The organism is Aliarcobacter vitoriensis (assembly GCF_003316695.1).
GTDB lineage: Bacteria > Campylobacterota > Campylobacteria > Campylobacterales > Arcobacteraceae > Aliarcobacter > Aliarcobacter vitoriensis.
This window is the reverse complement of record NZ_PDKB01000003.1, coordinates 1-176,679: the sequence shown is the minus strand read 5'-3', so window position 1 is coordinate 176,679 and position 176,679 is coordinate 1. Positions and strand designations below refer to the sequence as shown.

The 176,679-nt window shown below is 27.0% G+C and carries 173 protein-coding genes and 13 tRNA genes; 49 read left to right on the top strand and 137 right to left on the bottom strand.

Features of this window, described 5'->3' with window-relative positions; translation table 11 throughout:
- Positions 1-149: 149 nt before the first annotated feature.
- From CRU91_RS02810 to CRU91_RS02760, 11 genes are all read right to left on the bottom strand, one after another.
- A tRNA-Asn gene (locus CRU91_RS02810) sits at positions 150-224 on the bottom strand.
- 81 nt (positions 225-305) lie between these two features.
- A complete protein-coding gene (locus tag CRU91_RS02805) occupies positions 306-1,223 on the bottom strand; it encodes a radical SAM protein (RefSeq protein WP_113893172.1) in 918 nt (305 codons plus the stop codon).
- 5 nt (positions 1,224-1,228) lie between these two features.
- Positions 1,229-2,266 (bottom strand): uroporphyrinogen decarboxylase, encoded by a 1,038-nt coding sequence (gene hemE, locus CRU91_RS02800; protein ID WP_113893170.1) that lies wholly within the window; start codon positions 2,264-2,266, stop codon positions 1,229-1,231.
- A gap of 10 nt (positions 2,267-2,276) precedes the next feature.
- Entirely contained in the window at positions 2,277-2,789 is a 513-nt protein-coding gene (locus tag CRU91_RS02795; RefSeq protein ID WP_222718375.1) for a YqhA family protein, read from the bottom strand.
- A complete protein-coding gene (locus tag CRU91_RS02790) occupies positions 2,790-3,827 on the bottom strand; it encodes an aspartate-semialdehyde dehydrogenase (RefSeq protein WP_113893168.1) in 1,038 nt (345 codons plus the stop codon).
- 3 nt (positions 3,828-3,830) lie between these two features.
- A complete protein-coding gene (gyrA, locus tag CRU91_RS02785; protein ID WP_113893167.1) occupies positions 3,831-6,398 on the bottom strand; it encodes a DNA gyrase subunit A in 2,568 nt (855 codons plus the stop codon).
- A 136-nt stretch (positions 6,399-6,534) separates the two neighbouring features.
- Complete coding sequence (locus CRU91_RS02780) at positions 6,535-6,750, bottom strand: YdcH family protein (protein ID WP_113893165.1); 216 nt, start codon at positions 6,748-6,750, stop codon at positions 6,535-6,537.
- Positions 6,751-6,804: 54 nt separating this feature from the next.
- Positions 6,805-7,995, bottom strand: coding sequence for a bifunctional glutamate N-acetyltransferase/amino-acid acetyltransferase ArgJ (gene argJ / locus CRU91_RS02775; protein WP_113893163.1), 1,191 nt, complete (start codon positions 7,993-7,995; stop codon positions 6,805-6,807).
- The gene (locus tag CRU91_RS02770; protein WP_113893161.1) at positions 7,996-9,120 is read right to left on the bottom strand and encodes a potassium channel family protein; all 1,125 of its coding nucleotides are present in this window, start codon (positions 9,118-9,120) and stop codon (positions 7,996-7,998) included.
- Between the two features lie 21 nt (positions 9,121-9,141).
- A complete protein-coding gene (gene rpmB, locus CRU91_RS02765; RefSeq protein WP_026803831.1) occupies positions 9,142-9,330 on the bottom strand; it encodes a 50S ribosomal protein L28 in 189 nt (62 codons plus the stop codon).
- Positions 9,331-9,396: 66 nt separating this feature from the next.
- The gene (locus CRU91_RS02760; protein ID WP_113893159.1) at positions 9,397-10,266 is read right to left on the bottom strand and encodes a glycosyltransferase; all 870 of its coding nucleotides are present in this window, start codon (positions 10,264-10,266) and stop codon (positions 9,397-9,399) included.
- A gap of 98 nt (positions 10,267-10,364) precedes the next feature.
- Here CRU91_RS02760 and gmhB point away from each other — a divergent pair, with 98 nt between their 5' ends.
- Genes gmhB through gmhA form a run of 4 tightly spaced genes read left to right on the top strand, consistent with a single transcriptional unit; the run spans position 10,365 to position 13,877 of the window.
- The gene (gene gmhB, locus CRU91_RS02755) at positions 10,365-10,883 is read left to right on the top strand and encodes a D-glycero-beta-D-manno-heptose 1,7-bisphosphate 7-phosphatase (protein WP_113893157.1); all 519 of its coding nucleotides are present in this window, start codon (positions 10,365-10,367) and stop codon (positions 10,881-10,883) included.
- Positions 10,884-10,889: 6 nt separating this feature from the next.
- Positions 10,890-11,897, top strand: coding sequence for an ADP-glyceromanno-heptose 6-epimerase (rfaD, locus tag CRU91_RS02750; RefSeq protein WP_113893155.1), 1,008 nt, complete (start codon positions 10,890-10,892; stop codon positions 11,895-11,897).
- On the top strand, positions 11,894-13,330 hold the full coding sequence (gene rfaE1, locus CRU91_RS02745) for a D-glycero-beta-D-manno-heptose-7-phosphate kinase (protein WP_113893153.1): 1,437 nt from the start codon (positions 11,894-11,896) through the stop codon (positions 13,328-13,330). The genes rfaD and rfaE1 overlap by 4 nt, the downstream gene beginning before the upstream one ends.
- Positions 13,311-13,877: a D-sedoheptulose 7-phosphate isomerase gene (gene gmhA, locus CRU91_RS02740; protein WP_113893152.1), complete on the top strand. Its 567-nt coding sequence runs from the start codon at positions 13,311-13,313 to the stop codon at positions 13,875-13,877. Before rfaE1 ends, gmhA begins: the two co-directional genes overlap by 20 nt.
- Positions 13,878-13,973: 96 nt before the next feature.
- Here gmhA and waaF read toward each other — a convergent pair whose 3' ends face one another.
- From waaF to CRU91_RS02620, 24 genes are all read right to left on the bottom strand, one after another.
- Positions 13,974-14,909 carry a lipopolysaccharide heptosyltransferase II gene (gene waaF / locus CRU91_RS02735; RefSeq protein WP_113893150.1) on the bottom strand — a complete coding sequence of 312 codons (936 nt, stop codon included), beginning with the start codon at positions 14,907-14,909 and terminating at the stop codon, positions 13,974-13,976.
- Positions 14,909-15,982: a hypothetical protein gene (locus CRU91_RS02730; RefSeq protein ID WP_235826929.1), complete on the bottom strand. Its 1,074-nt coding sequence runs from the start codon at positions 15,980-15,982 to the stop codon at positions 14,909-14,911. Before CRU91_RS02730 ends, waaF begins: the two co-directional genes overlap by 1 nt.
- Positions 15,972-16,568: a YrbL family protein gene (locus CRU91_RS02725; RefSeq protein ID WP_222718374.1), complete on the bottom strand. Its 597-nt coding sequence runs from the start codon at positions 16,566-16,568 to the stop codon at positions 15,972-15,974. The genes CRU91_RS02730 and CRU91_RS02725 overlap by 11 nt, the downstream gene beginning before the upstream one ends.
- A 4-nt stretch (positions 16,569-16,572) precedes the next feature.
- Entirely contained in the window at positions 16,573-17,178 is a 606-nt protein-coding gene (locus CRU91_RS02720; protein ID WP_113893145.1) for a YrbL family protein, read from the bottom strand.
- On the bottom strand, positions 17,171-18,094 hold the full coding sequence (locus tag CRU91_RS02715; protein WP_113893143.1) for a glycosyltransferase family 9 protein: 924 nt from the start codon (positions 18,092-18,094) through the stop codon (positions 17,171-17,173). Before CRU91_RS02715 ends, CRU91_RS02720 begins: the two co-directional genes overlap by 8 nt.
- Positions 18,091-18,840, bottom strand: a complete 750-nt coding sequence (locus CRU91_RS02710; RefSeq protein WP_113893141.1) for a glycosyltransferase family 2 protein — start codon at positions 18,838-18,840, stop codon at positions 18,091-18,093. The genes CRU91_RS02715 and CRU91_RS02710 overlap by 4 nt, the downstream gene beginning before the upstream one ends.
- Positions 18,837-19,562, bottom strand: coding sequence for a polysaccharide deacetylase family protein (locus tag CRU91_RS02705; protein ID WP_235826928.1), 726 nt, complete (start codon positions 19,560-19,562; stop codon positions 18,837-18,839). The genes CRU91_RS02710 and CRU91_RS02705 overlap by 4 nt, the downstream gene beginning before the upstream one ends.
- Positions 19,552-20,307, bottom strand: a complete 756-nt coding sequence (locus CRU91_RS02700) for a hypothetical protein (protein ID WP_235826927.1) — start codon at positions 20,305-20,307, stop codon at positions 19,552-19,554. The genes CRU91_RS02705 and CRU91_RS02700 overlap by 11 nt, the downstream gene beginning before the upstream one ends.
- Before the next feature lie 47 nt (positions 20,308-20,354).
- Positions 20,355-21,596: an O-antigen ligase family protein gene (locus CRU91_RS02695; RefSeq protein WP_113893139.1), complete on the bottom strand. Its 1,242-nt coding sequence runs from the start codon at positions 21,594-21,596 to the stop codon at positions 20,355-20,357.
- Entirely contained in the window at positions 21,593-22,654 is a 1,062-nt protein-coding gene (locus CRU91_RS02690; protein WP_235826926.1) for a glycosyltransferase, read from the bottom strand. Before CRU91_RS02690 ends, CRU91_RS02695 begins: the two co-directional genes overlap by 4 nt.
- Positions 22,651-23,973: a PIG-L family deacetylase gene (locus tag CRU91_RS02685; RefSeq protein WP_113893137.1), complete on the bottom strand. Its 1,323-nt coding sequence runs from the start codon at positions 23,971-23,973 to the stop codon at positions 22,651-22,653. The genes CRU91_RS02690 and CRU91_RS02685 overlap by 4 nt, the downstream gene beginning before the upstream one ends.
- An 11-nt stretch (positions 23,974-23,984) precedes the next feature.
- On the bottom strand, positions 23,985-24,956 hold the full coding sequence (locus tag CRU91_RS02680; protein ID WP_113893135.1) for a hypothetical protein: 972 nt from the start codon (positions 24,954-24,956) through the stop codon (positions 23,985-23,987).
- 33 nt (positions 24,957-24,989) lie between these two features.
- On the bottom strand, positions 24,990-25,760 hold the full coding sequence (locus CRU91_RS02675) for a glycosyltransferase family 32 protein (protein ID WP_113893133.1): 771 nt from the start codon (positions 25,758-25,760) through the stop codon (positions 24,990-24,992).
- Positions 25,761-25,827: 67 nt separating this feature from the next.
- Positions 25,828-26,604, bottom strand: a complete 777-nt coding sequence (locus CRU91_RS02670; protein ID WP_222718372.1) for a BUD32 family EKC/KEOPS complex subunit — start codon at positions 26,602-26,604, stop codon at positions 25,828-25,830.
- Positions 26,601-27,515: an LpxL/LpxP family acyltransferase gene (locus CRU91_RS02665; RefSeq protein ID WP_113893131.1), complete on the bottom strand. Its 915-nt coding sequence runs from the start codon at positions 27,513-27,515 to the stop codon at positions 26,601-26,603. Before CRU91_RS02665 ends, CRU91_RS02670 begins: the two co-directional genes overlap by 4 nt.
- Positions 27,508-28,512, bottom strand: coding sequence for a lipopolysaccharide heptosyltransferase I (gene waaC / locus CRU91_RS02660; RefSeq protein WP_113893129.1), 1,005 nt, complete (start codon positions 28,510-28,512; stop codon positions 27,508-27,510). The genes CRU91_RS02665 and waaC overlap by 8 nt, the downstream gene beginning before the upstream one ends.
- Positions 28,509-29,978 (bottom strand): Ppx/GppA phosphatase family protein, encoded by a 1,470-nt coding sequence (locus tag CRU91_RS02655; protein ID WP_113893127.1) that lies wholly within the window; start codon positions 29,976-29,978, stop codon positions 28,509-28,511. Before CRU91_RS02655 ends, waaC begins: the two co-directional genes overlap by 4 nt.
- Positions 29,978-30,232, bottom strand: a complete 255-nt coding sequence (locus tag CRU91_RS02650) for a YfhL family 4Fe-4S dicluster ferredoxin (protein ID WP_026803857.1) — start codon at positions 30,230-30,232, stop codon at positions 29,978-29,980. Before CRU91_RS02650 ends, CRU91_RS02655 begins: the two co-directional genes overlap by 1 nt.
- Before the next feature lie 39 nt (positions 30,233-30,271).
- On the bottom strand, positions 30,272-31,006 hold the full coding sequence (locus CRU91_RS02645; RefSeq protein WP_113893125.1) for an inositol monophosphatase family protein: 735 nt from the start codon (positions 31,004-31,006) through the stop codon (positions 30,272-30,274).
- Entirely contained in the window at positions 30,999-31,787 is a 789-nt protein-coding gene (locus CRU91_RS02640) for an EI24 domain-containing protein (RefSeq protein WP_113893123.1), read from the bottom strand. Before CRU91_RS02640 ends, CRU91_RS02645 begins: the two co-directional genes overlap by 8 nt.
- Entirely contained in the window at positions 31,787-32,701 is a 915-nt protein-coding gene (locus tag CRU91_RS02635) for a radical SAM/SPASM domain-containing protein (RefSeq protein ID WP_235826925.1), read from the bottom strand. Before CRU91_RS02635 ends, CRU91_RS02640 begins: the two co-directional genes overlap by 1 nt.
- Positions 32,702-32,707: 6 nt before the next feature.
- Positions 32,708-34,171 (bottom strand): type II secretion system protein GspD, encoded by a 1,464-nt coding sequence (locus tag CRU91_RS02630; protein ID WP_113893121.1) that lies wholly within the window; start codon positions 34,169-34,171, stop codon positions 32,708-32,710.
- A 25-nt stretch (positions 34,172-34,196) separates the two neighbouring features.
- Positions 34,197-34,769, bottom strand: a complete 573-nt coding sequence (locus CRU91_RS02625; RefSeq protein WP_113893119.1) for a YigZ family protein — start codon at positions 34,767-34,769, stop codon at positions 34,197-34,199.
- Positions 34,770-34,998: 229 nt separating this feature from the next.
- Entirely contained in the window at positions 34,999-35,856 is an 858-nt protein-coding gene (locus tag CRU91_RS02620; protein ID WP_113893117.1) for a hypothetical protein, read from the bottom strand.
- Between the two features lie 115 nt (positions 35,857-35,971).
- On the opposite strand from CRU91_RS02620, the gene CRU91_RS02615 reads away from it, so the two are divergent.
- The 9 genes from CRU91_RS02615 to CRU91_RS02575 all read left to right on the top strand — a co-directional run bounded on the left by CRU91_RS02615 (position 35,972) and on the right by CRU91_RS02575 (position 43,820).
- Positions 35,972-37,330 carry a DUF4885 family protein gene (locus CRU91_RS02615; RefSeq protein WP_113893115.1) on the top strand — a complete coding sequence of 453 codons (1,359 nt, stop codon included), beginning with the start codon at positions 35,972-35,974 and terminating at the stop codon, positions 37,328-37,330.
- Between the two features lie 78 nt (positions 37,331-37,408).
- Positions 37,409-37,864: a hypothetical protein gene (locus CRU91_RS02610; protein ID WP_113893113.1), complete on the top strand. Its 456-nt coding sequence runs from the start codon at positions 37,409-37,411 to the stop codon at positions 37,862-37,864.
- A complete protein-coding gene (gene tlyA / locus CRU91_RS02605) occupies positions 37,861-38,568 on the top strand; it encodes a 23S rRNA (cytidine-2'-O)-methyltransferase TlyA (protein ID WP_113893111.1) in 708 nt (235 codons plus the stop codon). The genes CRU91_RS02610 and tlyA overlap by 4 nt, the downstream gene beginning before the upstream one ends.
- Positions 38,537-39,376 (top strand): bifunctional riboflavin kinase/FAD synthetase, encoded by an 840-nt coding sequence (locus CRU91_RS02600; protein ID WP_113893109.1) that lies wholly within the window; start codon positions 38,537-38,539, stop codon positions 39,374-39,376. Before tlyA ends, CRU91_RS02600 begins: the two co-directional genes overlap by 32 nt.
- A 20-nt stretch (positions 39,377-39,396) precedes the next feature.
- On the top strand, positions 39,397-40,104 hold the full coding sequence (gene cmoA / locus CRU91_RS02595) for a carboxy-S-adenosyl-L-methionine synthase CmoA (protein ID WP_113893107.1): 708 nt from the start codon (positions 39,397-39,399) through the stop codon (positions 40,102-40,104).
- A 10-nt stretch (positions 40,105-40,114) separates the two neighbouring features.
- The gene (gene bcp, locus CRU91_RS02590) at positions 40,115-40,624 is read left to right on the top strand and encodes a thioredoxin-dependent thiol peroxidase (RefSeq protein WP_113893105.1); all 510 of its coding nucleotides are present in this window, start codon (positions 40,115-40,117) and stop codon (positions 40,622-40,624) included.
- 12 nt (positions 40,625-40,636) lie between these two features.
- Complete coding sequence (locus tag CRU91_RS02585) at positions 40,637-41,650, top strand: plasminogen-binding N-terminal domain-containing protein (protein WP_113893103.1); 1,014 nt, start codon at positions 40,637-40,639, stop codon at positions 41,648-41,650.
- Positions 41,650-43,038 (top strand): FAD-binding oxidoreductase, encoded by a 1,389-nt coding sequence (locus CRU91_RS02580; RefSeq protein ID WP_113893101.1) that lies wholly within the window; start codon positions 41,650-41,652, stop codon positions 43,036-43,038. The genes CRU91_RS02585 and CRU91_RS02580 overlap by 1 nt, the downstream gene beginning before the upstream one ends.
- A gap of 2 nt (positions 43,039-43,040) precedes the next feature.
- A complete protein-coding gene (locus CRU91_RS02575; RefSeq protein ID WP_235826924.1) occupies positions 43,041-43,820 on the top strand; it encodes a YihY/virulence factor BrkB family protein in 780 nt (259 codons plus the stop codon).
- On the opposite strand, the gene CRU91_RS02570 is transcribed toward CRU91_RS02575, so the two are convergent.
- The gene (locus tag CRU91_RS02570; protein WP_113893098.1) at positions 43,803-44,360 is read right to left on the bottom strand and encodes an HNH endonuclease signature motif containing protein; all 558 of its coding nucleotides are present in this window, start codon (positions 44,358-44,360) and stop codon (positions 43,803-43,805) included. The two genes, CRU91_RS02575 and CRU91_RS02570, sit on opposite strands and share 18 nt — an antisense overlap.
- Positions 44,360-45,628: a UDP-N-acetylglucosamine 1-carboxyvinyltransferase gene (gene murA / locus CRU91_RS02565; RefSeq protein ID WP_113893096.1), complete on the bottom strand. Its 1,269-nt coding sequence runs from the start codon at positions 45,626-45,628 to the stop codon at positions 44,360-44,362. The genes CRU91_RS02570 and murA overlap by 1 nt, the downstream gene beginning before the upstream one ends.
- Before the next feature lie 98 nt (positions 45,629-45,726).
- Here murA and CRU91_RS02560 point away from each other — a divergent pair, with 98 nt between their 5' ends.
- The 3 genes from CRU91_RS02560 to CRU91_RS02550 are packed head-to-tail and all read left to right on the top strand — an operon-like array spanning position 45,727 to position 49,090.
- Entirely contained in the window at positions 45,727-46,611 is an 885-nt protein-coding gene (locus CRU91_RS02560; RefSeq protein ID WP_371317906.1) for a DMT family transporter, read from the top strand.
- A 14-nt stretch (positions 46,612-46,625) separates the two neighbouring features.
- On the top strand, positions 46,626-47,423 hold the full coding sequence (gene kdsA, locus CRU91_RS02555; protein ID WP_113893092.1) for a 3-deoxy-8-phosphooctulonate synthase: 798 nt from the start codon (positions 46,626-46,628) through the stop codon (positions 47,421-47,423).
- Positions 47,424-47,437: 14 nt separating this feature from the next.
- Positions 47,438-49,090: a GGDEF domain-containing protein gene (locus CRU91_RS02550; RefSeq protein ID WP_113893090.1), complete on the top strand. Its 1,653-nt coding sequence runs from the start codon at positions 47,438-47,440 to the stop codon at positions 49,088-49,090.
- Positions 49,091-49,180: 90 nt separating this feature from the next.
- Here CRU91_RS02550 and CRU91_RS02545 read toward each other — a convergent pair whose 3' ends face one another.
- Both CRU91_RS02545 and CRU91_RS02540 read right to left on the bottom strand, forming a co-directional pair.
- Positions 49,181-51,187, bottom strand: coding sequence for a TonB-dependent siderophore receptor (locus tag CRU91_RS02545; protein WP_113893088.1), 2,007 nt, complete (start codon positions 51,185-51,187; stop codon positions 49,181-49,183).
- Between the two features lie 184 nt (positions 51,188-51,371).
- Entirely contained in the window at positions 51,372-51,578 is a 207-nt protein-coding gene (locus tag CRU91_RS02540) for a hypothetical protein (RefSeq protein ID WP_113893087.1), read from the bottom strand.
- A gap of 285 nt (positions 51,579-51,863) precedes the next feature.
- Here CRU91_RS02540 and ribH point away from each other — a divergent pair, with 285 nt between their 5' ends.
- From ribH to CRU91_RS02475, 13 genes are all read left to right on the top strand, one after another.
- Positions 51,864-52,334, top strand: a complete 471-nt coding sequence (ribH, locus tag CRU91_RS02535; RefSeq protein ID WP_113893085.1) for a 6,7-dimethyl-8-ribityllumazine synthase — start codon at positions 51,864-51,866, stop codon at positions 52,332-52,334.
- Between the two features lies 1 nt (position 52,335).
- Positions 52,336-52,731, top strand: a complete 396-nt coding sequence (nusB, locus tag CRU91_RS02530; RefSeq protein ID WP_113893083.1) for a transcription antitermination factor NusB — start codon at positions 52,336-52,338, stop codon at positions 52,729-52,731.
- Position 52,732: 1 nt separating this feature from the next.
- Positions 52,733-53,431 (top strand): orotidine-5'-phosphate decarboxylase, encoded by a 699-nt coding sequence (gene pyrF, locus CRU91_RS02525; RefSeq protein ID WP_113893081.1) that lies wholly within the window; start codon positions 52,733-52,735, stop codon positions 53,429-53,431.
- A gap of 79 nt (positions 53,432-53,510) precedes the next feature.
- Positions 53,511-53,601, top strand: a tRNA-Ser gene (locus CRU91_RS02520).
- A gap of 2 nt (positions 53,602-53,603) precedes the next feature.
- Positions 53,604-53,680 (top strand) — tRNA-Ile (locus CRU91_RS02515).
- 69 nt (positions 53,681-53,749) lie between these two features.
- Positions 53,750-53,826: transfer RNA gene (locus tag CRU91_RS02510), tRNA-Gly, on the top strand.
- A 30-nt stretch (positions 53,827-53,856) separates the two neighbouring features.
- Positions 53,857-53,933, top strand: a tRNA-Met gene (locus CRU91_RS02505).
- A 14-nt stretch (positions 53,934-53,947) separates the two neighbouring features.
- A tRNA-Met gene (locus CRU91_RS02500) sits at positions 53,948-54,024 on the top strand.
- A 17-nt stretch (positions 54,025-54,041) separates the two neighbouring features.
- A tRNA-Thr gene (locus CRU91_RS02495) sits at positions 54,042-54,118 on the top strand.
- A 20-nt stretch (positions 54,119-54,138) separates the two neighbouring features.
- Positions 54,139-54,213, top strand: a tRNA-Gln gene (locus CRU91_RS02490).
- A 469-nt stretch (positions 54,214-54,682) separates the two neighbouring features.
- A complete protein-coding gene (locus CRU91_RS12185; protein ID WP_222718371.1) occupies positions 54,683-54,874 on the top strand; it encodes a hypothetical protein in 192 nt (63 codons plus the stop codon).
- 395 nt (positions 54,875-55,269) lie between these two features.
- Positions 55,270-55,950 (top strand): response regulator transcription factor, encoded by a 681-nt coding sequence (locus tag CRU91_RS02480; protein WP_113893077.1) that lies wholly within the window; start codon positions 55,270-55,272, stop codon positions 55,948-55,950.
- A gap of 56 nt (positions 55,951-56,006) precedes the next feature.
- Entirely contained in the window at positions 56,007-57,812 is a 1,806-nt protein-coding gene (locus CRU91_RS02475; protein WP_222718370.1) for a sensor histidine kinase, read from the top strand.
- 208 nt (positions 57,813-58,020) lie between these two features.
- Here CRU91_RS02475 and CRU91_RS02470 read toward each other — a convergent pair whose 3' ends face one another.
- The 6 genes from CRU91_RS02470 to CRU91_RS02450 all read right to left on the bottom strand — a co-directional run bounded on the left by CRU91_RS02470 (position 58,021) and on the right by CRU91_RS02450 (position 66,443).
- A complete protein-coding gene (locus CRU91_RS02470; RefSeq protein WP_113893073.1) occupies positions 58,021-58,698 on the bottom strand; it encodes a DarT1-associated NADAR antitoxin family protein in 678 nt (225 codons plus the stop codon).
- Positions 58,699-58,704: 6 nt separating this feature from the next.
- Positions 58,705-59,475: a DarT ssDNA thymidine ADP-ribosyltransferase family protein gene (locus CRU91_RS02465; RefSeq protein WP_113893043.1), complete on the bottom strand. Its 771-nt coding sequence runs from the start codon at positions 59,473-59,475 to the stop codon at positions 58,705-58,707.
- Positions 59,476-59,494: 19 nt separating this feature from the next.
- Complete coding sequence (locus CRU91_RS12455) at positions 59,495-59,620, bottom strand: hypothetical protein (RefSeq protein ID WP_257118674.1); 126 nt, start codon at positions 59,618-59,620, stop codon at positions 59,495-59,497.
- A 104-nt stretch (positions 59,621-59,724) separates the two neighbouring features.
- Complete coding sequence (locus tag CRU91_RS02460; protein ID WP_113893041.1) at positions 59,725-61,182, bottom strand: hypothetical protein; 1,458 nt, start codon at positions 61,180-61,182, stop codon at positions 59,725-59,727.
- 42 nt (positions 61,183-61,224) lie between these two features.
- Entirely contained in the window at positions 61,225-64,410 is a 3,186-nt protein-coding gene (locus CRU91_RS02455) for a DEAD/DEAH box helicase (protein WP_113893038.1), read from the bottom strand.
- Positions 64,411-64,538: 128 nt separating this feature from the next.
- Positions 64,539-66,443 carry a hypothetical protein gene (locus tag CRU91_RS02450; RefSeq protein ID WP_113893036.1) on the bottom strand — a complete coding sequence of 635 codons (1,905 nt, stop codon included), beginning with the start codon at positions 66,441-66,443 and terminating at the stop codon, positions 64,539-64,541.
- 260 nt (positions 66,444-66,703) lie between these two features.
- Here CRU91_RS02450 and CRU91_RS02445 point away from each other — a divergent pair, with 260 nt between their 5' ends.
- From CRU91_RS02445 to CRU91_RS02435, 3 genes are all read left to right on the top strand, one after another.
- The gene (locus CRU91_RS02445; RefSeq protein ID WP_113893034.1) at positions 66,704-67,021 is read left to right on the top strand and encodes a hypothetical protein; all 318 of its coding nucleotides are present in this window, start codon (positions 66,704-66,706) and stop codon (positions 67,019-67,021) included.
- A gap of 121 nt (positions 67,022-67,142) precedes the next feature.
- Positions 67,143-67,376 carry a type II toxin-antitoxin system RelB/DinJ family antitoxin gene (locus CRU91_RS02440; RefSeq protein ID WP_105912557.1) on the top strand — a complete coding sequence of 78 codons (234 nt, stop codon included), beginning with the start codon at positions 67,143-67,145 and terminating at the stop codon, positions 67,374-67,376.
- Positions 67,377-67,379: 3 nt separating this feature from the next.
- Positions 67,380-67,652, top strand: a complete 273-nt coding sequence (locus CRU91_RS02435) for a type II toxin-antitoxin system YafQ family toxin (protein ID WP_113893032.1) — start codon at positions 67,380-67,382, stop codon at positions 67,650-67,652.
- A gap of 35 nt (positions 67,653-67,687) precedes the next feature.
- Here the strand turns inward: CRU91_RS02435 and CRU91_RS02430 are convergent, their stop codons facing one another.
- The 9 genes from CRU91_RS02430 to CRU91_RS02390 form a co-directional block, all read right to left on the bottom strand.
- Positions 67,688-67,909 carry a hypothetical protein gene (locus CRU91_RS02430; RefSeq protein WP_113893030.1) on the bottom strand — a complete coding sequence of 74 codons (222 nt, stop codon included), beginning with the start codon at positions 67,907-67,909 and terminating at the stop codon, positions 67,688-67,690.
- A gap of 88 nt (positions 67,910-67,997) precedes the next feature.
- On the bottom strand, positions 67,998-68,261 hold the full coding sequence (locus CRU91_RS02425; protein WP_113893028.1) for a hypothetical protein: 264 nt from the start codon (positions 68,259-68,261) through the stop codon (positions 67,998-68,000).
- Position 68,262: 1 nt separating this feature from the next.
- On the bottom strand, positions 68,263-68,790 hold the full coding sequence (locus tag CRU91_RS02420; RefSeq protein ID WP_113893026.1) for a hypothetical protein: 528 nt from the start codon (positions 68,788-68,790) through the stop codon (positions 68,263-68,265).
- A 58-nt stretch (positions 68,791-68,848) separates the two neighbouring features.
- Positions 68,849-71,302 (bottom strand): glycine zipper family protein, encoded by a 2,454-nt coding sequence (locus tag CRU91_RS02415; RefSeq protein WP_113893024.1) that lies wholly within the window; start codon positions 71,300-71,302, stop codon positions 68,849-68,851.
- Entirely contained in the window at positions 71,299-71,925 is a 627-nt protein-coding gene (locus tag CRU91_RS02410) for a hypothetical protein (protein ID WP_113893022.1), read from the bottom strand. The genes CRU91_RS02415 and CRU91_RS02410 overlap by 4 nt, the downstream gene beginning before the upstream one ends.
- On the bottom strand, positions 71,922-72,608 hold the full coding sequence (locus tag CRU91_RS02405) for a hypothetical protein (protein ID WP_113893020.1): 687 nt from the start codon (positions 72,606-72,608) through the stop codon (positions 71,922-71,924). The genes CRU91_RS02410 and CRU91_RS02405 overlap by 4 nt, the downstream gene beginning before the upstream one ends.
- 8 nt (positions 72,609-72,616) lie before the next feature.
- On the bottom strand, positions 72,617-73,426 hold the full coding sequence (locus tag CRU91_RS02400) for a P-loop NTPase family protein (RefSeq protein WP_113893018.1): 810 nt from the start codon (positions 73,424-73,426) through the stop codon (positions 72,617-72,619).
- 142 nt (positions 73,427-73,568) lie between these two features.
- Positions 73,569-74,138 (bottom strand): phage replisome organizer N-terminal domain-containing protein, encoded by a 570-nt coding sequence (locus tag CRU91_RS02395; protein WP_113893016.1) that lies wholly within the window; start codon positions 74,136-74,138, stop codon positions 73,569-73,571.
- Positions 74,139-74,293: 155 nt separating this feature from the next.
- Positions 74,294-74,482 (bottom strand): helix-turn-helix transcriptional regulator, encoded by a 189-nt coding sequence (locus CRU91_RS02390; RefSeq protein ID WP_113893014.1) that lies wholly within the window; start codon positions 74,480-74,482, stop codon positions 74,294-74,296.
- Positions 74,483-74,651: 169 nt separating this feature from the next.
- Between CRU91_RS02390 and CRU91_RS02385 the strand changes: the two genes are divergently transcribed.
- The 4 genes from CRU91_RS02385 (at position 74,652) to CRU91_RS02370 (ending at position 77,877) form a co-directional block, all read left to right on the top strand.
- Complete coding sequence (locus CRU91_RS02385; protein ID WP_113893012.1) at positions 74,652-75,410, top strand: hypothetical protein; 759 nt, start codon at positions 74,652-74,654, stop codon at positions 75,408-75,410.
- A gap of 170 nt (positions 75,411-75,580) precedes the next feature.
- Entirely contained in the window at positions 75,581-75,775 is a 195-nt protein-coding gene (locus tag CRU91_RS02380) for a hypothetical protein (RefSeq protein WP_113893010.1), read from the top strand.
- A 474-nt stretch (positions 75,776-76,249) separates the two neighbouring features.
- On the top strand, positions 76,250-77,152 hold the full coding sequence (locus CRU91_RS02375; protein ID WP_113893008.1) for an RNA-dependent RNA polymerase family protein: 903 nt from the start codon (positions 76,250-76,252) through the stop codon (positions 77,150-77,152).
- Between the two features lie 20 nt (positions 77,153-77,172).
- Positions 77,173-77,877 (top strand): hypothetical protein, encoded by a 705-nt coding sequence (locus CRU91_RS02370; protein WP_113893006.1) that lies wholly within the window; start codon positions 77,173-77,175, stop codon positions 77,875-77,877.
- Between the two features lie 123 nt (positions 77,878-78,000).
- On the opposite strand, the gene CRU91_RS02365 is transcribed toward CRU91_RS02370, so the two are convergent.
- The 22 genes from CRU91_RS02365 to mraY all read right to left on the bottom strand — a co-directional run bounded on the left by CRU91_RS02365 (position 78,001) and on the right by mraY (position 97,260).
- Positions 78,001-78,363 (bottom strand): helix-turn-helix domain-containing protein, encoded by a 363-nt coding sequence (locus CRU91_RS02365; RefSeq protein WP_113893004.1) that lies wholly within the window; start codon positions 78,361-78,363, stop codon positions 78,001-78,003.
- A gap of 1 nt (position 78,364) precedes the next feature.
- Positions 78,365-78,658 (bottom strand): type II toxin-antitoxin system HigB family toxin, encoded by a 294-nt coding sequence (locus tag CRU91_RS02360; RefSeq protein WP_113893002.1) that lies wholly within the window; start codon positions 78,656-78,658, stop codon positions 78,365-78,367.
- Between the two features lie 45 nt (positions 78,659-78,703).
- Positions 78,704-79,990: a tyrosine-type recombinase/integrase gene (locus tag CRU91_RS02355; RefSeq protein WP_113893000.1), complete on the bottom strand. Its 1,287-nt coding sequence runs from the start codon at positions 79,988-79,990 to the stop codon at positions 78,704-78,706.
- A gap of 153 nt (positions 79,991-80,143) precedes the next feature.
- Positions 80,144-80,431, bottom strand: a complete 288-nt coding sequence (locus CRU91_RS02350) for a YciI family protein (protein ID WP_113892998.1) — start codon at positions 80,429-80,431, stop codon at positions 80,144-80,146.
- 44 nt (positions 80,432-80,475) lie between these two features.
- Positions 80,476-80,859, bottom strand: coding sequence for a hypothetical protein (locus tag CRU91_RS02345; protein WP_113892997.1), 384 nt, complete (start codon positions 80,857-80,859; stop codon positions 80,476-80,478).
- A 34-nt stretch (positions 80,860-80,893) separates the two neighbouring features.
- Positions 80,894-85,417, bottom strand: a complete 4,524-nt coding sequence (rpoC, locus tag CRU91_RS02340; protein ID WP_113892995.1) for a DNA-directed RNA polymerase subunit beta' — start codon at positions 85,415-85,417, stop codon at positions 80,894-80,896.
- Entirely contained in the window at positions 85,407-89,555 is a 4,149-nt protein-coding gene (gene rpoB / locus CRU91_RS02335; RefSeq protein ID WP_113892993.1) for a DNA-directed RNA polymerase subunit beta, read from the bottom strand. Before rpoB ends, rpoC begins: the two co-directional genes overlap by 11 nt.
- Positions 89,556-89,718: 163 nt before the next feature.
- Positions 89,719-90,090, bottom strand: coding sequence for a 50S ribosomal protein L7/L12 (gene rplL, locus CRU91_RS02330; RefSeq protein WP_113892991.1), 372 nt, complete (start codon positions 90,088-90,090; stop codon positions 89,719-89,721).
- Positions 90,091-90,133: 43 nt separating this feature from the next.
- Positions 90,134-90,622: a 50S ribosomal protein L10 gene (gene rplJ, locus CRU91_RS02325; protein WP_113892989.1), complete on the bottom strand. Its 489-nt coding sequence runs from the start codon at positions 90,620-90,622 to the stop codon at positions 90,134-90,136.
- Positions 90,623-90,786: 164 nt separating this feature from the next.
- Entirely contained in the window at positions 90,787-91,485 is a 699-nt protein-coding gene (gene rplA, locus CRU91_RS02320; protein WP_113892987.1) for a 50S ribosomal protein L1, read from the bottom strand.
- Between the two features lie 77 nt (positions 91,486-91,562).
- Complete coding sequence (rplK, locus tag CRU91_RS02315) at positions 91,563-91,988, bottom strand: 50S ribosomal protein L11 (protein WP_113892985.1); 426 nt, start codon at positions 91,986-91,988, stop codon at positions 91,563-91,565.
- Positions 91,989-92,083: 95 nt separating this feature from the next.
- Positions 92,084-92,611, bottom strand: coding sequence for a transcription termination/antitermination protein NusG (gene nusG / locus CRU91_RS02310; protein WP_113892983.1), 528 nt, complete (start codon positions 92,609-92,611; stop codon positions 92,084-92,086).
- Between the two features lie 10 nt (positions 92,612-92,621).
- A complete protein-coding gene (secE, locus tag CRU91_RS02305) occupies positions 92,622-92,804 on the bottom strand; it encodes a preprotein translocase subunit SecE (RefSeq protein ID WP_026803893.1) in 183 nt (60 codons plus the stop codon).
- 76 nt (positions 92,805-92,880) lie between these two features.
- Positions 92,881-92,956 (bottom strand) — tRNA-Trp (locus CRU91_RS02300).
- A gap of 38 nt (positions 92,957-92,994) precedes the next feature.
- A complete protein-coding gene (gene rpmG, locus CRU91_RS02295; RefSeq protein ID WP_024775591.1) occupies positions 92,995-93,165 on the bottom strand; it encodes a 50S ribosomal protein L33 in 171 nt (56 codons plus the stop codon).
- 9 nt (positions 93,166-93,174) lie between these two features.
- On the bottom strand, positions 93,175-94,383 hold the full coding sequence (gene tuf / locus CRU91_RS02290; protein ID WP_113892981.1) for an elongation factor Tu: 1,209 nt from the start codon (positions 94,381-94,383) through the stop codon (positions 93,175-93,177).
- Between the two features lie 210 nt (positions 94,384-94,593).
- Positions 94,594-94,670: transfer RNA gene (locus tag CRU91_RS02285), tRNA-Gly, on the bottom strand.
- Between the two features lie 9 nt (positions 94,671-94,679).
- Positions 94,680-94,764, bottom strand: a tRNA-Tyr gene (locus tag CRU91_RS02280).
- A 56-nt stretch (positions 94,765-94,820) separates the two neighbouring features.
- Positions 94,821-94,897, bottom strand: a tRNA-Thr gene (locus tag CRU91_RS02275).
- Between the two features lie 10 nt (positions 94,898-94,907).
- Positions 94,908-94,983: transfer RNA gene (locus CRU91_RS02270), tRNA-Phe, on the bottom strand.
- Between the two features lie 42 nt (positions 94,984-95,025).
- Complete coding sequence (gene murD, locus CRU91_RS02265) at positions 95,026-96,186, bottom strand: UDP-N-acetylmuramoyl-L-alanine--D-glutamate ligase (RefSeq protein WP_113892979.1); 1,161 nt, start codon at positions 96,184-96,186, stop codon at positions 95,026-95,028.
- Between the two features lie 12 nt (positions 96,187-96,198).
- The gene (gene mraY, locus CRU91_RS02260) at positions 96,199-97,260 is read right to left on the bottom strand and encodes a phospho-N-acetylmuramoyl-pentapeptide-transferase (RefSeq protein WP_113892977.1); all 1,062 of its coding nucleotides are present in this window, start codon (positions 97,258-97,260) and stop codon (positions 96,199-96,201) included.
- Positions 97,261-97,330: 70 nt separating this feature from the next.
- Here mraY and gpmI point away from each other — a divergent pair, with 70 nt between their 5' ends.
- Genes gpmI through CRU91_RS02245 form a run of 3 tightly spaced genes read left to right on the top strand, consistent with a single transcriptional unit; the run spans position 97,331 to position 101,486 of the window.
- On the top strand, positions 97,331-98,803 hold the full coding sequence (gene gpmI, locus CRU91_RS02255; RefSeq protein ID WP_113892975.1) for a 2,3-bisphosphoglycerate-independent phosphoglycerate mutase: 1,473 nt from the start codon (positions 97,331-97,333) through the stop codon (positions 98,801-98,803).
- Positions 98,803-99,492: an ATP-binding cassette domain-containing protein gene (locus CRU91_RS02250; RefSeq protein ID WP_113892973.1), complete on the top strand. Its 690-nt coding sequence runs from the start codon at positions 98,803-98,805 to the stop codon at positions 99,490-99,492. Before gpmI ends, CRU91_RS02250 begins: the two co-directional genes overlap by 1 nt.
- A 2-nt stretch (positions 99,493-99,494) precedes the next feature.
- Positions 99,495-101,486: a penicillin-binding protein 1A gene (locus tag CRU91_RS02245; protein WP_113892971.1), complete on the top strand. Its 1,992-nt coding sequence runs from the start codon at positions 99,495-99,497 to the stop codon at positions 101,484-101,486.
- 153 nt (positions 101,487-101,639) lie between these two features.
- Here CRU91_RS02245 and CRU91_RS02240 read toward each other — a convergent pair whose 3' ends face one another.
- Complete coding sequence (locus tag CRU91_RS02240) at positions 101,640-103,583, bottom strand: TonB-dependent receptor domain-containing protein (RefSeq protein WP_257118688.1); 1,944 nt, start codon at positions 103,581-103,583, stop codon at positions 101,640-101,642.
- A gap of 439 nt (positions 103,584-104,022) precedes the next feature.
- On the opposite strand from CRU91_RS02240, the gene CRU91_RS02235 reads away from it, so the two are divergent.
- A complete protein-coding gene (locus CRU91_RS02235; protein WP_113892968.1) occupies positions 104,023-105,348 on the top strand; it encodes a sulfite oxidase in 1,326 nt (441 codons plus the stop codon).
- An 11-nt stretch (positions 105,349-105,359) separates the two neighbouring features.
- Positions 105,360-105,704: a hypothetical protein gene (locus CRU91_RS02230; protein WP_113892966.1), complete on the top strand. Its 345-nt coding sequence runs from the start codon at positions 105,360-105,362 to the stop codon at positions 105,702-105,704.
- 13 nt (positions 105,705-105,717) lie between these two features.
- Here the strand turns inward: CRU91_RS02230 and CRU91_RS02225 are convergent, their stop codons facing one another.
- From CRU91_RS02225 to CRU91_RS02070, 32 genes are all read right to left on the bottom strand, one after another.
- Positions 105,718-106,281: a flavin reductase family protein gene (locus tag CRU91_RS02225; RefSeq protein WP_113892964.1), complete on the bottom strand. Its 564-nt coding sequence runs from the start codon at positions 106,279-106,281 to the stop codon at positions 105,718-105,720.
- 12 nt (positions 106,282-106,293) lie between these two features.
- On the bottom strand, positions 106,294-107,478 hold the full coding sequence (locus CRU91_RS02220; protein WP_113892962.1) for an MFS transporter: 1,185 nt from the start codon (positions 107,476-107,478) through the stop codon (positions 106,294-106,296).
- Positions 107,479-107,515: 37 nt separating this feature from the next.
- Positions 107,516-109,627: a flagellar biosynthesis protein FlhA gene (gene flhA, locus CRU91_RS02215; RefSeq protein ID WP_113892960.1), complete on the bottom strand. Its 2,112-nt coding sequence runs from the start codon at positions 109,625-109,627 to the stop codon at positions 107,516-107,518.
- A 21-nt stretch (positions 109,628-109,648) separates the two neighbouring features.
- Entirely contained in the window at positions 109,649-110,800 is a 1,152-nt protein-coding gene (locus tag CRU91_RS02210) for a flagellar hook-associated protein 3 (RefSeq protein WP_113892958.1), read from the bottom strand.
- Positions 110,797-112,101: a flagellar protein export ATPase FliI gene (gene fliI / locus CRU91_RS02205; protein ID WP_113892956.1), complete on the bottom strand. Its 1,305-nt coding sequence runs from the start codon at positions 112,099-112,101 to the stop codon at positions 110,797-110,799. Before fliI ends, CRU91_RS02210 begins: the two co-directional genes overlap by 4 nt.
- Entirely contained in the window at positions 112,098-114,098 is a 2,001-nt protein-coding gene (locus tag CRU91_RS02200) for a tetratricopeptide repeat protein (protein WP_113892954.1), read from the bottom strand. Before CRU91_RS02200 ends, fliI begins: the two co-directional genes overlap by 4 nt.
- Positions 114,099-114,101: 3 nt before the next feature.
- Positions 114,102-115,151: a flagellar biosynthesis protein FlhB gene (gene flhB / locus CRU91_RS02195; RefSeq protein ID WP_113892953.1), complete on the bottom strand. Its 1,050-nt coding sequence runs from the start codon at positions 115,149-115,151 to the stop codon at positions 114,102-114,104.
- A gap of 9 nt (positions 115,152-115,160) precedes the next feature.
- Entirely contained in the window at positions 115,161-115,910 is a 750-nt protein-coding gene (locus tag CRU91_RS02190) for a flagellar biosynthetic protein FliR (protein ID WP_113892951.1), read from the bottom strand.
- Entirely contained in the window at positions 115,910-117,853 is a 1,944-nt protein-coding gene (gene fliK / locus CRU91_RS02185; protein WP_113892949.1) for a flagellar hook-length control protein FliK, read from the bottom strand. Before fliK ends, CRU91_RS02190 begins: the two co-directional genes overlap by 1 nt.
- 7 nt (positions 117,854-117,860) lie before the next feature.
- A complete protein-coding gene (gene flgC / locus CRU91_RS02180; protein ID WP_113892947.1) occupies positions 117,861-118,328 on the bottom strand; it encodes a flagellar basal body rod protein FlgC in 468 nt (155 codons plus the stop codon).
- A gap of 15 nt (positions 118,329-118,343) precedes the next feature.
- Positions 118,344-118,667 (bottom strand): flagellar hook-basal body complex protein FliE, encoded by a 324-nt coding sequence (fliE, locus tag CRU91_RS02175; protein ID WP_113892945.1) that lies wholly within the window; start codon positions 118,665-118,667, stop codon positions 118,344-118,346.
- Positions 118,668-118,680: 13 nt separating this feature from the next.
- The gene (locus CRU91_RS02170) at positions 118,681-119,052 is read right to left on the bottom strand and encodes a hypothetical protein (protein ID WP_113892943.1); all 372 of its coding nucleotides are present in this window, start codon (positions 119,050-119,052) and stop codon (positions 118,681-118,683) included.
- Positions 119,053-119,070: 18 nt separating this feature from the next.
- Positions 119,071-119,889, bottom strand: a complete 819-nt coding sequence (locus tag CRU91_RS02165) for an AAA family ATPase (RefSeq protein WP_113892941.1) — start codon at positions 119,887-119,889, stop codon at positions 119,071-119,073.
- A complete protein-coding gene (gene flhF, locus CRU91_RS02160; protein ID WP_113892939.1) occupies positions 119,889-121,043 on the bottom strand; it encodes a flagellar biosynthesis protein FlhF in 1,155 nt (384 codons plus the stop codon). The genes CRU91_RS02165 and flhF overlap by 1 nt, the downstream gene beginning before the upstream one ends.
- Entirely contained in the window at positions 121,040-121,435 is a 396-nt protein-coding gene (locus CRU91_RS02155) for a hypothetical protein (protein ID WP_113892937.1), read from the bottom strand. Before CRU91_RS02155 ends, flhF begins: the two co-directional genes overlap by 4 nt.
- Entirely contained in the window at positions 121,419-121,796 is a 378-nt protein-coding gene (locus tag CRU91_RS02150) for a hypothetical protein (protein WP_113892935.1), read from the bottom strand. Before CRU91_RS02150 ends, CRU91_RS02155 begins: the two co-directional genes overlap by 17 nt.
- Before the next feature lie 11 nt (positions 121,797-121,807).
- A complete protein-coding gene (locus CRU91_RS02145) occupies positions 121,808-122,116 on the bottom strand; it encodes a rod-binding protein (RefSeq protein WP_113892933.1) in 309 nt (102 codons plus the stop codon).
- 2 nt (positions 122,117-122,118) lie between these two features.
- On the bottom strand, positions 122,119-122,991 hold the full coding sequence (locus CRU91_RS02140; protein WP_113892931.1) for a FliM/FliN family flagellar motor switch protein: 873 nt from the start codon (positions 122,989-122,991) through the stop codon (positions 122,119-122,121).
- 15 nt (positions 122,992-123,006) lie between these two features.
- Complete coding sequence (locus CRU91_RS02135) at positions 123,007-123,321, bottom strand: flagellin (RefSeq protein ID WP_113892929.1); 315 nt, start codon at positions 123,319-123,321, stop codon at positions 123,007-123,009.
- A gap of 54 nt (positions 123,322-123,375) precedes the next feature.
- Complete coding sequence (locus tag CRU91_RS02130) at positions 123,376-125,406, bottom strand: tetratricopeptide repeat protein (RefSeq protein WP_235826923.1); 2,031 nt, start codon at positions 125,404-125,406, stop codon at positions 123,376-123,378.
- 7 nt (positions 125,407-125,413) lie between these two features.
- On the bottom strand, positions 125,414-125,740 hold the full coding sequence (locus tag CRU91_RS02125; protein ID WP_113892925.1) for a hypothetical protein: 327 nt from the start codon (positions 125,738-125,740) through the stop codon (positions 125,414-125,416).
- A 53-nt stretch (positions 125,741-125,793) separates the two neighbouring features.
- Positions 125,794-128,001 (bottom strand): flagellar hook-basal body complex protein, encoded by a 2,208-nt coding sequence (locus tag CRU91_RS02120; protein ID WP_113892923.1) that lies wholly within the window; start codon positions 127,999-128,001, stop codon positions 125,794-125,796.
- A gap of 87 nt (positions 128,002-128,088) precedes the next feature.
- A complete protein-coding gene (locus tag CRU91_RS02115; protein WP_113892921.1) occupies positions 128,089-129,771 on the bottom strand; it encodes a flagellar hook-basal body complex protein in 1,683 nt (560 codons plus the stop codon).
- A 12-nt stretch (positions 129,772-129,783) separates the two neighbouring features.
- On the bottom strand, positions 129,784-130,470 hold the full coding sequence (locus CRU91_RS02110; protein ID WP_113892919.1) for a flagellar hook assembly protein FlgD: 687 nt from the start codon (positions 130,468-130,470) through the stop codon (positions 129,784-129,786).
- A 10-nt stretch (positions 130,471-130,480) separates the two neighbouring features.
- A complete protein-coding gene (locus CRU91_RS02105; RefSeq protein WP_113892917.1) occupies positions 130,481-130,768 on the bottom strand; it encodes a FliM/FliN family flagellar motor switch protein in 288 nt (95 codons plus the stop codon).
- Positions 130,769-130,817: 49 nt separating this feature from the next.
- On the bottom strand, positions 130,818-131,564 hold the full coding sequence (locus CRU91_RS02100) for a FliH/SctL family protein (protein ID WP_113892916.1): 747 nt from the start codon (positions 131,562-131,564) through the stop codon (positions 130,818-130,820).
- On the bottom strand, positions 131,564-132,574 hold the full coding sequence (fliG, locus tag CRU91_RS02095) for a flagellar motor switch protein FliG (RefSeq protein ID WP_113892914.1): 1,011 nt from the start codon (positions 132,572-132,574) through the stop codon (positions 131,564-131,566). Before fliG ends, CRU91_RS02100 begins: the two co-directional genes overlap by 1 nt.
- 9 nt (positions 132,575-132,583) lie before the next feature.
- Complete coding sequence (gene fliF, locus CRU91_RS02090; protein WP_113892912.1) at positions 132,584-134,299, bottom strand: flagellar basal-body MS-ring/collar protein FliF; 1,716 nt, start codon at positions 134,297-134,299, stop codon at positions 132,584-132,586.
- 12 nt (positions 134,300-134,311) lie between these two features.
- A complete protein-coding gene (flgB, locus tag CRU91_RS02085) occupies positions 134,312-134,707 on the bottom strand; it encodes a flagellar basal body rod protein FlgB (RefSeq protein WP_113892910.1) in 396 nt (131 codons plus the stop codon).
- The gene (locus tag CRU91_RS02080) at positions 134,707-135,426 is read right to left on the bottom strand and encodes a flagellar hook-basal body protein (RefSeq protein ID WP_113892908.1); all 720 of its coding nucleotides are present in this window, start codon (positions 135,424-135,426) and stop codon (positions 134,707-134,709) included. The genes flgB and CRU91_RS02080 overlap by 1 nt, the downstream gene beginning before the upstream one ends.
- A gap of 11 nt (positions 135,427-135,437) precedes the next feature.
- A complete protein-coding gene (locus tag CRU91_RS02075) occupies positions 135,438-136,310 on the bottom strand; it encodes a hypothetical protein (RefSeq protein ID WP_113892906.1) in 873 nt (290 codons plus the stop codon).
- A gap of 14 nt (positions 136,311-136,324) precedes the next feature.
- The gene (locus CRU91_RS02070) at positions 136,325-136,696 is read right to left on the bottom strand and encodes a response regulator (RefSeq protein WP_026803956.1); all 372 of its coding nucleotides are present in this window, start codon (positions 136,694-136,696) and stop codon (positions 136,325-136,327) included.
- A gap of 162 nt (positions 136,697-136,858) precedes the next feature.
- Here CRU91_RS02070 and flgG point away from each other — a divergent pair, with 162 nt between their 5' ends.
- The 3 genes from flgG to CRU91_RS02055 are packed head-to-tail and all read left to right on the top strand — an operon-like array spanning position 136,859 to position 138,881.
- Positions 136,859-137,647 (top strand): flagellar basal-body rod protein FlgG, encoded by a 789-nt coding sequence (gene flgG / locus CRU91_RS02065; protein WP_113892903.1) that lies wholly within the window; start codon positions 136,859-136,861, stop codon positions 137,645-137,647.
- A 12-nt stretch (positions 137,648-137,659) separates the two neighbouring features.
- The gene (locus tag CRU91_RS02060) at positions 137,660-138,046 is read left to right on the top strand and encodes a hypothetical protein (protein WP_113892901.1); all 387 of its coding nucleotides are present in this window, start codon (positions 137,660-137,662) and stop codon (positions 138,044-138,046) included.
- On the top strand, positions 138,033-138,881 hold the full coding sequence (locus tag CRU91_RS02055; RefSeq protein ID WP_113892899.1) for a hypothetical protein: 849 nt from the start codon (positions 138,033-138,035) through the stop codon (positions 138,879-138,881). The genes CRU91_RS02060 and CRU91_RS02055 overlap by 14 nt, the downstream gene beginning before the upstream one ends.
- A 3-nt stretch (positions 138,882-138,884) precedes the next feature.
- Here the strand turns inward: CRU91_RS02055 and rimM are convergent, their stop codons facing one another.
- From rimM to rpsL, 19 genes are all read right to left on the bottom strand, one after another.
- Positions 138,885-139,415, bottom strand: coding sequence for a ribosome maturation factor RimM (rimM, locus tag CRU91_RS02050; protein WP_113892897.1), 531 nt, complete (start codon positions 139,413-139,415; stop codon positions 138,885-138,887).
- Positions 139,416-139,418: 3 nt separating this feature from the next.
- On the bottom strand, positions 139,419-139,658 hold the full coding sequence (locus CRU91_RS02045; RefSeq protein WP_113892895.1) for a KH domain-containing protein: 240 nt from the start codon (positions 139,656-139,658) through the stop codon (positions 139,419-139,421).
- A 15-nt stretch (positions 139,659-139,673) separates the two neighbouring features.
- Entirely contained in the window at positions 139,674-139,901 is a 228-nt protein-coding gene (rpsP, locus tag CRU91_RS02040) for a 30S ribosomal protein S16 (protein WP_004511333.1), read from the bottom strand.
- A gap of 77 nt (positions 139,902-139,978) precedes the next feature.
- Positions 139,979-141,331 (bottom strand): signal recognition particle protein, encoded by a 1,353-nt coding sequence (gene ffh / locus CRU91_RS02035; protein WP_113892893.1) that lies wholly within the window; start codon positions 141,329-141,331, stop codon positions 139,979-139,981.
- A 150-nt stretch (positions 141,332-141,481) separates the two neighbouring features.
- Positions 141,482-142,234 carry a pseudouridine synthase family protein gene (locus tag CRU91_RS02030; RefSeq protein ID WP_113892891.1) on the bottom strand — a complete coding sequence of 251 codons (753 nt, stop codon included), beginning with the start codon at positions 142,232-142,234 and terminating at the stop codon, positions 141,482-141,484.
- Complete coding sequence (gene waaA / locus CRU91_RS02025; RefSeq protein ID WP_113892889.1) at positions 142,225-143,373, bottom strand: lipid IV(A) 3-deoxy-D-manno-octulosonic acid transferase; 1,149 nt, start codon at positions 143,371-143,373, stop codon at positions 142,225-142,227. Before waaA ends, CRU91_RS02030 begins: the two co-directional genes overlap by 10 nt.
- A 1-nt stretch (position 143,374) precedes the next feature.
- Positions 143,375-144,103, bottom strand: coding sequence for a zinc ribbon domain-containing protein (locus CRU91_RS02020; RefSeq protein ID WP_113892887.1), 729 nt, complete (start codon positions 144,101-144,103; stop codon positions 143,375-143,377).
- Positions 144,096-144,851 carry a Nif3-like dinuclear metal center hexameric protein gene (locus CRU91_RS02015; RefSeq protein WP_113892885.1) on the bottom strand — a complete coding sequence of 252 codons (756 nt, stop codon included), beginning with the start codon at positions 144,849-144,851 and terminating at the stop codon, positions 144,096-144,098. The genes CRU91_RS02020 and CRU91_RS02015 overlap by 8 nt, the downstream gene beginning before the upstream one ends.
- Complete coding sequence (gene glyQ / locus CRU91_RS02010) at positions 144,851-145,732, bottom strand: glycine--tRNA ligase subunit alpha (protein WP_113892883.1); 882 nt, start codon at positions 145,730-145,732, stop codon at positions 144,851-144,853. Before glyQ ends, CRU91_RS02015 begins: the two co-directional genes overlap by 1 nt.
- Positions 145,733-145,963: a glutaredoxin domain-containing protein gene (locus CRU91_RS02005; protein ID WP_113892881.1), complete on the bottom strand. Its 231-nt coding sequence runs from the start codon at positions 145,961-145,963 to the stop codon at positions 145,733-145,735.
- A complete protein-coding gene (gene purE, locus CRU91_RS02000; RefSeq protein ID WP_113892879.1) occupies positions 145,963-146,457 on the bottom strand; it encodes a 5-(carboxyamino)imidazole ribonucleotide mutase in 495 nt (164 codons plus the stop codon). The genes CRU91_RS02005 and purE overlap by 1 nt, the downstream gene beginning before the upstream one ends.
- Before the next feature lie 38 nt (positions 146,458-146,495).
- The gene (locus CRU91_RS01995) at positions 146,496-147,752 is read right to left on the bottom strand and encodes a hypothetical protein (RefSeq protein ID WP_113892877.1); all 1,257 of its coding nucleotides are present in this window, start codon (positions 147,750-147,752) and stop codon (positions 146,496-146,498) included.
- A gap of 12 nt (positions 147,753-147,764) precedes the next feature.
- A complete protein-coding gene (locus CRU91_RS01990; protein WP_113892875.1) occupies positions 147,765-149,054 on the bottom strand; it encodes a peptidase U32 family protein in 1,290 nt (429 codons plus the stop codon).
- Between the two features lie 108 nt (positions 149,055-149,162).
- Entirely contained in the window at positions 149,163-152,030 is a 2,868-nt protein-coding gene (locus tag CRU91_RS01985; RefSeq protein ID WP_113892873.1) for a cache domain-containing protein, read from the bottom strand.
- Positions 152,031-152,095: 65 nt separating this feature from the next.
- Complete coding sequence (locus CRU91_RS01980) at positions 152,096-153,625, bottom strand: AAA family ATPase (RefSeq protein ID WP_113892871.1); 1,530 nt, start codon at positions 153,623-153,625, stop codon at positions 152,096-152,098.
- Positions 153,622-154,494: an NAD(+)/NADH kinase gene (locus CRU91_RS01975; RefSeq protein ID WP_113892869.1), complete on the bottom strand. Its 873-nt coding sequence runs from the start codon at positions 154,492-154,494 to the stop codon at positions 153,622-153,624. The genes CRU91_RS01980 and CRU91_RS01975 overlap by 4 nt, the downstream gene beginning before the upstream one ends.
- A 122-nt stretch (positions 154,495-154,616) precedes the next feature.
- A complete protein-coding gene (fusA, locus tag CRU91_RS01970; protein WP_113892867.1) occupies positions 154,617-156,725 on the bottom strand; it encodes an elongation factor G in 2,109 nt (702 codons plus the stop codon).
- Between the two features lie 9 nt (positions 156,726-156,734).
- Positions 156,735-157,202 (bottom strand): 30S ribosomal protein S7, encoded by a 468-nt coding sequence (rpsG, locus tag CRU91_RS01965; RefSeq protein WP_113892865.1) that lies wholly within the window; start codon positions 157,200-157,202, stop codon positions 156,735-156,737.
- 15 nt (positions 157,203-157,217) lie between these two features.
- On the bottom strand, positions 157,218-157,598 hold the full coding sequence (rpsL, locus tag CRU91_RS01960; RefSeq protein ID WP_113892863.1) for a 30S ribosomal protein S12: 381 nt from the start codon (positions 157,596-157,598) through the stop codon (positions 157,218-157,220).
- 198 nt (positions 157,599-157,796) lie between these two features.
- Here rpsL and CRU91_RS01955 point away from each other — a divergent pair, with 198 nt between their 5' ends.
- Both CRU91_RS01955 and CRU91_RS01950 read left to right on the top strand, forming a co-directional pair.
- Positions 157,797-158,555 carry an alpha/beta fold hydrolase gene (locus CRU91_RS01955; protein ID WP_113892861.1) on the top strand — a complete coding sequence of 253 codons (759 nt, stop codon included), beginning with the start codon at positions 157,797-157,799 and terminating at the stop codon, positions 158,553-158,555.
- A gap of 47 nt (positions 158,556-158,602) precedes the next feature.
- Positions 158,603-159,757, top strand: coding sequence for an MFS transporter (locus tag CRU91_RS01950; RefSeq protein WP_113892859.1), 1,155 nt, complete (start codon positions 158,603-158,605; stop codon positions 159,755-159,757).
- Between the two features lie 13 nt (positions 159,758-159,770).
- Here CRU91_RS01950 and CRU91_RS01945 read toward each other — a convergent pair whose 3' ends face one another.
- The 6 genes from CRU91_RS01945 to CRU91_RS01920 all read right to left on the bottom strand — a co-directional run bounded on the left by CRU91_RS01945 (position 159,771) and on the right by CRU91_RS01920 (position 167,410).
- Positions 159,771-161,840 (bottom strand): TonB-dependent receptor plug domain-containing protein, encoded by a 2,070-nt coding sequence (locus tag CRU91_RS01945; protein ID WP_113892857.1) that lies wholly within the window; start codon positions 161,838-161,840, stop codon positions 159,771-159,773.
- An 87-nt stretch (positions 161,841-161,927) separates the two neighbouring features.
- The gene (locus CRU91_RS01940; protein WP_113892855.1) at positions 161,928-162,899 is read right to left on the bottom strand and encodes an ABC transporter substrate-binding protein; all 972 of its coding nucleotides are present in this window, start codon (positions 162,897-162,899) and stop codon (positions 161,928-161,930) included.
- A gap of 21 nt (positions 162,900-162,920) precedes the next feature.
- Positions 162,921-164,126 (bottom strand): NnrS family protein, encoded by a 1,206-nt coding sequence (locus CRU91_RS01935; RefSeq protein ID WP_113892853.1) that lies wholly within the window; start codon positions 164,124-164,126, stop codon positions 162,921-162,923.
- Positions 164,123-164,863, bottom strand: a complete 741-nt coding sequence (locus CRU91_RS01930; protein WP_113892851.1) for an ABC transporter ATP-binding protein — start codon at positions 164,861-164,863, stop codon at positions 164,123-164,125. Before CRU91_RS01930 ends, CRU91_RS01935 begins: the two co-directional genes overlap by 4 nt.
- The gene (locus CRU91_RS01925; RefSeq protein WP_113892849.1) at positions 164,851-165,633 is read right to left on the bottom strand and encodes an ABC transporter permease; all 783 of its coding nucleotides are present in this window, start codon (positions 165,631-165,633) and stop codon (positions 164,851-164,853) included. The genes CRU91_RS01930 and CRU91_RS01925 overlap by 13 nt, the downstream gene beginning before the upstream one ends.
- Positions 165,634-165,703: 70 nt before the next feature.
- Positions 165,704-167,410 carry a sensor histidine kinase gene (locus CRU91_RS01920; protein ID WP_113893174.1) on the bottom strand — a complete coding sequence of 569 codons (1,707 nt, stop codon included), beginning with the start codon at positions 167,408-167,410 and terminating at the stop codon, positions 165,704-165,706.
- A 64-nt stretch (positions 167,411-167,474) separates the two neighbouring features.
- On the opposite strand from CRU91_RS01920, the gene CRU91_RS01915 reads away from it, so the two are divergent.
- Positions 167,475-168,158, top strand: coding sequence for a response regulator transcription factor (locus CRU91_RS01915; protein WP_113892847.1), 684 nt, complete (start codon positions 167,475-167,477; stop codon positions 168,156-168,158).
- Here the strand turns inward: CRU91_RS01915 and CRU91_RS01910 are convergent.
- Genes CRU91_RS01910 through CRU91_RS01900 form a run of 3 tightly spaced genes read right to left on the bottom strand, consistent with a single transcriptional unit; the run spans position 168,155 to position 173,094 of the window.
- Positions 168,155-169,312 carry a TolC family protein gene (locus tag CRU91_RS01910; RefSeq protein ID WP_113892845.1) on the bottom strand — a complete coding sequence of 386 codons (1,158 nt, stop codon included), beginning with the start codon at positions 169,310-169,312 and terminating at the stop codon, positions 168,155-168,157. The genes CRU91_RS01915 and CRU91_RS01910 overlap by 4 nt on opposite strands.
- Positions 169,312-170,010, bottom strand: a complete 699-nt coding sequence (locus CRU91_RS01905) for an efflux RND transporter periplasmic adaptor subunit (protein WP_113892843.1) — start codon at positions 170,008-170,010, stop codon at positions 169,312-169,314. Before CRU91_RS01905 ends, CRU91_RS01910 begins: the two co-directional genes overlap by 1 nt.
- A gap of 3 nt (positions 170,011-170,013) precedes the next feature.
- A complete protein-coding gene (locus CRU91_RS01900) occupies positions 170,014-173,094 on the bottom strand; it encodes an efflux RND transporter permease subunit (RefSeq protein WP_113892841.1) in 3,081 nt (1,026 codons plus the stop codon).
- A gap of 193 nt (positions 173,095-173,287) precedes the next feature.
- Between CRU91_RS01900 and CRU91_RS01895 the strand changes: the two genes are divergently transcribed.
- Both CRU91_RS01895 and CRU91_RS01890 read left to right on the top strand, forming a co-directional pair.
- Positions 173,288-175,393 (top strand): TonB-dependent siderophore receptor, encoded by a 2,106-nt coding sequence (locus CRU91_RS01895; protein ID WP_113892839.1) that lies wholly within the window; start codon positions 173,288-173,290, stop codon positions 175,391-175,393.
- Between the two features lie 63 nt (positions 175,394-175,456).
- On the top strand, positions 175,457-176,679 hold a 1,223-nt coding region (locus CRU91_RS01890; RefSeq protein WP_113892837.1), incomplete at its 3' end, for a PepSY-associated TM helix domain-containing protein.

The following is a 176,679-nucleotide window of genomic DNA, read 5'->3' as shown; positions in this document are numbered from 1 at the left end:
GTATTTTAAATAATATCTATCCCCATCTCTAGGTTAAATATTACTACTTGTACAAATTTTTTCTTTTAACATATATATTCGGTTTACAAAGATTACCCTCTCTAAACCTATCAAACTTTAAAGATCTTAGATTTTACTAAATCTTAAAATGGCTCCGGCACCTGGGATCGAACCAGGGACCAAATGATTAACAGTCATCTACTCTACCGCTGAGCTATGCCGGATTATTTTAACCATCTCTGGTCAAATTGGACGGGAATTATAATCGCTTTTTCTGTCTTTGTCAAGGGGTTTTTAGATAAATTTCAAAATTTCTTATAGAATTGAACTCCACTACTACCTACAATACTTATAATATCATCATTTACTAAAGTTTTTAAAATATTTTTTGATTCTTCATCAAACATATTTTCTATATCTTCAAATGTTAAAGGTCGTCTTTTTAATGTAGAAACAATATCTTCTTTTGAATATCTTTCTATTTGTTTTGGTCTATTTTTATAAACTATATTAACATTTATATCACAAAATCTATTTGCAACTTTTTGTAAGAATTCAAAATCAACTGGTATAACCTTATATGCTGGTGGGCGATCAATGGTTCCAATATCTACTCTATTTGGATTTATATTTTTAATAGCCTTATATAAAAGTTCAATTTCTTCATCTTTATCATTCAAATCTTTTACAAATAAAATCTCAATTACAAAATTATTCTTTGTTCTTTTAGAAAATTCTATCATAGATGGAACAATTTTATCTATTTCAACACTATTATCTTGTCTATCAAGTTTTTTAAAACATTTATTGCTTATACAATCTAAAGATAATTTAACAGTATCAATCTTTAATAAAGCTTCAAAAATATCTTTTTTATAAATTGTACTTCCATTTGAAAGTATTAAAGTTTTAATTGAACCCTTTATTTTATTTAATTCATCAATTAATTCATTTAATTTTGGATATAAAGTTGGTTCACCATTACAAGTAATTGTAATAACGTCAATTTTTGGATGTTTTATCAAACTATTTTTAACTTCAGAAACAATATCTTCAACTCTTGGATAAATATCCATTTTATTGATAGTTTTTGCTGGTTCAAGTTCACAATATAAACAATCAAAATTACACTGTTTTTTAGAAGGAGATAGGTCAATTCCCAAAGAGATTCCAAATCTTCTTGAAGGAATTGGTCCAAAAATAATAGAGTTTGAGTAAGACATTTATACTATTTTTTACTAACTCTTTTGCATTCTTTTACAAAGTGAATAGCATTTTCTACTGGTACATCAGGCAAAATACCATGTCCTAAATTGAAAATATGTCCTTCCCCTTGCATAATACTTTGTATTGCTTCAACACATTTTGTAGTCTCAGATTGCGAGTACAATCTACAAGGTTCCATATTTCCTTGAAGTACATATTTACTACCTAATTTTTCTTTCGCAAGAGCCATTGGAGTCCCCCAATCTACACCAAATACATCAAATTTTCCGTAAACTAATCCTCTTTCAATAAAAGAAGGTACTCCCTTTGGGAACATAATAACTGGTATATGCGGATATTTTTCTTTTATATACTCAGCTATTTCAACCATATATTTCCATGAAAATTCGTCATAACGACCAGGTTCTATTGCAGCTGCCCATGAATCGAAAATTTGAACAACATCAGCACCTGCAAGAATTTGTTTTTCTAAATATAATTTAATTACATCTGTTAATTTTCTTAATATTTTATGTAATAATTTAGGATTTGAATACATAATTTTTTTACATAAATTATAAGTTTTAGTTCCTTGTCCTTCTATCATATAAGTAGCCAATGTCCAAGGAGCTCCTGTAAATCCAATCAGTGCTTTATCTTCTGGTAATTGTTGTTTTAAAAGTTTTATAGTCTCATACACATAAGTTAATTTTAAAGCTGCTTCTTCACCTTCAATTAATTTATCTAAATCAGCTTCATTTTTAATAGGATCTTTAAATATTGGTCCTTCACCTTTTATAAAATCTAAGTGCATTCCCATTTCATTTGGAATTACTAAAATATCACTAAATAAAATAGCCGCATCAACCCCTACAATATCAAGTGGCTGAATTGTAACTTCAGCAGCTAATTGTGGATTATGGCAAAGATTTAAAAAATTACCAGCTTTTGCTCTAACTTCCATATACTCTTTTAAATATCTTCCTGCTTGTCTCATCATCCAAACTGGTGTATATGGCGTTGCTTTTCTAAAACAGGCATCAACAAAAATTTTAGACATATTCTTCCCTTTATTTTTTTCCAACTTTACCTGTAAAGTAAAGCCCAATTGATAATGCTACAATTGCTAATGCAAAATATAGTAGCTCTAACGGTGTTTTATAATCTGTATGTAAAACTCTTTCAAAATAGTTTACAACTAAGACCATAATTATAACTTTTGCAATTTTATCTTTTAATTGATCCAGTGAACTTATATTTAAAACTGAACTACAATCATCTTGAGTACAAGCAGCTTCTATTTTAGATATAAATAGTTCATAAATTCCAAACGAAAATATCAAAAGAACAACAGCAATTAAATATAAATCAATAGCTGCAATTACTCCTGCAACTATATCTTCATGAAAATGTTCAGGGTGTTCCCCTGTTAAAAGAGTACTAAGAACAAATTTTGCTACACTAAAAACATCAAAACTTGCAACGAAAAAGAGAATTACTGAACCCATAAAACTAAATATAACAGCTAAGATTACAATAAATCTACTCTTCCATAAACCATTTTCGACAATTTTTTTCAGCATTTACATATCGCTTTCTAATTCTATCCATTTTAAACCAATTCTTACTGCATTTGTTGCAGCTCCTACTCTTACTTGATCTGCAACATTGAAATAATGAACAATATTTGATGAGTAAACATCTTTTCTAATTCTTCCAACATAAGTAAAATCTGTATCTGTTGAAATTATTGGCATTGGATACTTTTTATTTGCTAAATCATCTATTACCTTAACATTTTCAAAATTTTCTAAAGCATTTCGAACTTCACTAATATCAACATCAACTCCATCGTTAAATGTAACAGTTAAAGATTCACTATGAGATCTTAAAACTGGAACTCTTACACAAGTTGCAGCAACTTGAAAGTTTTTATGCATAATTTTTTGAGTCTCATTTACCATTTTCATCTCTTCTTTTGTAAAACCATTATCCATTGCAACATCAATTTGTGGAATTACGTTTAGAGCAATCTGGTGAGCAAATGCTTTAATTTCTGTTTCATCTAATCTGAATGCAAAAAAATCTTGCATTTGTTTAACTAGTTCTTCCATACCGGATTTTCCAGCACCAGAAACAGCTTGATAAGTTGATACATCAACTCTTTTGATACCATATAAATCATCAAGTGGCTTTAAACTTTGAACCATTTGAATTGTAGAACAATTTGGATTTGCAATAATTCCACTTTCTCTCCATAATCTAATATCTTCTGGGTTAACTTCTGGAACAACTAAAGGAACTCTTGGATCCATTCTAAAGTGGCTTGTATTATCAATTACAACCGCACCAGCCTCAACTGCAAATTTTGCAAATTTTTCTGAAACTGAACCACCAGCACTAAAAAATGCAATTTCAATTTCTTGTTCTTCAAAAACACTTTCCGTTAATTCTAAAACTGTGATTTCTTTGTTTTTAAATTCAACTTTACTTCCAGCACTTCTAGAACTTGCTAATGGTACTAATTTATTTATAGGAAAATTCAACTCCTCTAAAACTCTAAATAATTCTTCACCAACTGCTCCAGTTGCTCCAACTACTGCAACATTAAATTTTCTCATTTTCTATTCATCCTCATTTTTATCATTATTTACATCTAATAAACTTGTTATATCATCACTACTATCTGATTCTATAATCTCACCATCCTCGTTATATCTAATAACATTACCATTCTCATCCAGTTCTATCTCTTCATCTTCTTTTGGACATTTTGCAATAGATACAACTTTATCATCTTTATCAACGTTTACAATTATAACTCCACTTGTATTTCTACCAGCTTTTCGAATTGTATTCATATCAACTCTAATCATCTTACCAATTGAAGTTAAAAGCATCAAATCTTGAGTATCATCAACTAAAACTTCTCCAACAACATTTCCAGTTTTTGTAGATAATTTCATAGATATAACACCTGAACCTGCTCTATTTGTTAGTCTATATTCTTCAACTGTTGTTCTCTTTCCAATACCTTTTTCTGAAACTGTTAAAATCTCTTGTTCTTCATTGTCTATAACATCAGCATCAACAACAAAATCTGTATCAATTTTAAACTTAATACCTCTTACTCCTCTTGTACTTCTTCCTTGATCTCTTGTTTTTTCAAGTTCAAATCTTATACATTGTCCAAGACTAGTAAATATCATAATATATTGAGTTTGAGTGTCTGCAATTTTTGCTGTTACTATTTCATCTGCATCATCTAAAACAATAGCTCTTACACCATTACTTCTTATATTACTAAATTCATTTAATGATGTTCTTTTTATAACTCCATTTCTTGTAAAGAATACTAAAGATTTACTTTCATCAAAATCTGGAGTTGGTATTATTTCCATAATTTTTTCATCAGGTCTTAAATTGATTAAGTTTACAACTGCTTTACCTTTTGCTGTTCTACTTCCTTCTGGAATTCTATAAACTTTTAACCAATATAGTTGTCCCATATTTGTAACAAACATCAATGTATCATGAGTATTACTTACGAAAAATCTTTCAATAAAATCATCATCGTGAGTTGTAACTGCAACTTTTCCTTTTCCACCTCTTTTTTGTTTCTCATAAGATTTTATAGGTACTCTTTTCACATAACCATTGTGCGTAATTGTTACAACCATTGGTTCATTTGGAATTAAATCTTCAATATCTATTTCATCATAAGAGTCTTCTATTTCTGTTCTTCTTGGTGTTGAGAATTTTTCTTTAATTTCAGTTAATTCTTCTCTTATAATTTCGTTTAATTTATCTTCACTTCTTAAAATTGATTCTAATTCAGCTATTAAGATCATTAGTTCTTGATATTCAGCTTCTAATTTATCTCTTTGAAGTCCTGTTAATCTTCCTAATCTCATATCTAAAATAGCTTGAGATTGAATATGGCTTAAATCAAATCTTATTTCAAGTTTCTCTTTTGCATCTGCATCATTTGAACTTGATCTTATTATTTTTACAACTTCGTCAATATTATCAACTGCAATTTTTAGACCTTCTAAAATATGAGCTCTTGCTTTTGCTTTTTCTAAGTCAAATATTGTTCTTCTAATAATAACAGTTTTTCTGTGAGACAAGAAGATATTTAAAATCTCTGGAAGAGTAAATACTTTTGGTTCTTTATTATAAACAGCAAGTAAAATAATCCCAAAAGTTGTCTCCATTGGAGTTGATTTGTAAAGATTATTCAATACTATCTCAGCCATTGCATCTTTTTTAAGTTCAATTACAACTCTTATACCTTCTCTATCAGATTCATCTCTAACTTCAGAGATTCCATCTATTTGCTTATCTTTTGCTAAATTTGCAATAAGTTCAATAAGCCTTGCTTTATTTACTTGATATGGAAGTTCATCAATAACTATTATCTCTTTTTTTGCTCTAGTTTCAATATGGTGTTTTGCTCTAATTCTTACACGTCCTCGACCAGTATTGTAAGCATCTATTATTCCTCGTCTTCCAAAAATTGTTCCACCTGTTGGAAAATCTGGACCTTGAATAAACTCCATTAAATCATTTGCTTCTGAACTTGGATTATCAATCAAGTGTAAAATCGCATCAAGTAACTCACCCAAATTATGTGGTGGGATCTTTGTAGCCATACCAACAGCAATTCCTTCACTACCATTTAAAAGTAAAGTTGGAACTCTTGTAGGTAATACTGATGGTTCTTTCATAGTATCATCATAATTTGGTACAAAATTAACTGTGTCTTTATCCAAATCCCTTAATACTTCTTCAGCTATTCTTGTCATTCTAGCTTCTGTATATCTCATAGCAGCAGCATTGTCTCCATCAACAGAACCAAAGTTCCCTTGACCATCAACTAATGGTGCTCTCATAGAAAAACTTTGAGCCATTCTAACAAGTGCATCATAAACAGATGTATCTCCATGTGGATGATACTTTCCAATTACATCTCCTACAATTCTTGCTGATTTTTTATATGCAGCTTTGCTTGTAACATTTAAATCATGCATTGCATAAAGAATTCTTCTATGAACTGGCTTTAATCCATCTTTTGCATCAGGTAACGCTCGTCCTATGATAACACTCATAGAATAGTCTAGATATGAAGCTTTTACAGAATCTTCGATATTCACATTTATAATATCTTGATTTTCAAAAAGGTTTTCCATTTTTAAAGGCCTTTATAATAAAAATTACATCGATTTTATCCAAAATATACTTAAGTATGAGTTTAATAGTATTAAATATAAAAAAAGGGTTAGAAGCAATGCTTCTAACCCTTTTTATAAACAAGAAAAATAAAAATTATTTCTCTGCTTTATATTTAACTATCATAGAATAAATTTCATCTTTTAGTTTTAATTTTTCTTTCTTTTTAGTCTCAATTGTAAATTGATCTGCATGAGAATTCTCTAAATTAGTGATTTCGTGATCTAAATCGTTATGTTTATCAAAAACTCTAACAAAATGTGCATCTTTTTGTCTTAATTCAGCTATTGCATCTCTGTGTTCGTGAAGCATTATCTATCCTTGTTAAATTTGATTTTTTGGATTATAATAAAATTGTTCTTAAAATTAACTTCTATAATCTGCATTTATCTCTACATATTTGTAACCTAAATCACAACCATAAGCTGTAAATTTACCATTGCCCAAGCCAATATCACAAATAATTTTATATCTATCTTTTTTCAATACTGCAAAAGCTTTAGCTTCAGTTTCTTCATCAAAACAAATTTCACCTTTATTGAATACTACTACATCATTGTATGAAATCACAAGTTTTTCATCATCACAATCAATTTGTGAAGCTCCAATAGTTGAAGCAATTCTTCCAAAATTTGGGTCTTCACCAAAAAGTGCAGTTTTCACCAATAAAGAGTTTGATAAAGCTTTTGCTGCCGTTTGGGCTTGTTCATCATTTTTTGCATTTATTACTTCAAAAGCAGCAACTTTTTTAGCACCTTCACCATCAGCTACCATTAACATTGCCATATCATGCATAACAAGTCTTAAAACTTCTTTGAAAGCCTCTTTATCATAAGCATTTGATTTTCCATTTGCTAAAACCATTACAGTATCATTTGTAGAAGTATCACCATCTACTGAAATAGCATTGAAAGTTGTATGAGCATTTGTATGTAAAGCTTCTTTTATATCATTAAATGGAGCATTTGCATCTGTACAAATAAAACAAAGCATTGTTGCTAAATTTGGATTTATCATACCAGCACCTTTTGCAACTGCTCCAATTTTAAAGGATTTACCATTTTCAAGCTTTACTTCATACATACAAGTTTTAGGATATGCATCTGTTGTCATAATGGCTTTACTTAAATTCTCTGCATTTTTAGAATTTAAATCAAACTTTTTAGCTCCAGAAACTAATTTCTCAATAGGTAATCTATTTCCTATAACTCCTGTACTACTCATAACTGGATTTACCAACTTAAAAGAAGAAAAGTCTAATTGAGAAAAGAGGTTATTTATATCTTCTATACCTTTTCTTCCAGTTAATGCATTTGCATTTTTTGAGTTTATTAAAACAAAATTTGTTTTAAAATCTTCTCCATATTGTAAAAAGTGTTTTAATGGTGCAGCTTGAAATTTATTCTCAGTAAAAATCGCTGCAACAGTACAAGGTTCATCTGTATATATAAATCCTAAATCATTATTTCCATTTGGTTTTAATCCAGCATGAATTCCATCACAATAAAATCCATCAATTTGATCAAAAAATCCTTTAATCGGTAAAATTGTAAACATTTAAAATTCCTTTGGTTCATTTATTAAATTTAAAACTCTTCTAGCTCTTAAAATACCCTTTTGAGAGCCGACAATTAACAAATTTGAGCTTTTTTCTATTATTTTGTCACCTTTTGGTAATTGTATAAAAACTCCATTTTGAGTTATTCCTATAACTGAAATTTTTAAATTATCTCTTAAATTTAATTCTTTTAATTCTTTTCCAACTATCCAAGCATTATCATTTATAATAACATCTTCCATAGTTACAGGACTATCTTTTTTATATAAAAATTCATCCAAAATATTTTCCATATCAGGACTTATTGCCATAGCACTAACTCTTTTTGCCATAAGAGATGGAGTTGCCACTACTTTATCAGCTCCTAATTTTTTTAATCTTAATTTCTCATTTTGTGTTTCAGCATTTGAAATTATCAAAAATGGACTTCGTCCTAACTCTTTTTCATAAAGTCTAGCTGAAGCTATAAGAGTAATGTTATCAGAAATATTTTTTGACAAAGATATAACACCTTTTGCTGAACTTAAATGTGATTTCAAAAAAGCATCTTCTTTATACGGTTCTTCTTTTATAAAATATGGATAGTTATTTTCTCTTGCTATTTCTTCTATATTATCACTATTATCAACAACTACAAAAGGGATATGATTTTCTCTAAACTGTTTTGCAACTTGAGCTGTATACTCATTATGATAACATAAAACAAAGTGTTTTCTTAATCTTGCTATTTTAAAAAGCATTCTTCTCTCCCTTAATAATTCTCTTAAATTACCATTCATAAAAACATCTATAACAATACCAACGGCGAACATAGTAGTCGCAAATCCTGCATACATTAAAAATGTAGTAAATAAAATAGTCTCTTCTTGAAATTCAGACTCTTTTAGAGCACCAAATCCTGTATTTGTAAGTGTATATGCAGACTGAAAAATGCCATGCATTATAGTATAATTTTCAAAATACACATACCATAAAGTACCAATCATCATAAGTAATTGAATAAAAATTAATGGTAATCTTAAAGGTTTTAGTTTTGAATAGATTAGCGGGTCTAAATCATATTGAGGTTTAGAACTTTTGAGTTCCCAACCCAAAGATTTTCTTATAGCATTAGAAATGCTCACGAAAGCACTCTTGGTGCTTTATTATGAGTGTTTTTTAAGAGTTCTTAACTCTTTTGCAGAGATTTTTAATTTAGTTGTAGTTCCATCTTCTAATGTAACTCTAACTGTTCTGATATTTGGTAAAAATCTTCTTTTTGTTCTATTTTTTGCGTGACTAACGTTGTTCCCAACCATTGGTCCTTTTCCTGAAATTGCACATCTTCTTGACATTTTGTTTTCCTTCTTTTTTTAGTGAAAAATATTGTCGCATTGTACCTAAATTTTCTTGAGTTAATCTTAAATCTGTGATAAAATTTGATTAAACTTATTTAAATTATTTTCCAGAATACACTCCATTGCTTTTTCTTTATTTTCTATTTTTATTTTGTTCAACTCTCTATCATCATACAAAACTGCATCTATCTTAAAAGCTGTACTAGGGTCATTTACTCTTTCCATTGAAGCATAAACATCTATTATCTCTTTTGCATCATTGTTTATGGGTAAAAAAACAACACATTCACAAAACATAGCTTTTAAAATATTTGTAGCAAATGTTTTATTTTGAGTAGGTAATATAAATATATCAGATATCAAAAAAAGTTCATCAATATTTTTATAATCTTCAAGCAAAATTAGTTTATCTTTAAGTTTTGAATATTTTGTAAGTGAAAAATTCAAGTTTGCAATTTGTTGTTTACTTCCAGCAATAATCACTCTAAAATCTGGGTATGTAATACTTGAACAAATTTCTAAAAACTCTTTAATTCCACTTGTTTTAAAATTTTTTGCTGTAAAAAATATCAATTTTGTAGTTGGAAAAAAATCGAATTTTTCAATATATTTTTCTTTTAATTCATCTATGTTTTTATAGTCAATATTTATTGATGGGTATATTACTTCTATTTTTTCTGAAGATAATTTACTTTTTTGAATAATTAAATTTTTAACACTAAAAGAGTTAGAAATAGTAATTTTAGAATTTTTTATATATTTCATAGCTTTTTCATCTAAAATTCCACTATGAAAATATATATCAGGGAAAGTCTGTTTTTTAAATAATTTTATTAAAGAATTTGGTTCTTTTAAAATTTCAATATTATTTTGTTTTTTTATCTCTTCAATTAATAAATTTGTTGATTTAAAATATACTGTTTTTTTACTCATTTAAAACTTTCATCATATAAAATTTAGACAATAATTATAGTTAAAAGTGCTTTATGTTATTATTTAATAATTTCAAAATAAGGATTTTTATAAATTCAATGCAAAAAAAAATAGTTTATCTTGATAGAGATGGAGTTATAAACAAAGATTTTGGATATGTTTATGAAATAGAAAAATTTGAGTTTATAGATGGCGTTTTTGAAGCTTGTAAACATTTTATAAATTTAGGTTATGAAATAATAATTGTTACAAATCAATCTGGAATTGGACGTGATTATTATTCAAAAGAGGATTTTATAAAACTTACGCAATATATGGAAAATGAGTTTAGAAAGAACCATATTGATATTTTAAAAGTATATTTTTGTCCTCACTCTCCAGAACAAAATTGTGAGTGTAGAAAACCAAATATTGGTATGATTTTACAATCTTTAAACGATTTCGATATAGACTTAAATAATTCTTGGCTTGTTGGAGATAAAATAAGCGATATAGAATGTGGAAAAAATGCTAAAATAAAAAATAGAATTTTAATAAGTTCAAAAGAAGACAAAAATAGTGAAGATTTTTTAGTAGCAAAATCATTATTTGAAACAATAAATTTAATACAAAAGTGAGAGAAAATGAAGTATAACAATATAAACTTTAATAAAAAAACGATTTTAATCACTGGTGGAGCTGGATTTATAGGCTCTAATTTAGCTTTTTATTTTCAAAAAAATTATCCTGATGCAAAAGTTGTAGTTTTAGATTGTTTTAGAAGTGGAGAAACTTTTTCAAATGGAAATTTAAAAAGTTTTGGTCATTTTAAAAATCTCTTAGGTTTTCATGGAATAGTAATAAGTGGAGATATAAATGATAAAAATCTTTTAAAAATTTTAGAAAAAGATTATAAATTTGACTATATTTTCCATCAAGCTGCTATTTCTGATACAACTGCACTAGAACAAGATATTATGATAAAAACAAATGTAAATGCCTATGAAGATTTACTACAAATTGCTATAAAACACAAAGCAAATATGATTTATGCTTCGAGTGCTGCAACTTATGGAGATAGTGATAGATTTGAGGTTGGATTTGAAAAACCAAATAATGTTTATGGATTTTCAAAAGTTATGATGGATAATATCACTTATGAATATTTAAAAAAAGATTTGCCAATAAGTATTGTAGGTTTAAAATATTTTAATGTTTATGGTCCAAAAGAGTTTTTTAAAAATAAAACAGCATCTATGGTAGTTCAATTTGGACATCAAATACTAAAAGGTCTTACACCAAAATTATTTGAAGGAAGTGATAAGATATTGAGAGATTTTGTATATATTGAAGATATTATTCAAGCAAATATAAAAGCTTGTAAACCTAAAAAATCTGGAGTTTATAATGTAGGAACTGGAAATGCTAGAAGTTTTGAAGATATTGTAAATATTTTACAAGAGAATTTAGAAATAGACAATGGAAAAGAGTATATTCCAAATCCATTTATAGGTTCATATCAATTTTTTACAGAAGCAAATATTGAAACTACAAAAAAATTTTTAGATTATAAACCACAATATTCAATGGAAGATGGAATAAAAGCCTATATACCTGAAATTCAAAGATTATTTAAAGAAGAAATAAAATGAATAAATTGGATAAAAAACCAAATATTTTAGTAATTGGTGATTTGATGATAGATCATTATCTGTGGGGTTCTTGCGATAGAATTTCACCTGAAGCACCAGTTCAAGTTGTAAATGTCAAAAAAGAGAGTTCAGTTTTAGGGGGTGCTGGAAATGTAATAAATAACCTTGTAACCTTAGGATCAAATGTTGATGTTATAAGTGTTATTGGTGATGATGTTGTTGCAGATGAACTAAAAAATTTACTTAAAATTATAGAAGTTGAAACTTCAAATTTGATAGTTGAAAAAGATAGAAAGACATCTAAAAAAAGCCGACTAATAGCTTCTCAACAACAAGTTTTAAGATATGATATGGAAAGTATTGATGATATAAATGAAAATAGTCATAAAACAATCATCTCAAATCTTGAAAAAAATATAAAAAAATATAGTTCAATCATACTTTCTGATTATGGAAAAGGTGTTTTAACTACCGATTTAACTCAAAGCATCATAAAAATTGCCAATGAAAATAGTGTAAAAGTTTTGGTTGATCCAAAAGGAAAAGATTATAGTAAATATAAAGGTGCATATACACTTACTCCAAATAAAAAAGAAGCACAAGAAGCCACAAATATAGAAATAAAAGATGAAGAATCATTGATTGAAGCTTCTAAAATATTAAAAGAAAAATGCAATTTAAAAGTTTCACTTATAACTTTGAGTGAGCAAGGAATTGCTATTTTTGATGAACAACTTACCATAAAACCAACAGTTGCAAGAGAAGTTTATGATGTAACTGGTGCAGGTGATACTGTAATCGCTTCTATTGCTTTTGCTTTGGGGAATGGTTTAAATATAAAAGAATCTGTAAGTTTTGCAAACCTAGCAGCAGGAGTTGTTGTAGGAAAAATTGGAAGTGCAACTGCAACACTTGATGAAATTTATGAATATGAATATAGTTTACATAAATCAAACTCAAATTCACATATCAAAACATTTGACGAAATAAGAACTCTAGCTTCAAAACTTCACAATCAAGGTAAAAAAATAGTATTTACAAATGGTTGTTTTGATATTCTTCATGTTGGACATGTAAAATATTTAGAAGAAGCAAAAAGCTATGGAGATGTTTTAATATTGGGATTAAATGCTGATAGTAGTGTACGAAAATTAAAAGGTGAAACAAGACCAATAAACACTCAAGATGATAGAGCATATATTTTAGCTTCCCTTGAAAGTGTAGATTATGTGGTTATTTTTGAAGAAGAAACACCTTATGAACTTATAAAATTAATCAAACCTCATACTTTAGTAAAAGGTGGAGATTATGAAGGGAAAGAGGTAGTTGGTCAAGATATAGCAAATGAATTAAAATTAGTAAAGTTTGTGGATGGGAAAAGTACAACAAATACAATAAAAAGGATAGAGAAAAATGCAAAATGCAATAATTAAAGAATTTTTATCACACCAAGAGACAATAGCAAAAGTTGTAGGAAGTATGGAAGAACCACTTTTAGAAGCTTCAAAAATTGCAGTTGAGACTTTAAAAGCTGGAAATAAAATATTAATTTGTGGAAATGGTGGAAGTGCAGCAGATGCTCAACACTTTGCAGCTGAATTAACTGGACGATATAAAACAGAGCGGCGTGGACTTCCAGGGATTGCTCTTACAACTGATACAAGTGCATTAACTGCTATTGGAAATGACTACGGATATGATAGAGTCTTTGATAGACAAGTTGAAGCACTAGCGAATAAAGGTGATTTACTAATAGGAATATCAACTTCTGGAAACTCTACAAATGTTATAAATGCTTTAAAAGTAGCACGAGAGTTAGGTTGTAAAACTATTGGATTAACAGGTAGAGATGGTGGGAAGATGAATGAACTTTGTGATATAAATCTTGTTGTTCCATCAAATGACACTCCAAGAATTCAAGAGATGCATCTACTTTTTGAACATACAATTTGTCAAATCATAGATAATGAATTGAGTTGAGTATGATATTGTAATTAAATTGTAATCAAGATAGATTAATATTCTTAATCCTATTCTTATGAGAGGCTAAATGAGTAATATTATTTAGCTTTTTTTTTATTCAAAATTACTCAAACTTTTTAAAACATCATTTGCTTTTATTTCTTTCATACAATTATGATGCTTTAATGGACATACTCTTTTCATACAAGGTGCACAATCCAAATTTTTTGTAACAATTATTCCTTTTGGATTATTCCATTGATTTGTTTCAGTGAATTTTGTAGGTCCAAAAATAGCAACAGTTTTTACTTTATAAGCCGCTGCAACGTGCATAGGTCCACTATCATTTGTGATAAATAGGCTTAATCCTGCAATTTTCTCAATAAGTTCAGAAATTGTAGTTTTTCCTGCTAAATTTTGATAATTTGAAATACCTTGTTTTATAAGTTCATTTTCTATATCTTTTGCAATATCAGTTTCAGTTGGTCCTCCAAAAATCACAATATCATATTTGAAAGCAAGATTTATAGCAACTTTTGCAAACTCTTCTGGATACCATCTTTTTGCACTCCCATAAGTAGCACCAGGATTTATTCCTAAAGTTGGCTTATTGTATTTAAAAGCTTCAAAATATAGTTTTAAATCCCCTACTTTATTTTGTAAATCTAAAACTTTATTTACAAAATCATTGTATCTTATACATAAATGTATCTCTTTTTTTGTAAGTCGTTTATAATTGAATTTTTTCTTAGATTTTATAAAAAACATCATGAATTTAGAAGAAAAACTTCTTCTAAAAGATATTGCTAAATCAACTTTCCCTATACTTTTTGCTAAGGAAATGAGAGCTTTATATCTATTTTTTTCTTTTTTTGTATCATCAACTATTACTTTTTCAATATTTGGATATCCAACAAAAGCTTGAGTTGATACAAATGAGCCTAAAATTGTAATTTTAGCTTGTGGATAGGTTTTAATAATATTTTGTATGGCCGGAGTTGCCATAATAGCATCTCCCAACCAAGATGGAATTTCTATAAATATTTTCATTATTTCTCTTTCAATAACTCTTTAAAAGCATAAAATTGTGGATATTTTACTATTTTTCCATCTCTATTATCAACTAAACCATATCCAGGAGCAATTAATTGATGCCAGTAAACTCGTTTTATTTTTTTACTTTTTTTTGCTATTTCAAAATACTCTAGCATATATTTTGTGTACTCTTCATTTGAAACACACTCTTTTTCGCTTGTTGGAGCATATGGAGCTGTATTTTTTATAGGATAATTTGTTTCTGTTATATATATCTCATTACTAACAGTTTTTGGGCTTAGTTTTACAAGTGAAAAAAGTAAATCAATCTTATTTTTTAAATCAAAAATACCATATTGAGTGTTTTTAGGACTTCCTCGTCTATCAACATATAGTAAAGCCGAAGTTATATCATATTGTATTTTTTTTAGATTAAACATCGCTCTTATATTGTAGTAGTATTCAAAATCTATAACTGATGGTCCAAGTAATTTTATATTTGGGAATTTTTGCTCTTTTAAATCTTGTGCAACTTTATAAAAATCCATATACTCTTTTACACTAAAAAAGCCCCATTTTAGCCTATTTATCGTAGTTCCTATTTGAAATTCATCTGAAATATCAGTAAATTTTGTAAAAATAAGCTCTAAATTCTGTTTTAAAAGTTCACCATTTTCTATATTATTTCTATCTTGCATAATATTTAATAAAATATTTTTTTTACTATTTTTATTGAAACTTTTAGCAAAACTTACATAAGAATCAATATTTTGTATATCCCAAAGTGGAAGTCGAATGATAAGATTTTCAACTCCCAGTTCTTCAACTAAATCTTGCTGAATGTTTCGTCCATCATTTTTATCTAAATTAACTCCAAGACCTATAAAATATTTATTTGAAGTTTCAACTCTTCCTTTAAAAAATTTCATAAATAATATAGATATTGGTAAAATAAATAAAGATGTAAAAATCATTTTAAAAAAATCATTTTTATATTTTTTTCTAATAAATGTTTTATATAGCTTGTCTTTTATAATATGTGGCTGATCTGAGAAATTATCCCAAATTAAAATATACTTATCTTTCAATTTTAACTCGTTCAATAAGTCTTAATAATTTTTTCCATTGTGTGATAATTTTATATTTTGTATAAATCTTTGAATTTAAATATAACCAAAGTTTAAAGCCATTTCTTTTAGAACCAAGTCCATCAATTATAATTAGTTTATAGTTATCTTTTTCATATTGACAACATAGAATATTATCTAATCCATAATCAATAAATAATATATTATTCTCAAAAATATACTCTTTTAATTCTAATATCATGTTATTTTCTTTTTTTTTAGTTAGTTTTTTCTGCATAAGAATATCTAAGAATGAAGTAGAAGTCTGCCCATTATAATCATATACTTTATCAAAAACTAAACCTTTTCCTACATTTGTTTCAACAAAACCATAACATTTTGTAATATGTGAAAAAGGAGTATTTGACTTTTCTAGAAATTTAAAATACTTATACTCTATATCATTTCTAGCTCCATTATAAGCCATAATGCCATTTGTTTCATACATAATTTTTATAACTTTTGTAGAGTCTAAAGGGTGTATATAGCAATCTCTTTCTCCACCTCTAGCAATAATATCATGTTTTGTTAATTCTATCTTCTCCAAAAATCTATACCTTTTTATTATATTGTTTTCTTTTTCTATATATTTCCGCTAAAAATCTTTTCCAACTTTTTTTTATTTTATATTTTGTGAATGATGTTGAATTTAAGTATAACCAAAATTTAACTCCAGTTCTTCTTCCTCCTAAACCATCAATTATTACTAATTTATATTTACATTTTTCATACTCACAACATAGAATATTATATAAACCTATATCTATAAATAAAACATTATTTTCAAAAAGATAATTTCTCAAATCCTCTACTAATAAATCTTCTTGTTCTTTAGTAAATTTGTCTTTAATAATAGTATCTAAAAATGTCATAGAAATTTTTCCATTATAATCACACACTTTATCAAAAACTAAACCTTTTCCTAAATTTGTATCTACATATCCATAAGTCTTTGAAATATGTGAAAAAGGAACTTTCAGTTTTTCTAAAAACTTAAAATATCTATAATCTAAATCATTTTGGTTCCTGTTGTTTTCATTATTATATGTATGTAAAACTTTTATAACCTTTGTAAAATCTAAAGGATTACTATAACAATCCCTTTCTCCTCCTTTTGCTATAAAATAATCTTTAGTTAAAATAAGTTTTTTATTCATAAATCAATATCTCTTTCAATTTAGTCTCAATTTCCAAATAATCATCTTTTGTATAATCTTTATTTATCATAAAATTATTTTGATTTTTTTCTTCACTTACAGTTGCCCATCTTTTACTACTCGCAAATAAACTATTTCCAAAGAAAGATAGTGTTTTTGAATTTGTTGCACCTGCTAGATGCATAGGTCCTGTTGAAGTGCTAACAAATAAATAACTTGTTGCAATATATCTTGCAAAATCAAACAATGTTACTTTTGATTCATAAATCAAAGCTTTAAAATCAACATTTGTTTCAATATATTCTTTAATCTTTTCATCATCAGGTCCAAAACTAAAAACTATTTCAAAACCGCTATCCTTGATACTTCTAGCTAAATTTATATAATCATCAATTTTTAAATTTCCATCAGTACTTCCACCTGAACCTGCATGAAAAATAACTCTTTTTTCTTTTTTTTCTTTGATATTTAAAAGTGGCTGAGTAAAATCTAATTTTATATCAGGAAATAGCTTTTTTGCTAAATCAAGATTATATTGCCACTCTGTTTTTTTAGCTTTACTTCTTCTTTGAATTACTTTTTTATTAAAAAAAAATTGGGCTAATTTTGTTGCTGGAGAAACTCTCTTTTTTATTCCACTTTTATATAGAATTTTCCCTAATTTTGTATCAATATATGCACTAATACTCGCATCAAAATTTTTACCTTTTATATCTTCTAAAGTTTTATCTAAATCATTTGTATTGTACAAAATAACATCATCTATAAAATAAATATCTTTTGCAAATTTATAATTTACTTTTGATACAAGTGCTGTTATTTTAACATCAGGGTATTGTTCTTTTATAGCCTTAAAAAGTGGCAAAGTTACCACAAAATCACCTATTTTATCATGTCTTGTTATAAGTAAATTCATCTTTTATTCTCTTTGTTTAATTCATAAAGTTTTATATATTTATAAAAATTTGTAACCATATGTGAATATGAGATGATAAGTCCAACATAACCATCTCTAAAGCCTTGTTTAAAAATATATGTTCTTATAAATGAATACATCCCATTAAAAAAAGCTTTTGTAGGGCTTGAAGATTTTTTACCCATATTATTTTGAGCAAAAAGTGTTGAATATCTATCAGCTTTTATTATAAATTCGCTAATTGTGTGATAACTATAATGCTCTACATTTCCTTTTAATTCTTCTATTTTTAATCCATCAATTATAATATCTTCGTGAACATCATTTGAGTTATACGAAGTTATTGTTTTATTGTACAATCGTTTTATTTTTTGGTTATTCCATCCACAATATTTAACTTGGATATCTTTATAAAAAGCTTTGAAATTTAATTTATATACAATTTTCTCATCTAAAACTTTATTTTTTAATTCACCTAAAAGTTCACTATCAACAACTTCATCACTATCAATAACTAAAATCCAATCATTTTTAGCAAAACTTGAAGCTTGGTTTTTTGTCCAACCAAAGCCTTTAAACTCACCTTGAACTAAATTTACATTTGAAAAACTCTTTGCTATTTGCATAGTTTTATCAGTTGAGCCATTGTCATAAACTACAACATCATCAAATCCCACTAAACTTTTTAAAGTTTTATCTATTGTTTTTTCATTGTTTTTAGCTAGTACCACAACACTAATATTCATTTTTTACCCAACTTTTTAACTAAACCTTTAAATCTATATTTTGTGATTTTACCAAATTTAAATATTTCATTAGGACTTTTTAAACCATCTCCATCAACTCTATAAATAGCTCCATTTATACCGCTAAAATCTTTGTGAATAGCATTTCCTATTCTAAAATTATATTTATAGTATTTTTGAGCTTCTTTTAAAATATCTTGATTATATTTCCCAAAAGGAAAGACAAAACTATCTATTTTTGTACCCAATTTCTCTTCTAAAATCTCTTTAGAAAATCTTAATTCCAAATCAATATCAACATCTTTTTCTAATAAATTTATATGAGAATGTGAATGTGAGCCAAAAATCACTAAACCACTATCTCTCATCTCTTTAAGCTCTTTATATGTACAAAATGTAGCTTTTTGGTAGTTAAGAAACAAATCATTATGCTCAAAATTCATTCTAGCTTCAGCTTTTTCATCTGTATCATCTAAAATATATCTTGAAGGAATTGCCAAAAGTGCTTTTAAGTTATACTTTTTTAATAATGGAAAAATCAAAAAATAAAAATCAGCATAAGCATCATCAAAAGTTAAACATATAGAGTTTTTTCCTACTTTTTCATTTGGGAAAATAGTAGTAAAATGCTTTTTTATGTATTTTAGATGCTCTTCAAAAATAGTTAAATCGTTTGAACATCTATCACTATTTACATGATGGTACATAACACTAATCAACAACTTTTTGCCCTCTTAATCTTTTTTTTAAATTTATTTTTGCTTTATGTTTATGTGAAAGATTTAAAGCTTTTTCAATCAACTCTTTTTCATTTTGACTTGAAATCTTTGCATACTCTTTTATGATAATTTCCAAATCTTCATCTTTTGCCCAAAGTTTTGCAAAGTTTTTCATTCTTAAATCTATATCTAAATCTAAAAATTTCATACGATTTATATCTACAATTTTAAATATAAAATTACCATCAACCTTTTTAATCAAAATATTCCCTGGACTAAAATCAAGATGAAAAATTTGAGCTTCGTGTAAAGAGTAAGTAAATTTTGCAAATGCTTTTATAATATCATCTTTTTGAAAAAAATCTTTGTCTAAAAGTGGTTCACGAATAGTGAAATCATAATCAAATTTTTCACTCACAAAATAGCTGTCTTTTAATAGAAAATTTTTATAGAACTCTATAAAACCTACTGGTTTTGGTGTAAATTCTGATATTTTTAAAGCATACTCATAAGATTTCTTTGCTTTTGAACTTTTAAAAAATGTATATATAAATCTATTTATAAAATTTGGAATTTTAAAAGATTTTACAACTAAATCACTATTTTTATAATTTATGACTTTTATTTCATTTCGTGCTTTGTGAATGCTATTTTGACTATTTGAAAAAAAACTTTTAATATTTTCTAAAAAACTTTTAACAATCATAAACTCTTCATTTATCTCTAATTTATATTTTGACAAAAACACTTTCCTTTAAAAAATAGTACCAATTTTATCTAAAAAACAATTTAATACTAATTTAATTTAACATCACCTTTCTTATTTTTCATAATTGCTATGGAAAGTAATATAAACACTAGCGCATAGGTTGTATTAAATGGTTTTCCAGTTAAATTTTCATTTCCCATACTATTAATAAATACTATTGAAAAGAATATAAGTGCTATTGGAAAAATTTCTTTATCATTTAAATATAGCTCTCTTAATAAAATAACGATTCCAGATAGGAAAAGTATATATCCAAAAATTCCAAATTTTGTTAAGTAATCTAAATGTTGATTGTGATAGCCTATCATAGGATGTTTTAGCTGATTTGGATTTTCTTTTACATAATTTCTTATATCTTGATAATAATCACCAACACCTGCTCCAAATATCAAATTTTTTGGAATATTTTCAGCTGCAACATACCACATAAACAATCTAGGTCCCCAACTTCCTATAAATTCTTTATTTTCATATGAATATACTAATTCATTAAATCCTTTTATATATCTATCTAGTTTATTAGTATTATACAGAAAAGATATACCTAAAAAAATTACTAAACTTAAAGATATAAATAACTTTTTATATTGGTATAAATATTGTCTATAATAAATTATTAATATAAATATTGTACAAATAAAACTAACTTGTCCAACTCTTCCATTATTTACTATCAATGCAAAAAATGAGATAATAGAGACAAAGAGAAGAAGATATTTTATATTTTTATTATCTTCTTTTAAATAGAAATAAAAACCTAATATAGTACTTAATGCAAAGTAAGCTGTAACTACTGAATAAGCTATATGTCCTTTAGGATTTAAGTGATCAGAATCTCTTATTTGAAATAATCCTAAAAAAATACAAAGAGAATAAACTGCATATATACCAAAACTAAATATAAGTGCATAAAATGAACATTTAATATCTTTTTTATCTAAGACAGTAAGCAATACTGGAATCATAATCCAATAATATTTATAATGTTTCAACTCTCTTAATCCACGACTCCAATCATCAGACCAAAGTAAAGATAAATAAGCATAAAAAATAAATAATATAAATAATACCAATGGTATATTTGAGAAAAGATCTTTTAATTTTATAAAATATTTTTCTTGTTTTCCTATAATTAACCACCAAATAAAAAGAACTATGCTTAAAACACTCATCATCCAATTAGTTAAATCTAATGGAAAAACCAATATATATATAAATATATATAATTTAATTGGTTCAATTTTTGTATCTTTAAAGAATACAATCATTTTAAAATCTCCAAATATTTTTTTATTTCGCTATCTTGTGAAAATATAGTTTCTATAATCTCTTTATTCTTTTTCAAATCAAAAAAAACCTCATTTTTGGCAACTTTTAGAAGTTCTTCTTTTAATTTATCAACACTCTTATTTCCTACAACTACAAAATCCAAACCTAAATTTCTCAATTCTGGGAAAATTGTATTCTTATATGAAATACATTTAAGCTCAGCATTTAAAGCCTCTAAAAATGAATTTCCAAATCCTTCTCCATAACTAGGAAATAAAAATATATCTGCTTTTTTTAAATACATATCAACTTCATCTGTAAATCCAATCAGCTTAACTTTTTCTTTATATTCTATAGTATTATAAAAATTTGTAAACTCTTCTTCATACCCCTCTTCATATCCACCAACTAAAATAAGTTCAAAATCTATATTATTCTGTGTTAAAACTTCGCAAGCTTTTATAGCATCTATTTGTCCTTTACCTTTTGCTATTCTACCTGTATGTAAAAGAGTTAGTTTCATGCTATTTTGTCGTTCAATATTCATAGGTTCTATAGATGGATATATTAAAAAAGACATTGTATGTTTTCCAAAAGGAAAAATTTGTTTTATATTGTCTAATAAGTGATTAGAGATAGAAATATGGTAATCAACTCTAGAATAAACCAATTTATTAAAAAATCCTTTTTTCCTTCTTGTTCTAGTTGTTCCATGTCTGCATATCAAATTTATATTTGTTCCTAAAATAGAAAAGTATACAACTCTTAATTTACTTGTACCAAAATATAATATATTTTGTATATTATATTTTTTAAGTATTATTTTTGTTCCCAGTATGGTATTAATTATTGAAAAACTTTTAAAAGCTAAACTTTCAAGTTTAACATCATTGTTTTTTAAAAAGTATTTATCAAAATTTTGTTCAAGAAATCCACCTTTTTTGGTAACCAAAACTATATTACAATATGGACTTAATTTTTTAGCTAATTTTATACTATCAATTTCCATCCCACCAAAATTACCACTAGGACAAAATATAGCTACATTTTTTTTCATTTTATATCCTTATAAGCTTTTTTTAACTCTTTATAATCTGTTACATAAAAAATCTCATTTGTCCTAACACTTCTTCTATAATAACTTTTTTCCTTGCCATTTATAAATCTTCTTAAAGATTTGAGTGCTGCTCTAAAAACTCTTATAAATCCTATATGAATCAAAGGTTCTCTTAAGTCATGCATACTTTCCAAAGCATAAAATTTATATATTTGTTTCTTTTTTGATAATTGATGAGAATATATATCTTTAAAAATAAAAGTGGTATCAAATCTTGGAACTAAAGCTTGTGTTGAGAAAATATCACCATAAGGATAAATCTCATTTTGAGTTAAATGATTTGTAGAGGTTAATAATTTTATATCCTTACAAGCTAACTCTTCCATAGCTTCAAGTAAAGCTAAAGTTATATATTGATGATCTGTATTTGAATCTATTTGTGGATGTAAAGTTACAATAAAATCTATTTTTGTAGAGTTTATAATATGGACAAAATCACTCACTAAAGAGTCCCATTTTGAACTAGCTAGAGGATTTGTTTGAATTTTAGAATGATTCACCATTCTAAAATAATTTATATCAGATATTTCAGATGTTTTTGAAGATATTATATTATCCTGATTTTTATACATATTTTTTATTGTTTCATTAAAGTATCCTAAAGCTATACTATTTTCATAAGAAACATTACCAAGCATTCCAATAGTTAAGGCATCATGAACTCTTAGTTTTCCTTTAAGTCTTGATTTGTCTCTATTATTGTCAGCTAATACATAATCATTTGAAACTGTTTCTCCAGCAGTTACAGTCACAATTAAACTCTCTTTTGCATCACTATAAAGACCAAAAGATGCTATTTCAGCATCATCTGCATGTGGTGATATTATTAAGACTTTTTTATTTTTTATATCCAAATTTTCAAAATCAAAAATCTCAACTTTATTTGAAACAATCTTACAATTTTTAGAAGAGAGTATAATTTTATATCCCCCCACGAAAGAGCTAATATCTATATATCTAACTCCTTTTGCACTATGTTCAAAAAATGTTTTTTCAGTTTTTTCTTGAGAATAAATGTTTACATAAGGAGCAAATAGCTTTGAAAAGAATGTTGATTTAATCTCTAATTTTAATATAAGTGTTTGATTATTAGTATATTCTTTTAAATCTATTGGACTTGATAAATCAAAATATTTTGGGTTTTTAAAATCATAGCAATAATCTTTTTTTTGATTATATCCATATATTTTATCTCTAGTTTTAATTAACATAAAAGCTATCAAAAACATTATAATTAATAAAATATACAAAATTAACATATTCTCCTCTTTTACTTAAATTCTAAAATATTATCTTTTTCAAAGTAAGTATATATAATTTCAAAATTATTTATATCTGACTTATTATAAGGATTTTTAATTTTAACATATTCAACCAAACACTCAGGAAATAGTATTTTTGTTGTAGTTAGTGCTGTAGACAAATAAGAGATAACATGTTTAGGATATATTCCATTATCTAAAAAATATTTTTCTATTGGCTTATTTAGATCTAGAATCTCAATATTTTTATCAATATTTTTTATACTATGTTTATATTTTTCTTCTCTATGTGGAATATATAATATTTTTTTGTCTTTATATTTTTGTATAATTTTTTTGATAATTAAATTTATTTCGATGCTATCAGCAAATATAAATTCTGGTTGCCCTAAAAAAAATACTATTTCACTATAATCGTTATGATTTCTTTTAAAGTCTTTTCTAATATATTTCATTTTATTTCTAATGACTTCTCCACCAAACAAAGGTTCAAAATCATAATATGTAAAAAAGTTAATATCATCATTAAGTTTTAATCTCAAACCAGATAATAGATATCTAAATTCTTTAATCTTATATCTATTTAATTTATTAGTTTTTATTTTTTTTTCATATTCTTCAATTGTAGAGGTTCCTTCATCTAATAAAAATAATTTTTCTTTCACCAAATTAGCAATAATAATTCTAAAGTTTGAATCATTAAGGTCTCCTGTGAAAACTTTTTCATAGCTATACTTTTTTAATTGCTTTATTAATTTTATATATTCAAAAAAGCTACTTCTTCTAGATGGATAAAATTGAATTATTTCACCATAATTTACATCTTTTAGTTGTTCATTAAGTTGAGTTATATTATTTGTACTTCTATTATATATTACAAGAAAAATAATATTTTTAAGATTAAATAAATATATAGCTTCACGTGCATTTATAAATTCTAAAGGCGAATTTATAATAAATAAATTTTTTTTATTATCCAATTTATATTCCCTTATAATTTAATCCAATGAAGATTAAATGATTTTCTTTAATAAATCTTCTTTTTTTACATGAGTCCATTTACCTCGTGGTTTATCCATATATTGAAAATATTCATTTGTAAAGCTTCCTTGAATACAAACATATTTATATAATTTATAATTAATATTTTCATCACCAATAGCATTATTTAAAGCCATAGGACCAGTTAAACTATAAACTCCATCATCAATTCTTTTATTTTCAATATTATCAACAATCAAATCAAGCGTTTTAGAAAAATGTTTATTATTTGGTGCCGTTGCTAAAAAATAGTTGTTATATCTAAGTTTTGATTTTATAAAAAGTTCTTTATCATCAGGTTTTATCAAAGTCGATAGAGGTAAAACAACATGTGCATCAATATCCATATATACCCCTCCTAAATTATTTAAAACAAATAATCTCCAAAAATCAGCTTGTGCAGCACCATCTGTTAATTGTTCAAAAGCTTCTATATAATTATTAGGAGCATTGCTTCTTAAATATTCCAATCTATCTTCTGTACTTACATATCTATATTCCCAATCTAAAGACATTAATCTATTAAACAAATAATTTATGTAAACAGGTAGAGTAACAACATTTGAATAGTTTGTTTGCCATATTATTTTAGGTATTAAAGATTTGTTTTTTGATAATTTTTTAGCTTTACTTATTTTTGGAATTGTAAATCTAAGTTTTGGAAAAATAAAATATATAATATAAGATAAACCCTTTATCATTGCTCCAAAAATTTTACATAAACGATTTATTACTATTGCCATAAACTATATACCTTGTGTTAAATTTAGAATTTTAATTATATCGAACTTATAATTATTTTTCAGATATTTATGATAAATTCAAATTCTTAAAAAGCTTAAAGAATTGTAATACATCACTACCTAAAAGCCTTTTTATAAATTTTAATTCACTAAGCTTTATAAAAAATGATAATCTTTTACTAAATCTTTTTAGTTTAAATTCAAAATTCTTATTATTTGACAACTCTTTATATTTTGTTACAATTTTGACATAATCTATCTGGAAATTTAATTTTTTAAATTTAGTAAAAGATAGTAAGAATAGTAAGAAGTCCCTATATTGTAAAGTTTTTATATCTGTATCTTTACTAAAACTCTCTTCAAAATCTAAAACAAAAACCTTTTTATCTTTAGTTGTAAAATTTCGCATTTGGCTTCCACCGTGAAAAAAACCAAGATTATGAATTTTTGCTAATTCAACAATCATCAAATCGACAAAATAGTAAAATTGTTCCTCTTTCATATCTTTTTCAATAGTTTTGAAATATGAATAAACACTCTCTCCAGTATCTTCAAGTACGAAAAAATCTTCATATTTATAAACAACATTCGGGACATTTATACCCATACTTTTAAATTTTTCAAGCTTTGAACTCTCAAATTCCAAAGCTTCTTTAGAAGTTTTATAAAGTGAAGGAATCAACAACTCAAATTTAAAGAATATAGAAAAGAACTTCTGAATTTTATTTGGTTTTGTGGCTCTTGCTTTTTTCAACCAATACTGTTTTTCTTCAAAAATAAAAGGAAAAATCTCTTTACTTGAGTTTTTAAACTCTTTTTTTGCTATCTCTTCAAAATTACTCAATCTTGCTTCTTTTTATAAATATCATTGTGAAAAGCTTTAAATCTTTTATGCTGCCAAAGCCAAAAATCTGGTTTTTCAAAAATTTGTTTTGATACAACATCATTTTGAATTTGTGTGAGTTCTTTTATCTTATCATCTGTTTTAAATTCTAAAGTTTTAACATCTATTGGCTCTTTGATTTCTATTGTCCAATCTCTAAAGCCATTGTTTACTGTAAATATAGGGATAATTATTGCATCAAATTTCAAAGCCATTCTTGAAGTAGAATCAGTAGCTATTGTTTTTTGTCCTAAAAACTCAACTTCTACTCCAGCTCCTATATGTTGGTCAATTACAACGGCTATACTTTTATTATCTTTAAAAGCTTGTAACATTCCTTTTGCAGCACTTTGTTTTTCAAGCATTGTTATTTTATTTTTACTTCTAGCCTTTGCATATTTTTCTTGAATGTGTGGATTATCCATCTTTCTATTTACAACAGCAATTTCTCCAAACATCAAAGCAATATATGGTAAAGTTATCTCCCAACCACCATAGTGAGCAGTTATATATATAATTTTTCGATTTTCTTTAAAAGCCTTTTCAATAATATTTTTATTTAAAATATTTGCTTTTTTAAACATATTCTCTTTTGTAATATTTTGATTTTCAATAAACTCATACATATTAAAAACTAAAGATTTATATGAATTATATATTATTTGTTGTTTTCTATCTTCTGTAATACTATTTCCATAAACAAAATCTAAATTTGCAAGAGCTATATTTTTATGTTTTTTATTGAATTTATATGCAAAAAATGCCATAAATTGTAAAATCTTTTTCATAAAAAATTTTGGAGTTATTAAAAATAAAAACATAAAAGTGTTATATAAAAAAAGTCTAAAATAATCTTTTATCTTTCTATACATACAAAAGTTCCTTTGCCATTTCTATAATCTCATTTTCATCAATATCTTGAATTGAAAAATCAGTTCTATCTAGTTTAAATGGGTTTACAATACTAGCAGATTTTATAGTTCTATTTATACTTGTTGCGTAAGTATTTCTATATGCTGGAGTATTCCCAAAAAGTGTGATACTAGGAGTATTCAAAGCCCAAGCCATATGAGTTGGTCCTGTGTCATTTCCTATTAATAAATCAACTTTGCTTACAACTGCTTTTAAACTATTCAAATCTAGTTTTGGTAAAATCATAGCTTTTGAATTTTTAGAAATAAACTGTGCTATTTGTTTTTCTTTTTCATTTCCCCAAGTAATTAAAAAATTTTCATCTAAACTAGAAACTATTTTAGCAAACTTCTCTTTAGAGTACATTTTACTATCCCAACTAGCTCCAACAACTAATAAAACATTTTTTTTATCTTTTTTTAAATACTCATAGATTATTTCATCTTCATCTTTATAAAACAAAAATGGCTCTTTATTTAAAATATCATCTTCTGATATTGAAAAATTCAAAGGTTCACTTAAAATTTTGCAATTTCTAAGAATTGCGTTTCCATCATAAGGAATATCAACTTTTTTTGTATAAAAATATGAAGCAAATTTCTCTCTTATAGAGTTTTTATTAAATCCTGCTCGTTGCTTTCCCAATAATCTTGTAACAATAGCAGATTTTATAAGTCCTTGAGCATCTAAAACTAAATCATAATTATTTTTTTTGAACTTAATTAAAAGTTTTATTTGATTAAAAATCTCTTTTTTATCTTTTTTGATACTTTTTAAATTTAGTTTGATTATATTTGAAATATCTGGATTGTTTTCCAAAATACCGCAAAAAGAATCTTCAACAAACCAATCAATCTGCAAAGAGGGATACTCTTTTTTAATAAATTGTAAAGCTACCATAGAGTGAATTATATCACCCATAGCCGATAGCTTAATGATAGCTATTTTTTTCATCATAAAATCTCTAAAGATAAATTGTTTGGAGTTTCTAGTTTCTCAATATAAGATTTTATTAAAAAAGATTTATTTGGCAAATTCATTTTTAAAACATTGTTTTCTAAGCTATATTCAACTTGTGGTCTTGAAAAATCCTGATTTACAGCCAAATTCAGTGCAATCATAAATGACATCCATTGCATATCTTCCAAACAAGGTAAAAGTTCTTTATACTCTTCTAAATCTATTGCTTTTGGTAAAGATTTTTTTGAAAACTTCAATGTATAAGCAACTATAACTCTTGAAGTATGTAAAAAATCGTAGTTCAATCCACTTAGAATAAAATCAAAAGCATTGTCATTTGATTTATAAAAATTTATTGTTGTACCAATAGAGTGTAGTTTTGAAGATACAACCAAAAGAGTTTTAAACTTTTCATCAAGCCTATGAAGAGGTTTTAAAATATCAAATATTTTTTTAGCATTATTTCCAAAATAAGCACTCTGCTTTGGACAAACCTGAAATCTATCAAGTAAACTTCGTACACTCACATTAAAATTTTCTGGAAATTTATGATTTTGATTTCTTAATAAATCTGTTAGATAAACACCCTCTCGAACACCTACTCCAGAAGTTACAACGGTTTTTATATTAAGCTCTTCAAGAATAGTCTGAAATATAAAAGTTCCTTCTTTTATAGTGTCAAATCTATCTTTTTTTACTCCTAAACTTTCTAAATCTTCATTTGAATTTGCTTTTAAAATATCTTTAAAAAGCCTATTTTCATCTTTTACTTTATATGAAAATCCATGAATAGCATCTAGTGGATAAAAGTTTTTTTGCATAATAAGTTTTGATAAAAACCTTATACTTCCACCAATTCCTACAACTTTTGAAGGGATATTTAAATCTAAATTTAAAATATTTTTTAAATTATCTAAAATATATTTTTTTGCACCATCAATATTATTTTTATTAAAATATAGTTCTCGTAGTCTTACCGTTCCTATATTTAAAGATATCGATTTTATGATTTTTCCATCTTTTACAAAACAAAATTCTGTGCTTCCACCACCAATATCAACAGTTACAAAATCATCATCATGAAGCAAGTTTGAAGTAGCAACTCCACCATAATATGCCTCTTTCTCACCATCAATAACTTTGATATTTAAACCTAAATCTTTTCTAACTCTATTTAAAAAAACTTTAGAATTTGGAGCATCTCTAAGTGCTGATGTTGCAACACAAAGAATTTTTCTTGATTTTAGTGCATTTGAGATATTTAAAAAAGATTTTAAAGACTCGTAAGCTCTTTGCATAGGTATTTCTTGAAGATTTCCACCATTTTCATAGCAACCTTCTGAAATTTTCACTCTACTTTTAGTCTCATTTATAAGACTAAAAGCAAAACGACTAGATTTTTCTAAAACAACCATTCGCATTGAATTGGAACCAATGTCTATGATTGTTGTAATTTTTGACATTAGTTTTCTTCTTCCATCAATTGGTCATATTTAAATTTTAATTCTTCTAATGTCTCTTCATTATCAGGATCTAAGATAATACAGTCTACAGGACAAACCTCAACACATTGTGGTTCTTCATAATGCCCAACACACTCTGTACATCTATCTGGATCTATCATATAGATTGGATCACCTTCTTCGATAGCGTAGTTTGGACACTCTTCACGACAGGCATCACATGCAATACATTCATCCATAATTATTAAAGCCATATACATTTCCTATATATAAAATATGTTTTGGAGTTATACCTAAAAATCATTAATAATTTCTTTAAAAAAATTTAAGTTATCCTTATTTTTTACAATCAAAATCGTCTCATCATCTTTATAAATATTTAAATCTTTACAAATATATAATCCAGCTAATACATCAAAATCTCGTATTTCTCCTTTAAATAATACAAAATTATAATCCATTGCATTTGCTAAACTTAATGCTGTAGCTCCTAAACTTCTAAATTTAATATTTTTATCATTTAATTTTTTACAAATATTTGGATATTCATAAGCTCTTTCAAAAATAGATATTTTACTTTTATCATTTTTAAATATTTTCTTTTCTTTCATATTTTGAAGACAAAAATATTTTACTTCACTTCCAAAGGCTCTATAAACAATAGTTTTCATAGGTAAATTTGCTACAAAACCTGCTATAACATCATCTCCTTTTTTCAATGCAACAGAAGTTCCAAAATATGGTAAATTTGAATAAAAATTGTTGCTTCCATCAAGGGGGTCAATAACTATCGTAAATTCACTTTCATTATCTATAAATCCACACTCTTCACTAAAAATATTTCCAAAACTACTCAAATGTTTTATAAAAATATTTTCAAAAAGAATATCTAATTTCAATGAATTATCACCACCAAAACCATTTATATTTGTATATTCAAAATCCTCTTTACTTAAACCATTTTCCAAGTAATCCAAAATCTCTTTATTTGCTTTTAAAACTGCTTCTATAAATAAATCTTTATTCAAAACTAGCCTCTTTTCGTCTTAGGTTTGTAAGTTCTACAAAATAAGCATTGCTTAAATAAGTGACATAAAAAACTGCAACAAAAAGAGTTATAAATGGAATAGTTGCTAAAAAATATAAAGCCAAAGTTCTGAACCTAAAAGAACTAGAGTTATCTGTATATATTTTTTGATATTCATCTTTACTTAAAATTGTTGAACCTACATCAAAATTTAATAATTTGTGAAAGAAATAATACAAAGGAAGATATAAAGCAACAATATTTACTAAAGGAATAAAATATAAAGGAATAAATAAAATATATAAAAATATCATAACAAATATTGCTTTTAAAGAGTTTGTAATAGCATTTCTAATATTTCCAAATGGCTTTAATTCCAAATGTGAATAATCTTTTTTATGTAAAACCTCAACAATCATCGGAGTTAAAAATCCAATAATAAAAAGTGTCAATATAACTGAAATATGAAAAATAAAAACTGTTCCTACGGTATAAAACAAAATCCCAGCCAACCAAGAGGTTATAGAATATTTGAACATAAATACTATAAAATATGTAAACCAAATAATATAAAATGGTGCATTTTCATCGATAATAACTTCACCGCCTTCTTGTGCAGTTTGAGCAACTGTTCTTAAAGCTTCTATTCCAATACTTGCCATTCCAAAAAATATTACATACAAAATAATCATAGAAACAATAAGTGGAATTAAAGCTATTTTTAGCATTTTTGAACTAAAAAAATCTTTCACACTTTTTAATATTATCTCTGCTTCATTCATCATTTTTCCTTTTCAAATCTTGTTCTATATTCACATTTTTGACAAAGTTCTTCTACTAACATATTGTTTTTAAATCCAGCTTTTATATCTTTTACTCTTTGAGAGTTTAAAATCTCTTTAATAGAACTATTTTTTATATTTCCTAAATTTATTCTGGCATCTTTATCCAAACAACAAGGAACAACATCACCTGAAGCTAAAATACCAAAATGAGAATTTAAACCATAGCAAAATCCAGTTTCTGAAATAGTTTCATTTTTTAAATCTGGCCAATTAAAATACTCATCAAAGTTTATAAAAACTTTCCTTGCAATTTTAATATTTTTAGGCTTTTCTTTATAAATTTCATCTATATTTAAACTCGTATTAAACTCTTTATTTAATCTATCAAAAACTTTTTTGTTAAACTCTTTCGCACTTTTTTCTTCATCCAAATTCCAAATTCTAAAATTTATAAAATACTCATGAACTTGCTTTTGTGCAAACTTTACAAAATCTATAATTGGTTCTAAATATTCATCTAAACTTTTTTTATGAGAGTTTGCATTGTAAGAATTTATTGAAAAATTTATCTGTTTTATTGCACTATTTAGTAGTGTTTCATAATGTTTTTGTGAGATATTGTTTGCTGTTGTTGTGATATTTACTCTTAAACTATTTTCTTTACTAATATTTAAAAAATCATTCAAACTACTCAAAACTAATGGATCACCAACAATATGGTAAGCTAGTTCATTTGTAACTTCTTTTAACTCTTTATTTAACTTTTCAAAAAGTTCTAAATCCATACTTTTATTTGGTAATATTTTTGGTGGACAAAATGTACATTTTAAGTTACAAATATTTGTAATTTCTATATGTACTTTTCTAAATTTTTTGATAACTCTTCCTTTTATTTTTGGCAATTTTACCAAAAATATCTATAAACCATTGTTTGAATGATCTTCAAAAAACTCTTTTAATCTCTTTTCATGTAAAGTTTTTTCATTTAAATTATCTTTTTGACTTATAGTAACAACTTTATCTTTTTTCTCTTCTTTATTATGTTGTAAACTTTGTAAAGACTCTTCTAAATATCTATCTTCCAAGCTTTTAAGTTCTGTTAATTTATCTCTTATATATGTCAAATCTTTATTTTTTGGAACTAAATATGGTGTTACAATGATAACTAAATTGTTTTTTTTATTTACATTTGCTTCATTTCTAAAAATATTTCCAACAACAGGAATATCTCCTAAAAGTGGTACTTTATCTTCTACATTTTCACTTTTATTCTCTATTAATCCACCTATTATTACACTTTCTCCATTGTTTAAAATAGCAGTTGTATTTATCTCTTTTTTATGAGTATCTGGATTATCACCAACCCCAACTGATTTTAATTTTATACCTTCAATTAAAGCACTTATTTCCAGAGTCAATTTTTCATCACTTGCAACTCGTGGTTTTACTTTTAAAGTTAATCCAACATCTTCTCTTTGAAAATTTGTCCTTTGGGTTCCACCATCTGTTACAGTACTTGAAGTTTGAACAGATATTTTTTCTCCTACATATATAAAACTCTCTTTATTATTTATAGCCAATATTGATGGTTCTGAAACTATATCAACAGCACCTTGTTGTCGTAATAAATTTAAACTAGCTCCAAAAGCTATTCCAGATTTTATATTTAGATTTCCTATGTTCCAAGCAAAACTAGATATTGCTTCATTTAAAGCATTTGAACCTCCATTTAAATTTGTAGAGATAGCCATTATTCCATCACTTGAAGAGTTTGCTCTTAAAATTCCATAAGATAAACCTATTTTATTTACCATTTCATTGTTTACTTCTATGATTTTAGCTTGTATATAAACTTGTGATTTTTGTTTATCTATATCATCTAGCAAATTTGTGAGTTTATTTAGTTCAGTTTCAACTCCCATTAAAATTATAGAGTTAGACTCACTATCTAAAGTCACAATAGGTTTAATATGTTCATTCTCAAAACTATTTTTATCAATTAAAGTTGTTAAAATTTTTAAGATATTTTCACCATCAACATTTTTTAACTCATATATCTTTGTAGAATATGGCTCTTTTTTTGGTTCTTGAATTTTTACTATCTTTAAAAAAGTTCCATTATCTTCTAGCATATAACCATTGTCATTTAGGGTTGATTTTAAAATATTTAATAATTCACTTTTTTTCACACTTCTATTTGAAAAGAAATTTACTTTAATATCAAAATTTTCTGATACCAAAATATCTTTATTCAATATTTTTGAACTAATTTTTATAAGTTCATTTAAGTGTAAATTTGAAAAATTTATATCTATTTTATCGGAAGAAAAACAATTCGTAGAAATTATGAGTATGAAAAATATCTTTAAAAACTTTTTCACAAAAGCCCCTTTAAGAAAATGATAATTATTCTATCTTAATTTCTCTTGGAAGTAAAGGACAAAGATTATCAAATTCATCTCTTGAAAGTTCAATCACTAGCTTTACATTTGTATTAAAATCTTTATTTGATATTTTTATATTTTGTTGATTTAAAATATACTCTATTTGTCCCAAATTACTATATTCAAACTCTAAAGTTTTTAATATTAATTTTTTATACTCTTTAAAATCAGCTATTTTTATAACTTCATTTGCACTATCACTATAAGCTCGGACAAGTCCTCCAGTTCCAAGTTTTGTACCACCAAAATATCGTACAATTATAACTGCACTATTTATAATATATGCACCCGATAAAACAGCTAATGTTGGTTTTCCACTTGTTCCTCTTGGTTCTCCATCATCACTAGAATTTTCTACAATTTGTTCAAACTCATTTAAATATCTATATGCATAAACAAAATGTACAGCTTTTAAGTGTTCTTCTCTCAATCTTTGCATAGTTTTAGAAAAATCACTATATGGAACTAAAAAAGCTATAAACTTTGATTTTTTCTCTTCAATAGTAGCAATAAACTCTTTTTGCACGAATTTCAAATATAATTCCCCTTATGAGATTTGATTTATACATTATAAAATATTTTAATATTCTATCTAGAAACAAAGTACTTGAACTGATACTTTAAAATAAAGTATCGATTGATGGCAAAATTATATCAAAAGCTTCATTTTTAGTTGATAAGAAGTAACCTTTATACTAATTCAGATTCCTAAGCATTAAAACAGTTCTTTCTAAAATAAGAAAGAACTGTTGATTTATAAAAAATTAAAATCCTTCAGTTACGTCATATTCATAATTTATATTTGCTTTTACATTTTTCATAGTAGAAGCACCCATTGCTTTTTGATTATATCTAAAAGACCAAATTTGTTTTACTTTTAAAGCATTACTAACGTTTATATTATATCCACTACCTTCTACTGTAGCTGTATGCCAAATATTGTCTTGATTTGAAGATATTTTATGAAGTATTCCACCTTTACTTGGATATACACTCCCAGATGTTGTTATTGATTTCACAATAGCTCCAACAGGAATAGTTGATTTATTTGTCAAATCCATAGTAATAATTGAAGAATCAATACCATTTGGATTCGTTAATATATTTGGATTACCAGGGTTTGAAGATATTCCTATAAAATCATATGTTCCATTAGATGAATATATTCTTTTCTCAATACCCATAACAAAAACCATATTCCCTACATAATTTCCTCTATTTACTTTTATATAAAAAGTTTGTCCTTGTAAAGATCCATCAACATTATCAAAAATGAATGGTAAAGAAGAACTTATTATAGTAGAATTTGGTTCTGTTATCTTTTGTTTATTACTATTAAATATTTGTAGATTTATACCAGAACCTATATATTCTGAACCTATTCCCAATCTAACATATACTCTATCTCCAGCATTTACTCTAAATGAGTAAAAAGCATCATTTTCATTAGCTGCTAAAGATGTAACACCTGAAGAATGGTACTCCCAATATCCAAATGAATAAGCAGTAGCAAATGAATTGTTACCCTTAATTTCAGCAAAAGCATTTATAGCACCAAACAAACTTAAAAAACCTATTATTAAAATAGATTTTTGTAACCATTTAAAATTAAATTTAAACATAATACACCCCTTTATTAAAATTAATAGTTGTTATTATATATATTTAATATGAATCAAAGCTTAAATGTATATAATTAAACTAATATTAAGAAATGAAATATAAAGGGGATATTTTATGAAAATAAATTTAAATACAGTACAACAATTTAGTTCACAAAATGGAATAAAAGTAACACAAAGCCATTCTACAAATCAAAAAAATAATACAGAAGCAGTATCTATAAATATAAACTCAAAAACTTTAGATAGTTTAAATTTACTATCATCTTTAGATGAAAAAACATTTATTAATGCTAATAGAAATGGATACATTAATTTTGAAGCAAAAGTTATAAAAGAAAGACTAGAAGAAGTATATTCAAAAGCAACAAAAGAAAATAAAACTTTTCCAAATCCAGAACAACATATTAGAGATAAATATTACAACCAATCTTCTACATACTATATAGAGAATTTAAGTAAATATGAAAGAGAAATTGTTTATAAACAAGAAATAAATTATTTAAAAGATAATAAATTAGCTAATATTAATTACATAGATCCAAATATAAAAGATTTAAATGCAATTAATGGTTATGTAGAAGAAGCAGAAGAAAAAGCTTTTAATAGAACATCAGTAAATGAACAATTTCAACAACTATTGGATAAATATAGTATTTCCATTCCAAAAGATAAGAACTTAACTCTTACTATTGACCCTTATGATTACAAAGTAACTGTTAATGGGCTTGATGATAAAAATCTATCTAGTTTGATAGAAGATACACTAAATACAGCAGATAATTCAAAAGAATTATTTAAGCATATATATACAAGTAGAACAGATAATAATACACAAATAAGCCAAGAAAAATCTGATAAAAAATCACTATTTCATGAAATAAAAGATAAAACTGGATATGACCTAAGAGATTTAGAAAATATAGATGGTAAATTTTTAACAAAAGATGGTACAGATATCATAGAACTATATAAACAAGGAGTTATAGAGACTAAAACTATTCCTGAAGAGTATAAAGGAATGGTTTTTGAGAGCTATAGTGCAAATCTATCTAAATTGGCAAAAAAAGGCTTTGAAAATGTACCTGATTTAATTTTATCTATAGATTATAAAAATGGAAGTTTTTATGATGTAGGACAAAGTGAAAACTTTGGAATAGGAAAAACAAAATGGATAGATGAACTAAAAGCTTCAAAATCTCAAACTTTAGGAGAAGCTTTTAAAGATTATAGAATAGATGTATATATAGAAAATAAATCAGATATTATAAAAGAAGCATTAAATATAAAAAATACAAATTTCAACGCTTTTAGCCTTGAAGGTAAAAGTTTATTTGAGAAATATGGAGATAATCCAGAACTTATGAAATTGATTTTAATGCAAAAATATCTTTTTGGTCAAGATGATAATGAAATAGATAAAAAGTTTTATAAACTCTTAAAAGAGTGGGAAGAGAGTAAAAATAAAGAGTAGTAATATTTGACCATATAAGCTTTAAGCTAATATTGTTATAATTTTTCAAAAATTTCATTTTGAATAAAAAGGCATTTTATGGAAATTTTAAACAATACTTCATCAATAATTTCAAATACTAATTCTGAAAATATAAGTTCTGAAATAGTAGAAAAAAAAGATAGTTTTGATATCTTTATGGAAAATAGAGAAAAGGAAAAAGCTGAACAAAAAGAGAGAGAAGAACTTTTAGAAGATTTGGATTTTGTAGCAAAAACAGGATTTACAAAAGAACAGCTGGAAGCTATAAGACAAAAATTAGAAGAGTTACAAAAAGCTAGAGCAGAAAGTGGACATACTCCCAAAAATATAGAAGAAGTTTTAGCAAATCAAAAAGCAGATTTACAAGCAGCAATTTACGAAGTTACAGGTAAAAATGTAAATTTAGATGAAGAGACTATTTCAAATTTTATGAAAGAACAAAATGGCAATGAATTTAAATCTATTTCTACTGATGAAAGTTTAAGATTATTGGCTGAATTTAAAAATAAATGAGATTAGATTTATATTTAACACAAAATTTTAATATTCAAAGTAGAAATAAAGCTTGTGAACTTATCAAATCAAATAAAGTAAAATGCAACGATAAAATCATCACAAAATCTTCATATATAGTAATTTCAAATGATATTATAGAGTTACTTGAAGAAGATTTTTATGTAAGTAGAGCAGCTTATAAACTAAAATATTTTTTAGATGATTTAAAACTAGATTTAAAAGATAAAATTGCACTTGATATTGGAAGTAGTACGGGTGGATTTACTCAAATATTATTAGAAAATCAAGTAAAAAAAGTACTTTGTGTAGATGTAGGAAGTAATCAACTTCACGAAAGAATAAAAGAAGATAAAAAAATAGAATTTTTTGAAAATTGTGATATTAGAAATTTTCAAAGTGATATTTGTTTTGATATTGTAACTTGTGATGTATCTTTTATATCTATTTTAAATATTATAAATGCTATAAATTCACTCCAATTTAAAGAAATTATAATACTTTTTAAACCACAATTTGAAGTGGGAACAAATGTAAAAAGAGATAAAAAAGGTGTTGTAAAAGATATTCAAGCAATTAAAAAAGCTAAAGATGATTTTTTGGCAGTTGCATTTAATTTAAATTGGAAATTAAAAACAAATAACATTAGTAAACTTCAAGGAAAAGAAGGAAATGAAGAGGAGTTCTTCTATTTTAATAAATAAAGAAAATATAGATTCCATAGCAATTGGTGGATTTGATGGTATGCATATAGCTCATCAAGAACTATTTAATAATTTAAGCCAAAATGGAGCAATCATAAGTATAGAAACTGGTTATGCCTCTTTGACTCCAAAAAATTATAGACAAGAATATTCAAGATTTCCTATTTTTTATTATGATTTACAAAATATAAAAGAGCTTAATGGAATTGAGTTTATAAAGCTTCTAAAAAGTGATTTTAAAAATTTAAAAAAAATAGTTGTTGGTTTTGATTTTTGTTTTGGAAAAAATAGAGCCTGTAAAGTAGATGATTTAAAAAAAGTTTTTGATGGAGAAGTTGTAATAATATCTGAAATAAAATTGGATAATTTTCCAGTTCATTCAAGATATATTAGAGAATTTTTGTTAAATGGACAAATAGAACAAGCGAATAGATTTTTAGGAAAAGAGTATAAAATATACGGCAAACATATAATTGGTCAAGGAATTGGAAAAAAAGAGTTTGTAGCAACTATAAATCTAAGTATTGATGAGTTTTTATTGCCACAAAATGGAGTTTATATATCTAAAACTATTGTTGATGATTGTGAATATAACTCTATTTCATTTTTAGGTCATAGGCAAACAACAGACGGAAATTTTGCAGTTGAAACTCATATTTTAAATGTAGATAATTTGGAAGTAAAAGATAATATAGTTCAAATAAAATTTATAAAACAAATCCGTGAAAATAAGAAATTTGATAGTTTTTTAGAGTTAAAAAATGAGATTTTAAACGATATAAATATTGCAAAAAAATATTTTTATTAATTTTTAGATAAAATATTAAGATGATAGATAAAGTATTTAATAAAACAATTTCAAAACAATTTGAGTTTGATGAAGAGGTCGCTAGTGTATTTGATGATATGTTAGATAGATCAGTTCCTTTTTATAAACAGATGCAAAAATTGTCTATTTCTTTTGCAAATAATTTTTTAGAAGATGGTTCAAATGTTTATGATTTAGGTTGTTCTACTGCTTCTACACTAATTGAACTTAGTAAGAGTAGTAAATATAATCTAAATTTAGTTGGAATTGATAACTCAAATGCTATGCTTGAAAGAGCTAGTAAAAAAGCAAAAGCTTTTGGAGTTGAAATAAAACTTTTAAATGCTGATATTTTTGATGTTGATTTAAAAGATGCAAAAGTTGTTTTTTCAAACTATACTTTACAATTTATTCGCCCGTTAAATAGAGAAAAATTGGTAAAAAAAATTTATGATAGTTTAGAAGATGGTGGAGTTTTTATTTTTAGTGAAAAATTGGTTTCAAAAAATAGCTTTTTAAATAAACAGTTTATTGATGAATATTATAGTTTTAAAAAAACTCAAGGATATAGCGAATTTGAGATATCTCAAAAAAGAGAAGCTTTAGAGAATGTACTTATTCCATATACAGAAGATGAAAACAAAAAAATGATAGAAGATGCTGGATTTAAACATTGTGAAACAGTTTTCAAATGGGTAAATTTTGCTCTTTTTATAGCAATAAAATAAAGGAGAACAGATGTTAAAAGTTGGAGATAAAGCACCAAGTTTTTGTGCTTTCAATCAAGATGATACAGAAATATGCCTAAGAGATATAGTTGGTCGTTGGATAGTTTTATACTTTTATCCAAAAGATTTAACTCCAGGATGTACAACTCAAGCTTGTGATTTTACAAGTAATCAATTTTTATTTGATAATTTAGAAGCTACAATAATAGGAGTTAGTCCTGATGATACAAAAAAACATAGACAATTTATAGAAAAATATGATTTAGGTATAACTTTGTTATCTGATAATGATAAAAAAATGTGCCAAGATTATGGTGTTTGGCAACTAAAAAAATTTATGGGTAAAGAGTTTATGGGAGTTGTAAGAACTACGTTTATTATAAATCCAAAAGGTGAAATTGCTCATATTTGGGATAAAGTAAGTGTACGAAAAACAAAAAGTGTAAAAGGTGAAAAAATCGAAATTTTACACGTTGATGAAGTTAGACAAAAATTAGAAGAGCTACAAGCTCAATTTTAAAAAAGGAAAAAAATGTTTAAGAAAAGTTTATTTTTTGCTTGTATTAGCCTGTTTTCGATGAATTTATCGGCGTTAGAAACTATTTGTTATAAAAATGGTTTAGATAACCCTTCACAAATTGAAACTGCAAAACTCGAAGGTGGATTTTGTGCTGGTAATGTAACTGTTGATGATATGAAAAAAGATGGTTGGAATATTTTGGATATAAAAGTAACTGTTGAACAAAATAAATTAAGCTATTCATACTATTTTTACAAAAATGCTAAAAAAGGTTTAAGTAGTGGAAACTATGCTTCAAAACTAGATAGTGGTAAAAATGAGTTCTCAATACAACCAATCGGTGCAAAAGTTGAAAATTTAACAGACAATAAAAGTGTAATTGCAGTTGGAAATTTATTGGTTGGTCAATCTGGAATTGTAGTTCATATTTACGATAATGATAGAAGGTTAATTGTATCAAATGCAAAAGTTATAAGTTCTGATGCTAACTCTTCGGTTGTTGAATATTTTGCTTTTGATGATTTAAAACAAGATGCTATTCCTACAACAAATAGAACTGTTCAAAATGGAGATGTTATTATATTAAATTATATGTATGACCAATCACTTCTAATTTCTCCTGATTTCAATGGTTATCAAGCAGTAAGAGAAGATTTTGCACAAAATAACTTTATTCATCCAGATATTTTTGGAGCTACTTTAAAGTTTGATAATCAACCTCTTCCAAAAAAAGAAGATTTCCAAAAATTTGCAATTGAACAAAATTTAGGAACGATATTTTTTGTTATAGCTAAAAAGATATATATTTTAGATGCAAAAACATTTACTGTTTTAGATTCATATAATTTTCCTTATGCCTCAAATGAAAAACAAATGCCGTTTTTTACAAGAATTGAAGAGATAAAAGGTCCTTTAATTGATTTAAAAAATATTCCGTTTGTATCTGATGCTTTAGGATTAAAAGACGATAGTATAGATAGTTCAAACTATGACAATTACTATAAAAGTATTTTAGGAATAAAATAATGATTGATAAAAAACATTTAGATTATATTACATCTATTGTTGGACAAGAAAATATAAAAAGTGATAAAGCTCACTTAATCGCTTTTTGTTATGATGCAACAAGAAATAGGTTTGAGCCAGATGCAGTTGTTTTTCCAAGACACGAGCAAGATGTAAGTGATATTTTAAAATATTGTAATGAACACAAAATTGTTATAGTTCCAAGAGGAGCGGGAAGTGGCTTTACAGGTGGTGCATTACCATCAAATGGTGGAATAATTTTAAGTTTAGAAAGACATATGAATAAGTTACTAGAAATTGATATGCAAAATATGGTTGGAGTTGTTCAGCCAGGACTTATAAATATGCAGTTTCAAAAAGCAGTTGAAGAAGTTGGACTTTTCTATCCACCAGATCCTGCAAGTGAAGAGTATTCAACACTTGGTGGAAATGTAAGCGAAAATGCTGGTGGAATGAGAGCTGCAAAATATGGTATTACAAAAGATTATGTTATGGCTTTACGAGCAGTATTACCAAATGGAGATATTATCGTTGCTGGTAAAAAAACAATAAAAGATGTAGCAGGATATAATACAGCTGGAATATTAATAGCTAGTGAAGGAACTTTGGCAGTTATCACAGAAATTACTTTAAAACTTATTCCTAAACCAAAATTCAAAAAAACATATATGGGAGTTTTCCCTAGTGTAAATAGTGCTATGACTGCTGTATTTAAATCACTAGCAAGTGGAGCTAGTCCAGTTGCTATGGAGTTTTTAGACTCACTTGTAATTCAAGCTTTAAAACAAAAATTTCCAAATATTGAATTACCGCAAGATGCTGGTGGGATTTTAATTGGTGATGTAGATGCAAGTAGTATTGCAGAAATTGATGAACAACTAAATATTCTAAAAGAGTCTTTTAGCCAAAATGGTTCTATTGATTTTATAGTGGCACGTGATGAAGAAGAAGGAAAAAAACTTTGGTTTGCAAGAAGAAATGCTAGTCCAGCAACTATGGTTTTTGGAACAAAAAAACTAAACGAAGATATTTCAGTACCAAGAAGTAAATTGCCTGAAGCACTTGATGAAATTTATAAAATTGGTGAAAAATATGGTTTCCAAGTACCTTGTTTTGGACATGCAGGAGATGGAAACATCCATGTAAATGTTATGGTAAAAGATAAAACAAACGAAAAAGAGATGGCTGATGGGCACAAAGCAATTGAAGAAATTTTCCAACTTGTTGTTGATATGGGTGGGACTTTGAGTGGTGAACACGGTATTGGTATCTCAAAAGCTCCATTTATGGATATTGCTTTTACAGAAGCGGAAATGAATCTATTTAGAAATATAAAAAAAGCTTTTGACCCTAACAATATTTTAAATCCATTTAAAATGGGATTATAATTTTGCAAGAAAAAACTATTTTTAGAAAAATCATAGATAGTATCGAATCATTTTTCAATGACGATACTACCTATTTTGCAGCTAGTCTTAGTTTTTTCACTATATTTTCTATATTACCAATCATAGCTTTAGGAATTGCAATAATTTCAAAGTTTCCAGATTTTGATGCTTATTTGGATACATTTACAAGTTTTTTACTAAATTTTTTAAATCCAACTCACTCTGAAGATATTATAAATACTTTAAAGAATTATATCTCTAACTCAAATAAATTGGGATTTGTAGGTATTTTTTATATGCTTTTTGTATATATTATGTTTTTTAAAGATTATGATTACATAGTAAATAAAATACATAATACAAAAAGAAGAGCTATTTATAAATCATTTTTTATATACACAATATTTTTTATAGTTTTTCCGGCAATTTTTATATTTTTAAATACACTTTTATCACTTCATAGTAGTAGTTTATTTAAAAGTTTTCTATTCTTTTTATTTACTTGGAGTATATTTTTTCTATTATTTAAACTAAGTGTAAATAAAAAAATATCATCAAAATCAGCTATGATTTCATCATTTTTAACTTTAAGTGTATTGAGTATTACAAAAAATCTTTTTGTATATTATGTAGTTTACAACAAAACTTATTCAACAATTTATGGTTCTTTATCAACTCTTCTATTTTCATTTTTATGGATTTATATATCTTGGATAATTTATCTATATGGTGTAAAATTTTGTCATAGATTAAATACTACAAAATCAAATAAAATCGTATAAATCATCTCTTATTTTTAAATGTAATTCGAAGATATTTTTATCTTCATTTGTCAAAATTTTATTACAATCAAAACATAAAATAGCAATATTCTCGATATTATATCCTCCACCTTCTTCAAAATTATGAATTAAAAAGGTATGAGAATCAGTTATTTTTTCCATTTTATTTCCACAGCGATTACAAACTCCATTTTCTCTAAAAAAAGCTAGTTCTTTTCTTCTTAAAAAATCTTGTGGCTTTTTTATATTTGGGCTAGAGTTTATACCATAACCACTCCATAAAAGTTCTTTTTTTACAGTTTCTTGAGTCTTTTTAGTGTATTCAAAATCAATAAATTGCTTCACAATTTTATCTATAAAAAGTGTTTTTTTTATCTTTAAATTTTCTTCTTTTAAAAATTTATCATCAATAGATAAATCAAAACTTATTTTTGGATGTTCTCTTTTTAAATAAGAGTTTACTAAATCAAAAAAAACATCAAAATTATCACTCTTGTGATTATCCTTTTGAAATAGAAAACTCTTTATTTTATCTAACATCAACTCTCTTTTAATCTTTTAACATCTGCACCAATATTTATTAGTTTCTCTTCTAAATTTTCATATCCTCTATCAAGATGATAAATTCTATGAATATTTGTTTCTCCGTGTGCTACAAGGGCAGCTAAAACTAAAGCCGAAGATGCTCTTAAATCTGTTGCCATTACATCTGTTCCACTTAAACTATCTTTTTTACCTATAATAGTAGCTATATTTCCATTTAAATGAATTTCTGCACCAAGTCTTAACAACTCACTAACATGCATAAATCTATTTTCAAATAATCTTTCATCAATTGTACTTGTTCCATTCGCTTGAGTTGCCAATGCCATAAATTGTGCTTGCATATCTGTTGGAAAACCTGGATATTCAGTAGTTATTATATTTACTGGCTTTATATCTTGTGTTGGCAATATTGTTACACTATTTTGCGTTTGTAAAACTTCAAAATTCATCTCTTCAAGTTTTGAAATAACTGCTTCAAGATGAGATGGAATAATATTTTTAATAGTTAATTTTTGATTCGTAATAGCAGCTGCACACATATAAGTTCCAGCTTCAATTCTATCTGGAATTACTGAAAATGGTTTAATATCAAGTAGTTTTCCATTTGTTCCTTCAATTACTATTTTTGAAGTTCCAATTCCATCTATTTTTACTCCAGCACTTTGTATTACTTCACAAAGTTGTACTATTTCTGGTTCTTTTGCTGCATTTATAATAGTTGTTATTCCATTTGCAAGAGCTGCTGCCATAACTATATTTTCAGTTCCACCAACAGTTACTTTATCAAATACAATTTTTGCACCTTTTAATCCTTCTGGAGCTGTTGCTTTGATATATCCTTGTAATATTTCAATATTTGCTCCCATTTGTTCCAATGCTTTTAAATGTAAATCAACTGGTCTTTGACCTATTGCACAACCACCAGGAAGTGAAACTTCGCAATGTCCAAATCGTGCTAACAATGGTCCTAAAACCAAAATAGAAGCTCTCATAGTTTTTACAATATCATAAGTAGCTGTTGTATTATTTATCGTACTTGTATCAATAGTAGCACTATTTTTATCTTTTTGAAAAGTACCACCAAGCTTTGAAATAAGCTTTAAAAAAGTATTTATATCAGCAACATTTGGTAAGTTATTTATAGTGATTTTGTTTTTTCCTAAAATTGTGCTTGCTATCAATGGCAATGCTGCATTTTTTGCACCAGATATACTAACTTCACCAGATATTTTTTTATTTCCAATAATCTTTAAATATTCCATAGATTTCCTAAAAATAGAGTTTAAAATAGAGTTTATAATACCCAAAAATTGCTTTATTTTAGTTATCTTACTATACTATTAGCTTTTTTAAAAAAGGAATGAATTTGGAAGAAAATGTTAATAAAGCTATAAAATATATGCTTATTGCTTCATTTTTATTTGCACTTATGGGAGTTACAGCAAAAGAATTAAGTGGAAATTTAGCTCCAATAGAAGTAGTATTTTTTAGAAATGTTTTTGGAGTTTTTATAATACTTTACTCTATTTACAACTCACCTCTAAAACAAATAGGTGGAAAGTTTTGGTTACTTATTTTTAGAGGAACTGTTGGCTTTATTTCACTTTTATTTTTCTTTTACAATATTGCAAATATTCCTTTAGGAGAAGCTATGACTTTTTCAAAAACTTCTACAATATTTACCGCTCTTTTAGCATATTTTTTTCTAAAAGAAAAAATAGGTTTTAAAGGTTGGATTGGAGTATTTATTGGATTTATTGGTATTTTATTTATAACAGAGTTTGATGGAAGTAGTTTAGAAAAAACAGATTATTTAGGTATTCTTTCAGGAGTTGGAGCAGCACTAGCATATACTTCTATAAGGGAACTAAGGCTTTACTATGATAGCCGAGCAATAGTTTTATCTTTTATGGCTATGGGAACTATTTGTCCATTAATTTTAATGATTATTAGTGAATTCTACATAAATCCTAACCTAGATTTTATGTTAGGAGAGTTTATATTCCCTACAAATTATGAATGGTTTATTATAGTTTTATTGGGTCTTTTCTCTACTTATGCACAAATATATATGACTAAAGCTTTCTCTTTTGCAAAAGCTGGAATTGTAGGAACAATATCATATAGCAATATAGTTTTTTCTATTATTTTAGGATTATTTGTTGGAGATAGTTTTCCTTCATTTATAATAGTTTTAGGTATAATCTTAATTGTAATTAGTGGATTTTTAGTAAGTAAGAAATAAAAGGATTTTATAATATGATAGTAATGACAGGACCTTGCGTTTTAGAAGATATGGATACAGTTTTAAGAATAGCTGAAAAATTAAAACCACTTAGTGAAGACAAGAGAGTAGATTTTTATTTTAAAGCTAGTTTTGACAAGGCAAATCGTACAAGTTTAAGTTCATTTAGAGGACCAGGTCTGGATGAAGGTTTAAAGATTTTTGAAAAAATAAAAAAAGAGTTTGGATACAAAGTTGTAACAGATATTCACGAATCTTATCAAGCACAACCAGCTGGAGAAGTGATGGATATACTTCAAATTCCTGCTTTTTTATGCAGACAAACAGATTTATTAGTTGCTGCTGCAAAAACACCTGCAAAAATAAATATCAAAAAAGGACAATTTTTAGCAGCAGATGCTATGAAACATCCAGTTGAAAAAGTTTTAAATACAAGAGGTATAACAGAAGTAAATTATGAAAATTCACAAAAAGCTGGAGTTTGGCTTTGTGAAAGAGGAAATACTTTTGGATATGGTGCTTTAGTTGTAGATATGAGAAATTTATTGTTACTTAGACAATATGCACCAGTTATTTTTGATGCAACTCATAGTGTACAAATACCTAGCACTGGAGGAACAACTGGAGGAAATAGCTCTTTTGTACCACATATGGCAAGGGCAGCTGCAAGTGTTGGAGTTGATGGATTTTTCTTCGAAACACATATTGACCCAAAATGTGCAAAAAGTGATGGTCCAAATATGCTTCAAATAGATGATTTATATAAAACAATGAATGATATTTTTGCTATTAAAGAAGTTTTAGGAAATTAAAATAAAATATTAAAATGTTTAAAATAATTCTGTTTATCTCTTTATTTATAAACTATCTATTTGCTTTTGAATCAAATCAAATAGATTTATCACTTTCGAAATGGGAGTATAGATGGGGAGATTCTACTTTTTCAAATAATACTCCTATATGGACTTTGGAGCAAGATAATAAAGAATGGAAAGAGATTTTATTCCCAAGTAATCCACCAAATAGAAATAATCAAACCAATGTTTGGTATAGGGTAAAACTTCCTAATAATTTACCAAATGATGCCAATTTATATATTTTTAGTACAGATTTAATTATGGAAGTTTATCTTGAAGATAAAAAAATATATCAATTTGGAACTTTTAATGTACAAGGAAAAGGTAAATTTGAAGGATGGCCTTGGCATTTAATCCCTTTGGACAATGAAGCTCAAAACAAATATTTATATTTTAGAGTATTCTCAAACTACCTTGATATAGGATTATGGGGTGAAATATTGATTGATTCAAAAGGAAATATTTATAAAAAACTTTTAGATTATGATATTCCAAAAATTATTATAGGTTCTATATCTATTTTTGTATCAATACTATTTTTACTTACATTTTTTTCTAAATTTAGAAGTAAAGAACTTTTGATATTAGGTTTACTTTTTCTATCACAAGCATTAAATGTATTTTGTTCTGTGAAAATATTAAAATTATATTTTGATTTTCCACTATTGTATCAGTATATTTTGGCATTTTCTTATTTCTTTTTTCCTTTGGGTATAACTTATTTTATGGATAAAACTATTAGTTTTAAAACTCCATTTAATCTAATAAGAAAAATATGGCAAGTACATTTTTTATATTTAATTATTGCATTTTTTGGTTCTATATTTGGTTTATTTACATTAACATCATCTTATAAATATTTTGATATTTTATATAATCTCATAACTTTACCTATTTTGACAATTTTTATAATTTACTTCTTTATTAAAGGAGATAAAAAAATAAAAATAATTACATTTAGCTTCTTTATAATATCTTTGTATTGGGTATATTCAACTTTAATAGCTCTTGGTGTTGTACCTTGGGAAGAGTATCCAAGTGATATTGTTATACTTATTTGCTTATTACTTTTAGCTTTTTCTATGATTGATAGATTGAACTATACAAAAGAGTTGGAATTAGCAAAAGAAGAATTAACTAAACTTTCAAAAATAGACTTTTTAACTAAACTAAACAATAGAAATGAAATAGATTCAGTTTTGGGAATAAGTGAAAGTATATTTAAAAGATTTAAAGATAATTTTTCTGTGATTCTACTTGATTTGGATGATTTCAAATATGTTAATGACACATATGGTCATCTTGAAGGTGATAAAGTATTGATTAGCATTGCTTCAATATTAACAAAATCAACTAGAGATATAGATATTGTAGGAAGATGGGGTGGAGAAGAATTTATCATTATTTGCCCAAAAACATCTCAAAAAGAAGCAATAGTTTTAGCAGAAAAATTAAAAAACAAAATATCAAATTTTGATTTTGGAATAGTAGGTAAAAAAACTGCAAGTTTTGGAGTTAGTGGATTTAGAGAAGATGATAATTTAAATGAGCTTTTATTAAGAGCTGACAAGGCTTTGTACTGTGCAAAAGAAAAAGGTAAAAATAGAGTTGAAGAATTTTAAGATAACTAAGAAAATTCAAAACAAAATCTTATCAAACAAGAGTTGAAATAAATCCAACTCTTGTACTTAATAACTATATTTCTGGTATTTTTAAAACTTATATTTTAAAGTAGCCATCCAATTTCTCTCTTCTCCATAAGAATATGTTCCAAAAGTAGTTTTATACTCTTTATTTAAAGCATTATTTAAATTTAAAAGTAAACTTAAGTTTTTATCAAACTCATAATTTGCCATCAAATCTACGACAAAATAATCATCTTGTTTAGCTTCTCCAACTAAATCTTCACGACCTAGATTAATATAAGTATTTTTTGTACTATCATCCCAAGTTTTATCTTGCCATCTTAGACCACCTCCTAGAGTTAAAGATGGTGTAGCTTGATAAGTTGTAAATAGATTTGCTGTTCTAATAGGCATAGTTGTACTATTTAACCTTTTTCCATCTTTATCTTTAAGAATTGATGAAGAAAAACCAAATTGAGCATTCCAATTTGGAGTAATCTCTCCTGCAATTTCAAACTCCCAACCTTTGTTTTTTGTATCATCTAAAGCTTTATAAGCACAATCCCATTCAGATGTAGCATCTGGAAGTAAATGACATTTTCCTGTTGTTTCATCTTTATCTTGAATAGCTAAACCATCTTTACCTGATTGAAAAAGTGCTATGCTAGAGTTTAATCTTCCATCAAACCATTCACCTTTTAGACCAACTTCATAGTTAAATCCTGTTTCTGGATCAAGATATTTACCACTTCTATCTTTTGCATTTTGTGGGTTAAAAATCTCTGTATAGCTTACATAAGTTGTAAGATTTTCTGTAAGATCATAACTTAAAGCTACATATGGTAAAAAATTATCAAATTTTCTATCATCACCAGGGCTTTTTGTTTCCCATTTACTATATCTACCACCTAAAATTGCAGATAAATCATCTGTAAAGTTTAATTTAGTTGATATAAATCCACCATATTGTTCATTACGTGTATCATAATATGGTACTACATTACCAAACTTAATTGGTTCAATTACTACCCATTTATTATTTATAATCCCCATATCTTGGAATGCACCTATTTTGGGATAATATTTACTATTTAGTTTACTTTTTTCTCCATTAAATCCTAATACTAAATCATGAGTTTGTTCCCATAATTCAAAATTACCATTTAGTTTCACATCCAATGAATGAGATTTTGTAAGATATTCATTTGGATTACCTCCATATAGACTACTGCAAGTACCATCAGCACGAAAATAAGAACGACAAAGTGCATCTTTTCTTTTTGTATCATCTTCAGTATAGTTATATGTAGCATCTATCTTCCAAGAATCATTAATATGATGATTTAAATTCAAAGTATAATTATCTCTAACTTGTTTATATCTTGACCATTCTGGTCTAACCCATGTATATTTATCAAATTTTGCTAAATGAGTTTCCCAATTTTCATCATAAACAAATCTTGGAGGAGTAGTACTATGTTGTGAACCATTGTGCTTTGTTTCTGTTCTTTCCCAAGAACCTGATATTGTAGTTGAATCACCTAAATCAGCTTCTACTACACCATATAAAGTAGATCTTTCTTTTTCTGCTAATGGATTGAAATATCCACCTTGATTATGAACAGCGATAAATCTTCCACGGATTGAACCATCTTCATTAAATCCACCACCAATATCTACAACTCCACGGTATTTATCCCAACGCCCAGTTTGTGCTTCTAAAGAGGCTTGAAAATCTTTAGTTGGTTTTTTTCGTACCAAATTGATACTTCCACTAGGATCTCCAGCACCCGTTAAAAATCCAGTTGCACCACGAACTACTGAAACAGAGTCGTAAATAGCTGTATCAATATTTTCAAGTCCCATTTTATCTGTATCAAAAAAACTGCTTTTTGCACCATCTACTTGAAAATTCTCAATTTTATAACCACGAGAGTAAAATTCTGTTAAACCAGTATTCCCAGCTTGTGAAGTTGCCCATACTCCTGTAGTATTTTTCATAACATCTATTAAATTATTTAGTTGTTGATCTTCCATTCTTTTTGAAGTAATTACTGAAACTGATTGAGGGGTTTCTTTAAGTGATAAGTTCATACCAGTTGCTGAGTTGTCTTGAGTTCTTGTATAGCTATTTTCTTTATTATCTTTTACAGATATTTCATCTAGTATATAAGTTTTACCTACTTTTTGATATGATGATTTGGGATTTTCTATTATGTAAATTATACTATCTTCTTCGATAGCTTTGAGATTATGTTCTTCTAGTACGCTATTTAGATTACTTAATACTGTACCCCCCCCCGAAACTTAACTTTTCTGAATCTACTATTTTATTCTTCAAATCTTTTGATTTTGAAATATATGTTACATTATATTTCTTTACTATATTCTCTACTGCTTCTTGCAAACTTATCTCTTTTGCATTTAACATTGTTCCACTTAACATCATTGATGCTAAAACTGAAATGAAAATCTTTCTTTTCATCCTAAATCCTTTGTATTAATTTTGAGAATTTGTTTCTCTATATAGTAAGACGATTTAAATGAAAAAAATGGACAAATTTACAGAAAGAATTTTTAAATTTGTTAGTTGAAGTTACTTTTTGTAACAATTTAACAGTATTTATTTTTATATTATTCAAATAAAAAAATAGTTTTTAATAGTACTTTTTTGTATATCATAATCAAAGACATCAAATATTTATACTTTAAACCTTAAGCCCATTTTATGTATAATCACTGCTTATTGAAAACAATCTTGGAGAAATAAATGAAAATAATAGAAGGTGTTTTAAGACTTAAAGGTGATGAAAAAGTTGCTATCATAAATGGTAGATTTAATCACATAATAACTGATAGATTAGTTGAAGGAGCAAGAGATGCTTTCAAAAGACACGGTGGAAATGAAGACAATTTAGATTTGATTTTAGTTCCTGGTGCTTTTGAAATACCATTTGCATTAGAAAAAGCACTATCAAGTGGAAAATATGATGCTGTTTGTTGTGTTGGAGCGGTAATAAGAGGAGCAACTCCTCACTTTGACTATATAAGTGCAGAAGCAACAAAAGGTATAGCGACAGTTGCTTTAAAATATGGAAAACCTGTATCAAATGGTGTTTTGACAACTGATTCAATAGAACAAGCAATTGAAAGAGCTGGTTCAAAAGTTGGAAACAAAGGTGCAGAAGCTATGATTACAATCATTGAAATGTTAGATTTATATAACGAAATGGGAAAATAATTTGGCAACACGAACACAAGCAAGAGAGTCTATAATTGGACTATTGTATGCATACGATTTAGGAAATACTGAGATTTCAAAATTTGTTGATGAACTTTTAGAAGAAAAAAAAATAAGAAATAATCAAAAAGAGTTTGCTTTAAATCTATTCAATGGGACAATTAAAAATTTAAGTACAATTGATGAGCAAATAAAAGCATTTATAACTCAAGGAAGTTTAGAAGACATAGGTTCAGTTGAAAAATCTATATTAAGACTTGCAATTTATGAAATATTATTTGAAGATTTACCAAAAGCGGTTATTATAAATGAAGCTATTGAATTATCAAAAAGATTAGCAAGTGATGGAGCACCAAAATTTGTAAATGCTATTTTAGACCAAGTAAAAAAGGCTTAAAATGACACAAGACATGAAACTTTGTGTATCTTTAGATTTGGAAAGTTCAAAAGAAAATCTAGCTTTAGTAGAAAAAATAAAAGATTTTGATGTATGGTTGAAAGTGGGTTTTAGAACATATTTAAGAGATGGAAAAAAGTTTTTAGAAGATTTAAAAGCTATAAATCCAAATTTTAAAATATTTTTAGATTTAAAGCTATACGATATTCCAAATACTATGGCTGATGCAGCAGAAGATATATCTAAATTTGGAATTGTTGATATGTTTAATGTTCATGCAAGTGCAGGAAGCCATGCTATGAAAACAGTTATGGATAGAATTAGAGATATTCCTAATCGTCCTTTAGTTTTAGCCGTTACAGCTCTTACTTCTTTTGATAATGAAAGTTTTAAAAAAATTTATAATGAAGATATAGATAAAAAAGCAAGAGAATTTGCAAAATCAACATTTGAAGCTGGACTAGATGGAGTTGTTTGCTCTGCTTTTGAAAGTCTTGATATAAAAAATAATACTTCAAGTGAATTTATCACTCTTTGCCCTGGAATTCGTCCTTTTGGAGAAGATAGTGGTGATCAAAAAAGAGTTGCTGATATAAAATTCTCAAAAGATAATGCTGTAGATTTTATTGTAGTTGGAAGACCTATATATAAAAGTGAAAATCCACAAGAAATTGTTAAAAAAATTATAGAAAATATTTAATATCCTTAATTTTTAAGGGTGTTTTAAGTCATAGACTATTATAATTCCCGTCCTGATTTTATTAATATAAAATTAGAACGGACAGTTGGGTGAGTTGGCTGAAACCACCTCCCTGCTAAGGAGACGTACTGGTAACGGTACCGAGGGTTCAAATCCCTCACTGTCCGCCACTGGGTCGTTAGCTCAGCTGGTTAGAGCACTCGGCTCATAACCGAGTGGTCGAAGGTTCGAGTCCTTCACGACCCACCAGCTAAAATATTAAGTTTTATTTAATATTTTTTTAGATAACATTCCAATCCTTTTAAACAAGGATTTTATGCGGGAGTAGCTCAGTTGGCTAGAGCTTCTGCCTTCCAAGCAGACTGTCGCGAGTTCGAGTCTCGTCTCCCGCTCCACTTATCTTGAAGTGGTGTTCTTTTATTTATCGCGGAATAGAGCAGCTAGGTAGCTCGTCGGGCTCATAACCCGAAGGTCATAGGTTCAAATCCTATTTCCGCAACCAATTTCAATTTTTATGTCAAAGTAGCTCAGCTGGCTAGAGCGCTGGTCTCATAAGCCGGAGGTCGAGAGTTCAAGTCTCTCTTTTGACACCATAAAAATAATATAAAGTGCTGGTGTAGCTCAGTTGGCTAGAGCAGCTGATTTGTAATCAGCAGGTCGGGGGTTCGACTCCCTTCACCAGCTCCACTTTATTTACTTAATCCTTCTGGGGTATCGCCAAGCGGTAAGGCAACGGTTTTTGGTACCGTCACTCGAAGGTTCGAATCCTTCTACCCCATCCACAAATAAATTATTTTTTTAAATCAACATAAAATTTTAACTACTTTTTATAATAATTTTTATAGAATTTACTCCCTAATTTATGAAAAAGGCTTTGATATAAAAAAGATTATATTTTCAGTTATTATTCTATCAAGTTTACTAGAAGCTTTAGATATTGATTATTTCACAGGTATAAATTTAAAAAAAACTCAAGCAAAAATCTCACATAATTTAGATATATATATCCCAACACAATTTGGAACAATAGTACAAAATGAACAAAAAGATCAATCCATACAAGACACCTCTCCTGAACTAAAAATTGGAGTAATTCTTAATAATCAATTTAGGGTTTATTTATCTGCTATTGAATATAAAACAGAACTTTTTAAACTAAAGCTTGTTACTGGAAATTATGAATATCTTATTCCAATTAATGATAACTTTAGATTCTTTACAGGATTTCATTTAGGAACTTTTAAAGATAATATGGTCTATGGGCTCCAAATTGGAAGTATTTATGATATTACAAAAAATATTGAATTTGAAATTGGTGGAGTATATTCAAAATACAGAAAAGATGTAAAAATAGAAGGAGAAAAGTTCGGATATAGCTATTCAAATAGAATAAAAGTAAAAAACTCTAGCTCTATTTATACAGGGTTTAATTTCAAATTTTAATTTACTTTTGCAAAAACTTTACTTACTAATAATTCATCATGAAACATTTATTTACAGTTAGTAATAGACTTTTTATTACCTACAACTTTATCCAAAATTACTTTTTCTAATAATTTGATATAAATATCTTTCTAATTTATATAAGCCTTGTAAATTAATTGGTTTATATTTAATATTATACTTATAACTATTCAACCAAGGATATAATAAAAGTTTGAAGCTAACACACGAAATATCAATCCACATTTTAAGATACAAGATATATTTTTTTAGACTAATCGAAACTTATTATATTTTATACTTTACAAGTCGTATTAAAGTCAATCAAAATATATATTTGAGAATTTTTGGTTATAATTTTTCCAAGCTATAAAAATTTAACACAAGGGGCATTTTTGATAGAATTAAAAAATTTTAATATTTTATTTGTGGAAGATGATTTAGAGATACAAACAAATATGAATAGGATATTAAATATTATATTTAACAAAGTTTTTATAGCAAATAATGGTATAGAAGCTTTGGAGGTTTTTGGAGAGAATATTGTACATTTAATAATCACAGATTATGAGATGCCCAATATGGATGGATATGAATTTTCAAAAAATATTAGAGAATTTAATAAAAGTATTCCAATAGTAATTTTAAGTAACTATACAGATAAAGATAAACTTTTAAAGTGCATCCCCCTAAACCTCACTTCATACTTAGAAAAACCAATAATTTACGAAAATCTTATTAAAGTTTTAATGATATGTGAAAAACAAATTAATGAATCTTCTATCTTTGTATATCAATTAGATAATCAAACTATTTATAATTTTAGAACTAAAGAATTAATACAAAATAAAACTTCTACTAAGCTAACTTCTCTAGAAATAATAGTTTTTGAATATTTGTTAGATAAAAAAAATCAAATCGTATCAAAAGAAGAATTGCTACATATTTTGAACAAAGATAATTACTATGATGATATATCCTTAAAAAATATTATTTATAGATTAAAAAAGAAATTTAAAAACAACTCTTTGATTCTAAATCAAAAAAATTTTGGATATATGTTAAAAATACAATGATAAAAAAATTACTTATATTTATACTATTCTCAAATTTTTTATTTGCAGAAATTATTTTGGAAAATTCATCCTTTAATAAGCTATCTTTAGAACAATATACTAAAGTATTTATAGATGAAAGTTCTAATTTAAGTTTTGAAGATATCAAAAACAAAGAGTTTAAATTTACTTCAAGATTTAATTATACTGCTACGAAATCAGCTTTCTGGAGTTCATTTAGTATCAAATCTATACAAAATATAGAAGTTTATTTTGAAAATATAAAAGCTGGCGTTGATTTAATTGATGTTTACATTGTAAAAGATGGTAACTTATTAAAAAAAGTAGAATTGGGTGATTATAGAGATATCAAAAATAGGGAAATTCAAACAAGAAATAGTGCTTTCTTTTTGAATTTAGAAGAAAATTCAACTTATGACTTTTTTATAAAACATAATTCATATAGTGGTATATCAATTCTTTGGGAAATTTACAATAAATCAACATATAATCAACTTTTAAGTTTTCGTTCTCTTGTTTGGGGTATTTTTATAGGAACTATTTTTATTCTTGCTTTTCACAATCTGTTTATATATTTTTCAACAAAAGAGAAAGCATTTTTATTTTATGTAATTTTCATAATATCTTCTTCAATATATCATTTACTTGTAAATGGTATTTTTTATGAATATATTAGAAATATTGACTTAAATATTTTAAATGGACTTAATTGGATTTTTGCATTCTCAACACTTCTTGCAACTTTACTTTTTCATTTTTCTATATTAAAACCTAAAAAAGGGTCATTAAGTTTTAAATTAATCATCCTTGCAATTTTTAGTACACTTCTTGTTTTGATTTACTATATGTTTTGCTTTAAATATCCAGATATTAGATATAGTGTAAATTATACAAATGTGGTGTCATTTTTTGCTATGTTTATACTTTTATTTACTAGTTTTTTGGCATATAAAGATAATCAAAAAGATGCAAAAATATATTTTGTAATATTAAATATATATGTTCTTATAGCATTTTATATAGTATCTGTTTTGATTGGGAGTTTTGAATATTTCAGTAATTTTTGGTTATTTGTACCAATATTTACTCTTATAGATGTATCTTTATTTGCAGTGATTTTATACTCAAAATTAAGATATATTTATAGCAAGAAAATAGAACAAGAACAGTTTATAGTATCTCAAGCTAGATTTACAAGTCTTGGTAATAATGTTGCAAATATGATACATCAATGGAAAACCCCAATAGCACAAATAGGTTCACAAGTTACACTTCTTGAAACTACATATAACTTTGACAATAAAAACTATTTACAAACTTCAAAAGAAGTTATTCCTCATATAAAAACTAGTATTTTATTTTTAAAAGATACTATGAATGATATATACAATTTTTATAGAAATCCACTTGAAAAAGAGAGTTTTTTTATAAAAGAACAAGTAGATATACTACTTAGAATTCTAAAAAGTGAACTGGAGTTAAATAATATAAAAGTAAATTTAGATATTGAAGATATAGAAATATATAATTATAAAACTAGTTTTTTAAATATTATTATGATTTTACTTGAAAATGCTATATTTCAACTAAAAAACTTTAAAGAAAAAGATAGAAAAATCATAATAGTTGCAGAAAATTTGACTGATGGCAAAATAAGAGTATTAGTTGAAGATAATGGTGGAGGAATTCCAATAGAATATTTAGATTCTATATTTAGTTTAAACTTTAGTACAAAAAATAAATCAGGAAGTGGTATTGGTCTATCTTTAGCAAAAACTTTGGTAGAAACAAGATTAAATGCTCAAATAGAAGTAGCAAATAGTGTTAAAGGTGCCAAATTTACAATAATAATGAGTAAATAAAAGATGAAGTTAAATCGATATCTTTAAATTATTAGTCATAAATAATAAGCCCTATAAAAAGAGCTTATTTGAGTTAGTTTTTAGTTTTTTGGAAGTAGTTTTACAGGAACCATCTGGAATTAAAGTTATCTATATTTAAACTATAGAATAGCCATTTTATACAGATAGTTTATATCTATACCTGAAAAAATACCTTGAAATACTTACATCACAAACTGAATAATTCACCCTGCTTTAGTTGTCTTTTATATATTATTTCAATAAATCTTTTTTTTGAACTCATAGCTTCATCATATAAATCTCTCTTTAATAAAGAAACAATTATTGCACATGTTCTAGCTTGACAATTTATAGATTTTGCAGGATTGAATTCAATATCTGTAAAAGCTTGATATTTATATAATTTTTTTAAAAAATCTTTATGTGGATATAAAGCTTTAATATATAACCAATCATAAAAAGCACTTTTAGGTTCTAATTCCCATTCTTCATCTTCAAATCTAAATCCAATTAACTCTCCAGAAGAATTTAATTTATGAAATCTTTTTGCTTCAATACTTGTTTTTGTATAAATTTCAGGATATTGTTTATTCCCTTTAAAAACTTTACTTCCCTGAAATGCACATTCTACACTTATTTTTCCATAATTCATAGTTTCAATTTCAAGACTAAATGCACTAAGTCTTTGTCCTAAAAGTTCTGAAGACTTTGAAGAAACTTCTAAAAGTTTTTCATAACCTTTTTCATAAGCCTTTTTATGTAAAGATTCTATACTCTTTTGTTTTTGAGAAATTGCGAAACCTGAAAACCAATTAAAATCTATATTTTCTTCAATAAATAACTGATTCCCATTTATATTAGGAATAAAAATAGGTCTCCTCGCCATTATAATTTAACTCCAATGTTCATGATCTTTTCTTCCATAAAAAAATGCTTTATAATAGTGAAAGAAATTAGTCTTATTATATCTTTTTGTGTATTCATTTGCTCTTTCTTGAGATTGAAATACAACACCCATAATATTATCAACTTCAATTGTATCAAAAACTAATATTTCTGCTTGAGGATTAGTAGGACAATTATCTGGAATAGCTAAAACATTTCTTGGAGGTTTATTTTCTATTTCATCAAATAGTTTTATAAAAGCTTGTAAACCTCTTCTTTGATTAATAGGAATTGATGTTACGGAATTACTTGCAGCATTTTCAACACAAAATGCACAATCTTTATTCCAAAGAACATCTTTTTTTATTCCAATAACACACCATTCTGTTCCAGGATTATTCATTCTAAGAGAATAAAACATTTTATAATTAGGATGACCAATAGAACAACATAAAGCATTTTTACAATTATCATATCTATGTTCATCATTAAAAATCGAATTAGTTCCTGTTCTTTCTAATTCATCTCGAGGAATTAATCCACTAGATAAAATTGAATCTAAATTTTCAATTCTTGTAAAATGTATAATGTACTCTATTCCTCTTTGATTAACAAAGTTTTCCAATATTTCATCTCCTTTATTAAAGTTATACGATAATATTATCCTATTATCATTAATTTTGTTATATTCTTTGATAGCCATAATAAGATTTCTTTTAGATATTCTGCAAATTTTAGATATTTTTTCTATATCATTCTCAGTAATAAATATTTTCATGCTTCACTTCTATATAGTTTTAATCTTTTCTAAACTTACTAACCAGATTCAATAAATCTTCTTCAGTAGAAGTCATATAATTTTTTGAATTTTCCAATTTACTTATTTTATCAAACTGTTTTATATTTTTAGTCTCTTTTTCCATGACTTGTTTATCATTTTTATTAGTTCTCTTTTCTCTAAATTGTTATTTTAATTAACTGAATAAATTTCTGTCTACTATCTTGGGGTCATTCCAAATAGCTGCCATTAAATTTTTCTCCTATCTTGTTTTTTTTGAAAATCATTTAAATAGTTTTTTAATTCATTTTCCATTCTCTCCTTAAAAAGTCTAAAAATTGAACAACGATGATTGTGGCTTTTATGTAATTTAAATCTTTTTACTTTTAATGAATCAATATTTGGATATTTATTTCTAAAAGAAATTATATAATCAGTAAATTCTTTGTTCTGATTTACTGTATTACTAGCAGATTGATAAGCTCTATTTTCTTTCTCATCTATAATAACTATCTGTACAGAATGGAGTTTAATATAAGAACTAAAAAATTTATTATCTTCTGTCAAAAAAATTGGCATACCAATATCTGCTATAAAAGGTTTTCCATTAATAGTTCTCAATGGGCGAACTAAAAAATCTTGATTCATTGAATATAAGTATATGTCCCATGTAATATTGTATGCTTTTTCAATAATTTTATCATAGTCCCAACTTTTATCAAAATTGAAAAATTTATTTATTTCTAGCTCAGATTCTTTTGTAAAATAAATATATGCAAAATGTAATACTTGTATTAATTGTTGACCATTCAAAAACATATTTTTTAGAATATTATGTATTTTATCTTCAAGTGAATTTTTTTTACCTTTAAATTTTTCAATTACAATTTGTAATACGTAACCATATATTAAATCAAATGTATTCAAGATATAGTTAATTTCTATTTTTTTCTTTGAATCGAAGAAAATAGTATTATGAGGTAATTTTATTATTTCAACATCACGCTTTTCAAAAAAGTTGTTAAAATAGAAAAGTTTATTTTCAAAATATTCTTCAAATGATTTATAACCATTAGCATATAGATATTTTATATCAAATCTGACTTCTTCTGTTTCTTTAAAATGTTCAATATCTATATGATTTATGATTTCAAAATTTCTTAGTTTTTTTTCTCTTGTTTGTTGTTCTTTTTCATAATCAACCTTATTCTCTTTATATTTTTTTAGATATTGTTTTTTATAAGGGTTAATATGATCTTCAAGGATATAAGGAAAAAAGTTCATATCTATATTATGTTTGATTTTTAAATTGATAAATTCATTAATTTGTCCCATACTATAAAACCTATCAATAAAGTTCATTGCATTACTATCAATTGATACCGTAAAATCAATAACTGGTGGATTAAATTTTTTATTTTTTGATAAATATATGATATTCGAAAAATCTAACCATTGATGATTAGTTGTAATTGTTAGTTTCCCATCTATAAATTCTTTTTTATGAAGTAAATTATCTATATTCAAATTAAAATATTGTTTACTATTATCATTTGTTCCTATAACTAAACTATATCGTTCTAATTGTGGATATCTTTTTATATTATTTTCATAAACATTTTCTATATCTAAACATTTAGCATCATTTTCTATAACTTCTTGTAAATCTTCTAAAAGATAATTTAATTCAGGTATAGCTTCAAACATTTACTTTCCCTTTGTACTTTTTAACTATTATTTTTAAATAAATTAATCGTTGAAATAACAACATAGTTTAGTTTCTGTCATTTCAATAACAGTTGAATATATTGAACCTAGAAAGTCTTTCATTTCTTGATTTAGACTTGATTTTTCAACCCCAGGCTGAGCTATAGCAAATTCAAATTCTACATTACAATATTTAAGTGCTTTTTTTATTTCAGCAACATCAACTATATCTCCATGATAAAATCTTTTTCCTGCTAATACACCTGTAGCATTTCTTCTTTCTAAATGTTTTAATAATTCCTCAGGTTTCCATTTATAACGTAAAGAAACTACTGCTTGACCACAAACTTCATATAAATCTGATAATCTTGCACCTGACTTTTCTTTTGAGTATTTACAATGTATCATTTCAAAACGTATTAATTCATCTTCTTTAAAGATTCCTACAATATCAGCAGATTCGCCTGAATTATCATCATTAAATACTATATTTGCTCCTCTATCAATTAATTTTTTCATCATATATTCTTGAATAGAATTTTCTCTTGTATCTTTGCCTTTGTAAAAAGATTCTACTTTGTAATCAACATTTTCCCAATCAAGAGTTTTTATTTGTTCATCAGGAATTGTTAAAATACTTGATTCACTATAATCTGTATGAATTGAACCTGCTATTGTACAGCCATTTAATAAAAACATTGTTGGTGGATTTTCTTGAAAAAATTGTTTTAAAGGAATAGGATTAGATTTTAAACCTTCTACTGTAATTTTACTATTATCTAAACCTATAATACTATGTCCATTTTCTCCACCTAATACAATTGAAAAAAGTATAGATTCATCAAAAATATTTAATATAAAATCAGCTCTAGAGCTATCAGTATTATTACATTTTAATATTCCTTCTGAAAGCATAAAAGAATTTTTACTAGGCATTTCAAATGTTAGTTTATGTATTCTATCATAGAGCTCTTCTGACCAATCAGTAGCTAAAATATGAATACCTTTTGGATATTCTTCTAATTGTATCTTTTTAGCAGAATCTTTTAACAATTGTTCAGTATCTATATTATTATTAGTTATTAGTTTCCCTATTTTTAAACACCACTCTTTCCATTCTTTTAAATCTCCCACACGTGCAGGACTCCACATTTTCCCTTTAACAGAAGCTCCAATACTAACTGGAAATCCATCACGAAAACCAATTCCTACAAAATCTGACTTTTTAACTTTACTTCCTTCTCTCCATTTATTCAATTCTATTGTAACATCTGCTCCACTTAAACGTGAATAACGATGTAAATGATTTGCTGGTTTAAATATTCCTGCATGAACTAAGCTAAGACGTTTTATTGAGTCGAATGAACGAAAAACAACATCTCCTGTAACACGTTCACTTGTATTTTCTGAAATTTTTTCTGCAAGTAAATCTATATCAAATCTTTTATCGCTACACCCTATAAATAAAAGTTTTGATGATTCATCATAATGCATAGTTATCAAAGCCCACGTTTGATCTTTTATTCTTGTTGTTCTAACCCATTTAACTTTTTCTCTTTTTTGAATAGTAAAATAAAAAATATTTTCATTAATATTAAAATAAGGTTGAGATAGTGAATGAATATTTAAGTTAAATGCCTCTTTAAAATTATTCCAATTAACTTTTTCTGATTTAAAACAAACACAACTTAAAGCAGGATAAACTAACTTAGGATTTAATTCTATATCAGGAGAGTCAAAACCTGAATAAGGTTCACATCCTTGTAAAAATGTAAGTAAGGATTCAGCCTGTTGTTTTTTTGCATCTGCAATTTCACTTATTATCTTTTCCCATCCCGAACCATCTTGAAATAAATTTTCAAGTTCTAAAGATATATTTTCATCTGCGTAATTAACTACAAAAGAAGCATCTCCTAAATCTTTTTGAGTACGTGTGAATCTACCTATAAATTGTAGCAATACTGCTAATGATTTATGAATACCATGTACTGCAGCAATTTTAAAATCTGGATAATCAAATCCTTCTTTTAACATATCAACAGCAATTATAATATCATATTGACCTTTTTTTATATTTTTAATAACATTTTTTTTATTTTTTGTTCCAGAATGAATAAGTATTATTCTTTCATTTGGAAACCATTCTTGATAATCTTGAAGCAATTTTTCTGCATGAGAACGTTCATCTGTACGAACCATCATACGATGTCTAGTAAAACCTTTTTTTCTATCATCTAATAATCTTTCCATGGCGGCATCAGCTATTGCTTTATCTTTTTTTCTAGGATTACGTTCATTTACTGTAACTAAAGATATTTTAGAAAAACATTCATCTTCTAGTGCTTTTGTTAGAGGATAGTTATAAACTATCTTTCCTTCAATAGGTTTTTTATCATTTCTATATGGAGTAGCTGTAAATTGAACAATTTTTGAATTTTTAAATAATTGTTTAATATAGTTCCATTCATTGGCTTTAATATGATGGGCTTCATCAAAGAAAATATGTGAAAATATATCTTTTATTTTTAATTGAATTTCAGATGTTGCTCTTGCGAAAAAAGCAGGGGTTGAAATAATTATATCAGCAGATTTTATATCTTCAATATTTTCATCATTTTCTAATGTTTTATTTAAAATTAATACAGAGGGATTTAAAGTTTCTTTAGTAATAACACCTAGTTTTCTAAGTATTCCCCAAGTAGCATATTTATCAGCTATTTGATTTTTTAATTCTATAGAAGGAACAATAACTAGAGTTCTTGATGCTTTATCTGCAAGAGTAGCTACTAACATAGTTTCAGTTTTACCTGTACCAGTTGGTAAAACTATTGTAGCCACTTCATTAGATAATGACCAATGAGCCATTAAAGAATGGATTGCACCTAATTGGGCATTTCTTAAACCATCTCCTATTTCTCCCACACCATTAATATTTAAACCTTTATACGGTGGATTAGTAACTTTAATATTTTCTACACAACTCTTAATTTCATATGTAATTTTGCCATTGATTTTTTTTAATTCTGCAAGAAAGGAAATACTTAAATTATGAACAAGTTTATAAATGTTATCTTTATAAGGAGTTGCTGTAAAAGACCAATTTCCTGATTCTAAAGCTAGCTGAGATATATTTCCACAGCTTACTCTTTCATTTCTATAAAATAATGGTTTTTTTAATTCTAATGTTTCTTTTGAAATTAAATCTAAGCTTTGTTGGGAATAAATCATACATTTTCCTATTTATTTAAATTTATTAAGAAATTATTACTTTGATTATAGAATGAAAATAATTAATTTTTACATAAAATTGGTTATTTTTTATTTTAATTATATAGTATCCACCTATATTTATAACTTCAACCCAATTTCAAACTTTTTTTTCTATCATCCTCTTCTATAAGCTCTAAAAGACTTTTCCTTGCTTCTTCAATATTTTCATCACTAGTATCAATTATATCTTCATCTTTTGGTTCTTTAGGTATTATATCATCTATTAATTTTGATTTATTTAATTTTTCATAATATAAATTTATTGCCTGTATTTCTCGTTCTGAATAGTTTAATTTAGTTAAGAATTCATATCTATCTTGTAATGACATATTTTCTATTTTTTCTAATATCTGTTTTATAGTTTCATCTTCAAACTCTTTTGATCCTGTAATAGATAGATTTTCTAGTTTTGAACCTTTTGCTGTATATAGTTCTAACATTAGTTTTACTTGTTCTGTCATATCATCTTTTAAAAGTGTAGTATCTTTTGATTTAGTTGCTATTATTGATTTTTCTTTATCTTTAATTGTTAAATCTTTATATTTATGTTTAAACTCTACTTCATTATCTAATTTTTTAATATAGTAGTTTTCTAAGCTAATATTTGGCTCTATTTTATAGATTGTATAAAATATCTTATTGTTGTAAGTTTTTTGTTTTAAAGGTATGTAATCATTGATTTTAGCTTTATAATTTAATAGTTCTGTTTGAATATCTTGTGTTTTTATATCAATATTGTTTTTATATGATGTTGTAAGATTTTTATAGTTTAAATCTAGTGAGTTTAAATATACTGTATAGTTTTCATTATTGTTTATAAATGTGAACCCTACTCGCTCTCTTTTACCCTCTACATTTTTAGCTTTAAATTTGATATTTTCATATCCTAAAGTTTGCATTAACTCTAAGAAGTGTTTATCATTTTTAACAACTTTTAAAATTTTTGTTACATCTTCTTTTACATTAAAAGCAAGAGATTTTTTATATTTCTCATTACTAGAATCTTTTGAAGTCATTTTTTTATTTATATCTATATTTACATCAGTAAAATCAAGATCTATTTTTTTAAATACATTTCCTCTTTGCTCTAGCTCTTTAGTAACTACATTATTAAAACCAAAGTTATATTCAATAAAAGCTCTAGCTATTTTATTCTCTCTAATTTTAATTAGCTCTTTAATATCTTTAATATTTCCACTATTTATAGTATCAAGGCTTTTAATTTGATCTTCATTAAAAAATAGAGGGAAATCTTCACTTTTAAGATTTTTACCATCATATATAAAATCAATATTCTGTCTTAAAAGTCTTTGTTTAAAATCTGTCATTCCTTTTATATAATATTGGATATTTTCAGTTCTTTTATAATGTTTTATAAACTCTTGTATATATTTATTTACTTGTCCACTTTGAACTGCATTTAAGAAGTGTTGATCATCTACTCTTTTATTAAACCAAGTAAACTTTGTAGCTTGTTTTTTAGTAATTAAATCTGTATCATTTGATACATTCTCATTAAAATTAAATGTAATGTTATGTTTTAAAGCTACTTCATTTATCATTCTTCTTAAATTTAAATATCCTAGCCCTACTTTTGAACTTTTTCCATATTTATTTTTTAGTTTTTGAGGAATTAATAAATGAAAGTGTGGTTCTACTTCATAGTTTTTTGAATTGATTGAATCACTATCAGTATTATGATAAGCAAATAACATATGAGAGAAATCTAAAGACATTTTTCTTTTTGGTTTTTTAGATCCTTGTGATTCATAAAATATATACTCATACTCTTTTAAATCTTCAAAGAATTTACTCATAACTAAATCTATATCTTTTTGGCTTTTACAATTATGATTAATTATAAGTTGGCTCTTATCTACTGAAAAAGTAAAGTGAATATTTTTATCATCTGCTAGATTAAAATAAGAAGGTAAATTGTTACTAACAAGTGCAGCATGATCTAAAATATGATCCTCTAAATTCCAACTCATTTTATTAATCCTTAGTTGTTTGAAAGTGTGCGAAGCACACTAAAATAAGAAGTATTTTACATAAAACAAGCCCTGCTGTCAAGTAGGGCAATGGCTCATTTATATTAATTTATTTATATTTAACTAATATTTTATAATTTATTATTTATATCTTATATTAATAGATAAGTATTGATTTAGAATTGATATTACTATATAATACCTTAGTATATTTTATATAGAATAGATTATATAAGATAATCTTTTATTTAAGGCAAAAAATGAATATTAATGATTTTATCTCAAACAACAAACCAAGAAGTAAAAAATCTATATTTGATGAGCATTTAGAAGATATAAATAAGCTATTAGATTTAGATTATTCTCAAAAACAAGTAATAGAATATTTAAAAAGTAAATGTAAAAGTAAAGCTGGATTAAGTGAGCAAAATTTATCTTCATATTTAAAAAAATCAAAAAATAAAATTACTAAAAAAGATAAAAATATTAATATAGATAAATCTCAAGATTTAATAAAAAAAGATGGTGAAAAAAAACCTATTGACTTTTTTGCAAATTTAAAGGGTAATAAAAATTAAAATTGTAGAAGTTATATCAGTTATTTGACTTAAAGTAATGAGAATACATAATATTTATTTAATTTATATAATATTGACTTTGTAGCACAAATAGGCTACAATAAATAAAAAAGGATTTAAAATGATGGATGCAACTGTAAGAGCTAGAGTTGATAGTGATTTAAAACAAGAAGCTGAAGCTATTTTTAAAAAATTAGGACTTAATACTTCTCAAGCAATAGTAATGTTTCTAAATATGGTTAAACTAAATAATGGTATTCCTTTTGAGATAAAAATTCCAAATAAAGATACTTTAAAAGCTATGCAAGAAGCTAAAGAGTTTAAAGGTGAAGAGATATCTCTAAAAGATTTATAAAATATGTATAAATTATTTAGAACTAAACAATTTGTAAAAGATTATAGTAAAACAAAATTATCAGATAAGCATTATGAAAAATTTATAAAATTTGTTAGCTTATTACTTGAAGATCTAAAACTTCCAAGTGAAGCTTTAGATCATGAGCTTGTTGGGAATTATATTGCTTTTAGAGAGTGCCATATTAGTGGAGATATGCTTTTAATTTATATCATAGAAGATGGTTATTTAAAACTAACAAGAATAGGCACTCATAACCAGTTATTTAATAACTGATTATGAGTTAATCTAAGCTAATAATCTAGCTTGATTTATGAAATTTTAATACCTTGACTTTTTAATCTTTCATCATGCATTTCAAGTATTTGTTCATCTGTATATTTTGCTTCCAGTTCTTCTATAGTGTTATAGCCTAGTATCCACCAAGCAACATATACAGTTGTGCCATAAGTTACTTTTTCACCTTTATGATAAGCTTCCTCACCATAGATAGTTTTTATAGCTTTTAATCTTTTTTCATTTTTTTCTGACATTTTTGTTTCCTTTTATTTAAGATAGTTTTTTTAGTTTTTATATAGTTAATATTAGAGAAAGCAACTTTAAAAGTAGCTTCCTTTTTAACTATATTTTTGAAAAAGAGATAGTTTTTATAACAAGATAAAGTAATGGAAGTCCTGAAAGAATTTTGATAATTTTTTCATGTTCAAAGTTGTTTTTAAAAATTACTATATTCTTTGATAGTATATCTACAGCTTCACGCATTAGGATTTTATCTTTAGAATCATATAAATTTTTGGCAAGATTTGAAATAATATCTTTTCTAATATTTTTCATATTTGAAATTTCATTTTTTATAAGTTTATTTACATAAATAGTATTGCTCATTTTATTCTCCTTTTTGTAAACAGTAAAGTTCATTAACTAAGATTGCTAAATCTCTTTTATAATTACGGGTTTTAAATATATTAAATTCAATATAAAGCTCAGTACTTCTTGATAAATCTTTAAAATGTTCAATTAGATATAGTTTATTTTTATAATATCTTATAAACAAATATCCAGTTGTATACTCTTTATCTTTCATTGTATTGCAAATGAATAATAAACCATCCATTAGACCACAAGTACTAGGATTAATAGCATTTATTAATCTTCTATCTGGTAGATATACAAATGGCTCTGAGAATTTATAAGTTGCTGAGTTCATCTTTGGAAACATAAAATCTATATCACGAACTACTTCATCTGGAAAATCATGTTTATTTGTTATAAAATCAAATCTATTTGGAATATCTTTTAATTTCATACCTGGATAAGTATCTATAATAAATTCTCCATTTTTAGCAATTATCTCTTCTCTTTGCTCATTGTTTTTTAATACAATTATTTCATCTGTTTTAAAATCTGTTGTCATAATTTAATCCTTTTTTTAAATTTTTATTTATATAAAATACAAGAGTAAATTATTACTCTTATATCTTTTGACCCCAACCAGTGGCATCACTTTTCATACTCTCTATTGCACTATCAAATCTATTAGTTCCTTGAACTTCTAAAATATCAGATACTGTTTCATGTAGTGTTATAATTATTTTATAAATAATAACAGTTGAAAAAACAGCTATTATAATCTCTAAGAAACCATCAAATAAATAGATTTTAAGAGCTCCAAAATCATATAAATCATCTTTTATGGTGATGAGATTGTTATTATTCTCTAACATAAAAATAATCATCTTCTTACCAAATATATCACCTATTGTATGTAGTAGTGAGTTAGCAGATAAGGCTAACCAAACAGACAGTACAAATATTGGTATTTCTACCATTGTTATAAATATCTTCATTGTAAATTTAAAGAATGCTTCTAAGTTTTGTTGAACAAACATCAAAGGCATTAAAAACAGACTTATAAAATGAAATACAAATATTTTAATTAAGATAATTACATATCTTAATAATCCAATAACAATAAGCCCTAAAATTGGAGTAAGTTGTAAAAGATTAGAAGCAACTTCATAAGCTAATTTCATACCTAAAGCACCACCACTAATAGTTCCAATTGTTGCTCCTATAATAGTTCCTAATGGTCCACCTTTACTACCAAATACAGCTCCAATTTTTCCAGAGTTTTCACTTATTACTTGAAAAACTGTTCCAGCACCTGGAACAAATAGATATGGAATTGAACTAAAAAAACTATGTAAAAACTCATCATCTTCACCAGCATCTATATCTCCAGTTTGTGCAATTTGTTTATTTAATTTATCTAGTACTTCACTTCTTTGTGTTTTATACAATCCACCTATATATTCAGTTTGAAGTTTTAAAACAGGTAATCCTAAAACTGATAAAAACCCAAAATCTCTATATAGTTCATATTGATTTGTTAGTAAGCTCTCTATTGCAACTAATTTACGACTATTATCTTGATTAATTAAAATATCTTTTTGCTTACTGTAATCTTCATATAATCTTTTATTACTAACATAGTCATAATAGTTTTTACCACAAGAACTTAAAGAGAAATCAGGATAAATATCTTTGTATTCATTATTTGTAGAAGTTGAATAAGAAGATGTACTTTTTACTTCACCTTTTGGAGCTGGAGAGTAATATATAACTGAAGCATTATTTTTAATCTTACTCATGATGTAAGCCCATTTCTCATTTAATGGAAATGGTTGATTTGGATCTTGTGAATAGTGATGTTTATTGTTTGAATCAAGTAATCCTGAATAGTTGTAAATATCATTAATACAAATACTCCAAAGGTCTTGATTAAATGTTTTTAGTTTTTTATATTGTTCATATCCAGCAATAGTAGATATTCCTTGATCTCTTGTACCTACTCCACTTTTTTTAAGTAAAGAAGATACTTCTGAATCAATAATTACTTTTGCTGCATCATCTGCCCAATTGTTAAATAAAGAATAACCATCTTTTTCAAACTCCTGGTATTTTGTTTTATAAACTTCATATTGAGTATTTCCTTGAGTTTGAGTGTATGTTGTTGGAATGAATAGTAAAACTCCAATAATAGCCATTAATGTATATGGAATTAATCCATCAGGCTTTTGTCGTTTTTCCATTTTTGCAAATACATTTCCTAAAGCTTTCCTTGAAACTCCTGAAACTCCAAAGAGTAAAATTATTAACACATAATAACTCATACTAATATCACCAAGACCTGTATAAACTTTTGAGAAAGTTTCAGCATCAGCTAAAATATATTTTTGATTATCAATATATTCACCACTATTTACATCTTGATAAATTGAACTGAAATTATCTTTTAGTTGAAATGTTCCAGTTGCTTCTGTTTTCTCAAAATCAACTACATCAGTATCAGTTAAAACAGCAGCAGTTAAAAGTTCAGGAACAGTTAAAAAGTCTTTATTATTATTTACATTAATAGAGTTAGATATAGCTTTAACTCTATCTGATAAAGGTTTGAATTGAGCATCTAAACTATTTAAAACAGCAATATTTTCTTTTTCTGCTTTTTCTAAATCTAAAGCATAAGCTTTTTTCATAGTTGGATAAAATACATTAAATAGCCCTATTGGATTATATATATCTCCTTTAACAGCTACCATACAAGTTACAATACCCTCTTTTGGTTTAATATTATAAACTGTAGCAGTATATTTATCTGTAACAAATGAGCATTTTAAACTTTGTCTAATAGATTCTAAACTAATTCCACTATTAGGATTAGTTGCTACATCTCTAATTAAATCATTTCCATTTAAGATAATTCCATTTTTTAATAAAGATTCACTACTCATTAAAATAAGTTCATCATCTCTATATTTAGCCATATTATTATTTTCATAATCTCTTAAAGCTATATCAAAATTTGTTTGAGTAAAAGCAAATAAATTAGAAGTTAAAAATAATAGAAGTAGAGTAAGCTTTTTCATACTTGCTCCCCTACTTCAAACTTTGGTATTTCTAATACTTTTTTTCTTGCTTTTTGAACAAGCTTGTAATCAAATAGCATAAATACAATCACATAAACCAATAAGAACTGTTTTAAAAATGTTCCAAATTCTACAAAATCTAAAGGTTGATCTTGTGCAGAAAGTAAAAATGAATTTAATAACATTAAGAAACAAAATATAAATATAACTGTGTAAATTAATATTCTCATAAACCAGTTGCAATTCCTTAATCTCCACCATTGAAGTTTATTAGCTCTTATATAATTTTCTTTATCTTCTTTTTGTTTTTGATAAGTTTCAATATCGAAGTTAATTAAAGATTCAATAAAGAATAATCCAAACATTAAAACAATTCCTAATATTTTAAAAAACATTAAAAGAGAAATCATTGTTTCTTCCACAAATGGTGAAAAATTGTAATTAATAATGTAATTTGTTGAAATTTTTGTTAAAAAACTAATAAAAAAATAAAAGGCAATATTTGTAGATACATATAAAAACCATCTAAAGTACTTATGTAATGCTTTTATAGTCTTGAATAACAATCTCTGCTTATCGAAGATGTGCAACCATATCAAGCCAATATTTATTAATATTTTCATTTGTTTTCCTTGTTAAAAATTTTGATGATTAACTCATCTCTATCGTTATAACCAGCAAAAAATGTAGATGCTTTATCAATTTGTGCTTTAATGAAATCTTTATCACTATTCATCAATAAAAACACTATATTTTCATCATATTTTTTGATATAGGATAAATGATAAACATAGATTCCTAATCCTCCAATTAATAATCCACTTATAAAAGTTACAAACAAAGTATTCATCCTTAAAAACCTTGATGTAAGGCTTATCTCTTTTTCTAATTTTTCTTTCGCTTTTATAAGAAGATTTCTGATATGTTCCTCTGCTTGTGGGATAGCTTCTTTCAAATTTTGGACATTATTATTTAGGTTTTGGGTTTGAATTTTAAGTTCACTATTTTCTAGCTCAAGTTTATATGAAGCATTATCTATTATGTTTTTTAGATTCTTTTTAAAATCTGACACATCAATATTTTTACTAAACTGAGATATTTGTTTTATCTCAGTTTCTATTTGTTGAAGAGATTTAAAATTCAAATTAAACTCATTAAATTTATAAGTTAAAAATTTTAAATCTTCAACGTGTTTGATATTGCCTTCATTTAATTTTCTTAATTCCGAAATAAATAGTGACTTTTTAAAATCATAATTATCAAGTATCTCTTCAAGCTCTTTTTGATTCATAACTATTTTACTCATAGCAAAACCTATGAAAGTGCTTTTCTAATCGGTTCAAGTTTTTCAATTAAATCAAGAACAAGATTTGAAAATTTAAATTTATTACTATTGGCAGTAAAAACTTCATGTCCTTGTTGACTCCATTGAACTTTATATTCTTGAATATTTTCTCGTAGATCAAGCGATTCAAAGTAAAAATCCAGCATCGCAATCTTATAATGACTCTTTAAAAGTGTATATACAATCGAATTTTCTACAAACAATATTTCATCAATGGCTAAAGCCTCAATGTTGCTATTAATTCCTAGTTCGCTTGAACCAAATATGTTTATGAATTGCTGTTTTATTTTTTCTTCCGTTAGTGAAACACACCTATTTAAAACAAGATAAATCTTTCCAAATTTATCTTGTTGTCTTATGATTTCGATTATTGCTAAAATATTTTCTATTGTTTCAATATCATCATTTGTAGGTATTATATATTGAAGCCCTGTTAAATTAACTTGTTTAAGATGCTTTAATATGAATTTAGAATCATCTGATCCACCTCCATCAATAACATGTATAGTATTCGGATCTGTAAGATTTGAAAACTCTATATCATTAATAGCCATTTCACTTTTATCAAGTTTTATACTCTCATATTTAAGATATTTAGATGAAATATGTTTATTACTTTTATTGTTATTATCTATTTCCCACACAGTTATTTTTTTATCTGGATGATTAAGATACAATGCTGGGGCGATAACCTGCATAGCAACAGTTGTTTTCCCAACCCCACCTTTTGAATTTAAAATGCAAAAGATAGACTTATGATGTGTTTTAATTTCTTTCATTTTAATTTTTCCTTTTTATATTTTATTTATTTTCAAAAGTTTGATTTTTAGGGGCTTTAGCCCCGTTAAAAAATCGAACCAACTACGGGTAAGAAATATCTCTTACCCAATCTATACTATCCCCGTAGTTTTTGGGTATTTGTTACTCTAATACCTTACTATTGCGATTAGCAATATTTAAATCTTCAAGTTTTGATATTTTCATTGATTTTTTTACTTGAGATTTATTCCAATTTTCCCAGAACTCATTTTTTTCTTCTCTATCTCTATTATCTATCTCTATCTCTTGTCGGACATGTCCTTGTTTTTTATTTAAATTGTCAGGACAATTAGAGGACATTGTCTTTTTATTTCTATATTCTCTCTTTTTTTCTGCCCATGAAGTTTCAGAACCCACCATATTTTGGACTTCAATCATAAAAAAAGTACCGTCTTCCCATTTTTCCATTAAACCTAATTCTATAAATGTGTTAATTGCTGTATTAACAGTATCTACATTGCAATTAGTTATTGTGCTTAACATCTCAAGATTGTATGGGATAGCATCCCGAAACCTTAAAGTTCCCTCTGTCTTTAAGCTTTTAAGTAAAAGCTTAAAATAGAAATTTATATAATCTTTACCATTTTTTTGTGATTCGATAATTTTTATCTCATCTCGCTCAAAAAAATCTTCTTTAAGTTTTAACCAATAGTATTTTTTATTTTGGGACATATTTATCCTTTATATTTATATATGTCATTTAATAATCGATAAGCAATTAATATATTTATGTTAGATATAATGCAGTCGATTAAAACCTTTGATTGGGATTTAATTATTCTCTCTCTTTTATTACTCGCCAAAGTTCATTAAAAGAGTGAGTTTATTTATTTTCTTTTTTGTTTCTGCCTCTCAATCCAATCTTTTATTTCTGATGTACTATATAATGGGTATGCAAATCCATTAATTAATATAGGTTTAATAAAATTTCCTTTTTTAATTATTTCGTCTAATTTTGATTCTCCTATACCTATATAATGAAGAATTTCTTTTTTTTGTATCAATTTATCTTCCATTTCTTTCCTTTTAATAGTATTATATCAATACAAATAAACTTATATTGATATAAATTGTATTATTACATTACAAATCTTAATATATAATTAAATAGTATTTATTTAGTACTTTTTAATTACATTTATTGTAATATGTATCTTTAAAATACAAAATAAAGGTTATACTATTATGGTAAATGAAAAAAATATTCTTCAACTTATGTGCTATTCAAGAAATACATATTACGTATGGAAAAGAGAAAAAAGACCAATTATTGAACTTATTGACAAGTATTTCACTAATTATGAAATAGAAGAATTTTTAAAAACTGGAAATATCAGTAAATTTGATAATTTAAATCAATATTCACTTTTATCTTGTATGAACTTTTTAAAAAAATTAAAATTATTGCAAAACTCAGATAGTTTAAATTCAACCTATCATTATGATTATTTTTATTATTTTACAAACTTTATTTTAGACTATATAAAAAATGGATATCAGAATAAAGAGAAACAATGGGAAGGAACAAATGAGTTGCTTTTTTTTAAGAATTATTTTTTAGATTTTTGTATTAATAATCAACCTAATGCTAATAGCCTAAACCCATTTAAAGCTATAGATTTTATATATAATCAAGAAGCTATTAAGCCACAATATATAGATTTAGAATTTAATACAATAAATACTCTAAGAGAATTATCTAATTTTATTAATAATTTTAAACAAGAAGATTTATATTTTTTAAATTTATGTATTCAAGATAATTTTATAACATTGTTAAATTTCTATAAATCTAATGATGCTAATATTTCTAATCTAAAAGCTGATATATTATATTTCTTTAATAATTTAAAAACTAGTCTAGAAAAAGTATTAAATATAAAAATTGATAGTATTGAAAATATAGGAACTTATATCATTCAGTATAAAGAATTAGTGAAGTAGTTAAAAAAGTTTTAATCGTAATATCGAATAACCAAAAAAAAGAAGAATAAAAATAAATTCATTAAATAAAATAAATACTTTTTATATCAGAGGGCAAATAATACCCTCTTCAGAGATTTATACTCTTATAATTATTTATATGTTAATACAAAAAAATTTAAGAGTTAAAAATGCTATTTACAAAATATGATTTTGAAAAATTTAAAAATGATCCTTTTAAATTATTAGAAGAAATAAAACAAAATATAAATAATGGTGACACAAAAATGATTTTCGCAAGAGAACCAGTAACAGAAGATTATCCCAGAGAAGAAGGTATGTTTTTTATCCATAATAAATTTAGAAAAATTAATGATTATATATAAAAATAAATTCACTAGATTAAACATTTATTATTTATTTTATGCTATAATTGCAACGGCTATCACAAATAAGAGGAGATAATCTCCAGTATTTTACTTTAAAGTAAAATCGGAATGTATAAATACATTCAAATTAAATTCAGGGCAGACGATAAGTATATCTAATACAATAAATGCTTATAAATCTAAACTGTATAATGTGCCTAATCATTAAATTAAAGTTATAAAACTTACTCTAATTAAAGTGGCACTTAAAAACCGTTAATAGTACCAAAAACTTACAAAAAAATGTGTGGCACGACTTGTTTTACAAGTGATTTTTTTGATAGGAGGTATTCGATATGAAATTTAAATATAAGTCAAAAAAGACTAAATTTAAATTAAAATTAGGGATTATAGATTATATTTATATATCCTCAGGTGCTACAGCAGTAGTAACAGTTATTAACGGTTTATTTTATAAAAAGAAATTAAAATTTGAATCCTTATAGTTGTACCTTATATAATTGCAAATCACTAAACAAACTAAAATCTTATTTAAATATTGAAGATGATAAATATTTTAAATCTTTAAATGCTAATTTATCAGCAAATCCTTTTAAATTTTTCAGAAAATTTGAGAAAAATGAAAGAGAGTTATTTAGATGTAATAAGAGAATAACCCAAATACATCAGAGATTTATAAAACTCTTTAAGATAGAAGAAAGTGAATATTTAAAATCTGGAATAAAAAAAGAATCTCATATAACAAATGCTTTAGCACATAAAGATAGTAATTTTTTTCTTTTAGTTGATATAAAAGGTTTTTATCCTTCGACAACAAAAGCAAAAATAAAAAAACAATTAATTATGACTTATCAACAATCTAGTAATGTTGCTGAATTTATATCCAATGCTGTCACTGTTCCTCAAGAAAAAGCTAATAATAAAAGAGCTTTAGTGACAGGAAGTGTATTAAGTCAATATTTTGCGTACGTAATAAATAAAAAAATGTTTGATGAATTATATAAATTATCAAAACATAATGATGTAATTTTTACTGTTTATGTTGATGATATTTCTTTCTCCTCAAAAAAAGTTTTAACATATAAATTTCATCAGCAAGTATATAATATTATAAAGAAATATGGTTATACAGTTCATAATGGAAAGGTATATAGAGGTAAGATTAATAATAAATCTAAAATTACAGGTGTGCAAATTACAAAATATGGTTTTAGACTTTTAACAAAACATAAAGATAAAATCAAAGAATTAAAAAATAAAATCGATATAAAATCTAAAAGAAGTTTATTAGGAATGCTTAATTATGCCATTCAAGTTAATCCCAAATATAGAAGATATAAAAATTTATTTAAGAATTATGAAGAGCTCAATTAGAATATCAAAAGGTACACAACATGAATATATATGAAAATATTTATATAGGTAGTTTTATTTACCAATTAGGAATAAAAGTAGGTAAAAATGGACTTGAAAATAAATCTTCAGTTAATTTATTTCAACAAACACCAGCTGATTCTAAATTATCTGATTTAATACAATCTGTAAATGGTACATATTTAATTATTGAATTTAAAAGAGATAGTGCAGATAAAAAAGAAAATAAAAAAGCAAAAAAGTTAGAAGAAGAGCTGAATAAACCTGAAAATATACATTTAATTGAAATATCAGAATCTTGTCATTATATAGGAATTGGAACAATAACAAATGAAGCAACAATAAATTTTTATAAATATTTAAAATATTTTAAAGATAATGAACTATTTGAAATAGATAATTTTATAGATAATTTTTTAAATCATAATGAAAAGCTTAGCTGCAAAGAAATACTTTATGGATATAATAAAGTTGGTATTAATAACTCTCAGAAATTCTTAGAATATATAAAGTTTTTACAAAAGATATATAATTCAGGAATAAAAAGTTCAACAGGCGGAATTATTATTCATAAAGACGAAAATGGAAGACTTTCTATGCTACCAACTGATAATATAGAAAACCTTATAAAAAATATTGATAAAACAATCCATACACTGCAAAATAAAACGCAAGAAAAACCTTTTAAGCCAAAAGATAGAGGACAAGATAAAGAAAGATCTTGATTGAAAATAAATCTGAGATTAATTTCGCAGAAGTACTAAAACCCTGCTTGTTCTGATCTTAATTACAACCTTATATTTAGTAATAAAAGTATTTCAAAAATAATAAGTGCAGAAATAAATATTTTAAATACTCTTAATCAAAGTCTCTACAGGAATATGTAAAGCTTGAGATAAATTTCTAACCATAGTTAAAGATAGAGATATTTTTCTATTTAAAAGCTCTGATACTTTACTTTTATTTCCAATATAAGGTATTAAATCTTTTTGTTTTAAGTTCATCTCTTCCATTCTATATTTTATAGCTTCAATAGGGTCTGGAGTTTCAATATTCCAGTTTATATCTTCATATTTTTCAACTAATAAAACTAATATCTCAAGTTCATCACTCTCTGGAGTTCCTATCTTTGGATTTAGTTCCATTAATTCATCAATTCTATTTAAAGCTTTATCATAATCTTTTTCAGTTTTTAAAATTTTTAATTGCATTTTAGATTTCCTTTGCATTTATTTTATCATACTCACTATGAGTACCAATAAATTTCACTCTTACTAATTTTCTTAAATAATCAATATGTACAACTAACCTATAATCATTGCCTTTGATATTAAAAACAACTCTATTATCTTCTAAAAAAGATGCACTAGAATAAATTTTTTTAATATCATCAGGAGTTTTCCACTCAGCTTTTTTTGCATCTTGATGCCATACCTCTAAAGGTGTTTTAGCTTGTGGATGTTTTTCATAAAATTGCACTAATGTTCTTTTACTTATTATATTCATTTTAAATATTACCTTTTGTTCCTTTATAAGGAACTTAAATTAATTTTATTTTACTAAATTATCCAACCAATTAGCCCACCATTGCATTAACTCTTTTTTTTCATCATAATATTTATATTTTGATTCTCTATTATAAGCTGCTTTTACCCTATTCTTTTCTTTATGAGCTAAACAAGATTCAATAATATCACTATGAAATCCATGTTCTTTGTAATATTCATAAGCTATTGTTGAGAACATACTTCTAAATCCATGGAAAGTATGTTTATTTTGATAACCCAATTTATTTAATGTATCTGATAATGTTGCTCCAGCAATTCCTCTATCAGCTTTAAAAGGTGATGGAAATACAAATTCACTTCTATGTCTTGAATATGGTTCTATTTGTTTTATAATATCTACTGCTTGTCTTGATAAAGGACAAACAAAATCAATATGAGTTTTCATTTTTTCTTTAGGTATTTCCCAGATTCCTTTTTCTAAATCTATTTCATTCCATCTCATAAGTCTTATATTCTCACTTCTTACAAAAACATAAGGTATTATTTTAAAAATAAATATAATACTAATATTAGATCTAAATCTTTCACCAATAGAATTAATATCTCTTAATAGCACTTTTATTTCATCAGGTAAAGTTATTGCTGGATGATGAATATTTTTATTACTAGGAACCAATACAGATTTTTTATCTATATCAGCAATTATATTATGCTCTATATACTCTTTAGTAACAGCAAACATATATATTTTATTCATTAAAGATAAAACTCTATGAGCAGTTTCAATTACTCCTTTATTTTGTATTTTTTCCAAAATATTTATAATATCAACTCTTTTAATATCTTTTATAGCAATATTGCCTAACCAATTTGTAATATTATTTAACATTCTTCTATTTTGGATTATTGTTGCTTCACTTGAACTTTTAGATCTTAATTCCAACCATTCATCAATAACCATACTTAAAGTAAGAAATTCTGAAGCTCTTTTTATCCTCTTTGCTGATATAGGATTAATATTTTTTGATAATAACCATCTAGCCTCTTCTCTTTTTTCTCTAGCTTCTTTTAAAGACACTTCAGGATAAACTCCAAAAGACATGCTAAGATTCTTATTTCCATACCTAAAATCAAATCTCCATAATTTAGATCCATTAGGTTTAATAATTAAATATAATCCTTTCCCATCTGCTAATTTATTCTTTTTAATAGCTTTTTCTTTTGAATTAGATTTTATTAATTCATTTTTTAATATTTCAAACTCCTCATCAGTTGTATATCTTGCATTTTTAATCTCTGATTCATAAAGTGGTTTTGATATTTTTGGCATTTTAAGGTACTCACTATTTATTTTAATTTTAGTACCTAGAATAATACCTGAAAATTATTTGATTTTATTTAAAATTATATGTTTTAGTTTGTTTTCATTTAAGTAGATAGTATAGCAATAAGCCCGATAAATTGGGCCTATATGAGTTAGTTTTTAGTTTTTTGGAAGTAGTTTTACAGGAACCATCTGGAATTCATCCATATTCCAAACATTATTTTTAACATAAGGTTCATTTAAAAGCCATTCATCAATTTCTTCATCTGTTTCAAAATCAACAAATAAAGTTGAACCAACCATAACATCATCTTCTATTAATGCTCCAGCATTTATAATTTTACCTTCAGCAATTAATTTTCTAGCACCTTCTAAATGAGCTTCTCTTGCCTCTTGTCTTCTTTCTAAAGCACCTTCATTATCATAAGCAATTACTAAATACTGCATAATCGTTCCTTTTTAAATTTTTTTAGATTCTAGCACAATTTTAATTATATAAATGTAGCAAGAATAAAACAACTAGGATATATTAATAAATTAAAATATCTAAATCCTGGCGTAATAGCAACATCATACGGAGCTATATCTTCAAGTTTTCTTCCTTGATATAATCTTTGCATAAATAAAAGTTTAAAACAAATCTCTAAAAATTTCAATACTATTATTGAACTCATAAAAAATCCGAAATTACTTAAACTAAATGCTACATAAATTGAATAAAAAAATGATAAATGTAATCCTAAATACAAAAAAACACTTTTTTCATACATGGCATAGTTATTTTCTACTAAACCAAACATTGTATCTGCTTTCTGCCAATTTACTTCAAAAAGCTCAATTGCAATAAAAATTATAAAAAAATATATTGTTTCCATAAGTTTTCTTAGTAATAGGGCAAAGCCCTATTTTTTAGTTTTCTGAGAATTTAACTTTTTGATCTTTATATAATCCTGTTCCAACAGGAATTGTTCTTCCTATTACAACATTTTCTTTAAGATCTTCAAGCATATCCATTTTAGCACTGATTGCAGCTTCTGTTAAAACTTTTGTAGTTTCTTGGAAAGAAGCAGCAGAAATAATAGAATCTGATGTAACAGCTGCTCTCGTAATTCCAAGTAAAACTGGTTCAGCAATAGCTGGTTGTCCACCCATTCTAATGATCTTTTCATTTTCAAGTTTAAATTTCTTTTTAGAAACCATATCACCAATAATAAACTTAGTATCTCCACCATCAAGAATTGATACTTGTCTTAACATTTGAGATGTAATTACCTCAATATGTTTATCTGCAATATTAACCCCTTGAGATCTATAAACTTGTTGAACTTCAGAAACTATAAAATAATGAAGCGCTTTTTCTCCCAATATTTTTAATACGTCATGAGGAGAAACTTGACCATCAGTTAAAGATTCACCAGCATGTACAAATTCTCCTTCATGAACTAAAACTTGTTTACCTTTTTCAACTAAATACTCAGCCGTATTTCCAGTAATATCAGTAATTACAAGTTTTTGTTTATTTCTTAGAGGTTTACCAAAAGAAACTACTCCATCAAATGATGCTAATATAGCAATATTTTTTGGACGTCTTGCTTCAAATAATTCAGATACTCTAGGAAGACCTCCCGTAATATCTTTAGATTTTTGAGTAGCTTTTGGAGTTTTTGCAATAATATCAGCCAATTCTACTCTTTTACCTTCTTGAATATTTAAAGATGCCTTTGGATCTAATGCATATCTAATAAGATCTTTATCATCTGTTGCCAAAATAACTGTTGGTTTATAACCACTTGGTATATATTCATTAACAACTAATTTTGAAGTTCCTGTTAGCTCATCAAACTGTTCCGAAACCGTAACTCCAGGAATAATATCTTCAAACGATACAATACCAGCTTTTTCTGCTATTGTTGGGTTTGCATAAGGATCCCATTCAGCAATAACAACTTGCTCACTAACAGTAGGAGAAGAGATAATTGTATCTTTTGTAACTTCGCTATTATCATCTAATACAATTGAAGAACCTCTTGAAATATAGTGTCTAATAGCTTCTCTATCATCAGCATCAGCAACAACTGCAAAAAGACCTTTTTCTACAACTTTATCACCAGCTTTTATATCATGTCTTCTTTCTAAATAATCTCCAGTTAGTTTATAATACTTTAACATACCTTTTGCACCAGAAATAACCTTAGAAGTAACAGGAGCACCATCTGCAACTTTTAATTCAGAAGCATAAGGAATTCTATTTGGAACATTCCATCCATCTTTGATTATTTCAACGATAGAGTCATTATTTTCAACCTCTTCACCATCTTTAAATGGTAAATATAATTTTCCTTCAATTTTTCCTGAAATTCCCGCAAGTTCATTAACTTTAGCAACATCATTTTTTCTTAAATAATATGATTTTTCTTCTTTTGAATTTTTAATTGTTAAAATAACTTCTTCATGTAACGTTTCAACTGTAACTTTACCTTTGAATGGAGCATTTATTTTTGGTTCAACCAATAATATTCCAGCATTTCTTCTATTTGCAACAATTATTTTACCTTCTGCTGTTTCATACTTTTTAATATTGTAATATCTAATAAATCCTTCTTTATCTGCTTTTAACTCTCTTTCAGTTTGAGTAGCACTTGCAGTCCCTCCAACGTGGAAAGTTCGTAGTGTTAACTGTGTTCCAGGTTCTCCAATAGATTGTGCAGCAACAACTCCAACAGCTTCTCCTGGTTTTGCTTTTCTTTGCTCACCTAAATTTAATCCATAACATTTTGAACAAAGTCCATTTTCAGTTTTACAAGTTAAAGGAGTTCTAATAACAACAGATTTTACTTCAGATTCTTTTACAATTTTTGCAAATTCTTCAGTTATTAAAGTACCTTCTGTAAATAAAATCTCATTTGAAATTGGATCAATTATATCTTCAGCAATTACTCTTCCAGTAATTCTTTCTTCTAAAGACTCTATTAACTCATTTCCAGATGTAATATCTGTAATTTCAATACCTTCGTGTGTTCCACAATCTTCCATTGTAATTCTAACATTTTGAGAAACGTCAATTAATTTTCTTGTTAAATATCCAGCATTTGCAGTTTTTAAAGCTGTATCTGCAAGACCTTTTCTAGCTCCGTGAGTAGAAATAAAGTATTCAAGAACATTAAGACCTTCTTTAAAGTTAGAGATAATTGGTGTTTCAATAATAGTTCCATCAGGTTTTGCCATAAGACCTCTCATACCTGAAAGCTGTCTAATTTGAGTTGCACTTCCTCTTGCTCCTGAATCCGCCATCATATAAATAGAGTTAAACCCATTTTTATCTGTTTTTACAAGCTCCATCATCTCAGAACCTAATTTGTTATTAGTTTCTGTCCAAATATCAATAGTCTTATTGTATCTTTCTTGTTCAGTTAAAAGACCTTGTGCAAACTGTTTTTGAACTTCAATAACATCTTTTTTAGATTTAGCAATATGATCTACTTTAGTTTCAGGAACAATAATATCATCAATAGAGATAGATATACCTGCTGACGTTGCATACTTAAATCCTAGATTTTTTAAATTATCTAAAAATCTTGGAGTTACTTCATATCCAGCCTCTTTATAAATATAATCAACTAAAGCACCAATATCTTTTTTCTTTAAAATTTTATTCCATAAACTAATAGGAACGAAGCTTGGTAAAATTTCGTGAATTATCAATCTTCCAACTGTTGTTAAAACAATTCTTCCATCAAGTTTTGTTCTAATTTTTGCATGCAAATCAATTTGATTCGTATCCAAAGCAATTTTTACTTCATTTACATCAGTGAAAAGTTTATGCTCACCTTTTACACCATCCTTTTGTAAAGATAGATAATAAATACCTAAAATCATATCTTGAGAAGGAACAGCAATTGCTCTTCCAGATGCTGGTAAAAGGATATTCATAGAACTCATCATTAAAATTTTTGCTTCAGCAACCGCTTCTTGTGATAAAGGAACGTGAACAGCCATTTGATCCCCATCGAAGTCCGCATTAAAAGCAGCACAAACAAGAGGGTGAAGTCTAATAGCTTTTCCATCAATTAAAACTGGGTGAAAAGCTTGAATAGACAATTTGTGTAGAGTTGGAGCTCTATTTAATAAAATTGGATATTCATCAACAATTTCATTTAAACATTCCCAAACTTCATTTGTTTCACTTTCAATCAATCTTTTAGCAGCTTTTAAAGTTGTTGCATAACCTTTTTCTTCAAGCTTTGCCATCAAATGTGGTTTAAATAATTCTAAAGCCATTTTTTTAGGAATACCACATTGATCCATATTTAAATTTGGTCCAACAACAATTACAGATCTTCCAGAGAAATCAACCCTTTTACCAAGTAAGTTTTGTCTAAATCGTCCTTGCTTACCCTTGATTATTTCGCTTAAAGATTTTAAAGGTCTTTTATTTGCGCCTTTTACTGCATTCGCTGTTTTTCCATTATCAAATAAGGCATCAACAGATTCTTGAAGCATTCTTTTTTCATTTCTAATAATAATTTCAGGAGCATCAAGTTCAGTCAATCTTTTTAATCTGTTATTTCTGTTAATAACCCTTCTATATAAGTCATTTACATCTGAAACAGCAAATTTTCCACCGTCAAGTGAAACAAGAGGCCTTAAATCTGGTGGAAGAACGGGTAACATTGTAAGCATCATCCACTCTGGTCTATTACCACTATTGATAAAATTCTCAACAACTTTTAATCTTTTAATAATAGTTTTTCTTTTTGCTTCAGATTTTGTCGATTGCATATCATCTTTTAATAAAGTTAATAACTCAAATAAATCAAGTTTTTCTAATAACTCTTTTAAAATCTCTCCACCCATCTTTGCTTCAAAACCAGTATGTTCAAATAAATCAGCAATAGTTCTATACTGTTCTTCATTTAAAATATCATATTTTTCGATTTTTTTCGTTTTTTCATTGTCATAGTAAGAATCTCCAGCCTCACTTACGATATATGCTTCATAATATAATACTCTTTCTAAATCTTTTAATTTAACACCTAAAAGAGTACCTATTCTTGAAGGAAGTGATGAAACCATCCAAATATGAGCAACAGGAGAAACAAGTTCAATATGTCCCATTCTATGTCGTCTTACTTTTGAAGAAGTTACTTCAACTCCACATTTCTCACATACAACACCTTTGTATCTCATTTTTTTATATTTACCACAAAGACATTCATAATCTTTTACTGGTCCAAATATTTTTGCACAAAATAAACCGTCTCTTTCAGGTTTTAGTGTTCTATAGTTAATAGTTTCAGGTTTTTTTACTTCCCCACAAGACCAAGAAAGTATTTTTTCAGGACTTGCTAATTTTAGTTGAAAAGCAGAAAAATCTTGTGGTCTTTCTAACTCTTTAATATCAATTGGTGATAACAGTTTTTCATTATTGCTCATCGTTTTCTACCTCTTCATAAATCTCTACATCTAAAGCTAAAGCTTTTAACTCTTTTGTTAAAACAAAGAATGTTTCAGGAACACCAGATTGTGGAACATTTTCACCATTTGCAATAGCTCTATATGCTTTTGTTCTACCTTCAACATCATCAGATTTTGTTGTAAGCATCTCTTTTAGTACATTTGTTGCACCATAAGCTTCCAATGCCCAAACCTCCATCTCTCCGAATCTTTGTCCTCCAAATAGTGCTTTACCACCAACTGGCTGTTGAGTTACAAGTGAATATGGTCCTGTACTTCTTGCATGAACTTTTTCATCAACTAAGTGGTGAAGTTTTAGCATATACATATAACCAACATTTACTCTTTCTTTCATTCTTTCACCAGTTTTTCCATCATATAAAACTGATTTTCCATCATTATCAATTTTTGCCATTTCAAATAGTTTTTCAAAGTCATAGGCTTCAACACCATCAAAGATTTGTGTAGCGAACTTAACACCTTTTGACCAATCTCTAGCATAATCAAGAAGTTCATCATCAGTTAATTTTTCTACAAAAGCTTTTGCATTCATAAGTTTTGCAACACCTGCAACTTCGATCATTTTTGTTCTTAATTCAGATACGAAATCAGCTTTTTTAGATTCATATATTTTTTGAATTTGCTTACCTAATCTTCTACCAACTAATCCTAAGTGAACTTCCATAATTTGACCAATATTCATCCTTGAAGGAACCCCAAGTGGATTTAAAATAACATCAACAGTAGTTCCATCTTCTAAATATGGCATATCAACTCTTGGAACGATATTTGAAACAATACCTTTATTTCCATGTCGTCCTGCCATTTTATCCCCAACTTTGATTTTTCTCTTAGTTGCAATATATACTTTTACTTGTTTTATAACACCTGAAGGTAAAATATCATCATGCTCTAAAATATCTATTTTCTCTTCGTGTTCTTTTCTTAATTCAGCTTTTTGTTTTATAAAGTGTTCTTTTATATCATTGTATGTTTTTTCAATATCTTTTGAAAAAGATGATACAATTTTTTTCATAGCAAATCTATTTACGTTTACTAATACTTCAAGAGGAATAGTTTTACCTTCTTTATAAACAATATTTTCATGTTCTAACTCTTTTGACAATTTTGCTTTTGATAAAAGATTGTTTATTTTTAAAGCCTCTTCTCTATCAAGCATTAAAAGTTTGTCAAGATGTTTTTGATTTAATTCATTTTTTTCAGCTTCAATTTCAGCTTTTGCTCTTTCACACTTTTCATAACCTTTTTTAGTAAAAACTTTTACATCAACAACTGTTCCCTCCATTGATGTTGGACAATATAATGATTTATTTATAACATGTCCAGCTTTATCACCAAATATTGCTCTTAAAAGCCTCTCTTCAGGAGTTGGTTTTATCTCCCCTTTTGGAGTTACTTTTCCAACTAAGATCATTCCTGGAGTTACATAAGTTCCAACTTTAATAATTCCAGAACTATCTAAGTGAACTATTGATTCTTCTTTAACTCCTGGTAAATCTCTAGTAATTTCTTCATTACCATGCTTTAACTCTCTACAATCAATCTCTTTTTCGTAAATATGCACAGAAGTGAAAGCATCTTTTTTAATCAATCTCTCACTTAAAATAATAGCATCTTCATAGTTATATCCATTCCATGGCATAAATGCAACCATAGCATTAATACCAACAGCTAATTCACCTTTATCCATAGAAGGTCCATCAGCAATTACTTGACCCTTTTCAATAACATCACCATCTTTTATAGCAACTCTTTGCCCAAAAGATGTATTATTATTTGTTTTAACATTTTTATTTACTTCATAATGGTCAATAAATGCACCATTTTCATCTTCCCCACTGATATAAATATTTTTAGAATCAGCTTTTTCTACAACTCCACCTCTTTGGGCTTTTATTGCTTCCCAAGCATCTCTAGCAACAGTTTTTTCAAGTCCTGTTCCAACTATTGGAGCAGTTGGTTTTATCAATGGAACAGCTTGTCTCATCATATTTGAACCCATTAATGCTCTATTAGCATCGTTGTGTTCTAAGAATGGAATAAGTGAAGCAGCAACTCCCATAACCATTTGTGAAGAGATATCTATTAAATCAACTTTATTTCTCTCCATTAAAATAATTTCACCATTTAATCTAACTTCAATTAGAGGTTCAACTATTTTTCCATTTTCATCAACTTTAGTTGATCCTGGTGCTATTACAAGCCCCTCTTCTTGTGTTGCTGTATAATAAGTAATTTCATTTGTTACAATACCATCTACAACTTTTTTATAAGGAGACTCTATAAATCCTAAATCATTTACTTTTGAATAAGTTGATAAAGTATTAATAAGTCCAATATTTTGCCCTTCTGGAGTTTCAACAGGACATATTCTTCCGTAGTGAGTTGGGTGAACATCTCTTACTTCAAATCCAGCTCTTTCTTTTACTAATCCACCTTCACCAAGGGCAGAAAGTCTTCTTTTATGCGTAACTTCTGATAATGGATTTGTTTGGTCCATAAATTGAGATAATTGCCCAGAAGTAAAGAACTCTGTAATCGTAGATGTAATCATTTTTGAATTGATTAAATCATGTGGCATAATATCTTCTAAAGTTCCAGATAGAGTTGTCATCTTATCTCTAATAGTTTTTTGCATTTTAATTAATCCAGCATGCAATTCATTTGCTAATAATTCACCAATAGCTCTGATTCTTCTATTTCCTAAGTGATCTCTATCATCAATATGTCCGTGTCCAGCTTTAACTTTTACTAGATATTGAACAGTTTTAATAACATCTTCGTAAGTTAGAGTTGTTACATATTCTGGAACATTTACTCCTAACTTATGATTCATTTTCATTCTTCCAACTTTTGTTAAATCATATCTTTCTGGATCAAAGAATAATTTTTTTATGAAATCTTTTGCAGCTTCTTTTGTTACAGGTTCACCTGGTCTCATAACTTTATATATTCTAATAGCAGCTAAATCATTTTCATCATCGATTTGCTCAGTTTGTTTTAAAAGTTTTAACGATTCACCATCAGCTTTAAATGCATTAATAATAGAAGCATCTGCACTTGAAGATAAATCATTTGCAATATCAAAAGATTCAAATCCTAAATCCAAAAGTTTTTTAAGTTTCAGCTCATCAAGATTTGTTAATGTATCAAATAATACTTCTCCTGATTCTGGATCATAAATTGTATTTGCAGTATATCTATCCATTAATAATTCTAGTGGATATTCAATAAGTTTTAGACCACCTTCTATTAGAGCTTTAGCTTTTCTTACAGTCAATCTCTTTCCAGCACCAATTACTAGATTCCCTTTATCATCTTTAATATCATGCTCAATTCTTCCCATAAAATCATCAGGATTGAACTCTGTTAAAAATTTATTATTTTTAATCTTAATATTTACAATAGGATAGAACATTTTTACAATATCTTCTTTTGAGTAACCCAATGCTCTAAAAAGAATTGTAATTGGAACTTTTCTTCTTTTATTAATTCTTACGTATAATATGTCTTTTGCATCATATTCAAAATATAACCAAGAACCACGATCAGGGATTATTTGTCCTGTATAAAGAAGTTTGTTATCTGTTGTATTTGACTCATCTTCTTTGAAAATAACGCCTGGAGATCTATGTAACTGATTAACAACAACCCTTTCTACACCATTTACAATAAATGATGTTCTGTCTGTCATTAAAGGTATTTCTCTAATATATAAAGATTGTTCTTTTATATCTTTAACACCAATTTTTTCACCAGTCTTTTCATCTAGATCCCATAAAGTTAATCTAATATTTATTTTTAAAGGTATTGAATAAGTCAGTCCTCTAACCATTGACTCTCTAACATCATATTTAGGTTTTCCTACTTCACTACCTAAATAATCTAAAGTTAGCCTATTTTGTGCATCATGTATAGGGAATATTGTTTTAAATACTTTTTCTATACCAGCTGTTGATCTATCTTTTTGACCTATCATCAAAAAAGTATCATACGAAGTTTGTTGTAACTGTAATAAGTTTGGAATTTCAATTTTTTGTGGGTTTTTTGCGAAATCTATTCTGAGTCTATTACCAGATTTTAAAGAGTTTAACATTTGACACCTTGTTATAAAATTTGGTTGAATTGCTTTTATTAGTATAAAGCACAAAAGCATCCATAAAGGATAAGGTTAAAATTTCAAAAAACTTTAACCTTAGCCTTCAAAGATGCTAAACTATATATAGGGAAAGCCCTATATACCGTTAAGTAAAGCTAAATTATTTAACTTCTACTTTAGCTCCAGCTGCTTCTAACTGTGCTTTAATTGCATCAGCATCAGCTTTAGAGATTCCTTCTTTAATTGTAGAAGGAGTTTGCTCAGCTGCATCTTTAGCTTCTTTTAATCCTAAACCAGTAATTGCTCTGATTTCTTTAATTACATTAATTTTTTTATCTCCTGAATCAATGATGATAACATCAAATTCAGTTTTTTCTTCTGCAGCTTCAACAGCAGCAACCGCTCCACCAGCAACTGCAACAGGTTGTGCAGATACACCAAATTTTTCTTCAAATTCTTTTACTAACTCTGATAATTCTAATACAGATAAACCAGAAATAAATTCTAAAACGTCTTCTTTAGAAATTGCCATTTTCTATCCTTTTTAATTTTTTATTATATATTAGCTTAAATACTTAAGCAGCCTCTTCTTCTTTTTTTCTTCTAAGAGCATCAAGACCAATAGTAAAGTTTCTAACTGGTCCCATCCATACAGATGCAAGCATTCCAAGAAGTTCTTCTCTTGATGGTAATTTAGCAAATGCATTAACTCTAGCAACATCTGCAATCTGACCTTCAATAATCCCTGATTTAATAACAAATTTGTCTTTAGAAGCCGTTGCAAATTTATCAGCAACTTTACAAGCTGAAATTTGATCTTCTGACCATAAATAAATATTTGTTCCACATAAATCAATTTCACCTAGTTCAGCAGCTTCAACAGCTTTTACAACTAAAGTATTTTTAATAACTTGAACTTTTGTATTATTAGCTTTTGCTTCTTTTCTTAAAGATTCTAACTCTTTATGAGTAAGTCCTTTATAATCACAAACTACAACAGCTAAAGAGTTCTTAAACTCAGCTGATAAATAATTTATAATTTCTAGTTTTTCTTGTCTTGTCATTATTATTTTCCTCCTTTCAAAACATCATCTTAGGCGGGAATTATAAAAAAACGAGGTTGTTTTTTTACCAGCTGTCTTCAGTTTTATATCAGTGCTTTGAATAACACTCAAAAATATTGAATTAGTTCAATATTTTTGAATATTAAAAAAGACAAGGGAACCCCTTATCTTATTTCTAATAATTCCATATTATCTAAAACAATTGATGGACTCATAGTTAAACTAATCGCCGCATTAGTAATATATCTTCCTTTTGCAGTTGAAGGTTTAGCTTTATTAATAGCTGAGATAAATGCTTCTGCATTTTCTTTAATAGCTTCAGAAGTAAATGAAATTTTTCCAATAGCAGCTTGCATATTACCTTTTTTATCAACTCTATATGTTACTTGTCCACCTTTAGCATCATTAACTGCTTTTGTAACGTCCATAGTAACTGTTCCTGTTTTAGGGTTCGGCATTAAACCTTTTGGTCCTAAAATTCTTCCAACTTTACCAACAATTCCCATACAATCAGGAGTTGCAATTAAAACATCAAAATTAATATTTCCAGCTTGGATTGCTTCAGCTAAATCATCATTTCCAACAACATCAGCACCAGCTGCTTTTGCTTCATCAAGTTTTACACCTTTTGCAAACACTGCAACTCTAACAGTTTTTCCTGTACCATTTGGAAGGACAACTGCCCCTCTAATCATTTGATCTGCATGTCTTGGATCCACATTTAAATTAAGAGCAATTTCAACACTTTCATCAAATTTAGCTGATTTTAGCTCTTTTATAGTTGTACAAGCTTCAGCTAAAGAATACTTTCTATCTTCAACTTTTGATTGTAACGCTTTATATCTTTTTGAAACTTTTGCCATTTTGTTCTCCGCAATATTTATTTTTTTGCTTCCACTATTTAAAAGACTAGTGGTTAGACTTTATTCAAAACAGAATATTATAATTCTGTATCAATTCCTATAGATCTAGCTGAACCAGCAACAATTTTAGCCGCCACTTCTCTATCATCTGTATTTAAATCTTTGATTTTCATATCAACGATTTCCATGATTTGTTCTTTAGATAGTTTTCCAACTTTATTTTTAAGCGGATTATCACTACCTTTTTTAATTCCAGAAACTTTTTTAATAAGTTCAGTCATAGGTGGTTGTTTTACTTCAAATGTAAAACTTTTATCTGCATAAATTGTAATAACTACTGGTAATCTATATCCAGCTTTATCTTTTGTTTTTTCATTGAATGCTTTACAGAATTCCATGATATTAACACCTCTTTGTCCAAGAGCTGGTCCAACTGGAGGAGATGGATTTGCTGCACCTGCAGGTATTTGTAATTTTAAATAACCTTGAATTTTCTTAGCCATGCTATTCCTTTAAAAAATTTTAATGATTAGACATTAGGCAAAAAAACTATGAAGAAGCTAGTTTCTTTGCCTAATGCCTAAATTAAACTATATATTTAAACTATTCTTTCTACTTGAGTATATGATATTTCAACTGGTGTATTTCTTCCAAAAATAGAAACATTTAATTTCAATACACCAGAAACCATATCAAAATCTTCTACAATTCCATTAAAATTAGAAAATGGTCCTTCATTTATTCTTACCATTTCACCTTCATCAAAAGATATTTTTGGTTTTGCTGCTGCTTTATTCTTAGCTTTTTCTAAGATAAGATTAATATCTTTTTCACTCAAAGCTGTTGGCTTTTTCGATTCACCAATAAATCTTCCAACTTTTGGCATTGATTGAATTCTATGCCATAAAGCAGTATCTAAATCAATTTTAGCAAAGGCATAAGCTGGGTATAGAGGTCTTTCAACTATAGTCTTTTTACCTTTTTTTACTTCAATTAAATCTTCAGTAGGAACCAAAACTTCAGCAATTTTATCATCTGCCATCTCATCAGCTAATTTAACTAATGCCTTTTTAACAGACAATTCACTTCCCGAATAAGTTTGTATTGCATACCATTTATGAGCCATAAATATTTCCTTAATTGATTATTGAAGATAGACTAATTGACATAATTCCATCAATTATAGCTAAAAATATTGTTATAACAGTCACAACAATAAATACAGACAAGTATGCAGTTCTTATTTGTTCTTTAATAGGAAAGATAACTTTAGACAACTCTGATTTTACATTGTTAAAATAACTACTAACTTTACTCACTATCTTCTCCGATTTTGCAATTTAATCTTTAAATTCTATAAAAAGAACTTACAAAGAACTCTTTAAAGAATTTAAGTGGCAGGCCAGGAGGGACTCGAACCCCCATCACTCGGATTTGGAATCCGATGCTCTACCATTGGAGCTACTGACCTAAAAAACTTTAAGTCTGCATAAGCAGACTTAGAGTCTATCAAGATTTTAACTTTACTTCTTTATGAGTAGTATGTTTTTTCAATCTTGGACAATATTTTCTAACCTCAAACTTTTCAGTATGAGTTTTTGGATTTTTCCAAGTAGTGTAGTTAATATCTCCACTTTCTTGACATTTTAATCCAATTTTAATTCTTACTGCATTTGCCATCAATAATCCTTATTTAATTATTTCTGAAACAACTCCAGCACCTACAGTTCTTCCACCTTCTCTAATAGCGAATTTTGTTCCTTTATCTAAAGCGATTGGAGCAACTAATTCTACTGTCATCTCTACGTTATCACCTGGCATAACCATTTCAGTACCTTCAGCTAAAGTACAAGAACCTGTTACGTCTGTTGTTCTAACATAGAATTGTGGTCTATATCCACTAAAGAATGGAGTATGTCTTCCACCTTCTTCTTTTGATAAAATATACACTTCACATTTGAAAGTTGTATGTGGAGTAATTGTTCCTGGCTTAATAAGAACTTGTCCTCTTTCAACCTCTTCTTTTTTGATACCTCTTAAAAGAATTCCGCAGTTATCTCCAGCTTGACCTTGATCCATTTCTTTTCTGAACATTTCAACACCAGTAACTGTTGTTTTTCTTGTATCAGAGAAACCAACGATTTCAATTTCTTCACCAACTTTAATTGTACCTTGCTCTATTCTTCCAGTAACAACTGTTCCTCTTCCTGAAATAGAGAAAACATCTTCAACTGGCATTAAGAATGATTTTTCAGTATCTCTTTCTGGAGTTGGGATGTATTCATCAACTGCATTCATTAATGCAACGATTTTTTCTCCCCATGGACCAACAGAACCTTTTTTAGCTTCTTCTAAAGCTTGGAATGCAGAACCAGCAATAATTGGTGTGTCATCACCTGGGAAATCATAAGTAGATAATAACTCTCTAATTTCCATTTCAACTAATTCTAACATCTCATCTTTGTCAGAAGGATCTAATTGATCTTCTTTATTTAAGAATACAACGATATATGGAACACCTACTTGTTTAGATAATAGGATATGCTCTCTTGTTTGAGCCATTGGACCATCAGTTGAAGCAATAACCAAGATAGCTCCATCCATTTGAGCAGCACCAGTAATCATGTTTTTAACATAATCGGCGTGACCTGGACAATCTACGTGTGCATAGTGTCTTTTTTCTGTTTCATACTCAATATGAGAAGTAGCAATAGTAATTCCTCTTTCTCTTTCTTCTGGAGCGTTATCGATTTGATCATAATCTTTCATCTCTCCACCATATTTAACTGCCAATACTGCAGAAATAGCAGCAGTTGTAGTAGTTTTACCGTGGTCAACGTGACCAATTGTACCGATATTTACGTGTGGCTTATTTCTTGAAAACTTTTCTTTTGCCATAGGAATTTCCCCTTCTAAATTTATTTTACTTAATTTGCCCTCTGAGTAGATAAGCCAGCAGGCTTCTCTATTCAGAGGGGGATTTGTTTTACACAAATTGAATGTGTATTATATTGACTAAATACTAAAAACTAAATTAATGGGATATAAAAAATTAGAGTTATAAAAAAATTTGCGTTTATAACTCAGCTCCCAGTAATCAATAAATAATGGAGCGGGAGACGAGACTCGAACTCGCGACAGTCTGCTTGGAAGGCAGAAGCTCTAGCCAACTGAGCTACTCCCGCAACATTGCGTGGTGGTGAGAGAAGGATTTGAACCTTCGAAGCCGTAGGCGGCGGATTTACAGTCCGCAGGATTTGACCACTCTCCAACCTCACCGTTGAAAAATTATTGTTCTGGTCAAGCGCTGTTTCTTAAACTTACGCGAGACAAAATGGAGCTGGTGAAGGGAGTCGAACCCCCGACCTGCTGATTACAAATCAGCTGCTCTAGCCAACTGAGCTACACCAGCATCCATAAAATGGTGGTTCGAGACAGAATCGAACTGTCGACACAAGGATTTTCAATCCTTTGCTCTACCGACTGAGCTATCGAACCACTGTAAATTGGAGTGAGATTATACATCTTACAATATTAATATTAACTTAAATTTGTAACATATTTTTTGAATTCTTCTCCTCTATGTGCATAAGATTTAAATTGATCTAAAGAAGCTGCTGCTGGAGATAAGAATCCAATACTACTTTCTTTCATATTTAAATCTATTAATTTTACTGCTTGTTCTAAAAAATCACATTTATTAACTTTTATATTAAATACATTACAAAAATCAACTATCTTTTGTGAATTTGAACCAATAGAATAAACTTCTATATCTAAATTTTTTATATTTTCAAAAAGTGGTTCAAGATTTGCACCCTTATCATCTCCACCTAATATTATATGTATGTTACTATTTTTATATGGCACTAATGCATTTATAGTTGCATCAACATTTGTAGCTTTGCTATCATCAATCCACAATCTATTTTTACTATCTTTAAACTCTTCTACTTTATGTTTATCAATTTTAAATTGATTTATTAATTCATAATTTATATCATCAAATAAAATCTTTCTAACACTCATAGATAATAGAGCATCAAGTAGAAATGGTTCTTTAAAATTTAACTCATCTTTTTTAAATCCAAAATGTTTACAGATATTATCACTATTACTATATGTAATTACACAAGCATTTGTTTTTATATTTTTAAATTCATCTGGAATAATCGCAATATCATTTTCATTCATAAACTTAAGAGGTTTTAATTTTGCTTTTTTATATTCATCAAAACTACCATGCCAAGTTATGTGATCTTCTGTTATTGGAAGTAAAATATAAATATTAGGCTTAGCTTTGTTTGTATAATGTAGAGTGAATGATGAAGTTTCTAAAATCCATATTTTTTTACTATTATCAAGCCCACTCAAAGGAACTCCAATATTCCCACCATAAACAGAATCATATTTTTCTAAAAGATGTTGAGTCATTTGTGTTGTAGTTGTTTTTCCATTTGTACCACTAATCCAAATAGAAAAAGGCATATCATTATAAAATAAGTCATAATCACTCAATAAGTTTTTTGAAGCAAGAACAAGTTCATTATATGGAGGTATTCCAGGACTTACAACTGTAACTTCATTAGAATTTTTATCAAATATTTCTAAATCAACATCATCAAAAAGCTTTGCATTTGGAAATCTTTTTTTTAATGCACTTGCAGTTTTGCCTTTTCCTAAAATTCTTATATTATCCAAAGTATCCCTTTTCTATCTTAATTTTAAACTCAACAGTGCTACTAAATTTGCCATAAATGATATTATCCAAAAACGTACTATTATTTTATTTTCTTTCCAACCTTTTTGCTCAAAATGATGATGAATTGGAGCCATTAAAAATACTCTTTTTTGTCTTAGTTTATACGAACCAACTTGAAGCATAACTGAAACTGTTTCTAAAACAAATATAAATCCAATAGCAATTAACAATATTTCTGATTTTGAAACAATCCCTAAATATCCCATAAATGCTCCCAATGGTAAAGAACCACTATCTCCCATAAAAACTTCTGCTGGGTAGGCATTAAACCATAAAAATCCTATCAAAGCACCACAAATTGCAGCTCCCATAACTGCCAATTCTCCAACAATAGCAATATTTGGTAATAACAAGTAATTAGCAAAAACTGCATGTCCTACAACATAAACTAAAATAGATAAAGTTGTGAAAGCAAGTATTGAAGGAACTGTTGCTAGTCCATCAAGTCCATCTGTGAGATTTACTGCATTTGAAGAACCAACAATTACAAACATCCAAAAAATTATTGCAAAAACTCCCATTTCAAAAAGTGGGAATTTGTAAAATGGAGTATATAAATCTGTTGTATGACCAAAATAGTATAAAATTCCTACAACTACTAAAGCACTTATAAATTGTAATAAAAGTTTCATTCTAGCACTTAACCCTGCACTATTTTTTGCTTTTAAAATTTTTGATAAATCATCTTGTATCCCAATAAGAGAAAAAAGCCCTAAAGTCAATAATCCACCAACAACATAAAAGTTATTTAATTTTGCAGTTAAAACAGTAGCTATTAAAGTTGAGAATATAAATACAATTCCACCCATTGTTGGTGTTCCAGCTTTTATTTGATGGGCTTCAGGTGCTAATTCATAAATTGGTTGAGAAGCTTTTCTTGCTCTTGCCCATCTTATAAACTTTGGCATTAAATACATAGTTAAAACAAAAGCTATAAAAAAGCTAATTCCTGCACGAACAGATATATACTGTAAGATATTGATTTCTAAATGTCGATAGAGCCAGTAAAACAAAATTAAACCTTGATTTTGATATAATAGGTCATAATTATATTATATTATACTTTTTAAAAGGTTTAAACAAATGAGCAAAACACTATTAATTATAACAGATGGAATTGGACATAATAGTTCAAAAAACTACAATGCTTTTTGTAGTGCAAAAAAACCAACTTATGATTATTTATTTGAAAATGTACCTTACTCATTAATCCATACTTATGGAGAATATGTAGGACTTCCAGATATGCAAATGGGAAATAGCGAAGTTGGACATATGACTATTGGAAGTGGAAGAGTTTTATATCAAGATTTAGTAAAAATTCATCTTGCTATAAAAAATAATACTCTAAAAGATAATGAAGTTTTAAAAAACACTATTTCAAAATCAAATAACATCCATTTAATTGGACTTTTAAGTGATGGTGGAGTTCATTCGCATATTGACCACATTATTGCTTTGGCAAAACTATCTAAAAATCAGGATAAAAAAGTATTTATTCATATCATAACAGACGGTAGAGATGTTGCTCCAGACTCAGCAAAAAAATATTTAAATAAAATTTTAGAAATTTGTGATGAAGATATAAAAATTGCAACAATATCTGGAAGATACTATACTATGGATAGAGACAATCGATGGGATAGAGTTCAAAAAGCTTATGTTGCGATGACTTATGCTATACCAAAAACTCAAAATGATTGTTTGACATACGTGAAAAACTCTTATGAAAATAAAATATTTGATGAGTTTCTTGATCCAGTTGCTTTTGAATGTTATGATGGAATAAAAGAAAATGATGGGATAATATTTTGCAACTTTAGAAGTGATAGAATGAGAGAAATTTCTAGTGCTTTTGCAAAAAGTGACTTCAATGAGTTTGAAACTTTTAAAGGTTCTTTAAATTTAGCTTCAATGACACAATATGATAAAAATGTGTTTATTCCAGTTTTATTTACTAAAGACAATCCAAAGAATACTTTAGCTGAAGTTATATCAAATGCTGGACTTTCTCAACTTCATACTGCTGAAACTGAAAAATATGCCCATGTTACATTTTTCTTTAATGGCGGAGTAGAAGAACCTGTTTTAAATGAAACAAGAGTTTTAATACCATCTCCAGATGTTGCAACTTATGATTTAAAACCTGAAATGTCAGCACCACAAGTTGGAGAAGCTGTAAGAACTGCTATGAAAAATCATACTGATTTTATAGTTGTAAATTTTGCAAATGGAGATATGGTAGGACATACAGGTGTTTTTGAAGCAGCAGTTAAAGCTGTTGAAGCAGTAGATAAAGAACTAGGTCTTATAGTAGATATCGCAAAAAAAGAAGATTATAACATCATCCTAACATCTGACCATGGAAATTGTGAAATGATGAGAGATGATGATGGGAATATTTTAACAAATCATACAGTTGGAGATGTTTACTGTTTTGTTATGGCAAAAGATGTAACAAAAGTAAAAGAAGGTAGCTTAAATAATATAGCTCCAACAGTTTTAAAACTTATGAATTTAGAAATACCAAAAGAGATGGATGAACCACTAATCTAATGATAAACATAAAAAAACTAAAAATAAGTGCAAATGATAAAGAGTTAGTAGATATAAGTTTTAAAATATCTACTTCTACTGCACTTATTGGAGAGAGTGGAAGTGGAAAATCTTTGACTTTAAAAGCTCTACTAAATCTACTTCCAAACTCTTTAAAGTATCAAAATGAGATAGATTGTAGTTTTGAACTTAACTACAATACAATAGGATTTATCCCACAAAATCCTTTTACTTCTCTTTCACAAATGACAAAAATCAAAAATCAGATTTTTTGTAGTGACGAAAAAAAAGAGGAAGTTTTTAAACTGTTAAATCTATCTTTGGATATATTAAATAAATATCCATCTCAAATTAGTGGTGGTCAAATACAAAGAGTTGTTATTGCAATTGCACTTAGTCGTGATATAAAACTTCTTTTACTTGATGAACCAACAACTGCATTGGATTTAGAAAATAAAACAAATATTATAAATATTATTCAAGATTTACAAAAACAACTTGATTTAAAAATACTATTTGTAACTCACGATATTGACTCGATAAAAGATATTTGTAATGATATTGTGATTTTAAAAAAAGGTAAAATTATAGAGTTTGGAAAAACTATTGAAGTTTTAGAAAACCCAACAAATGACTATACAAAAGAGCTTATAAACTCAACTTTTAAAAACAAAGAATTTAGGAAATAAAGATGTTAAAATTTTTAACAAAAGCAATTTTTTTCATTTCAATTATTGTAGGGGCTGTTATTGTAGTCTTACTATATGATTTATATGAAGAGATAAAAGATGATATTGATAGTGTAGTAAACTACGAACCAAAACAAAGTACACAATTTTTTGATAAAAATGGAAGACTATTAGCAAATACTTTCAAAGATGAAAATAGAGAGTATGTAAACTATGATGACATTCCTGCTCGTGTTATAGAAGGTCTTGTTGCCATAGAAGATACACAATTTTTTGAACACTTTGGTATAAATCCAGATGCAATAAGTAGAGCAGTTATTAAAAATATTCAATCTGGTGGATATAGCGAAGGAGCAAGTACTCTAACTCAACAATTAATCAAAGTTTTAGTTTTGACTAGAGAAAAAAAGCTTATGAGAAAAGTAAAAGAAGCTTTACTTGCTATAAGACTTGAAACTCTTTTAACAAAAGAAGAAATTTTAGAAAGATACTTAAATCATGTATATTTTGGTCATGGATATTATGGTATAAAAACTGCTGCAAAAGGGTATTTCAAAAAAGATTTATATGAACTTACTTTAAAAGAGATTGCTATTTTAGTTGGGCTTCCAAGAGCTCCTAGTTTTTATGACCCAACAAAAAATCTTCAAGTTTCATTAACAAGAGCAAACCAAGTAGTGACAAGAATGAATAGTTTAGGTTGGATAAGCAATGAACAATTTGAAGAATCAATCAATGAAATTCCAACAATTTATAATCAAACTTTAACTCAAAACATAGCTCCATGGGCTGTTGATTATGCAGTAAGCGAGTTGATAAATGATATTCCAGATATTTTGTATGGTGGATACAAAGTTTATTTAACAATAGACTTACAAACTCAAGAAATAGCACAAGAAGCTTTGAAAAAGTCTTATGATGAAGCTATGAAAAGAGATGAAAATATAAGAGCAAATTCAAAAAATCCTGACAATGATGCTTTTACAAAAGAGTTGAATGGAGCTATGATAACTTTGGAAAGTGGTACTGGTAAAATATTGGCTATGGTTGGTGGGATTGATTACTCTCAATCGGTATTTAATAGAGCATTTCAGTCAAAAAGACAAGCTGGAAGTGCTATCAAACCATTTTTATATCAAACGGCATTAAATGAAGGATACAATCCAGCTTCGCAACTATTTGATATCTCAAGAACTTATACTTTTACAGTTGGTGGTGTTCAGAAAAAATGGCAACCAAAAAACTATGGTGGAAATTTTCAAGGAATTGTAAGTTTTAGAGACTCTTTAGTTCAATCAAGAAATTTATCAACTTTAAACTTAGTTACTGATGTTGGAATTGATATTACAACAAATGATTTACAAAGATATGGATTTAAAGATATTGTAAACAATCTTTCTATTACTCTTGGTTCTATGAGTGTATCTTTGGTTGAGTTTAGCCAAGCTTATACTATTTTTTCAAATAATGGAGTTAAAGTAAAACCATATATTGTAGAACAAATTTCAAATAAAGATGGAAAAAGTGTAACTTTTGAACCTATAAAAACTGAACTAAACTCTCATGAACAATCATACTTAATAACTTCTATTTTAAAAGATGTAGTTACAAAAGGTACAGGAAGAAGAGCAGCAGTTGATGGAATAGAACTTGCAGGAAAAACTGGAACAACAAATGACAATATTGATGCTTGGTTTTGTGGCTACTCACCATCTATTCAAACAATAGTTTGGTATGGAAATGACAATAATAAACCTATGAGAAGAAGTGAAACTGGAAGTACACTAGCAGCTCCAGCATTTTCATATTTCTTCAAAAAATATCTTGAGCTTTATCCAGAAATACCAAGAACATTTACAAAGCCTGAAAATGTATATTTAGGAAATTTTAATGGGAAAGATGAGTATTATACAGATTTATCTCCATTACCAGATATTGATTCACAAATCATAATAGAACAATCAAATTCAAATGAAGAGGTTTTGGAATTTTAAATCTTTTTTAATACTTAAAATAAAGGTATGGTAGGTTCCTTGAAAAAAACCTACCATAAAAAAGGAAAGTTTCCGACAGATTGTCGGAAATGAAAATAAAATGGCGTTTAATCTACTTCCCAAATGTCGCCAATACTTGGGAATGAATATTTTTTAGAATTTTAGATTCATAGCAATATTATATCTTCTCCCATCAAGCGTGATTCCATAATCTGCATTTGTAATTTGTTTATTTGCAACATTATAAACACCAGCTTTAAAACTTAAATCTTTTGTAGCTTTATAAACAACCCCTAAATCTGATGTATGATATGCTGGAGTTTCAGATTGTACATCCGTACTATGATCAAAACTTAAATAATCTGTAGATTTTCCTCTGTAATTAAATTGTCCCCATAGGTTCCATTTTGAAGTTGGTTGATAATCTAAAGTAAGATTAAACATATGTTTTGGAGTTTTATTTAAAGTTTTTCCTGAAAGATCTATTTCTTGAGGAGTACCTTTATTAAATACTCCATCTTTAACTTCAGATGTTGTATAAGTATAACTAATTCCTGATTGTAAGTTTTCTAATATATCATAGCTTGTTGCTAACTCTATACCTTTCATTTGTGCATCTGCGACATTCTCGTATTTATTTATAAAGTTTCTATTTGCACCGTTATATGTACAATTTGCAGCTCCTGTGCAAATTCTATTTGGTACAATTTTATTTTTATAATCTGTTTGGAATAAAACAGCACTACTAGTTAATCCTAAATTTTTATCTTCATAGTGAAGTCCAACCTCGTAGTTTACACTTTCTTCAGGATTTAAATTAGAATTTCCAAGCCATGCTCCCTGTCCATAATTGTTGAACCAACCATCAGTAGCAGCTGAAACCGTAGGTTGAGAGTATCCAGTTGTAACTCCACCTTTTAATGTCCAATTATCAGTTAAGTGATAAACCCCATAAAGTCTTGGTGATAAATGTCCACCAAATAATTCATCATCATTGTATCTAAGTCCCGTTGTAACTAATAAATCATCAAGTACACTCCACTCTCCTTCAGCAAAAATAGCTCCTAGCCATCTATCTACTTTTTTTGTTAAAGGTTGAGATGGATCTTTAAACTCTTCAGTTTTATATTGTCCACCAAAAGTTAAAATATGCTCACCTAAAGCATAAGTTGATTGATGATTTAAAACATTATTTGTTTCAATCACATCAAGATTAGATGTTGTTCCTTCTTTTTTTGTCTCTTCAGCTTGATAGTATGTACTCATTGTAAGATTTCCATATCTTCCATCATGAGTAAGAGTGTATATATCTTTTGTATAAGGAGTTGTATTTGAAATTGTTTCAGCAACACCTTCTGCTAATATTGTTTTTTTCTCTGAATATTTATATTCTGCACTTATATCATTTTCATCATTTGGTGTAAGTATAAGTTTTCCACCAACTCCCTTAGCCTCAGTACCATTTACAACTGATGTTGCATTAGGATTTGTAGCAGTTGGATTTGGTCTAACTCCACCACCATCTTTTTTAGTATGTGAAGCATTTAGTTGTAAAGCTAAAAGATTGTCTATTAAAGGTCCTTGAGCAAATACATTTGTAGCTAATTTATTATCACCTATTTTATTACTTGAATCTGGAGTTAGATATTCAACATTAAAACTTCCAGTCCACTCTTTTGTAGCTTTTTTTGTGATGATGTTTATAACTCCACCTAGGGCATTTCCACCATAAAGTGAAGAAGCTGGACCTCTAACTATCTCTATTCTTTCAATCATAGAAATTGGTGGTAACATATTATTTAAACCATTAGCTTGTCCCGCAGTTCCTGCAGCTCTTCCGAAATTTCTTCCATTTGTTAGTGGTTTTCCATCTACTAAGTATAGTGTTTCTGTTACTGCCATACCACGAATAGAAATTCCTTCTGATTCACCACCAGAACCATATTCATTATTAACATATACACCTGGTACATTTTTGATAGCATCTACTACGCTTGTGTATGATTTTTCATTGAGTTTTTCAGCAGTTAAAACTGTGATTGAAGCCGAAGCATCTTTTACGAGTTGTTCATGTCCTCCAGCTGTTGTAACTTTAATTTCATCTAAAGTTGTAGTCTCATTAGCACTTAATAGGTTACCCCCCCCCGCAAACGAGTAAAGCAGTTGCTACTGTCTTAGCAATTCGTATATTCATACTTGTCCTTTTTGTTGAATTTTGGATTAAAATTTCGATAAATCTTTTAGGAAAATTTATCTTTATTTTCTACATTTTAGATAATCAGTATAATAATTATAAAAAAGTAAATGAAATATTAATCATTTAAGCTTAAAAGAATATAAAAGTAATAACAATTATTAAATAAATTTGCAAATTTATATCGTTATGTAAAATTTTATATAAAGTTTATGTTACATTTTTTATACATTTCTATTAATTAAAACTTAAAATATTAATATTTAATAGTTTTAAATTGTTTTTAATATAAGATTTACTTGTAAGAGTTCTTACACTTAACAATCATAAAAGGAGAGAGTTATGAGTGAAAAAACAAAAAAAACTGTTGGAATACATGAAGCTTATGCAAACGACCCTGTAAAAGCTGATTTGGAGATTTTTGGAAGAGAAGTTGAACCTACTACAAGAAGAGGATTTTTAAAAAAAAGTTCACTTTTAGCAATGGCTGCTGTTGTTGGTTCAAATATTCCATTTGCTAACAATATGCCTTCTGGATTAATCCCTGCACTATTAGCAAATTCAGATAAACCATTTTCTGTTGAAGGTAAGGATGGTCTTATTTACTTAAATGATAGACCAATCAATGCTGAAACACCTGCACATTTGTTGAATGATGAATTTACACCAGATAAACACTTTTTTATAAGAAATAATGGTGTTCCACCTGAACTTAATAGCATAGATTTGAAAACTTGGACTTTAGAGATAACTGGAGAGAGTTGTCAAAATCCAAAAACATTTACTATTGATGAACTAAAGAAAAAATTTAAACATTACACTTATGCTATGACTTTAGAGTGTGGTGGAAATGGAAGACATGAGTTCAATCCTCCTACAAAAGGAAACCAATGGGAAGTTGGAGCTGTTGGTTGTGGAAGATGGACTGGTGTTAGACTTAAAGATGTTTTAAAAGATTGTGGTATTAAAGAAGATGCTGTTTATATAGGATATTATGGAAAAGATACACATTTAAGTGGTGATCCTACAAAAGTGGTAATAAGTCGTGGTGTACCTATGAGTAAAGCTTTAGAAGATGAAATATTAATTGCTTGGGCTTATGAAGGAGAAGATATACCTTATCACAATGGTTATCCATTAAGATTGGCTATTGGTGGTTGGCCAGCTTCTGTTTCTGGAAAATGGCTAAGCAAAATTGTAATAAGAAACAAAATACATGATGGTGAAAAGATGATGGGGCAATCATATAGAATGCCTTGTGAACCAGTTGTTCCAGGTTCAAAAGTAGAAAATGATAATATGTGTATTATAGAATCTATGCCTGTAAAATCATTGATTACTTTTCCTAAATCGGGAATTAATCACAATATAAATGATAAATTAAAACTAAATGGTAAAGCTTGGGCTGGAGATTTAAAAGTTGATGAAATGTATGTTTCAATAGACTTTGGAATAACTTGGCAAAAAGCAAAAGTAAATAAACCCCTAAACAAAACTGCTTGGCAAACTTGGGAAACAAATGTAACATTCCCTAAAAAAGGATATTACGAAGTTTGGGCAAGAGCAACAGATAGCAAAGGTAATATGCAACCTATGATTTTACCAGGATGGAATCCTAATGGGTATTTAAATAATGCTTGTCATAGAATAGCTGTTCAAGTTGTATAAAAGGAGATTTTATGAAAACTTTTATAAAACTTACAATTTTGGCTTTGTTGATTTCACCTTTTTATCTTCAAGCAAAAGAGTTTGATAGTGAAACAGGATTGATTATAGACAAAGGGTTTGAAACAGTAAAAGCAAATTGTACCGTTTGCCATAGTGCAAAATTTATCACTTTACAAAAAGGTGATAGAGATATGTGGAAAGCTATGATAGTTTGGATGCAAAGAACTCAAGGTTTATGGGAATTTGAACCAGCTGTCGAAGATGAGATATTAACTTATCTTGAAAAAAACTATCCACCAACTGAAACATCAAGAAGACCAAATTTAAAAGCAAAAGATCTTCCAAATATAAACTAGAGTTTTCTCTAGTTTATAAATCAACCATAGCTTTAAAAGTAACTCCAACTCTTCCAATACTCTCTATATTTGTATGATTTCTTTCATTGATTCTTCCATCTTCAATATATTGATAATTTATTTTTAAGATAACTGGTGTTGTATCACCCTCTACTTTATATGTATCATAATATTCACAAAAAAGTGCTGTTTGAGTTGAAGTAATCATAGGTGGATAATCTTCTAACTCTTTTCTTACATCTATTTCAAATTTTTCTATTTCACTTTCATCTTTTGATAGTTGCATAGCACATTTTTGAACTTGATCAATATTGTCTTTATTTGGAAAACAAATTGTTGCTTTTTTTGTTTTTAAGATATTTGCCAAACTATCTTTTGGACTTCCATCATCTTTTTTTCCAATAGCTACAATCACTAAAGCAGGACTTGTAGAAATTGGAATAAAGTAAGAAAAAGGAGCAGCATTTAAAACTCCATTATCTTCAGTAACTATCCAAGCTATTGGTCTTGGAACTATACTTCCAGACATTATCTTGTATCTATTTAACTCATTTACATTTTCATAATCTAATATCATTTTTTTATCCTTTTAAATTAACTTCAAAATTTTTGTATAGTAATATGCAAAAAATAAAAAAGCAACTCCTAAACAAATAGTTATAACAGTAGTTGTAGTAATATGTGCCATAGTTCCTATAAACAAAGTTGTAGATACATTTGCTAACATAAAGACCATATCATTATACGATATTACTCTTCCAATGTATCTATTATCACAATGATTTTGTAGCATTGAATATGTATAAGACCATAAAAATGCTGTACTAAATCCTACGAAAAACAATGATATCAAAGATATATAAAAATTATCTTGAGTTAATGCCCATAAAATAATAGTTATCCCTTGAAAAGTTAGTAAATAGTGTAAATTTTCTTTTTTTATAATTTTATTTAGAATTAATGGACCTATCATAAGAGCAACTGCTCTAATGGCATTTGATAAACCAATAGCAAGTGGAACAGCAATGAGTTCTTTATACTGATTTTTTGCCAAAATTGTAATAAGTGCGTCATAAGAAGTTAATCCTACACTTGCATGTAAAAATATCAAATGCAAAATAATTTTATTATTTTTAATATATAAAAATCCATCTTTCATCAACTCAAATATCTTTTGCGTAACTTGTTTATGTTCAATATTTAATTTTATTTGAATAAATACTATTAAAGCTAAAACAAAAATACAAACATCAATTATAATCGCAGTTTTTACACCATATAAATTTACTATAAATCCACTTGTCGCCATACCAACAGCATAAGTAAAAGACCAAATAATTGAATTTATTTCATTTGCTGTTTGAAGTTTCTTACCTTCTAAAAGCTTGGCTAAAAGTGACATTTCAGTAGAGAAATACATAGAAGCTGCACTCATTCTAATAAATATAAATATCAATAAAATCCACAGATGACTTAAATCATTTATCGTTAAAAACATTATTGTCATAAGTAATTCAACAAAAAGTAGTGACAACATAAGAGGTTTTATTTTCACTCTATCAATTATTGCTCCACTTATTGGTGCAATTATTATAGCTGGTATAAAGTGCATAGCAGTTACTATTGCTATTGCTAATTCAGATGAACCTAATTCTACAATCATTGTATATATAGCAACAGTTGAGAACCAAGCTCCAAAAGATGAGATAAAATTAACTAAAGACAAATCCCTAATAATTTTATGCTCTTTTAAAAAGCTTATATAATATTTCAATTTTTTTCCTTAAAGAGATTAAAAAAGTGTTTTAATTTTAGAACTCTAAAGTTCCTTCAATGGCAAAGTTTGCTTTTGAATCAAGTTCTGCGTGAGATAAAACAGGTAAAGATAGTCCAAATTTTTCATAGATTTCTGAAATTCTTTTTCTTAAAACTGGATCTACAACCATAGCAACTTTAGAGAAACCTTTTTTCTCAACATCATCTAAGAGTTGTTTTGTTTTTGTTACAAGGTTATTTATTTCAGCAATTGAAAGCATTAACTGTGAAGCACCATGATGATCTTGAAGCTTACTTATAAACTGCTGTTCTAGTTCAGGTTTTATTGTAACTATATGTAAAATACCATCTGTATCTTTGTATTTTTGAGTAATAAGCCTATAAAGTTTTGCTCGTACATGCTCTAATAATATCTCTGGAGCTTTTGTAAACTCTGCAATATCTGCAATTGCTTCAATAATTGTTAGCATATCAACTATTGGTATTTTTTCATGAAGTAAATCTTTACAAACTTTCAATAAACTTCCATAAGATGCAACTTTCATAGCTTCTTCAACAACAATAGGAAAATCTTTTTTTATTCTATCAATAATATCAACTATATCTTGTCTAGTGATGATATCTTCTGCATGTCTTCTAATAATTTCTGATATATGCGTTGATATAATTGTTGGCGCATCAACAACTGTAAAACCTTTCATCAAAGCATCTTCTTTTAAATCTTTTGATATCCAAATTGCATCAAGATTAAAAACTGGTTCTTTTACCTTTATTCCTTCTAAAGTTTCATTTCCTAAGCCACCCATTGCAAGAAATTTATCAACTTCTATTCGCCCTTTTACAATCGGAATTCTTTTAAGATAAAATTGGTACTCATTTTGAGCTAAATTTGTATCATCAGAAATTCTTATTTGTGGTATTACAAATCCTAATTCTGCAGCTATGTTTTTTCTAATAGCTTTAATTTTATCAAGAAGTTCAGAATTCCCTTGAACAAGTTGTAAAAGTCTAACTCCAAGTTTTAACTCTAAAACTTCAAGCTTCATGACAGTTTCTATACTTTGGCTTTCATCTGGAATAGCTGCTGCCCTTTTTTTCTCTTTTAAATCACTTGGCTTTTCAATCTTTTTGGCAACTTGTGGTTTAAAAAATCTGGTTACAATATTATCATCACCTTTTTCTATCATTATGATGATATATCCCATTGCTATTAATAAAAGCCCCATCATCATCAAAATACCAGTTGGGAAACCTGGAACTAAGGCAAAAAGCATCAATCCAATACCAACTAAAATTAGAGATTTAGTATCTTTAATAAGTTGATTTACAGCCCTTGAAGCAAATCTCTCTTCATCTGTATTTGATCTTGTAATAATAATTGCAGTCGCAGTAGATAAAAGAAGTGCTGGAATTTGTGTAACAAGACCATCACCAATAGTTAAAATTGTATATATATTTGCTGCTTCACTTGCATCTAAACCATGCTGAAAAATACCAACTAACAATCCACCAATAATATTTACAATAGTAATGATAATACCAGCAATTGCATCACCTTTAACAAACTTTGAAGACCCATCCATAGCACCATAAAAGTTTGCTTCTGTTATTAAAGCTTTTCTTCTTTCTTGTGCTTCTTTGTCATCTATAAATCCAGCATTTAAATCTGCATCAATAGCCATTTGTTTACCAGGCATAGAATCTAGTGTAAATCTAGCAGTAACTTCTGCAACCCTTGTAGCACCTTTTGTAACAACCATAAAGTTTATAAGTACAAGAATAATAAATATGATTACACCAATAACCATATTTCCACCAACAACAAATTCTCCAAATGCTGTAATAATACTACTTACAGCTTCTGGTCCATTATGTCCTTCAGCCAATATGGATCTAGTTGTAGCAATACTAAGAGCTAATCTAAAAATAACTAAGATTAAAAGAAGGGTTGGGAAAGTCGTTAAATCTGCTGGTTTTTGAATATATAACGATATTAAAAGAATTAAAAATGAAATAGCCAAAGATAGCGATATAAAAAAATCTATAGCAACTTGATTTAAAGGAACTATAATAATAGCAAGCATTGAAAGAAACAATGCTACTGCTATTAAATCCCTAGAAAAAAGATTTTTAAAACTAAACTTCATATATACAAAAAATAGTCAATTTTATCTCATAAAATTAACTAAAGATAATTCAAATGTTCTATTTACAGTAGAATAAACTGAAGCATAAGATAACTCCAATGCTTTTAATTTTATAGCTATATCAGCTTCATTTGCCTTACCTAACTCAGTTTTTAAAATACCTAATTGAGTATTTTTTGAGTTAAGTCTTTCTAAAGAGACTTGAAAAGTCTTATTCTTCGCTCCTAAATCTGAATGAGAAATAGTTAAAGAGTCATGAACTTTACTTATTTCATCAACAGCTTTTGAAATTCCAGCTCTTCTAAATTCATAGTTTGCTGTGTCATCTGTTGGAGATACAGGATTTCCTAATTCATCGAGTCCTCTTAAACTTCTAACAGCTTCATCTAGCATATCAAAAACACTTCTTCTTGCTTCAAATTTAGTTCCATCAGCTGTTGGTAAACTAGCTTGATATTCCCCAGTTACTGGATCATGGATTACTGCTAAAGTTTCAGTTGAACCATCCCAATTTGTTTTTGTTAAAGTATCATTTGTAGGAGAGTTTAATTTCCACTCATTTCCATCTTGGTCAACAATCCTATCACCTTCTTTAAAAGTTAAAGTTTCACCTTTTAAACCAGAATCTGTAGTATAATAAAAAGCATCAAGACCATTTACTCCAGCATCTCTATATGAACCATCATCAATAGCAACTTTTCTCAAGCTATCATTTCCTTGGTATGTAACTTTTCCATTTGCATCCATAACAAATGGCTTAACAGAAGCATCACTTCCTGAAAAAACATATTGACCTTCAGTACTTGTATTTGCTAGATTAAAAATACTCTCTTTCATACCTGCAAGATTTTGTGCAATAGCTTCTAATCCTTCAATTCCAGTTGTTGATGTATTCGCTTTAATTAACTCTGATTTGATATATTCAACATTTTTCTTAGCATCATTTAAAGATGTATCTGACGTTTTATTTAAAACATCTACTCTATTTATTTGATCTCGAAGTCCATTATTTGTTTGTATCGAGTTATCAACATGAACAAGTCTGCTATATAAAACAGAATCATCACTTCCATATTGAAGTTTATCTCCACTAGCTAATTGGTTATTTAATTTAGTTTGAGTCTGGTCCAAAAGACCTATTCTATAAATTGTAGAATTTATACTTGATATCATAATAACACCTTTTTTAAGTTTGTAACAATCTCATCAAAAGAGTAATTTTGTAAAGTTCCTTGAGTAAGGAACTCTCTTATTTTATCTTTTCTTGATATAGCATTGTCAAGTTCTGGATCCATACCTTTTTTGTATGCACCAACTCTAATTAAAACTTCATTCTCTTTTATTAGTGATAATACTCTTTTTAACTTTAAAAAATCATTATAATGTTCTTGTGAGACTACCTTGTCTATAACTCTTGAAGCTGATTTTAGTAAATTTATTGGTGGATAAAACCCTTGTTCTGTTAAATCTCTTGTTAATACTATATGTCCATCTAAAATAGAACGACTTTGATCTGCTATTGGATCATTCATATCATCTCCATCAACTAAAACAGTAAAAAATGCTGTAATAGACCCTAATTTACTATTTCCAGCTCTCTCCATAAGTTGTGGTAAAAGTGCAAAAACAGATGGTGGATAACCACGACTAACAGGTGGCTCACCTGTACTTAAGCCTATTTCTCTTTGAGCCATAGCAAATCTTGTGACACTATCCATCATCAATAAAACATCATGTCCTTTGTCCCTAAAATATTCAGCTATTGCCATAGCAGTAAATGCTCCATATTTTCTCATCAAAGCAGATTCATCTGAAGTTGCAGTTACAATAACAGTATTTTCTAAATCATCATTTAAGTTATAATGTATAAATTCTGGGATTTCTCTTCCCCTTTCTCCTACCAATGCAATAACTTTAATAGTTGCTTCACAACCTTTTACAATCATTCCCATTAAAGTAGATTTTCCAACTCCACTTCCAGCAAAAATACCAACTTTTTGACCTTTTCCACAAGTTAGCATAGAATCTATCGCTTTTACACCTGTTGAAAATTTTTGATCAATTATTCCTCTATCAAGTGGTGACATACTCTCTTTATTGATAGCACAATTTGCATCTATATCTCTTATTTTACCTTTGTTATCTATTGGTTCTCCCAAAGCATTTACAACCCTTCCTAAAAGGCCATTTCCACACTTTATTGTGAGTCCATCTCTTTGTAAAAAAACTTTATCATTTATTCTAAAACCTTCAATAAATGAAAAAGGAACAATAATAAATGAATTGTCATTTAAAACTGTAACCATTCCTAAAACAGAATAAAGTCTTTGTTCTGATTCTATTCTTACAATATCTCCAACTGCGACGTCAAGTCCAGTAGCACTCAAAGTAATTGCTGAAATATTCGTCAATCTTCCAAAGGCAACATTAAGATTTGATGAATCTATTTGGTTTAAAATATCATCTATATTCATTGACCCAAACTCAAACACATTTTTTTGTAAAGATTATCTTCAATTTTTACATCTTTGCACTTTTGTAAATATTCATCTTTTTTTTCTTTATTATCCAAGGTATCATATAACATCACAATATCATAATATATTTTAACCTCATCCTCTGCTTTTAAATTTCTTACATTTTGACTTGCTTCAACTAAATAATTTACCGCTTCTTCAAATTTTTGTTCATTTTTTGCTATTTTAGATAATTCACTCTCAACAAATGGAGAATAAACATTTATCTTGAAATCTTTTTGTTTATCATATAAATTTTTTAAAATTTTTGTAGCTTCTAGTTGATTATTCTCTTTTAACAAATATAAGTAAAAATCGTAATAAAAATCTACAATTACAGGTTCTTGAGTATTTGAATCTATTAAATTTCTATTTTGTAAAGTATTTGCAAAAAATTTATCAAATTTTATAGAATCATTTTTTATCTTTAAAACTTGATATTTATACAAAAACTCTTTTTCTAATATATCTTTGTCATTTGCTTTTTCTATTTTTGATGAAAAGTATAGAGCATCTTCTATTTCATCAACACTTAAAGCCATAGTTTCTAACATAAAATATATATCCAAATTCTGAACATCTTTAAAAATATTTTTTAGTTGTGTATAATTTTCAAGAGATGGTGCTTCACTAATACATTTTATCAATCCATTTTTTATAGTATTATCATTTAATAAGTCTTTAAATATTTCATATTTAACATCTTTTAAAATAGTACTTAGTTTTGAACAATCATCATTTTCCAAATACTCTTTTATCAAACCAATATATGAAATATCTAAAAGTTCATCAATATTATTAAAACCAAATCTTTGTAAAATATCTTTTGGAATATCTCTATAAACTTTATAAATTTTAACTGTTTGTTCAAATTTCTTATCTATGTTATTATTTATTAATTCTTGTAACAAAGCTTTATTCTGCATAGCTTCATTTTGATTATATTTGTCTGCTATAGTGTTAGGAGAAATTAATCTTTGTCTCATTTTTATTTCATCAAAATATATTTGTGAAGCTTCAAAATATTCACTTTTTGGGTAGTTATCTACAATATTTTTATAAAGTTTTTTTGCTAAATTCAAATATAAATCTGTTTTATCATAAAGCTTCATATAAATATTTGCCAATTTAAACTCTGCTTTTTCTAAAATATCTTGTTTTTTTGAAGTTTTGATTAAATCTTTTAATATATCAACAGCCAATAATGTCATATCAAGTTTCAAAAGTAAATCTACTCTTTGATTTGCTAATATAAAATCATTTGAAAAGAAAGATGGATTTGTTACTAAAAGTTGTTTCATTAACTCTTTTGCTTCATCTTTTTTACCTTCAAGCAAATATACATCAAATAACTCATTTCCAATTATTGAGGCTATATTTTTATCTTTTGTATTTCGTAAAATATCAAATAAAGTTTTAGATGCTTTTGGATAATCCTTTTGATACTTAAAAATCTTTCCAAGTGCAATTTTACCTTTTGCTTTTGCCTCTTCATCATCAAAAACATCTATCACAGTTTGAGCATAATATCTTGCATCTTCTACCCTATTTACACTAAGTTTTAAGTCTATTAAAAGTAGATATGCCTTTAATAAATCTTCTTGGTTTATAACCGAAGAGTTTATAGCATTTTCAAGTTCATTTGATGTATCTAACAAAAGTTTTTTTGACTGATTTTTGAGAACTAATTCTGAATATAGTATTAAAATATCAGAGTTTAACAAAGATATTTTATTATTGTCTTTTAAATCAACCAATCTTTTAAAAGCTTCATTTATCTTTCCATCAAGTGCAATCTCTTTAATATTTTCTAACTCATTTAAAGTATTTATAATACTCTCTTTAGTTTTTGAAGATATTTGTTTTCCATTTGAATCAATAAAACTATAGTAAAACTCTTTATCTTTAGCATTTAGTAGTGTAAATAATATAAAAAAAATCGCTAAAAACTTCACTTATTACCTTTTTTTCTTCAATTCATAAATATAAGAGAAAATTTCTGCAATAGCTTTATAAAATTGACTCGGAACTTCTCTTTCTAATTCTATTTGATCATACAAAGCACGTGCAAGTGCTGGATTTTCTATGATTGTAATATTATTTTCCTTTGCAATATCTTTTATTTTCAATGCAAGGAAATCTATCCCTTTTGCTACTAAAACAGGAGCTTGATTTACACTATTATCATATTTTAAAGCAACAGCATAATGAGTAGGGTTTGTAATAACAACATCAGCTTCAGGAACACTACTCATCATACGTTTTTGTGCCATTTGCATCTGAATTCTTCTAATTCTACCTTTTACTTGAGGATCTCCCTCCATATTTTTATATTCATCTTTGATCTCTTGTTTACTCATCTTTAAAGATTTCATATAATAGTATCTTGTAAAATAAAAATCTATTATAGCAAAAATAATGATAATAAAAAGAATCGTAAAAACAAATACTATTGTTAAATCGAGCATAGCTTGTATTGTTGAGTTTAGCTCTTTATTCATCATATATAAAAATTCTTTATATGTTATTGAAAAAAGTAAAAACATAACTCCTACAATAATTGACAATTTTAAAGTTAATTTTAAAGCTTCAAGTAATTTCTTTAAGCTAAAAAGATTTTTCAAACCCTTTATTGGGTCTAATTTTTGTAAATCAAATTTTAATGGTGTTGCTATAAATCCAAACTGCATCCAGTTACCAGCTAATGATAAAACAAAAACTAGTATAAACAATGGAGCTAATGCTATTAATAGAGTATTTACAATAGTAAAGGTAAGAGAATAATATAAGGCATCATCTACTTCTTGCCCAATAAAACTATAAATATATAAAATAACCTTTTTTATCTCTAAAAATGTAAATCCAGAAAGAAATATCAAATAAACTGAACCCAATGTTAAAATTACAGCTCCTGCAACCTCCATTGATTTAGCAACATTTCCTTCTTGTCTAGCATCTTCAATTTTTTTGGACGTGGGTTCTTCTGTTTTTTCTTCATCATCAGCCATATAGAGTCCTTATTCAAACTTACTTATAAAATATTCTGTAAATGCCTCATTAAAAATCTCTAAGCCTAGTATTAAAAATATAAATATTAAAGCAAACTTTAACTGAAAAGTAATAATAAATGGAGAAAAAGCAGGCATAGATTTTGTACCATATCCATAATAAACATCTAAAATAAACCCTATAAAAAATAGTGGTAAAGCAAAAGTAAAAGCAAAAGCAAACATTCTATTTATCTCATCTATTGCTAATCTTATTCCATCAACAGTAAAAATATCAAAAGTTCCAAGATGTATCATAGAAAAACTTTTTGCTAAAATAACCAAAGTCATCTCATACATGCCTGTTTGGAAAAATAAAATTATTGCTATCCAAAAAAGAAGCTTTGATATTAAACCTTCTTGAGAACCAGTTGCTGGGTCAAACATCATAGCCATAGATAAAGCTGTCGAATACCCTATAAATTCACCTATTATTTTAACACTAGAAAATACAATATTTACTAACATTGATGCAACTAAACCTAGAGTTATCTCTGATATTAAAGCTAGTATAAAATTACTCTCATTTATATAAGTTACACTACCAACAAAGGGAAATAGAAATATAGTAAGATAAAATGCAAAAGCAACTCTAATACTAACGCTTATTGCAGTATGACCAAAAATAGGCATAAATGCTATAAAAGAAAGAACTCTAGCAAGCAAAAGTAAAAATTGGAAAAGTACATCTTGATTTAAAAGTGAAAAAAAAGCTTCCATTACATATAGTCTGTAGTTTTCTCTTCTAAATCTCTATTTTCCTCTTTTAATTTTAGTATGGCTTGTGTATCTAAATCTTCTCTTGATTGTTGATTTTTACCATTTGAATTTGATGATGAATTTTGATGATTATTTTGAGATGAACTAAAATCTAAGTTAAAATTAGAACTATCATTAAAAGTTTTAACCAAAGAATTTCTTAACATATTTTGATTATCCATCAATAATTCTAATGTTGCTAAACTAGAAATACTCATAGTAATATTTAAACCTGTAGTTTTATCTTGTTTCATTAAAACTGAAATTGAACCCAAATCAACTGGATTCAAAGTCATTCTAAATACAGTAACTGGTGGTTTATAGTTTTCATACATCTGTCTTGCAATATCTGACATCATAGAAGATAGTTGCTGTTTTGCACCAATAATTCTTGATTCTATTGAGTTTACTAAAGTTGGCTGAATTTCAACAACTTTATCATCTTGTATAGTCAAAGTATTTTCAAGTAGTGCTTTTGATGCTTCGATAGAATTTGTTATAAGATTTCTTATATCTACACTTCTAACATCTTTTTCATTTAATATAGTATTTAAAATATTTTTTCTATCTTGTAGTTCTTTATCATTTATTTTTAATTTTTCTAAATCTTCTTTTACAATATCTTGCTCAACTTCAAGTCCACTAGCTTCCAAATCCAAAATATTTGCACTTTTTTGAATATCGTCTAATGAAGAAGCATTCTCTAAAATCTTTACTGCCTCATTTTTATTAAATAAAATCTGGTTATTTAGTATATTTTTCTGGTCTGCTAAAAATATATTAGATGCTACATCTTTTGAAACTTTTACATCACTTGAGTTATCAACATTTATATTTATATCTTTTAAATTACTCTCTTTTATCAATTGATCCATCAAACTCAACTTTGGTTCAACATTTTTTTCATTAATTTGTATATTTTGAGGTTCTTTTAAAATTTTTTCTATATTTTGTTCATTTACAATAGATTCATCTTTTAATTCTGTATTGATAACTTCTTTATTACTATTGGCTTGTATTAGCTGATCCATTAAACTCAATTTTGGTTCAGCTATTTTTTGAGTATTGTTACTATCTTTTAAAAAATTTTCAGAATCTAAAATATCTAATGGAACATTAATCTCTTTTGTTTCAACTTCCAAAGATTCTATTTTAACACTATTTGTAGTTAAATTTGTTATTAAACTCTCTTTTTGAACTAACTCAATAATTTTATTATCTTGATTTTTAACTGATTTTTTATCTATAACTATTTCTTCTTTTAAGATATTTTTTGAATTATTTAGTTCATCAATTTTTTCATCTAAAGAGTTTAAAAAATTTGTATTATTTCCTTCTAAATCTGACATATTTTTTAAATCTTTTGTATCTTCCAAAATATGTTCTGTTATATCTATTTTTTCTGCATTATTGCTTTTTACTTCCAAAATTAACCTATCTAATAATGAATTTTTATTACTTGTATTAGCAGTATTCGTCTCTTTTTTTATTTCCTGCTCAACTATTTTTTGTTCTTTTTTTGGTTCTAAAGATTTATTTTCACCATCTATATTACCATCAAATAAATAAGATTTTTGTTCTAAATTTTTTGTATCTAAATCTATATTCTCTATTTTATTTGTATCCATAACCATAGTTTGTTCTATTTGAATAGTTGATGTATTTTCAACATTTTGACCATTATTTTGTAAGGCTTGAGAATTCTGTGTTATAAGGGTTGAAGTTGCAATATTTTTTGTTTGAGAAATATCTTTATTTACTTCCATACTTTCAATGCTAGATTTCAATAAAGAATCAAATAAAGATGGTTTATCCTTTGGCAAATCTTCTGTAGTAGTATTTAAAAGTATAGTATCAGAATTTGTACTATTTGTTTGAGTAAAAATATCTACTAAATTTGCCATTGTTAACCTAGTTTCCTGCTATAATATCTAATGTTTTAGTATCTATTCCTCTATGGGTATTAAATGCTGTAACATTAGCTTCATAAGATCTCATAGCCTCAATTAAGTCAACCATTTCAACAACAGGATTAATATCTGGGTAAGCTACATAACCTTTCTCATTTGCATCAGGATGTGTTGGGTCATATCTTAATACAGGTTTTGCATCAGTTTGTATTATTTTTTTTACACCAACTCCTCTTAAAGATAATTCTGACAAAGGAGAATTTGTTACTTCAATATCATTTGAATTTGTTCTCTTTTTTGAATTTGCCACTAAAACATCTTCAAAAACAACTTGTTGTTTTTTATATGGTCCACCCTCTGCTGTGTGAGTAGTTTTTGCATTTGCAATATTTGCACTTACGACATTTATTCTTGTTCTTTGAGCACTCATACCTGAAGTTGCTACATTATATCCATCAAAAAATCCCATAACAGCTCCTTACAACTAAATTTGCATTCTCATAATTTCTCTATACGCATTTATAGCTTTATTTTTAACTTCTAGTCCAAGTTTTAAACTAAGTTCAGCTTCTTCTATTCTTTGAACCGCTTCTTGTAGATTTGTAACTTTACCTGTTGCAATATCTGTCATTGCATTATAACCTTGTATTTGAGTCTCATTTACTTCATTCACAGCATTGTCAAGTAATTCTTTAAAAGATTTATTAGCATATTTACTGTCACTTAAATCTTCAGTTTGATTTACTACTTCACTGCTATCAATTGATTGTAAAGAATTTAAATAATTAATAGAACCTATAACATTCATAATATTTTACTCCTTATTCAGTAGCTTCTTTTTTTTCTGGCTCTTGCATTTGAGCTACTTTATCATCTTTATTTTCATTTATATCATTAATATCTTTTGTAACTAATTGATTAAGTAGAAGATCTATTTTATCTTCATTATATCTAAAATCAAAATCTTGTTTTTTCTGTTCTAAACTAAAGTTATTTACTATAAAAGATAACATTAAATTACTCAAACCTTTTAGTGCAACAGTAACCAAAACTGCACCAAATAACATTTGAAGAGGAGTAAATAACTCAGTATTAAAAATAAAGAATATTAAAGTTGCAAAAAAACCTATTGCTATATAAACTTTAAAAATTCCTGTATTGATTAGATTTTGAGAAAATCTTTCTACTACCACTTATAAAAACTCCAAATTTTAGATACTTTTCAACAAATTATCAACAACGTTATTCAATTTAACAGCAACCTCATCAAAAGGAAACTCATTTACAAATATTTTCCTTGTCCTAGCAATAGAAGATATTTTTTCACTACTAGGAACACTTCCTATATATTTTATCATAAAATCATCTTTAAGTCTATTTTTTTTACCTAAATTTATTAAAGAGTTTGAAATTGCTATTCCAATATTATCACTTTTTGTATGATTAAAACATAGCATTAAACCATTTTTTTCTATTGATAACATCTTTATTAAAGAGTAAACATCAGTTAAAGCACTTGGATCTGTTGAAGTTATTGCTAGAATATTTGTTGAAACTCTCAAAAATTCTTTAACATAATCATTTAAACCAGCTCCTGTATCAACAATCAAAATATCATAAATATTTAAAGCCAAAATATCTAAAACTAGTCTTGAAAATATAAAACTATTACTATTTGAACTATATTGATATCCACTTTTTCCAGCAATCAATGAAATATTTTTATATCTTGTATCCACAATAATTTCTTTAAGATTTTTTTGACCATTAATATAATCAAATAATGTATATTGTGGTCTAATATCAAATAAAACTTGCATATTTGCTAAACCAATATCTGCATCAAGAACTAAAACTTTTAGGTTCTTTTTAGATAGAATGTGTGCAATATTTGCTGTAAAAGTAGATTTTCCAACACCACCTTTTCCAGATGTTATTGTAAGAAGTTTTGTTTTTGAATTTGGTAATTGTTCATTTTGAGATGTAATATTAAATAGCTTTTTAGCTTGAGATAATTTTGCATCAAGCATTATAAAATCCTACTACACTCATTATTCATAAAACAATCAATTAAAAAAGTTGCATCAGCAGGTATTAAATCATCAGGAACATTTTGTCCAATAGAAAAATATGTAATTGATTTTTTAGTTTTATGTGAAAAAGATATTATATTCCCAAAACTTCGTGTCTCATCTAATTTTGTAAAAATTAAATTATCAATATCCAAAATAGAGTAATTTTTATAAACTTCCATTAAATCACTATGTTTAACATTTGAAGGAAGAACTAAAGTTTTTTCAATAGGTAATTCATCAACATGTTTTCTATATTCATTTATAAGTTCAATTTTATCAATATCATATTGGCTAGAACCAGCTGTATCAATAAAAATATAGTTACAATCTTTGAGTCTTAAAAGTGCTTCTGTTAAATCTTCAGGTTTTTTTACAATTTCTAAAGGCAATCTCATAATATTAGTATATGCTTGAAGTTGCTCTATCGCACCAACTCTAAAAGAATCAAGAGTTATAACTCCAACTTTATAGTTTTGTTCCATTTTATAAGCAAATCGTGCTGCTAATTTTGAAATAGTTGTAGTTTTTCCAACTCCCGTTGGTCCTACCATCATAATAATTTTTCTTTGTTGATTTCGCAAAGGAACTTCATGTTTTATTGGTATTACTCTTCTTAAAACAAGTTTAAAAAAATCATTAACTTTATTTTGATTTGTTTTGAGAGAAACTGGTAACTCTTTAATTGTTTTTTTCATGATAGTATAAGTCATCTCAGCATCAAACTCATTTTTCTCAAATATATTATAAATAGTCACAAATTCAATAGGTATAGTTAAATCAAAAAGTTGACTTTTTGGATTCCAAATAGATTTTTGAACTTGCTCTAAAAGAGTCTGCATTCTTAAAATCTCTTCTTTAAAATCATACACTTGAGCTTTTATAGGTTCAGCCTCAATAGATGCTTTTGCTATTGCTGTTTTTGTAAATTCCATATTTTTTTGTAATTCTTCATCTTCAACAGCAACTACTATTTCATACATATCTTTATTGTAACCATTTACATTTACAACTTTTCTTGTAGATATTACAATAGCATCTTCTCCACACTCTATTTGAGCTTTTCTTAAAGCTTCTGTTGGAGTTTCTCCAATAAAAGAGAGTCTATTCATTTTGATCTTCCATCTTTATATATTTGCTCAATTGTTCCATCAAGATTTCTAAATCTAATAAACTCACTATTTTCATAGATTATTTTCCCTTTTTTTACTATCTTAAGACCACCAAAATTAAAAATAACTTCATTATTCTCTACAAGTTTTACATCTTTTTGACAAACTATCACATTTTTGTTTATGTGATGAGTTGTTATAAATTCATTACTTTCTATCTCTTCTAAAGATATAGGCTGACAAAGTCTACTAACACTTTCAACTTGTTTAAGTATTAATTTAGTTTTATCAACTTTTTCTTCAAATTTCAAAGGTACTGTAGTTACCAAAACAGGTATTGCAAAAAGGTAAGTATTTAATAACAAAAATAGAGAACTAAGCCTTAATGTCAAAAAACTGCCCTCCACCATAAGAACTTATATCTTCAAGTAACTCTTTATACATTTCTTTTATTGGAAGAACTATGTTTGCTAACTTTTTATTTAATTCATATAAATCTTTTAAATTCTCTTCAAGGGCATTAACTTTTTCTCGATATATATTCACATCAACATTTTGTTGAATCAATTTTGATAATTCACTATTTAAATCAATTTTTTTCTGCATTATATTGTTTATTATAGAGTGTTTTCTTTCATTTCTCTGTAAAAGTTCTTCATGTCTTGAAGATTTTATATCTTCTATATCCAAATTTATTGCATTTTTTAGCTCATCTATAAAAGTTTGCATATCATCTACAATTTTATCAACCATAATTTTTCCTACTATTTGTTATTGTTTTCAGATAAAAATTTGTATAACATATCACTAATTCCAAAAGTTCCACTAGAACTATCTGCAATAGATTGTAGATACATACCTTTGATGACATCACTTCCTGTTCCTTCTCCAGCGATACTAGTAGTTTTTAAAGATGTTTCCAAAATTTGTTGCAAAAAAAATGCTTCAAAATTATTACTAACTTCCCTTAACTTTTCATCTTCCATTTTAGATACACTATCATTAGTTACATTATCAAACTTATTTGTTTGTAAAATATCTTTATTGTATAAATTACTACTGTTAATTTCCATTTTTACAATCCTATTTTATCAATTTTCAAATCTTCATTTACTATTCTTTTGATTTTTAAACCAAATTTACCTTCAACTATAACAGCTTCACCTTCACCTATTTTTACACCATTGATAAGTAATTCTAAAGGTTCATTAACCATTTGTTCGAGTTCAATAATTTCTCCAACATCCCATCTTAAAATATCTTTTAATAAAACAATTTTTGTTCCTAGTCTTACACTTAACTTTAATCTAACATTATACAAAAGCTCTAAATTTTTAGATGGATTTGAAACACTAACACTATTATTAGATATTACAGGTATTTGAGGAGAAGGTGGTGGTGCTGTAACAACTTGAGGTTTTATATCTTCTTCAACTCCAGTTATACTAGAAAAAAATGGTAAAAACAACTTATCAAAATATATTACTAAGGGTGCTTCATCTTCATCTAAAAGTGATTTAAAAACAAAACTCTCTTTTTTGCTATCAAGCACATTCTTATCAACTTTTTTTGAACTTTTAATTTCTGATTTCATACCAACTACATCAGGGAAACCTTGAGCATTTGCTGCAGTACAAAAACTACCACATATATTTGAAACAATCTCATTTACAGCATCTATTGTTTCATCATCAATATTCTCTTTTACTAAATCACCCATTCCGCCAAGTATCAAATACTCAAATTTTATAGAACTTTTATTTGGTATATAAAACGTAATTCCAGTCGAAATACCTTTTAATTCAAACTTTGCGTCACACTCAATAAAAGATGAATCTATATCATCTTCATATTTTTTTGTTTCAGCTATTTTAGCTTTTTTACCTAATAATTGTTCTAAAGTATTTGCCAATTCATTCTTAAATATATTTGATAAATCAGATGCCAATTACGTACCTTTTAATTAAATTTTATTGTTTCTTTCAAACTCTTCTAGTAAATATGCTTTTACCTTCATCATATCTTCTGTTGGATACTTATATTCAGCTTCTCCTCTAGTCACTTTTACGAAAAAATCTCTTGATTTTTTGTTATATCCAAACTGAACATTATCTAAAATAACCTCATTTAGTTCAGTCATAGGATCTTTTGAAGCATTCTTTTTATACTCTTCTTCTTGAATAGTTTTCATTTTCTCTTCAACTGTACTTACTTGCTTTGCTTTTATATCATAGTTTTCTTTCGAATTATCTATTTGAGCAACTCTACCTATTTCCATAATAGACTCCTTTGTAAGAATTTAAACTATTATAACAAAAAAATTTAAATACTACTATAAAAAAAGCATTAGTTCATCAAACCTAATAATTCTAAAATCAATATATGGATTATTGTACCTATTTTCTAAAAACTGTTTAGCACTACTTATATTCATATTTTGAATCAACTGTATTGCAGTCAAAAAATCAGTATCTGTATCTTTATAAAAAGCTTTAATAAGTGATATTTGAATCGATGCATCTTCTGGACGCTTACTTTCTAAAAATGAAGCAACAGTAAGATACATAGTAAATCTATTTTCATATGAAAATTCTTCTTTTAATCTTTTTAATGTTTCTATTGATATTTGAGATTTTCCTAAATATAAATCACTATAGGCTGTTGTTAAAAGATATAAAGGATTATTATTTCCATCTATTTTAAAATCTGCTCTCGTAAAAATCCCTAAAGCTTTTAAAACATCTATATAATATTTTGAAGTAATCAATGAACTATCTATAAAATTATTATTATATTTTAAAGGTATATTATCTTGTAATCTAGCAAAATAAGTATAATCATCTTCATCTTTTTGTTGTTGAACAAGTCTTAAAAGATATATAAAACTATCCTTTTCATACTCTTCAAGTAGTGGATGATTTGCTAAAGGTTTATTATCATACATACTTTTTAAAAAATCTATAGCTTTATAAAAAACTGTTCCTTGATATAAAGTTGAAGATTCTATAACATTGTAACTACTATTTATAAATAATTTATATATCTCTTTTGCAAAATAGCTATATAAACCGCCTCCATCTCTTATTGATTTATCAATAGAAGCTTTTTGTTTTTCATCTATATTTATATTTAAAGAATTCGCCGTTATAAAAAGCATAATAGCATAAAGTCTATTTCCAGGACTTAGCTTATATGCTTTTTCAAAGTTTATATGGGCATTTGAATAATCATTTATTTGAGCATAAGCTAAAGCCAAGTTATAATATATATATGCTTTTGAATCACTATTTGTAAGTTTTTTTAATTCATTTACTCTTAAGATAGGGTCTTGTTTTACTAAATTAACAAATTTTGTATTATAATCAACCATACTCTCAAGATTTTCTACACTACTATCTTGTCCATATATAAAACCTTTTACAGAATCATATATTATCTCCTTTGAATCAGAAAAGACAAATGGTGCAAAATAGTAAATAAAATCTAATTTTCTATCTTCATCAAACTTCAAAACAGATTTTAAATAATCTTTAGTAGAATATAAATCTTTATTAAAAAATATCTCAAATGGCATTTGAGTATTTACTTTAAAACCTTTTCTTTCATTAATCAAATCCAAGATCTCTTGTGTATCTTCAAACCTATTTTGTTTTAAACTAGCATAAGTAGATATCCACAAGATTTTATCTAGTAAATCTCTATCTTTTTCTTCTTCTCTTAATTTTTTTAAAATTACAGAAGCTCGTGCAAAGTTATTTAGTTTTATATATATCATAGCTTTTTTCAAATCAAGAGAATAACTCATAGCATTTAAAGCTGCAAGTGCATTTTCATAATCTTTTATATATAAATACCTATTTGCTAACTCTTTTAATATTGCATCTTTTATCCCAGTGATTAATTCACTATATTCACTTAATTTATTACTATTTTGGAAAATTGTTACTAAATCTAACATATATTTATCATCTTTTGTTATATCAAACAAATAATAACAAGATGATATAAAAGAGTATGGTTGATTTATAAGATTTGTTTTTTTTGAATAAATTTTATTAAAAGTAGAAATAGCTTCATCTATTTTATTTTGTTTATAATAAATTATTCCTATATTAAGTAAAGATGGTACTTCAAAAAATTGTGAAGTTTTTTGAAATAGTTTTAGAGCATCTTCATATTCATTTTTCTTAAAAAGTAAAACAGCTTTGTTAAAATCAACTTGAATTTCCAAATTTTCATTTGAATTTTCAAGTTTTTGTAATTCAAAAATCACTTGTGGTTGAGACTCTATTATATTGTTTGCATATAAAATAACATTTGTAAGAAAAAAAATTATCGCTATTTTATATACAAACTTTTTCAAAATATTCCTAAATAATTGCATTAACTTGAGCAAACAACTCTTCATTTCGTTTTTGTAAGTCATTTATTTTATTTTTTAAAGTGATATTTTCCAATCTTAAGGCTTGTAAGTCATCTCGTGCAACTTGAAGATTTTCTTGATTATTTTTTAGACTGTTAGTCCCTATTTTTACTTGTTTTTCATATCTTTGAATGAGTGCTTCAAGTTTTAAAACCTCTTCATCTATAATCTCTTTTTCTTCTTTTATCTTCTTATACATAACTTTATAAGCATTTGTACTTGATATAAAGTATAGTAATAAAATAGCCAATACTGTTGATATTATAAAATCCAAAATTTTTCCTATGTTGAAATAGAGTAAGAAAGAATCTTACTCTATTTAGAATATTATCTTTTTAAGTTGATAAGAGTACTTAATAACTCATCTGAAGTTGTAATAGACTTTGCATTTGCTTCAAAAGCTCTTTGAAATACCATTAAGTTTACTAAGCTTTCACTTAAATCTGCTTTACTCAACTCTAAAGCTTGCCCTTTTACTCCATCAGTATTATTGTTATTTATACTATATATTGCACTTCCAGATTCTTGAGTTTTTTGGAAGTTATTTCCTCCAACTGCTTCAAGTCCTCTATTATTTGTAAATCTTGCAATTGATAATTGACCTACAGCATACTCAACTCCACCCTCTTTTATCGTGATAAGTCCTGTACTATCTACACTAAATTCACCAAATTTATTATCAGAGATATTTAGAGCATCTAATCTTAATTGAAGACTACTTTGATTTGCTGATTGATCAACTCTTGTAACTATTTCCATAAATTCAGCCCCTGCACCTTTTCTACCAGAATAATCTTGATTTACCTCAATTAAAGTTGGAGTTGTTACAGGTGGAACAGATCCAGTATCAGTATATGTAAGTTTCGCATCAAACTCTACATCGAAATTGTTATCATTTGTTTCTAAAACTAAATTTCCATTAACAATTTTTGCAACTAAATAATCTCCTATTTGTGCTCCAGAAGCTGTTCTAGAATTATTTATCGCATCTACAATATCGTTTAAATCATTTCCTGTTAATGTAGATGGTGGAACAGCATTACTTGGTATTGTAATAGCTTGTGGTGGTGTTCCTCCATCATTTGGCACAGGGATAATCATATCTAAATCTTTATCATATATAGTCATACTAAATTCATACTCTCTAGTAGCACTTCCTAATGCTCCATATAAATCTTGTGTTGTATAAACACTTTGTTGTTTACCTGATACTAATCTTGCCAAAGCATCTTGAGCTGAGTCAATAGCTGCTTTTCCAGAACCTTGAACAGCTTCTGCTGTTGTTTGGAAGCTACCTTTTATAGTTGATCCAGTATTTCCAGTTGATGTTTCAGAAATTTCTGTTATTTTAAACTCCTGTCCTGGAACTAAACTTTTTATTTGGATAACTCCCCTTAACATATCAGCAAGACTTGTACTTTCATCATATAAACCATTTGGATCAAGAACATCACTTGTTGGATTTAATCTATCTTTAGCCATATAAGCTACCATTCCACCTCTTGAAGAATTAGATATCTCATCAGCCATAGCTTTGTATGTATTTATTCTACCTGCTAGTCTATCGTATTTTGCAATCTCAGCATCTTTTGCAGCTCTTTCTGCTTCTGTTGCTGTTGGCATAGCTTCTATTAAAGCAGGATTTTCCAAATCATATAAATCTCTTTCATCAACAGGAGTTGTTGGAAGAGAATCCCAAAGTTCAGCTCTCCAATCAGGAGTTGTTTTTGTTACCTGATAGTTTATGTTATAATTAGTTCCATTTATAACTACTAAAAGTTTATCTCCTTCTTTACCTAAAACTGAATCTGGAGGAACTCCTGTTTTAAAGTTTATTTGAGATACTTGAGTAGTAGAACCCGCAGAAGGTTGATTTGGATCATCCTTATATTTTTGCAACATCTCTTCATAATGTTTTTGTGCTAATTCTATATCTTTTAGTTTAGAAGCTTTTGTTTTATATCCAGCCCCAGTAAAAATTGATTGAGAATCTGATTGTGCTGTTTCGTTGTAGTTTGTAGCTTTTGCCGCTATTGTTTCTATATAATCAGCATGTCTAATTATACGACTTCCCATAGCTTGCGTAAAATCATCTGTAAATCTATTTACATTGTGATTTGTGCTTTTTACATCATTTTTAGTGTCAATTGAACTCATAGCCCAACCTTGTACTTCGAAACCATCTGCTGTTTGAAGTGTACCACTTTCTCCCATTCTAAAATTTCCAGCTCTTGTATAAAAAGTTTCTGCTGTTCCTAAAGTATTTTTATTTACAACAGTAAAAAATCCATCACCTTGAAGTGCTACATCATAAGGAACTCCTGTAACTTTAAAAGCTCCTGTTTCAAAGATCTTTTCTGCATCTTGTACAAATGATCCTTTACCAATGCTATTTTGGTAAACTTGATCTGCAAAAGAAACTCTTCCTGACTTATATCCAACAGTATTAACATTCGCTATGTTATTTGACTCATTGTCTAAAGCTGTTTGATGTGAAGCTAATCCTGATATTCCAGTCCATAATGCACCTATCATATCGTATCCTTTTTATTAAGGTAAATGAACATAAATGTTCATACTTTTATACAAAATTTTGTACAAAAGTATGAGCAAAAGATCATACTATTTTATCAATCCTATTGCTGTTTGTAAAAATTCATCTGAAGTTGTAATAGATTTTGAATTTGCTTCAAATGCTTTTTGATAAACCATAATTTGTGTAAGTGTTGTACCATAATCAACATTTGCTCTTTCGAGTGATTTTCCTTTTATTGTATTCATAGTATCAGCATTAAAAGGATTTCCAGATAAATCAGTTTGAGAATACAAATTTCCACCAGCAGGATTTAAACCTTGTTCATTTCTAAAAGAAGCTGTACTTAATCTTCCAACTAAAAATTTATTATCTCCACTTTTTACAAAAATAAATCCATCATCTGATATTTCAACATCAGCTACATCTTTATCAGCAAGTCCTAAAACATCTAATCTTACATTTAAATCTGTCATACCAATAGTATTCAAATCAGCATAATCTAAAACATTAGTTATTTCTAAATATTTTGCATCTGCTTTTTCAACAGCTTGTTTTAAAGCTTCTTTAGCACTATCAATCATAGCCATTCCAGAGCCTTTAATAGCTTCTTGTATATTTGTAGAATTTATTTTTTCATTATTTAACTCTACTTCACTTATTTTAAACTCTTTTCCTTGAATTAAACCTTCTATTTCAAGTGTTCCACTTTTTGCACTCGAAGAATATCCAGCATATGCTGAAATTTTATCTGATAAATCTTGCATAGCTTTTACTAAGCTTTTTGCACTTGAATATGCATTTATAGAATTATCTCTTAAAGATTGTCTATCAGCTTTTGCTTGTATTTCTTCTGGAGTTGTTATAGGCATATTATCTATATCATCTTGTGTCGGAATTGATGATGGATCTATCAAACCATATTTTTCTCTTCCACTATCATCTAAAAAGTTATATAGTTTTTCCATCTCATCTTGATTGATATTTCCATCATGGTCAAACTCTACACTAAAAGTTTTGTTTCCTACGGTAATAGATAATTTATTATCTTCAGATGTAAGTGATGATATTTTTGAAGAAAAATCAACCTGAGATTTTTGAGCTTGAGAAGATATTTCAGGAACATTTGGAGTAAGTTGATACTCTTTTAACTTATTGATATAATCTTCTCTTAAAGCATCAACATCATTTATTTTAGATTGTGATGATTTATAGTTATCACCTTTTTGTGCAATATCATCATTTTTTGCAGAAGATGCATAATCAGTTGTTTTTGCATTGATATTAAATATTCTACCCAAACTGTTACTTATATTTGTAGAAACTATATTTCTTGCAAATTCATCAGTAAACATAGTATCAGCAGGATTCGTAGAACTTGTTAGTCTACTTTGTGGAACTAATCCTTGCATTTTATAATCATCTTGATTTACTAAAAATCCATCCTTTGCTTGTACCAAATTTCCAGCTCTAGTATAAAAAATCTCATCTGGATTTTCTCTACTTCTTACTACCATAAATCCTTTACCTTCGAGTGCAACATCTATTCCTACACCAGTTCCAACAATTTGTCCTTGTTGAAACTGTTTTGAAACACTTTGGCTTCCTACACCATGTCCCATTCCACCATTTGTATATAATAAATCAGCAAAAGTTATTTGGTCTTTCTTATGTCCAACTGTACTAGAATTTGCCAGATTATTTGACTCAACAGCTATTCCTCTATCTTGTTGGTAGATACCAGACATTCCTTTCCACATTGCACCTATCATAATAAGTCCTTATTATGCAATTTTTGTAATCGAAGAAAATGGAAATTTGATATCTTCATCAGCATATTGTGGATATGTAGTTCCTGTAAATAAGTAACTATGATCTTTTATCTCTTTTCCATCTTCATCTTTTATTATCATTTTTCCATCTTGAACTTTTGGTTTTCCAATACTTTCTAAAACTACTGTTTTACCAGTTTTCTCACCTTTATCATCAAGAATATTTCCATTTGAATCATAAGCAACAGCTTTATATTTTGCATCATCACCTTCACCTTCTTTTATAGCTATTTCATAAATAGAATATTTGTATTCTCTTCCAACAACTATAACTTCTCCATCTTGCATCTCAATAGAAGTTACTGCAAATTGCTTAGATGTTCCATCATCATAAGTTGAGCCATTTTCAACCTTATGTCCAATAACTCCTGTTGCTGTTGATAAAGAAGATTGGTTAAAAGCCGTTTGTATAGATTGTAAAGCTTTTATCATTTCTTGATTTGCATTCAATGTACTCATTTGCATTTGAGTAGAAAGCATTTTTGCTGAATCCATAGGCTTTGTTGGATCTTGCAACTTAAGTTCTTCAATCATAAGCTTTAAGAAATCATTTGTTGTTAACTGATCATTACTTACACTTTGAGTGTACTGATTACCATAAGTATCTGTACTACTACTTACTGTTAAACTATCTGCCATTTTAAACTCCTTATATCATATTTTCATCAAAGAAATACCTAACAACATTATCTGAGTCCATAGCATCTTGTACTCTAACTGCTAGTTTTTCATCAATTACGATTATATCTCCAGTTCCTATAATCCTTGAATTTACATAAATTTCACCACCAGAACCTGCTGGTTTATGCAAAGAGATTATATCCCCTTCTGTTAATTTCAAAAATTCACCAACAGATATACTTGTACTACCAAGCATAACATCAACTACAATTTCTGTATCAACTAATAAATCATAAACTCTTTCACTAATTTCCATATTTAATACTTTTTAATATTATTTAGTATATTGTAACATAAAATCTATATTATATTACTAAATCTAAAGATTCAAGCATTGAAGCTACTTTTGTTTCAATACTTCCATCATAATTTCCTAAATCACTAGCAATTACAACTCCACCAGCCACAACATTTGCATCTTCAAAAAGTTCAATAAATGGTTCTAGCTCTAAATCTTTTTTTAAAATATGATAATCTTTTGGATTAAGATGAATTTTAACTTTTGAAGCATTTTTAAGCTTTAATAATAGTTGCTGTATGGTTTGTTTAGCTATTTTTGTAGAATTCTCACCAACTTCAATGTTTATAATTTTTTGTGCAATAGAAATTGATGTTTTTAAAAGTTTACTCTCCAGTTGAAAAGTTGCCTGTTCAAAAAAAGTTGCATATTGCTTTAAATCTTTTATAGCCTTAACAACTTGTTCATCCAAATCTTTACCTTTTGTTATAGCATCTTGCTCTATCATTGTAACTTTTTGTGATATTTGTTCTATTTTTTGTGTAAGCTTTTCAAACTCTAAAAATATCGGCTCTATTTTTTCTAAAACTTGAGTATTATCTACAATATTAACAGGCTCATTTTTAACATCTTTTTCCTCTGAAAAATTTTGTATATGATTATCTTCAGTTTCATCGATTTTTAGCTCTACAAAATGTTGTGCTTCATCTTTATGTAATTTTGAGTTGCGTTTATTAAAACTAGATAATTCAAATTTTTGTATATCACCATCGCCTTTTACAACTTTTGCACTTGAATATACATTTTCAGCCATTAATTATTCTCTCTTTCTATAACTCCATCATCCATTAACTTTTGTGCAATAGCAAGCATTCTTCTTTGAGCAGCTTCAATATCCTTAATCTTAACTTTTGTAAGCATTTCACTCTCTTCAAAAAATCTCTCTTTAACCCTTTGAGACATTGCACTTGTAACCTTTTCAATTTGCTCATCTGTTGCATTTTTCATAGCAACAGCTACATCTGCTGATTCAACACCTTGAATGATTTTCATAATATACTCTGTATCTAAATTTAATAAATCTTCAAATACAAACATATTATCTTTAATTCTTGCAGCTAATGCCGTATCTATACCATTTATATTTTTTAGGATATCAATAGCTTTTGGTCCCATTTTGTTGAGCATATCAGCAACAACTTTAACTCCACCAACATCAACAATAGAAGATAATAAAGACTCTAATTTTCTCTCTAAAACAGCTGAAATTGTTCTTACAACATCAGGAGAAACATCTTTTATAGTAGCTATTTGAATACTAACTTTTACTCTTATTTCTTCATCTAATTCCATTAAAACATCAGCCGATTTTGATGGATCCATATGTGCTAAAATAACAGCTATAGTATGAGGAGATTCATCTTTTATAAAATCACTTAATTGTTTTGGATTAACTCCATCCAAGTATGAGAAAGCTTGATTTGCCAATTTCATTCTTGAAAGTTTTTCTAAAACTTCATCAGCAGCTTCTTGCCCTATAGATTTATATAAAATTTCTTTAGCAAAATCATATCCACCTGAACTAATAAATCCTTTAGTTCTTGTGTACAAGTGAAATTCTTCTAATATTGCTAAAGATACATCTTTATTTATCGATTGAATTTGAGTAATAGCCGTTGAAATTTGTTCAACATACTGTTTATCAAGATATTGAAATATTTTAACAGTAGAATCTTCACCTATTAATACAAAAAATCTTGCGACTTTTTCTATCATAGACATACCTTTTAATATATCAATATCACTATAAGCATCTGTTGCCATAAATCAACCTTATTTAAAATTAACATTGCCTTCACTTAAAAGCAACTCTATCATTCTAGCAATATCAGCTGGATTACTATTTATCTCTCTATCTAATTCTTCTATAAAGACTTCATATTTAGCAGCTGATTCTTCATCTAATCCATCAATATTATTTAAAATTTGACTTTTAACTTTTGACTTTAATCTTCCCTGAGCAGTATTTTGGTCTAATTCATCATCAAGACCAGCTAACATATCTTTTACTAAATCCTCATCATCAACAAATATTTCTTGTTTTTTACCTTCCCCTAGTATAACCATATCACTACTTGCAATAAATTTTTTATAAAAAATAAAAAGAAGTAATCCAACGATTAAGTATTGAATATAATCTTTATACTCTTCAAGGATAGATTTAACACTCATAGCTCCTAAATAACTACTATTTGAGCTTATTACATTACCATTTTCATCAAGTAATTCACCATTCTCATTATAATTTTTAATGCCAACAAATTTAAAATCTCTAACAGTGATTGTATCTCCTCTTGCTTTATCATAACCTATTGCATCAGAAGCTAGAGATTCTAAAGAAGCTAAAAAACCTGCTCTATCAGGATGATCTTGTAAAACACTTGAATCAAATGTAACAGAAGCTGTAATTCTTCTAATATTTGTAAAATTTCCATCTCTTTGAGATATCAACTTTCTTGATATTTCATAGTTAGTAACCGTATTTGAACTTTCACTATTTTGTAATAATTTATTATTATCAACTGCCAATTGTGGCGGTTGTATATTATTATCCACTCCTGCTACTCCACCAACATCTACAGGTAATCCTTGTGCATTGTTAGTATTTTCTATAACTTGTTGAGATCTTATACTTCCTTCTGGGCTATAAATCTCCTCTTCTATATCTTTTCTAACAAAATCTAAAGTTACATTTACTTTAGCAACAACCCTTCCAACACCAACAACAGGTTCCAATAAACTTATAATTTTTTGTTCATAATCTTCTTCAACTTTATCCTTAAATTTTGTTTGGATAGTTGATTTTTGAGTATTCATCTCATCAGCTGATACTTCTAAAAGATTTCCATCTTGATCTATTAATTGTATATTTTCAATTTTCAAATCAGGGACAGCTGATGAAATAAAGTTTTTTATACCATCAACTTGCTTTTGAGTTAGGAAAATACCTTGTTTTAAAGTAATAACAGCCGATGCTGTTGTATCACTTCTCTTTTCAGTAAAAATTGTTTCTTTTGGAATAGCAATTTTCACACTAGCTTTCAAAACTCCAGATAATGATTCTAATGTTTTGCTAAGCTCTCCTTCTAATGCTCTTAAATACTTAACTTTATTTTCAAAATTCGTTGTACCTAAAGATGATTTTTCAAATATCTCCCAACCAACATGTTTATTTGTAGAAGCTTCACTAGTCACAAGTTTTATTTTAGCAATATTTATAAACTCTTTTGAAGTTTTTAAAGTAAGATTATTTCCACTTCCTGTTACTACAAATTGTATTCCAGCATTTTCAAGTTCTTCTGTTGCTCTCATAACATCAGCTTGTGTAAGATTTGAAGCAATCGTATAACTCAATTTTTTATCTTCAGCTTTAACACTACTATATATCAAGAAGCCTGCTATTAAAAGTACTAATACTGCAAACCCACCTACAATTGCAATTCTTTGTGCTTTATTTAGATTATTTATAAACTTTAAAAGTTGTTCCATCTAAACCCTTAATTAACTTTTACCAGAAGCATCAATAACAGATCTGAATAATCTTGAATCTCTTTTTATTGAAGATTGTATAGCATCAAAAATAATTTTATTTTTTGATTGCTCACTCATTTGACTATCTAAATTTACATTATTTCCATCATTTTGCTCAACTAAATTTGGAACTTGAACCAATCTTGGATTACTCAATCCTTTATAGTCAATATTATACATATGATTTGATGTTGTTCTTTTTAAACTTAAAATATTTTGTTCTTTTAACTCTTCATCAAATATTAAATCTTTTGTTTTATATTTTGGTGTATTTACATTTGCAATATTACTAGATATTACTTTTTGTCTCTCGCCTCTAAAATTTAACTGTTCAAAAAGTTTATTCGATACTTCGCTTGCTTGCATTATCTAGTATTACCTCCGATTTTTTCTATCAATCCTGCATTTAACTCATCTATAGTTTTAATAGCTTTTTGAGATTGTTCAAATCTTCTATGAGCATCTATTAACTCAACCATTGTACTAACTCTATTAACATTAGATTGCTCAACAGATCCTCTTAAAATTCTATTATCATTAATTTCAAAGTTTACAATTTCTTCTTCATTAATTGCTTTATATGTATTATCTCCAACTTTTTCAAGATTTGTAAAAGGTGTTTGAACAACTCCAATTTGTAACTCAAAACCTTCTTCAACTTCTATAGCTCCATTATCAGCATTTAAAACATTATTTCCATTTCCATCAACCAAAAATCCATCAAGATTTTTGAAAGCACCATCTCTAGTGTATACAATATCCCCATTTTGATTTTGTATTTTAAAAAAAGTTTCATTGTCATTTAATGCAAAATCTAATTCATTACCTGTCATCAACACAGGTCCCATTTGTGGATTTATATATCTTGTATCAATTTTAGGAATAGTATTTGTAACAACAGATTCAACCAAAGGAGTTTTGTATTCATTTTGCATTCTTTGTAAGTACCAATTAAATGATGTTTCAGCTGTTCCTTCTTGTTTAAATCCTAGAGTATCAACATTTGCAAGATTATTACTTATTTGATCTAATCTATTGATTTGATTAATCATAGATGCAGCTAATGGATAAACTCCTTGATTCATACTAATCTCCTTTAATTACTAAATTCTGCTATTAATTTATCTAAATCATCTCCAACCAAATCCTCTGTATCTCTATCACCATGAATATGTCTAGCCATAGGTATTTCTTTTGGATTGTCCTCTTCGAAAAGATTATTTAAGTAAATAGATAATTTTCTAATCACAGACATAACTCTTTCAATTTTTTGTCTATTTATATCATTGAATTGCATCAATTCCATACCTTGAAAAATATGCATATCTTCATCGTCTAACATAGAACGTAACCCTTTTAAAGAGTTTTCAAACTCTTTTACTTTTCCTAATTGTTGTTGAAATACATTTATATTTGGGAATTTACTAGCTAATGAATTGAGAAGTTTTTCTTGAGAAAGACTAAATTCTTCATACTCTTTTATCTTTTTTCTTAAGTCACCATTATTGTCTAAAGTCAAACTTAATACATCAAATATTTGAGATACTTTCTCTTCAGAGTCATTTGCAACTTGGCTTAACTGGCTAACAACTTTTGTATCATTTTCTGCAGGAAAAGGGAAAACACCTTCATTTATTTTTGAAGATGACCACTCTTTAACAATTTCATCTTTTACTTTATCATCTTCTACTTCATTACTTTTAATTTTAGTAACTTCTTGTACTTGCTCATCAATAGATTTTTCATCAATATCATTTAAAAGGGTTTCTATCTCATTTATCTTTTTTTCACTTGATACAGGAATACTTTCATTATCTTGATTCTCAACTTGAGATAATAGTTCTTCTATCTCTTTTGTATTTATTTTCTCATCGTCTTTTGGTTCTTCTTTAGAAACATCTGTACTATCATCAGCTGGAATATCTAAACCATTCATTAAGGCTTCGATATCTTCTTGACTCATACTCATAATAACCCCTTAATTTATTTTTTCAGAACACCATCTAATTTTTCTTTTAAAACTTCTGCATTAAAAGGCTTAACTATATAGTTATTAACTCCTGCTTTTAAAGCAGTAATTACTTCACTTTTTCCACCCTCAGTTGTAATCATAATGATTGGAGTTTTTTGATGTGTTCCTTCACTTCTTACTTTTTTAACAAGTTCTAAACCATTCATATTTGGCATATTCCAGTCTGTCAAAATCACATCATAATGCCCTTCAGTCAACAACTTCCAAGCTTTTAATCCATCTTCAGCTTCATCAAAACTCTCTTTATTAAATCCTAATTGCATAACTACATTCCCGATAATTCTTCTCATTGTTGAGCTATCATCAACTATTAGAATTCTCATATTTCCCTCTTTATGTTTAAATTATTTCAATAAAATATGCATTATATTAAATTTGTTTTAAATATTTACTTAAAATTATTTTTGTAAAATTTCGAGACTTTTATCAAAGTTTAATTCTTATTAAAATATAATTAAATACAATTGATAATCAAGGAGAATTCTATGATTAGAGGACTTTATACAGCAGCAACTGGTATGAATGCAATGCAACATCAAATTGATGTTACTTCAAACAATATTGCCAATGTTAATACAACTGGATTTAAACAAGATAGAGCTGAATTCCAAGATTTAATTTATGAATCTTTAAATTATACAGCAGGACAGACAACTCAAGATACAATGAACCCTACAGGAATTGATGCTGGACTTGGAGTAAGACTAGCAAACATTCAGAAAAATTTTACCCAAGGTGATTATAAGACAACAGGTAATGATTTTGACATAGCTATATCAGGGAAAGGTTTTTTCCAAATTACACTACCAAGTGGTGAAATAGCTTACTCAAGAAATGGTAACTTTAAATTAAATGATGAAGGGACTATAGTAAATGGGAATGGATATCCACTTGAACCTGAAATTGTAATCCCACAAGAATATAAAGATTTCAGTGTTGGAAATGATGGTTTCTTATCAGCAAAAAATCCTCAAACTGGTGATACAATAGAATTAGGACAAATTGTTCTAGCAGATTTCATTAATCCTGCTGGGTTAACTCCTTTAGGTGACTCTTTATTTATGCAAAGTGAAGCAAGTGGTGCTGTTGTTGAAGGAAACCCTTCAACAGCACAATTTGGTGGATTAAGACAAAGAATGATCGAAAGTTCAAACGTAAAACTTGTAAATGAAATGGTTGATTTAATTACAGCACAAAGAGCATACGAAGCAAATTCAAAAGCAATTACGACTGCTGATAATATGCTTGATGTAGTAAATAGGTTGAAAAATTAATTCTAATTTATTATGAATTTTGATGAACTAAGAAAAAAACGCGAAAGCAATTTTGCAAAACATAAACAAAAGAAGAAAGCTTATTATCTAAAAAGTAAACTCAAAAAAGAGATAGACTATGAAGATGAGCTAAAAGAAGAGAATTTTTTTGCAAAAATTAAGGAAATTGCAAAAAACCAAAAAATATATATGGATAGTCGTCAAGAATCTATTAAATCAAAGATAAATGCTTATAAAGAACTCAAAAAAGAGTATTATGAGCAAAATAGAGAAAAAAGACTAGAATATGATAGAGAATACAGAGAAAAGAAAAAAGAAGAATTAAGAGAATATAGGCAAAAATATTATGAAAAAATTAAAGAGAAGAGATTAAAAGAACAACAAGATGGAAACAACTAATACAACTTCTGAAAATAGTACCGAGAATGTAGATACTGAAAACAATGAGCAAATAAAAAAAAGTAAATCAGCTCTTATAAAAAAAGTTTTAATTATATCTATAGCTGTTTTATCTCTATTCTTAATTATTTTAGTTGTTATTCTTTTATTTAAAGATTCTGCTGATAAAAAAACTGTTGAAAATATTCCAAATACAAATGAAAATATTCCTATAGAAACAATTGCAACTCCTGAGCAAAAAGACTTTAAATTTGATTTTAACAATTTAGAACCTGAAAAGTTAAATGAACAATTAGCACTTTTGACAAATAAAAATATGGAGATTCAAAAAATTGAAGAATTAAACAAAATTGAAGAACCTGTAAAAAATGAAAATTCTATAATCAATAAAGATGATGAAGAAGAAAAAAAATATGAAGCTATTGTAAATAACAAAGAACAAACAAATGAACTTACTCAAGATATACAAGAAAAACATAAACAACAAAATGAACTTATTGTAAAAAAAGAAGAAAAAGAAGAAAATAAATCTGTTATTATAGATAATAGTCAAAAAGAAGTATCAGTTATCGAAAAGTCGGATTTTATAAAACTAATAAATGTAGCAAAGCTTAAAGGCAATTTAAATAAAAAATACTTAGACAAAGCTGTAAATGTTAATACTAATATTTTATTATGCAGAGACAATGAAAATCACATAGAACTATACTATGGACCTTTTTTAGATGATAATATAAGAGATGAACTACTTACAAAACTCTTAAGTGAGGGGTTTAAAGAAGCTTATTCTTTAGAAATGTTAGAAGAAGAATTTAATAAGAGATGTAAATACTAGAAATTAAGAATTTTCTAATATTTCAAATGAATTCTTAACAAAAATCTTTTTTTGTTCAATATCTATTTTTTCAATGAAACTATCAAAAATATGAGGTATTAAAAATGTTTTTGGTAAATTTTTATTTATAAGTTCAATATCAGTAGAAACTTCTAAATAATCATTTAAAGGAAATCTGTGCATATCTTTTACTATTCCCAATTTCAAATCATTTTCAAAAATTTCACAAGAGATTAAATCAAACCAGAAATGTTCATTTTCTTTTAATTTACAAGATTCTTTTGTATTTTCAATAGATGTAAAAAGTTCACTATTCGTAAGTTTCTTTGCAGTATCCATATCCAAATAATCTTCAAACCTAATAAGTTCTCTACTTGGGTTATACTCTAAAACTTTTAATAAAACTTTTTTATTTGTAGTAAAAACTGCACCTTTTTTAAACTGTTCAGGAAAATCAGAGTCAATAAAAAGTCTTAAATGACCTTGTAAGCCAACTGCTTTCCCTAATTTTGCAACATAAATACTATTATTCATATATTACTTTGTAACTACTTGTATTTTATAAGATATTCCATCTTTTGCTTTACAACCATTTGCAATAGTTTTTAAAGCATTTATCATATTACCATTTTTACCAATAAGTTTTCCAATATCAACACTATTAACATTTATTGTAATCTCGGCAAAATGTTCATCTATTTGTTCTTTAGAAACAACGACATCTTCTGGAACAGCTACAACTAATTTTGCATAATTTTCTATGAAATTTGTAATCATGTTATTTCAATATAATTATTTAGAAGCTAATTTTTTAACTTTTTCAGATGGTTTTGCACCAACACTTAACCAATAGTTATATCTTTCTTCATCAATTTTAAGAACTTTTGGTTCAACAACTGGATTAAAGTAACCAATTGATTCAATCCATCCTGAATCTCTTCTTTTTCTTGAATCAGTTACAACTATTCTATAAAATGGTTTTTTGTTTCTTCCCATTCTTGTTAATCTAATTACTGTCATTTTATTTCCTTTTTTAAATTTATAGTATTGAATTCTGAACTCAAAACAAGTTCACAACTCAATACTATTTAATATTTTTATCTTGGAATTTTAGGCATTCCATTTGCTCCAACTTGAGAGAGCATATTTTGTAAACCTTTCATTCCACCTTTACTTGATAACTGTTTTGCCATTTTTGAAGCATTTTTAAATTGTTTCAATATTTTATTTACTTGAACTTCACTAAGTCCTGAACCTAAAGAAATTCTTTTTTTTCTGCTTGGATTTAAAAGATCAGGATTTTCCCTCTCTTTTGAAGTCATTGAAGAAATAAGTGCTTTTATTCTTATAATCTCTTTTGAATTTTCAAAATCCATATCTTTTAGTGCTGGAGCCATAGAAGAAAGCCCAGGTATCATTCCTATAATTGATTTTAAACTTCCAAGTTTACTCATCATTTGAAGTTGCTCTAAAAAGTCATTAAAGTTAAACTCACCTTTTTTTATTTTTTTAGTAACTTCTTTTGCTTTTTTTTCATCAATAATTGCTGATGTTTTTTCAGCAAGTCCATCAATATCACCAAGCCCTAAAAGTCTTGATACAATTCTATCTGGAATAAATACTTCCAAATCTGGCATTTTTTCACCAATACCAATGAACCTTAAAGGAACTTCAACTTGAGAAGCAATACTAAGTGCTACTCCACCCTTTGTATCTCCATCGTATTTTGATAAAATAACTCCATCTATTCCTATTTTTTCTTTAAATGTTGTTGCAGTTTTAGTTGCATCATGTCCTGTTAAAGAGTCTGCTACATAAAAAATCTCATTTGGATTTATGGCATTTTTAATATCTTTTAACTGTTCCATTAGCTCTTCATCTATTGCCAATCGTCCAGCTGTATCTATCAAAAGTACATCATAATGCTCTTTTATAGCTTTTTCTTTTGCTGCAAAAGCAATTTTTATAGGATTTTTTTCGCCCTCATCAAAATATATATCAACTTCAATAGAAGCTGCTATTTGTTTTAGCTGCTCAACTGCTGCAAGTCTTTGTAAATCACAAGCGGCAACTAAAACTTTTTTCTTTCTTGTTTTTAAATAATTTGCTAATTTACCAGTCGTTGTTGTTTTTCCACTTCCTTGAAGTCCTGTCATCAAAACAACAGTTGGAGGAGTTGAAGAAAATACAAAACCTTGATTTCCATTTGCAGTTAAAGTTTTTGTAAGTTCTTCTTTTAGAACTTTTATAAAATTATCTTGTCCAATTCCTATATTTTTTGTACCAATTTCAATTGCATTCAATAGTTCTTTTGTAGTTTTATGATGAACATCAGCTTTTAAAAATGCTTTTTTTAATTCAGATATCGCACGACTTAATGATGTAACATCATCTTGATGTCTTATTTTATTTACTATGCCACGTATTGAACCTGTTATTGAATCAAACAAATATATCTCCATAAATTTTTATTTTGGGATTCTATTAAAATTTTACTTTAATATAGATTAATTGATTTAAGATTTTTAAGTATTTTTTTAGTTTGTAGTTTTTACAAAATCCCTTCATTATGGGATTTATGTATTTTATAATCTTAAGAATTAATTAAAATCATACACTTTGAACTCTTTTGGTTCTCGTGCTTCAAAAGTATAGTCAAAAATCTTTGTAATTTTTGAGTGAAGTAAAACTCTATTTACATTTGATGCCGTTCTTCCGTATATTGCATCACCAATAATCGGTAATCCAACAGAACTTAAATGTACTCTAATTTGATGAGTTCTTCCACTTTCTATTACTAATTTTATTTTTGATTTATTTCCTTCAACAAGCATTGGATAAACAGTTGTTTTTGCACTTTTTCCATGTTTATCAATTTTAGATTTTGCCATTCCTCTATCTTTTGTTGTCAAAATTGGTTTATCAATTTCTATTTCTTCTACAACTTTTCCTTCAACAATAGCAACATACTCTTTATAAACTCTATTTTGTGCAAACTCTTTAATAGCTTTTTTTTGGAATTCTTCATTTTTTGCAAACATCATAACACCACTTGTTTCTTTATCAAGCCTATTTAAAAGTATAGCCTTGTCAAATGTTTTTGCTATTTCATCTGCTGTTATAAAAGCTGGTTTATCAACAACCAAAATATTTTCATCTTCAAAAATAACTTTAGTTTTTGCCACTTCTTTTACACTAAATTTTGTATCAGTTTTTATTTCACCACGTGCTATTAAAACTTTTTTATCACCAACTTTAACTAAACCTCTATCAATTAACTCTTTCGCTTTTGAATTTGAAATTTTTTCTTGTTGTGCTAAAAGCTTATAAGCTTTATCATACATTACAGCCATTTATCTATCTCCTTAATTATTGGATCAAAAGATCCAGCTTTAGTAAGCTCTGGTTTTTTTAAAGTTTTTAAATTCTCTAAATAATTTCCTATTTCACTATTTTCAACTAAATAGTAATTTTTTATACAATCAAAAAGTGATTTTTGATTAAAAATATTTTTTCCACTTATTATTATATTTCCAAAATATGCTGGTTCTATGGGATTGTGTCCACCAATTCTTTCAAATGCCCCACCTAAAATAGTGACATCACTTATCGCATAAATGTCATTTAAAATACCCATTTTATCAACTAAAACAATATCACTTGTAAAATCTTCTTTACTACTAAATCTATGATATGTTAAATCTTTATCTTTTATAAAATTTTTAATCAAAAAATCAACTTTTTCAAATCTTTCTGGATGTCTTGGAACAATGACTAATCTACCAAAATCTTTTTTATATGAATTTAATATTAATTCTTCTTCATTTTCATGTGTACTTCCAGCAGTTATTAGAACTTCTTTTGGCTTTGATAAATCAATATTTTTTTGTGGAAGTTGAGCTAATTTTATATTTCCAATAATTTCAATATTTTTTGCACCTAACTCTTCAAGTCTTTTTTTATCAATATCACTTTGTGCAAAAACTTTATCAATATTATTAAATATTTTCTTATAAAAAAAACTAAATCTTTTATATGATTTATATGATTTATCAGAAATTCTAGCATTTATTAAAATCGTTTTAGCACTTTTTCTTTTTGCAACTAAAAAAAGCATATACCAAAGTTCAGCTTCCATAACAACTAAAACTTTTTGTTTTGTAATCCAAAATGGTAAAAAAATCTCAAAAGGAAGATACCTTACACTATCTAAGAGATTCTTAGCTTCTGAAAATCCTGTATTTGTAATAACAGTTACATTTGACTCATTTTTATATCTTTGAATAAGTGGCTTAATCGCTCTTACTTCCCCCATAGAACAACAGTGAAACCAAACACCAGATTTATCAAATTTTGGATTATTTCTTAAAAAAAATTTTGCGGGGATTGCTTGTTTGTACTTATTTGTTTTTGTTTTATAAAGTAAAAATGGAATAAACAGTATATAAACAACTATTAAAATAAAATTGTAAAATATACTAAAGAGGCTCAAATTAAGCCTCTTGTGAAATAGTTTCTTCTTCACCTTTATAAAGGATTCTTCCACAATGAAGACAGTTTACAATCTCTTCACCTTTTATAACCTCTGCATAAGTTTTGTCATTTATTTTCATAAAGCACCCATAACAAGCCTGTTTTTTTACAGGAACAACTGCTGTATCTTTAGCCCATCTTTTAATTTTTTCATAGAAAGTTAGAATTTTTTTATCAAATTGTCCTAAAAGTTCATTTCTTTGTGCATAAACAACATTTCTTTCTTCATTTATAGATTCAATTTCTTGATCAACTGCAACTTTAATCTCCTTAATATCTTCTTCTTCAACTTTTAATTTCTCTTGAAGTTCTTTTAAAGTATCTTCTTTTGCCACAGTTAATTTATCAAGTCTTTCTATCTCTTCATTTGCAAAAGAAACCTGCTCTTTTGCTATATCTTCTTCAAGTTGTAGAGCTTTTAACTCTTTTTCATTTGTTACATCTTTATTCTTTTTTGCAATACTATCTAACTTTGTTTTTAATTCTGCAAGATGAATATTGTTTTTAGTTCTTTTTGATTTTAACTCATCTATTTCTAAATAAATAGAGTTTATAGAACTTTTTAATGCTTCTGCTGTTTCTACAAAAACTGCTAATTTTGACTTTTGATTTTCAATCTTTGGATCAAATTGACTAATACTTGTATCATATTTTGATAAAGTTATTAAATCCTGTAAATACTTATTCAATGTTTTCTCCTTCTATAAAAAACTCAAATGGATTTTTTGAAGCTGTTATTATAGCTTTTAATTTATTTTTTTTCAAATATTCATCTAAAAGATATTCCAATAGTAGATTAAAACTATTTTCACTCTCATAGTGTCGAATATCAATTAATGACAAATCTCTTGCTTTTGCTTCCATTGCATCGTGATATTTTATATCACCTGTTATAAAACAATCTGCTTTCACTTCATCTATTAAACTCATAGCTGAACCTGTACAAATAGCTATATTTTTTATATAATCTTTTGTTTTTACAAACTTTATATTTTTCAAATTTAACTTTTTATTTAGGTGTTTTAAAAGATTTTCAAAACTCATATTTACTTCACAATTTGCAATAAATTCATTTTGATTTACTATTTTAAATTCCAAAATATCTTCAACTACAAATCTATTTAAGTGTGTTTTATCTATATTTGTATGCATTGATATTAAAGATATATTTTTTTTTATAAGCTCTTTTAAAATCTTTGTACTATATGTGTCATAATTTATTCTTTTTAATCCACTAAAAATTAGTGGATGATGAGTAATTACTAAAGAGTTTGGCTTTAAAGTTTGAACTAAAGTTAAATCTAAATCCATACTAATATATAAATTTTCGAATTCATCTTCAAAACTTCCTACAAGAAGTCCAGAATTATCCCATTTTTCCTGTAATTCAAAAGGAGAAATTGAGTTTAAAAATTCATATATATCTTTTATTTTCACTATCTTCCAACTCTTTTTAATCTATCTTGTTCTTGCTCTTTGTACATAACTGCACAAGCTTGTGCAAGTTCTCTCACTTTTAAAATATAGTTTTGTCTTTCAGTTACACTTATAGCTTTTCTTGCATCTAAAGTATTAAACGTATGACTTGCTAACATACATTGGTCATAAGCTGGTAGTGGTAAATTAGCTTCTAAACAAGCTTTACACTCATTAAAAGCATCTTCAAAATGTTTAAATAACATAGAAGTATTTGCTACTTCAAAATTATACTTAGAAAACTGATATTCTGCTTCTTTATGAACATCTGCATAAGTAGTTTTTCCATGTTTATTTTCATTCCAAACTATATCAAAAACACTGTCTACTCCTTGTAAATACATAGCTAATCTTTCTGTTCCATAAGTTATTTCAACAGCAACTGGGTCACAAGCTAAACCACCTACTTGCTGAAAATATGTAAACTGAGTAACTTCCATACCATCAAGCCAAACTTCCCAACCAAGTCCCCATGCACCTAAAGTTGGAGATTCCCAATTGTCTTCAACAAATCTGATATCATGTCTACTCAAATCTAATCCTAAAAATTCTAAAGATTTTAAGTATAAATCTTGAATATTATCTGGACTTGGTTTTATCAAAACTTGAAATTGATAATATGCTCCCAATCTATTTGGATTTTCTCCATATCTCCCATCTGTTGGTCTTCTTGAAGGGGCTACATAGGCTGTACTCCAAGGAGTACTATCCAAACTTCTTAAAAGTGTTGCTGGATGAAATGTTCCAGCTCCAGCAGGAATATCATAAGGTTGTACAATATTACACCCTTCCTTTGCCCAAAATTCTTGTAGTTTTAATAGCATCTGTGAAAATGTAACCATCTATTTAATTCCTAACTCTTTATTTATTTTTTCTTTGTCAAATCCACAAATCCAAGTATTTCCTATTAAAATAATAGGGGCACCAGAACATCTTTTTTGACAATCTTTTAAAGCATCTTTATTTTTTGTTAAATCTATTTGATTAAATTTTAGTTTTTTACTTTTTAAGTAGATAATCGTATCTTTGCACCATTTACAATTTGGTAAAGTAAATAGTGCAATAGGTTTCATTACAATAATACTTCTATATCTTTTGAATCACTTTCAACAGCTTTAGCTTTAACCATTCTATCTTCTTTTAATTTAACAGCTAAATCTTTATCACTAATTGCTAAAATTTGCATAGCCAAATAAGCAGCATTAATAGCTCCTGCTTTTCCCAATGCAACAGTAGCAACAGGCATTCCTGCTGGCATTTGAACAGTTGAAAGCATAGCATCCATACCATCCATTGCTCCACCTTTCATAGGCACACCAATAATTGGTTTTGTTGTTGTTGCAGCTAATGCTCCAGCAAGGTGTGCAGCCATTCCAGCAGCTGCGATAAAGGCTACTGCACCTTTTTCTTCAGCATCTTTTACATATTCTTTTGTTCTTTCAGGACTTCTATGAGCTGAAGATATAATTAACTCATATTTTACATTAAACTGTTCAAAAGTATCAGCACAGTTTTTCATAATTTCATAATCAGATTTACTACCCATTATAATTGATACAAATTTCATTTTTCACCTTTTTATTTTTTAAAAATTCCAAGATTATATCAAAAAGTTTCTAATAAATTTATAATCTTATCTACTTTAAGCTTTTTCCATTCATCAAATTTATTTATTGTTAATAAATCATTTTCATATATAAATTTTGATAAATTTTTTGAACTATTTTTTACAAAAAGAGGTTTAACATATTTATAATATTTTAAAATAGTTTCATACTCTTCACTAGTAATTATACAAACTGTAGGTATCATAAATGTATCACTTATGTGCAATGCTGATGTATTTGCAGTAATTATTTTATCCATTGAAGATACTATAAAAATAAAATCTTCTATTGTTTTAGAAAAATTAGATAAATCAAGAAGATTATCGTTTTTTATTTTTGGATCAACATTTAAAGTTGTAACAATAGTATAATCGTCTAATTTTTCAATTAAAGATTTTAAAATATCTATAGCGAAAGTTTGTGGAATTGATTTATTTATAGTAGCACTATATGGATGATATAAAAGAAGTTTTCCTCTCTTTTTCGCTTCAAGTAACTTATTACTTAATCCTTTTGTTAATTCAAAATTATCTATTTTTAATGTTGAAAATTTCTCTAAATCTGAAACTTTTCTATAATCAATTCCAAATTTCAATAACCAGCTATCAACAATATTTAAATTTAATATTTTACTAATATCAACACTATTATCAACATAATAGTCATATTCGCAAATCTTTTTACTATCAATACTCAATGGCAAAATTTCATTTATATATTCTTGCGTAGAATAAATATCTTTATCTCTTTTATAATAACTATTATTCGAAGCTTTTATATATATGTCTAATTTTACATTTGAATAGATTTCACTTAATTTATTATAAAATATTCTCAAAGCTGCCATAGAAGATATCATATCACTTATACTATTTCCTAAACTTCCAATCACTGCGATACGAATACTATTTTTATGAAAGCTCTTTAGTTGATGAAATAAATTTTGCTCTTTTATGTCAAAAAAATCTATATTATCAAACTTTGTTCTATTTTCAAATTCTTGAATATTTAAAATTCCCAATTCAACTGGAAATCTTGGGTTTTCTTTAACTGAATTTTCATTTATAGTTTTTGCAATATATTTATTTTTATCAACTTTTGCCAAAATATCTTTAAAATCTAAAAAATCATCATATGTTGTAATATAAACTGTTTCATTCTCAACTCCAACGGGAGCTTTAAATCTATTATACTTTATAACTGTTCCATCTGTTATTTTTATATTTATATTATTTGTAACTCTAAAAAAAATCATATTGTAAAATATTTATTCCACTATTTCATCAATATTTTCAACTCTAAACATAGTTAAATATGGTAATTTTGAAGGAAGTTTTATTTTATTTACATTTCCACTATGAACAGATTCTAATTCTTTATTCGTTTCTGTTAAAATCTTTTTAAAATTTATATAATACAAACCATCATATTTTTTAAAAATTTTCCCTATTTCATTATCACATTCCAAAAGTTCTTCACCTTTTGGAGTAAAAATTTCTATATCTTCATTTGGATAAACTTTATACTTACACAAAAAATGTTCTTCATCTTCAGTTACAAGTCCAGTAACTTCAAACGAACCTTTACTTAAAGCATATAGATGATTTTGTGAATCTGTTTTCTCAAAAGGACGATGAATCAAATATGCATCAGTAAATCCTCTATTTTTTGTTGTATGAAGCTCTTTTTGATATTTCTCTGGTTCAAATTTTCCAGCATCATAATCATCAATAGCTTCTCTATATGCTTTTGCTGTAACGGCTGCATAATATGGAGATTTTGTTCTTCCTTCAATCTTTAAACTATCAACTGCACCACTATCTAATATTTCTTTTATATGTGAAGCTAAATTCATATCTTTTGAATTAAAAATGTATGTTCCAACACCTGGTTCTTCTTCTAACCTAAACAAAGTATTATGATCTTCATTTGCAGCATATAAAGTATATTGAAATCTACAGTCATTTGCACAGCTTCCTCTATTTGGTACTCTTCCCATTTGAACAGCACTAACTAAACATCTTCCACTATAAGCAAAACACATAGAACCATGTACAAAAATCTCTATTTCCATATCAGGTAAGTGTTTTTTTATTTCCATTACATCTTTTAATGATATCTCTCTTGCAACAACTATTCTTTTTACACCCATATCCCAAAAAACTTGTGCATCAAGATAATTTAAAACATTTGCTTGAGTTGATAAATGAATATCAATTTGAGGAGCAATTTCTCTACACAATCGAACAACTCCAGGAGCTGCAACAATAAAAGCATCTGGCTTAAGTGCAGCCATTGTAGCAATATGTTTTTTTAATAATTCTATTTGTGAATTAAAAGGAAAACCATTAATTGTAGCATATACTTTTTTTCCTCTTTCATGAGCATAATCTATTCCTTCTTTAAAAGTTTCAAACGTAAACTCTTTTCCTGCTCTTATTCTTAAACTAAAGTGACTAACTCCTGCGTAAACTGCATCTGCACCATATTTAATAGCTATTTTTAATTTTTCTAAATTTCCAGCAGGTGATAGTAACTCTACTTTTTTATTACTCATAAATTTCCTTTGATTACATACATTATATTATTTAATTAAGCCGAGATTATATCTATTTTTTGATAAATATTTGTATTGAAGTTTTATTAAAAATGAGATAAAGAGCCTTTAGAAGCTCTCCCACTCATCATCAGTATTGCTAGAGATAAACTTCTTTTGAGATTCTTTATTACTAACTTTTTGTTCTATTAGAGAAGTATTTTCAAATTTAACATCTTTTTTTATTTCATTTGAAGCTTTAACAATATTGTCTTTTTTTAGTTGATCTAAACATTTAAACACCTCAAACATTGAAATATCTACTTGTTGTGATAAGTTTTGTAAGATATCTCTATCAGAAATATCTTTACAATCTTCATTTATATACTCTTGAACACTATTATGAACACTTTCATGGTACTCTTTTAGTTTCTTCCAATTTTGTGCTTTTGTAAAACTAATACCTTGTTTTTCTTGTTCTATTATCCATCTTCCTAGATCACAATCTGTTGGTTTTGTTATATTCCAAGCAGTTTTTGTTTGTCCAATTTTATTAAAATTTACAAGTTTAAATCTTATATGATCATTTTTTAATTTTGAAACTTTAAATACCAAATCGATGTCTTCTATCTCTTTTGCATCTATTTGTTTAAATTTAGCCCTATCAGCTATTGTTAGAAGATTATTAGATAAATTTGCAGCTTCTAAAGCTAATGAACTAATAATATTTGACGAGTTAGCATTTACTTGAGTTACACTATCTAAAACATTTATCGTATCATTGATTTGTAAAATTCCAATCTCTTCTTCTTTACTACCTTTTGAAACATCTTCAATTAATACAATAGTGTCATTAATATTTTTATTTAATATTGTATAACCTTCTTTCATTCGATTTGCAATATCTTTACCTTCATTAGCCTTTGCTGTTGCTTTTTCTACAATATTTTTAATCTCTCTTGCTGCCTCAGCACTTCTATTTGCAAGATTTCTTACTTCTTGTGCAACAACTGCAAATCCTTTACCAGCTTCTCCAGCAGTTGCAGCTTCTACTGCGGCATTTAGTGAAAGAATGTTTGTTTGAAATGCAATTTGATCAATAACTTCAATAGCTTCATTAATAGAACTTACTTCATTATTTATCTGATCCATCGCTTGATTTGTTTTTGAAGCAAGTGTTTCTCCATCTTTTGAAGATTTTTGAAGTTCAAGAGCTAAAATAGACATTTGAGAAGTTTTTTGAACACTTTGCTTAATAATAGCTGTTATCTCTTCAACCGCAGCTGCAGTTTGCTCTAAAGAAGAAGCTTGTTCATTTGCAGAAGTTGATAATTTTTTAGCACTATCAGATAAAACACCTGTATCACTATTTAATTTTTTACCAGTTGCTACAATCATTGACAAAAATTCAGAAACAGTTGAACCAATTAGTTGTGTACTTGCAACTAATGATGACATTACCCCATTTACTTTTGATATGTCCATTTTTGAATCAATTGCAGCAAAATTTGAGTTTCCATACTCTATTAGAACATTGTTTAAACTTACTAGATTATCATTTGTTCTTTCAATCATTTGATTAATAGAATCTCTTAACCTTTGAATTTGTGGATTTGAAGATGTTTTTTCAATTTTGTATACATAAAAACCTTGCGAAATTTTGTCTATCACTTCATCAACATTTTCAATAACTTTCCCATCTTCTATATAAGCTTCTTTTAGCTTAGAGATGTAAGCATTAAAACTATCTACCACTTTTCCTATTTCATCATTAGATTTTTTGTTAATTCTATCAGTTTCACCTTTTCCACTATTAATATCATTAATAGCCATATCCAGTTCATCTAAAGGTCTAATAATGGCTTGATTTACAAAATAGTTATAAATTAGAACTGCAACTAATATTATAATAATTGCAAAACCTAAAATGCTAAAAATTATACTATTTATCTTATCATTAGTATTCTCTTCCATCAAAGCAACTTCTGCTTCAATATCATCAACATAAGCCCCTGTTCCAATAATCCAATCCCAAGGTTCGAACTTTTGAACATAAGAAAATTTCGCTTTTGGATCATTTGGTAAATTTGGTTTATCCCAATAATATTTTACCAATCCACCTTCTTTTTTAGAATTTGTAACTTTTGACATTTCAATAAACAATTTTGCGCCATAAGGGTCTGAATAAGTGCTTAAATCTGTTCCATTTAATTTTGAGTTAATAGGATGCATAATCATTTTGGGAAATGAATCATTTATCCAAAAATATTCATTATTTGCATATCTCATTTCTGAAATAGTTTTTAAAGCTTCCATTTGAATTCTTGCTGTTGCATTTTCAACATATTCACCCGTTCCAATAACCCAATTATATGGTTTAAATAATTTTACAAAAGATACCTTTAATTGAGGAGTATCAAATCCTGGTTTTGGCCAAACATAATCAATAAATCCCTCTTTATCACTTTTTGCAATTTGTGCAAACTCTTTAAAAATTTGCTTCCCTTTTGGATCTTTGTAGTCATACATATTTTTATTATTAAGTGATGGATTTATAGGATGTACTACAACGACTGCATCAAAGTCATTTATCCAAAAATATCCTGTAGATGAATATCTTGTAGCATTTACAATACTTTTTAACCTATCTTGTAATGCTTCATTTGATAAAGTATTTTTATATTTTTCATACTCTGCTTCTAAAATAGAAAATAAAAATTCTGTTTGTTTTTGTAGTTCACTTTCTAATTCAAGTTTAACTTTTTCTATAGAAGTTCTTTCATAATATGCTTCAACTGTTTTCATAGCCAAAGACACATAGTTCTTCAGTTCTTGTTCTTTTTTTAGGTAAGCTTCTTCTTTATATTTAGTGATACCTTCATCTGAAAAACTTTTAATAGAATAAATTGAATCTATAGCAACGGCAATCGATATAAACATAATTGTTACTACAGATAAAATCAATATTTTTAATTTTATAGACAAATTTCTTAGCATTCTTCTCTCTCCAAAATAGAATGTTTCAATTGTACCATTTAAAATATAAATATTATATCTATTTATTATTTTATCAAATTTTTTGCAAACTCTATAGCTTCAACAGTTACATTTTCGCCACTTATCATTCTTGCTATCTCTTCTATTTTTTCATTATCATTTAAAAGTTTTACTTTTGAAATACCATCTTTTTTATCCACTAAAAAATGTTGATTTGCACTTGCAGTTAATTGAATTTGATGAGAAATTGCAAATATTTGATAGTTTGAACTTAATTTTATTAAAACTTTTGATATAGCATCACTTTCTTTTCCACTTAAATTTGCATCAATTTCATCTAAAAATAAAATTCCATTTTCTCCTATATCAAACTCTACAATTGCACTTAAAAGTGCTAATCTCAATCTATTATATTCTCCTGAACTAATAGTTTGTAAAGATACTCCATTTAACTGAAAAATAACTTCATCAATTCCATATTGATCTAATTCTTTATTATTTAAAACTATTTTTGCACTACTCAAATACAAAAATTTTAAATATTCATTTACTTTTTCTTCAAGAATTTTTAAACTATCTTTTCTAATTTTAGATATATCTTTTGCTAAGTTTATTACACTCTCTTCCAATTTTATATATCTTTTCTCTAAATCTTCTTTTTCAAAACTTATATTATTGTATCCTTCAAGTTCTTTAATTTTTTGATTTTTATACTCCAAGCACTCTTCTATTGAACCAAATCTTTTTATTAACGCTGATATTTTTTCAATTCTTGTTAAGGTATCTTCAATATCAATATCCTCTAATTCACTTAAAGTATCTGTTGATTTTTCTATAATATTATTTAGTTCATTTATAGTTTCATCAAAAAAAGATGAATCAACTTCCATAAGTTCAAGCAACTCATTTACACTGTTTGTGTATTCAAAAATATTACTAGCTTTTTTTACTACTTGTTCTATTTTTTCTTTTTTTGCTAAAGATTTCTTCAATCCATTCAACTCTTCATATTCATTGTTTTTTGGATTTATCTCTTCAATTTTTTGAATTTCAAATTTGGCAAATTCTTTTAAATCTTCAAGATTTTTCTCATCTTCTCTTATTTTATTCACTCTTTTTTTAATATCAATTAATTCTTTGTAGCTAGTATCAAAACTATCTTTTATTTTTTTAAATCCATTGATATTTTTAGAAGAAAATCTATCTAAGAAATCAAGTAAGGTTTCACTTTTAAAATCACTTGTGTCTCGTAAACTTAAATATTTAATCAAAGAGTTTGATACATTTTGAAGAGATTTTTTCGATATTGATTGATTATTCAAAAAATATCTAGTTTTATCTTTTTTTATACTTTTTATTACAATATCTTCTTCAAAATTTATATCATATTCTTCATTTTTTATTCGTGAATTATTTAAATTTACTTCTCCAATATCACTCTTTACTTCATTTAAAGCAAATAAAGATAGTAACTCTTGCATCAAAATAGATTTTCCAGCTCCAGAAGGTCCTGTAAAAATATTTAATCCACCATTAAACTCTAAATCAATCTCTTGAAAAGATAAACAATTTTTAACATACACTCTCGTTATCAACTTAATTCCCCCCATCTTAATTTTTCACTTAAAACTTTAAAGAAGTCTCTACTACTTTTATGCAACATTTTTGCTTTTTTTGTAGAAATTTTTATCTTTAAGCTTCCATTTTCTTTTAAATCATAAAATTCTTGCCCATCTACTATTATCACCGCTTCACTATTATTTGGAACATTAAATTCTATTTCAAAATCAGCAGGTACTACTATTGGTCTTTGAGTTAATGAGTGAGGAGCTATTGGTGTAATTATAAAAGCTTCTGTTAAAGGATAAACAATTGGTCCACCAGCAGATAGATTATAAGCTGTTGAACCACTTGGTGTTGATACTATTAAACCATCTCCAAAATACGTATTAAATTCATTATTATCAATTTTTGCTCTAACTTTAAGCATAGTAGATAAATCTTTTCTTGATAAAACAACATCATTAAAAGAAATAAATTTTTTTCCTTTTATAGAACCCTCAATTATCATTCTAGAATTAATTTTATAATCATTTACTAATAAATCATCAATAAATTTTGGAAGTTCTTCCATACTTAAATCTGTTAAAAATCCTAAAGTTCCTAAATTGATTCCTAAAACAGGTAAATCATACTTAAAAGCTCTTCGTACAACTCCTAAAAGTGTTCCATCTCCACCAACACTTACTAAAAAATCGACACTATTACATAAACTATCAAAACTTATCCCCTGTTTTCCTATCATTAAAGCTGAACTATCTTCTAAAATTACAGCTATGTTTTTTTGTAAAAATAGTGCTTCTATTTTTTCATATACATCTTTTAACTCAGGACTTTCAGGTCTTAAAACAATTCCAATTTTCTCTATTTTTTCTAATTTTTTGTAATTTTTTTCTAATCTCAATTTTATAACCTAAATTAATTTTATATAAACAATTTGCAATTGTAGTAAATTACTCATATAAAACCAATAAAAAAAGGGATATGCAAAAGCACACCCCTTTTTTGTAAAAAGAAATTTAAAAATTATCCATTTCTTTTTTTCATAATTTCTTCAGAAACATTTCTTGGAACTTCTTGGTAAGAATCAAATAACATAGAATATGTTGCTCTACCTTGTGACATAGATCTTAAATCTGTTGAATATCCAAATAATTCAGATAATGGAATCATAGCAGTAACAAGTTTGATACCCGCTCTGTCATCCATAGAATTAACTTGTCCTCTTCTTTTGTTACAATCTCCAATAACATCTCCCATATATTCTTCAGGAGTTTCTATTTCTACTTTCATCATTGGTTCAAGTAATACAGCACCTGCTGCTGCACTTCTACAACCTTGTTTGAATCCCATTGAAGCAGCAAGTTTAAATGCCATTTCAGAAGAATCCACTTCGTGGTAACTTCCATCATAAAGTGTAACTTCAATATCAACCATTGGATATCCAGCTAAAATTCCACCTTGCATCGCTTCATTACAACCTTTTTCAACAGCTGGAATATACTCTTTTGGTACAACTCCACCTTTGATTTCGTTATTGAACTTAAATGTTGGTTCACTTCCTGACGCCATTGGTTTAATTTCTAAATAAACATGTCCATATTGACCTTTACCACCAGATTGTTTTGCATATTTATACTCTTGTTTAACAGCATTTCTGATAGTTTCTCTATATGCAACTTGAGGTGCTCCAACTTCAGCTTCTACTTTGAACTCTCTTTTCATTCTATCTACAAGAATTTCAAGGTGTAATTCACCCATTCCTGAAATAATAGTTTGACCTGATTCTTCATCAGTATTTACTCTAAATGATGGATCTTCTTCTGCAAGTTTTCCTAAAGCAATACCCATTTTTTCTTGGTCAGCTTTTGTTTTAGGCTCAACTGCAACAGAAATAACTGGTTCTGGGAAATCCATTCTTTCTAAGATAACTGGATCTTTTTCACTTGCAAGTGTATCCCCAGTAATTGTATCTTTAAGACCAACAACTGCACCAATTTCTCCAGCATAAAGTTCTTTAATCTCTTCTCTTGAGTTTGCGTGCATTTTAAGTAATCTTCCGATTCTCTCTTTTTTCATTTTTGTTGAATTTAATACATAAGTTCCAGATTCTAAAACCCCTCTATAAATTCTTGTAAATGTTAATTGTCCAACAAATGGGTCAGTCATAATTTTAAATGCAAGAGCAGCTACTTCACCTTTATCAGTTGAAGGAACTATTACAGCTTCACCATCTTGTGTTTCACCTTTGATATCAGCAACTTCAGTTGGAGATGGTAAATACATAGCAACTGCATCAAGTAAAGGTTGAACACCTTTATTTTTAAATGAAGTTCCACATACCATTGGCGTAATTTCCATTGCTAAACATCTTTTTTTAAGACCTTCAACAACCTCTTCCTCAGTTAATTCTTCACCACCAAGATATTTATCCATTAATTCATCACTTGATTCAGCAGCAGCTTCAATTAATTTTTCTCTGTACTCGTTAGCAGTATCTACTAAATCAGCAGGAATCTCTTCAATTTGATACATTTCACCAGCTTGAGCATCAAGATTATATGTATAAGCTTGCATTTTTACTAAATCAATCATTCCTCTAAATTGGTCTTCTGCACCAATTGGAACTTGAATTGGAACTGGATTTGCTTTTAATCTATCTTTTACTTGATTCATAACATTAAAGAAATTAGCACCTGTTCTATCCATTTTATTTACATAAATAATTCTTGGAACTCCATACTTATTTGCTTGTCTCCAAACAGTTTCAGATTGTGGTTGAACTCCACCAACTGAACAAAATACAGCAACAGCACCATCAAGAACTCTCATAGATCTTTCAACTTCAATAGTAAAATCAACGTGACCTGGAGTGTCAATAATATTTACTTGAAGTTGTTCTTTTGTTTTTGGATGAGTCCAATGACAAGTTGTAGCAGCAGAAGTAATTGTAATACCTCTTTCTTGTTCTTGTTCCATCCAGTCCATTGTAGCAGCACCTTCGTGAACTTCTCCAATTTTATGAGAAACTCCCGTATAGAATAAAATTCTTTCAGTTGTTGTTGTTTTTCCTGCATCAATATGTGCAGCAATACCTATATTTCTAACTCTATTTAACGGTATTTTTCTTGCCATAATTTTATCCTACCATCTGTAGTGTGCAAATGCTTTGTTAGCTTCTGCCATTCTATGTACATCTTCTTTTTTCTTAAAAGATGCTCCTCTTTCGTTTGCAGCTTCAAATAGCTCATTTGCTAATCTTTCTACCATTGTTCTTTCATTTCTTTTTCTTGAAGCATCAATTAACCATCTTAAAGCTAAAGTTTGTCTTCTAACAGCTCTTACTTCAACTGGAACTTGGTAAGTTGCACCACCAACTCTTCTACTTCTTACTTCTAAAAGTGGTTTAACATTTTCTATTGCTTTTTCAAACAAATCAATACCTTTATCTTCACCTCTTGCATCTAAGTTTGCAATCGCACCATAAAGGATTTTTTCTGCAACAGATTTTTTACCATCTAACATAATTGCATTAACAAATTTTGTGATCACTTTACTATTGTAGATAGGATCAGCCATAATTTCTCTAACTGGAGCTTTTCTTCTTCTCATTTTCTATCCTTCTACTTATTTTTTAGCTTTTGCTTTTTTTGTACCATATTTAGATCTAGATACAGTTCTGTTATTTACTCCAGCCGAATCTAACGCACCTCTTACAATGTGGTATTTAACCCCAGGTAAATCTTTTACTCTTCCCCCTCTTACTAGAACAATTGAGTGTTCTTGAAGATTGTGACCTTCTCCACCGATATATGAAATAACTTCAAATCCAGTTGTTAATCTAACTTTTGCAACTTTTCTTAAAGCCGAGTTAGGTTTTTTAGGAGTTGTTGTATATACTCTTGTACACACACCTCTTCTTTGAGGACAATTTTTTAAAGCTGGTGATTTTGATTTTTTAATCACTTTTTTTCGCTCATTTCTTACAAGCTGATTAATTGTAGGCATTTCTTTCCTTTATAAAATTTGGTTTGAGTAGTTATAGCCCCACTCATGCTTCTCGTAATCTTCAAAATATTTTGAAGCGATACTACCATTCTAGGAAACGATTTAAAGTTTTCTAAAAAAGTTTCGGATTATATCTAAAGTTCTTTAAATACAACTTATTAATATATTTTTAACTAAAATTACAAAAAAAGGTTTAATATGGAAATTTTAGCTTACAAAAGAGTGGGAACTGGTAAAAAAAGTATTATTTTTCTTCATGAACTATTTGGTGATTGTACAAATTATGATAGCATAATTCCTTTTTTAGATAAAGAAAATTTTAGCTGTTATTTTGTAGATTTAAGAGGTTATGGTTTATCTAAAAATATTTTAGGAATTTATAATTTAGATGAAGCTGTAAAAGATGTAATAAATCTCATTTCACATTTGAAAATAGAATCTTATAATTTAGTTGCACACTCAATGTCTACTATGATAGCTCAACATATTTCTTCAAAAGACAACAGAGCAAAACAACTTATTTTAATAACTCCCATTAGTTACAAAGGTGTAAAAAGTACACAAAAAGCAAAAGAAAATTTACTATCTCAAATGAGAAAAGATAGCAAAAAAATAGAAGAAATTGTAGAACAATCAAGCATAAGATATAACCAAACTTGGAAAAATTATCGTATAAATTTAGCTTTAAATTGCTCAATCTTAGAAGCAAGATTGGGTTATATGAATATGTATTTGAATATAAATTTTGAAGAAGATAATAAAATAGATATTAATATTCCTATAAAAATATTAACTGGAAAATATGATTTTCCAGTTTTCTCAAAAAATGAAGTAGCTAAATATTTTCAAAAATTTAATAATGTTGAGATAATAGAAGTTGAAGAATCAGGACATTATCCAATGATAGAGTGTCCTGTTTTTTTTGCTTCAAAAATAGAGTCTTGGTATGATTTTTAAATCTTTTTTGTATAGAATTCAAAAAAAATTTAAAAGGTAAACAATTTATGACCAAACAACTATTTCCTTTAGCATTAGGTGGACTTGCTATTGGAACAACAGAATTTATCATTATGGGACTTTTACCGGATGTTGCTAAAGATTTAGGAGTAACTATTCCAGTTGCAGGGCATTTAATATCTGCCTATGCTTTTGGAGTTGTTGTAGGTGCTCCAATTCTTGTAGCCCTTAGCTCCAAATTTCCGCCAAAAAATATTTTAATAGTTTATATGATTTTATTTACCCTATTTAATGCATTAGCAATACTAACACCAGATTATAATACTTTACTTATGTCAAGATTTTTTGCTGGTCTTCCTCATGGAGCATTTTTTGGAGTTGGAACAATAGTTGCAATAAAACTAGCAAAAAAAGGAAAAGAAGCCCAAGCTGTTGCATCAATGTTTACAGGATTGACTGTCGCCATTTTAGTTGCCGTACCAATTGTAACCTATATAGGGCATCATCTTCATTGGAAATATGCTTTTGGTATAGTTTCTATCTTAGGTGCTTTTACAATTTTCTTTTTATATTTATATATGCCAAAACTAAAATCTTTAAAAACTGTTACATTTAAAGAAGAAATAGAATTTTTCTTGACAATAAAAGCTTGGCATATATTAACAATAGTTGCTATTGGTTTTGGTGGGCTTTTTGCCTGGTTTAGCTACATTGCACCACTTTTAATAAATATATCAAATTTTGATCCTGATAAAATATCCTATTTAATGGTAGTTGCAGGTGCTGGAATGGTTGTTGGAAATATCTTAGGTGGATATTTAGCAGATAAAAGAAATCCTATAAAAGTAGCTATTTATCTTCTTTCTCTTATGGTTATTTTTCTAATTTTAGTATTCTTTTTATCTGAAAATCAAATTTTATCAATAGCCTTAACATTTATTTGTGGAGTTCTTGCTATGAGTATTGGAACTCCAATAAATATGGTTATGGTTAAAAGTGCAAAAAATTCTGAAATGTTAGGAGCTGCTTTTATTCAAGCTGCTTTTAATGTAGCAAATTCTTTAGGAGCTTTATTTGGTGGTTTTCCACTATTATTTGGTCTTAGCTATAATTATCCAGCATTAGTTGGAGCTTGTATGGCATTTATAGGTGTTATTTTGACTTTTGCTTTTTATAAGAAGTACAAAAAAGAGGAGTTTTAAACCTCTTTTTTATTTAAAATTTCGCTTTAAGTCCTGCAAAATAATATGTTCCTACATTTATATCGACATTTTCATTTACTTCTTTATTGAAGATATTATCAACTCCACCATAGATAGTAAAAATTTTACTAATATCATAGTTTATCCCTAAATCAACTAAGGTATAATCATCTACTTTATTATTGTTTTGAGTATCTTCATACTGCTTTCCAATATATCTAAGATTTAAATTTGAAGATAAATTATCTAATATTTGATAGTTTAGATTTAAAGAAGCTGATAAATTTGGAGTATATGTAAGCTCTTTACTTGTAGTTTTATCTTCTGTATCAAGATAAGTTAGATTAAATGTAGTATCAAAACTATCATTAAATCTATAATCCAAATTTACCTCAACTCCATTTATATCTACCTTTTCTAAATTTTCAGAAGTATAATATTTTGCTCCACCAGTTCCATAAGGAACAGACTCGATTTTGTCTTTTACAATAGTTTTAAATAAAACAATTTCAGAGTTAAAATTATTAAAGCTATTAGCAAGTGCTAGTTCAAAAGTATCAGATTTTTCAGCTTTTAAATCATAAGCTGTTGTTTTAAAATTATTTATAACTTCTGAACCATATCTTTTCCCATCTTTAAAAAGTGGTGCAACAACATAAAGTTCTGCAATATCAGGAGCTCTATATCCACTAGCATAATTTACTCTTACTCTTGTATTTTCACCTAATTTTTGTACAAGTCCAGCTTGGAAAGTTGTTTTACCATCTGCATTTGAAATATCATCATATCTTGCACCAATTGTTGCATTTAAAGAGTCTGTAAACTCTATTTCATCTTGTAGATATACTGACTTATACTCTATAACTTTTTGAATAAAATCACTCGATTGTGGATTTGGGTTTATTGCCGCACTATCTCTTGTCTCTTTTCTATAATCAAGTCCAAAAGTGATTAAATTTGAACTATTTAAAGCATAAGTCGTGATACTTTCAATATCATCTATCTTTACATTTGCACTAAATTTTTTATTTACTGGTCCTGCAAAATTTATAGGGCTTGTTTCATTTCTTTTTTTATAGTAAGACTCATAAAATCTTAAAGATGTTCTTAAATCATCATTGAAGCTATACTTTCCAAAAACTGAATAATCTACTCTTTTATTATCATCTTTTGATTTAACAGGAGTATTTAAAACCATACCATTTAATCCTGTTCCTTGAGATGAACCTAAATATTGCCCTTCTCTATCTTCTTCAAAATAGTTTACATCAAAACCTAAAGTAAAGGTATCTGTAATATTTTTTTCAATTCCAACGCCAACAGTATTTACAGTTGAATCATCACCATAAGTTACTCCTAAAACCCCACTTTCCCCACTTTGAGGATTCATCATAGCTGGAATTTCAGCTCCCGTATTTGGATTTATAGCTTTTTGAATATAGTTTTTATCTATTTTATATGAAGAGGTGTCAATAGTTGAAGCATAAACCTTATATTTTAAACCATTTACATTACCTAGAGTTGAAAAATTTGCATTTTTTTCTCTTGCTTGAGAATAAGCATTTGAACCATATTTTAAATCAAGAGTTGTCTGATTTATATCTTTAACATCTTTTTTTGTAATAATATTGATTACACCTCCAATAGCATCTGAACCATAAAGTGTACTCATAGATCCTTTTACTATTTCTATTCTATCAATCATAGAAGCTGGAATTCTACTCATCTCATACGGAGATTCTGTTTCTCCACTCAATCTTTTTCCATCAAGAAGTATTAAAGTACCATTTGCCCCAACACCTCTTATAGAAATTGCCCCTTTTGATAAAGCACTTGCATGTGGGAATCTTCCAAATTGTGAATTTATCGATGGAACTTTATCTAAAATATCTTTTAGTGTTGTTGCAGAAATTTTTTCAATATCCTCTTTTGTGATAACAACAATAGAAGCACTAACACCATCTATACTCTTTTGAGTCTTCGTTGCAGTTGTAACTAAAACCTCATCTAACTTTGTTGTGTCAGCTAAAATATTTGTTGTCAAAAATAAAGCTGTAACACTTGATAAAACTACTCTATTCATTCTTTTGTCCTTTTTATATATTAAGAATGAATATTATAATATAATTTTATATAAAAAGTATTGACTAAAATCAATAAAACTTATGATTTATTTATAATATAAACTTTTATCTGGAATTTTTCCACCAATTAATTTGGCATCATTATCTTTTAAAACTTCAAAGAAAAATTCTAACTCTTTTTGTGAGTCAATTGCCATTTTATTATCAAAAACAATATGTGATATAGAATCAGCCAATCCTTGTTCTTCCAACATTGGCAATGATTTAACTACCAATTTACTAGCTTCTTCTTTATTTGATTTATACCAATTCAAAGCTTTATCATATTCAAGTAAGAATCTATCTATTAACTCTTTTTTATCATCACTTTTTCCAATAACTGCAATCCCAGCTTGTGGGATTTTTGCTTCAGTTTGAAACAATCTTCCCCATTCATCTTGTAAACTAATACTTCTATATAAATCAGGAGCAATAACTTTCATAGGGAAAGAACCAGATTTTCTCAAAGCAATAGAAACGGCAGGTTCAGCCAAAAGTGCATGATCAACTCTTCTTAAAATTAACATTTGCATAGCATCTATTGGAGTTGCTACATATTGTATATCAAAATCTTTTTTTATATCAAGTCCAGCTTTTTTGATAACTGCTTGAAAAACAATATCTGGCATATCAGCACGAAATGGAACAACTATTTTTTTACCTTTAAAATCTTCAATAGTTTTTAAACTACTATCTCTACTTACCATTTGCAAAATTCCCCAAACAGATACATTTAAAAGTTTTAAATCAACTCCTTTATTGTGTAAGTTTGCTGCAACATTTGTAGGAAGAGCTATAAAATCAACATCACCTTTTAAAATCAATGCTCTTAATTCATCTGGATTATTCCAAAGTCTAAACTCTACTTTTTTATTTAAGTCCTTTAATACATCATTTTCTATCATATAAAAAAATGGATGAGAAACACTCGCTATTGGTCCAGCTACAACAATCTTTGTTTCATCTTTTGCCAATGAAATATTAAACAAAAGAAAAAGTAAAACAACTATATTTTTCATAAAAACTCCTTTAAATTTAATTCAACCTTTTATTCCATCTGCTCTAGCACTTAGTAAAAATGGGAAAAATATTTTCATATATATGATAAACGGTATAGCCCAAAGTATAGAAGATACAATATATGCTAATATCATATATTCATAATAATAAGGGATAAATGCTCTTATAAATGTAGCCAAAATTATCAAGATAAGCCCCAAAGTCAAAGCCCAATTTGTAAATATTGTTCTACCTGTATGAATCGTAGAAACTATTATCATCACAACATAAAATACCATTCCAAAAGTTCCAGTAGTTAAAAAGTGCCTGAAATGATTTAAAACATTTAATTCAAATAGATAATTAAATCCTAAAAACAAAAATCCAACTGCCGTCATTACAATAGTGGAAACTATATATAAAACAAATGGTTTTAATAATATATTATTATCCTTCAATACAAAATCATTTAATAAAGCCAATATAGAAGCTGTACAAGCAAAACAAATATAAGCTAAAGTAGAGTTATTTGGATAAAAGAACTCTATAAAACTATATAAAATTATGCAAAATATTGCTAAATTGTATCTATATGATTTTGCTAAAAATATTTCATCTATTTGCTGTTTTTCCAAAAGTTCATTTATAGACTCCATACTTATTCGCCGTAAAGCCAACAATATTAAAACTAAAAAAAGACCCAAAGATAAAAGTAATATTTTATAAGAACTAATATTTACAATTCCAGCAACACTTAAAAAATAAACTATTTGAACGATAACAATTGAAGCCATAGAAAAAACTAAAGATATATGTTTTTTATTTGGGTCTTTAAATGCTGGAATCGTAGCAAGATATGAGATATAAACTAATAATGAAATATTTAAAAATCCTACAATATAAACTGTTACAAAATCTATAAACCAAAATCCAACTCGACCCAAAACCCATAAAATAACAATATATGCCAATTTTCTTCCAACGATTGGTATAACTCCATGAAATAATTCTGGTAATCCAGTTAAAAAAAATGCTACTATCATAGCACTTCCAACACCAAAAATCATCTCATAAATATGCCACTCTAAAAGATTATTAATAGGCAAACTTATATATCCAGCAAAAACAAAAGACCATAAAATAATAGAAAATACAATATATGGAGCAAGAAGTAAAAATATAGGTCTAAAACCATAGGCTAAATATATAGGAAAATCTCCTTTAGGATATATTTCATAGTGATTCATCTTAACTCCAATTCAAAACTATCAATTATTATCTTATCTTTTAAAAATTTTGCTGTTTCATTGTAAACAAACTCATCATCTCTTTTATCTCTTGATATATCAATACTAAACTTTTTAGCTATATGTCCAACAGGTTCTGCTTTTAAAACTATTATCTCATCACTTAATTTTATAGCCTCCATCAAATCGTGAGTTATAAACAATACACTCAAATTTTCTTTATTTATAGTTTCAATTAAAATATTTTGAAGTTCTTTTTTAAGCCCAATATCAAGTGCAGAAAATGGTTCATCTAAAAACAATAAACTAGGATTTACAACCAAAGCTCTAGCAAAAGAGACTCTTTGTTTCATACCTCCGCTTAAATCTTTTGGGAATTTTGTAAAATCATCTATTTCTAAGCCAAATTTTAAAGCTATCTCTTGAGCTTTTTTTATAGCAATATCTTTTCTCTCTTTTTTTGCCAACAATCCCAAAGCAATATTATCTATTACATTTTTCCAAGGTAATAATCTAGGTTCTTGAAAAGCAAAAGATGAACTATGAAAACTATTTCTTATCTCTCCATCTTCAACTCTCAAAATTTTTGAGCATAAATGCAAAAGTGTAGTTTTTCCACCACCACTAGGTCCAACAATAGATATAACTTTTCCTTTTTCAAGAACAAAATTTATATCTTCTAAAATCTCTTTAAATCCAAAAGAGAAATTTACATTTTTTACTTCTAATCTCTCCATGATTCAAGCTCCCTTTTTATCGGTTCTAAAATAATATACTCTATTAAAAGTAAACTTGCTATCATAATAGTCACAAGTGCTAAAGCAGTTGGAGTATCAAGCTGACTTCTAGCTATTGCCAAACTTGAACCTAAACCATCACTAGAAGCCAAAAGTTCAGCCATAACAACTATTTTCCACGACATTCCAAGTGCAGATATATAAGCAGGAAAAATATATGAAAAAACATGTGGTAAATATAAATCAAAAAGTTTCATAGAAAACGGTAAATGAAAACTATCAACCATCTGTTTCAAATCTCCCTCAATAGTTCTTGTTCCTTGTAATGCTCCAACAAAAACAATAGGAAATGAAGCTATAAATACTGTAAAAATGACAGTCATATCACTCATACCAAACCAAATCATAGCTAAAACAATCCATGCAATTGGTGGCATTCCAAAAAGTATTGTTACTATTGGACGGCTCATAATAGAAGCTGTTATAAAAAGCCCTGATAATAGCCCAAGAATAGAACCAACTAAAACGGCTAAACCAAAACCAATCATAGCTCTTTTTATAGTTATAAAAATATTTTCTACAATTTCAGGATTGTGTAAGATTTCATTTAAAGCTATAAAAGTATCTTTTGGTGATGGTAAAACTAAACTACCATAAATTTGATGTCCAAAATCCCATAGAGCCAAAAATAAAAATACAGAAGCAATAGAACCCCAACCACTCCAAAGATAAGCTGGAAAATCTTTTATAATTTTTATAAAAAGTTTCATTTTAAATCCATTTCAAAATATTTTGTATTGTATAATATATATATTAATTATCATTGATTAACATCAAGTTTTATACCAAAATTTCAAATTTTGCTCCATCTTCAATATTGTAAACTATTAATTTCCCTTTAAAATGTTGTTCAATTATCATTTTTGACATATAAAGCCCTATTCCACTACCTTTTTGTTTTGTTGTAAAATATGGATCAAATATCAAATCTTTTTTATCTTTTTCTATTCCTCCACCATTATCAATTACAGATACAATAGAAATATTATCTTTTACATCAACAATTAATTTTATATTTGGATTTTCTATATTTCTTTCTATTAACACATCTTTTGCATTTGTCAAAAGATTTAAAACAACTTGAGAATACTCATTTTCATAAGCATTTAACTCTTTATCATTTCTTATCTCAAAATCAAGAACTATTTTTTTATTTTCTAAAATAACTTTCATAATATCAATAGCTTTTTGTACAGCAACGCTTACATAAAAAAACTCTTTTTGTTTATTTAGTTTATAAAAATCTCTGAAATTATCAATAGTTTGCGACATAAAATCTAACTGATAACTAGATTCTTTTAGTTTATCTTTTATATATTTTCTATCTATTATTTCATCTTCTAAAACTAATTGTAAATTCATATTTATGAAGCCTAGATGAGTCAAAGGTTGTCTCCATTGATGAGCAATATTATTTATCATTTCACCCATTGAAGCTAGTTTACTTTGATGAATCAAAAGTTTCTCTTTTTCATTTTTTTCTTTTGCAAGATTTCTTAACATAATTCCTAAAGCAAAACTAAAAATTAAAGACTCTAAAGGTGTTCCAATATGTATTATATAGATTCCACTAATTGTAAATAAACCTTTTTGTGAGATATATATAATAACACACATAACAAACCAACCAATAGTATAAACAATAGCATTCTTATCTCCTTTAAAAATAGCAATCAAGCCTATTAAACAAGGGATTAAAACTCCTATATAAAAAGGCATATATTCATACAATATTGAATATTTAGATATCAAAATTGCTATTAAATCTAAAAAATTTAAAACTATAAAGATATTTAATATTTTATGAAAGAATGGTAATTTATTTTTTGTTTCTAAAATAGCTTGAGCAAATAAAAAAGTAAATAAAAATGCCAAAGTTTCTGCAAAATCAACCAATGTATACATAAATATAGGAGCAGATGACTTATAACTAAAATACATAAAACCAACCAAAGATAGTAAAAGGAAAAATTGCATTAAAGAGTAATATAAAAAACATCTCATTTTTGTTGAAAAATATATTATTAAATAATACAAAAATGCACAAAATATTATCCCATAAGCAGTCCCATATAAAACCCCCTCATATTGCAAAAGGTATTTATATTCAAAAATACTTATACAATCAGAACGAAAATCTGCAATTTTAGGTTCAGCATATCTATATTTAAAAAAAATCTCTTCTTTTTGATATTTATCTAATTTAACAACAATTATACTATTGATAATCTCATATTTTACATTTGTATATACTAAACTATTTTTATCTGAAATAACTGTTAAATAGTAAGTTTCATCTCCAAGTTGTTCCAAATCTAACTTAAATTTAATTGTAAATTCATCCAAAACAACATTTCTATATTCTGAATATTGTAAATCTTTAAAATCTACATGATTCTCTGAAACATAATCTCTTATAAAAGAGCCATGATGATGACCATATAAATTTATAAATAGTAGGAAAAGTGTAAGTATTATTTTTTTCATATTGATATTATAACCAAACAATACCAATTCTTAAAATTTATCTTTTTGCTTGTATAATTCCACCATGAGTAAAAATGATTTTAAAAATATTAAAGTATTATTTGTTGATGATGAAGATAATATCAGAACAAATGCCATTTCTTATCTATCAAGATTATTTGATGAAGTTTATGAAGCAAAAGAGGCAAATGAGGCTTTTAAGATAATTGAATACAAAAAACCAGATATTATAATAACAGATATAAATATGCCTAAAATAAATGGTTTAGAGATGATAAGACAAATAAGACAAAAAGATATCAACACAAAAATAATAGTCCTAAGTGCTTACACAAATACAGAATATCTTTTAGATGCTATTGATTTAAATCTTGAAAAATATCTAGTAAAACCTATATCTCATGATATTTTATTTCCTGTTCTAAGTAATTGTGTAAATAAATTAAAAAATATTGATAGAAACATAAAATATTTATCTAAAGATTGCTATTTTGATATTTTAAAAAGAGATTTATACAAAGACAATGAGATTATAAAATTATCAAATAAAGAGTTAGATTTTTTAACTCTTCTTTGTGAAAGTAGTGGTAGTTTTGTATCTTATGAAACTATACAAGCAGTTGTTTGGCAAGACTCTTTTATGAGTGATGATGCGTTAAGAACAGTAGTAAGAAAACTAAGAAAGAATCTTCCAGAAAATTGTTTAGAAAATTTTTCAAAAACTGGGTATAGAATAACCACTATTTAGATAGTTTGAAAATATAAATATAAAATCTCCTTTTGAATATTTAATCTATATTTTTCAATATCTAACTTTCTTATCTCTTTAGAATTTTTCAAAGTATCTACATCTTCACTTGCTTTAAATCCAGCATTAAACTCTTCTTGATTTAACTCTAAAAGTTCTTGATAAAGTTCTATATCTTTTGTAGCTAAATTTATCCTATTTTCAAACTGTTTTATAGTTTCAAATGAACTATCATAAATTTTCTCAAGTTCAATCAAAGATAATTCTTCTTTTTTCTTATTTTGTAGATAAATTAATTTTGAATACTCTACATCATTTAAAAAAGTATAATTTAATGGCATTGTTATACTAGCACCATAATTGTAATAATCTTGGGATTTATTTAAAGATGAATCTTCATAACCAACTTTTCCAGTTATATTTAAAGAAGGAAGATATTTACTTTTTGTTTTCTTATATTCATTTTTACTTAATTGAGAATCTAAATTTGCATTAATTTGTTTTATAGCATTTTCTAAAAATATATCTTTAGAAATTAAAGATATTGATGGGATATTTATATTTCCAAATTCATAAGAAGTTAGTTTTTGTATCTCGTTTTCATAAATTACATTATTAAGTTTTAGTTCCATTTTAAAATCTTCTAAAGAGTTTCTTTTCATAATAGCATCATTCAATTCACTAATATCACTTTGCCCATTTCTATATTGAGATTTTTTTATATCAACTTCTATTTCACTATTATTGATATTCAGGCTATTTTGTTGAAGATTTATACTATTTATTTTTAATTCAATAATATTTTTATACAAACTATTTAAATCTTCAAAATCATCCATTTTTATTTTTAAAGACTCTTTTTTAAATAGATTATTTGCATAATCAATTTGAGAAGATATACCTCCAAAATCTAGTATTTTTTGATTTAAATTTAAAGAATAATCTTTTGTTGTTATATCTTCATTATCTTTACTTTGACTCAAATTTATATTCAAATCATTTAACCATTCATATTTATTTAACTCTTTTTTCTCTTCTATACTCTTTTTTTCTAAATCTCTTATCTCATTCTTTAAAGGCAATAAAACTTCATTTGATTTTTCATTTGCAAAAAGTAGTGAAGTTAAAAATATTGGAAATATAAATCTTTTCATTATTTAAACTCCACAGTTATACTTTTACCAAAATCTTTTGAATCTATTTCTATCTCAGCTTTATATGCTGAAATAAAAACTTTATCAGGAATAATATCAAGCTTTTTGATCTGTGCATTTGATTTTTTGCCATCTAAATAAATCTCTTTTGATTTTACATCTTTATAGTCTTCACTATTTAAATAAACTACAAGTTTTGCTTTGCTTATATCATAAACAGTAGCTATTTTAGTTCCTATATTTACATAATCATACTTGTTTACAACAAACTCTTTTAAATATAAATTGTTTAAACTTATCTCTTTTTTATTTATACTATTTTTTGTATTTGCTATTGAAATTTCTAAATTCTTGATACTATTTTTTAATTCAATTATTTCCATATATTTTTCATCTTTTTCAAAATCACTTTTACCTTTTATGGTTTTAAATTTGTTGTAATAATCTTGTAAAATTGTAAGTTTTTCATTCAAAAGTTTATGTTGAGTTTGATAAAGGCTTAAGTTCTCTTTATCTAAAACACTATCTATTTTCACTATAACTTCATTTACAACACTCATCTCTTTTGTTTTGTCAAGATAAATTATTTCTCCACTTGCATTTGCATAGATACTAAATTCATCTTTTGGTTCAATTTTTGCCATATATGAGTTAGCAAATAAAAATATTGGAAATATTAATAAAATATATTTTGTCATTGTTTAATCCTTGATTTTATATAAAGTTGCAAAAAGGGCAGGAACATAAACTAAATTTAAAACTGTTCCCCACAAAATACCAAACCCTAAAGAAACAGCTATTGGTTGAAGCATTATAGATTCTCCTGTTGGGAAAAATATTAAAGTAAATAGCCCAAGCATTGTTGTAATTGAAGTTATTAAAATAGGACGAACTCTAAGTTTAGCATTTGCAAAAAACTCTTTTTTTGTTCTAGTTTTATGCAAAAAATTCAACATAATAATTCCATCATTTATAACAACTCCAGCAAGTCCTAACATACCTATCATTGATTGAGAATTTAGATTTATTCCCATTATAAAATGCCCAATAATTGGTCCTAAAATAGTAAATGGAATAACAGATAAAATCACAAAAGTACTTTTAAAAGAAGGAAAAATTATAAGTAAAGTAATAAATATTAAAAACATTGATACTAAAAAAGCTTTTACTAAATCTAATGCCATTTGGTCACTTTTTTCTTTTTCCCCACCAAAATTTACTCTAATTCCTAAATTTTCAATCTCTTTTATAGTATCTTGAAGTTTGTCTAAAACTTCAGTTGCATTTACAATATCACTTTGAACATTTGCAACAACTTTTTTATAGATTTGACCATTTACTTTTTGTATCTCATTAAAATTTCTCTCAATTTTAAAATCAACAACTTCTTTTAATTGTACAAATTTATCATTATCCAAAGGAATATAAAAGTTTTTTAACTCTTCAATACTATCTTTATTTATTGATTTTGTTATGATTTTTATAATTCCATCTTCATTAAAAGTATTTGCCTGTTCTCGCTCCAAAAAGAAACTTCCAACAGCTTTTGCTATATGAGTATCAGAAAGCCCTAAATATCTTCCATAAGGATTTACTATATATTTATATTCGCTCTCTCCTAAAATAGTATTATCAGCTATATCTTCAACTCCATTTATATTTTGTAATTGTTTTTTTAATTTATCAATACTTTCAACAAGTAAAGAAGTATTTGCAGTATTTAATAATATCTCTATATCAGTTGAGGCAATACCAATTCTTTCTGATGTTATATTGTGATCAATAGCATTATCCTGCTTTGTTAAAGGTTCTATCAATTCTCGAATCATATTCATAGAATCATTTGAGCTAATAAGTCTTACTTTATCCAACCTTTCAAAATCAAAACTAAAATTTAAAATAGGATTTATATAGTTTTCAACAAAATTTTCCTCTCTAAACTCTTCAAGTTCTACCAAAATCATAAATCCATTTTCTATATCTTCTTCATTTCCTGCTAGGTCATTATATACTCCAACATAAGTTGATATATTTTTGATATAAAGTTCTTTTGAATTATCTAATAAAACTTTTTCATATCTTTTAGCAATATTATCGGTTATTGAAATAGGAATGGAATTTTCAAGTTTAATGGCAATTTCAATACTATTTGAGTCAATATTTGGAAATAGCTGAAATCTACTTGTTTTTATAAGAATAATCGAAATAATAGGAATAGTGATAAAAAATATGATTAAAAAACTTTTTTTATGCTCTATTACTTTATGCAAAATATTCTCATAAAAATTGTACATTTTTGTCCAATCCAATTGTTTCTCATTTACTTTTAAAAAATGTTTTGCATGAAGTGGTAAAAATAAAAAAGATTCTATAATAGATGAAAGTATCAAACAAGTAATCACAATAGGTATAAGCTTTATAAAAAGTCCCATTTCTCCACTGATAAATAGCATAGATAAAAAAGCAAAAACAGTTGTAACTCCAGCTATTATAACTGGACCTATTACTTGTTTTGTACCTTTTAAAATAGCTTCATTGAGTTCATATCCATCATCTATATGCCTTTGTATATTTTCACTTACAATAATTGCATCATCAACTACTATTCCCAACGCAATCAACATTGCCATCATAGATATCATATTTAAGCTATAACCCATAAATTCTAAAAATAATAATCCAATGATAAAAGAAAAAGGTATTCCCAAAATAATCACAAAAGACAATCTAGGACTTATCAAAATATACATAGCAAAAGCAACTAAAATCAAACCCAATGTTATATTTGCCAAAATCGTATTTAGCCTATCTTTTATCTGTTTTGAGTTATCTCTTGATATAACTAATGATATATCATCATATGAATTTTGAGTCTTTTCTATCAACTCTTTTATCTCTTTTGTAAGTTTTATACTATCACCACTTTTATTTTTATAAACTCTTAAAGTTAAAGTATTTTCTCCATTAAGCCTTGAAATAGTATCTCTTTTTGGATATCCAATAGTTATATTTGCAATATCATTAAGGTATATTTTTTTACCATCTATTTTTAAAATACTATTTTCCCAAAATTTTGTATCAAATTTATTATTATTTGCACTCAAATAAACATGATTTCCTACTTGCTCAATATTTCCAACAGGATAAATATAAGATAGTTGTGAAATTGCGTCAACAACACTAGAACTATTCAAACCATACATATTTATTTTTTTATTATCTAAAACTAATTCTATTTGTAAATCAGCATCTCCAAAATTTCGTACTTTATTTATGTGTTTTATTTGCATCAAGGAGTTTTTTAAATTATCTGCAATTTTTAATAACTCTGTTTGATTATATTTTGAAGATGATAAAGCTATAGATAATAAAGACCACTCTTCATCCATTATTCTTACATTTGGTTCTTCCATATCAGTAGGTAAATATCTCTTTGCTAAACTTACAGCATCTTTTACTTCATTTAACTTTATATTTTTATCAACACCATCTTGAAGTTTTATATTGATAGAGAAAAATCCTGAATATATATATGAAGTTATTTTTTCAAGTCCTGCAATAGAGTTTAGTTGATTTTCTATCTCACTTACAGCAAAGTTATTTAGGCTTTCAGCACTAGCCCCTGTATAGCTTCCTTCAATATCTAACACTTCTAATTGAGTTGTTGGAAAAACCTCTTTAGGAATATTTATATATGCAAATATTCCCAATACAAGGAAAAAAACTAATATTGTGTGATTTAGTTGAGAATTATTATAAAAATAATCTATTATCTTATACATTAAAAACCTTGATTATATAAATTTTGATACTTCTAATTAAAAACGGAATTCTAGTAAAAAAAAGTGGCTAAATTATGTCTTCTTTAAGACTCTTTACTATTTAAGACATTTTTTAGCCACTTTTTTTTAATACACTTCTATTTCACTATTACATATCAGTAGTAGTTATTATAATTATATAAAAGGAAAGTATATGAGAAAGAGAATGATACCACTATCACTTTGCGTGATAATGGCTTTAGGTACAACAGTTTTAGCTCAACAAACAACAGTTCTTGATGAAATCTCAGTAACTGAAAAAAGGGGGGGTAATTACTATGGTGTTACAGAAAATACAAATTCATATACAACAAAAAGTATGAAAACAGCTACAAAATTAGATTTATCGCCAAGAGAAACTCCACAAACTTCATTAGTTTTTACAAGACAAAAATTAGATGATCAAAATATTGTTTCTTTTCAAGATTTATTAGCAAAAACTCCTGGAGTTACTTTAAATAAATGGGATGAAAGGGTATATCCAACAGCAAGAGGATTTAGTGTTGATTACTATTTATTTGATGGTATACCAACTTACTCAATGAATGGAAATGCAGCAGATCCAGACTTAATAATTTATGATAGAGTTGAAGTTATTAAAGGTGCAAATGGTTTGATGACAGGTGCTGGAAATCCATCAATGGGAATGAACTTTATAAGAAAACATGCAAATAGTAAAGAATTTACAGGAAATGTAAATTTAAATGCTGGTTCTTGGGATAATTATGGTGCTTCAGCAGATGTTTCAACTCCTTTAAATAGTGATGGAAGTGTAAGAGCAAGAATAGTAGCAAAACATCAAGATAAAAAATCATATATGGATAATTATAAAAAACAAACAGATGTTATTTATGGTGTAGTTGATATGGATTTAACAGATACTACATATCTATCTTTAGGTGCTAGTTATGAAAAAAATCAAAGAGATGGAGTAAGATGGGGTGGATTACCAGCATTTTATAGTGATGGAACAAAAACAGATTATACAAGAAATAAAACAGTTTCAGGAGATTGGACATACTGGGATAATGAAATAACCAGTTATTTTGCAGATTTTAAACAATATGTTTATGATGATATTTCAATTAATTTATCTGTATTAAACAGAACTTTTGATGCAGATACAAAAATTGCATATTTTGGCGGAACAGTTAATAAGAATACAGGACTTGGAACGGGAGATCCCTCAAGATATACAGATACAAAAACAGAAAAAGAGAATAATATAGATTTATATGCTTCTATACCTTTTGAAATAGCTAATCTAGACCAAGAAATAGTTTTAGGAACAATGTACAATAAAAATAAAGTAACAAAATCTAATTGGGCAAATGCAAATCTTACAAATGTTACAATAGATGTTATTAATGTGCCAAATCCTCATAATAATTGGACTGCTTCAGGTAAAAATACACTTAATTCGACTACTCAAAAAGCTGTATATTTAGCAGGTAAATTCTCTTTAATGGAAGATTTAAAGCTTGTTACTGGAGTTAGAGTTTCATCTTGGGAATATAAAGCTGCAAATGGGGTAGGAAATAGAGAGTTTGATAATGAAATAACACCTTATGCAGGGTTGATTTATGATATAAATGATAATCACTCAATTTATGCAAGTTATACGAGTATTTTTAAACCTCAAAGCAATAAAGATGTAAATAACCAATATTTAGATCCTATAGAAGGTAAAAGTTATGAAGCTGGTATCAAAGGTGAATATTTTGATGGGAATTTAAACACATCAGTATCAATTTTTAGAATAGAACAAGATGGTGTTGGAGAGAAAATTGAACCAGAAATTAAAATTCCTGGAACAACTGAATCTGCTTATAGATCTGCTAAAGGTGTTGTAAGTAAAGGATTTGAGTTTAATGCAACAGGGAAAATTACAGATAATCTAAATTTAGATTTTGGTTTAGCAAACTTTGAAGCTAAAAATGCAAAAGGTGCTAAATTTAATACAGATTCTTCAAGAACAACTGCAAATTTATGGGCAAAATATGCTCTAAATGATTTTAGATTTGGTGCTGGTTTAAACTATAAAAGTAAAGCTTATACAGGAAGTGGTACAACTAAAATTACTCAAGATGCTTTTGTAACTGCTGATTTAATGGCTGGATATAAAGCAACTAAAAATTTAGATCTTCAAGTAAATGTGAATAATTTATTTGATAAAAAATATTATGATGGTATTGGAGCAAACTCTATGGTTTATGGAGATCCATTAAACTTCACTGTTGGAATGAAATACTCATTCTAAAAAATATCTATTTATGCTCTTTAGTTAAATATCTAAAGGGCATAAAAAAGGAATAAAATAAAAATGAATAAAGAACAATCATGTAAACATGAAGATGAAAAAGTCTTCAAACAAAGACTCCAAAGAGTACATGTTACAGTAGGAGTAAGCTTCTCTTTACTTATGTATATAGCAGTTTTCTTTGGAATTTTTGCAATACTACTTCCATATATAGAAAATTGGGAGAAACCTTCACGACATTTTAAAATGGCAGATATTACAAATATTAATTATGGAACAATGATAGACCCAGTTTTAGCAGACCCTGATTATCCAAAAGTAAATCCTATCAAAATATCTTTTCCAGGATATATGTCAGATTCAGCATTAAGAATAAGCACAGATTTTGTAGATACAAAAGTTTTCAATCCAAATACATATTTGGAAGTTAAGGATGAAGATGATTTATCTGAACTTGCATGGTTTTTGAACTCTATGCACTATGGAAGACCTTTTAAAGATTTAGGATATATTATTTTCGGTTTGATGGCTGTTGGAGTTATGTTTTTAGTTATGGGAGGAGTTTATTTAATATTAAAAATAAAATATAAAAATAGTGATAAATCCCCTACAAGTAAATTCTCAAAATGGCATAGAAAGATTTTTATTTGGACTTTTGCTCCTTTTATTATCATAACTTTAACAGGTGCTTTGATGAATATTGGTTATAGTGGTTCAGCCCCTATGACATATATTGCTACAAAAGGAGATACACATAAAATTTGGAATATTACTGGACCTATTTTGTATCCACAAGAACCTAGGCTTGATTTAAAAAATGATAATGTGCAAATGCTTCCAATAAATGAGTTACTTAAAATTGCAAAAGATATAGCACCTCAAATAGATTTTCAAAGAGTAAGTATCATAAACTGGAATGATAGTAGTGCAATAGCAAAATTTGAAGGATACAATCCATATATGCCATTTTTAAATGGTATTTCAAATAAACCTTTTGTAACACTAAGTGGAGTGGATGGAAAATTAATTCATCAACAAAAAGTTATGGATAAACACTGGAGTGGATTATTTTACGATAGTATTTTCTTTTTACACTTTTTATTTGGTGTAGATACTTTTACTAGGTTTTTTATACTTTCACTTATGCTTTTATCTACTCTAGCCATAGGCTTTGGGAATCTACTTTATTTAGAGAAGAAAGCCAGAAAGTTTGGAGATAATATTCCAGTATATCAAGGATTTGGTAAGTTATCTTTGGCAGTTATGATAGGAGTTATCCCAGCAAC

Excerpts from the sequence above, each read along its gene's own strand:
- CRU91_RS02805 (WP_113893172.1), bottom strand. The coding sequence starts at position 1,223 with ATGTCTTACTCAAACTCTATTATTTTTGGACCAATTCCTTCAAGAAGA.
- hemE (WP_113893170.1), bottom strand. The coding sequence starts at position 2,266 with ATGTCTAAAATTTTTGTTGATGCCTGTTTTAGAAAAGCAACGCCATAT.
- CRU91_RS02795 (WP_222718375.1), bottom strand. The coding sequence starts at position 2,789 with ATGCTGAAAAAAATTGTCGAAAATGGTTTATGGAAGAGTAGATTTATT.
- CRU91_RS02790 (WP_113893168.1), bottom strand. The coding sequence starts at position 3,827 with ATGAGAAAATTTAATGTTGCAGTAGTTGGAGCAACTGGAGCAGTTGGT.
- gyrA (WP_113893167.1), bottom strand. The coding sequence starts at position 6,398 with ATGGAAAACCTTTTTGAAAATCAAGATATTATAAATGTGAATATCGAA.
- CRU91_RS02780 (WP_113893165.1), bottom strand. The coding sequence starts at position 6,750 with ATGCTTCACGAACACAGAGATGCAATAGCTGAATTAAGACAAAAAGAT.
- argJ (WP_113893163.1), bottom strand. The coding sequence starts at position 7,995 with ATGTTTACAATTTTACCGATTAAAGGATTTTTTGATCAAATTGATGGA.
- rpmB (WP_026803831.1), bottom strand. The coding sequence starts at position 9,330 with ATGTCAAGAAGATGTGCAATTTCAGGAAAAGGACCAATGGTTGGGAAC.
- CRU91_RS02760 (WP_113893159.1), bottom strand. The coding sequence starts at position 10,266 with ATGAGTAAAAAAACAGTATATTTTAAATCAACAAATTTATTAATTGAA.
- gmhB (WP_113893157.1), top strand. The coding sequence starts at position 10,365 with ATGCAAAAAAAAATAGTTTATCTTGATAGAGATGGAGTTATAAACAAA.
- rfaD (WP_113893155.1), top strand. The coding sequence starts at position 10,890 with ATGAAGTATAACAATATAAACTTTAATAAAAAAACGATTTTAATCACT.
- rfaE1 (WP_113893153.1), top strand. The coding sequence starts at position 11,894 with ATGAATAAATTGGATAAAAAACCAAATATTTTAGTAATTGGTGATTTG.
- gmhA (WP_113893152.1), top strand. The coding sequence starts at position 13,311 with ATGCAAAATGCAATAATTAAAGAATTTTTATCACACCAAGAGACAATA.
- waaF (WP_113893150.1), bottom strand. The coding sequence starts at position 14,909 with ATGAAAATATTTATAGAAATTCCATCTTGGTTGGGAGATGCTATTATG.
- CRU91_RS02720 (WP_113893145.1), bottom strand. The coding sequence starts at position 17,178 with ATGAATAAAAAACTTATTTTAACTAAAGATTATTTTATAGCAAAAGGA.
- CRU91_RS02715 (WP_113893143.1), bottom strand. The coding sequence starts at position 18,094 with ATGAATTTACTTATAACAAGACATGATAAAATAGGTGATTTTGTGGTA.
- CRU91_RS02710 (WP_113893141.1), bottom strand. The coding sequence starts at position 18,840 with ATGAATATTAGTGTTGTGGTACTAGCTAAAAACAATGAAAAAACAATA.
- CRU91_RS02695 (WP_113893139.1), bottom strand. The coding sequence starts at position 21,596 with ATGATTGTATTCTTTAAAGATACAAAAATTGAACCAATTAAATTATAT.
- CRU91_RS02690 (WP_235826926.1), bottom strand. The coding sequence starts at position 22,654 with ATGAAAAAAAATGTAGCTATATTTTGTCCTAGTGGTAATTTTGGTGGG.
- CRU91_RS02685 (WP_113893137.1), bottom strand. The coding sequence starts at position 23,973 with ATGTTAATTTTGTATATTTTATTAATTATAATGTTTTTGATAGCTTTT.
- CRU91_RS02675 (WP_113893133.1), bottom strand. The coding sequence starts at position 25,760 with ATGGCAATAGTAATAAATCGTTTATGTAAAATTTTTGGAGCAATGATA.
- CRU91_RS02665 (WP_113893131.1), bottom strand. The coding sequence starts at position 27,515 with ATGTATAGAAAGATAAAAGATTATTTTAGACTTTTTTTATATAACACT.
- waaC (WP_113893129.1), bottom strand. The coding sequence starts at position 28,512 with ATGATGAAAAAAATAGCTATCATTAAGCTATCGGCTATGGGTGATATA.
- CRU91_RS02655 (WP_113893127.1), bottom strand. The coding sequence starts at position 29,978 with ATGTCAAAAATTACAACAATCATAGACATTGGTTCCAATTCAATGCGA.
- CRU91_RS02650 (WP_026803857.1), bottom strand. The coding sequence starts at position 30,232 with ATGGCTTTAATAATTATGGATGAATGTATTGCATGTGATGCCTGTCGT.
- CRU91_RS02640 (WP_113893123.1), bottom strand. The coding sequence starts at position 31,787 with ATGAATGAAGCAGAGATAATATTAAAAAGTGTGAAAGATTTTTTTAGT.
- CRU91_RS02620 (WP_113893117.1), bottom strand. The coding sequence starts at position 35,856 with ATGTTTAAATTTAATTTTAAATGGTTACAAAAATCTATTTTAATAATA.
- CRU91_RS02615 (WP_113893115.1), top strand. The coding sequence starts at position 35,972 with ATGAAAATAAATTTAAATACAGTACAACAATTTAGTTCACAAAATGGA.
- CRU91_RS02610 (WP_113893113.1), top strand. The coding sequence starts at position 37,409 with ATGGAAATTTTAAACAATACTTCATCAATAATTTCAAATACTAATTCT.
- tlyA (WP_113893111.1), top strand. The coding sequence starts at position 37,861 with ATGAGATTAGATTTATATTTAACACAAAATTTTAATATTCAAAGTAGA.
- CRU91_RS02600 (WP_113893109.1), top strand. The coding sequence starts at position 38,537 with ATGAAGAGGAGTTCTTCTATTTTAATAAATAAAGAAAATATAGATTCC.
- cmoA (WP_113893107.1), top strand. The coding sequence starts at position 39,397 with ATGATAGATAAAGTATTTAATAAAACAATTTCAAAACAATTTGAGTTT.
- bcp (WP_113893105.1), top strand. The coding sequence starts at position 40,115 with ATGTTAAAAGTTGGAGATAAAGCACCAAGTTTTTGTGCTTTCAATCAA.
- CRU91_RS02585 (WP_113893103.1), top strand. The coding sequence starts at position 40,637 with ATGTTTAAGAAAAGTTTATTTTTTGCTTGTATTAGCCTGTTTTCGATG.
- CRU91_RS02580 (WP_113893101.1), top strand. The coding sequence starts at position 41,650 with ATGATTGATAAAAAACATTTAGATTATATTACATCTATTGTTGGACAA.
- CRU91_RS02570 (WP_113893098.1), bottom strand. The coding sequence starts at position 44,360 with ATGTTAGATAAAATAAAGAGTTTTCTATTTCAAAAGGATAATCACAAG.
- murA (WP_113893096.1), bottom strand. The coding sequence starts at position 45,628 with ATGGAATATTTAAAGATTATTGGAAATAAAAAAATATCTGGTGAAGTT.
- CRU91_RS02560 (WP_371317906.1), top strand. The coding sequence starts at position 45,727 with ATGAATTTGGAAGAAAATGTTAATAAAGCTATAAAATATATGCTTATT.
- kdsA (WP_113893092.1), top strand. The coding sequence starts at position 46,626 with ATGATAGTAATGACAGGACCTTGCGTTTTAGAAGATATGGATACAGTT.
- CRU91_RS02550 (WP_113893090.1), top strand. The coding sequence starts at position 47,438 with ATGTTTAAAATAATTCTGTTTATCTCTTTATTTATAAACTATCTATTT.
- CRU91_RS02545 (WP_113893088.1), bottom strand. The coding sequence starts at position 51,187 with ATGAACTTATCACTTAAAGAAACCCCTCAATCAGTTTCAGTAATTACT.
- CRU91_RS02540 (WP_113893087.1), bottom strand. The coding sequence starts at position 51,578 with ATGAAAAGAAAGATTTTCATTTCAGTTTTAGCATCAATGATGTTAAGT.
- ribH (WP_113893085.1), top strand. The coding sequence starts at position 51,864 with ATGAAAATAATAGAAGGTGTTTTAAGACTTAAAGGTGATGAAAAAGTT.
- pyrF (WP_113893081.1), top strand. The coding sequence starts at position 52,733 with ATGACACAAGACATGAAACTTTGTGTATCTTTAGATTTGGAAAGTTCA.
- CRU91_RS12185 (WP_222718371.1), top strand. The coding sequence starts at position 54,683 with ATGGTCTATGGGCTCCAAATTGGAAGTATTTATGATATTACAAAAAAT.
- CRU91_RS02470 (WP_113893073.1), bottom strand. The coding sequence starts at position 58,698 with ATGGCGAGGAGACCTATTTTTATTCCTAATATAAATGGGAATCAGTTA.
- CRU91_RS02465 (WP_113893043.1), bottom strand. The coding sequence starts at position 59,475 with ATGAAAATATTTATTACTGAGAATGATATAGAAAAAATATCTAAAATT.
- CRU91_RS12455 (WP_257118674.1), bottom strand. The coding sequence starts at position 59,620 with ATGGAAAAAGAGACTAAAAATATAAAACAGTTTGATAAAATAAGTAAA.
- CRU91_RS02460 (WP_113893041.1), bottom strand. The coding sequence starts at position 61,182 with ATGTTTGAAGCTATACCTGAATTAAATTATCTTTTAGAAGATTTACAA.
- CRU91_RS02455 (WP_113893038.1), bottom strand. The coding sequence starts at position 64,410 with ATGATTTATTCCCAACAAAGCTTAGATTTAATTTCAAAAGAAACATTA.
- CRU91_RS02450 (WP_113893036.1), bottom strand. The coding sequence starts at position 66,443 with ATGAGTTGGAATTTAGAGGATCATATTTTAGATCATGCTGCACTTGTT.
- CRU91_RS02445 (WP_113893034.1), top strand. The coding sequence starts at position 66,704 with ATGAATATTAATGATTTTATCTCAAACAACAAACCAAGAAGTAAAAAA.
- CRU91_RS02440 (WP_105912557.1), top strand. The coding sequence starts at position 67,143 with ATGATGGATGCAACTGTAAGAGCTAGAGTTGATAGTGATTTAAAACAA.
- CRU91_RS02435 (WP_113893032.1), top strand. The coding sequence starts at position 67,380 with ATGTATAAATTATTTAGAACTAAACAATTTGTAAAAGATTATAGTAAA.
- CRU91_RS02430 (WP_113893030.1), bottom strand. The coding sequence starts at position 67,909 with ATGTCAGAAAAAAATGAAAAAAGATTAAAAGCTATAAAAACTATCTAT.
- CRU91_RS02425 (WP_113893028.1), bottom strand. The coding sequence starts at position 68,261 with ATGAGCAATACTATTTATGTAAATAAACTTATAAAAAATGAAATTTCA.
- CRU91_RS02420 (WP_113893026.1), bottom strand. The coding sequence starts at position 68,790 with ATGACAACAGATTTTAAAACAGATGAAATAATTGTATTAAAAAACAAT.
- CRU91_RS02415 (WP_113893024.1), bottom strand. The coding sequence starts at position 71,302 with ATGAAAAAGCTTACTCTACTTCTATTATTTTTAACTTCTAATTTATTT.
- CRU91_RS02410 (WP_113893022.1), bottom strand. The coding sequence starts at position 71,925 with ATGAAAATATTAATAAATATTGGCTTGATATGGTTGCACATCTTCGAT.
- CRU91_RS02405 (WP_113893020.1), bottom strand. The coding sequence starts at position 72,608 with ATGAGTAAAATAGTTATGAATCAAAAAGAGCTTGAAGAGATACTTGAT.
- CRU91_RS02400 (WP_113893018.1), bottom strand. The coding sequence starts at position 73,426 with ATGAAAGAAATTAAAACACATCATAAGTCTATCTTTTGCATTTTAAAT.
- CRU91_RS02395 (WP_113893016.1), bottom strand. The coding sequence starts at position 74,138 with ATGTCCCAAAATAAAAAATACTATTGGTTAAAACTTAAAGAAGATTTT.
- CRU91_RS02390 (WP_113893014.1), bottom strand. The coding sequence starts at position 74,482 with ATGGAAGATAAATTGATACAAAAAAAAGAAATTCTTCATTATATAGGT.
- CRU91_RS02385 (WP_113893012.1), top strand. The coding sequence starts at position 74,652 with ATGGTAAATGAAAAAAATATTCTTCAACTTATGTGCTATTCAAGAAAT.
- CRU91_RS02380 (WP_113893010.1), top strand. The coding sequence starts at position 75,581 with ATGCTATTTACAAAATATGATTTTGAAAAATTTAAAAATGATCCTTTT.
- CRU91_RS02370 (WP_113893006.1), top strand. The coding sequence starts at position 77,173 with ATGAATATATATGAAAATATTTATATAGGTAGTTTTATTTACCAATTA.
- CRU91_RS02365 (WP_113893004.1), bottom strand. The coding sequence starts at position 78,363 with ATGCAATTAAAAATTTTAAAAACTGAAAAAGATTATGATAAAGCTTTA.
- CRU91_RS02360 (WP_113893002.1), bottom strand. The coding sequence starts at position 78,658 with ATGAATATAATAAGTAAAAGAACATTAGTGCAATTTTATGAAAAACAT.
- CRU91_RS02355 (WP_113893000.1), bottom strand. The coding sequence starts at position 79,990 with ATGCCAAAAATATCAAAACCACTTTATGAATCAGAGATTAAAAATGCA.
- CRU91_RS02350 (WP_113892998.1), bottom strand. The coding sequence starts at position 80,431 with ATGCAGTATTTAGTAATTGCTTATGATAATGAAGGTGCTTTAGAAAGA.
- CRU91_RS02345 (WP_113892997.1), bottom strand. The coding sequence starts at position 80,859 with ATGGAAACAATATATTTTTTTATAATTTTTATTGCAATTGAGCTTTTT.
- rpoC (WP_113892995.1), bottom strand. The coding sequence starts at position 85,417 with ATGAGCAATAATGAAAAACTGTTATCACCAATTGATATTAAAGAGTTA.
- rpoB (WP_113892993.1), bottom strand. The coding sequence starts at position 89,555 with ATGTTAAACTCTTTAAAATCTGGTAATAGACTCAGAATAGATTTCGCA.
- rplL (WP_113892991.1), bottom strand. The coding sequence starts at position 90,090 with ATGGCAATTTCTAAAGAAGACGTTTTAGAATTTATTTCTGGTTTATCT.
- rplJ (WP_113892989.1), bottom strand. The coding sequence starts at position 90,622 with ATGACAAGACAAGAAAAACTAGAAATTATAAATTATTTATCAGCTGAG.
- rplA (WP_113892987.1), bottom strand. The coding sequence starts at position 91,485 with ATGGCAAAAGTTTCAAAAAGATATAAAGCGTTACAATCAAAAGTTGAA.
- rplK (WP_113892985.1), bottom strand. The coding sequence starts at position 91,988 with ATGGCTAAGAAAATTCAAGGTTATTTAAAATTACAAATACCTGCAGGT.
- nusG (WP_113892983.1), bottom strand. The coding sequence starts at position 92,611 with ATGGCTCATAAATGGTATGCAATACAAACTTATTCGGGAAGTGAATTG.
- rpmG (WP_024775591.1), bottom strand. The coding sequence starts at position 93,165 with ATGGCAAATGCAGTAAGAATTAAAATTGGATTAAAATGTCAAGAAAGT.
- tuf (WP_113892981.1), bottom strand. The coding sequence starts at position 94,383 with ATGGCAAAAGAAAAGTTTTCAAGAAATAAGCCACACGTAAATATCGGT.
- gpmI (WP_113892975.1), top strand. The coding sequence starts at position 97,331 with ATGAGCAAAACACTATTAATTATAACAGATGGAATTGGACATAATAGT.
- CRU91_RS02250 (WP_113892973.1), top strand. The coding sequence starts at position 98,803 with ATGATAAACATAAAAAAACTAAAAATAAGTGCAAATGATAAAGAGTTA.
- CRU91_RS02245 (WP_113892971.1), top strand. The coding sequence starts at position 99,495 with ATGTTAAAATTTTTAACAAAAGCAATTTTTTTCATTTCAATTATTGTA.
- CRU91_RS02235 (WP_113892968.1), top strand. The coding sequence starts at position 104,023 with ATGAGTGAAAAAACAAAAAAAACTGTTGGAATACATGAAGCTTATGCA.
- CRU91_RS02230 (WP_113892966.1), top strand. The coding sequence starts at position 105,360 with ATGAAAACTTTTATAAAACTTACAATTTTGGCTTTGTTGATTTCACCT.
- CRU91_RS02225 (WP_113892964.1), bottom strand. The coding sequence starts at position 106,281 with ATGATATTAGATTATGAAAATGTAAATGAGTTAAATAGATACAAGATA.
- flhA (WP_113892960.1), bottom strand. The coding sequence starts at position 109,627 with ATGAAGTTTAGTTTTAAAAATCTTTTTTCTAGGGATTTAATAGCAGTA.
- CRU91_RS02210 (WP_113892958.1), bottom strand. The coding sequence starts at position 110,800 with ATGATATCAAGTATAAATTCTACAATTTATAGAATAGGTCTTTTGGAC.
- fliI (WP_113892956.1), bottom strand. The coding sequence starts at position 112,101 with ATGAATATAGATGATATTTTAAACCAAATAGATTCATCAAATCTTAAT.
- flhB (WP_113892953.1), bottom strand. The coding sequence starts at position 115,151 with ATGGCTGATGATGAAGAAAAAACAGAAGAACCCACGTCCAAAAAAATT.
- CRU91_RS02190 (WP_113892951.1), bottom strand. The coding sequence starts at position 115,910 with ATGGAAGCTTTTTTTTCACTTTTAAATCAAGATGTACTTTTCCAATTT.
- fliK (WP_113892949.1), bottom strand. The coding sequence starts at position 117,853 with ATGGCAAATTTAGTAGATATTTTTACTCAAACAAATAGTACAAATTCT.
- flgC (WP_113892947.1), bottom strand. The coding sequence starts at position 118,328 with ATGGGATTTTTTGATGGATATAATGTAGCAACTTCAGGTATGAGTGCT.
- fliE (WP_113892945.1), bottom strand. The coding sequence starts at position 118,667 with ATGAATGTTATAGGTTCTATTAATTATTTAAATTCTTTACAATCAATT.
- CRU91_RS02165 (WP_113892941.1), bottom strand. The coding sequence starts at position 119,889 with ATGCTTGATGCAAAATTATCTCAAGCTAAAAAGCTATTTAATATTACA.
- flhF (WP_113892939.1), bottom strand. The coding sequence starts at position 121,043 with ATGAATAGACTCTCTTTTATTGGAGAAACTCCAACAGAAGCTTTAAGA.
- CRU91_RS02150 (WP_113892935.1), bottom strand. The coding sequence starts at position 121,796 with ATGGTTGATAAAATTGTAGATGATATGCAAACTTTTATAGATGAGCTA.
- CRU91_RS02145 (WP_113892933.1), bottom strand. The coding sequence starts at position 122,116 with ATGGAAATTAACAGTAGTAATTTATACAATAAAGATATTTTACAAACA.
- CRU91_RS02135 (WP_113892929.1), bottom strand. The coding sequence starts at position 123,321 with ATGGAAATAGGTAGAGTTGCTCAAATAGATAATTCGAAAGAAAACTAT.
- CRU91_RS02120 (WP_113892923.1), bottom strand. The coding sequence starts at position 128,001 with ATGATAGGTGCATTATGGACTGGAATATCAGGATTAGCTTCACATCAA.
- CRU91_RS02115 (WP_113892921.1), bottom strand. The coding sequence starts at position 129,771 with ATGATAGGTGCAATGTGGAAAGGAATGTCTGGTATCTACCAACAAGAT.
- CRU91_RS02110 (WP_113892919.1), bottom strand. The coding sequence starts at position 130,470 with ATGGCAGATAGTTTAACAGTAAGTAGTAGTACAGATACTTATGGTAAT.
- CRU91_RS02105 (WP_113892917.1), bottom strand. The coding sequence starts at position 130,768 with ATGGAAATTAGTGAAAGAGTTTATGATTTATTAGTTGATACAGAAATT.
- CRU91_RS02100 (WP_113892916.1), bottom strand. The coding sequence starts at position 131,564 with ATGGCTGAAAATGTATATTCAAGTGCAAAAGTTGTAAAAGGCGATGGT.
- fliG (WP_113892914.1), bottom strand. The coding sequence starts at position 132,574 with ATGGCAACAGATGCTTATAGTGATATTGATATATTAAAAGGTATGTCT.
- fliF (WP_113892912.1), bottom strand. The coding sequence starts at position 134,299 with ATGGAACAACTTTTAAAGTTTATAAATAATCTAAATAAAGCACAAAGA.
- flgB (WP_113892910.1), bottom strand. The coding sequence starts at position 134,707 with ATGCAAGCAAGCGAAGTATCGAATAAACTTTTTGAACAGTTAAATTTT.
- CRU91_RS02080 (WP_113892908.1), bottom strand. The coding sequence starts at position 135,426 with ATGAATCAAGGAGTTTATCCATTAGCTGCATCTATGATTAATCAAATC.
- CRU91_RS02075 (WP_113892906.1), bottom strand. The coding sequence starts at position 136,310 with ATGAGTATGAGTCAAGAAGATATCGAAGCCTTAATGAATGGTTTAGAT.
- CRU91_RS02070 (WP_026803956.1), bottom strand. The coding sequence starts at position 136,696 with ATGAGAATTCTAATAGTTGATGATAGCTCAACAATGAGAAGAATTATC.
- flgG (WP_113892903.1), top strand. The coding sequence starts at position 136,859 with ATGATTAGAGGACTTTATACAGCAGCAACTGGTATGAATGCAATGCAA.
- CRU91_RS02060 (WP_113892901.1), top strand. The coding sequence starts at position 137,660 with ATGAATTTTGATGAACTAAGAAAAAAACGCGAAAGCAATTTTGCAAAA.
- CRU91_RS02055 (WP_113892899.1), top strand. The coding sequence starts at position 138,033 with ATGGAAACAACTAATACAACTTCTGAAAATAGTACCGAGAATGTAGAT.
- rimM (WP_113892897.1), bottom strand. The coding sequence starts at position 139,415 with ATGAATAATAGTATTTATGTTGCAAAATTAGGGAAAGCAGTTGGCTTA.
- CRU91_RS02045 (WP_113892895.1), bottom strand. The coding sequence starts at position 139,658 with ATGATTACAAATTTCATAGAAAATTATGCAAAATTAGTTGTAGCTGTT.
- rpsP (WP_004511333.1), bottom strand. The coding sequence starts at position 139,901 with ATGACAGTAATTAGATTAACAAGAATGGGAAGAAACAAAAAACCATTT.
- CRU91_RS02030 (WP_113892891.1), bottom strand. The coding sequence starts at position 142,234 with ATGGCTGTAATGTATGATAAAGCTTATAAGCTTTTAGCACAACAAGAA.
- glyQ (WP_113892883.1), bottom strand. The coding sequence starts at position 145,732 with ATGGTTACATTTTCACAGATGCTATTAAAACTACAAGAATTTTGGGCA.
- CRU91_RS02005 (WP_113892881.1), bottom strand. The coding sequence starts at position 145,963 with ATGAAACCTATTGCACTATTTACTTTACCAAATTGTAAATGGTGCAAA.
- purE (WP_113892879.1), bottom strand. The coding sequence starts at position 146,457 with ATGAAATTTGTATCAATTATAATGGGTAGTAAATCTGATTATGAAATT.
- CRU91_RS01995 (WP_113892877.1), bottom strand. The coding sequence starts at position 147,752 with ATGATTTTTTTTAGAGTTACAAATAATATAAATATAAAAATAACAGAT.
- CRU91_RS01990 (WP_113892875.1), bottom strand. The coding sequence starts at position 149,054 with ATGAGTAATAAAAAAGTAGAGTTACTATCACCTGCTGGAAATTTAGAA.
- CRU91_RS01985 (WP_113892873.1), bottom strand. The coding sequence starts at position 152,030 with ATGCTAAGAAATTTGTCTATAAAATTAAAAATATTGATTTTATCTGTA.
- fusA (WP_113892867.1), bottom strand. The coding sequence starts at position 156,725 with ATGGCAAGAAAAATACCGTTAAATAGAGTTAGAAATATAGGTATTGCT.
- rpsG (WP_113892865.1), bottom strand. The coding sequence starts at position 157,202 with ATGAGAAGAAGAAAAGCTCCAGTTAGAGAAATTATGGCTGATCCTATC.
- rpsL (WP_113892863.1), bottom strand. The coding sequence starts at position 157,598 with ATGCCTACAATTAATCAGCTTGTAAGAAATGAGCGAAAAAAAGTGATT.
- CRU91_RS01955 (WP_113892861.1), top strand. The coding sequence starts at position 157,797 with ATGGAAATTTTAGCTTACAAAAGAGTGGGAACTGGTAAAAAAAGTATT.
- CRU91_RS01950 (WP_113892859.1), top strand. The coding sequence starts at position 158,603 with ATGACCAAACAACTATTTCCTTTAGCATTAGGTGGACTTGCTATTGGA.
- CRU91_RS01945 (WP_113892857.1), bottom strand. The coding sequence starts at position 161,840 with ATGAATAGAGTAGTTTTATCAAGTGTTACAGCTTTATTTTTGACAACA.
- CRU91_RS01940 (WP_113892855.1), bottom strand. The coding sequence starts at position 162,899 with ATGAAAAATATAGTTGTTTTACTTTTTCTTTTGTTTAATATTTCATTG.
- CRU91_RS01935 (WP_113892853.1), bottom strand. The coding sequence starts at position 164,126 with ATGAATCACTATGAAATATATCCTAAAGGAGATTTTCCTATATATTTA.
- CRU91_RS01930 (WP_113892851.1), bottom strand. The coding sequence starts at position 164,863 with ATGGAGAGATTAGAAGTAAAAAATGTAAATTTCTCTTTTGGATTTAAA.
- CRU91_RS01925 (WP_113892849.1), bottom strand. The coding sequence starts at position 165,633 with ATGAAACTTTTTATAAAAATTATAAAAGATTTTCCAGCTTATCTTTGG.
- CRU91_RS01920 (WP_113893174.1), bottom strand. The coding sequence starts at position 167,410 with ATGAAAAAAATAATACTTACACTTTTCCTACTATTTATAAATTTATAT.
- CRU91_RS01915 (WP_113892847.1), top strand. The coding sequence starts at position 167,475 with ATGAGTAAAAATGATTTTAAAAATATTAAAGTATTATTTGTTGATGAT.
- CRU91_RS01910 (WP_113892845.1), bottom strand. The coding sequence starts at position 169,312 with ATGAAAAGATTTATATTTCCAATATTTTTAACTTCACTACTTTTTGCA.
- CRU91_RS01905 (WP_113892843.1), bottom strand. The coding sequence starts at position 170,010 with ATGACAAAATATATTTTATTAATATTTCCAATATTTTTATTTGCTAAC.
- CRU91_RS01900 (WP_113892841.1), bottom strand. The coding sequence starts at position 173,094 with ATGTATAAGATAATAGATTATTTTTATAATAATTCTCAACTAAATCAC.
- CRU91_RS01895 (WP_113892839.1), top strand. The coding sequence starts at position 173,288 with ATGAGAAAGAGAATGATACCACTATCACTTTGCGTGATAATGGCTTTA.